173 protein-coding genes and 1 pseudogene (2 of these 174 only partly in view) are annotated in these 230,686 nt (G+C 52.1%); 75 read left to right on the forward strand and 99 right to left on the reverse strand.

Annotation, left to right across the window (positions count from 1 at the left end; all coding sequences use genetic code 11):
- Together ACQ4MZ_RS24225 and ACQ4MZ_RS24230 are read left to right on the forward strand one after the other, a co-directional pair.
- Positions 1 to 3,113, forward strand: the 3' portion of a protein-coding gene (locus tag ACQ4MZ_RS24225; RefSeq protein ID WP_430849767.1) for a SusC/RagA family TonB-linked outer membrane protein. The gene continues 43 nt to the left of window position 1, outside the view; the window shows 3,113 of its 3,156 coding nt (coding positions 44-3,156); its start codon lies beyond the left edge, outside the window; it ends in the stop codon at positions 3,111 to 3,113.
- Positions 3,114 to 3,135: 22 nt separating this feature from the next.
- Complete coding sequence (locus ACQ4MZ_RS24230) at positions 3,136 to 4,914, forward strand: RagB/SusD family nutrient uptake outer membrane protein (RefSeq protein ID WP_430849413.1); 1,779 nt, start codon at positions 3,136 to 3,138, stop codon at positions 4,912 to 4,914.
- A gap of 121 nt (positions 4,915 to 5,035) precedes the next feature.
- Here ACQ4MZ_RS24230 and ACQ4MZ_RS24235 read toward each other — a convergent pair whose 3' ends face one another.
- From ACQ4MZ_RS24235 to ACQ4MZ_RS24270, 8 genes are all read right to left on the reverse strand, one after another.
- A complete protein-coding gene (locus tag ACQ4MZ_RS24235) occupies positions 5,036 to 6,406 on the reverse strand; it encodes a RagB/SusD family nutrient uptake outer membrane protein (RefSeq protein ID WP_430849415.1) in 1,371 nt (456 codons plus the stop codon).
- Positions 6,407 to 6,421: 15 nt separating this feature from the next.
- Positions 6,422 to 9,526, reverse strand: a complete 3,105-nt coding sequence (locus ACQ4MZ_RS24240) for a SusC/RagA family TonB-linked outer membrane protein (RefSeq protein ID WP_430849418.1) — start codon at positions 9,524 to 9,526, stop codon at positions 6,422 to 6,424.
- 146 nt (positions 9,527 to 9,672) lie between these two features.
- A complete protein-coding gene (locus tag ACQ4MZ_RS24245) occupies positions 9,673 to 10,311 on the reverse strand; it encodes an NAD(P)H-binding protein (protein WP_430849420.1) in 639 nt (212 codons plus the stop codon).
- Positions 10,312 to 10,349: 38 nt separating this feature from the next.
- Complete coding sequence (locus ACQ4MZ_RS24250; protein WP_430849422.1) at positions 10,350 to 10,853, reverse strand: DUF6691 family protein; 504 nt, start codon at positions 10,851 to 10,853, stop codon at positions 10,350 to 10,352.
- A 3-nt stretch (positions 10,854 to 10,856) separates the two neighbouring features.
- Positions 10,857 to 11,420: a YeeE/YedE family protein gene (locus ACQ4MZ_RS24255; protein WP_430849424.1), complete on the reverse strand. Its 564-nt coding sequence runs from the start codon at positions 11,418 to 11,420 to the stop codon at positions 10,857 to 10,859.
- 2 nt (positions 11,421 to 11,422) lie between these two features.
- Positions 11,423 to 12,886, reverse strand: coding sequence for an MBL fold metallo-hydrolase (locus tag ACQ4MZ_RS24260; RefSeq protein WP_430849426.1), 1,464 nt, complete (start codon positions 12,884 to 12,886; stop codon positions 11,423 to 11,425).
- A gap of 101 nt (positions 12,887 to 12,987) precedes the next feature.
- Complete coding sequence (locus tag ACQ4MZ_RS24265; RefSeq protein WP_430849428.1) at positions 12,988 to 13,785, reverse strand: sulfite exporter TauE/SafE family protein; 798 nt, start codon at positions 13,783 to 13,785, stop codon at positions 12,988 to 12,990.
- Between the two features lie 83 nt (positions 13,786 to 13,868).
- Positions 13,869 to 14,522, reverse strand: coding sequence for a Crp/Fnr family transcriptional regulator (locus tag ACQ4MZ_RS24270; RefSeq protein WP_430849430.1), 654 nt, complete (start codon positions 14,520 to 14,522; stop codon positions 13,869 to 13,871).
- A gap of 258 nt (positions 14,523 to 14,780) precedes the next feature.
- Between ACQ4MZ_RS24270 and ACQ4MZ_RS24275 the strand changes: the two genes are divergently transcribed.
- Together ACQ4MZ_RS24275 and ACQ4MZ_RS24280 are read left to right on the forward strand one after the other, a co-directional pair.
- Positions 14,781 to 16,295: a succinate CoA transferase gene (locus ACQ4MZ_RS24275; protein WP_430849432.1), complete on the forward strand. Its 1,515-nt coding sequence runs from the start codon at positions 14,781 to 14,783 to the stop codon at positions 16,293 to 16,295.
- A 9-nt stretch (positions 16,296 to 16,304) separates the two neighbouring features.
- Positions 16,305 to 17,144: a universal stress protein gene (locus ACQ4MZ_RS24280; RefSeq protein ID WP_430849434.1), complete on the forward strand. Its 840-nt coding sequence runs from the start codon at positions 16,305 to 16,307 to the stop codon at positions 17,142 to 17,144.
- 21 nt (positions 17,145 to 17,165) lie between these two features.
- Here the strand turns inward: ACQ4MZ_RS24280 and ACQ4MZ_RS24285 are convergent, their stop codons facing one another.
- Entirely contained in the window at positions 17,166 to 20,321 is a 3,156-nt protein-coding gene (locus tag ACQ4MZ_RS24285; RefSeq protein WP_430849436.1) for a GH92 family glycosyl hydrolase, read from the reverse strand.
- Positions 20,322 to 20,563: 242 nt separating this feature from the next.
- On the opposite strand from ACQ4MZ_RS24285, the gene ACQ4MZ_RS24290 reads away from it, so the two are divergent.
- Complete coding sequence (locus tag ACQ4MZ_RS24290) at positions 20,564 to 21,376, forward strand: AraC family transcriptional regulator (protein ID WP_430849438.1); 813 nt, start codon at positions 20,564 to 20,566, stop codon at positions 21,374 to 21,376.
- Positions 21,377 to 21,454: 78 nt separating this feature from the next.
- Positions 21,455 to 22,321 carry an SDR family oxidoreductase gene (locus tag ACQ4MZ_RS24295; RefSeq protein WP_430849440.1) on the forward strand — a complete coding sequence of 289 codons (867 nt, stop codon included), beginning with the start codon at positions 21,455 to 21,457 and terminating at the stop codon, positions 22,319 to 22,321.
- A 95-nt stretch (positions 22,322 to 22,416) separates the two neighbouring features.
- Here ACQ4MZ_RS24295 and ACQ4MZ_RS24300 read toward each other — a convergent pair whose 3' ends face one another.
- The 7 genes from ACQ4MZ_RS24300 to ACQ4MZ_RS24330 all read right to left on the reverse strand — a co-directional run bounded on the left by ACQ4MZ_RS24300 (position 22,417) and on the right by ACQ4MZ_RS24330 (position 34,888).
- Positions 22,417 to 23,112, reverse strand: a complete 696-nt coding sequence (locus tag ACQ4MZ_RS24300) for a DUF4998 domain-containing protein (protein WP_430849442.1) — start codon at positions 23,110 to 23,112, stop codon at positions 22,417 to 22,419.
- A gap of 17 nt (positions 23,113 to 23,129) precedes the next feature.
- Positions 23,130 to 24,320: a DUF5000 domain-containing lipoprotein gene (locus tag ACQ4MZ_RS24305; RefSeq protein WP_430849444.1), complete on the reverse strand. Its 1,191-nt coding sequence runs from the start codon at positions 24,318 to 24,320 to the stop codon at positions 23,130 to 23,132.
- Positions 24,321 to 24,332: 12 nt separating this feature from the next.
- Positions 24,333 to 26,249, reverse strand: a complete 1,917-nt coding sequence (locus ACQ4MZ_RS24310; RefSeq protein WP_430849446.1) for a RagB/SusD family nutrient uptake outer membrane protein — start codon at positions 26,247 to 26,249, stop codon at positions 24,333 to 24,335.
- 10 nt (positions 26,250 to 26,259) lie between these two features.
- Positions 26,260 to 29,817 carry a SusC/RagA family TonB-linked outer membrane protein gene (locus tag ACQ4MZ_RS24315; RefSeq protein ID WP_430849448.1) on the reverse strand — a complete coding sequence of 1,186 codons (3,558 nt, stop codon included), beginning with the start codon at positions 29,815 to 29,817 and terminating at the stop codon, positions 26,260 to 26,262.
- Between the two features lie 337 nt (positions 29,818 to 30,154).
- A complete protein-coding gene (locus tag ACQ4MZ_RS24320) occupies positions 30,155 to 31,240 on the reverse strand; it encodes a FecR family protein (protein ID WP_430849450.1) in 1,086 nt (361 codons plus the stop codon).
- Between the two features lie 88 nt (positions 31,241 to 31,328).
- Positions 31,329 to 31,955 carry an RNA polymerase sigma factor gene (locus tag ACQ4MZ_RS24325; protein WP_430849452.1) on the reverse strand — a complete coding sequence of 209 codons (627 nt, stop codon included), beginning with the start codon at positions 31,953 to 31,955 and terminating at the stop codon, positions 31,329 to 31,331.
- 212 nt (positions 31,956 to 32,167) lie between these two features.
- Positions 32,168 to 34,888 (reverse strand): GH116 family glycosyl-hydrolase, encoded by a 2,721-nt coding sequence (locus tag ACQ4MZ_RS24330; RefSeq protein ID WP_430849454.1) that lies wholly within the window; start codon positions 34,886 to 34,888, stop codon positions 32,168 to 32,170.
- 304 nt (positions 34,889 to 35,192) lie between these two features.
- Between ACQ4MZ_RS24330 and ACQ4MZ_RS24335 the strand changes: the two genes are divergently transcribed.
- From ACQ4MZ_RS24335 to ACQ4MZ_RS24350, 4 genes are all read left to right on the forward strand, one after another.
- Positions 35,193 to 36,047: a hypothetical protein gene (locus ACQ4MZ_RS24335; RefSeq protein WP_430849456.1), complete on the forward strand. Its 855-nt coding sequence runs from the start codon at positions 35,193 to 35,195 to the stop codon at positions 36,045 to 36,047.
- Between the two features lie 65 nt (positions 36,048 to 36,112).
- On the forward strand, positions 36,113 to 37,312 hold the full coding sequence (locus ACQ4MZ_RS24340; protein WP_430849458.1) for a winged helix-turn-helix domain-containing protein: 1,200 nt from the start codon (positions 36,113 to 36,115) through the stop codon (positions 37,310 to 37,312).
- Between the two features lie 551 nt (positions 37,313 to 37,863).
- Complete coding sequence (locus ACQ4MZ_RS24345) at positions 37,864 to 40,722, forward strand: T9SS type A sorting domain-containing protein (protein WP_430849460.1); 2,859 nt, start codon at positions 37,864 to 37,866, stop codon at positions 40,720 to 40,722.
- A 106-nt stretch (positions 40,723 to 40,828) separates the two neighbouring features.
- Positions 40,829 to 41,746 (forward strand): bestrophin family protein, encoded by a 918-nt coding sequence (locus ACQ4MZ_RS24350; RefSeq protein ID WP_430849462.1) that lies wholly within the window; start codon positions 40,829 to 40,831, stop codon positions 41,744 to 41,746.
- An 86-nt stretch (positions 41,747 to 41,832) separates the two neighbouring features.
- On the opposite strand, the gene ACQ4MZ_RS24355 is transcribed toward ACQ4MZ_RS24350, so the two are convergent.
- The 5 genes from ACQ4MZ_RS24355 to ACQ4MZ_RS24375 form a co-directional block, all read right to left on the reverse strand.
- Positions 41,833 to 42,681, reverse strand: a complete 849-nt coding sequence (locus ACQ4MZ_RS24355) for a hypothetical protein (protein WP_430849464.1) — start codon at positions 42,679 to 42,681, stop codon at positions 41,833 to 41,835.
- 119 nt (positions 42,682 to 42,800) lie between these two features.
- On the reverse strand, positions 42,801 to 44,006 hold the full coding sequence (locus ACQ4MZ_RS24360; RefSeq protein WP_430849466.1) for a GTP-binding protein: 1,206 nt from the start codon (positions 44,004 to 44,006) through the stop codon (positions 42,801 to 42,803).
- 168 nt (positions 44,007 to 44,174) lie between these two features.
- Entirely contained in the window at positions 44,175 to 44,981 is an 807-nt protein-coding gene (locus ACQ4MZ_RS24365; protein ID WP_430849468.1) for a polysaccharide deacetylase family protein, read from the reverse strand.
- Positions 44,963 to 45,700 (reverse strand): glycosyltransferase family 2 protein, encoded by a 738-nt coding sequence (locus ACQ4MZ_RS24370; RefSeq protein ID WP_430849470.1) that lies wholly within the window; start codon positions 45,698 to 45,700, stop codon positions 44,963 to 44,965. The genes ACQ4MZ_RS24365 and ACQ4MZ_RS24370 overlap by 19 nt, the downstream gene beginning before the upstream one ends.
- On the reverse strand, positions 45,690 to 46,838 hold the full coding sequence (locus ACQ4MZ_RS24375; RefSeq protein WP_430849472.1) for a glycosyltransferase family 87 protein: 1,149 nt from the start codon (positions 46,836 to 46,838) through the stop codon (positions 45,690 to 45,692). Before ACQ4MZ_RS24375 ends, ACQ4MZ_RS24370 begins: the two co-directional genes overlap by 11 nt.
- Before the next feature lie 271 nt (positions 46,839 to 47,109).
- On the opposite strand from ACQ4MZ_RS24375, the pseudogene ACQ4MZ_RS24380 reads away from it, so the two are divergent.
- The 3 genes and pseudogenes from ACQ4MZ_RS24380 to ACQ4MZ_RS24390 form a co-directional block, all read left to right on the forward strand.
- Positions 47,110 to 47,445, forward strand: a pseudogene (locus ACQ4MZ_RS24380) (ABC transporter permease); the annotation flags it as partial.
- Positions 47,427 to 47,993: a Crp/Fnr family transcriptional regulator gene (locus ACQ4MZ_RS24385; RefSeq protein ID WP_430849474.1), complete on the forward strand. Its 567-nt coding sequence runs from the start codon at positions 47,427 to 47,429 to the stop codon at positions 47,991 to 47,993. The pseudogene ACQ4MZ_RS24380 and the gene ACQ4MZ_RS24385, both read left to right, overlap by 19 nt.
- A 62-nt stretch (positions 47,994 to 48,055) precedes the next feature.
- Positions 48,056 to 48,424: a glyoxalase gene (locus ACQ4MZ_RS24390; RefSeq protein ID WP_430849476.1), complete on the forward strand. Its 369-nt coding sequence runs from the start codon at positions 48,056 to 48,058 to the stop codon at positions 48,422 to 48,424.
- Between the two features lie 68 nt (positions 48,425 to 48,492).
- Here ACQ4MZ_RS24390 and ACQ4MZ_RS24395 read toward each other — a convergent pair whose 3' ends face one another.
- The 20 genes from ACQ4MZ_RS24395 to ACQ4MZ_RS24490 all read right to left on the reverse strand — a co-directional run bounded on the left by ACQ4MZ_RS24395 (position 48,493) and on the right by ACQ4MZ_RS24490 (position 73,519).
- On the reverse strand, positions 48,493 to 50,049 hold the full coding sequence (locus ACQ4MZ_RS24395) for an alpha-amylase family glycosyl hydrolase (RefSeq protein ID WP_430849478.1): 1,557 nt from the start codon (positions 50,047 to 50,049) through the stop codon (positions 48,493 to 48,495).
- Positions 50,050 to 50,063: 14 nt separating this feature from the next.
- Entirely contained in the window at positions 50,064 to 51,110 is a 1,047-nt protein-coding gene (locus tag ACQ4MZ_RS24400; RefSeq protein WP_430849479.1) for a SusE domain-containing protein, read from the reverse strand.
- Complete coding sequence (locus tag ACQ4MZ_RS24405; protein WP_430849481.1) at positions 51,107 to 52,687, reverse strand: RagB/SusD family nutrient uptake outer membrane protein; 1,581 nt, start codon at positions 52,685 to 52,687, stop codon at positions 51,107 to 51,109. Before ACQ4MZ_RS24405 ends, ACQ4MZ_RS24400 begins: the two co-directional genes overlap by 4 nt.
- Positions 52,688 to 52,705: 18 nt before the next feature.
- Complete coding sequence (locus ACQ4MZ_RS24410) at positions 52,706 to 55,675, reverse strand: SusC/RagA family TonB-linked outer membrane protein (protein WP_430849483.1); 2,970 nt, start codon at positions 55,673 to 55,675, stop codon at positions 52,706 to 52,708.
- Positions 55,676 to 55,942: 267 nt separating this feature from the next.
- Positions 55,943 to 57,733: a helix-turn-helix domain-containing protein gene (locus ACQ4MZ_RS24415; protein WP_430849485.1), complete on the reverse strand. Its 1,791-nt coding sequence runs from the start codon at positions 57,731 to 57,733 to the stop codon at positions 55,943 to 55,945.
- A 295-nt stretch (positions 57,734 to 58,028) separates the two neighbouring features.
- On the reverse strand, positions 58,029 to 59,465 hold the full coding sequence (locus ACQ4MZ_RS24420) for an NADH-quinone oxidoreductase subunit N (protein WP_430849487.1): 1,437 nt from the start codon (positions 59,463 to 59,465) through the stop codon (positions 58,029 to 58,031).
- Positions 59,455 to 60,966 carry a complex I subunit 4 family protein gene (locus ACQ4MZ_RS24425; protein ID WP_430849489.1) on the reverse strand — a complete coding sequence of 504 codons (1,512 nt, stop codon included), beginning with the start codon at positions 60,964 to 60,966 and terminating at the stop codon, positions 59,455 to 59,457. The genes ACQ4MZ_RS24420 and ACQ4MZ_RS24425 overlap by 11 nt, the downstream gene beginning before the upstream one ends.
- The gene (gene nuoL, locus ACQ4MZ_RS24430; RefSeq protein ID WP_430849491.1) at positions 60,963 to 62,852 is read right to left on the reverse strand and encodes an NADH-quinone oxidoreductase subunit L; all 1,890 of its coding nucleotides are present in this window, start codon (positions 62,850 to 62,852) and stop codon (positions 60,963 to 60,965) included. The genes ACQ4MZ_RS24425 and nuoL overlap by 4 nt, the downstream gene beginning before the upstream one ends.
- 22 nt (positions 62,853 to 62,874) lie before the next feature.
- Positions 62,875 to 63,186 carry an NADH-quinone oxidoreductase subunit NuoK gene (nuoK, locus tag ACQ4MZ_RS24435; RefSeq protein ID WP_430849493.1) on the reverse strand — a complete coding sequence of 104 codons (312 nt, stop codon included), beginning with the start codon at positions 63,184 to 63,186 and terminating at the stop codon, positions 62,875 to 62,877.
- On the reverse strand, positions 63,183 to 63,743 hold the full coding sequence (gene nuoJ, locus ACQ4MZ_RS24440; protein ID WP_430849495.1) for an NADH-quinone oxidoreductase subunit J: 561 nt from the start codon (positions 63,741 to 63,743) through the stop codon (positions 63,183 to 63,185). The genes nuoK and nuoJ overlap by 4 nt, the downstream gene beginning before the upstream one ends.
- A gap of 4 nt (positions 63,744 to 63,747) precedes the next feature.
- Positions 63,748 to 64,263: an NADH-quinone oxidoreductase subunit NuoI gene (gene nuoI / locus ACQ4MZ_RS24445; protein ID WP_090383672.1), complete on the reverse strand. Its 516-nt coding sequence runs from the start codon at positions 64,261 to 64,263 to the stop codon at positions 63,748 to 63,750.
- An 18-nt stretch (positions 64,264 to 64,281) separates the two neighbouring features.
- A complete protein-coding gene (gene nuoH, locus ACQ4MZ_RS24450) occupies positions 64,282 to 65,235 on the reverse strand; it encodes an NADH-quinone oxidoreductase subunit NuoH (RefSeq protein ID WP_430849497.1) in 954 nt (317 codons plus the stop codon).
- Positions 65,232 to 67,928, reverse strand: a complete 2,697-nt coding sequence (gene nuoG, locus ACQ4MZ_RS24455) for an NADH-quinone oxidoreductase subunit NuoG (RefSeq protein ID WP_430849499.1) — start codon at positions 67,926 to 67,928, stop codon at positions 65,232 to 65,234. Before nuoG ends, nuoH begins: the two co-directional genes overlap by 4 nt.
- A gap of 6 nt (positions 67,929 to 67,934) precedes the next feature.
- Positions 67,935 to 69,203, reverse strand: a complete 1,269-nt coding sequence (nuoF, locus tag ACQ4MZ_RS24460; RefSeq protein ID WP_430849501.1) for an NADH-quinone oxidoreductase subunit NuoF — start codon at positions 69,201 to 69,203, stop codon at positions 67,935 to 67,937.
- Positions 69,204 to 69,207: 4 nt separating this feature from the next.
- Entirely contained in the window at positions 69,208 to 69,687 is a 480-nt protein-coding gene (nuoE, locus tag ACQ4MZ_RS24465) for an NADH-quinone oxidoreductase subunit NuoE (protein WP_430849503.1), read from the reverse strand.
- Between the two features lie 18 nt (positions 69,688 to 69,705).
- On the reverse strand, positions 69,706 to 71,463 hold the full coding sequence (gene nuoC, locus ACQ4MZ_RS24470; protein WP_430849505.1) for an NADH-quinone oxidoreductase subunit C/D: 1,758 nt from the start codon (positions 71,461 to 71,463) through the stop codon (positions 69,706 to 69,708).
- Between the two features lies 1 nt (position 71,464).
- Entirely contained in the window at positions 71,465 to 72,103 is a 639-nt protein-coding gene (locus tag ACQ4MZ_RS24475) for an NADH-quinone oxidoreductase subunit B (protein WP_430849507.1), read from the reverse strand.
- Positions 72,084 to 72,533 carry an NADH-quinone oxidoreductase subunit A gene (locus ACQ4MZ_RS24480; RefSeq protein ID WP_430849509.1) on the reverse strand — a complete coding sequence of 150 codons (450 nt, stop codon included), beginning with the start codon at positions 72,531 to 72,533 and terminating at the stop codon, positions 72,084 to 72,086. The genes ACQ4MZ_RS24475 and ACQ4MZ_RS24480 overlap by 20 nt, the downstream gene beginning before the upstream one ends.
- Positions 72,534 to 72,628: 95 nt before the next feature.
- Positions 72,629 to 73,060, reverse strand: coding sequence for a CBS domain-containing protein (locus ACQ4MZ_RS24485; protein ID WP_223407401.1), 432 nt, complete (start codon positions 73,058 to 73,060; stop codon positions 72,629 to 72,631).
- Between the two features lie 117 nt (positions 73,061 to 73,177).
- The gene (locus ACQ4MZ_RS24490) at positions 73,178 to 73,519 is read right to left on the reverse strand and encodes a VOC family protein (RefSeq protein ID WP_430849512.1); all 342 of its coding nucleotides are present in this window, start codon (positions 73,517 to 73,519) and stop codon (positions 73,178 to 73,180) included.
- 169 nt (positions 73,520 to 73,688) lie between these two features.
- On the opposite strand from ACQ4MZ_RS24490, the gene ACQ4MZ_RS24495 reads away from it, so the two are divergent.
- From ACQ4MZ_RS24495 to ACQ4MZ_RS24510, 4 genes are all read left to right on the forward strand, one after another.
- A complete protein-coding gene (locus ACQ4MZ_RS24495) occupies positions 73,689 to 75,005 on the forward strand; it encodes a hypothetical protein (protein WP_430849514.1) in 1,317 nt (438 codons plus the stop codon).
- A gap of 343 nt (positions 75,006 to 75,348) precedes the next feature.
- Complete coding sequence (locus ACQ4MZ_RS24500) at positions 75,349 to 75,609, forward strand: hypothetical protein (RefSeq protein WP_223407407.1); 261 nt, start codon at positions 75,349 to 75,351, stop codon at positions 75,607 to 75,609.
- A gap of 91 nt (positions 75,610 to 75,700) precedes the next feature.
- The gene (locus tag ACQ4MZ_RS24505; RefSeq protein ID WP_430849769.1) at positions 75,701 to 75,880 is read left to right on the forward strand and encodes a type II toxin-antitoxin system YoeB family toxin; all 180 of its coding nucleotides are present in this window, start codon (positions 75,701 to 75,703) and stop codon (positions 75,878 to 75,880) included.
- A gap of 131 nt (positions 75,881 to 76,011) precedes the next feature.
- Complete coding sequence (locus ACQ4MZ_RS24510; protein WP_430849516.1) at positions 76,012 to 77,211, forward strand: dipeptidase; 1,200 nt, start codon at positions 76,012 to 76,014, stop codon at positions 77,209 to 77,211.
- Between the two features lie 17 nt (positions 77,212 to 77,228).
- Here ACQ4MZ_RS24510 and ACQ4MZ_RS24515 read toward each other — a convergent pair whose 3' ends face one another.
- Positions 77,229 to 77,921 carry a DUF1345 domain-containing protein gene (locus ACQ4MZ_RS24515; protein ID WP_430849518.1) on the reverse strand — a complete coding sequence of 231 codons (693 nt, stop codon included), beginning with the start codon at positions 77,919 to 77,921 and terminating at the stop codon, positions 77,229 to 77,231.
- Positions 77,922 to 78,099: 178 nt separating this feature from the next.
- Between ACQ4MZ_RS24515 and ACQ4MZ_RS24520 the strand changes: the two genes are divergently transcribed.
- Both ACQ4MZ_RS24520 and ACQ4MZ_RS24525 read left to right on the forward strand, forming a co-directional pair.
- Entirely contained in the window at positions 78,100 to 79,830 is a 1,731-nt protein-coding gene (locus tag ACQ4MZ_RS24520) for a CHAT domain-containing protein (protein WP_430849520.1), read from the forward strand.
- 107 nt (positions 79,831 to 79,937) lie between these two features.
- Positions 79,938 to 82,889, forward strand: coding sequence for a hypothetical protein (locus ACQ4MZ_RS24525; RefSeq protein WP_430849522.1), 2,952 nt, complete (start codon positions 79,938 to 79,940; stop codon positions 82,887 to 82,889).
- Here ACQ4MZ_RS24525 and ACQ4MZ_RS24530 read toward each other — a convergent pair.
- Positions 82,841 to 86,020, reverse strand: coding sequence for a caspase family protein (locus ACQ4MZ_RS24530; RefSeq protein WP_430849524.1), 3,180 nt, complete (start codon positions 86,018 to 86,020; stop codon positions 82,841 to 82,843). The genes ACQ4MZ_RS24525 and ACQ4MZ_RS24530 overlap by 49 nt on opposite strands.
- Positions 86,021 to 86,278: 258 nt before the next feature.
- On the opposite strand from ACQ4MZ_RS24530, the gene ACQ4MZ_RS24535 reads away from it, so the two are divergent.
- On the forward strand, positions 86,279 to 90,334 hold the full coding sequence (locus ACQ4MZ_RS24535) for a caspase family protein (protein ID WP_430849526.1): 4,056 nt from the start codon (positions 86,279 to 86,281) through the stop codon (positions 90,332 to 90,334).
- Positions 90,335 to 90,438: 104 nt separating this feature from the next.
- A complete protein-coding gene (locus tag ACQ4MZ_RS24540) occupies positions 90,439 to 91,224 on the forward strand; it encodes a hypothetical protein (RefSeq protein ID WP_430849528.1) in 786 nt (261 codons plus the stop codon).
- A 68-nt stretch (positions 91,225 to 91,292) separates the two neighbouring features.
- Here ACQ4MZ_RS24540 and ACQ4MZ_RS24545 read toward each other — a convergent pair whose 3' ends face one another.
- A complete protein-coding gene (locus ACQ4MZ_RS24545) occupies positions 91,293 to 91,562 on the reverse strand; it encodes a winged helix-turn-helix transcriptional regulator (RefSeq protein ID WP_430849530.1) in 270 nt (89 codons plus the stop codon).
- A 166-nt stretch (positions 91,563 to 91,728) separates the two neighbouring features.
- Between ACQ4MZ_RS24545 and ACQ4MZ_RS24550 the strand changes: the two genes are divergently transcribed.
- The 3 genes from ACQ4MZ_RS24550 to ACQ4MZ_RS24560 all read left to right on the forward strand — a co-directional run bounded on the left by ACQ4MZ_RS24550 (position 91,729) and on the right by ACQ4MZ_RS24560 (position 96,661).
- On the forward strand, positions 91,729 to 92,172 hold the full coding sequence (locus tag ACQ4MZ_RS24550; protein ID WP_430849532.1) for a DUF6194 family protein: 444 nt from the start codon (positions 91,729 to 91,731) through the stop codon (positions 92,170 to 92,172).
- Between the two features lie 396 nt (positions 92,173 to 92,568).
- Positions 92,569 to 94,092 carry a sulfatase-like hydrolase/transferase gene (locus ACQ4MZ_RS24555; protein ID WP_430849534.1) on the forward strand — a complete coding sequence of 508 codons (1,524 nt, stop codon included), beginning with the start codon at positions 92,569 to 92,571 and terminating at the stop codon, positions 94,090 to 94,092.
- A 187-nt stretch (positions 94,093 to 94,279) separates the two neighbouring features.
- Complete coding sequence (locus ACQ4MZ_RS24560) at positions 94,280 to 96,661, forward strand: ABC transporter permease (RefSeq protein ID WP_430849536.1); 2,382 nt, start codon at positions 94,280 to 94,282, stop codon at positions 96,659 to 96,661.
- A gap of 17 nt (positions 96,662 to 96,678) precedes the next feature.
- Here the strand turns inward: ACQ4MZ_RS24560 and ACQ4MZ_RS24565 are convergent, their stop codons facing one another.
- Entirely contained in the window at positions 96,679 to 98,259 is a 1,581-nt protein-coding gene (locus ACQ4MZ_RS24565; protein ID WP_430849538.1) for a Na+/H+ antiporter, read from the reverse strand.
- 151 nt (positions 98,260 to 98,410) lie between these two features.
- Here ACQ4MZ_RS24565 and ACQ4MZ_RS24570 point away from each other — a divergent pair, with 151 nt between their 5' ends.
- The 4 genes from ACQ4MZ_RS24570 to ACQ4MZ_RS24585 are packed head-to-tail and all read left to right on the forward strand — an operon-like array spanning position 98,411 to position 103,147.
- Positions 98,411 to 99,361, forward strand: a complete 951-nt coding sequence (locus ACQ4MZ_RS24570) for a tyrosine-protein phosphatase (protein WP_430849540.1) — start codon at positions 98,411 to 98,413, stop codon at positions 99,359 to 99,361.
- 55 nt (positions 99,362 to 99,416) lie between these two features.
- Positions 99,417 to 100,511 (forward strand): PCMD domain-containing protein, encoded by a 1,095-nt coding sequence (locus tag ACQ4MZ_RS24575; RefSeq protein WP_430849542.1) that lies wholly within the window; start codon positions 99,417 to 99,419, stop codon positions 100,509 to 100,511.
- A gap of 12 nt (positions 100,512 to 100,523) precedes the next feature.
- Positions 100,524 to 101,267, forward strand: a complete 744-nt coding sequence (locus ACQ4MZ_RS24580) for a porin family protein (RefSeq protein ID WP_430849544.1) — start codon at positions 100,524 to 100,526, stop codon at positions 101,265 to 101,267.
- Positions 101,268 to 101,284: 17 nt separating this feature from the next.
- A complete protein-coding gene (locus tag ACQ4MZ_RS24585; RefSeq protein ID WP_430849546.1) occupies positions 101,285 to 103,147 on the forward strand; it encodes a hypothetical protein in 1,863 nt (620 codons plus the stop codon).
- Between the two features lie 36 nt (positions 103,148 to 103,183).
- On the opposite strand, the gene ppsA is transcribed toward ACQ4MZ_RS24585, so the two are convergent.
- The 4 genes from ppsA to ACQ4MZ_RS24605 all read right to left on the reverse strand — a co-directional run bounded on the left by ppsA (position 103,184) and on the right by ACQ4MZ_RS24605 (position 114,199).
- Positions 103,184 to 105,784 (reverse strand): phosphoenolpyruvate synthase, encoded by a 2,601-nt coding sequence (gene ppsA, locus ACQ4MZ_RS24590; protein WP_430849548.1) that lies wholly within the window; start codon positions 105,782 to 105,784, stop codon positions 103,184 to 103,186.
- A 3-nt stretch (positions 105,785 to 105,787) separates the two neighbouring features.
- On the reverse strand, positions 105,788 to 106,249 hold the full coding sequence (locus ACQ4MZ_RS24595; protein WP_430849550.1) for a MarR family winged helix-turn-helix transcriptional regulator: 462 nt from the start codon (positions 106,247 to 106,249) through the stop codon (positions 105,788 to 105,790).
- A gap of 149 nt (positions 106,250 to 106,398) precedes the next feature.
- Entirely contained in the window at positions 106,399 to 111,690 is a 5,292-nt protein-coding gene (locus ACQ4MZ_RS24600; RefSeq protein WP_430849552.1) for a S8 family serine peptidase, read from the reverse strand.
- Between the two features lie 100 nt (positions 111,691 to 111,790).
- Positions 111,791 to 114,199, reverse strand: coding sequence for an ABC transporter permease (locus ACQ4MZ_RS24605; protein ID WP_430849554.1), 2,409 nt, complete (start codon positions 114,197 to 114,199; stop codon positions 111,791 to 111,793).
- A gap of 455 nt (positions 114,200 to 114,654) precedes the next feature.
- On the opposite strand from ACQ4MZ_RS24605, the gene ACQ4MZ_RS24610 reads away from it, so the two are divergent.
- The 7 genes from ACQ4MZ_RS24610 to ACQ4MZ_RS24640 are packed head-to-tail and all read left to right on the forward strand — an operon-like array spanning position 114,655 to position 126,661.
- On the forward strand, positions 114,655 to 115,332 hold the full coding sequence (locus ACQ4MZ_RS24610; RefSeq protein ID WP_430849556.1) for an RNA polymerase sigma-70 factor: 678 nt from the start codon (positions 114,655 to 114,657) through the stop codon (positions 115,330 to 115,332).
- 45 nt (positions 115,333 to 115,377) lie between these two features.
- Positions 115,378 to 116,421, forward strand: a complete 1,044-nt coding sequence (locus ACQ4MZ_RS24615) for a FecR family protein (RefSeq protein WP_430849558.1) — start codon at positions 115,378 to 115,380, stop codon at positions 116,419 to 116,421.
- A 20-nt stretch (positions 116,422 to 116,441) separates the two neighbouring features.
- Entirely contained in the window at positions 116,442 to 119,819 is a 3,378-nt protein-coding gene (locus tag ACQ4MZ_RS24620) for a SusC/RagA family TonB-linked outer membrane protein (protein ID WP_430849560.1), read from the forward strand.
- 32 nt (positions 119,820 to 119,851) lie between these two features.
- A complete protein-coding gene (locus ACQ4MZ_RS24625) occupies positions 119,852 to 121,465 on the forward strand; it encodes a RagB/SusD family nutrient uptake outer membrane protein (protein ID WP_430849562.1) in 1,614 nt (537 codons plus the stop codon).
- 5 nt (positions 121,466 to 121,470) lie between these two features.
- Entirely contained in the window at positions 121,471 to 122,574 is a 1,104-nt protein-coding gene (locus ACQ4MZ_RS24630) for a glycosylase (RefSeq protein WP_430849564.1), read from the forward strand.
- 59 nt (positions 122,575 to 122,633) lie between these two features.
- Positions 122,634 to 124,646 carry a beta-L-arabinofuranosidase domain-containing protein gene (locus ACQ4MZ_RS24635; RefSeq protein ID WP_430849566.1) on the forward strand — a complete coding sequence of 671 codons (2,013 nt, stop codon included), beginning with the start codon at positions 122,634 to 122,636 and terminating at the stop codon, positions 124,644 to 124,646.
- Positions 124,647 to 124,687: 41 nt separating this feature from the next.
- On the forward strand, positions 124,688 to 126,661 hold the full coding sequence (locus ACQ4MZ_RS24640) for a glycoside hydrolase family 127 protein (RefSeq protein ID WP_430849568.1): 1,974 nt from the start codon (positions 124,688 to 124,690) through the stop codon (positions 126,659 to 126,661).
- Positions 126,662 to 126,686: 25 nt separating this feature from the next.
- On the opposite strand, the gene ACQ4MZ_RS24645 is transcribed toward ACQ4MZ_RS24640, so the two are convergent.
- From ACQ4MZ_RS24645 to ACQ4MZ_RS24655, 3 genes are all read right to left on the reverse strand, one after another.
- Positions 126,687 to 127,832, reverse strand: a complete 1,146-nt coding sequence (locus tag ACQ4MZ_RS24645; protein ID WP_430849570.1) for a DUF4932 domain-containing protein — start codon at positions 127,830 to 127,832, stop codon at positions 126,687 to 126,689.
- 133 nt (positions 127,833 to 127,965) lie between these two features.
- Positions 127,966 to 129,054, reverse strand: coding sequence for a helix-turn-helix domain-containing protein (locus tag ACQ4MZ_RS24650; protein WP_430849572.1), 1,089 nt, complete (start codon positions 129,052 to 129,054; stop codon positions 127,966 to 127,968).
- A 72-nt stretch (positions 129,055 to 129,126) separates the two neighbouring features.
- Positions 129,127 to 131,553 carry an ABC transporter permease gene (locus ACQ4MZ_RS24655; protein ID WP_430849574.1) on the reverse strand — a complete coding sequence of 809 codons (2,427 nt, stop codon included), beginning with the start codon at positions 131,551 to 131,553 and terminating at the stop codon, positions 129,127 to 129,129.
- A 283-nt stretch (positions 131,554 to 131,836) separates the two neighbouring features.
- Between ACQ4MZ_RS24655 and ACQ4MZ_RS24660 the strand changes: the two genes are divergently transcribed.
- From ACQ4MZ_RS24660 to ACQ4MZ_RS24670, 3 genes are read left to right on the forward strand one after another with little or no spacing between them, the layout of a single operon-like run.
- A complete protein-coding gene (locus ACQ4MZ_RS24660; RefSeq protein WP_430849576.1) occupies positions 131,837 to 132,226 on the forward strand; it encodes a YybH family protein in 390 nt (129 codons plus the stop codon).
- Between the two features lie 32 nt (positions 132,227 to 132,258).
- Complete coding sequence (locus ACQ4MZ_RS24665) at positions 132,259 to 134,190, forward strand: hypothetical protein (RefSeq protein ID WP_430849578.1); 1,932 nt, start codon at positions 132,259 to 132,261, stop codon at positions 134,188 to 134,190.
- Between the two features lie 24 nt (positions 134,191 to 134,214).
- A complete protein-coding gene (locus ACQ4MZ_RS24670) occupies positions 134,215 to 135,258 on the forward strand; it encodes a ferritin-like domain-containing protein (RefSeq protein ID WP_430849580.1) in 1,044 nt (347 codons plus the stop codon).
- A 58-nt stretch (positions 135,259 to 135,316) separates the two neighbouring features.
- Here the strand turns inward: ACQ4MZ_RS24670 and ACQ4MZ_RS24675 are convergent, their stop codons facing one another.
- Positions 135,317 to 136,234, reverse strand: a complete 918-nt coding sequence (locus ACQ4MZ_RS24675; protein ID WP_430849582.1) for a VOC family protein — start codon at positions 136,232 to 136,234, stop codon at positions 135,317 to 135,319.
- Positions 136,235 to 136,376: 142 nt separating this feature from the next.
- On the opposite strand from ACQ4MZ_RS24675, the gene ACQ4MZ_RS24680 reads away from it, so the two are divergent.
- Complete coding sequence (locus ACQ4MZ_RS24680) at positions 136,377 to 136,781, forward strand: DUF3574 domain-containing protein (RefSeq protein ID WP_430849584.1); 405 nt, start codon at positions 136,377 to 136,379, stop codon at positions 136,779 to 136,781.
- Positions 136,782 to 136,887: 106 nt separating this feature from the next.
- A complete protein-coding gene (locus ACQ4MZ_RS24685) occupies positions 136,888 to 137,361 on the forward strand; it encodes a hypothetical protein (RefSeq protein WP_430849586.1) in 474 nt (157 codons plus the stop codon).
- 61 nt (positions 137,362 to 137,422) lie between these two features.
- Here the strand turns inward: ACQ4MZ_RS24685 and ACQ4MZ_RS24690 are convergent, their stop codons facing one another.
- Positions 137,423 to 138,274 (reverse strand): glycosyltransferase family 2 protein, encoded by an 852-nt coding sequence (locus ACQ4MZ_RS24690; protein ID WP_430849588.1) that lies wholly within the window; start codon positions 138,272 to 138,274, stop codon positions 137,423 to 137,425.
- A 38-nt stretch (positions 138,275 to 138,312) separates the two neighbouring features.
- Entirely contained in the window at positions 138,313 to 138,783 is a 471-nt protein-coding gene (locus tag ACQ4MZ_RS24695) for an Lrp/AsnC family transcriptional regulator (RefSeq protein WP_430849590.1), read from the reverse strand.
- 107 nt (positions 138,784 to 138,890) lie between these two features.
- Between ACQ4MZ_RS24695 and ACQ4MZ_RS24700 the strand changes: the two genes are divergently transcribed.
- Positions 138,891 to 139,805, forward strand: coding sequence for a DMT family transporter (locus ACQ4MZ_RS24700; protein ID WP_430849592.1), 915 nt, complete (start codon positions 138,891 to 138,893; stop codon positions 139,803 to 139,805).
- A gap of 95 nt (positions 139,806 to 139,900) precedes the next feature.
- Here the strand turns inward: ACQ4MZ_RS24700 and ACQ4MZ_RS24705 are convergent, their stop codons facing one another.
- The 4 genes from ACQ4MZ_RS24705 to ACQ4MZ_RS24720 all read right to left on the reverse strand — a co-directional run bounded on the left by ACQ4MZ_RS24705 (position 139,901) and on the right by ACQ4MZ_RS24720 (position 143,457).
- On the reverse strand, positions 139,901 to 140,314 hold the full coding sequence (locus tag ACQ4MZ_RS24705; RefSeq protein ID WP_430849594.1) for a rhodanese-like domain-containing protein: 414 nt from the start codon (positions 140,312 to 140,314) through the stop codon (positions 139,901 to 139,903).
- A 219-nt stretch (positions 140,315 to 140,533) separates the two neighbouring features.
- Positions 140,534 to 141,130, reverse strand: coding sequence for a DUF6134 family protein (locus ACQ4MZ_RS24710; RefSeq protein WP_430849596.1), 597 nt, complete (start codon positions 141,128 to 141,130; stop codon positions 140,534 to 140,536).
- Positions 141,131 to 141,448: 318 nt separating this feature from the next.
- Positions 141,449 to 142,279: a sterol desaturase family protein gene (locus ACQ4MZ_RS24715; RefSeq protein WP_430849598.1), complete on the reverse strand. Its 831-nt coding sequence runs from the start codon at positions 142,277 to 142,279 to the stop codon at positions 141,449 to 141,451.
- Between the two features lie 341 nt (positions 142,280 to 142,620).
- Positions 142,621 to 143,457 carry an SDR family oxidoreductase gene (locus ACQ4MZ_RS24720; protein WP_430849600.1) on the reverse strand — a complete coding sequence of 279 codons (837 nt, stop codon included), beginning with the start codon at positions 143,455 to 143,457 and terminating at the stop codon, positions 142,621 to 142,623.
- Positions 143,458 to 143,601: 144 nt separating this feature from the next.
- Here ACQ4MZ_RS24720 and ACQ4MZ_RS24725 point away from each other — a divergent pair, with 144 nt between their 5' ends.
- The 4 genes from ACQ4MZ_RS24725 (at position 143,602) to katG (ending at position 147,620) form a co-directional block, all read left to right on the forward strand.
- Entirely contained in the window at positions 143,602 to 144,000 is a 399-nt protein-coding gene (locus ACQ4MZ_RS24725; protein ID WP_430849771.1) for a Crp/Fnr family transcriptional regulator, read from the forward strand.
- Positions 143,916 to 144,176 carry a hypothetical protein gene (locus tag ACQ4MZ_RS24730; protein WP_430849602.1) on the forward strand — a complete coding sequence of 87 codons (261 nt, stop codon included), beginning with the start codon at positions 143,916 to 143,918 and terminating at the stop codon, positions 144,174 to 144,176. The genes ACQ4MZ_RS24725 and ACQ4MZ_RS24730 overlap by 85 nt, the downstream gene beginning before the upstream one ends.
- 56 nt (positions 144,177 to 144,232) lie before the next feature.
- Positions 144,233 to 145,132, forward strand: coding sequence for an SDR family oxidoreductase (locus ACQ4MZ_RS24735; RefSeq protein ID WP_430849604.1), 900 nt, complete (start codon positions 144,233 to 144,235; stop codon positions 145,130 to 145,132).
- Positions 145,133 to 145,346: 214 nt separating this feature from the next.
- Positions 145,347 to 147,620, forward strand: coding sequence for a catalase/peroxidase HPI (katG, locus tag ACQ4MZ_RS24740; protein WP_430849606.1), 2,274 nt, complete (start codon positions 145,347 to 145,349; stop codon positions 147,618 to 147,620).
- A gap of 53 nt (positions 147,621 to 147,673) precedes the next feature.
- Here katG and ACQ4MZ_RS24745 read toward each other — a convergent pair whose 3' ends face one another.
- The 14 genes from ACQ4MZ_RS24745 to ACQ4MZ_RS24810 all read right to left on the reverse strand — a co-directional run bounded on the left by ACQ4MZ_RS24745 (position 147,674) and on the right by ACQ4MZ_RS24810 (position 171,713).
- Positions 147,674 to 149,209 (reverse strand): AMP-binding protein, encoded by a 1,536-nt coding sequence (locus ACQ4MZ_RS24745; protein WP_430849608.1) that lies wholly within the window; start codon positions 149,207 to 149,209, stop codon positions 147,674 to 147,676.
- Positions 149,190 to 150,203: a hypothetical protein gene (locus ACQ4MZ_RS24750; RefSeq protein ID WP_430849610.1), complete on the reverse strand. Its 1,014-nt coding sequence runs from the start codon at positions 150,201 to 150,203 to the stop codon at positions 149,190 to 149,192. Before ACQ4MZ_RS24750 ends, ACQ4MZ_RS24745 begins: the two co-directional genes overlap by 20 nt.
- Positions 150,200 to 150,853, reverse strand: a complete 654-nt coding sequence (locus ACQ4MZ_RS24755; RefSeq protein ID WP_430849612.1) for a hypothetical protein — start codon at positions 150,851 to 150,853, stop codon at positions 150,200 to 150,202. The genes ACQ4MZ_RS24750 and ACQ4MZ_RS24755 overlap by 4 nt, the downstream gene beginning before the upstream one ends.
- A 19-nt stretch (positions 150,854 to 150,872) precedes the next feature.
- A complete protein-coding gene (locus tag ACQ4MZ_RS24760) occupies positions 150,873 to 151,970 on the reverse strand; it encodes a DUF3419 family protein (protein WP_430849614.1) in 1,098 nt (365 codons plus the stop codon).
- Positions 151,967 to 154,447, reverse strand: a complete 2,481-nt coding sequence (locus ACQ4MZ_RS24765) for a PEP/pyruvate-binding domain-containing protein (protein ID WP_430849616.1) — start codon at positions 154,445 to 154,447, stop codon at positions 151,967 to 151,969. The genes ACQ4MZ_RS24760 and ACQ4MZ_RS24765 overlap by 4 nt, the downstream gene beginning before the upstream one ends.
- A complete protein-coding gene (locus tag ACQ4MZ_RS24770; RefSeq protein WP_430849618.1) occupies positions 154,447 to 155,418 on the reverse strand; it encodes a hypothetical protein in 972 nt (323 codons plus the stop codon). The genes ACQ4MZ_RS24765 and ACQ4MZ_RS24770 overlap by 1 nt, the downstream gene beginning before the upstream one ends.
- Positions 155,415 to 156,692 carry a hydroxymethylglutaryl-CoA reductase gene (locus ACQ4MZ_RS24775; protein ID WP_430849620.1) on the reverse strand — a complete coding sequence of 426 codons (1,278 nt, stop codon included), beginning with the start codon at positions 156,690 to 156,692 and terminating at the stop codon, positions 155,415 to 155,417. Before ACQ4MZ_RS24775 ends, ACQ4MZ_RS24770 begins: the two co-directional genes overlap by 4 nt.
- 95 nt (positions 156,693 to 156,787) lie before the next feature.
- Entirely contained in the window at positions 156,788 to 158,107 is a 1,320-nt protein-coding gene (locus ACQ4MZ_RS24780; RefSeq protein ID WP_430849623.1) for a serine hydrolase domain-containing protein, read from the reverse strand.
- A gap of 81 nt (positions 158,108 to 158,188) precedes the next feature.
- A complete protein-coding gene (locus tag ACQ4MZ_RS24785; RefSeq protein WP_430849625.1) occupies positions 158,189 to 163,510 on the reverse strand; it encodes a S8 family serine peptidase in 5,322 nt (1,773 codons plus the stop codon).
- A 413-nt stretch (positions 163,511 to 163,923) separates the two neighbouring features.
- Positions 163,924 to 165,189: an erythromycin esterase family protein gene (locus ACQ4MZ_RS24790; protein ID WP_430849627.1), complete on the reverse strand. Its 1,266-nt coding sequence runs from the start codon at positions 165,187 to 165,189 to the stop codon at positions 163,924 to 163,926.
- 78 nt (positions 165,190 to 165,267) lie between these two features.
- Positions 165,268 to 166,101, reverse strand: coding sequence for a histone deacetylase family protein (locus ACQ4MZ_RS24795; protein ID WP_430849629.1), 834 nt, complete (start codon positions 166,099 to 166,101; stop codon positions 165,268 to 165,270).
- 288 nt (positions 166,102 to 166,389) lie between these two features.
- Complete coding sequence (locus ACQ4MZ_RS24800; RefSeq protein WP_430849631.1) at positions 166,390 to 168,102, reverse strand: SusD/RagB family nutrient-binding outer membrane lipoprotein; 1,713 nt, start codon at positions 168,100 to 168,102, stop codon at positions 166,390 to 166,392.
- Between the two features lie 23 nt (positions 168,103 to 168,125).
- Positions 168,126 to 171,470, reverse strand: a complete 3,345-nt coding sequence (locus ACQ4MZ_RS24805) for a SusC/RagA family TonB-linked outer membrane protein (protein WP_430849633.1) — start codon at positions 171,468 to 171,470, stop codon at positions 168,126 to 168,128.
- Between the two features lie 51 nt (positions 171,471 to 171,521).
- Positions 171,522 to 171,713, reverse strand: coding sequence for a hypothetical protein (locus ACQ4MZ_RS24810; protein ID WP_430849635.1), 192 nt, complete (start codon positions 171,711 to 171,713; stop codon positions 171,522 to 171,524).
- Positions 171,714 to 172,158: 445 nt separating this feature from the next.
- On the opposite strand from ACQ4MZ_RS24810, the gene ACQ4MZ_RS24815 reads away from it, so the two are divergent.
- The 3 genes from ACQ4MZ_RS24815 to ACQ4MZ_RS24825 all read left to right on the forward strand — a co-directional run bounded on the left by ACQ4MZ_RS24815 (position 172,159) and on the right by ACQ4MZ_RS24825 (position 177,164).
- A complete protein-coding gene (locus ACQ4MZ_RS24815) occupies positions 172,159 to 175,338 on the forward strand; it encodes a SusC/RagA family TonB-linked outer membrane protein (protein ID WP_430849637.1) in 3,180 nt (1,059 codons plus the stop codon).
- Between the two features lie 19 nt (positions 175,339 to 175,357).
- The gene (locus ACQ4MZ_RS24820; protein WP_430849639.1) at positions 175,358 to 176,905 is read left to right on the forward strand and encodes a SusD/RagB family nutrient-binding outer membrane lipoprotein; all 1,548 of its coding nucleotides are present in this window, start codon (positions 175,358 to 175,360) and stop codon (positions 176,903 to 176,905) included.
- Between the two features lie 136 nt (positions 176,906 to 177,041).
- Entirely contained in the window at positions 177,042 to 177,164 is a 123-nt protein-coding gene (locus ACQ4MZ_RS24825; RefSeq protein WP_430849641.1) for a hypothetical protein, read from the forward strand.
- Positions 177,165 to 177,250: 86 nt separating this feature from the next.
- Here ACQ4MZ_RS24825 and ACQ4MZ_RS24830 read toward each other — a convergent pair whose 3' ends face one another.
- The gene (locus ACQ4MZ_RS24830) at positions 177,251 to 177,436 is read right to left on the reverse strand and encodes a RagB/SusD family nutrient uptake outer membrane protein (RefSeq protein ID WP_430849773.1); all 186 of its coding nucleotides are present in this window, start codon (positions 177,434 to 177,436) and stop codon (positions 177,251 to 177,253) included.
- Positions 177,437 to 177,723: 287 nt separating this feature from the next.
- Here ACQ4MZ_RS24830 and ACQ4MZ_RS24835 point away from each other — a divergent pair, with 287 nt between their 5' ends.
- The gene (locus ACQ4MZ_RS24835) at positions 177,724 to 178,761 is read left to right on the forward strand and encodes an alpha/beta fold hydrolase (RefSeq protein WP_430849643.1); all 1,038 of its coding nucleotides are present in this window, start codon (positions 177,724 to 177,726) and stop codon (positions 178,759 to 178,761) included.
- 196 nt (positions 178,762 to 178,957) lie between these two features.
- On the opposite strand, the gene ACQ4MZ_RS24840 is transcribed toward ACQ4MZ_RS24835, so the two are convergent.
- Complete coding sequence (locus tag ACQ4MZ_RS24840) at positions 178,958 to 179,314, reverse strand: winged helix-turn-helix transcriptional regulator (protein WP_430849645.1); 357 nt, start codon at positions 179,312 to 179,314, stop codon at positions 178,958 to 178,960.
- 104 nt (positions 179,315 to 179,418) lie between these two features.
- Between ACQ4MZ_RS24840 and ACQ4MZ_RS24845 the strand changes: the two genes are divergently transcribed.
- On the forward strand, positions 179,419 to 180,171 hold the full coding sequence (locus ACQ4MZ_RS24845; RefSeq protein WP_430849647.1) for an SDR family NAD(P)-dependent oxidoreductase: 753 nt from the start codon (positions 179,419 to 179,421) through the stop codon (positions 180,169 to 180,171).
- 391 nt (positions 180,172 to 180,562) lie between these two features.
- Here the strand turns inward: ACQ4MZ_RS24845 and ACQ4MZ_RS24850 are convergent, their stop codons facing one another.
- Both ACQ4MZ_RS24850 and ACQ4MZ_RS24855 read right to left on the reverse strand, forming a co-directional pair.
- Entirely contained in the window at positions 180,563 to 181,051 is a 489-nt protein-coding gene (locus tag ACQ4MZ_RS24850) for an SRPBCC family protein (protein WP_430849649.1), read from the reverse strand.
- Positions 181,052 to 181,153: 102 nt separating this feature from the next.
- Positions 181,154 to 181,357, reverse strand: a complete 204-nt coding sequence (locus ACQ4MZ_RS24855; RefSeq protein ID WP_430849651.1) for a hypothetical protein — start codon at positions 181,355 to 181,357, stop codon at positions 181,154 to 181,156.
- A 149-nt stretch (positions 181,358 to 181,506) separates the two neighbouring features.
- Here ACQ4MZ_RS24855 and ACQ4MZ_RS24860 point away from each other — a divergent pair, with 149 nt between their 5' ends.
- Positions 181,507 to 181,656 (forward strand): hypothetical protein, encoded by a 150-nt coding sequence (locus ACQ4MZ_RS24860; protein ID WP_430849653.1) that lies wholly within the window; start codon positions 181,507 to 181,509, stop codon positions 181,654 to 181,656.
- On the opposite strand, the gene ACQ4MZ_RS24865 is transcribed toward ACQ4MZ_RS24860, so the two are convergent.
- The 4 genes from ACQ4MZ_RS24865 to ACQ4MZ_RS24880 form a co-directional block, all read right to left on the reverse strand.
- Complete coding sequence (locus tag ACQ4MZ_RS24865; protein WP_430849655.1) at positions 181,653 to 182,138, reverse strand: GNAT family N-acetyltransferase; 486 nt, start codon at positions 182,136 to 182,138, stop codon at positions 181,653 to 181,655. The genes ACQ4MZ_RS24860 and ACQ4MZ_RS24865 overlap by 4 nt on opposite strands.
- A gap of 86 nt (positions 182,139 to 182,224) precedes the next feature.
- On the reverse strand, positions 182,225 to 183,058 hold the full coding sequence (locus ACQ4MZ_RS24870) for a DUF2306 domain-containing protein (RefSeq protein WP_430849657.1): 834 nt from the start codon (positions 183,056 to 183,058) through the stop codon (positions 182,225 to 182,227).
- Between the two features lie 84 nt (positions 183,059 to 183,142).
- A complete protein-coding gene (locus tag ACQ4MZ_RS24875) occupies positions 183,143 to 183,745 on the reverse strand; it encodes a Crp/Fnr family transcriptional regulator (RefSeq protein WP_430849659.1) in 603 nt (200 codons plus the stop codon).
- 22 nt (positions 183,746 to 183,767) lie between these two features.
- Positions 183,768 to 184,772: a virulence RhuM family protein gene (locus ACQ4MZ_RS24880; RefSeq protein ID WP_430849661.1), complete on the reverse strand. Its 1,005-nt coding sequence runs from the start codon at positions 184,770 to 184,772 to the stop codon at positions 183,768 to 183,770.
- Positions 184,773 to 185,012: 240 nt separating this feature from the next.
- On the opposite strand from ACQ4MZ_RS24880, the gene ACQ4MZ_RS24885 reads away from it, so the two are divergent.
- From ACQ4MZ_RS24885 to ACQ4MZ_RS24895, 3 genes are all read left to right on the forward strand, one after another.
- Positions 185,013 to 186,002 carry a TonB family protein gene (locus ACQ4MZ_RS24885; RefSeq protein WP_430849663.1) on the forward strand — a complete coding sequence of 330 codons (990 nt, stop codon included), beginning with the start codon at positions 185,013 to 185,015 and terminating at the stop codon, positions 186,000 to 186,002.
- Between the two features lie 103 nt (positions 186,003 to 186,105).
- Positions 186,106 to 186,855 (forward strand): OmpA family protein, encoded by a 750-nt coding sequence (locus ACQ4MZ_RS24890; RefSeq protein WP_430849665.1) that lies wholly within the window; start codon positions 186,106 to 186,108, stop codon positions 186,853 to 186,855.
- A gap of 133 nt (positions 186,856 to 186,988) precedes the next feature.
- Positions 186,989 to 187,978, forward strand: a complete 990-nt coding sequence (locus tag ACQ4MZ_RS24895) for a beta-ketoacyl-ACP synthase III (RefSeq protein ID WP_430849667.1) — start codon at positions 186,989 to 186,991, stop codon at positions 187,976 to 187,978.
- A 70-nt stretch (positions 187,979 to 188,048) separates the two neighbouring features.
- On the opposite strand, the gene ACQ4MZ_RS24900 is transcribed toward ACQ4MZ_RS24895, so the two are convergent.
- Positions 188,049 to 188,462, reverse strand: a complete 414-nt coding sequence (locus ACQ4MZ_RS24900) for a LytR/AlgR family response regulator transcription factor (RefSeq protein WP_430849669.1) — start codon at positions 188,460 to 188,462, stop codon at positions 188,049 to 188,051.
- Positions 188,463 to 188,801: 339 nt separating this feature from the next.
- Between ACQ4MZ_RS24900 and ACQ4MZ_RS24905 the strand changes: the two genes are divergently transcribed.
- Genes ACQ4MZ_RS24905 through ACQ4MZ_RS24915 form a run of 3 tightly spaced genes read left to right on the forward strand, consistent with a single transcriptional unit; the run spans position 188,802 to position 191,742 of the window.
- Positions 188,802 to 189,872, forward strand: coding sequence for a sensor histidine kinase (locus ACQ4MZ_RS24905; RefSeq protein ID WP_430849671.1), 1,071 nt, complete (start codon positions 188,802 to 188,804; stop codon positions 189,870 to 189,872).
- Positions 189,869 to 190,948, forward strand: a complete 1,080-nt coding sequence (locus tag ACQ4MZ_RS24910; RefSeq protein ID WP_430849673.1) for a sensor histidine kinase — start codon at positions 189,869 to 189,871, stop codon at positions 190,946 to 190,948. The genes ACQ4MZ_RS24905 and ACQ4MZ_RS24910 overlap by 4 nt, the downstream gene beginning before the upstream one ends.
- Positions 190,945 to 191,742: a LytR/AlgR family response regulator transcription factor gene (locus ACQ4MZ_RS24915; protein WP_430849675.1), complete on the forward strand. Its 798-nt coding sequence runs from the start codon at positions 190,945 to 190,947 to the stop codon at positions 191,740 to 191,742. Before ACQ4MZ_RS24910 ends, ACQ4MZ_RS24915 begins: the two co-directional genes overlap by 4 nt.
- A gap of 6 nt (positions 191,743 to 191,748) precedes the next feature.
- Here ACQ4MZ_RS24915 and ACQ4MZ_RS24920 read toward each other — a convergent pair whose 3' ends face one another.
- Entirely contained in the window at positions 191,749 to 192,348 is a 600-nt protein-coding gene (locus tag ACQ4MZ_RS24920) for an RNA polymerase sigma factor (protein ID WP_430849677.1), read from the reverse strand.
- 334 nt (positions 192,349 to 192,682) lie between these two features.
- Here ACQ4MZ_RS24920 and ACQ4MZ_RS24925 point away from each other — a divergent pair, with 334 nt between their 5' ends.
- Entirely contained in the window at positions 192,683 to 193,756 is a 1,074-nt protein-coding gene (locus tag ACQ4MZ_RS24925; RefSeq protein WP_430849679.1) for a sensor histidine kinase, read from the forward strand.
- Between the two features lie 11 nt (positions 193,757 to 193,767).
- Positions 193,768 to 194,496, forward strand: a complete 729-nt coding sequence (locus ACQ4MZ_RS24930) for a LytR/AlgR family response regulator transcription factor (protein ID WP_430849681.1) — start codon at positions 193,768 to 193,770, stop codon at positions 194,494 to 194,496.
- Between the two features lie 6 nt (positions 194,497 to 194,502).
- On the opposite strand, the gene ACQ4MZ_RS24935 is transcribed toward ACQ4MZ_RS24930, so the two are convergent.
- Complete coding sequence (locus ACQ4MZ_RS24935) at positions 194,503 to 195,450, reverse strand: hypothetical protein (protein WP_430849683.1); 948 nt, start codon at positions 195,448 to 195,450, stop codon at positions 194,503 to 194,505.
- A gap of 230 nt (positions 195,451 to 195,680) precedes the next feature.
- The gene (locus ACQ4MZ_RS24940) at positions 195,681 to 196,361 is read right to left on the reverse strand and encodes an outer membrane beta-barrel protein (RefSeq protein WP_430849685.1); all 681 of its coding nucleotides are present in this window, start codon (positions 196,359 to 196,361) and stop codon (positions 195,681 to 195,683) included.
- A 211-nt stretch (positions 196,362 to 196,572) separates the two neighbouring features.
- Between ACQ4MZ_RS24940 and ACQ4MZ_RS24945 the strand changes: the two genes are divergently transcribed.
- The gene (locus ACQ4MZ_RS24945; protein ID WP_430849687.1) at positions 196,573 to 196,941 is read left to right on the forward strand and encodes a VOC family protein; all 369 of its coding nucleotides are present in this window, start codon (positions 196,573 to 196,575) and stop codon (positions 196,939 to 196,941) included.
- Here ACQ4MZ_RS24945 and ACQ4MZ_RS24950 read toward each other — a convergent pair.
- The 3 genes from ACQ4MZ_RS24950 to ACQ4MZ_RS24960 all read right to left on the reverse strand — a co-directional run bounded on the left by ACQ4MZ_RS24950 (position 196,938) and on the right by ACQ4MZ_RS24960 (position 199,194).
- Positions 196,938 to 197,624 (reverse strand): hypothetical protein, encoded by a 687-nt coding sequence (locus ACQ4MZ_RS24950; protein WP_430849689.1) that lies wholly within the window; start codon positions 197,622 to 197,624, stop codon positions 196,938 to 196,940. The genes ACQ4MZ_RS24945 and ACQ4MZ_RS24950 overlap by 4 nt on opposite strands.
- 153 nt (positions 197,625 to 197,777) lie before the next feature.
- Positions 197,778 to 198,680, reverse strand: a complete 903-nt coding sequence (locus ACQ4MZ_RS24955; protein WP_430849691.1) for a dihydrodipicolinate synthase family protein — start codon at positions 198,678 to 198,680, stop codon at positions 197,778 to 197,780.
- A gap of 52 nt (positions 198,681 to 198,732) precedes the next feature.
- Complete coding sequence (locus ACQ4MZ_RS24960) at positions 198,733 to 199,194, reverse strand: cupin domain-containing protein (RefSeq protein ID WP_430849693.1); 462 nt, start codon at positions 199,192 to 199,194, stop codon at positions 198,733 to 198,735.
- Between the two features lie 100 nt (positions 199,195 to 199,294).
- Between ACQ4MZ_RS24960 and ACQ4MZ_RS24965 the strand changes: the two genes are divergently transcribed.
- The gene (locus tag ACQ4MZ_RS24965) at positions 199,295 to 200,716 is read left to right on the forward strand and encodes a PLP-dependent aminotransferase family protein (RefSeq protein ID WP_430849694.1); all 1,422 of its coding nucleotides are present in this window, start codon (positions 199,295 to 199,297) and stop codon (positions 200,714 to 200,716) included.
- A 97-nt stretch (positions 200,717 to 200,813) separates the two neighbouring features.
- On the opposite strand, the gene ACQ4MZ_RS24970 is transcribed toward ACQ4MZ_RS24965, so the two are convergent.
- The gene (locus ACQ4MZ_RS24970; RefSeq protein ID WP_430849696.1) at positions 200,814 to 201,881 is read right to left on the reverse strand and encodes a sugar phosphate isomerase/epimerase family protein; all 1,068 of its coding nucleotides are present in this window, start codon (positions 201,879 to 201,881) and stop codon (positions 200,814 to 200,816) included.
- Positions 201,882 to 201,905: 24 nt separating this feature from the next.
- The gene (locus ACQ4MZ_RS24975; RefSeq protein WP_430849698.1) at positions 201,906 to 204,644 is read right to left on the reverse strand and encodes a PQQ-dependent sugar dehydrogenase; all 2,739 of its coding nucleotides are present in this window, start codon (positions 204,642 to 204,644) and stop codon (positions 201,906 to 201,908) included.
- 233 nt (positions 204,645 to 204,877) lie between these two features.
- Between ACQ4MZ_RS24975 and ACQ4MZ_RS24980 the strand changes: the two genes are divergently transcribed.
- Positions 204,878 to 205,642, forward strand: coding sequence for an NUDIX hydrolase (locus tag ACQ4MZ_RS24980; RefSeq protein ID WP_430849775.1), 765 nt, complete (start codon positions 204,878 to 204,880; stop codon positions 205,640 to 205,642).
- An 18-nt stretch (positions 205,643 to 205,660) separates the two neighbouring features.
- Here the strand turns inward: ACQ4MZ_RS24980 and ACQ4MZ_RS24985 are convergent, their stop codons facing one another.
- The 3 genes from ACQ4MZ_RS24985 to ACQ4MZ_RS24995 form a co-directional block, all read right to left on the reverse strand.
- Positions 205,661 to 205,825 (reverse strand): hypothetical protein, encoded by a 165-nt coding sequence (locus ACQ4MZ_RS24985; protein WP_430849700.1) that lies wholly within the window; start codon positions 205,823 to 205,825, stop codon positions 205,661 to 205,663.
- A gap of 28 nt (positions 205,826 to 205,853) precedes the next feature.
- Positions 205,854 to 206,354, reverse strand: a complete 501-nt coding sequence (locus tag ACQ4MZ_RS24990) for a DUF6934 family protein (protein ID WP_430849702.1) — start codon at positions 206,352 to 206,354, stop codon at positions 205,854 to 205,856.
- 81 nt (positions 206,355 to 206,435) lie between these two features.
- Entirely contained in the window at positions 206,436 to 206,681 is a 246-nt protein-coding gene (locus ACQ4MZ_RS24995) for a hypothetical protein (RefSeq protein WP_430849704.1), read from the reverse strand.
- A gap of 450 nt (positions 206,682 to 207,131) precedes the next feature.
- Between ACQ4MZ_RS24995 and ACQ4MZ_RS25000 the strand changes: the two genes are divergently transcribed.
- The 4 genes from ACQ4MZ_RS25000 to dgoD all read left to right on the forward strand — a co-directional run bounded on the left by ACQ4MZ_RS25000 (position 207,132) and on the right by dgoD (position 211,126).
- Positions 207,132 to 208,415, forward strand: a complete 1,284-nt coding sequence (locus ACQ4MZ_RS25000; protein WP_430849706.1) for a Gfo/Idh/MocA family protein — start codon at positions 207,132 to 207,134, stop codon at positions 208,413 to 208,415.
- 54 nt (positions 208,416 to 208,469) lie between these two features.
- Entirely contained in the window at positions 208,470 to 209,147 is a 678-nt protein-coding gene (locus ACQ4MZ_RS25005; RefSeq protein WP_430849708.1) for a hypothetical protein, read from the forward strand.
- Between the two features lie 161 nt (positions 209,148 to 209,308).
- Positions 209,309 to 209,947: an START domain-containing protein gene (locus ACQ4MZ_RS25010; protein WP_430849710.1), complete on the forward strand. Its 639-nt coding sequence runs from the start codon at positions 209,309 to 209,311 to the stop codon at positions 209,945 to 209,947.
- A gap of 30 nt (positions 209,948 to 209,977) precedes the next feature.
- Positions 209,978 to 211,126, forward strand: coding sequence for a galactonate dehydratase (gene dgoD, locus ACQ4MZ_RS25015; protein ID WP_430849712.1), 1,149 nt, complete (start codon positions 209,978 to 209,980; stop codon positions 211,124 to 211,126).
- Positions 211,127 to 211,236: 110 nt separating this feature from the next.
- Here dgoD and ACQ4MZ_RS25020 read toward each other — a convergent pair whose 3' ends face one another.
- Positions 211,237 to 212,013 carry a phytanoyl-CoA dioxygenase family protein gene (locus tag ACQ4MZ_RS25020; protein WP_430849714.1) on the reverse strand — a complete coding sequence of 259 codons (777 nt, stop codon included), beginning with the start codon at positions 212,011 to 212,013 and terminating at the stop codon, positions 211,237 to 211,239.
- Between the two features lie 255 nt (positions 212,014 to 212,268).
- Between ACQ4MZ_RS25020 and ACQ4MZ_RS25025 the strand changes: the two genes are divergently transcribed.
- The 5 genes from ACQ4MZ_RS25025 (at position 212,269) to ACQ4MZ_RS25045 (ending at position 219,154) form a co-directional block, all read left to right on the forward strand.
- The gene (locus ACQ4MZ_RS25025; protein WP_430849716.1) at positions 212,269 to 214,005 is read left to right on the forward strand and encodes a sensor histidine kinase; all 1,737 of its coding nucleotides are present in this window, start codon (positions 212,269 to 212,271) and stop codon (positions 214,003 to 214,005) included.
- Positions 214,002 to 214,754, forward strand: coding sequence for a LytR/AlgR family response regulator transcription factor (locus ACQ4MZ_RS25030; RefSeq protein ID WP_430849718.1), 753 nt, complete (start codon positions 214,002 to 214,004; stop codon positions 214,752 to 214,754). Before ACQ4MZ_RS25025 ends, ACQ4MZ_RS25030 begins: the two co-directional genes overlap by 4 nt.
- A gap of 25 nt (positions 214,755 to 214,779) precedes the next feature.
- A complete protein-coding gene (locus ACQ4MZ_RS25035; RefSeq protein WP_430849720.1) occupies positions 214,780 to 217,878 on the forward strand; it encodes a T9SS type A sorting domain-containing protein in 3,099 nt (1,032 codons plus the stop codon).
- Complete coding sequence (locus ACQ4MZ_RS25040) at positions 217,878 to 218,150, forward strand: alpha/beta hydrolase family protein (protein ID WP_430849721.1); 273 nt, start codon at positions 217,878 to 217,880, stop codon at positions 218,148 to 218,150. Before ACQ4MZ_RS25035 ends, ACQ4MZ_RS25040 begins: the two co-directional genes overlap by 1 nt.
- 71 nt (positions 218,151 to 218,221) lie before the next feature.
- Positions 218,222 to 219,154, forward strand: coding sequence for an alpha/beta fold hydrolase (locus ACQ4MZ_RS25045; RefSeq protein WP_430849722.1), 933 nt, complete (start codon positions 218,222 to 218,224; stop codon positions 219,152 to 219,154).
- A 232-nt stretch (positions 219,155 to 219,386) separates the two neighbouring features.
- Here ACQ4MZ_RS25045 and ACQ4MZ_RS25050 read toward each other — a convergent pair whose 3' ends face one another.
- From ACQ4MZ_RS25050 to ACQ4MZ_RS25070, 5 genes are all read right to left on the reverse strand, one after another.
- Complete coding sequence (locus ACQ4MZ_RS25050) at positions 219,387 to 220,094, reverse strand: hypothetical protein (RefSeq protein WP_430849723.1); 708 nt, start codon at positions 220,092 to 220,094, stop codon at positions 219,387 to 219,389.
- Positions 220,095 to 220,252: 158 nt separating this feature from the next.
- Positions 220,253 to 223,372: an efflux RND transporter permease subunit gene (locus ACQ4MZ_RS25055; RefSeq protein WP_430849724.1), complete on the reverse strand. Its 3,120-nt coding sequence runs from the start codon at positions 223,370 to 223,372 to the stop codon at positions 220,253 to 220,255.
- Between the two features lie 215 nt (positions 223,373 to 223,587).
- Complete coding sequence (locus tag ACQ4MZ_RS25060) at positions 223,588 to 224,676, reverse strand: efflux RND transporter periplasmic adaptor subunit (RefSeq protein WP_430849725.1); 1,089 nt, start codon at positions 224,674 to 224,676, stop codon at positions 223,588 to 223,590.
- Between the two features lie 15 nt (positions 224,677 to 224,691).
- Entirely contained in the window at positions 224,692 to 225,942 is a 1,251-nt protein-coding gene (locus ACQ4MZ_RS25065; protein ID WP_430849727.1) for a TolC family protein, read from the reverse strand.
- A gap of 167 nt (positions 225,943 to 226,109) precedes the next feature.
- Positions 226,110 to 226,805, reverse strand: a complete 696-nt coding sequence (locus tag ACQ4MZ_RS25070; RefSeq protein WP_430849729.1) for a response regulator transcription factor — start codon at positions 226,803 to 226,805, stop codon at positions 226,110 to 226,112.
- Between the two features lie 220 nt (positions 226,806 to 227,025).
- Between ACQ4MZ_RS25070 and ACQ4MZ_RS25075 the strand changes: the two genes are divergently transcribed.
- The 4 genes from ACQ4MZ_RS25075 to ACQ4MZ_RS25090 form a co-directional block, all read left to right on the forward strand.
- Positions 227,026 to 227,901 carry a GNAT family N-acetyltransferase gene (locus ACQ4MZ_RS25075; RefSeq protein ID WP_430849731.1) on the forward strand — a complete coding sequence of 292 codons (876 nt, stop codon included), beginning with the start codon at positions 227,026 to 227,028 and terminating at the stop codon, positions 227,899 to 227,901.
- A 279-nt stretch (positions 227,902 to 228,180) separates the two neighbouring features.
- Complete coding sequence (locus ACQ4MZ_RS25080) at positions 228,181 to 229,236, forward strand: caspase family protein (protein WP_430849733.1); 1,056 nt, start codon at positions 228,181 to 228,183, stop codon at positions 229,234 to 229,236.
- A gap of 18 nt (positions 229,237 to 229,254) precedes the next feature.
- Entirely contained in the window at positions 229,255 to 229,860 is a 606-nt protein-coding gene (locus ACQ4MZ_RS25085) for a hypothetical protein (protein ID WP_430849735.1), read from the forward strand.
- A 27-nt stretch (positions 229,861 to 229,887) separates the two neighbouring features.
- A protein-coding gene (locus ACQ4MZ_RS25090) for a DUF4384 domain-containing protein (RefSeq protein ID WP_430849737.1) crosses the window boundary here: on the forward strand, positions 229,888 to 230,686 show its 5' portion. 677 nt of this gene lie beyond the right edge of the window; only the first 799 of its 1,476 coding nucleotides appear in the window; its start codon is at positions 229,888 to 229,890; its stop codon lies beyond the right edge, outside the window.

Consider the following 230,686-nt stretch of genomic DNA (forward strand, 5'->3'; position numbering starts at 1 on the left):
CCGTGGCGATCCGTGTGAAAGGCACCAATGAAGGTACCATGACCGACGTCGACGGAAATTACACCATCGACGTTGCCGGCGACGAATCCATTCTGATATTCAGCTTCATTGGTTTTGTGGCGCAAGAGGTGATGGTAGGCGCGCGTACCAGTGTGGATGTTGCCTTAAAACCTGACGTTTCGACATTGACCGAACTCGTCGTGACCGGTTATGGCGCACAGCGCAAGAAGGATTTGCTCGGTGCGGTGTCCGTCGTGGATGTGGAGCAGCTGAAACAAACGCCTGACGGACAGGTTGCCAACCAGTTGCAAGGCCGCGCCTCGGGGGTTACGATCCTTAGCTCGGGGCAGCCGGGCGAAACGCCGCAGGTACGCATTCGCGGTTTGAATACATTCGGCGACAACTCGCCCCTGTACGTGGTCGACGGTGTGCCTACCACCTCCATTTTCGACTTGAACACGAACGACATCTCCTCCATGCAGGTGTTGAAAGATGCCGGTTCGGCGTCCATTTACGGTTCGAGAGCGGCCAACGGGGTAATTATCATTACAACCAAAAAAGGGAAGGATAAGGTTAAAATCAATTACAGCGCTTGGTTTGGCATTCAGACACCTCCGGGAGGCAATGTATGGAACACCCTGACGCCGCAGGAACAGGCCCAGCTCAAATTCCAGGTGCAGAAAAACTCGGGACTCACCGTGGGCGACGACCAGTACGGCTATGGAACCTCTCCCGTCCTGCCCGACTACATTCTCCCTGCCGGCGCCAAGGAAGGCGATCCGCGGACCAATCCGGAGTTGTACTACGTGAACCCGAACTATACATCGGTAGACGATTTTAATACTTTTAACCAGATTGTAAAGGCCAACAAAAACGGTACCGATTGGTTTCACGAAATATTCAAACCCGCACCTTCCACGAGCCATAATATCTCGCTCAGCGGCGGCAGCGACCAGGGCAACTACCTCTTTTCATTGAATTATTTCAACCAGCAGGGCGCGTTGACCAACACTTACCTGAAACGCTACACGCTCCGGTCGAACAGCCAGTACAACATCGGCAAGCACGTCCGCATTGGTGAGAACCTGGCCTATTCGATTTCCGACAACCCCAAAACCAGCCTGTCGGACGGCGGCTCGGCCATTGCATTCTCTTTCCGCATGCAGCCGATCGTACCTGTGCACGACATCATGGGCAACTACGCAGGCAGCCGCGCCTCAGGCATGGGCGATGCTTTCAATCCCGTAGCCATGCGCGACCGTACCCGCTACGATAAAGGGCTTGACAACCGCCTGTTCGGTAATATTTTCGCTGAATTCGACCTTTTCAACTATTTCACGCTCCGCACCAGCTTCGGCGGAGAGAACTATTCGGGCAGATGGAGCTCGTTTTCGTTCCCTACCTACGAAAACAAGGAAAACAGCAATACCAACACCTATTCGGAAGGCTCCTACTCCGGTTTCAACTGGACGTGGACTAATTTGCTGACCTTTCACAAAACAATGGGCAAACACGACCTGACCGTCGCGGCAGGGACCGAAGCATATAGCGGCAAATATTACGAACTCGGCGGCAGCACGCAGGGATATTTCTCTTTTGACCCCGACTATATGAACCTGAACACCGGCTCCGGCACGCGCAGCAATTCGAGCAGCCGCTCCGCAGATGCGCTGTACTCGCTCATCGGTCGCCTGGATTACATTTACAACGACAAATTCCTCTTCGGCGCGATCCTTCGCCGCGACGGATCTTCCAAGTTCATCAACGAGCGGTACGGTTTCTTCCCGGCCGTAAGCGCGGGCTGGCGCATTTCCCGCGAGGATTTCATGCGCAACCTGACGTGGATAGACGATCTGAAAATCAGGGCCAACTACGGGATTATGGGTAACCAGATCAACGTAAAATCCGGCAATGCGTTCACCACTTACAGCTCCAATCGCCGCAGCTCTTACTACGACCTCGGCGGCACCAGCGGCTCCGGCGCATTGGAAGGCTTTGAAAAAAGCCAGATCGGCAACCCGAATGCGGTTTGGGAGAAGAATATCAGTACCAACATCGGTATCGATGCCACTTTCTTCAAAGGCAGACTGGACGTGATCGCGGACTATTATATAAAGGAAATCAAGGACCTGCTGTTCAACCCGGCATTAATCGGCACGGCCGGCGGTGGTACGGTGCCTTTTGTGAACATCGGGCAGATGAAAAACAAGGGAATCGACCTGCAAATCGACTCCAAATTCGACCTCGCAAGCGACCTGAAACTGAATGCGACACTGACTTTAACTACCTATAACAACAAAATCAAAAAAGTTACCAACAGCACCAATTATTTCGATGTCGATGGCCGCGGTTTCGACGGGGCCTCCATTGTCCGCAACCAGGTAGGGAATTCCATCGGCCAGTTCTTCGGCTACAAAGTGATCGGCTTCTGGAACTCGCAGGAAGAAATTGCTGCCGCCAATGCCGAAGCGGTGAAACAAACCGGCGACAAGAATGCAGTCTACCAGGACGGTGCCTCGGTGGGGCGGTTCCGGTATGAGAATATCAACGGCGATGGCCAGATCACTTCCGCCGACCGCCAGATGCTCGGCAATCCGAACCCCGATTTCAGTTATGGATTAAATATTGGTTTGACCTACAAAAGCTTCGATTTCAGTTTGTTCTTGTACGGCGTTCAGGGCAACCAGCTCTGGAACCAAACCCTCTGGTGGAGTGACTTCAACTCGTCACGCTCGGGTGCGAAAAGCAAAACTGCCTTGTACGACTCCTGGACACCGGAGAACCACAATGCCAAAGCACCGATCCAGGAGAATTCCAGCTCTTTCAGTACCATCAATGTGCCCAATTCCTATTTTATAGAAGACGGCTCTTACCTGCGTGCGAAGAACCTGCAAATCGGGTATACATTCCCTGCTCCGCTGATGAAGAAGATCCGCGCACAGCAGTTCCGCGTGTACCTGCAGGCGACCAACCTGTTCACCATCACCGGTTATTCAGGGCTCGATCCCGAAGTGAGCCGGAATGCGAGCGGCAACCCTACCGTATTCGGCATTGACGAGGGCTCCTACCCTTCTTCGCGGCAATACACCATTGGCCTGAACCTCACTTTTTAACCCATCTTCAAGCAACGCGATTATGAAGAAGTTCATGACATATATAGCCGTTCTTTGCTGGATCGGCGGTTTTACAATGTTACAGGCCTGCCAGGACGATTTTCTGGACAAACCTGTTCAAGGCGCATTGGGCGATGATGTGCTCGCCAATGCGAAAGGCGTCGACGGCCTGCTCACCGGCGCCTATGCCGCACTCGACGGCCAGGGCGATTTCACCGGCGGCAGCGGCTGGGAATCACCGCCCGACAACTGGGTGTACGGCGCCATTCCCGGCGGCGATGCGCACAAAGGCAGCGACGGCGGCGACCAGACGCCCATCAGCGCCATTGCGACATTCAGTACCGGGGCCGACAATGGCTTTTTCAACAGCAAATGGAAGGCATTGTACGAAGGCGTTTCACGGTCCAACACCGTGCTGAAAGTGCTCGCGCTGGCTACCGACGTTTCGGCCGAGAATAAGGCGAATATCGAAGGACAGGCACGGTTCCTGCGGGCACACTACTATTTCGAATTGAAGAAAATGTGGAACATGGTGCCCTGGATCGATGAAACTACCACCGATTTTAACCAGCCCAACGATAAGGATATCTGGCCACTGATCGAAGCGGATTTCAAAGCGGCCTATGAGCAGCTGCCAGCCACGCAAACCCTGGTAGGAAGGGCTAACAAATGGGCCGCCGGGGCTTATTTGGGCAAAACCTATTTGTATCAGAAAAAATACGCTGACGCTGTAAAGATTTTTACAGATGTGATCAACAATGGCGTCACGACCAACGGCTTGAAATATGGCCTCGTTTCTTTCAAGGACAATTTCGATGCAGCCACTAAAAACAATGCGGAATCGGTGTTCGCGATACAAATGGTGGCTAACGACGGGACGCTCGATATCACCAATGCCAATCAAGGCAGCATGCTCAACTTCCCCTACGGAACAGGCGCGCCGTTCAGCTGCTGCGGTTTCTTCCAGCCCACGCAAATGCTCGTCAATATGTACCGCACCGATGCCGACGGACTGCCCTACCTGACTGATTTCAACAGTCACGCCGTCAAGAACGATATGGGCATTGCCTCCGCCACCGCATTCACGCCCGATGCCGGTAACCTCGATCCGCGCCTGGACTGGACCGTCGGCCGCCGCGGCATTCCGTACCATGACTGGGGCATTTATCCGGGCATGAACTGGGTGCGGGACCAGCCCTATGGCGGCCCCTATGCTCCAAAAAAGAACATTCACCGGCAGAAAACGCAGGACCTCTACGCCGACCTCAGCTCCTGGGCGCCCGGTAATGCGATTAACGTGTTGGTGATCCGCTTTGCCGATGTGTTGTTGCTGGCAGCGGAAGCGGAAGCCAATGGAGGAAGTCTCGCCAAAGCGGAGGAATATGTTAACAAAGTGAGAAGCCGCGCGGCGGACAAAACCGGCTGGCTGTACAAATACACCAACGATTCCAACCCGCTGGGCGGCTTTTCGGGTACCCCGGCCGCTAACTATGTGATCAAACCCTACCCCGCCGGCACATTGGCGGCCAAAGGGAAGGATGGCTTGCTTGAAGCGATCTACTACGAACGCGGCATCGAGCTGGCGATGGAAGGGCACCGCTTTTTCGACCTCGTGCGTTGGGGTAAGGCCAATACGGCCATTAACGCCTATTTCGGCTACGAATCCAAGATCACCACCGACCTCGCTGGCGGCAAATACCTGGACGGCAAGAACAACTACTTCCCGATCCCGCAATATCAAATCGATATGAGCGTAGTGAACGGCACGCCGTTGCTTAAACAAAATCCGGGATATAACTAAAAAGGACCTCCCTCAAGAAGCGTCAAAATGCCGAACGGTAGCAGAATAGATCTGTCACCGTTCGGCATTTGATTTGATTCAAGAAAAAGACCGCTTCTGATTCAGGAATCCGGTTAGTCTGTTAATTGTAACCCTGGTTTTGGACCAGCTGCTTGTTCACGTCCATTTCCCGCTGCGGAATGGGCATAATCAGCTTGGGAGAATTATACGGCAAAGCCCCCACATTTCGCCGCGTGCGTCTGAGGTCGTGCAGCGTATGGCCCTCGAATGCCAGTTCCAAATGCCGCTCTTTGAGTACAGACTCGATCGTAGCCGCAGTAGCCGCTTTCAGGCCTGCACGGGCCCGGATCAGGTTCAAGTCCGCGAGTGGCGTGGCACCTGTCTGGCTGTTGAGGCGCAGGTTTGCCTCGGCGCGGGTCAGATACATTTCTGCTAATCGGAACTGCAGCACATTACCGAATTGATCCAGGTGTTTCTGGGTGAATGTGTTGTTGGTAGTTACAAAAAACGCCCCTCTTTTGTCACCGGCTTCGTACAGGCCCCGGTGCTTCGCCAGCACGCGGATGTCACCGCGGCCCGCGGTTCCCACGATGTCCGAAACGGTCGTTCCAAAGAAGGTATTCATATCATTGGTTCCATCCTGCTGAGTGACGATCATCGAGAATATATATTCCTTCGGATTGGCCCCGCCATTTTTCAGAAATGTAAAAAACAGCGATTCGAATGCCGCATTAAGCGAGAATTTATCCGATGCTATTACCTCGTTGGCTTCATCGCGTGCAGCGGCGTAGTTGCCCTGCATCAGGTACACGCGCGAGAGCTGTGCCGACGCCGCATATTTGGTTGCGTAAATGGTATTGCTTTCAGGCAACAGTGATTTGGCTTTGGTAAGGTCTTCCAATACCTGCGCATATACTTCCGCCACGGGGTTCCGGGGTATTTTGTCGGCATCGGTAAGGACACGCGTCGGCTTTAATACCAAAGGCACGCCGGGGTTGGAGGCATTATCGCCGTCCCCCCAGGTTTTGGCATACAATCTTACCAAGTCAAAATAAATCGACCCGCGGATAAACCGGGCTTCGCCCTCGACACGGGCGCGCTTGTCTTCATCGACGATATCGAGCGCCGAAAGTACATTGTTGCAGCGGTTGATCGCCACGTACGAGTCGCGCCAGGTGGCGGTAGCGGTCGCATTGTTGGTAGTCATCTCCTTGTTGTACATTTCGAGCAGGTTCTGAAACGTACCTCCGAAGCCCAGCTCATCGGCATTACCGAGCAATTCGGACGCATACTGAAACGCCCCGCCGTACACATCCTCATCCTGTAAACCGTCGTAACATCCGATGAGGGTCACCTCAACGTCGCGGGAAGTACTCAGGGCTACATTTTCGTCGATACTTTGGGTCGGCTGAACATCCAGCCTGTTGTCACAGCCCGCAGCCATCAACATCGCTGATAGCAGGACCGGTAGGATATATCTGTTCTTTTTCATGATGAGAATGCAATGTTAAAATCCGACATTGATGCCAACCAGCAATGTGCGCGGCTGTGGAGCTGTGTAAAAGTCATTGCCCAGCGCGAACTTGGTGTCCTTCTCGCTCAGGTCATCGGTGTTAACCTCTGGGTCCCAACCTTTGTAGTTAGTGAAAGTAGCGAGGTTGAGCGCCGAGACATACACGCGCACTTTTTCCATTTTAATGCGGCGCACCAGTGCGGTAGGCAGGTTGTAGCCCAATGTCATCGACCGCAACCGGAGATACGAGCCATTGAAAATGTATCGTGTAGATGCCTGATTGCCGTTACCCCGGTAGAAACGGGCCTCCGGAACATCGGTATCGGGGTTCTCGGGCGTCCAGGCATTCATCTGATCGGCCGTCTGGTTATCTTCGTAGATCCCGTTGGCCGACGAGTACTGCCCTACCCCGTAGAAGTTGATCTTATTGCCGGAAACGCCATTGAAAAACACACTCAAATCGATTCCCTTATAGGAAAACGTGTTGGTAATACCACCCACAAATTTGGGGTTCGGATTACCGGCCACTACCCGTTGCGCGCTGTTGTATCCGCTATTCGTAACCGTAGACCTGTCGACCGTCCCATCGGGGTTCGGCGTATTTTTATAGAATAATGCATTTCCGTTCGCGCGGTCCACACCGGCGTATTCGACGGTGTAAAACACACCCACAGGCTGGCCTTCCATAACACGGCTCATGCTGCGGATACCGCCTTCGATCACCTGGCCCTGGATGTCCGTCACTTTATTCTTATTGTTCGCCAAGTTCAGGGAGGTTGTCCAGCGGAACGCCCCTACGGTATTTTGGGTATTCAATACAAATTCAAACCCTTTGTTTTCCAGCCTGCCTACATTGCGGTACTGAACCGAAAAACCCGAGGTTGCCGGCACATTCACTTCGAGCAACAGCCCGTTCGTTTTTTTGACATAATAATCGATCTCCCCGCTGATCCGGTTGTTGAACAAACCGAAATCGACGCCGAAATCCGCCTGGCGGGTAGTCTCCCATTTCAGGTCCGGATTGGCGATCTGCGACGGGCGCTGCCCGGCGGACCCTGCATAACCGGCATCCCCGGAAAAAAGCCCCAATTGCGGAAAATCCCCGATCTCGGAGTTCCCCGTCAACCCGTAACTGCCGCGCAGCTTCAGGAAGCTGAGCAGATGGTTGTTTTTGAGAAAACTTTCCTCGGTAACCACCCAGCCCAGTGAGGCCGATGGGAAAAAACCATAACGCGAATTGACCCCGAAACGCGACGAGCCATCGATACGCGCGCTCGCAGACAACAGGTATTTATCGGCAAACTTGTAGTTCATCCGCAGAAAATAGGACAAGAAACGGAAATTGGTTTCCGAAGTGCTCCCGTCTGACTTGGTAGCTGCGCTGGCGATCTTTTTGTAGGAATCGGACGGGAATTGCGTTCCTTCCACGAAGCTCAATTTCCGCTGCGATTGCTGGTAAGACATCCCCAGCGTAGCCCCGATGCCGTGCAGGCCAAGTATTTTGTCATACGAGAAGAAGTTGTTGGTATTGTAATTGGTCACAAATGTGGCATAGTTGTTCCCCAGCCCGCTGGTGGCCTCGCTCACATTCCGCACGTTCTGGCTTTGGTAATACCCTTCCTCATTCTGGTTCAAAAGGTCGATACCCAGTTCACTGCGGAATTTCAGTTCCGGCAGGATGTTGAACTGCGCATAAGTGTTGGTCAGGTTCCGGAACGAGGTCGCTTCGAATTTAGCGTAGTTGATCGAGATCATCGGGTTGAAGTAGAGCGGCACATTCAAATCGCCGGGAGGCGTTCCGGTGGGCAGGCCCGTTTTGGGGTCGGTGAAAGGCGTCAGCGGGGTCAACGCAGCCATTTGAAGCGGGTTCGAGAATGCATTATCACCCGGCAAACGCTGGTTAACCGTACGCGCCAGGCCCATCGACAATCCTACCTGCAACCATTTATAAGCCTGATGATCGAGGTTCATGCGCCCGGAAATACGCTGGAGCTCGTTTCCCACCAAAGTACCTGTCTGATCCAGGTACTGCCCCGAAAGAAAGAACTTCGTTTTCTCGCTTCCACCGTTGACCTGCAAGTCGAGCTGCTGCATCGGGCCTTTCTGAAACGCCTGATCCTGCCAGGAATAGTTCTGCTGTTGAGGGGTATTGTAAGTGCCCAGGCTGTAATATTCGAGGAAACCGCCTGCCCCGAGCATGTATTGCGTATAAGAATCGGGATCCTGGGTGTCGGTACCGTCTATACGATCTCGGTTATTGGCTGCCATTGTATAGAACTTCACGTACTCATCCGCATTGAGGAATTTCACGCGACGTGTCGCTTCCGAGGAGCCCAGCTGGTAGTTCAGGCTCACGTTGGTCTTCCCGGCCTTTCCGCGCTTGGTCGTGATCAGCACGACGCCATTGGCCGCGCGGGAGCCGTAAATAGCCCCTGCCGAGGCGTCTTTCAGGATTTCAATGGATTCGATGTCGTTGGAGTTGATGTCCGACAGTGGGTTGGTGGCGCCGCCATTGTTGCTCAGATCGGCCGTGGTAACAGGCATTCCGTCGACCACATACAAAGGCTGGCTGCTCGCGCTGATGGAAGAATTGCCCCGCACGCGCACGTTAATCGCCTGCCCGAGCTTGCCCGTACCGCTGTTGACATACACCCCGGCTGCCCTCCCCTGAATGGCCGCATCGACGCTCGTGACGGGCATATTCTGGATTTCGGTGCCTTTCACCTGGGCGATATTGCCGGTAACGTCCCGTTTAATCTGCGAACCGTAGCCGGTTACGACCACTTCGCTGAGGCTTCGGACATCGCTTGATAGTTTAACATCGATGGTACTCTGATTCGCCACGGCAATTTCCTGGGCCACCATTCCCACAAAACTGAATACCAACACGGAATTGGACGATGGTACGTCAATGGCATAGACGCCCTCCGCATCAGTCTGGGTCCCGATGTTGGTGCCTTTGAGCTGCACCGAAGCGCCCGGCAACGGTGAGGCATCATCACTGGTGGTTACCTTGCCCGTAATCCTGACGCCCTGTGCCGCCGCAGGCAGCCAGCAAACCAGCCATGCCAGAAGCATAAGCGGAAAAATTCTTCTCATAACAAGTTAGGTTTGGTTAATATTGGTTACTACAAACAAATATATTGCCGTAGACGAAATAACCAAATTTTGTTATGGTATTATCGAAATTTGTCCTGGTTTATTTTGTTATTATGCTCATAAAAAATATAATATTTTGAGGCGAGTTATATTTCAAAAATTCGGTCCAGCTCCATCACATGTACTCCGTTCGCACAAACCTTCGGCACTTTCGCGAGCTTTTCTGCCAGTATTTCCGTAGGCATGGGACGGAACTTTCGAACAATCCCGAGCCTGTTCAGGAAGCCTATCACGGAAGCGCTGATCTTTTCGCCTAGGCGGTCGGTGTCTTTGCGGAGCAGCAGGCCTGGCTTGAAAATAATCAGCTTTTCGAATCCCAGCCCTTTCATCTTTTCTTCCAGCTCCCCTTTCATTTTGGAATAAAACACCTTGCTTTTCGGAGTAGCGCCGTACGAGGACAGCAATACCATCTGGGCGACGCCATTCCGCCTGGCAATCCGGGCAAATTCGAGTGGGATCTCATAGTCAATATGCCATTGCTTTTCCTTCGAACCGGCTGTTTTTAATGTGGTTCCCAGGCACGAGAACCAGACGTCCCCCTTGATATGCTCCTGTATGGACTCCATTTTGTTGAAATCGGTGAGGATTTCGGTCAATTTAGGGTGATGAATGCCTGTCGATCGACGCACAAATGCTAACACGCCGGTATAATCCGGATCCCGCAGCAAGGTGTTCACCAGGTCTTTACCCGTGGCGCCGGTAGCGCCGATAATCAAAGCTCTCATAGCGATTGGTTGTTTGCCCGGGTAAATTTAATGATTAATCAATGCGGCAGCGAGTTGCGGAAGCGGCCGTACACCCAGGTACCGGCCACAGCGCTGGCCAGCACGACGGCCACCACGGTCGCGCCGGTCCCGATCTGGGCGAACAACGGTCCGGGGCAAGCCCCGGTAAGCGCCCAACCGAGGCCGAACAGGAGCCCGCCGTATATCTGCCCCTTGTTGAATTTCTTCGACGTGAAGGTGATCGGTTCGCCATACATGGTTTTAATCCCGAACCGCCTGATGAGCCAAACCGAGATGATACCGGTCACTACTGCCGAGCCGATGATGCCGTACATATGAAACGATTGCAGGCGAAACATCTCCTGGATACGAAACCAGCTGATCACTTCGGCCTTCACGAAGCCGACACCGAACAGCACACCTACGACCAGGTATTTGAAATTGTGGTACCATTTATGCTGCAAATGCGACTCGTTGATGCAGATCGTGTCCTGCGCCCGGGCTTCGAACCCGGCGGTATCCTCAATGAAGGAAGATTGCATGGATTAGTTGTTTAAAATAACGGGTAAGATAAAATTGGCCATCATGAAGCCGCCGGCCATGAAGCAGATTGTCGCCACCAGCGACGGCCATTGCAGGGTACTTAGTCCCATGATCGAGTGTCCGCTCGTGCACCCCCCCGCATAACGCGAGCCGAATCCGACCAGAAAGCCTCCGCCCACCATCATAATCAACCCGCGGGCCGTGAACAGGCTGTCCCAGGAATAAAGCTGCACGGGCACCATCCCCGAAAAATCGTTGACTCCATAGGTCGCGAGTTCTTGCGCCAGCCGCGGATCGACCTGGATCGCCGCAGGATTTGCTAAAAAATAGGCCGCCAGTGCCCCACCTAAAACGATACCCGCCACAAAAAACAGGTTCCAGACCTCCCTTTTGTAATCATATTGAAAGAATGGCACTTTTGCCGGGAAGCAGCTCGCGCAGATGTGCCGCAAATTGGCCGAAATCCCGAAATGTTTATTTCCTAAAATCAGCAGGGCGGGTACTGTGAGGCCAATCAGCGGACCGGCCACATACCAGGGCCACGGTTGTTTGATCACTTCCAGCATCTTTATTTCGTCCCTCCGTTTGGTGAATGCAATACCTCGCCGCTCTCAGCCTCCTGCTTCGTTGGGCATACGTAGTCCGTGACTTTCACAAGCCCCGACTCACGGATCGCCTTAAAGCCTCCCGCCACGTCGATCAGATTATGGTAACCGCGCGCCCGGAGAATCGAGTTGAAGATCATCGACCGGTAACCGCCGGCGCAATGCACGAGGTAGGTTTTGTTACTATCAATATCTTCCAAATGCTCGTTCAGGTAATCTAACGGCAGATTTTCCGCTCCTTCCACGTGCTCTGCCAGGTATTCGCTCCGCTTCCTCACATCCAGGATCTGCCAGTCGGGATTGGCGTTCAGCAGGGCTGGCAATTCGCTAGCCTCCACCGAAGGAATGCTGTCTGTTTCTTTTCCGGCCTCTTCCCATGCCTGAAAACCGCCTGCTAAATGTCCGATGGCATTGTCATAACCAACCCGCGCCAATCGCGTCACAACTTCTTCCTCCCTACCAGGCTCGGTCACCAGCAGGATCGGCTGGCGGATGTCTTCAATGAGAGCACCTACCCAAGGAGCGAAACTGCCATCAATGCCGATATTGATCGAATTGGGAATGAAGCCTTTCGCGAACACCTGCGCCGCGCGGGTATCCAATACGAGCGCGCCTGTCTCATTGGCAGCCGCCTCGAATGCATCGGCCGTAAGGGCTTGCATTCCCCGGTTCAGCACCTCGTCAATGCTTTCGTACCCCTGGATATTCATCATCACATTTGCCGGAAAATAGGCAGGCGGCGGCGTAAGGCCATCGGTTACCTTTTGGATGAACGTCTGCTTGTCCATAGGTTGCAAGGCGTAGTTCGTGGCTTTTTGGTGTCCCAAGCTATCCGTGGTTTCCTTGCTCATATTCTTGCCGCAAGCCGAACCTGCCCCATGCGCCGGATACACAATAATATCGTCGGCCAGCGGCAGAATTTTGTCATGAAGTGAATCGTAAAGCATGCCCGCGAGCTTATCCTGGGTAAGGTCCCGGACGACCTTCTGCGCAAGGTCCGGCCGGCCGACATCGCCGATAAACAGTGTGTCGCCGGTAAAGAGTCCGACCTGACGGCCGTTCTCGTCGGATACCAGGTAACAGGTACTTTCCAGCGTGTGCCCCGGCGTATGGATAACCTCGATGGAAATCTTGCCCAGTCTGAGCACTTCACGGTCCGCGGCAATATGCGCCTTGAAACCGGGGTTGGCCGTGGGGCCATACACGATCGTTGCGCCCGTTTTTTCGGCAAGGTCCAGATGCCCGCTCACGAAGTCGGCATGAAAATGGGTTTCCAACACATACTTTATTTTTGCGCCATTCTTTTCCGCACGGGCCAGATAGGGGCTCGTTTCCCGGAGTGGGTCGATGACAGCCGCGTCGCCTTCGCTTTCAATATAATAGGCGCCTTGTGCCAGGCAACCTGTATAGATTTGTTCGAGTTTCATTGTTCTGTGAACTGTTTTGAGTGATAGGTGGGGGAACCATGTGACAAAGGTCGCAAGGCAGCCGGCTATTGTCTGTGACCTTTGTCACACAGGTCTGTTTCTTATTGGAGGATGAATTCTTTGAAGAGGATTAAGCATCCCATGGCGAGCACAAACCAGCCGAAGCTCTTTTTCAACTGGCTGCTATCCAGCCTCCGCGCCAGCAGACCGCCAATGAAAATACCGGTCACGGCAACGAGCGTCACCGTCAGCAAAAAGTACCAGTCGATGGCAAAATGCCCCAAATCTCCGGCAAACCCTATCAGCGAATTCAGCGCGATAATCAATAGTGAAGTCCCTACTGCCTCGCGCATGGGCATTCCCAGCACCAGTACCAAAGTTGGGATAAGCAAAAAGCCCCCGCCTGCCCCGAGCAGCCCCGTCGTAAGACCAATCCCGACCGCGCTGAGGCCCAGCTTTACAATGTTACGCCCCAGGTCGCATTCCAGGCAACCGGGCTGATTTTGCCTGCCTTTGATCATCCCGATCGCCGCCGCGAGCATTAATATGGCGAACAGGGCCATCGTCAGGACCGGCTCTGTCACCTGGAAATGACCGATATGGAAGAGGTTTTCAGGAATTAAGGGCACCAGGAGCTTCCGCGTCAGATAGACGGTAATCATGGAGCTCAGCCCGAAAAACAAGGCCGTTTTAACGTTGACAAGCCCGCGCCGGTAATTACCGTAGGCACCCACGAGGCTGGTCGAGCCGACAATAAATAATGAATAGGAAGTGGATACGACCGGGCTGATCCCGAAAATATATACCAGAACCGGCACAGTCAGGATCGACCCTCCCCCGCCGACGAGTCCCAAAGAAATGCCGATCAACACCGACGCGATATAACCAATGGTCTCCATACTGCTTTGCGCTAATTAAGTACAAAATTGCAATACGAAAACCGGCGGGTTTGTGACAAATGTTACATAGCCGGAAAAGTCCTTTAAAAAAGGATAGTAATCGTGTTCCGGCCCAGTCGCACCATACCGCGCTGTTCCATTTTTTTAAGCAATCTTGAAACTACCTCCCTTGAAGAATTCATATCGGTGGCGATTTGCTGGTGGGTCAGCGCCAGCTCATCACTGTGCGAAAGCTTGCGCTGATTCTTAAGGTAAAATTCGATGCGTTCGTCCATGCTCTTGAACGCAATGCTATCCACCACTTCCAGCAACTCCTCGAACCTGGAACGATAGGTTTCCAGCACGAAATAGTACCAAGTTTTATAACTGGTCATCAACTCATCCATCAATGCGATCGGAACGAGTAACGCTTTGGAAGGCTCAATGGCTTTGGCGGAAATCTGGCTCTGTTCTTTCCGCGTGGCGCAAATCATCGACAGCGCGCACGCATCACCCGGACCGAGCTGGTACATAAAAAACTCGTTACCATCCTGATCTTCCCGGTATATTTTCACCCCGCCTTCAACGATCAGCATGGTCGATTTGAAGTATTGCCCCGGACGCATCAGCTGTTGATCCGCTTCGAAATCGCGGATCACGCAATGTCCTGCGAGTTTGCGGATTAACTTCGGTTCAAACTGCCCGAAATGTGATTCCAGCAGTTGCTGAACCCCGGAATGCTGTGTGGTAATGCTCATTAGTTGTTGATTTGAAAAAAGCTAAGTTAAGCATTTACGAACTTCTTCTTTGTGACATTGGTCACACACGGCCTCTGGTAACCCCGTATTACTGTCTGTCCGGCACGCGCAACGCATGCGCACAGACATGACCAAAGTCAGTCTTTGAAGCACTATTGATCATCCTTAACCACTTGGGTCGTCCATAACTTGCATTCGATTTCAGTAATCAACAGAAACGAAACAGGTAGGAATACGTCACATTCAAATGCGATTGCCATGAACGACACATCCAGAATCAAACATACATCCCTCGCTGGCAGGGTAATGCCTGCCGGGCAAGCCGCCTCGCTCATCCAGGATGGCATGGTGGTGGGCGCCAGCGGGTTTACCCGCTCCGGTGACAGCAAAGCCGTATTGGCCGCCTTTGCCGAAAAAGCCGAGAACGACCACACCCGCATTACCCTCATGACCGGCGCTTCGCTTGGACAAGGGACAGACGGTGCCCTGGCCACTGCCGGCGCCATCGCCATGCGGTTGCCCTTTCAGTCGGACCCCGTGATGCGTACGATCATTAATGAAGGCAAACTATCGTATATCGATGAAAACCTGAGCGAAACCGCGGCCCATATCCGCAATGGCTTCCTGCCTCCTATCGACATTGCGATTGTCGAGGCGGCATCCATCGAAGCCGACGGCAGCATTGTACCCACCACTTCGGTGGGTAACTCGGCGATCTTCGTACAGCAGGCCAAACAGGTGATTGTTGAAATCAACCAGGCTATTCCACTCGAAATCCGCGGGATCCACGATGTGTTTCTGCCGGAAGACCCAACCGGACGCGCCATACTGCCCATAACGGACGTTTGGCAACGCATTGGCCAGGATGTGATTGCCTGTGACCCTGAAAAGATTGCGGCGATTGTATTCACCAGCCAGAAAGACAGCCCGGCTGAAACCGCTTCCGGCAACGCAGCGGCAGAAGCCATTGCCGGGCATTTACTGCGATTCTTCAACCGCGAAATCGCTGCCGGCCGGCTTACCCGCGCCCTCAGGCCCATTCAGGCGGGCATTGGCAAGATTGCCGACGCCGTGCTCGGTGGGCTCGCGCATGGCGACTTTCAGCACCTGACCATGTATTCAGAGGTGCTGCAAGACAGTACTTTCCGATTGATTGACAGCGGTAAAATGGATTTTGCCTCAGGCAGCTCCATGACATTGTCGACCGAATGCTACCAACGCGTATTCGCCGATTTCGAGAGCTACCGGCATAAGATCGTGCTCCGCCCGCAGGACATTACCAATGCCGCGGAAGTAATCCAACGGCTTGGCATTATTGCCATTAATACCGCCCTGGAATGCGACATTTACGGCAACGTCAATTCTTCGCATATTGCCGGCAGCCAGATCGTGAACGGCATCGGCGGTTCTGCCGACTTCGCCCAAAACAGCTACCTGAGCATTTTCGTAACAGAATCGGTCACGAAGGGAGGTAAAATATCTCGTATAGTACCCATGGTTACCCACGTGGACCATTCCGAACACGACGTCGATGTGATCGTGACCGAACAGGGGCTCGCCGATTTGAGAGGGCTTTCGCCCAGACAAAAAGCCGAAATGATCCTCGAGCATTGCGTTCACCCGGATTACCACGAGGAGCTCTCCGGGTATTTCGAACGTGCCTGCCGCCGCGGGGGCCATACACCACACCTGTTGGAAGAGGCATTCAGGCTGCACGCCAACCTGGCCGAAACCGGTTCAATGAAAACACAGCTACTGGAATCCATTAAATAGCAGATTACTATGAAAAACATTCGCCTTGTGATCGACGCCGATCATTTCAACACCCATCATGTGCAGTTCGCTTGCTACGTGGCGTCCCTGACCCAATCCCGGCTGACCGGCATTTTCATGCAAAATGCTCCATCCGAAGCATTTTCCGAATTGAAAATCGCACCCGGCACGCCCTTTGAAGAAACGCTTGCCTTGCATGAGCTCCCCGATTTCCGGAAAATGCAGGAGTCGCTTCAGGAAAGCGAAAGTACCTTCCGCGCGATGTGCGAGCGCCAGGGCGTACATGTGAGCGTGCATACCAACCCGCACGAGCCGCTTGAAGAAATTCTGGCAGAAAGCCGCTATGCCGACCTGATGATTATAGGCAGCGATCTGGCATTCGAGCCTTGGGATGAGAAGAAACCCAGTTCCTTTTTGAAAGAGGTGCTATGCAATATCGAATGCCCTGTGATGATCGCGCCCGACCATTTCGAAGGAGTAGAAGAAATCGTATTTGCACATGACGGAAATGCCGCGGCCGCGCACGCGATCAAGCAGTTTTCCTACCTTCTTCCGGAATTGGGAGATACACGACTGACGATTGTTCAGGTACTTAACGAAGGCGGGCACGAGGACGCCAACGACGGAAAACTGGCCCGCCTGGTGAGCTCCCACTACTCTAATGCACATTTCAAGAAGCTTTACGGTCGTCCTAATTCGGAGCTGTTTGCCTTTCTGATGAACAAGAAAAAGACGCTGGTCGTCATGGGCTCTTACGGGCGCAGCACATTTTCGAATATGCTGACACCCAGCACCGCCGATCCGCTGATCCGCAACCTGAACTTGCCCATTTTTATCGCGCACCGGTAATGCGCCGTCGCTTTTCGCTCGTTACTCGTTGGAAGGGAGCCCTTCGATACCCCAGTTCACGTTAGGCTCCGGCCCCATTTCGAGTACGAGCGATCCGCCTTTCAGCAAATCGGACGCCCTGAACCAGAAACTGTTCAACGGCTGGCCGTTGAGCGTTGCACGCTGGACATATACGTTCTTTCGAGACGTGTTTGGAGCCTCAATCGTAAACCTTTTGCCTCTTCCAAACTGCTCTCCAAAGTCTATAACCGTTTTTTCAAACAGGGGGCTGCCAATCTCGTAGATCGGATCGACGCGTGTTCCTCCGTCGGTCTGGAAAAGGCCCAGCGCCGACATTACAAACCAGGCGCTCATTTGTCCCTGGTCCTCGTCGCCCAGATAGGCGTTGGATACCTCGTGGCCGTAGTACCTGTCCACCACCGACCGGCTCCACTTCTGGGTCAGCCACGGCTTTTTGACCCAGTTGAACAAGAAGGCGAAATGCATCGATTGCTGGTTGCCCTGCACCACAGGATAGTCCCAGTACTGATCGTTCGGACCGTTGTAGCGCCATTTGACACTCTCGTTAAAACCCCAGTCGAGCCTCTTCACAAACTCATTCTCTCCGATTGCTTTCGCGAGCCCGGGAACGTCCTGCGGCACAAAAAAAGTGAGCTGCCAGGCATTTCCCTCTACATAATGATGGTTGGCACCGGATTTGAAAGGATCGAAATCGGCCAGCCAACGTCCCGTAGAGTCTTTCATCCGCGCAAAGCCAGTAGCCGGATCAATGACATTTTTCCACCAGTTTCCTCGCTCTGCAAATGCCTGGTAATCGGCTTTTTTGTGAAGTGCTTTCGCAAACTGGGATACCGAATAATCATCAAAGCTGTATTCCAGGGTGTTGGAAAACCGCCCCTGATCATAGGGCACGTAATGGTGTTTGAGATAGGTGAGCAAATCCTCATTACCGGCCCGGCCGCCGCCCACGGGCGCGGCGGGAACGGTCTGCATTTTCCGCACGGCCTCATAGGCCTTGTCGACATCGAAGCCGCGAATCCCCATCTGATATGCGCCCACGATGAGCGGCACCTCATGTTCGGCCACCATCACCGGAATGTACTCCATCCCCGCAGGCCCTTTCGCCAGCCAGCCGCCGCGGTCGTACATCGCAAGCTGGGATTTCACCCACCGGTTCGACCACTCGGGCGTAACCAGGTTCCAAAACTGATTGAGGTTCCAGAAAGTGTTCCAGAAAGCATCACAGCCCAGGGCAATGTCATCCTTATTCTGAAACTTATTGACGTTCTCATCCGCATCCCGCCAGCTGCCATCCACGTCGCTGAATGCATTCCGGCTCAACGACCGGTACATATTGGTATAAAAGCGTTCTTTTTCGCGTTTGTCATTGCTGAAAATCGCCACACGGCCCAGCAGGCCGTTCCATACGTTTTCCTGGTTGTTTCTCACTTTTTCAAAATCCCAGCCAAACGGGTCGGAGATCTCGGATTTCAGATTCAGTGACGCATTTTCCACGCTCACATAAGAAATACCCGAGCGCACCTGCACGACCTTGTTCGTTTTAGTGTCAAATTCCAGAAACAGCCCTGCATTCCGCGCGCTGTCCGCTGCGAGGTTCGTTTTCAGATGTACTTCGTCGTTCAGCCACGTGCCGTAATTCACGATGGGCTGGTCCATTTCGATCACAAAATGTACCGTGTACTGCTGGTCAATCCCGCCGGACCATACATCGCGCGAAAGTTGCTCGCTATACCCCTCGATCCGCCGGTCGCTCACCTTGTCGATCTTCACTTTCCGGATTTTGTAGCCATATTCGGTCGGAATTTGCAGGTCGACCATCACGCGGCCCGTTTCGCTTTTCTGCCAGGTATACTTCTGAAATGACGCACGGGTAGTCGCGGTCAGTTCGGCAGTGATGTTATTGTCAGTGAGATGTACTTTGTAGTAGCCCAAAGGCGCCTGTTCGCTACTTTTATCGAACCGGGAACGGTAGCCGCTATCCGGATCGGCCTGATCGCCGATCCTGGTTTGCAATGGCCCGGCAGTAGGAAAAATTCCCAGGCCGGTCATCGTCCATTCGTGAATGTGGCTGAATGTACCGATCGACTCAAACGTAGGGTCGTAACCCGCCTGCCAGCCGCTATTCTGGTTATCCGGGCTCAGCTTCACCATGCTGAACGGCATCCACGGCCCGGGCGCAATCATCCACCGGGAATGCCCTGCCCCCAGCATCGTATTCACGTATCCGGCCGGCGTTTTGAGCTTTTGCTTATCGCGTTTCACTTTCCCGGATTTCACCAGTTGCTTGTCCACAAAAACTTGAAATGCCCCCGAGCCCGGTTGGTCAACGGCGGGCATCGGCGCTTCCAGCAGGTAACGTTCCCGCTCTATTTTTTGGGACAAAATCGTCTTTCCATCGAGCTTCACGTCGATCAAAGGCTCTCCCCGAAGCTGGGTAATATCAATCAGCAACGGCTGGATGGATTTGCCGTCTATATTGAGCTCGTAATCCGCGGCTTCTACATTCCGTAGCAGTGCTTTGCCCGGCGTGGCGAGCGTTGCCTTCGCCGGACCTTCCAGCTTCACCTGGTCGAACATCAGCCAGCCGCCCTGCAAAGTGGTCATCACCACCTCATTCACGCCCTGTTTCACCAACATTGCAGGAATATCGATCACCACAAGCTGCTCTTTGGGACTCACTATAAGCCGATCCGGATCATTGAAACCCGACCCCTTTTTCAGTTTGAATTTCCACGATTTACCATTCACAAGCACCTTCAAGAGCGGTGCGTGCAGGGAATCGGTTTCGAGCACATCCACCACAAGCCGCCATTTGCCCGAAGACGGTTTGCTTTTAATATCGAACAAGACCGTAAGGAAATGCGACCTGATCCCCGAGGTTCCGCCCGTGCCACCCCAGCCGTTCACCGGCCCTGGCAGCACGTATGGCCAGTCCTTCTGCGCTTCTGAACGGCCGATGAGGAAAAAATTATCCTCGTAACCAAAGTCCTTTTCCAGAAACCGTTTGTACCCGTCGGGCGCAAGCGCCATCCCGGACGGCGAATTATCAGCGTCGCCGATCTTCCAGATCGTCTTTTGCTGCGCAAAGCCCGATGCGATTACGAATACGGACAATAGCAGAACGGCAATCGCTCTTGCGAAAAGGCGGTTTTTCATGGGTCAGGAATGAGTCAGGTTTTTAACAGATATATGTTTATACAAACTATTAACCAGCAATGATCGCAATACAACTCAAAATCAACATTTTTAGCTAAAATATGTATTTCTAAAATCGCAGCACAAGTATAGCAGATATAGTTTGTATATACAAAGTGACGTAAGTATTCTCCGATATTTTGCTTGAAAACGGCCCGCGCTGACTATATTATCGGATCTTTCAGGCGACAGGGCCTTTCGGAATGAACCAGGAAAACAACATTTATACCGAACAGCGGGTAGCCGTTCCAACCGAATTCACGGACGTCTTCACACATTTTTACATTGCCCAAAACGATACCGGGCTGGACGTTACCAAGACGCTGATACCCAGTTTTCAAACGATCATGGTATTGGGGTTCGGTCCTGCGGTGAAGTTCAAATCCGGGGGAAACAGCCTTGAAGTCCATGAATGCGTGGTGCTGGGTCCTATTAAACAGCCTGTTGAATACACTTTGCCCTCGGGTGCCGATTTGCTGGTAGCCAATTTCAAAGACGATGCTTTTTACCGGTTTTTCGGGCTCGCAGTCCTTTCCGACCAGATCGCAACGCATCCCGATGAGCTGCTCGACGAGCATTGTTTTTCGGCACTCTGGCTCCGGTTGAAAAATGAAGCCGCAATGGATCGTATAAAGCTGATCCTCGACTTTTGCAGGCCTTATCTCCGGCCAAGGCATTTGTCGGCGACCAGCATTGCCGGAGAAAACGCCGACTATGCGGTAATCAACCCCATTAAGACCGTTGCTCAGAAGACGGGGCAAAGCGAACGCATCGTCCAGCTCAACCATAAGAAATACCTCGGATTTACGGCCAAAGAAAAAGGCCGTTATGAAAAATTCTCCAAAGCCATCCAGCTGTTACAAGCCTCTTCCGGCAAAGTGGATTGGCTTCAAATCGCGGAAACCTGCGGCTACTACGATCAAAGCCAGCTCATTCGCGACTTCAACCATTACCTCAATCTGAGCCCCCGCCGGTATATCCAATTCCAGGAAAACATTTGCAAAGCCGGCGGCTGACCGCGGCGCGATTTCGTTTTCTTACAATTTTAGCGATGCGGGATGCATGAATTTTGTGCTGTACGAAAAACAAACAGCATGAAACAGACCAGCATTTTTCTGACAGGCGCAACAGGCGCCGTAGGATCACAACTCGTTCAACAGCTCACATCACTGAATATCGGTTTCAAAGCGCTTGTGCGCACTCCCGCACAAGCCGAACAACTGAGCAAGTTGCCCCATGTCGAAGCCATCTTGGGCGACCTGGCGAACCCGGCTACTTTTGAATATGCCCTGCACGGCGTTGAAAAGGCCTTTCTGTTAACCAACTCGTCGGAACAGGGGGAATCATTACAGATGGGTTTCGCGGAAGCCGCGCACAGGGCCGGCGTGCCGCATATTGTCAAACTCTCCCAATTTGTGGCGAGCGAATCCTCCCCGGTACGGTTCCTGCGCTACCATGCCAGGGTCGAAAACCGGATCAAGGAGCTGGGCTTCCGATACACATTCCTTCGTCCCAATTTATACATGCAGGGACTGCTGGCGTTCAAAGACCAGATTAAACATCGCGGCCAGTTTTTCGCTGCCATCGGGAAGGCCCGGGTGAGCCTGGTGGACGTGCGGGATATTGCAGCCATTGCCGCCGCGGCGCTGACCGAAGCCGGGCATGAAAACAAAACTTACGACATCACCGGCCCCGACGCGCTCAGCCATTATCACCTGGCCGAAATCCTCTCGAATGTGCTGGGCAAACCGGTGAATTTTATCGACGTTTCCCCCGAGCAGATGGAAAAGGCCCTAGGCGGCGCCGGATTTCCGGAATGGCAGATCGGCGGCCTGATCGAAGACTACGCGCATTATGCGCGCGAGGAGGCATCAGCCGTCTCCGATGCGATCACCCGCGTTACGCGTAAGAATCCCATTAACTTTACGCAGTTTGTGCAGGACCATCGCTTCCTGCTGTGACCTAAAAGAAAAGTGGGGCGACCGTCAACCGGCGCCCCACTTTTTAATGCGGAAAATTTGCAGCCCCGCCAAGCCTGCCCGTCGCGAACGACCGCTCATTCCGGCTTCTTCACTGACATCGTATCGTACCGGGTAACGGTAAAAATGTCGATGGCTTTTCTGTCCGGCTTAAATGAAGAGCGGTAGCTCAGCAACGTTCCGGGTTTCCAGTCGGGAATTTTACTTTCCTCAACGTCCGGGCCTACCAGCAACGATTTGGTTTTTGAGTCGGTTGATGTGTATTTAAGTTCTGTGTTAATGTTCACCGTGTCGGGGGCATTCCAGCTTATCTTCAACATTTTGAGCGTCGAATCGTAAGAGGCCTCGCTGATGGTACGGTTCAACAAGCCATTCTCATAATTTGCTCCAAATGTTCTCCCGTTGAAACGCAGCGGCACCGAGCGGTTACCTTTTGCATCCAGTGAGTACATTTCAAAATTGTAGGCTCCCTCCGGCAGCGGATCAATCAAGATTTTCACTGTGTCGCCGATCAGGTCGGAAGGGACGGCGGCTTCCATGGAATCGGCCTTGTTGTTCCAATACAATTTGTAGGCCGTAACGCGAGGATCCGCGCTCAGGACCCAGAGCAGCTGAGTCCGGTTTCTTCCCGAAGCTATCAGCATCGTATCGCCGCGTCCCGGGTATACGATTTCCCCGCCTGCCTGGTATTTTTTGAAATCGTCCCAATCGGTACACGACGCCAGCGCGCAAACAATCAGCAGCAGCCCAGTGATTTTATATTTGATAACCATAAAATGTCAGTTTAGAATTATTTGGTATCACCCCAGAAAGTGATCTCAGTAAAATGGACGAACTTGGTATCGGACCAGTTCTGATGGATCTGCATCCGGATGTATCGCACTTTCGGGGCCGAAAGCGGGAATACGAACTCCTCCCCGGCCGACATATAGGCAATATCCTCGCCGGTGTTCACGCCATAAGGGCTCCCCGACGGTTTGATCGACTCACAATCCATCAGCTTGGTCCAGCCATTGAAGCTACCATCCGGGTTGGGCGCCTTTTCGCTGCCCCACATGGTCCATTTACGCGGATTACCATGTTTGTAAAACCAGTCGCCCTGCCGCTGCCAGAGTCTGAAACGGCTTAGCTTGGCCACGGTCCCGAGGTCGAACGTGAAGTGGATCGGCATGTCGCGGTCGGAAAGCGGGATGGTATGGAAGCCGGGCTCGTTCGGCAGATCATCCCAAATGAAGGGTATGCGCCAGCCATAGCCGCTCTCCTCGTCGGTCGGCAATACGTATTCCCGGAACTTGGTTTTATCCAGTTTCTTTTCAAAAAACGGTTTTACTTCCTTAAAAACGGTGTCGGAATAATTGTTCCAGCGGTCGCGCACGTATACGCCGAATTTCCTGCTGAGCGTATCGAAACCCCTGGCGGCAAATGAGCCGCCTTTCATTTGCGTGTACAACGTTTCGGTAGGAATGAAATCGCCATTATTGTCGGTGGTAATGACCACGATGGCCAGCTTGGCTTCCGAAGGATTATTGAATGCGACGTTCAGCCCTCCGAAATCGACGCCCAGTTGGAGCGAATTGAAAACGGTCTGAACAGGCGGGGCCTGTGGTGCGATCTTCACAACCACCGGTTCCGATTTGTTATCGCTTTTGTCTACGGAATATAACTTTACTTCGTAGTCGCCGGCGGCAGAGAATCCCTCCACGGTCAGCTTGTTAGTATAATGCGATGCCTTTGCCTCGCTCACCTGTTTGGTTGTATTGTTAATGACGTATTCCGCCATGACATATTGCAGGTCTTCATCGGCCGGGAGCGAGTAAGAGATCGTAGCGCCCCCCGCAAAATTGACTACCGAAGTATTGGTCACCACGCCGGGCTTCGTCGCATCCGCGCCCAGGGGTTTGCGGATCTCGTCCGTGTCGGCGCAGGAGCAAAGCCAGGCCGACACCCATACCAGAGAGAATAATATCTTGATCTTTTTCATAGATAACAGCATTTACCAGCCTGGGTTTTGGACAAGGTTCGGGTTAACAATCAGGGAGTTTTCGGAAATCGGCCAGAAATAATCTTTCAGACTGAAACTACTCGTATAAATCGGCTTCACCCGGTAATAGTTGACAGCTTCGCGTTGGGCAATATCCCATCCATTCACCGACCTTTGGAGGTAGTTTTCGGCTACCCGCCATCTGCGGAGGTCCCAAAACCTTTTCCCTTCAAAAACCAGCTCGATGAGCCGCTCCCGCTGGATGATTTCACGCAGTCCTTCCTTGCTGCTGAATTTGGAAGGTTTATTGGAATGTTTGGTCCACGATTCCACCACCCCTTTCAGACCGGCCCGGGCCCGTACCTTATCGATCCAGCCATACACTTCCGCGGATGGCCCCTTCGATTCGTTCAACGCCTCCGCATATAACAGGTACAGGTCTGCGAGGCGCATGATCGGGAACGGGTAGCCTTCCACATTGTATTGCTGCGCCGGGTCGTTGATGGTATTGTTGTAATTAGCCAGTTTTTTGGGCCAATAGCCGGTCACGGAATACAGGGAAGCGCCCTGCCTGCCGCCGGTCTGCCCCAGCTTTCCTTCCAGTACCCAGGTATTGTCGTCGTCGTTTTTTCCCTGGCCGAACCATATTCCGCCGTCGAAACCGAGGTCTGCATAAAAACGCGGCTCGCGGTCGAAGTTGAGCTGGACGGTCGTATAGCCTTCCTTAATGTAATAGCGTTCACTTTTCAATGCTTTCCGCAGCGCGGTGAAGCGGGTACCATATGGGTAGGTTTTATCCTCTTCGATCGGCACGCCATTGTGGCTGTAAAACATCTCGGCGATGTGCAATGGCGGAGCCAGCATCGAACCAATGCTTTCGTTGGGTATCGTGCCGGTAAATGGGCTTAACCGTGCCTGTGACAGCGACTGAAACCCCCGGCTGCCGCCGCCCGTCGAATTGGAAGCCCCCCAGATGAGCTCCACATTCCATTTATCGGTTACCGCGGCGCGGATGGACATCAGGCGCTGCGTCGAATCCGAAACCTTGGTGGTTACCGAGCGGGGCACGAATTCGTAAAGCCGGTGCCCGTTGGCCTCGCAGGCCGTAATCGCCTCCCGGCAAGCCTGGGCCGCCCGCTCCCATTTCTCAGGGCTCGCCGTGCTGCTGAACAGGGGCTCGTTGTCCTTATTTCTGAAATTGGCGTAATTCTGGTTCCCGTTATAAAGCGGGCTGGCCGCGGTGGTGAGGATCTCCGCTTTGATCGCCAGCGCGATAGGCTTCGTAATCCTTCCCAGCTCGGAAAATTCATTGGGTAGAATCACCGGAAGGTCCGCAGCCGCTTCGTCAATCAGGCTTACGGTGTAGTTGAAAACCGAATCTACATGCTGCCTTTTAACCTTCACCTGTTCCGCCGAGGCCGAAATCGGCAGGTTGTTTTTGATGATCGGGACCGGGCCATACATCCTGACGAGGGTGTAATGGTAATAGGCTTTCAGGAACTTCACTTCCGCCACCCATCTTTTCTTCTCAAAATCGGTGAGGTCGCGGACCTTGTCGATGTTTTCCAAAAAGATATTGCATTCGCGGAGTGCCTGGAAATACTTGCCGTCCCAGTAGTTGGCGATGGGCGAAACGATGTTCTGCTCCCCTCTGGCGATCCGGTACAAGGTCCCGTTGATATTTCCGAGCACGGGATACACCGTCGCAAACTCATCGCCGGTGAGAAAGGCGGGATCCGCGCCCTCGTTGCCGAACTGCGGAAGATTATTATAGCAGGTAAAAAGGTACTTTTCCGCATCTGCACGCATTTTGAATGCATTGTCGATGGTCGCCACGTTGTCCGGCACAATATCGAGGTATTTCCGGCAACCCGCGGTAGTCAGTACGAGCAAGGCGGTAAGGCAAAAACTGGTGTACAGTAATTTCATAGTATGAAGCTTAGAAATTCATATTCAAACCGATGTTGAAGACTTTCTGGACCGGATAACCCAGGCCGTTCCCTCCCATTTCAGGATCCCACAGCTTGAACTTGCTGAATGTCAGCAAATTCGTCCCATTGAAATAGATCCTAAAATTGGTCACTTTGAGATTTTCCAGCACACGGCCCTTTACGGTATACCCTGCTTCGAGGGTTTTCAGTCGGATAAATGAGCCGTCGCGCATAAACCAGGTGCTTCGCTGGGAGTTATTCTGGTTTTCGACCGTCGACATTCTTGGCCAGACGGCGTAGATATTCCGGTTCTCTTCCGACCAGTGGCTGTCCGCAAATGCTTTCAGCAATGCATTCTCGCCGATCAGGTTGGCCGGGAAAAGATCGTTACCTCCATTATTATCTTTATTATAGTCGATAAAAGGGGCAGAAGCGACGGGATTGATAAAAAACGATTCGCGTCCCAGGCCCTGGAAAAACACCGAGAGATCGAACTGCCCGCTTCCGGCCGACAAGCCAAACCCATAGGTAATCTCGGGCGTTTCGGGATGGCCGATCGCCACAAAATCAGCATTGGTAATCTGTCCGTCCCGGTTAATATCCCGGTACTTAATATCCCCGGCACCGTATACACCGAAGTTCTGGCGGGGCGAATTCTTCACATCATTTTCATCGATAAAAAGTCGCTCGGCGATCAGGCCGCGGGGTTGGCTGATCGACTGCCCTACCCTGGACAAATAGCGGTCTTTATAATCAGGCTCTTCAAAAATGGAGTAAACCGAACGGGCCATCGTGAGGTTACCTCTTGCTACCAGCCAGGCGCCGTTTTTGAAGTTCTGGTTGAAATCTACTGCCAAATCAAAGCCCTTCGATTTGGCTTCCCCCACGTTGGCTGACGGCGTGACCGCCAGCCCCATTGTGCTCGGGATCGAAGCGCGCTCCATCAGGATATTGGAACGCCGCTGCTTGTAGATTTCCGCGATCACATTCAGTTTTTGCAGGATTGAAAATTCCAGCCCGAGGTTTGTCTGATAGGATGTTTCCCAGGTGATGTCCTTGTTCTCATACCGGCTGATGGACACGCCATTCCTGGTATAATTGGAATTGAAGCCGAAAGAAGTTCCTCTCTGCGAGTTATTCAGATTGACTTCGGAGAGAAAGAAGAAGCGCTGGTCGGGCCTTCCGATGGCGTCATTACCCACGAGGCCATACGAGCTGCGTACTTTCAACTTGTTCACAATGCGCTCCATGGGTTTCCAGAAATCTTCGTTCGATATTACCCATGCCCCGCCGATGGTCGGAAAAAAACCGAATTGCTTGCTCTTATGAAACCGCTCTGACCCATTATAACCAAAGTTGAATTCCGCAAAATACCGGTTATCGAACGAGTATGACAACCGCCCCGAAACCCCGGTATTCCTGCTTGGAAGCGACTGCTGCAACGATTGCACCTGCCCTGCGCTCGAATTGTCTTTCAGGATCTGCTGCAAGGTGGTTACCACCGTAGCGTTCAATGAATGCACTTCCCTGAAAACACGTGAGTAGTCCAGTGTCCCCTGTAAATAGAGGAAGCTTTCCAGATTTTTAGCTCCGGGGTTGTAATTGAGATACTCGGTGGCGGGCTCGCTGAAAAACTCATTGCTTGCTTGCTGGTTCAGCCAGTTGAGCGTGTAAGTGTTGGTCTGCTTGTCGTACGACCCGGCGTGGTAAAAATAGGGGTTATAAGCCCTGGTAACGTCGAAATACGACGACCGGTTGATATTCGCCAGGCCCCGCACGCTTAGCCCTTTGGTGACGAAGTCGAGTTTCTGGGCCAGTTCCAGCTGCGTGAGCATTTTGGATCTTGAATACTGCTTGTATCCTTTCACCATGTCGGCGTAGGGATTGAGGTATTGTCCCTGGTCAAAATTTCCGAAAAGGATATGGTCTGTGGCCTCATTGGCTTTGTCGGGTGCGTAATAGGCCGGGTACGATGTCGGACTGGTTTTCAGCGCTTTCTGGTAAATGCCGGAACCGCCGTCGATCGGGCCGTTATAGTCATCAAAATTCCCGTACAACCGCACGATCAGCTGCGTTTGCGGGCTGAGATTGATGTTGACATTCGACCGGACCGAGTAGCTGTTCAGCTTGACGTTGTTGTTGAAGTTGTTCATCTTATCCACTTTCAGCATCCCATTATCGTTGCTGAACGACGTGGCTACATAGTATTGCGCCACTTCGCCCCCACCTGATACGCTCAGGTTCGCACGGCGGTTTTGCGTATATTTTTTAAAAAGCACATCACGCCAATCGGTCGATGGATAGATATAGGGATTATTGCCCTTGCCTGTGTTTTCGATCTGATTTTGCGGGTATTTGATGGCCGCGAGCGGGTCTCGCGTCAACTGCGCCTCGTTATACAGTTTCATGTATGTGATCGGGTCGGCCAGTTCCACGTTCTGGGTCGGCATCGAAACGGAGTTCTCCATCCGGAAGTTGATCTTCGCTTTGCCCGCCCGCCCTTGCTTGGTGGTCACATATACCACTCCGTTCGCACCGCGCGCGCCGTATAATGCGGTAGCACTTGCGTCTTTCAGGATCGAGAAGCTCTCGATGTCGTCGGGTTGCAGCCTCGCCAGGTCGGTAACTGTGAGCTCTACGTTGTCGACCAATATCAGCGGCGAGTTATTGTACCCGAAGGTCGTGATCCCACGGATAAAAAATGTGGCATTATCCACCCCTGGTTCACCGCTGCGCTGGTATCCGATCACGCCCGAAAGGCGCCCCGCAATGGCTGTCGTGAGGTTGCTGGCAGGGATTTTCAGTTCACCCGGGCGGATCGTCGTTACAGCCCCTACCACCGCTTCCTTGCGCTGTTTCTGCCCATAAGCGGTCACAACCACCTCATCCAGCGCTTTATTATCGACTTTCAGCACCACATTCATAATCGACAGCGCACCTACCTGCCGCTCCTCCGACACATAGCCGACGAAGGAAAAGATCAGAACCGCGTCGTTATCCGGTATGGCAAGCCGGTAGGTACCATCCGCTTCAGAGGTGGTCCCTTTTTGTGTTCCTTTCAACACGACGCTCACCCCCGGCAGGCCTTCCCCTTTTTCGTCCGTGATTTTTCCGGCAATCTGCTTTTCCATTAACGGTTCAATCGCAGTTCCGGGCAATGCGCCAGCCGGCCCCTTTCCCTCGTCGGGTGTTTTTGAAAGGATAATCTGATTGCTTTTCACCACCTGGTAGCTGATGTTCCTGGGCGAAAGCACACGTTTCAAAAGGTCTTCGAGCAGTTCGTTCCTGGCTTCGAGGCTGATCTTCTCGTCGGAAGCTATCACCTGCTTCTGGTAAGAGAAGGAGAGATCCCCCTGCTCTTCGATATTTTTCAGAAGCGTCTTAAGTGATGCATTCTTAACGCTTATAGATATACGCTGTTTAAGCAGCTCCTGCGAATATGTCGGGGAGGCGTAACTCAGCCCGGTTGCCAACATGGCCATTAAAAGTTGTTTCGCCGTCATACACAGGAGCTGAAAAACCTCTTTTTTAATCGTAAAAATGCCCATACCTGTTTTGATTTTCATTTGTTGAATAAACATCCGGATCTTCCGGGGCATCCGGTCCGCTGCCGGTCGCGCATTCGTTCCTCAGGTAGCATGTTTGTTTTCCATAAGTGAATTAGGTTAGGTGGTGATCATAATGAGGCCATTGCAAAAAAGACATAGATATCCCGTGCCGGGTCGTCGGCATTGGCAATGAAACATGGTTTGCAAAAATGGCCTGGCCGGGAAACATCCGGCCGCTCTATTTATACAGGTACAGGACTCGGCAAAAACTAACCTCCCTTATTAAATTATTTTTCGATTTTTTATTAATAATTCCCCAACACGCTCTCCTCAGGCATCAGCATTCAATATTTAATCAAAAGCATCCTTTGGAATCAATCACTATCTGCGCGTCGATTTCCTTGTAAGTGCCGCCTATTGTGCGGCAAATCACATCCAGATTGTCGTACAACGATTCATTACGGACCGTGGTAGAGATGATGCATTGGGCCAGCAATTCATGATCACAGAGGATCTGAACACCGTATATCTTTTCAATTTCAGCAAATACCTCGGTAACGGGTACCTCGTCGAACCGAAACTTTTTCGCGTCCGTGATGGGAGCGATGGGCAGCGGCTCCTGCACCAGATTTTTCACGAGCGTCTCGCTGTCGCGGTTGAATGTCCCTTTCTGATTGGGCAGCAATAGCAAACCGGTTGTCTCCGGGTCGTCCATCTGGATCCGGCTTTGTTTGTACACCGATACCCGCCCCGTCCTGACATGCACGGTCACAGCCTGGCTGTTTTCAAATGCCCTGATCTCGAAACTCGTCCCCAGCACCTTGGTGACCGTCTCATTGGCATAAACCAGGAATGGCCGGGCGGGGTCTTTGGTTACATCAAAAAAGGCCTCCCCGCTCAGGAATACCTCGCGCTTATGTTTTTGAAAACGGGTCGGATAGCTCAGCCTGCTGTTTTTACCGAGGGTAATGACCGTTCCGTCTTCCAACCGGACTTCCATCGGCGCTGCGCCGCGATTCTCCTTTTCAAGCAGTTGGTTTTCCACTTTCGCGTGGGTGAGCAATTCTTTATAGGTAACCCGCTTTTGATCGGCATGCATAGCCTGAAAAATAGCAAATGCGGCCACCACCGCCACGCAAGCCGCGGCCAGAAATGTGATAAACCGTTTCCGGACCGGCCTGGGGCTAACCGGTTCCTCCCTGTTCTCAGCCGATGACTCGATCCTTTGCCAGAGTTTCTGCTCGTCAATGACGGGAATCACCTCCTGTTCTGCCTGGCGCAGTTCCAGCACTATTTTCGAGGCTTTTTCCACCACCTCCCGCTTGTCCGGATTCGACCGGATAAATTCCTCCCACCACAATGCGTCCTTATTTTGCAGGACCCAGCTTATGAAGGAGTCATTCCCCAAAAGATCCTCAATATTTAAACTTTCATCATTCATGGTCAGGGATAAATGGTATGCGCACAACTAACAGGTACAACAATGGCAGAAAACTAACCTATGTCCGGCGATTTTTCTCAAATTCATTTTATGGAAGCCATCCGGGGAACTCGCCGAACGGTACCAGCAGCGACAGGATCGTCAGTTTGCTAAGCTTCGTGCGCAGCACCGCATAGGATTTATAAAGCAGATTGCTCACGCCCTGCTTGGACAATCCCATCAGTTCGGAAATTTGGTCCAGGCTCATTCCGTGGTAAAAACGCAGGTTAATCACCTCCTTCTGCCGGTCGGACAAGCTTTCTACCGCGCTGCGCACGCGTTGGGTACGTGCGTGAAGCTCCTCGGAAGCGATATGCTGCTGCTCGGTGGAAAGTGAAACCAGGTAGTCCAGAAAGCCGTCGATATCCTCGGCCTGCTCGAAAACGTCGTTTCTGCCATTGCGCAAAAGCCGGTTGCGTAATGCCCGGAACAGGTAAAATTTGACATTCTCCGCTTCGGTCAGGTACTCTCTCCGCCTCCAAAGGTCAATGAAAAGATCGTGTATGGCATCTTCCAGAAGCTGCCTGTCGGCTGTGAGCCGGTGCCCATAGCTGGTCAGACTCTTAATATGACGCTGGTACAGCGCCTGGAAAGCCTGAATATCCCCTTGCTTGAAACGATGCCAGATAGGCAGCTCGCTGCCCGTATCTGATTCAACTCTGGTAAAAATAGACATCCCGGTTGGCTTCCGTTGAGTAAGTGATGTGACGTTTTTTGGCAAATAAAAGAAAATTCTTAAAAAACTATCTTTGTTTAGTTGCAAAAAAAATAAATAATATACAAAATCAAGTCAACCTTATAGCGTGCGCTCCTCAGCGAATAGGCAGAACCAAGGAAGAGACGCACCACCTATCGATAACGATTATAGTTATACGCAGCATAATAATCCTAACTCAATGCAATCAACAGCTGCTGGCCCTTTTGAAAGGTTAGCTCGCGATGGAAGCGGACGCTGACCATACCATTTTGCCGCTCGAATGTGGCAGGTATCTTTTGTTCCCCCAACATCACGGAAATGGAAGATGAACTTCGCTTACCGGCCATTTCGAAGCGGCATTGCTGTAATCGCAATGAACCATATTTCAACGCCAGCCTGTGCTCCTGCCTGTCGCTAGTCACCTTCTGCGAATAAGTCCCCCAGCCTTCGGCAACGGTGAATGGTGCCCTGAAATTCTCCTTGTTCCACCGGGGAGCGAATTGTATGGTTCCCTTGGGGCCGTGGTATTCAAAACCACAGGCCGTAATGAAAGTACCGTAGCTGGCCATTGCCCTGGCATAATGGTCGCTGCATTCGATCTCGTTGTAGGGGTTACGCCGGGCACCGTGATACCTGTCATGGATGAAACGGGTCAGGACAAGCGCTTCCTCCACCATTCCTTCGGCCATCATATGCGCGGCCACCTGATGCTCGAAGCCGCTCATGCATTCGTGAAAATACCCGAGCTGCCAGGTGACGTCTTCTCCGAAGGGCTTTTTCTCGTTTAATGGATTGGTATTCATCACCATGCCTCCTTCCCCGGATACCGCATAGGGCCGTCCACCGAGGTGAGTTTTAATGTAAGGGCCAACATCGGGTGTAAAATTGTACTTCCACAAGGCTTTAAGTGCCGACAAAGTCTTACCCTGATCCAGGACACGCGGCAAACCTACCTGGTGTGCCCAGCTCTGGCCGTACACCTGGTCGATATGGCAAGTATTATAGGAGCCGAGCTTCTTCCGGCCCTGAACGGCGTCGGGCCGGTGAATGAAGTATTCGCCATTATAGAGGTGTTGCTCCATGTTGGCTCTTCCCTTCGACACATATTCGCTGCATATCCCTGCCATTTCTCCATCCCCGACTTCCTCTGCCATTGCCTGGGCCGCCCGTGCGGCCGCGATACACAGTCCGACGATCCAGGCTATTTCTCCTTCCCAAACAGCATCCAGCGTGTTTTCCATGGGCGTATCGGTCATACCGTCGCCATTTTTGTCCTGTGCGAGCATAAACTCCACTGCCTTTTTGATCCGCGGCCAGTTTTGCGAAAGAAAAGTGGCATCCGGCGACATCTGGTGCTCCCTGTAAAATCGCAGTATGGTACCTGCCTGCCCGTCGATGGCGGGACGGCTCTCATTTTCAGCGCGAAAAATGATGGCGCCCGTTTCTTTCACAAACCCTGCGCCCAGATCTACCTCAGCCCGTAAACGCCGTTCAAGTTCTGGAAATATCCGCGCGACCGCCTGCGCGTACTGGTACACGTGCGTGCAAGTGCCTGCGCATGCGCCCACACCCTCCCATCCCCAGAACCTTCCGGAGGCAAAACGGTAGGTATTGGCCGTGGCCAGCGTGCCGATGTTCACAAATGTCCGCTCCATAAACCAATGGGGTAAAGAAGTATCATTCCAGGTCCGGTGCCACAGCTCTGTGTCCCTGGTCAGGGATTTGAAATTTTCGGCGACATAGCCTGCCACTCCACGGGCATCTTTGAAACGCTTTCCATAGTAATATCCATTTTGAGCATCTTTAACCAGTTCACGCAGTTTTGGGTTCGGGTTGTTGAAGTGCCAGGCTATGATAAAATCTTCCTGCAAGACCGCCCGCGGCTTTAAAGTACCGTCAACGACCAGGGCGCCGGTAGATTTCTCGGATGCGTCGGTTTGGTTATTCTCCACATCGGGAAGATCAAACGAGGCGCTATCCACGGGCCAGGACGAGTAGCCGGCTAATGGTTTCGCATGCGGATTCATGACCGCCAATGCGGTCGTCCCGAAATCAATCGCCTGTTTAAACGATTCGTCTTTGGGTAACAGCTCGTAATGCAATTCGGTCCGGTTCCCCAGCCGCTTGGCCACACTGATTTTAATCCCGCTGCCTTCTTTCGCCGAAACCTTGCCAGCTGCATTTTCCATCCAGCCCAGCACCGAAACCTGCATAGGCTCTTCGGACTTGTTTCGAACAGACACCCGTAGTATCGTGGCCGGCAGCGACGAGCGCTCTGCATCCAGCGGGATGAAAGGGGAATACCCTTTCAGTGTCACCTCCACCGGCAGTGACCGGGACGTGTACTTTACGGTCGCGACCGGATATTTTGCTTCAAAACTCACCTCATCCCAATCCTTTTCATTAAGCTCCTTCACTATTGTGCGCCCCCGGTATGTGATGCGTAACGCGAACCCCTGGTCCAGCCGCCGCTTATTTTCAGCGATCGCGGGTTCCACATAGCTTGCGCCATCGCGCGAACGGATCTTCCGGGTGGATGTACCGTCTTCCCACAAAACTGTTTTAGGATCGATCCCCTCATTCTTGCCTTCCTCCGACTCGTTATAAATCTGCCAAAGCCAAAGCCTGCCGTCCCCGCCCATATAGACCGTCCCTGCATGCAACCCTCCTACGGGCATCCCGATGAATGCCAATTCGTTCCTGGTTTTCAGGTAGGTAGCGGGCTCCCCTCTTAGGTACAACGATTTAACCCAGACCGGATCCAGCGCCTTGTTGACCGGGATATTGTGTACCGGGTACCCGGCAGGCTTTAATATACCCGATTTACCCAGCAGGGGCTTAGCGAAGAGCATCGTCGTTAGAAGACTGCTTTGTCTGATGAAGTTACGGCGTGATGCGTTTCTCGGTTCCATTCTCAATAAAATTTCGGTAAAGGGTAAAAACCGGCCTGGCTTGCAGCGTTTGCCCGGCCTCCGGCAGGACATGGCGGCGAACTTATATAAGTTCACCTTAATCCGGAAATTTTTCCATTTTTTTATTTTACCAAAGTGTGTGCACGAGCACTTACGCACACCGCATGGCTGTTCGTCTGCGCAAACGCGCTGTCTGTCGCCGGAAGTTGGTACGTCCGAGGCAAACCGGTAAACTTGCGGGTACTTTCAAGGGCACCCGCCGCGCATCCCCGCCCGTTCGTACTCCAGACCAACTTTATTAGCCATGAAAACCGTGCATGAACGCGCGCTCACCGCCATTTTGTGGGCAATACTGCTTTTCCTCACCGCTTGTTCGAAGGACAAAGTACCGGTCCCTGAACCGTTACCGGACGAAACTGCCCCGCCAATCCGTCAGCTGATCCGGGAAATAGATTGGGAAACTTTCGAATACAAGGCTTCCGTAAGCTACCATGCCGACAGTAGCATTCACCATATCAGCTACACAGGCTCCCGCGGGCAGACCGAGCTCAAAACGTATGCATATAAGGAAAAAAACGTTTCGGAAGTTAATGTGGCCGGCTCCATATCGAAAAAACTGTATGAATACGACGGGAAAGGCAGGCTCAAAACCATGCGGATGATGAAGAAAAATGCCGGCCCGTACGATAATTCTGTAAAGATCGTATTTGTGTATGACGACCAAGGCGTCGTACAGAAACTGGAACGCTATCAGATCACGCCCGCGGGCATGCGGATGGACGTCTTCCATCACTACGAATACGACAAGGCCGGCGAACTGGTGCGCATACGCTCCGAACAATCGGATGGCTATCAGACGCTAACGCATATTAAAGGCTTCTCGCCCCAATTCGACCATGATCCCTGGCTCTTTATCGAGGATTTCAGCAATCCCGATTACGCCGTTTTCAATTTTCCTGTACTGCATGCTATGAAGGGCCGGCTGCCCCTGCAAATTACCTATGAAATACCGGATAAGAACGGCGCATTCAAAGCGCAGCGCATCACCACGCAGCAATTCCAGGTAGCGGACAAAAAGATACAGCGCATGAAAGTAACTATCCACTACCCCGGGCTTGTACAGGCAGACGATGAATCGGAAATCAGCTTCAAATACTGAAACACGCCCTATTGAACAGCACTATTTTGTACTTTCGGAGACATTTCTATCCGAAAGCAACAAACATGGAACCTGTTATTCTTAGCAAAACGCAAGCCAGAAAAATTATCCTGAACGCTGCCGGGCTCGCCCGGAGAGCGCAGTTCGGAACGGGGATCGAAGCGGTTTACCGGTTGATCGACCACCTGGGCTTTGTGCAGCTGGACACGAATTACGTTGTAGAGCGTGCACACCATCACGTCATGGCGGCCCGCATTCCCGACTATCAGACGGAATGGCTTGGCCAGCTTTGCGAGGATGGCAGTATTTTCGAATATTTTGCTTCCGATGCGGGCTATTTTCCCATGCGCGATTTCCGGTTTTCATTGCCCGTGAAAAGGGCTTTCAAAACACAACGCCCACCCCTTACCCCTGCGGAAACCAATCTATTAAAACAGGTGCTCGACCGCGCTGAACGGGAAGAGGCTCTCATGGTCGGTGATTTTGAGAACGACCGGGTGGAAGCCAGCTCCGGCTGGTGGGATTGGCGACCAGCCAAAGTAGCACTCGAAAGACTTTACCTCGACGGCGAACTGATGATCAACCGGACGAAGAGCTTCCAGAAAGTGTATGTGCTGCCGGTTAATACCGTCCCGTCAGAAACCGACCTGACCATGCCGGGTGATGTTGAATACGCCCGTTTCGTTATCCGGCGCACATTGGGCGCATTGGGTATTGCCTATGCGAAGGAAATCGCCTGGCGCGCCCGCCGTGTGAAAGGCAATCTGGTAAAAAAGGAGTTGGAGCATATGGCACGCTCCGGGGAAATAAAGACGGTGACAGTGGAAGACCTGAAAGGCCCGCTCTATATGCTTCCTGACCAGGAAATACATCCCGAAATATCCGGCGAGGTTTTCATCCTTTCTCCATTTGACATACTGAACGTCTTCCGCCACCGCTTGAAAGACTTCTTCCATTTCGACTATCAGATCGAATGCTTTGTGCCCGCGCCGAAGCGTCAATACGGTTATTTTTCATTGCCTGTTCTTGCCGGTGAAACATTCATCGCCAGAATGGATGCCAAAGCTGACCGTAAGCAAAAAGTATTGATCGTGCATAACCTGCATTTTGAACCCGTGGACCTGGACGAGGCTACTATTGAGAAGCTCGCGCAAAGCCTTAGAGCTTTTATCAGGTTCAATCAATGCAACGATATTGTCTTCAAAAAATCGAATAACCAGGTGTGGCTGGAGACAATTATTGAGAGTTTGTCAGGTAGATTCTGACACGAAACCTCACCGCGTTCGTGTTCCACCGTAAAAAACGATCTGATGATTGTAAGAACTACCTGGCAATCCGCCTACTCCGCAACGAACCATCTCGCAAACGCTGGTCGTAAATTCTGTAAAAGGCCCTTGGCTCGTTCCTGACAAGGTTTTGTAGTAAAAATTCAAGAGGCTCCGAAGGCATTTGATCGCCTGAAATCTTCGCCCCACGAAGCGGGCATTACACCCATGAAATACGCAGTGTCACCCCAAAACAAAAAATGCGGCGGGCCGAAACGGCTATACTTGCGAAGTAATGCGCTGGATACTTATGACACTAAAAACACCGCTCATGAAAGTCCTGCGCAATTATTCGAATGAGATCGGAAGCTTGTAGTAGTACCCAAAGACTACGACCCGATTCCTCAAATGCACCCAGGTAAATGATCAGAAAAAGGACCTCCGTGAGCTCGCTCCCGGTTGGGATTGCTTTGTATTTCCATTTTCAAATACCCTCATAAACAGCTATGCAAATAGAATCTACGTTTAGAAAATCCACCAACCATTTTTCCATGCGATGGCCTACGCTGCCAGGCCTTATCTTGCTTGCCATTGCCATGCTTTCCGGACTGAATCGTGCCCACGGGGAAGGATCAGGTGCCTGGGGCGTCACCGACAACCGGCAAGCCAACCTTTTCGTGCCATCCACTTCCTCCTCAGGGGGCGGCAATACCGGCTATGTGACCAGGGGCTTCATGATGCTCGCTTCAAACACAGGTACGGCGAGCACCCCCTACAACCCGGCACATCGTATGTACGTATGGGTTAAGGCAAACGAAACCGTATTTTACGGTTTCAGAACCTCTTCCGGAAGTACTACGGTCCATTTCAACTGGTATTACGACGCTTCTTCAACAGGTTACTACCCAACAGCCACCGCTGCTCCGAACCGGGCTCAGGTGCAGGACCAGGATATCAGCCAGGGCTCCGGCGGTGCCACAGGCCGGCCCTCCAATGCCGCTGCCGCCAGTGCCGGACCTTCCCAGGTTACCGGAAACGGCTACACGGCTTATTCATTTAAAAACACCACCGGCGCCGACAGGGCTTTCTGGGTCGAAATCACATCGAGCAACCTGGAATTCAACTATTGGGATGTTACTGTGGCCTCAGGATCGGCGGGCAATTACATCCGGCAAAACGGCCGTCTTTATTGCAAATACTGGAGTATCGTGAACGACCTGCCGAACACGGCCGGCTCGTCCAGCTCCACTTCGTCCCCTGCCAACTTCGGGTTCTACATCCCGATCGATAATACCTATACACCGGCCAACGATTTTTATGTAAAATATGCCAACTTCGGAGGTAGCAGCTCCGGTTATGCCATATTTTTTGCAAACCTCAATGGTCCGAAGAACAACCTCACATTCGAACAGAACCGACGTTCGATGAACGGCTCGTCGTCAAATGCCCATTTCCCGCTGTTCCTGCGTAATCCGGACGCCAGTGTGTGGCCTTCTCCCCCATTGCCGATAGCGGATTTCCAGGCGGTATTTTCCAGAAGGCCGGGTTCCATTCCAGCCGCCGGCCAGGCGTCCTTCACGGTCGTTATCGATAACCCTTCCATCGTGGATATTCTGATCGACCTCAACGGCAATGGTTACTACGACGGGAAAGACGTGATACTTTCCAATGAATATAATGCTGCGGGCACCTACCAGATCTATTGGAACGGCAAGGACAATACCGGGGCGGACGTGCCAGCCGGTACGGCGATTCACTTTGTATCCTCGCTGCTATTCTACCCGGTGCATTTCCCGATCTACGATATGGAGCAAAGCCTGGGTATCTCTATCAAACACGTGCGGCCACTCCGGTCGGGCACCGAGCCGATCAACGACAAACTTTACTGGGACGACTCGGACATCGCACGGGCTAACATCCCGGGTACCAGCACGATGAGCCCGAGAAGCGTACCGGTGAATGTGACCGGCGTATTGGGGCCGGATCATAAATGGTGGGCTAACGGGGATAATGGTTTCAGCCAAAACAACACCATCAATACCTGGACCGGCGCCTACAACGACGAAATCGTACGTGAACTAATTTTCAACTATGCTTCGGATATCGATCTGGCAGTAACCAAAATGGTGTCTCCGGAAACGACCAAGGTGGGCGAAACCGTCACCTTTACGATTCAGGCGACCAATTTGCCGCTCCCCGAGAATGCCGGAAACCCCATTACTGCAACAGGTATAATCGTGACCGACGCACTTCCCGACGGTTATTCAGTCGAGAATGTGAGCGTTTCCAAAGGCTCCTGGAATGCGGGCAGCGATACTTGGATGATCGGCGACCTGGCAGAAAACGAAGTTGTTACCATGACAGTTACTGCCAAAGTGAACGCAACAGGGCCTTATTTAAATACGGCCATTGTACAGGGTAACGAAAACGACGACAATCAGGATAACAACAAAGACGATGCCGCTGTTACCGTGATTTACCCCCAGCCGCCGAATTCGGATGACCATTCCGCAGCTATCAGCAGGCCGGCTGTCGACCAGGTAATCCTGTTAAATGGCACTGGCGGTAACCCTCCTTTATTTTCAGGTAACGATCCGGAAGATGGTACTTATTCGGGCAATACGGGCTCCATTGCCAACCCGCGCGGGGTAATCATTACGTCGCTTCCTACCAATGGCGAGCTATATTATGACGGATCCCTGCTAACCGAAAACGAGGTAACCACCACCAGGGTATTCACTAATCCTGCATTGTTCAGCATCAAAATGACCGGTATCGGGTATTCCAAAACCTCATTTGAATATGCATACGTGGACGCCGACGGGCTCACCGACGCGAGCCCGGCCACCTACACGCTCACGTGGGAAGGTGCATTGCCGGTAACACTTATAGCTTTTGGAGCCGTTCCGGAAGAGAACCGGGTTCGCCTGTCATGGAAAACAGCAGAAGAAACCAATGCCTCCCACTTCGACGTGGAACGGAGCCGGGACGCTACAAACTGGCAAAAGATTGCAGAAACCGAGGCAGCAGGCGACAGCCGTGAGTTGAATAGTTACACAACGACCGATGAAGCACCGCTTGCCGGAATAAGTTACTATCGTCTTAAAATGATTGACCGCGACAATAGCTTCGCCTACTCGCGCACAGCGAGCGTGAACCTGGGGAATAGCGGGCTCGGAGTACGGGTGTATCCAAATCCGGCTTCCAGCGTCCTCCTCATTCAGGGCGTAAGTCCGAAATCGGTCAGCCATATTTCACTGATCAACGCCAGCGGGCGAATAGTCGCACAATATGGTTCCGTACCTGAAACCGGAATCGACCTTAGCAAGCTTGCCAACGGGATGTATCTCATCAAAATCGTCACAAATGACGGTTTGCAGACAGCCAGAAAAATCGTAGTCAGCAAGTAATCAGCTCCGTATCTTACGTAACGCCGTCCGGCTAACTTTTTACAGTTGACCGGGCGGCGTTTTTAGTCGGAAATTATCCGTTATTGCCAAAAAATTCGCCCCCGACATGATCCAACGAAAAAAACAGCACTGGTTTAAGATGCTTTTTGTCTGGCACGGATCCGTGCTTCCGCAGCTGGTACCGCGTCTCCTCGTGCTACTGGTCCTTTCGGTGCTAATCGTGTTCGTGAACGGCACCCTTTATCATTACAAAATACCTTTAAGCCCTGCCCCCTTCACCATTTTCGGGATTGCCCTGGCATTGTTTCTCGGGTTCCGCAACAATGCCAGTTACGACCGTTTTTGGGAAGGCAGGAAACTCTGGGGCGCCCTGTTGAACGACACGCGCTCGCTGGCACGGCAGGCATTGACCCTCACCGGCTATGATCCTAAAAGTAAAGAGACCGGAGATTTCGTCGATATGCTCATCGCATTCACCCATTGCCTCAAACATCAACTCAGGAAAACCGACGCCACCCATGACATTCAGGACAGATTGCCCGGTGAGCTTGCCGCTATATTGAAAGATGCCCGTTTTAAGCCAGTCATATTAATGCGTGAAATGGGTGTTTGGATAAAACAGGCCCGGGAAAAAGGCCTGATCGATCCGATTTGCCAGGTAGCGATGGACGAAAACCTGAACAAACTCTCCGATATTGTGGGAGGCTGCGAAAGGATTGCCTCCACGCCCATACCCTACACCTACCAGGTACTGCTTCACCGCACGGTCTATTTGTATTGCTTCCTGCTGCCTTTCGGGCTGGTCGATAGCCTGGGATGGATCACGCCTTTGATCACCGTTTTCATTGCCTATACATTTGTTGCATTTGAAGCCATTGCGGATGAGCTAGAAGACCCTTTTGGCACCGAACCGAATGACTTGCCGCTGAATGCAATGAGCAGGATCATTGAAATAACCCTGCTCGAAATCGTTGATAAGCCGGTTCCTGACGCTGCGCTGCCCGATGGTTATATGCTCGATTAAGCCTGGGAATTGTATTTAAATAAAGAAGGCTGACGAGGTCCCCGGAATGGAGTATCTGCCAGCCTTCTAGTCAATAGGGGAATTCTCTACTTAATCGAAACCGCCTTCACCGTATTATGGAAGAAGGTAGGAATATACAGTACCTTGGCCTTGGGATTATAGGCGAGGTCCGCCGAGTTTATTTTCTGCGGCGAGGTGTCGCTTTTGAGCTCGGTTGTTCCATCCGCTTTCACGTACCACACTTTTCCAGCCCATTCTGTTACTACATACGTCTTTTTACCCAGCCCAACGATACCATCAATGCCGCCGGAAACTTTGGCGATAGTGCTGAGTTTCTTCGTAGCCGGATCCAGGCTGAACAACGTACCGTCGCCGTTGCCTATCAATAACTGGTTGTTTTCAAACAGCAGCCCGTTGGTACCTTTCAGCGGGTCGCCTTCCAGCACGAGACTCATCTTGCCGCCGTTCAGCGCCCATACTTTCCCATGACCGGAATCGGTAATATATATGATACGCTTTTTGGTATCAATGGCAATGTCGTTGAGGAACTTGGCCCCCTCGACCGGGTAGCGGTTCAAAATCTTGCCTGATGCCAGGTCTATTTCAGCAACCTGCGTCATTTCAGTCACATACAGCTTATCTCCCAACACCCCCATACCTTTGGTGGAGTTGAGGTTTTCAGCAAATTTCAATTTAATCACCTTTCCATCCAGACCTACTTTGGCAATGAAGCTGTTTTTGTTGTCCATACTGGGGCCGCCGTTGATGCAGGCCACATACAGGACATTCTGGCCCGGCTCAAACAAAACGCTTTCGGGCGTCCGCAATGTAGTATCGCTTTCCCAAACCGGTGTCAGCTCGATCGTTTGAGCCTGACTGGTAGATAATGTACCTGCAAAAAGGCCTGCAAGCACGAAAAGTAAGGATTTTGACATGAGTAAAATGTTAAGTGTTAATAATCGCTGGCCCGGCAATACAGCAAAACGGGCACATCGCAAATGTAGGCAGTTTCTTGAACGTGTTACAAAAAAGCGCGGTAAAGAACATTATTTTGTTACAAACCCGGGAATGGGTCGGCAAAGCGCATCCCATTTTCCATAAGCCCTATTTCGCGCTCCGTGCACAGGCAAGCTTCCAATTCGCTCGTAATCTGGTACTGATCCAGGTCCTGCCCGATCAACACGAGCTCGTTGATCCGGTCACCGAACTCGCCCCACCGTGCTTCGATCGCTTCCCGGTTATCCATATACGCCTGGTACCGCCTTCTTTGCTCGGCTGGCATGCTGACCCACCATACCCCCGCCGATTCAGCCCGTACCGAACCGCCTGCCTGGCTCCAATTGAGTGCCTGGCTCGCCCGCGAGGCCAGCCAGAACAGACCTTTGCTCCGGATAATGCCCGCGGGCCAGTTTTGCTGGATGTAGTCCCAAAAGCGTTTCGGATGAAATGGCCGCGCGTCGCGGAATACGAATGAACTGATCCCGTACTCCTCCGCTTCCGATATGTGCCCCCCACTTTCGGCTTTTTCCAGTTCACGTATCCATCCTGCATTTTGTTCCGCCTGCCGGTAGTCGAACAAACCCGTATTCACGATTTGACTGATGTCAACTTTCGAAAAGCTGCTTTCGATGATCCGAGCACCGGGGTTGAGCGCCTTGATGATCGCGTGCAGCTCTTTCAGCTTCGGAAGCGCGACGAGGTCGGTTTTATTGAGAATAATGACATCGGCAAATTCGATCTGGTCGGTCAGCAGGTTCACGATCGTCCGGTGATCCGGGTCCTCGTTCAATTTGCGGCTCGCCACGGTGTCCATCGAACCAAAATCCCTGGCGAAATTGAATGCATCCACGACGGTCACCATACAGTCGATCGTCGCCCAGCGTGACAAGTCAATACCGCTTTGCTCGTCCACAAAGCTGAACGTTTGCGCAATGGGTACAGGCTCCGAAATGCCCGTGCTCTCGATCAGCAGGTAATCGAACCGGTTTTCCTTCGCGAGTTTCTCCACCTCGATCATCAGGTCTTCCCTGAGCGTGCAGCAAATGCAGCCATTTGACATTTCAACCAGCCGTTCGTTTGTGCGGCTTAGCGTATGCTGCCCTTCCACCAGGCGGGCATCCACATTGATTTCGCTCATATCGTTCACGATAACAGCCACTTTCATCCCCTGCCTGTTATGAAGAATGTGGTTCAGCAAGGTTGTTTTTCCAGCCCCTAGAAATCCGCTCAGGACGGTGACTGGCATTTTGTTATGGTTCATAAGTAAGGTTTATAATTTGCAACAATGTTGCAAATTATAAACCTTAACGCATAAATGCAACATTGTTGCATTTATTAAAATTATACTTCGGCCACACGAAAGGGTTCTGTTCCTGCTTACGGCCTTGTCCCCAATACAGATAATTTATTTAACAGTGTTAAAATTGCATCAGTCCCGGCCGGCAAGACCCTTTTCCCATTGGTCGCAAAAAGTATTGCAGGTCACAAAATCCGCATTCCGCTTTTTCAAAGCACGTACCAGGCCATCCAGTTTTGCGGTCAGCTTATCGCCATTTACCTTTTTGATATAGCCCGGCAGCGTATAAGCGCTCAGGTCGGCAAACTCCCATGGATGGAAATAGAGCATCAGGTTACCGCGCTTTTTTAACGTGAAGCCGCACAGCGCGGCGTAAATACGGAGCGGCAGGTTCTTGAACGACAGCCAGAATAGGGGAAAACGCAGCCAGGGCGTGGTAGAGCAAGGCAGTTCGATCAACCCGTCGGTCTGGCTTGGCAGCGGGTTCTCTCCCAGGAGATTATAGCGTCCCGGCAGCCAGGTCGGGTTCAGGGACGAGTCGTAGCGGAAGTCGCCCCGGCGTAAGGCCGTCCGGTCGAATGGTTTCAGGCGCGGCATGCGGAAGCCATTCACGATTTGTCCGCTGACCGCCTCCAATATGCTGCGGGATTCCATAATATCACTCTCGCGGAACACGTGTGCAGGCGAATGCACGAGTGCATGCGAGGCGATCTCGTGTTTTTGGGCCAGGTGCCGGATCAATGCCGGGTTTTCGGCGGCAAAACGCCCGGTGGTGAAGAACGTCGCGTGTATATGATGTGCATCAAGCACGGAAAGCACATTCTCCATGCCCCTCAGCGTCACTTGCATTTGCTCTGTTTCAGGCACTTTCTGACCATATTCTTCCGGAATATCGAACTCTTCCAGGTCGAAAGTAAGCATCACGAAAGATCGTTCCATAGGCCTCCCAGGATAGTGATTTTTGCAAAATTAACCGCTTCGCGGAACAGTACTTTCATGCTGAAATCGCTGAAAACAATGGAAGAATTGGCCGATACCTCTACCTTTTCTATGCCGATGCCCTTCCGGATCAGCTTGCGGATCAGTTCTACTTCAAAAACAAAAGTGTTGGTTTTGGTTCCCTGTACTTCCGGCAGTATTTCCCGGCGAAGACCTTTGATACCAGCCTGTGTGTCGGTAATATGTTTGTTCAGAAAAAGGCGGTTCATTAAATGCAGCACTTTGGAAAACAACTTCCTTTTCAGCGGAAGATTTTTGAAATATTCGGCGCTGCGGTTACCATAAACGAACCAGCATTCCGGGTTTTCCTCAAATATCCGCACGATTTCGACGATCGGGTCCGTGCCGAAAGGGAAATCAATGTCGGTGTAGACGATGATATCGCCATCGGCGCGAAGCGTGCCTTTCCGGATCGCGGAGCCTTTGCCCTCATTGACGGCATTATCAAGAAAGATAACATTCGGGATCCGGTTCAACGTCGCAACGTGGGTCCGGTCGAGACGGGTGGAGCCGTCGTTGGAAATAATGTACTGCACGACGCTGCCGGGCAGTTTTGCATTCAGCTCCCGGATATGGTCTTCCAGCGTCCCGCACCAGCCTGGCAGGGGATTGTAGCAGGGCAGCACAACGCTGATACCCGGCCGATTTTCAGTTTTCATGTCGATGAAGTAGTAATTGTGTTTGCAAAACCACCCACACAAGCACGCAAGGGATCACCTTGATCAGGTAAGGCTCGAAAAAGTTGCGGCGCAGGGAAGGCGGATAAATGTCGGTAGGTGCCAGAATACAGAATACGAATACGAGTATCAGTAATATTTTAGACCAGGGCGCCAGCCGTTCGCCGTTGACAATGTGGAAGAGCACCACACCCGGAATGGCGATCACATAAGTCGGCGATTCGGCCGCATGGTTGAATACAATCACCCAAAGCGAGGCGTAGGCAAACAAAAGCAGCCGCTCTTCCAGCGTGAAATATTGCTTTCTGAAAAAACATAACAGCCAGGTAATACCGAACAACACCACGCCCGCCAGCTGCACTTTGGTCACATCCTCAGGCGAAAATACCGGAATCCACACTTTCAACAGGCCCATAATCGAGAATCCGTAATTCACCGCGTGGTCGGCGACCAGGATTCCGTACCAGTCTTTATAAACCTGCACGAAATGACCGATCCCCGTCACTGGCAGCGGCAAGAGCGCCAATACCAGCGCCCAAAGCACCGAATACCCAATAAACTGCCCCTTACGCGGATAAAACAGGAACATGCCGGCGTAAATCAGTCCGTACCCCTTGATACAGAAAGCCAGCAACGGGAACAATGCGGCCCAGCGGGTTTTGCCGTTTTCGAGAAAAGTAAAAGTCAGAAGTCCCGACGCCGCAATGAGCGGGTTGGTTTGCTGGCCATGCAGCGACGTCACCAGCTCGAACAGGATGAACCACCAGAAGAACACTTTCTTGTCATAATCGAGCGGCAGGCTGCGGATGGCATAAAAAAGTGCCAGTGAACAGCATATGAGCCAGAGGAGAAGGCTGACCGGCAACGGCAGGAACGAAAAAGGTGCAAAAAAGATACAAAAGGTGGGATTGTAGAGGAACAGATCGAAATACTCGCGGGGGTATTCCAGGTGAAGATTCTGATGCCTCACCAGGTGGCCGAGCGCCGCCCTGAAAATCTGAAAATTATTATACTTCAACGGCCCGCCTGCATAATGCTGAATGCCGATAATGATGCTCAGCAGCACGTAAACAGCCAAAATAACCTTCTCACGCGAGAAGAATTCTAATACTCTTTTCATTACTCAAACGAACTTGTTAGGGATGGGTTTTGCTCCAAAGATAGAGCGCGGCGGATCAACGAAAAACGGGAAATCACCATCTTAGCACATTTTAATTTTTTCCTAATATTTTATAATCATGGCCTGCCGACAGGGCCGGCAATCCTGGACATGACGCGAAAAAATGTGTAACGGTTGTAACCGGTAGTGAGAATTTGTAACGCCCGCAGACGAACGTCCGGTTGTTCGGAAGTGAACACGGCAGGATAAGAATCCTGCATTTGAAGCATTTCCGGTACTGGGCGCTTCCGTTGCCGGTGTATGGAGATTGATTGCAAAAGACTTTCTGTTCTTAACCGTTATCGCTGCCGCCGTGGCCATTCCTGTGAGCTATTATTTGCTGGCCCAAATGCTGGAAAAGTATCATTATCGTTCGACGATCCCGTGGTGGATCTTTGGCGGGTCAGCGGCCCTGGCTCTTTTATTCTCGATGCTGACCGAGTTACCAGGCCATAAAAGCCGCATTGACAAATCCGACAAAAGTGCTCCGTTCGGAACGACGCGTAACGGCAAATCTCGTATTTTCGGTATCGCAAATAACGTATGCCTATGTATGGAAATATCCTGAGAGCGACGGGAACCTACCAGGACAGCGAAATTGAACTCTTTGAGAAAGAAATTAGATTACGCGAGGCCCGGAAACACGAATTGCTGCTCCGAAAAGGGCAAATTGCAAGAACAGTCTCTTACTTGCTGGAAGGCGCTGTCCGGCAATACGACATCCTGTCCGAATCGGAACATAACGTAATCGATCTCCACCTTGCCGGCGAGTGGTTCTTCAATCATGAAAGCCTGGTCGGCCAACGTCCTTCCAGGTTCTTCATTGAAACATACACGGATTGCCGATTCATCGAAATCAACCTGGAAACAATTCATTATCTGACCGGCAAGTCACTCGCATTCTTGCAACTCAACAAGGTTTTGGAAGGCGCTTTTCAAAGGATGCAGTTTTTCGATCAATCCATGACACCGGTGGAGAAGTATCGGCACCTGCTCGACAACCGCCCGAAGCTAATTCAGGCTTTTCCGCTCAAAATCATCGCGTCGTATCTTAAAATTACACCTGAGACCCTCAGCAGGGCGAGGAATGCGGTCGCGAACGGCACTATTTCTTGATTTCGATCAAGACGAGTACTCGCACCAATGCCCTAATTTTGGCTGATAATATCGCATACCCTATGGAACATAAAGCACTATCAATCCGCCCGTTCATCGGGGCTACCGATTTCGAAGTCTCCCGGGCTTTTTACCGTGACCTGGGTTTTCAGGAAGTCGTACTGACGCCTGTAATGTCGCTTTTCAAAACCGGCGACTACGGTTTCTATCTGCAAAATGCATTCAACAAAGACTGGATCGACAATACGATGGTCTTTCTGGAAGTGGAGAATGTTCAGACTTTCTGGGACGACCTTGTGCAGCTCGACCTTCCTGCGAAATACCCAAATGCGCGCCTGACCCCGATCCGGGTCGACTATTGGGGCCGCGAATGCTTCGTTCACGATCCGTCCGGGATATTGTGGCATTTCGGGGAGTTTTTCAAGAAATAACGGCAATCCCGGAACCAGTGTTACCACCCATTCCGGGATTGTCCAGGTTACTTTTAAGTCAGCGTGACTTATCGTAAAATTACCGACCCGTATGCCGGGATTTTGAGCACTCTGCCACTTACTTCAGTCTTTTCAGAAGATCCGAACAGTAGTTTCTTCCCCGAAGCAGATGCAGGCAGTTCTACGGTCTTTTCGGTGCCGCTTACATTGTGCACAATCAGCAGGTCCCCGCTTGTGTGCGGGCGCGTGAATGCGATGATGTGCTCCTGCCGGATCCCTGCGTCACCCAGGTTCACAGGGGCTACCTGGCGCAATGCAGGATACTCGTGGCGTAGTTTGAGCAGCTTTTTGTAATGATTGTAAATGGATGAAGGGTCTTTCATCTGGGCTTCGAGGTTCCGGACTTTGTCGTCGGTGGAATACGACGGTTTCATCCAGTGCGTACGCAGCTTATCTTCTGCCGAAGCCTTCCATAAAAACGGTTCCCGGATGTTCTCGTCGGGCTTGTTACCGAGCATACCTATTTCTTCGCCATAGTACAGGTATGGTTCACCCGGCAATGTGAGCAACAGGCTCGCGGCGAGCTTCATTTTGGAAATATCACCATTCACGGTGGTGCCGATACGGACGTGATCGTGGTTGTTATTGAAAACAGCGTCGATGAAATCAGGATTGGCGGCTTTGTAGACCGCGTGCGTTTGCCGCAATTGTCCGATCAGGTCGATTGATTTTCCGGTTTTGAGCATTTCGTGTATAGCAAGCGCCGCGTCGATGTTGAAATTGGCAGGCAGGCCTTTGAAATACGGCGCGACTTTTTCCGGTGTTGACCAAACCTCTCCTACCAGATAAATATCCGGCTTCATGCTTCTGACCTTTTCGCGGAACTCAATCCAGAATGCGTGGCTTTTTTCCGCCTCCCAATCGGGATAAATGTGCTTGGCGGCATCGAGCCTGAACCCGTCCACACCTACTTCGTTGAGCCAGAATGCGGCTACCGCGTAAATCTCCTCCCGCACTTTGGGATTGTCGAAGTTGAGGTCGGGCATACCGCTCCAGAAGAGGCCATAGTACTTTTCGTCACCACCTTCTTTCACGGCATGCCAGGGATTCACCTCCCATGAATCGCCTGATTTCTCGCGTGTCGCGATGCCCAGTGAATCGATCGTCTTTTGCGGGAGCCACACATAATAATCGCGGTAAGGATTCTGTTTTCCCTTCCGTGCCTGCTGAAACCAGGGATGCTGATTGCTGGTGTGGTTCACGACCAGGTCCTTGATGATCCGGATGCCCCGCTTGTGCGCTTCCGACAGCAGCCTTTTGAAATCGGCCATTGTACCATATTCGGGATCGATCTGCCGGTAATCCGTCACATCATACTTGTGATAGGTCGGCGATTTACAAATGGGTGTGAGCCAGAGCGCATCCACGCCCAGGTCTTTTAAATAATCCAGCCTGGAAGTGATCCCGTTGATATCCCCTATTCCATCCCCATTCGAATCGGCGAACGAGCGGACGAATATTTCGTAGCAAACAGCGGGAGGATTGGTTTGCTGCGCCCATGCTGTGGCTCCTGCGAGAAGCCATAGCACGGCCAAACAGCATCTTTTGACCTGCTTAAAATCCATGAATCAACTAAAAGTTATTTTTTCGTGATAGAATAAGTATAGTTACCTGCATTGCTCAGGTTGAGGCTGATGATGTACGTACCGGCCGCATCTACTTTGATATTCCCGTTGTCGAGCGTATCGGGAACGCCGTCGGCATTGCCGTCGCCATATGCCAGCGTCCAGTCATCATTCGCCCGGAATTTGATTTCTCCCTGAGTGAGTGCCACCTCGGCTGTCCAGGCGCCGCTTTTCGCGTCGTACGTCAGGTCCTGGTCCTTATCCCAGCCGCCTTTGGTCGCCGACCCCAGCACGCCCCATATGGTTTTGAGTGACGACCACGTGCTATTATTCAGGTCCGCTTTGAGCAGGTAATAGCCCGCGCCTTTCTGCGTCAGGTTGCCGTTCGTACCCAGCTTGCCGGGGCCTCCGCTACCGTAGTCGCCCTCATTCCAGTTGGGGGCATTGGTAAATTTAAACTCGGTTGTTTCATCGGGAAAATACACATAACCCTCGAATCTTTTGTCGTCCTTCACCGAAACCAGCTTCGGTGCCTTGTCCGGCGCCCAGCCCTGGTGACTGCCCGGAACGTAAATCGCCGGATACACGATCACCACAAAGTACGGCTTCACCGACAGTCCCTGGATAGCCGAGACTGTATTCATGCGTTCGGCGGAGGTACCTAGTGACGATATCACCCGTGCCTCCACATCCGCGGCCTGTCCGGCCGTGAGTTTGAGTTTGTTGATCATCAACCCGTTGAGCTCGCCGGTGGTAAAGCCCTTTTTCAATGCGCTGCCGGCATTGATCTCCACCGGTTTCTGAAAATTATTACCCTTCTTATCCAGCTGGATGGTGTAGCTGATCACGCTGGCAAAACCGTAATCTACGGGCGTCCAGGAGAAAACGACAGCCTCCTTTTCGGCATTGGCGCTGTTCAATTCCAGTACGGGCTGGTTCACCGAAAGCACGGCCGCCGCACCGGGCGCTGCAATGGTTTTAATTTCATCCTTTTCACAGGCCGACATCACGACGAACGCCATTAATGAGGCCAAAACTGATATGCTGCGATACTTTATCATGGGTTCTGTTGGAGATTAGGGTTTGCGATAAGGTCTGTGGCTGGGATCGGGAACAGGTTGAAACTTTCCGAAACCCCTCTCCCGTCTTTTACTCCCCCCTTCCACGGCCAGAGGTAACTGCCGGAAGTAAGTAATCCGTACCGGACCAGATCGGTGCGGCGGTGGGCCTCCCAGTAAAATTCCCGGCCGCGTTCATCAAGCACGTCGTTCAGGGTAATGGCCGTCACATTGCCGCTCGCATTGCCGTAAGCACGCTCGCGAAGTTTATTGAAATAGGCAACAGCCGTAGCTTCGTTGCCCCCTGCTCCACCGCGTTTCACAGCTTCGGCGTAGGTCAGGTACATTTCTGCCAGGCGGAAAAGCGGGAAATCGACGGACGAAAACGAGTTGCCCGAGGACGGCACAATGGCACCCGACCGGGTAATGTTCCGGAATTTGGTAATCGCGAGACCATCGGTAAAAACGGAAGGGTCCTCCATTTCGATCTTCTGCCCGAAAAACATAGCGCGCTTGTCTTTCTTGCCGCTGTAATCGCCGAAGCGCAACGGGAGGTTTTTGGTAGCGCGGTTGCCGCCCCAGCCGCCATTGGGAATGCCGAACGACGCCGGGTTCATCGCCGCATTGATACCTGCATTGATAATGAAAGTCGTACCGCCATTGTTCTGGGTTTTGATCCCGTCGTAATTGATAGACAGCAACACTTCCGGGTTATCGACGTCATTATCGCCCAGGAACAGGTGCTTGTACTCGGGCATCAGCGAGTAACCCGACTTAATCACCTTTTCTGAATACGTGATCGCGTCGTTGTACCGTCCCTGGCCTTTACCCAGGTACACCTCTGCATTCAGGTACAGGCGCGCCAGCAATGCCCAGGACGCCGCTTTGTCCACGCGCCCATATTCGTTTTTACGCGGTTCTGCCAATGTCGCTTCCGCTGCTTTGAGTTCCGATTCTACGTAGGCAAACAGATCGGCGCGTTTGATTTGTGGTGGAATGTATTTTCCGATAGGGTCTTTCTCGGTCACAAAAGGAGGATTTCCGAAAAGATCCATCAAAACCCAATACTGGAATGCCCTCAAAAACTGCGCTTCGGCACGGTAACGACGGATTTCCTCCGCATCCTGTCCGCCAATGCCCCGCCCGGCCAGCTTTTCATCCGACGACTCGCGGATAAACTCGTTGCAGACCGTCACATGGAACAAGCTGCGGTTATAAAGCGCGCTCAGCAATACGTTGCCGGCGGTCCAGTTCAGGTTATGGAAATCGGGAATACCCGGATCGTTCCATACGCAAGCCGCTTCGTCGGTCGTAAGCTCCTGAGCATTCCAGAAAAGCCTCAGAAAGTCGGCCTGGCCCGGGTCGACACCCGCCAGGTCGGACGCATTGATACCGTTATTACCGGCAAGCGCAAAGCTCCCGTACACCTTGGCCAGCACCTGTTTGTAGTCCGCAGGCGTTTTGTAGGCAATGTCGGCAGTAATAGAGTTCGTCGGCGAAAGATCCAGGTCTTTCGTACAGGATACGGCCCCGCCGGCTAGCAGCGCAGAGCATAGCAATGTTTTATATAAGAATTTCATAATCAATATATTTAGCGATTAAAAGTCCAGATTCAGGCCCAACACGAACGTTCTCGGCCGCGGATAGAGGTTGTAATCGATACCGCCGTTGATCTCGGGATCCAGGCCTTTGTATTGGGTCACCACAAACACATTCTGGCAGGTCGCATTGATCCGCAGGTTCATCCGGTTGCCCAACACACGGCCCGCATTGTAGCCTATACCCACGTTGTCCATGCGCAGGAAGGACGCGTTCTGAACATAATAATCCGACTGGTAACGGTTGTTGAAGAAGTTGGTATTATAAATGTCCGTGGTGCTGTTGCCGAGGATGTTGTTCGGGTTCAGGATATTCCTTCTCACACCGAAGTTCGAAGCCACGTTGTTGTACATGTAGTTGCCAATGTTCGCACGCAGAATGGTGCTCAGACTCCATTTATCGTAGGTAAGCTGCGTATTGAAACCCAGCATCACTTTCGGGAAAGGCGATTTGTAGCGATACTGATCCTTTTGATTGATCGCGCCATCGCCGTTCAAATCTGCATAAACACCTTCCAGCGGTTTACCCTCCTGATCGTACACCTGCTTGAAAACGTAATACGAAAAGGTATTATAGTTGACCGAATGGATCTGAATGCTCTGCCCGGTCCCTCCGGTAATGCCGCCGGTCTGGTTACCCGCGAATTCCGGATCGCTCACGGCCGTCAGGTTCGTAATCTTGTTGTTGTTATAGGTAACATTGAACCCCGCATTCCAGCTCAACTTTCCGGTAGCGATCGGCGTGCCGTTGACGGCGAACTCGATCCCCTTGTTTTCGATGTTACCGACGTTGGTCAGGATCTGGTTGCTGAAATTCGAGCCGATGGGAATAGGCACTGTGTTCAGCAGGTTTTTCGTCTTTTTGTAATACACATCCAGACTACCCGAAAGGCGGTTGTTGAAGAACCCGAAATCCAGGCCCGCATTGGCCGTTGCCGTCTGTTCCCATTTGATATTCTGGTCGTACGCAGCCGGGGCGGTCATATTGTAGAAGGTATTTCCGAACTGGTACTGTGAAGCATTGGAGCTCACCGAGTAGATACCCAGGTAGGAATAATTGGCAATACCGTCCTGGTTGCCGGTAATCCCGTAGCTGAGCCGGAGTTTAAGGTCGCTCATTGCGCTCACCGGCTTCATGAAGCCCTCCCGGTTGATGCGCCAGGTCAATGCCACCGACGGGAATACCCCCCAACGGTTTTCAGGCGAGAAGCGCGATGAACCGTCGGTCCGGATCGAGCCCGCGAGAATGTACTTGTCGTCGAACGTGTAAATCAGCCTTCCGTAGTACGAAATGAGTGTATTTTCAGGGATATCGTATGCAAATTTCGGCTGCGAACCTTCCACAATTTCGCCGTTTGCGCTGAAATTGGGATAGAAGTAATTTTTGGTCGCATTGTTGTAATAGCCATAACCAGCCGTAGCGCTCACGTTACTTTTAATACTTTTGAGATCCTTTGCGTAGCTGAGGTAAAACTCGGCGACCTTGTTATTTACTTTTTGCAAATACTTGTTATTCTGGCCTTTGGTCGTAAAATTCTGCGCAGCATACTCCGGCACGAATGTCGTTCCGCTGCCTTTTGAAATATCGTAGCCGAGGTTCAGGTTCGCATGCAGGTCGGGCAGGAAGTGGAATTTGTAATCCAACTGTGCATTCCCGAAGCTTCGGTTCACGGTCCCATTATTATCCTGCTGACGAATCAGCGCCACAGGGTTTCTCGGCGCATTCGGGTTGAGCGTCGCTTTGCCGGCGTCGTCTTTCGTCACCCATTCGAAATACCCGCCAAACGGGCTCGATTCGTCCATGACTGCCTGGGTAGGATCAAACTGCACCGCATTGATGATCGCGCCCTGATTCGCAAAATGCGACTTCGTTTGCGCCCCTTTCAGGTTCAGGTCGATTTTAAGGTGTTTGTTGAAGAAGCGCGGGCTGATATTGATCGAGGCCGACGGGCGCTGCATTTTGTCGGTGATCAGGATCCCGTTTTGGAGCAAATAACCCAATGAAACCCGGTAAGGCATGCTTTTCAATGCACCCGAAATGCTCAGGTTGTTGTCGGTACTGATGCCGGTACGGTAAATTTCATCCTGCCAGTCGGTTTTGGCCGAACCCAGTAGTGCCTTCTGGGCATCGGTGCCGTTCGTTTCCACATAGGTCCTGAACTCGTCGGCGCTGAGGGCATCCACTGTTTTGACAATTTTTGAAACAGCCAGTTGCGTATTGAAATTGATCACCGGCGTGCCGCTCTGGCCCTTTTTGGTGGTGATCAGGATAACGCCGTTGGATGCGCGCGAGCCGTAAATGGCCGTTGCCGAGGCGTCTTTAAGTACCGTAAAGGTTTCAATGTCGTTCGGGTTGATGAGGCTGAGCGGGTTTGGTGCACCGCTGAGGCTGCTTCCGCTCAATGGAACGCCGTCGATGACGATCAGCGGGTCGTTACTCGCATTCAGCGACGCCCCTCCGCGGATGCGGATCGTGCTGCCCGAGCCGGGCTGTCCGTTGTTGGACGTGATCGACACCCCCGCTACCTTTCCAACGATCAGCTGCTCGGGGCTCTGGATATTACCTTGCTGGAAATCCTTGGACGAAATGCTGGTGATCGAGCCTGTAAGCTCCTGCTTTTTCTGCGTACCGTACCCAATCACGACCACCTCCGACAGTTCTTTCGTGTTATCGGCCAGCGTAACGTTAATAACGGATTCGGTGCCGACGGCTACTTCCTTCACCAGCTTGCCCACAAAACTGAATACAAGCGTGGCATTAGCGGGCACATTGGAGAGGGAATACTTGCCTGTTTCGTCGGTCTGGGTACCGAGCGCGCTGTTCTTGACCACGACCGTAACACCGGGTAACACCGAGCCATCATGCGCGTCGGTCACTTTTCCGCTGACCGTGCCTTGCGCCATGAGCGCGACATTCCCGAGCAGAAGCAGAAGGGCAAAACAGACTGTCTTTTGATAAAGCTGTTTCATCGTAAAGGGATAAAATGTGATTGATTGCTTTCGAACACTTCGAGATGCCAATCGGATTAATCCAATTATTTATCGAAATATTTCCTGGCAAAACTATCCCCTTTCGAACCCGCTGTCGTTCCACTTCCCGTTTTCAGCGTTTTTTTTGAATACAGGGCTTCAATTCATTATAAATAATTCATTTACAATAAATTAAATACATTGCTACGAGCCCCACTTTATAAAATGGCACTTATTTTTCTGATAATTTAAACCCAAAAAAGTCAATTACTCCTCGGGACGGCTCGCATTGTAGTAGTCGCGCGGGGTCTGTCCGGTAATTTTTTTGAACGACCGGTTGAACGCCGTCTTGGAGTTGAACCCTACCTCGTAGGCGATGCTCAGCAGGGTATAGTTTTTGAATTTAGGATTATCGACCCGCTTTTTGAAATCCTCGATCCGGTAGGAGTTGATGAAATCGAAGAAGTTCTTTTCAAAGCCGTCGTTGATCACCCGCGACAAGGTGTGCTGCGACAGTTTCAGCTTCCCTGCCAGCTCGCTCAGCGTCAGTTTAGGGTTGGTGAACGGCTTTTCTTTGGCCATATATTCCTCTACCTGCCGTTTCAGATCGGTAATATCCTCGGGCTGTTCCGGCTTCTTATCCGCAACGCTCTCCTGCCCTTCCGTTTCCTCCGTGCTCGCGCCGACATCGAAAATCGACCGCGGTTGGGGGGATATTTTAAAGATTTCGGGCTGGTGAATCGCAAAGTATCCTACGAAATAGGTAATGGTTGAAAATGCGAGCCAGATCGCATCCACACTACCCTCTACAATTTGCGTAACATCGAAGTCAAAGCAATAACCGAGGCCGAGCATCAGGAAAAGGAAATACCATAGTCCGAGGCAGAGCGCCTGGATAAACAGCACCGTATTGAGGTAATGCAGGTTCTGTTCGTACGAAAAATGGCTTTGGTACTGCTCGCGGTAAAAGCGGAAAGTCCTGCGGAAGAGGAACCAGAAATAGGTATTCCAGCCCAGGGCAAGCAGGCCCGTTCCGAGAAACACCCCGAACAGGCTCCGGTCGCGTACGAGAAATAACAAATGCAGCTCCCTGTCGCTGATCAGGAAAAACGGCAGATACACGAAGCATTGCAGCAGCACCGGCAAAAAGAGCACAACCTGCCGGAATGGCTTGACCGATTGATTGAAAAGCAGCCTTTGAAGGTAAAAATAGAACGCCGGCACATACAGGAAGAGAATGAAATCCGGCATGAGCAGGATTTTCCCGAACGCCTGCGCCGCCTCCCGATAACCGCCGATCGTCCGCAACAGGATCATCAGCGACGCCACGCCGATCGTGATCACCAGCCAGCGGTTGGCCGGCCGGTTGTAATTCTGCATAGAGGGGATCGCGATAATCAGCAGAATACCCTGAAAAACCGAGAATAGCAGCAGCAGATCATACAAAGAATAGAAATGGAACGACGCCGAAAGGTCTTCCCAACCGTCTATTTCAACATTGATCGACATGTGATCGACTTTCGAATCGCGGTAGATTGTCCGGTTCGGGCGCGCTTTACCGCTCTCCCGCCCTTCGATCGACTCCCAGCTCCCGCGCGTGAACTTATACTCGACCGGATCCTTGTCGGTGTAAATAGTAGTCCGGTAAGTCCCGTCGACATTCTTGTAAACCTTGTAAAGCGGATTCGCCGGCTCCCAGTCGTTGAAATTCCCCGAGATGAATATCTCCGCGTCGTGCGGGGTATTTTCGGGAAGTTTATTAATAATGAAGGTATATACGATTTTCTTTTCCCAGCCCGCAATACGGATCCTGATCAAATGCGGATCAGCTTCTTTCGATGCCTCATAAACCCGATCCGCAAGCGGGCTCCCCGAAGAATCGCCCTCGACCATCGTCCAGTTCCCCTGCGTGATCTTGTATTCAAACCTTGCCGGAACTTTCGGAATATCGATGTAATACTTGCCGGCCTGGTCTTTCCTGAATTTGTAGTTCGGATCGCCGGGACTCCAGTTATTCAAATCCGAAGCGAGAAAAAGCGAGGAGGATGGGGAAATCAAGGGTGGAGACTCAATAATTTCAATCCGAAGCTGCGCAAAAGCAGCTCCGCACACCAGAGTCATGAGAGTGGCTAACAAAAGCTTATACATGCACAAATCAAAGCAAACATTTGCTAAAAAACTATCTGCCCCGATCTTGCCGGGCCCGATAGCCCCGCCACGCGTTTCGGGAACAGCTCGCGTCAGACTGTGCATTTGCAGGTATCCGCGTCCGCGAAGCCGGTGAAATATGCCCACTTCAGGTAAGAATCGGGAGACAGGATGAGGTCGGCACCTGAAAGTCCGAACAACAGGCCTATTTCAATTGCAGCCCCTGAACGACACCGATCACACTGTCGGGATAGACGCCCAGCCAGATCAGCGCAAAAGTGAGAATGGAGAGGACGGCCATGCTGATTCCCAGAAAAACGGGATATTGGGCCGGAGGGTCCGGCAGCAGGTCGCGGGTACCCGCAAACAGCGTCGTAACCACCCGAAGATAGTAATAGAGCCCGACCACGCTGCTCAGTACCAGCACAACGGCCAGCAGCCAGAATCCCTGTCCGATACCCGTTGTGAGTACGTAAAATTTCCCCGTAAAACCCGCCGTGAGCGGAATGCCCGCCAGGGAAAACATGGCGATGCTTAGTATGCTCGCCAGTGCGGGGTGCTTCCAGAACAATGCCTTGTAACGTCCCAGGTCATCGGCATCGGATTCCGAGTCAGACAGAATGGTAATGACGCCGAATGCGGCAAAAGTGGTGATGAAATAAGTAAGCAGATAAAAGCTGACCGCCTGCGGTACCACGGCGCTGCCCGGAATAAAGGCTACCAACAAATACCCCAGGTGTGCGATGGAGGAATAGGCGAGCAGCCGCTTGATATTTTTCTGCCTCAATCCCAGCAGGTTACCTGCCACCATCGACGCAATGGCAATGATAAATACGACCATCTGCAGCGGCTCGGAGCGGAAACCGTCGATGGCGATGAAAAAGCGCAGCATGGCCGCCACGACCCCGCCTTTGGAGGCGGTGGCAATAAATGCCGTAACAGGCACCGGCGCGCCCTGGTACACATCGGCCGTCCACATATGAAACGGCACTACGGCCAACTTGAAACCCAGCCCCACCAGCATCAGGCCCAGCCCGGTAAGCAGCAATGGAGGCACACTTTCGGCTGCGACCACATCAGCCATTCCCGCAAACGACATCGTACCCGTTTGCAAATACACCAGGGCCATTCCGAAAAGCAGGAAAGCCGATGAAAACGCCGCCAGTACAAGGTATTTGATCCCCGCCTCAATGCTATGATTCCGTGTGCGCAGATAAGCAATGAGCGCGTACAAGCCGATGGTGAGGATTTCGAGCCCCAGGAAGAGCGATACGAAATGCTCGCTCAGTGCCAGCACGCACGCGCCCAGCGTACACAGGAAAAGCAGCACATAATATTCTTTCGGCCCTTCCTCTTTTTCCTGAAAATAGATGTAGGAGAATACGTTGACCACCAATCCCGAAAAAATGATCAGCCCGGTCATGAAGGCGCCGAAACTATCAATCATAAACAGCGAACCTACCTCATAAGGAAGCATTCCGCGGATATTGAGCAGGGAAATGAATGCCGCTACAAAAAGCAGCAGGCTGACAAGCTGGATGATCCGGTGGCTCAGCCGCGCTACGATCAACAACATCACCAGAACCGATGCGCCAGCCAGCACCATGAGCGGCATCAGCGCGGAAAAATCGTTATTTGACATAAGACTGATGATGTGAAGCCGTACTATGAACATCCATAAACCGGATCAGCTCCGTGATCGCAGGCCGGGCTGTGTTGATCACCGGCTGCGGAAACAACCCGAGCCATACCACTGAAACCGTGAGTGCCGCCATGATCAGCATTTCCCTGAATGAAAAATCGGGAACGGCTTCCATCGTCCTGCGCGGCCCCAGGAATATCTTGCCTACAATACGCAATGAATACACGGCTGAGAATATCAGCCCGGAGGCCGCGGCAACGGTGATCCACGGCTGCGCCTGGAAAACGCCGAGCAAGATCAGAAATTCGGCCACGAAGTTGCCCAGGCCCGGTAAACCGAGTGAGGCCATTGCAAATAGCAGTCCGATGGTGCCCATTTGGGGCATAGGCCCCCAGAGCCCGCCCATTTGTCCGATATCGCGGGTATGCAGCCGCTCCTTAATCATCCCGGCCAACAAAAACAATGCGCCCGTGCTCAGGGCGTGGGTTACCAGCTGCATCACCACTCCTTGCAAGGCCAATTCGTTTAATGCGAAAATTCCTGTGATGACAAAACCCATATGACTCACGCTCGTAAATGCCACGAGCCGTTTTAAATCGGTCTGCGAATAGGCCATTACAGCCCCGTAAACAATACCCGCCACGCCCAGCACCATCGCCGGAACAGCCACGTCGGTCACTACTTCGGGGAATATGGGGACTACAAACCGCAGCATGCCGTAAGCCCCGGTTTTCAACAGCAATCCTGCCAGAATGAGACTTCCGGCAGTAGGCGCCTCCCCGTGCGCATCGGGCAGCCAGGTATGAAATGGGAATACGGGCAGCTTGACGGCAAAGGCGATCATAAAGCCAGACATCAGCCAGAAAGCGGTTTTGAATGGAATTACCGTTTCAACGAGCTCGAAATATCCGAACGTGTAATTACCTGTGTCGCGGCCGTGGATGAAATACAGGCCCAATATGGCCAGGAACATCAGCAGCCCGCTCGCCTGCGTGAAAATGAAGAATTTATACGCGGCATACACCCTGTTTTCACTACCCCATATACCAATCAGGAAGTACATAGGGATGAGCATTACCTCCCAGAAAAAGTAGAACAGGAACAGATCCATCGCCATGAATACCCCCGCCACACCCGCCAGGATCCAGAGTAGGTTGAAGTAGTAAAAGCCGGTCCTCTCGCGGATTTCATCCCACGAACAGAGGACGGCCAGCACACCCAGGAAAAAGGTTAATGCGAGTAAGAGCAAGCTCAGCCCGTCGACCGCCAGGTGAAAGGTTATGCCAAAAGAAGGGATCCATTCTTTGCGGAAATCCATGAGCCATTGGCCGTCCGTCACCGAATGCGGCAAGGTATTGGCCCAAAGGAACATGACCAGCAGCAGCCCTGCGGCACTGGCCAGCAATGCGATCCAGCGCGGTAGGTGCCTGTTCCACTCTCCCGCGATCACCGCCGCCACAGCGCCGGCCATTAAAACCGTGATCAAAAGTACCAGTGTCATAGCATTATCTGAATACCCAGGATGAGAATTGCACCAACCACCAGACCCATGATATACCACCGGAGCGATCCGGATTGCGTTCTTGAAAGCACCTTGTACATCTCCCCGGTCGCAGCAGCAATGCCAGTGTACAGCCGGTCGGTAACATCCGACTTATTGATTTTGGAAATGAAAATAAATGGCTTTACCAGCAAGCGGTCGTACAGGGCGTCAAAACCCCAGCCCGAGAACCAGAACCGGTAAAGGCTTGCCAGCAAGCCGTTCCTGCGAAGGCTTTCAATGCGTGCAGGCTGCTGGTAGTAATAGTGGTATCCGAGAAATACACCACCCAGTGTAGCCAGCGCTGCCAAAAGCTGAAACAACCATTCCGAAGGGATGTCGGCCTGCATAACCGTCTCCGGCAATACCGGGCGCAGTAAATCCGAGAAAAGGGTAAAATGCCCGAAATTATGCGGCAGCTCGATAAATCCGGCGAAAATCGAAAATACCGCTAGTATAACGAGAGGCATCGTCATGCGTTTGCCCGGCAGATGCCCGACCGGCGTGTGTGCTTCGCCCCAGAATGTCAGGATCATCATGCGTGTGGTGTAGGCAGCGGTGATCAATGCACCACACAGGGCAACCATCCAAAGCACCGGGCTCCCGCCGTTGGCCGTCCAGGAATACCAGAGAATCTGGTCCTTACTGTAAAACCCGGCACTAATGAGCGGCACCGCGGCCAGGGACAGCGCACCCGCCAGGAATGTCCAGAAAACCACCGGCATTTTGTCTTTCAATCCCCCCATTTTAAACATATTATGTTCGTGGTGAAGCGATTCTATAATGGCTCCCGCAGCGAGAAAGAGTAATGCTTTAAAAAATGCATGGACCATAAAATGGAATATCGCCGCCGTCCAGGCGCCTACACCCAGTGCGAGGAACATATAGCCGATCTGACTGATGGTCGAATAAGCCAGTACCCGCTTGATGTCGTACTGGGTAAGGGCCGTGAGTCCGGCGAGCAACAGGGTCGCCGCTCCGACGACGGCAATCACCAGACGGGCGGTTTCCGAGAGGGCGAATATCGCATGCATACGCGCTACCAGGTACACGCCCGCGGTCACCATCGTGGCCGCGTGAATGAGCGCGCTCACGGGAGAGGGCCCTGCCATGGCGTCGGGCAGCCAGGTTTGCAGCGGAAGCTGGGCCGATTTGCCAAGTCCCCCGGCCAGCAGCAACAGCGCAGTAACCGTTATGACGGTACTATTGGGTTGCCAGATTGTGGCAGCATTGGCATCAATGTCGGAAATAACCAGGGTACCGGCCTGTTGGAAAACCATAAACAGCCCGATGGCCATGGCTGCATCGCCGATGCGGGTAACGATAAATGCCTTACGTGCCGCATTCCCGTTGGAAGGCTGTTCATACCAGAAGCCGATCAGCAGATAGCTGCATAGTCCTACCCCTTCCCAGCCCAGGTACATCAGCAACAGATTATCGGCCAGCACCAGTACCAGCATCGAAAACACAAACAGGTTCATGCTCGCGAAAAAACGGGCGTAGTCCCGGTCCGCTTCCATGAATGCCGTGGAATAGACGTGGATCAACGCGCCGATAAAGGTGATGACAAATACAAAAACCAGGGAAAGGACATCGAGCGTGAGGGTAATCTTCGCGTTGAACGCGCCCACGTCGAACCACGTCCATAAAGTCTGCGTGTATACAGCGCTTGCCGGCATACCGGCCAGAAATGCCCCCCCGACAACGAAGGTCACCAAAGCGGAAAGGCAGATGCTGCCCGCTCCGACAATCGCCACCGACGGGCGGGAAAGTTGTTTCCCAGCCACTGCGAGGATCAGAAATCCGCCGAGCGGAAGGGCGGGTATGAGCCACAGATACTTGTCCATGAGCTTTCAGTTTGCGGGCTAGTCACCCATTCATTTCTCTCAGATTGTCGATATCCAGCGATTTGTGCTGATGGTAGATTTGCAGGATCAGCGCCAGGCCGATGGACACCTCGGCGGCCGCCATGGCCAGAATGAACACGAACATCACCTGGCCATCGGGCTGCCCCCACCGGGAACCAGCGGCCACAAATGCCAGCCCCGATGCATTGAGCATGATCTCGACCGACAGGAGCATGAAAATGATATTCTTCCGGATGATCACCCCGACGATCCCCAATGCAAATAGCAAGCCCGCCAGCAATACTACCACTTCGGCTGAAACAGTTGTTTTCATAGCACAGCTTCTTGGTGTTTCTCTTCTTCTTTTTCCTTATCTATCTGCAAAAACCGGTGCAGCACCAGTTTTTTATGACGGCCGATGTGCGCGGCGCCTACTACCGCTGCCATGAGCAGCATCGCTGCCAGTTCCACGCCGATCAGGTATTCGCGGTACAATGACACCGCCAGTTCACGCGGACTTACCACCGCCGGGCTGTAAGTATCCTGTCCGGACGATAAAACGAGCGCCAGAAATTCGGCGAACAATACGGCAGCCAACACCGTAGGTCCCATCCATATTTTGGGTTTCAGCCACTTTCGCTCCTGCTCGGCCGTCTCCTTTCCCAGGTTCAGCAGCATCACCACGAAAATGAAAAGGACCATGATCGCCCCCGCGTAAATGATGATTTCCAGCAATGCCGCAAACGATGCACCGAGCAGGTAAAAAAGCATAGCATGCGCCAGCAGCGACACATTCAGGTATAAGAGCGCGTGAACGGGGTTATGCCGCGTGATGACCATCAGTGTGGCTACCAGGGCAACGGTACCGGCGATATAGAAAGCGATTTCCATAGTTTTACGGGATTAAACTGCGTATATCCACCGGCGGCTCTTCGTTCGCGCCTTCCCCTTTGCCCTTCACACCGGCGGCAAGGCCTGCCACTTTGTAGTAGTTGTAACCCGGGTATTTCCCCTGGCTGTCGATCAGCAAGTCCTCTTTCTCATACACCAGGTTCTGCCGGTTGTATTCGCCCATTTCAAAATCAGGCGTGAGCTGAATCGCGTACGTGGGGCAGGCTTCCTCGCAGTAGCCGCAGAAAATACATCTCGAAAAATTGATCCTGAAAAATGCGGGATACCTTCTGCCATTCTCGTCCTCGGTGGCCTGCAACGAGATGCAGTCGACCGGGCAGGCCGCCGCGCAAAGGTAGCAGCCTACGCAGCGCTCGCCCCCGTCGGGATCCCGCGTGAGCACGATCCGCCCCCGCCAGCGCGGGTGCAGCACCACTTTTTCTTCCGGGTATTGGATAGTCTCGCGCTTCCTGAACATGTGCAGGAAAATGAGACCAATCGATCTGAGTAAGCTGATCATGACGCATTGGGTTAATGGTTAGTTTTTCAGCAAGGTAATTCCACCGGTGACGAGTAGATTGAGCAGGGCAATGGGCAGGATGATTTTCCAGCCGTATTCCATCAGCTGATCATACCGGGGACGTGGAAGCGAAGCCCGCAGCAGAATAAAGAAAATGATAAAAACGAACGTTTTGAGCGTAAACCATACCACCGGCGGCAAAACCGGCCCAAGCCATCCTCCGAAGAAAACAGTGACTACCATCGCGGAAATCAGGATGATACCCAGGTATTCCCCGATGAAAAACATGCCGAATTTCATACCTGAATACTCCGAGTGAAAGCCCGCCACCAGCTCGCTTTCCGCTTCGGGAATATCAAAAGGCAGCCTGTGCGTTTCGGCTATTCCGGCTGTTAGAAAAAGCACAAATGCCACTGGCTGCGTTACCACAAACCAGAGGTCCTTTTGCGCCATCACAATGTCTGTCAGCCGGAATGAACCCGAAAGCATCACCACACCCATCAGAGAAAGTCCCATGAAAACTTCATAGCTGATCATCTGCGAAGCCCCGCGCAAGGCGCCCAGCAGCGAGTATTTGTTGTTGGAAGCCCAGCCGCCGAGTACAATGCTGTACACGCCCAGCGACGACATCGCGAGGAAGAACAACAATCCGATGTCCAGGTCGGCCACCAGAATGTCCGGCGCAAATGGAACTACCACAAAACTCAGCAATACAGCCGCGGCCACAATGGCCGGGGCAAAAACAAAAACGGCTTTTTCGGCAAACGGCGGTATCCAGTCTTCCTTGAAAAACAGCTTGATCGTGTCGGCTACGACAATAAACAAACCGAATGGCCCTGCCCGGTTCGGACCATAACGGTCCTGCCAGAGCGCCAGCATCCGGCGCTCCAACCAGATCAGCCAGGCTGCGATCGTCGTCAGCGTAAAAAGAATGATGACGATCATCAGAGTATATTTCAGGATCTCGTTCATGAGGCTGTGTTGGTTAGGACGCCTTTCGCAGGCCATGCGATACCCGACATTGACGGCAGATTATACGGCAGCCCGGCAATGCCTTCGGGCAATTCATTTTTCAGGATTACCGGCAGGTCAAAAACCCGGTCGCCGATTCGCATTCTTAAAATAGCTCCCTCGGCGGTATGCAGGCGTTCTGCGTCCTGCATGTTCAGGGCAATGTAAGGGTGCGGAGCACGGCTTTCCACCGATAGTGAGAGTACACTGAGCTCCTCGGAACCGAAAATGTGCGCTAGCGGTACCAATGCCATTTCATTCTCCCGCCGCTCAAACGCAGGCGGAATAGTGCTTTGAAAACCATTTGAAAAGTGTATTCCTCCACCTAACAATCGGACGCCCGGATCCCCCCCGCGTAATGGTCCGCCGGCTTCGCTCTGGTACTTGTGGACCGATTGGCCCGAGTTCCAGCCCGGTGACCAGTAAAAGGGTGTCAAAGGGGCAGGCGGCATCCCGCGGTAGCCTTCCATGGTAAATGAGAGCGGCGAATCGGTATCCTCCGGCGGCTTGGGCTCACTCACCGCCACATGGGCAAGCATGGCCGTGCGGCCGCTGAACCGGTGCGGTTCCCGGGGAATGCGCTGGCCATTAATCCGGAAGTCGGACAGCGGCGCTGCCGTTTCCGCTCCCTTGAATTGCGGCATGGCGTGCACGAGTTCTTCCAACAGGTTATCCAGTTCCCGCAGCTCGTCGGGTTTCGTGCCATCCCGGAATTGCCGGAACTCGTCGAGCCAGCGCCAGCTTTCCCGGATATGTTCGTTTTTAGGCATAAAAACCTGAAAAAACCGCTGCGCACGCTCCTCATTATTGACGAGCGTGCCCTCTCCTTCCGCAAAAGTGGCCGTCGGGATCAGCACCGTTGCCATACGGGCGGTGTCGTTTTCCAGGTGGTCGAGTACAATGGTGTTTTTAAATGCATTCAAAAACCGGTCGACCTCAGACCGTTCCGCCCGGCGGTACAAATCATTTTCCAGAATGACCGCCGTGTCGAAATTGCCGGTCTCCGCAGCTTTCATCGCCATGGCCAGCGACGGCGCCTGCATCATCGCAAGCCCCGCGGAATTGCATTCGGGCATTACAAAACACAATGCGGCTTTCTTCTCCCCTTTTTCCAATGCCTGCCCGATCTGATAGGCGGCCTGGATAATGTCTTCATTGAAAAGCGACATGCCTGACACGATCAGCGGCCTTTCCGCCTTTTGCAGCAGATCCGCCATGCGCCTGGCCGATTCCAGCGCCCCGGCATTCATTCCTTCCGGCTCGGGCGCGCTGTCATCCATGTAATGGGCAATAGCAAAACCCAAACGTGCAATATCTTCCGGCGCGGCATGAAGCGTACCCGACGCTACTTCGTCAAGTTTGGTATTGACAGGATATGCCATGAAAAGTTCTCCCTTTTCATCCTGAATCATCTCCCGCACCGCCGCGTCGTTCCAAAGCGGGATGTTGGGCCCGGTTATTTTTTCGAGCGGTTTGGTACGCACAGCCTGCCTTAATGCCAGTGCAATCCGCGGAGCTGAATTGGTTGGATCTTCACCCAGTACCAGCGTCACGTCGGCATATTCGGTTTCTTTCAGCGAGGGCGTATAAACGTGCCCGCTGTGCTGGATCGCCAGTATTTTACGGAGCAGCCTGGCTTCGTTTTCGGGAATGCCCTGGTAAAAATTAGCTTCACCCACCAGCCGCCGCAATGCAAAATTAGCTTCCAGCGAGGCCCGCGGCGAGCCGATGCCGATCAGCCGGCCTTCGGTCAGAATGCTGCTCAGAGTTTCGAACAGGTTTCGGCCTTCCTTTTCCGAGCGGATAACCGGCTGCCTTACCCTCCCAGGATCATTGACAAACTCGTAGCCGTACCGGCCGCGGTCGCAAATAAAATAACCGTTGACAGCGCCGTTGAACCGGTTGGTTATCTGCCGGAGCGCGCCATACCGTTCACCGGCGATGATATTGCACCCCAGGCTGCAATGCTGGCAGATGGACGGAGCCATGGTCATGTCCCATTTGCGGGTATAATGCTCCCGCAGGGTCTTATCGGTAAAAACGCCCGTGGGACAAACTTCCGCCAGGTTACCGCTGAATTCATTTTCAAGCACACCATCTTTTTCCCTTCCAAAATAGATATGGTTATGCGCTGCAAATACGTCCAGGTCTTTTCCTCCCGCATAATCCTTGTAAAACCGCACGCAGCGGTAGCACTGGATGCAGCGGTTCATTTCGTGGTGCAGGAATGGCCCCAGGTACTGGTTCTGGTAAGTCCTTTTCGGGAATCTGAAACGCCGGTAAGCATGGCCCGTCATAACCGTCATATCCTGCAAATGGCACGAACCGCCCTCGTCGCATACCGCGCAGTCGTGCGGGTGATTGCTCATGAGCCATTCGATATTTTGTGACCGGAAATCGTGCGCGACGGCGTCGTTTACGGACAGGTACATATTATCCCGTACACCTTCCATACAGGCCATCACGAGGCGGCCGGTCTTGTCATTTTCGTCCTTGAAAAGCTTGACGGCGCACTGGCGGCACGCTCCTACCGAGCCCATTGCGGGGTGCCAGCAGAAATACGGCAGGTCAAGGCCTAACGTGAGGCACGTTTCGAGCAGGTTTTTACCCGGCTTTACGTCATAAGGCTTCTGATCGATGTAAATGCGTACCATGATAGTTTACCGCCAGGGGCATTTTTTTTGATCGATATGCTTTTCAAAATCCTCTCTGAAATATTTCAGCGCGCTTTGCAGCGGCTCCATCGCACCGGGTGCCAGCGCGCAGAATGTATTCCCCGGCCCCAACAGCCGCGTGTGCGTTTCAAGCAGCTGCAAGTCCTCCGGCCTGCCTTCGCCGCGTTCGATAGAGAGCAATATCTTCTCCGTCCACGGCAAACCCTCCCGGCAGGGCGTACACCACCCGCACGACTCCTGCGCGAAGAAATGTTCGAGGTTATGGACAAATCCTACGGGGCAAGTGTGGTCATCGAGAATGATCATCGTGCCGGTACCAAGCCTGCTACCGGCCGCGGCTACGGATTTGTAGTCGAGGTTAATATCCAGATGCTCCTCCACCAGAAAGTCCGTGGAAGCACCTCCCGGCAATGCCCCCCTGAAACGATATCCGTTAGCCATTCCACCGGCGCAATCCTCGATCAGCTCCCGCATGGAAACGCCCATCGGCAGCTCCCAGAGGCCGGGTCTTTTGACACGCCCGCTCACGCCGTAAATCTTCGTCCCGGCGTCATTGCCTTTTCCCAGGCTTTTGAACCAGTCCGGCCCATTATTGATGATATGCGGGATGTTGCAGAGCGTTTCGACATTGTTGACGATCGTCGGCTTGCCAAATAGCCCGCTTACCTGCGGGAAAGGCGGTTTGGCCCTCGGTGTGGCCCTTTTGCCTTCCAATGCATTAAGCAATGCGGTTTCCTCCCCGCAGATGTAGCGACCGACGCCCGTATGCAGGTGCATTTCCAGGTTGTAGCCCGTTCCCAGGATGTTTTTACCCAGATAACCCGCCGCATAGGCTTCCCCAATAGCGTGCGTGAGCAGCCGGCCGGCCTTTTTGTAGGCCCAGCGCAGGAATATGTACGAAATGCTGGCCTGGATCGCGAAGGCCGAAATGATCATACCTTCGATGAGCTGGTGCGGGTTTCCCTCCATCAGCATCCGGTCCTTGAAAGTACCTGGCTCCATTTCATCGGCATTCGCGATCAGGTATTTAACCGGATAATGCCCGTTCATCGGCACAAAGCTCCATTTCATACCTGTGTTGAAACCCGCTCCGCCCCTTCCTTTCAAATCCGACGCCTGTACCGTGTTGGTAATCGACTCCGGCGACAGTGAAAGTGCCTTCCTCAATGCCTGATAGCCCCCGTTCTTTTCATAATCGCGGAGATTGTAACAGGGGCGATCGAAGCTGATATGCTGGGTGAGAGGCGTTTCCATGGCATCAGTGATATCGGTCCAGTATTTCGTCCAGGTTTTCTTCCGTCAGGTCGCGGAACAGCTCGTTGTTGATCATCAGCGCAGGCGCGTGATCACAGGTACCCAGGCAGGCATTAGGCAGGAGCGTGAACCGGCCGTCAGAGGTCGTTTGCCCGAAGCTAATGCCCAGCCTGGCTCGTATTTGCCCGTATATTTTTTCATAACCCATCACATAACAACTAATGCTGTCGCAAAGCAGAATGATATTTCTGCCGACGGGCCTTCTGAAAATGAGATTGTAAAAAGTAGCCACGCTGTCGAGCTCTTCCGGCGATATTTCCAGGTAACCGGCGATGGCTTGCAGGCTGTCGTCGGAAATCCATCCGCGGTGGTGCTGCACGATTTTGAGCGCTTCGATAGCCGCCGCACGCCGCATAGGTACGAGCGCGATCTCATGGTCAATCTCCGCCATTTCTTCGGGTGTGAGTGTCTCCTGGGCGATCATGACAAAATAGTTTGTTGATTATCGGTCTATATCAGCCAAAACATAATCGATACTGCCGAGAATGGACAGCAGGTCGGCTACCGTGTAACCCTTACTGATATACGGAAGCATTTGCATGTGCGGAAACGACGGAGTCCGGATCCTGACGCGGTATGCCGACGTGCTTCCGTCGCTGGTCAGGTAATAACTGTTGGCGCCTTTGGTGGCCTCGATACAGCTCATGGCTTCACCCGCGGGAATCACCGGCCCCCAGCTCACATTGAGGAAGTGCGTAATGAGCGTCTCGATGTCCTGCATCGTATTTTTCTTAATGGGCGGCGTCGTGAGCGGGTGGTCCGATTTGTAGGGTCCTTCCGGCATGTTGTTCAGGCATTGCTCGACGATTTTCAGGCTCTGCCACATTTCCTGCACCCGCACCAGTGCGCGGTCGTAACAGTCGCCGTTTTGGGCGGTAGGAATGTCGAAATCAAAGTTTTCGTAGCCCGAATAGGGTTGTTTTTTCCTAAAATCCCATTCAAATCCGCACGCGCGCAATCCCGGGCCGGTCACACCCCATTCAATCGCTTCTTCGAGCGTGTAGATGCCAATGCCCACGGTGCGGGCCTGGAAAATGCTGTTACGCATCACCATCTGGTCGTATTCGCGGAGCCGTTTGGGAAAGTAATTCACAAAATCGCGTACCAGCTTATCCCAGCCCACTGGCAGATCCTGGGCCACGCCGCCGATGCGAAACCAGTTGGGGTGCATTCTCGCGCCGCAAACGGCTTCAATAATATCGAATATCTTTTCCCGGTCGGTAAACATGTAGAATACCGGCGAGAGCTGCCCGAGGTCCTGGGCAAATGTACCATACCACACCAGATGACTGGCAATGCGGAACAATTCACAGAGCATTACCCGTATCACTTCGACGCGCGGGGGCACCCGGATGCCCGCCAGCTTTTCCACTGCGAGCAGATAGGCCAGGTTGTTCATCACGCCACCCAGGTAATCCACCCGGTCGGTATAGGGTATGTAGGTGTGCCAGGACTGTCGTTCACCCATTTTTTCGGCCCCTCGGTGATGGAAGCCGATATCGGGCACAGCGTCGACGATGTCCTCGCCGTCGAGCTGCAAAATAATGCGGAGCACGCCGTGTGTGCCGGGGTGTTGCGGGCCGAGGTTCAGGAACATGAAGTCGGCATCTTCACTATGCCTTTTCAAACCCCATTCTTCGGGATTGAATTGCAATGCTTCCTGCTCCCGGTCCTGCTTTTCCTCCCATAGCCGGAAGGGGCCCATTTCGGTCGCGCGGGCGGGGTGTTCTTTTCTCAAAGGATGGTCGTCCCAGGTTAACGGCATCAATATACGTCGCAGGTGCGGATGGCCTTCAAACCGTATTCCGAACATATCGAAGACCTCCCTTTCGTACCAGTTCGCATTTTTCCAAAGGGCGCAAACCGACGGCAAGGACGGGTACTCGCCGTGCAAGGCTACTTTGATGCGGATAAACCGGTTCCTACCGAATGAGAGCAAATGGTAAATAACTGTAAAATCCGGCGGTACAGACCCATTCAGCGCCACCGTTGCCCTGCTGCGCTCGTCAATGGCGCTGAGGTCGAAAAGCATGCTGAACGGCTGGGGTATCCCCGTTTTCAGGTGCCTCAGCGTGGCTACTACCTGCTCTTTTTTGACGTGCAGCGTAGTAACCCCGTCCGTGTTTATTTCTATTTTAAAAGCTGATTCGCCCAATGCGACCCTCAGCGCATCTTCAAGACCGGAATCGATATCTTCCATGTCAAACAGTGTCAGGCGTACGAAAATCAACGACCTTTTTCCTCTCCTCTTGCTTTTCCACGCGCATTACAGGCTTTTCGGGCCTGATAACGCCCTGGGGACCAATCGCCCAGCTCAATGGCCTCTGCTCCTTCCCTACCGATTCGGACAGCAGCACGAGCCCTTGCATAAACGCGTCCGGCCGCGGTGGGCAGCCCGGTACATACACGTCCACGGGAAGGAATTTATCTACACCCTGGACCACACTGTAGATATCGTACATCCCGCCCGAATTGGCGCACGAACCCATGGAAATCACCCATTTGGGCTCCATCATCTGCTCGTGCAGCCGCTTGATAATCGGCGCCATTTTCACGAAAACGGTGCCGGCGATCACCATCACATCGGCTTCCCGGGGCGTTCCCCGGATTACCTCCGCGCCGAATCTCGCCACGTCATATTTGCTCGTAATGCTGGTGGCCATCTCCACGAAACAGCATGACAGGCCGAAATGAAACGGCCACATGGAGTTTCGCCGGCCCCACGCCAGCAGATCCTGGACAGTCGTGAGCATGACGCTCTGCCCTACAGCCTCTTCGAATGAACCCGTTCCCTGCGTCGCCGCCGTAGGATCGGACGGTTTACTTAGCCACCAGTTCATGGTATGCCTGCCCTTTGGGCATTTTGCGGTAAGCTTTGAGGATTTTCTTCCCGTCGGGCCCGAAGTTCAATGCACCGATGCTCCATTCGTAGATCAGCACGGCGAACAGTAACCCTATAAAAACACAAATGCCGAGGTACCCTGGCCACCCGAGTTCACGGAATGCCAGGGCCCACAGCACGATAAATACCACCTCGATATCGAAAATGACAAACATCATCGCGATCAGATAGAACTGCGCCGAGAAGCGCAGCCGCGCGGAGCCCGTTTCGAGAATCCCCGATTCATAGGGCTGCCCGGACGCCGCTGTACGATGCCGTTGACCGAGAAAGTAAGAAAGCGAAATAATCAATGTCAGTAATGCAAAAACCAGTAAAGTATATAGCCAAAATGGCCATCCTGGCGTGCCAGACGCATTAAAACGATCCATAAGCAATCCAATTTAGAAAACGTGAACAGCAGAAGAACTGTATTCTCTCAGATTGGCGTGATAAAATGGGTAAGATGTTGGAAGTGAAGAAATGCTCAGATGCCCGTGATGTAATGTTTCAGGTTGTCGATCACGTATTCCTGATCCTCGATGATGAATTTGACTACGTCTCCAATGGAAATGATACCTGTGAGTTGTTCGTCGTCGATAACCGGGAGATGCCTGATAAATTTGTCGGTCATGCAAGCCATGCAGTCTTCAATAGTTGTATCCGAGGATACCGTCAGGGGATTACTTGTCATGATTTCCCCTACCAATAAATCTTTAGAGGCCTTACCTCTCAGGATAACTTTACGTGCGTAATCCCTTTCTGTGAAGATTCCAACGACCCGTTGCTGCTCCATTACCAGCAACGCGCCGATGTTTTTTTCAGCCATCAGTTCCAGAGCTTCGAAAACAGTGTTGTCCGGCCGAATAGACACTGGTCCTGTCTTCTTTGTTTCGAGAATATTTCTGACTTTCCCCATAATTAACTCCCGCCTCCTAACGGATTCAGCGATAAATTTTGGTTAACATAAATATATTCACCAAATCATTAAAAAGCTAATATTCAAGCATTTTTTTATATTTTTTCATGAATACCCCTACTCACTCCAGACCGCCAGCACATTGCCGTCCGGATCGGCGAAATGGAACCTTCTGCCGCCCGGGAAGGAGAAAATCTCAACGGTGATGGTGCCTCCGGCGGCAATGACTTTGTCCTGTATTCCTTCCAGGTCTTTCGTGTATAGTACTACCAGCGGGTTTCCTCCTGCCGCCGCCTCCGCATTCCGGTGAAAGCCGCCCGATAGCGCGCCGTCTTCAAAAGCAGTGTAGTCGTCGCCGTAATCGGTGAAGGTCCAGCCGAAGGCATTGCTGTAAAATGCCTTGATGACGTCTATACGCTTGCAATTGAATTCGATGTAATTGATGGACGTCCGGCTCATGGTTCTTAGAATTTTGGTGAAGATCTTTTTTCCGCAAATGTATCACGTTGTTTCGCTGCTTCAAACGATTTGCCCGAGCGTTATATCCATATTTTTTGCGTCAAAAGGGTATTCGGCGACATTTTTCGGCTCTTTAAGACAATTCCTAAACATTGCAACCTTAAAGATCATGGAAAAGAAACAAGCCGATCCTTCACTCCTGACCAGGCGTGAAATGCTCGGCATTACCGGCATCGCCGGTTTGACCGCTTTAACAGGCATCAAGGCCGATGCTGCTCCGCGTACCGCCCAGGTCAAACCGCGCATCGCGTGCCTCGTCACTTACTGGGGCGCAACGAGGTCCCATGCCGACTGGATCATTGCCAAGCTGATGGACGGCTACTGGTGGCAGGGCGCCCACACACCTTCGGGAATCGAGGTGGTATCGGTTTACATTCACCAGTTCGACACCAGCCTGCTGGGCCAGAAAGTGTGTAAATCCAAAAACATTCCGATCTTCAAAACCGTCGGCGAGGCCGTTACGCTGGGCGGGAAGGATCTCGCTGTCGATGGGGTGGTGATCGTAGGAGAACATGGTGATTACGCGACCACGCTCAAAGGGCAGTGGATGCTGCCGCGCTGGTGGATTTACCAGCAGGTGATCCGGGTTTTCGAGCAGAGCAAGCGCTCGATACCTGTTTTTAATGATAAACACCTTTCATACAGCTGGGACGAAGCCAAATGGATGTTCGATAAATCGCGCGAACTGAATTTCCCGTTGACGGGTGGCTCATCCATTCCCGTCCACTATCGCAAGCCCGATATTGAAATCGATATCGACACGCCTATCAAGGCGTCCGTGATGCTCGGCGGCGCGCCGGACGAGGGTGCACTCTTCCATTGCGTCGACGTGTTGCAGGCATTTGTGGAACGCCGGAAAGGCGGCGAGACAGGCGTAAAATCGGTGCAATGCATCCGTGGCCCGGAAACCTGGACATGGACGGAAAAGAATCCCTGGGCGGCGAAGCTCCTTGAATCCGTTCGCGCCAATATGAACCTCAAACCCGGACATTTTCAGGCTATCGAAAAACCGAATGTCTGCATCGTCGAATATAACGATGGTACGAAAGCAGCCATTTACAACGCCCGGGAAGTCGGCTGGACCTACGCTGGCGAGGTCCAGGGACATAAGGAGCCCACGATCATTTCGATGCTTGAATGGCCGGGGCCGTTTTCACAATACCATGCATCCAACTCGCAGCCGCACTGGATCGTGGAAACGATGGTAACCAAAAAAGAGCCGTTCAACGCGGAGCGGCTGCTTTTGTCGAGCGGCATTACCGCATTTAATATGGAATCCAACTGGCAGAACGGGGTCTACTCGCCCGTCGGCCGCCGCATCGAAACGCCGTTCATGAACATGACCTACCGCTCCACGCGCGGCGCCCAGTTCAACAAAGGCGAGCGGCCACCGAACGTGCCGTATATGCGGGGGTTCGGGGAGTAAATTTGAATGATTGAGTGATCCGCCGCGGAACGGGGCATGACTGAATGAGTGGATAAGCCGTCGTGGAACGGGGCATGATCGAATAAAATGCCGTCAGGCATGTAATGTCGGTAGCAAATGCATGTTTAAGTTCCGTTAAAATGCCCCTGGGCATGTAACAACCGGGCATATGGCTAGCGCTAATATTTTGCTGTTGCATCCCTGACGGGATTTTTTAACAATTAACCTGTCAATCGCTACCAATGTTACATCGCTACGCGATTTGTCCTCTAAGAATATGCTCGCTCATTATCCAATAAATCAACCATAAAAACTTATATTTGTGTACCAAAAAAAGTACACAATGGCAATCGTAGAAACAACTAGCAGGCAATTCAGGGAAAGGCAAAAAGACTTCTTTGAGATGGCCGACAAAGGAGAGAAAATAGTCATCAGAAGAGGGCGCAAGCAAACTTATGTGCTTACCCCTGTCTCCGAAGATGATCTCTATTTCTCCCCTGAAATGATCCAACGCATAAAAGACGCGCAGCAAGAGATCCGGGAAGGCAAGTCCACCGTAATCAAGACTAAAGAAGAACTTGACGCATTTTTTGAAAATCTGTGATATATACCATCGTTTTTTCAGACAAAGCAAAAGAAGATTTGCAGTTCCTGAAAAGATCTGAACCAGAGGCGTATAAAAAGCAAAACTGTTAATAGAAGAACTTGCGGAGCATCCTAAAACAGGACGTGGAAAACCGCAACTCAAAAAGCATAACCTCGCAGGATTGTATGCAAGGAAGATAACCGATAAGCATAGACTCCTGTATTCAATTGACGACCATACCGTCACAGTAGACATTATTTCATCCAGAGGTCATTACGACGATAAATAGTGCATGATGTTTTTGTACTTTCTTGCAATTCGACCCTGAGAAGACGAAAACGACATTAAATGAGACGCAGAGACGTTATTAAGACCTTGACCCTTTTGCCGACAGCCGGCAATGTTTTTCCCATAAAATCAATGCTACCCATTCCCGGTAGCGAAAATAGCAACCCGGTGACTTCCCCGAAACCCATGCCGGACCTGCACCGCGGCGCGTTCGTCATGGACGGGCACACGCACGTCATGAGCCGTGAGCTTGTGCTGAAAACCGACATCGGTCAGCGCTACCCCGACGGCACCGTCGATCTCCCGAGGGCCAAAGAAGGCGGTCTTGACGCGATGTTTTTCTCCGTTTACACGCCTGAGAACTACTACCCCGGAAGGTTCGAAAACAAGAACACCTTCCGCGTGGTGAACCTGGCATTGGATCAGATCAAAAAGAACAATGCCGTCATCGAGCTCGCGCTAACGGCTTCCGACATTGAGCGTATTAACAAAAAGGGCAAAATGGCCGCTTTCCTGGACCTGGAAGGCGGATATGATCTTTACGGCGATCTGGATCTGCTCCGCGCACTTTACAAGCTCGGCCTGCGCTCAATGCAGCTCACCGCCCACAGCACTACCAATGCATTCATAGATGCGTGCAATGACGTTTATACCTGGGGAGGCATTAATGAACACGGGAAAGCGGTGATCAGGGAAATGAACAAGCTCGGCATGGTGATCAACGTGGCGCACGCGTCCAACGACGCCATCCTGCAATCGGTGGCGGCCAGCCGCCACCCGGTGATTTACAGCCACGGCGGTTTCTACAAAATAGTGGACCACCCCCGCTGCATTTCCGACGAAGCGGCCAAAGCTATTGCGGCAAAAGGCGGCGTGATCGGGGTGCATTTCGGCAGCCTTTTCAACAATCCGAAATACTGGGCGTGGCAGCGGGCGAACAATCCGGTCAAAGTCCAGCCAAACCCGCAGCCTAAAACGCCTCGGATCCTGAGCACCCAGGTTACGACGCAAACCATCGAGGAGGTCGATAAGGAGTTTGCGCGCGAGCTGCCGTTTACCTACAATGGCACCATTCCCGATGAATACTGGATGCACGTTGACCAGCTCGCCAGGGTGATAGACTACGGCGTAAACCTGGTCGGTGAAGACCACATTGCCCTCGGTTCCGACCTGGACGGCGGCCCCGAGCTACCCCGCGAGATCAAGGATATCAGTGATTATCCGCAGATCACCATGGCCATGCAAAGGCTGGGTTACAGCGACCAGCGGATCAAAAAAATCCTGGGCTTGAACTGGCTCCGGGTGATCAGGCAGGTTACAGAGGGGAAGTAATGTTTTGGCGCCGGATTTCATGGCCTGTCCTGGATCAATCCGGACACGACATTGATCGTCAGGGCTACCAGGAGCGTATTAAAGACGAAAGACAATAGCGCATGGACCAGCGCGAGCCTCCTGATTTCCCGGGAAGAAATCGTGACATCGGAAACCTGAAAGGTCATCCCGATTACAAACGAGAAATAGGTAAAATCCAGATAGTCGGGCTCGGTGTCTCCGGGGAAATCCAGCCCTTTCTTTTGCTGTTTCCGCCCTTCGCGCTCACCTTCCGCGGTGCGATAGTAGAGATGGGCGTAATGCAGTGTGAATATGGTGTGTACCAGGATCCACGAGCAAACGATGCAAGAGAACGAAAGCACAAAATGGAGGGTCAGCTCCGACCAGGAAGCCGTTTTGCCCGCGGCGTGCAGCAAGTACAATATCGCAAACAGGCTCACAAACGACGCAACCACTACAAAGAGGGAAATCGCAACCCGGCTTGAATCCTGGCCGTCCACCTCCCGCCTGACCTCCGCAGGATGCGAGCTGAGGATGGTTACCCAAGCCAGGCCCAGATGTATGGCGCCGTAGACCAGCCAGCCGATCATCCAACTGACAGGCTTATCAACGAAAGGAACGGTCGACGCGACTGCCAGCGAACCCAAAAGAAGCGCTATAACAAGCTTGTGATGGGCATCCAGTCGGTTAATAGATGTGGTGACTCGCATAGAATATCGGGGAGAGGCTTTTCAAAAAAGGGAATATAGTGTATTGTCAACATAATTGCTCAAAATACGAAAGCCTGCAAAAACCGCTTAATAACATTTCCCGGAAAAAGTAGAACTACTTTGGCATTGTTGTTTACCTTATAGTTTTGTAGCTGATAAGCCTAACCCTTCCCGATCAATGCGACCTCCCGTTATACTCTGCGCGTTTTCGAATTCCAGCGACGCATACCTGTCACAGCTCGAAAAGGAAAAAGAAGCCATTTCGGATGCATTGCGTGAGCGACAGGGAAAGGGCCATTTGCTGCTCGATACCGATCCCCGGACGATCAAGAAGCTGCGGGACCGCTTGCTGCTGTACCAGCCCCAGGTCGAGATTATCCATTATGCCGGGCACGCCAGCGGCAGCCAGCTACTGATGGAAGACGCCACCGTATACGGGGCAGGGTTGCTCCAATCGGTCCGGCTGCAAAAGAACCTGCAACTCGTGTTTCTCAACGGCTGCTCCACCCAGGAGCAGGTCAACCAGCTCCTCGACGCAGGCGTGCGGGCGGTCATTGCGACCAGTGTCGACATCGGCGATGATACCGCCACCCGGTTTGCCGAAGATTTTTACCAGAAGCTGGCCGGCGGGCATACCATCGACGAAGCGTTCAGGCTGGCAACCGAGGTGGTTACCGCCAAAAATAATGCGACATTAAATACCGACGAACATCAGGAGCGCGGCATTGCACGGACGATCAAAGCACCCAATACAGGGCCCGTGTGGGGGCTTTATCTGCACAAAAACCACCAGGATGCCGCCGGCCACCGCCTATCGGAAAAGAGCTTCTACGAGCTGCATATCAAAAGCCAGATCGATTCGAATTTTAATACTTCCGAGGACGCTATTCTTGCCTCGCTCTACAACGTATTGATGACGTTCAGCGACGAACTTCCGATGTTCGAAGACCTTGAAAAGAAATATGGCGAACAATGGGACCCGAAGAGATTCGACGTCAGGGAAGTCAAAAACGCGATTATCAACAGCCTGCCTTCACCTATTGCCGAGCAGGTTCGCAAATTGCTCGTCACCGAAGATGAGCCCCTGGCCAGCGAGCGCCTGCGGTTTTTGATCAACACCTACTCTGTGATGGCCGATCTGCTGCTATTTATTATGTTTTCTCAACTTTGGGAAGCATTGGTACAGGGTAAGGTACCTGTTCTGGAAGACCGGCTCAAAGAACAGATCAATGCTTTCTTCCTGCTCGATCAGCAGGACAGGCAGGCCTACGACGTCATCCCGCTCGTGCGGCTGATACACGACAAGCTGAAAGCCCACGACGTACCTTTGTTTGTAAGCGAAATGTCACATCTGGCCGACCTCATGGATGAGCGCGACAGCGAGTTTTTCGGAGGATACCTCCATATTACACGTATTAAAAGTAAGTACCGGGACCTGGCCATCATGGAAGAGCTCGACGACCGCGAGTGCCGCGACGATTGCCAGAAAGCAGAGGCCAGCCTTTGCATTATGTTTAAGGAGCTGGGCTTCTGCGCCAGGTACAAGTTTGCGACGATCAAGAATATCTACATCAACAAAAAGAAGAACCAACCAGCTGTGTATCAGCACAAAATGGTAAAACTGGATTACGTGCTCGTAGGATTTACCGATAAAATGGAGGATTTCGAGAATTTCACGGACTCCAACTCGGTGGTGATCTATAAAATCGAGGACAAAAAGCTCTCCGCATTCAATTTGTACCCGTTCGTGATCGACATGAACGCATTGATCAGCGAAAAGCTTTCCAAAATCTACTTCTTCTATAATTATGATAAGAGCACTACCGCTACTACCTGCACCTATAATTTCATTAAGAATATCAACGAAAAGAAAGACCGCCTGCAAATTCCGGCGTTACCCGGTTTTTAAGGACCAAAACTGACTTGAAAATATCACAGGAAGAACTGGAAACGATCGGGCCGGATATTCTTCAGAGTGTGGAAGGTTTCATTTCCTATTTCAAATCCTGACAGATCATGGCCCACTCCCCATTCAAACTGCTCGATTCATTCGAAAAAAGCGAACGCAGCGCATTTTTTGAAAGAGAGGATGAAATCAGGATCATCTACAACTACATCCACGAATCGAACATCGTGCTGGTGAACGGTCCGCTGGGAACCGGAAAGTCGAGTATCATCAAATGCGGGCTGGCCAACTGCTTCGAAAAAACCGACTGGCTCGAAATATTTGTCAGGCGTTACGACGACATCAACATTTCGCTGCGAAAAGAAATTAACCTCAAAAACAAGCAGGATTTCCCGCTCGATTCGGATATTCTCGACTGCCTGCGATCGCTGTACCTCGATTTTTTCAAGCCCGTGTACCTGATCTTCGACCAGTTCGAGGAAATATTCATTTTGGGAAGTACCGAGGAGCAAGAGACGTTTTTCAACGAACTCAGAAGGATACTCGATGCGAAGGACATCCCATGCAAGGTGATTTTCATCATGCGCGAGCGCTACATTGCGCAGTTGCAGAAGTACGAGGGTATTGTACCGGAGATTTTCGATAAACGGGTGCTTGTCGAGCGAATGACCGACAATGATATTAAAAACGTCATCCGGAAATCCTGTGCGCATTTCGATATTGAAACCGACGAAGCCACGATTGACGCGATCGTCAGGAATCTCAAAATCGACGATAACCTGATCGAACTGCCGCACCTTCAAATTTACCTCGACCGGCTTTGGCACAAGGCGCCTGGATCACGCAAAATTTTTAAAACGGGCCTGCTGGCCGAAGTAGGCGATATCCGGAATGTGCTCAAACAATTCCTGGAAGAAAGAATAGAAAGCACAATCTCGGAAGTCTCGGAGGTGCATGGGTCGGTTAATTACAACACGATCCGGAATGTGCTTTACTGCTTCGTTACCGACGAGGGTACGAAGCGCCCGCAAAAGATTGGAGACATTATTTCGCCGACCGCCCCGCTGGACGTCGCCTCGGCGATCGTCAGCGCATTGGCGACCAAAAACATTCTCAGGCTCGACAAATACGGCGGTAACGGGATCGACAGCATTTATGAAATTGCCCACGACAGCCTGGCCAAAATCATTCATGACAAGTTCAGTCTGGAAAATTCGCATATCGCCCGCACCATCAAGACCATTAAAAATGCTTACCTGAAATACGAGCAATCCAACAAAATATGGTTCCTGAGGTCGTACCTCGACCGCAACGATTTGCGGGATATCAGGCGCTCGACCAAAGACATCAAGGAAAGTGTAGCCCTGAGCAAACAGCCTACCGCGGAAGAATGGAAATTCGTGGCAGACAGCAAACGCCGGCTTACGACTATTTATGTGCTCACCTATGGCGCCGGCGTCCTGTTTCTGATCACCATATTGACCTTTCTGGCGGTATGGAGCTCGGAAACCAGCACGCGTTACCGGCTACTCATTAACCTTGCGCGATCGAAAACGCAGCAATACATTCTCTATAAAAAATACGAGGAGAACAGTATGCTCGCCGGTTTTTTCGGGGACGGCATGTTTAATGAAATCAAGCGTTATCCCGAACACGAAAACCTCTATTTCGCTTCCATATTCAATGTCGAACCGATTACGGATATGGCCTTTGCCCATGTTGGCAAGGACAAAAAACTGTTGATTATCGCAGGCCCTAACACTGTAAGCTTGTATAACGAGCGTTTAGGCACGCTAGAAAACAGGTACAACGTGATCAAAGGCCGTTGGAGCAGGGACCGCTACAACCACGGCATCAGCGTAGTGCTCAACAGCCACGACACCACGCTGGTACGAATTTCCTACGCCGGCGGAAAGATGCTGCTGATGAAAAGAGTGGTCGATACCACGCATATCGGGGAGTCGTTCAGGCTGACTTCGGAAGGGATCCTGAGCGATAGCACGCAGTCGCTGTTCGATATTGACAACGAATATAACTACAACTCGCTGAGGCGCTTCCCGCACGATTCGATCATTGCGATTTCCGATACGCGAATGGGTATCACGCGGTTGTTCTGGACCGGTGCCAAAAAGATCGAACCGAGCACGCGCCTGCTGCCCGAAACCAAAGTGCGTTTCCTGCTGCCATTAGAAGCCGAAGACCTCGAATACCTGAAAAGAAATTCGAGCATCGGCGCCAAGCAGGATTTATGGACGTACCTGGAAAATGAATATCTCACCTCGATCGACCGGCTCTCGAGCCATTTCTTCTCCTCCGAAAACGCGGGTTCGCTGGTTAATCTGAAAGGCGTACTGAGCGCATTGACGCGGCAGGTAGAGGGGCAGGACCACTATGGTCTTTGGATGGCATTGTCGAGAAAAATAAATGCTGATGGTAACCGGCGCCTGAACGAAATATTCTGGAACGCACGCATTGAACTCGAAACCAAAATCCAGAAAATGAGGGAGGACGAGCGCAATGCACTTTTCACGTTCGTGCGCATGCAGTCCCGGCGTTACGCGAGCAACGACCACATTCTGTTCCTGGAAGATATGCGCGAAAGGCTCCCGAATGATCCCTGCCTGAATCACGACCTGTCGATCGTATACAACAATGCGTCGTGGTACCGACTTTTCGACGGAGATTTTAAAAAGTCGATTGAATATGCCCAAAAAGGCACGGCGGTGGCTATCACACCCAGGTCGCACCTGGATTATATTTATGTAAACCTGGCACATGCCTACCTGCTTTCGGGTAACGCGGCAGAAGCCAGGAAATATTACCGCCAATATGCGGCCAGTAAAAATTTCAGCGAAAAAAATTGCGCTTATACCAATGCTGTCATTTACAACCGCGAAGTAATGATTACTGATTTACAATCATTTATCAGCAAGAATATGATTCCCGACACCCTTCGGGATGACGCGGCATCGATCATCAGCATGCTCAACGACATTGAAATACCCGGCTCCGGCTATAACAGCTTGGCCAGCGCATTGACCGACTCATCGACCACGAAATAGTTGAGGTGGTGGCACGATACTTTTTGCGGCACGGCGGCAGTCTTCGCCTCGAAGATACTCTCCGTACTGACAGCGATATCGTTGACCGTGTTTCTGTAAACCCAGGAGCCTATTTGCGTAACCACCTTTTCCATCAAAGGCAGTCCGCCGCTGGCCTGCAAATAGGCGTCAAGATCGCCGCCAACGATGAAATAGGGAATCGGCGCCGTATTTTTTTGGGTTAGTTTCTGGATAAAATCGCTGCCGCTGTCCATTTGCGCCAAAGTGTGCAGCACCTGCTTATTCCCCACTTTCAGCACGGACGACAAAAAGCCCGCGACCGCGCCTACCTGCGGAGGGAACAGCTTCGTACCCAGCGCCAGGGCCACAGATGCCCAGCTGACATAACCAGGAATTTCCCCAAACTTGCTGCCGCCATTCGGTGTGCCCGCCATAATCAGCTTGTCGACGAACTTGTCGCCGCCCAGTTCCTCGATCATATACCTCGAAACCAGCCCGCCCATTGAATGCGCCACCAGCACCAACTCCTTTCCGTCATTTTCGTTAAATCCGAGGGTGTTCAGCTTGCCTTTCAGGATCGCCGCAATTTCCTCGATCGGCGTGTTGAGATTTTCGTAATCGTAGGTCATTACGAGGTCGTAACCTCCATCAATCGCCATTTTGAACGTCTTGGCCATCTCTTCGGTATCTCCGATAATGCCGTGCACCAATAGTAATACCGATTTTGCCTGATCAACCTTCCCTTTCAACCCTTCGCTTTCACGGACTGCATTATTGGCATAATCCACCCAGCGCAAACAGTTCGGGTCGGTTTGTATGCCCAGCTTGCCCGCGAATTTCAGGAAAACCATCCGGAAGGCCCCACCCAGGCTGCGTGTCTTTTCCACCATTTCTTCAGGGATGGTATCGACGCTCACCTGCATGACTCCCGGCCCGGTGATGGCCAGCGCGCCCATGGGCAGGAAGTCCTCACCGTCGAAAAAGAATGGTAATACCAGTTCACCTTCCCGCTCGGGCCGGATGTCGATGATCAGCGGATCCGTTTTGAGAGCAGCCGCATTACGCAATTCGACTACCTCGGCGATGCTGCGATCCTCTCCTCTCGTACCTTCGTCGAAGTTCACGATTTCGAACCATGGATTGCCCGGCGCATAGGCCTCGTTGATAACCGGCTTCTCGACGCTCCTGGTCCTGGAAACGAGCGGTGCCCAGCCCAGCTTTCCTCTAAATGAATCGTGTGGACGGATTGTAATGCCTTTCCCGATAGTCATTTCCTGCGCCCCAAGTTCCTGTTCAGCCTTTTTGACCAGTCTGATACTGACCGCTTTCGTGATCCAGTCGGACTTTTCGCCGCCTATCGCTTTCAACTGCCCCAGGCCCCTGCTGCCCGACGGCGCGACGGTGGCCCCTATTTGCAGCGGCTCCTGCACGAACAGGCTGCTATCAATGGTTTCCGTAGAAACGATCAGTTTCAGAGTGTCAATTTCCTCCTCGCTATTGAGCGTAAAGACGTCGCTCGTAAGCACGACGGAGCTGTTGGGAGGTACCGGCTGCGAGTCATTGAAAATGACCGTTACGCCATAATCCGGCGAGAGGTAAAGCAGGGAAGCATACAACGCCCGGGCTGTACCGTTCCGAAAATTGACTTTGAATGGAATATCCGCTCCATCATGATCGAGCGTGATGAGTGTGTCCGAAAAAACGCCGGTAGTTCCGCCCTGCTCCACTTCCACATTGAATGTAATTTGTCCTGATTGAATGGCGGATTGCGCGTTTTGCAAATCGAGCAGGCGTTGCCAGCGGACGAGCGATTGCAGGAGGTTCAGTACATGGGTTGCCGCGTATTTGTCGGTTCCGAGCACAGTTTGTATCGTCGCGGCACTGCCGGCGTGGTAAACTGCTATATTCCCGTTTTCGATTTTCAGTTCGAACAGGGCGGCAGCTGGGACGTCCGTCAAAACTATTCCCGATTCGGTGGCACTGGCCATTGTTTCCTGCATCACTTGTGCTACCGCGCCATCGCCGTAAACAAAGAATGGCTCCAAGCGGAGCGATTTGGGCTCTCCCCAATATACGCTGTCAGCATCCAGGGACAATGTGCCGATCTGCAAGGTACTTTCCGTCACATTCATCACATCCAGCACGGCATCGCCCACAGGCTGCCCTTCCGCTACTGAGTCATATATTTTAATTTGAACCGGCTCTCCTATCCGCTGCTCGATACCCATCCCCGCGCCCAGGTCGATCGTCCACTTACCCGCCTTCATGTACACGCGATAGCGCGTGAGGCGTCCGCTGTCGACATTTCTTCCGAGGAAACCCTGGCCCACATTGAAAACACCGATCGGTTCCATCTGCGGCGTCTGGTTTTTCAGAGCATTCCGGATGAATGCCCTCACCTGCACGAAAAGGTCCGCGTACGTGATCTGTCCCCCACTTTTACCCAATACGGAGATCAGCGATTGTGTGAACTGCCCGTGGCCGTTGCTCTCCCACGCGCGCTCTACGCGGTCGCACGCGGCCAGCAGCAGATGGTCGGAAGACGGAATGCTGAAATTGCCCCGCTGCACATAGGCGCCATCCAGATAGCTTTCAAGAGGCCGGACATCGGAGGTACCTTTTTCAAACCGCGGCTGCATTTGCAGAAACTGTTCGAGCTCCCTTGTGACCGACCCGGAATGACAGGAATCCGCAATCACCACGATCCGCGGGTTACTTGCGCCTACTTCTTCCATCAACAGTGCGATTTCCTTGTCTGCCAGGTCATATTTCCCCGGTTCGCGGCTATCGTGCAAAACCCAGGTCTGCTCCTGCCGGTCGGAAGTTGCGGCCTGAAATTCGGGCGCGGTAATGCCGGTCGAACCGTGTCCTGAGTAATAAATCACCGCAATATCCTCCGGCCCCGCCTGGGTAAGGTGCTCCCGGAAGCCGCTGATGACCTTCTCACGCGATGCATTCGCATCTGTAAGCACGAGGATCTGCCGTTCGTCTGGAATGAGGTCATGATAATTTTCCTTCAAAAACGTCCTGAAATCGGAGACATCGTTTACACAGCCGTTCAGTGGTCTGATCGGCGGGTTCGAGGTGGGACTGTACTCATTAATGCCGATCAGCAATGCGAAGATTTTCATAAGGTTAAAGGTTGGGTTGGGAAGACGGCGGTGTTGCAAGAATGAGCCTGTAATCACCAAACAAGGGCTCGGATTGCCTGAAATTACCTTCCCGATGAATTAAAATCAACAACCTCTATGCTTTATTATCGAACGGGAAAAATGGCGCGTCGCGAACGGCCTGGCGCTGACAGGCCCGGTAAATAATTTCTTTGACACCCGCCCCGAACACCCCGGAAAAATACCGAAATTGAAAGTCTAGTAAGCGAATTTACCAACATGGGCATCGGGACTATTACCCCTCGACAGCATAAAACAAGACGGAACCGGCTGTTTTTCGTCGCGATCGACAAGTACGATCATTGGACGCCACTCCAATACCCAGTCTCCGATTGCCAGCGATTTTTTGGCGTACTCAAAGAGTTTTACGGCTTCTCAGACGAAAACTTCGTGATCCAGCCGCTTTTCGACGACAATGCCAAAACCGATATTGTTTTCGACGAGATCTGTTACCTGGCCGACAAAGACGAAAACGGCGAGCTGCGCATTCGCCCGGACGAAAACCTGATCATTTATTTTTCGGGCCACGGCCATTTTGATAAGAACAAAGAAGGCTACTGGGTGCCGTCCGATGCACCGGTACTTTCGGAAAGACCAAGCGATTTGAAAAAGCTGATTTCGGTCAGCGAGGTAATCCGGATCCTCTCCAATATCAAAGCCCACCACATTGTCCTCATCGTCGATGCCTGCTTCTCGGAAGCTTTTGCAACGATGGAAATCGATGTAACACAGCAAAGCCTGTCGGCCGAAGCGGAGGAAGTGCCATCACGGTGGGTGCTTACCGCCGGACGCAATGGCGTGGTGCCCGACAAAAGCCCGTTTGCGGATGCGCTGATCGACATTCTCCATACTAATGTGGATGAAAGCGTATCCATCAACTGGCTGGGCGCGCAAATCACAAAACGGGTCCGCGACAACGGGTTTGAGCTGGAACCGCTTTGCAAAAGCCTCGTCAACCAGAAATACAAACTGGGTGAGTTTTTTTTCCATCGCACCGCCAAAGCAGTGGAACCTGCCGCGCCGTTCGACCATGCGAACCTGCAAAATACATTGCGGGCAGGCTCCAAAGCACAGTTTGAGCGGCTTCAAAAAGGTCGCTATAAATACCTGAATATTGAGAGTATCCTGGTTTCGGAAATCAATCTGGGTAAGTACCTCGATGTGCAAGTCAAAACAGACTCGCAGGTTGCTTCACTGGAACTGGCCGTGCAAGCTTTATGGCAAAACAAAAAAACGCAGGCGCTGCTGGTGGGCGACGGCGGTATGGGTAAAACGGTGTCGCTGCTGCTCCTATGGCGGGACATGCTTTTTGAAGAAAACGGCCCCGTTCCCGTATTCATTCCCCTGAACGAGTACAACTCCGCGTCCGAAGCCGAGCGCAGCGACTTCGTGGTCAGGTATATTTGTAAAAACCTGCTCAATATCCCCGAGCCGCCTGCGGAAACGGTAAATGCCCTTTGGAAGCTGTTCGAAACTTCGCGGGAAGGGAAACCAACGATAATCCTGCTGCTGGACGGCCTCAACGAAGTAACCGTTCCGAAAGGGCGGCTGATCGCCACCGTGAACGACCTGGCAGCCCGGGCCGGCGGCACGCAAATGGTGATATCGTCCAGGAACAAGCAAATTGAGAAACTGGACCTTTCCAGCGAGAGTGCCGCGTTAATGCAAATTCTGCCCCTTACGCAGGAAACCGTCGTGGCTTACCTGAAGGAAAAAGGCCAGGAAATACCTGCCAACAAGGATTTGCTGGGGCTGTTCGCGAACCCGATGATGCTCACGCTGTATTCCGGTGCCAACAACATTGCGTTGAGATTCAAAGACGACGACCGCTTTCATTTCAAAAAAGTGACAACCTATGGCGAGCTGCTTTGGAATTTCAATGAAGCCCAGTTGGCACAGCTAACGGACGTCAATGATGAAGCCGATATCCGCTATCAGAATTTTCTCCTGCGCGTACTCGTCCCCTACATTGCGTACAGAATGGAAGATAAGGGCAAATACGCCATTACGATCCGCAAACTCGCCGATCCTACTTTCAATTTCAAAACATTACTGGATGAAGCATTCGCTGAGCTGGATACCGAAGAACTAACGGAATTGTATCCGGAATTCGAAGGCAAACGAAGGGAACTGGGCCTGGGCATACTCACCGGTCTGGACGAAAAAGAGCAGCGCTCCGGAAAAGTAAAGCAGTTCCTGGTCGAGCGCCTCCGCGTACTGGTCATGGAACGTGACGATCTCCGGTTCCTGCACCAGAATTTCAGGGACTTCTTCGCGGTATGCCATATACGCAACATGACGGAGGCCGCAATGGTGCGACGGGTACTGCCCGATGTGTTTTTCAGAAACTATATCCCGGTGTACCTCCGGCGGCTATTGGGAGAAATAGAGGGAGAACATCAATCGGTACCGACCTGGAATAGCTCCAAAGGTCGCTTGGAATTGCTGGAAAGGGAAAACATGCTGTCGCGCCTGATGGATTTGTGCCGGACTGATTCGGGGATCACCGCGGGAGAAGCAGAACGGGCATTTGTGATCCGGAATGTGATGATGATCTGGCTCGATCTCCGCCAAAGCCTTGCCGGCGCCAATCTCACCCGGCTTGACTTACGCCAAATCCAGTTTAACGGTCTCCCGTTAACTCGCCACCAGGGCAGCGCCTACCTTCCGGCGCGGTTTGAGGGCAGCGTGCTCGACGGCGACAGCTTCCTTTTTAAAGGACATTACGGGCAAATTAACCAGGTGCATTACAGTCGTGATGGCCAAAAACTGCTCACAGCGTCGGACGATGGTACCATTAAAGAATGGCTCGCAGCCACGGGTAAGCTTTTACAGACATTTTCCGGCCATACTGACAAAGTAGTATCGGCCAGGTACAGCGCCGACGGCCAGAAAGTGGTTTCAGCATCCTACGATACGTTCGTTAAAGAATGGTCGGTAAGCAGCGGCATGGAACTGGCCAGCTACGAACATTTGCATTCGAAGGTCAACGACGCGGTCTATTCGCCGGACGGCACGAAAATCCTCACGTGTGCCGACGATAAGCTGCTCCGGGAATGGAGCCTGGTTACACGGGAATGCATTACTACCTACGCCGGCCACAGCAAGAATGTATCGGCGGTGTGTTACAGTCCGGGGGGAGATAAAATCCTCTCCGCTTCCGCGGATGCTACCGTCCGGGAATGGCGTGTCAAAACAGGAGAATGCCTTCGGGTATTCAACGGCCATACCGAAAAAGTCAACAGCGTTTGTTACAATCCCGATGAAACGCACATGCTATCGGCATCCGACGACTGCTCGATCATCGAATGGTCTGCGGAAAGCGAAGCTCCCTCCCGCTTTTTCAAAGGACATTCCGACCAGGTATATCATGCCGTTTACAGTGCCGACGGCCAAAGAATCCTCTCCGCATCGAAAGACAAAACCCTGAGGGAATGGTCGGTCAAAACCGGTCTGGAGAGCCGCACGTATTCAGGACACACAGACAGGGTGAACTTTGCAAGTTATTCGCCCGACAAACCCCGGGCCGTTTCTGCTTCCGACGACAAATCGATCCGCGAATGGAGCCTCGAAACCGGCATACAACTCTTCGCGATCAGCGGGCAGTCCGACTGGGTGGTTAACAAATGCGTCGTTAGCCCGGACTCCAAAAAGTTGCTTACCGTTAACTACGATCGTACTTTCACCGAAATATACATCACATCGGGCATTGCCTTGCAGACATTCCGTGGGCATGAAAAATGGCTGCACCGCGCAAGGTACAGTCCCGACGGCACGAAAATCATCTCAACCTCCGACGACCTCACGATCCGTGAATGGCTCGTCGACACCGGGGAATGCATTCGCATTTACAGAGGCCATTCACGGGGCGTCGAGGATGCGGTTTACAGTGCCGACGGCACCCAAATTTTCTCCAGGGATTTCGGGCACAACTTCCGCATTTGGTCGGTAGCTACGGGTGACTGCCTGGAAATCGTGGACGACGACGCGAAAAAAAAGCAACTGCAATCGGATATGCAGCTGTTGATCACGGAGGCTGCCAGGCCATTCAATATCAAATGCCGGTACGCGGAAATCACGGTGAAAGACGCGGCCTCAAAACCCCTGCTTTCGTTTGTAAACGTCTCGGGACTGCTTGTACAAGGTTGCGATTTCCGGGATGTCGATCCGGCCTCGAATTTCCCCGAGGCCGTCAGGAAAAGCCTGAGCAATTACGGCGCCATTTTCAGCGACGAGGACGAGGCCGCCTGGGAGCGCGCAAAAGAGGCATTATGAATAACTCCCTTATGATTTATCCAGTGGTTTCGTAGAAATAATCCTATCTTTCCACCCCATGGGCAGCACTGAAATACCGTAAACTTTTAACACTATTACCAAAAATGGAATCCATCGATCCAAAGCAGTACGTCAGAGAACTTGTACTTCAAAATTCCAGGGAATCGTTCATGACCGAAAGCGAGCGCGAATTCCTCTCGCGAGATCTCACCAGCACCGAAATCGAAACGCAAACCAATGTCGAACAGGCGTTTATGAACGACAAAAGCCTGGTATCGTTTGTATCGGAGGTGTCGGACCAGCGGCGGCAGGACGTACTGCATTCTGTATTGCTGGCGCAACTGGCGGCCAACAAGAAATTTCCGGAGGAAGATCAGATCAAAGACTGGTATGATGAATTCGTGAATGTGCTGAGCAACATCGGCTGGGCTTTTCAATCCGCGAGTTTCACGCCATTCACTTCGGAAGGCTCAACGATCGAAGTCGACAAAGCCATTATCGATCTCGTGGCCAGTGCCGTCGGCGGCTCGGCGCTCGTACCACTCGTGACCAAAACCCTGGACGCCATCAAAGGCCTCAGCGATACCAGCGGCAAGTTTATCGCATTCGAAAAAAATACACACACCGCTACCAAAGGGGCATTCCAGATCGGGATTGCCCAGGAGGTGAACAGCACAGTGTCGCTTCAATTAGGTACCTTCCTGATCACCTCCTCCGACACGATCAAGCAAATTCTGTTTTTCAAATCATCCACCAGCCGAACGACCCTCGAATTCTGCTCGCGCGTAGGCGCGCTGGATGACACCACATACGCAACGGTCCGGGACGCGGTTCAGGCTAAACTGGGGCTGAAAGCGACTGATTTTATTGCAGGTATTGATTTGAGCTAAACACGATACTCCGACAAACCGCATTTGTGCCGCGATCGGGAGTCCGGCGCTGCATGAATGCGGTTACGTCACATCTGGTTTACCGCCCATTGCTGTACCGCCACAATTACCGGCTGCAAAGCCCTGCCTTTCTCGGTAAGACTGTACTCCACCGTGGGCGGGACGGTCGCATAGGCCTGCCTGTGAACCAGTTCTTTGGATTCGAGGAGCTTCAACTCCTTTACCAACATTCGTGTGTTGATGCCGGTCACGGCTCTTTCCAACTGTTTGAACCGCATCGTTCCGCCGATCAGGGTATTGATGATCGACATCGTCCATTTGCCTGAAATCAAGTCCATAGCCGCCTGGAATGGACATTCTGTGTTCGGTAATTCCGTTTTTTCTTCGGCCATAGCCATCTGTAATTCAGCAAAGCTTTACTTTTCACCTCTAAGGAACAAAAGGATAACTACTTGCAAAAGTAACCGTATGCGGGCAATTTCGCATTAACCAAACAACCAGGTTATGCAATTGACAGCTATCAGAGACCGGATCCAAAGCGAATTTGAAAATATACGAGAGGTGGAGGCCGGCGGCGACTATTTTTTCATGTATAAAGACGAAGAGAAATTCCCGTTTGCCACCATTGTGACGAGCGATAACGACTTTGACAGTGTGTCAAACCTCAATCGCGAGGGTTTTTACCGGCTCAATATCGGTATCGACAAAGCGACTTTCCAGCATTTATTTGCCTCTATACCTGCTAAACCGGGAATCGGCGGTTATATGGATTCCGGAATTGATTTCACCGAAGAGAACAGGCTCTTTCCTCATCCATTCTACGGAACAATGAATTGGGTAAGCATCGTCAACCCGACCGAGCAGTCGTATCCGCAGCTCAAAGGGTTCCTGGAATATGCCTATGCCAAGGCTAAAAACAATTATGAAAAAGGGCACCCTCCGGCTTAGCCTTAACTCACCTGATTATGCATCATGACTAAATATCCACAGGCCTCCGGCCAATCAGTACCGCAAAGGCGTTACCGCGGTATAGACCGGCCGGAGGCCTGCGAATAGTATGTGCAAATCAGGAGATTTGCACCAGCGCAGCACGTGATCGGCCAAGCATTCAACTTTACCGGCGCCGATTTCGAAAAATGGACGAAAGAAGCCGGTTTCCACAGAGTCGAAGTGATCCCCTCGCAGGCATGTCCAGTGCGGCTGTTGCTTATAAGTAAAATACCGTTAACTAATAAATTCACATCAAAGCGGTTAATTCCTTCTACAATTCTCCTTAGACACTAAAATTAGTTCGTATTTCCCGCAACTGATTTTAGTGTCACCTTCAATTCAACAACCGCGAAAATGACTTTTAAGGAACGCCTCAGTAACCTGTCCGGCAAACCGGATATTCTCATCATCCTGACCGACCAGGAAAGAGCCACACAACATTTTCCCGAAAACTGGGAGCAGGACCATCTCAAAACACTCACATTCCTGAAAAAGAATGGTTTCAGCTTCGACAGGGCATTCTGCAACACCTGTATGTGCTCGCCCAGCCGCTCGACGCTGCTCACGGGCCTCTACCCTGCCCAACATCACGTGACGCAAACCCTCACCGAAGGCGGCAGGTATTCACCGGCCGAAATCGAGTTGGACAATACCCTGCCCAATATCGCCCGTATGCTTTTTGAAGAAGGCTACGACGTGCAATACCGTGGAAAATGGCACGTCAGCAAAGGTTCGGATGGCGGCAGTCCGGCGGCTTCCGATATCGCGATGTACGGTTTCAGAGGCTGGATCGCCCCCGATGCGGGTGAGGACACTGCCCCCGAGAATTTCGGCGGCGGATTTGCCAATCACGATAAGGCATACGTGCAGCAGGCCATTGCTTACCTGCAGAGCGTCCGTGAAAGAAGGAAAAAGGGTGACAGGCAACCCTACTGCCTTGTGGTGTCGCTCGTGAACCCGCATGATGTACTTTGTTATCCCAAAGGCTTCAATTATGGCTATGGCAACGATTTTCTGAATGGGCCTATCGGGCTGCCGGCGACTGTGAATGAAGACCTCGCAACTAACGGTAAACCTTCCGCGCAGGCGCAGGTGAAAGCGACGGGCGCATTGAGCCTGGGCCCGCTCCATACGCAGGAGAAGCAGACCAATTACATCAATTTCTACGGAAACCTGCTGCGTGTAGTCGATACGGAGATAGGCTTTCTCATTAAGGAGCTTTACCGGGAAGTGGAAGGCAGCAAACTGGCCGATCAGGCGCTGGTAATCCGGCTGGCCGACCACGGCGAAATGGGTATGGCGCACGGAGGCATGCGGCAAAAAGCATTTGTTGCCTATGAAGAAGCAACGCGGATCCCAATGGTCATTTCCAATCCGGTCCTTTTTCCGGAAGATGCCAGTCACAAATCCACCGAACACCTGTCTTCACTGATTGATATCCTGCCTACGATCGCCGCATTTGCCGGCGCGACACCGCCGCAGGGAATAAGGGGTACAAACCTGCTGCCCCTGCTTGAAGAAGACAAACCGGTTCAGGAAGCGATCCTTTTTACTTTTGACGATACCAAAGCCAGTGCTTCCAACAAGCCCAGTGTAGTAAAGGCAGCCAACCGCATCCGTGCCGTGCGTACGAAAGACTGGAAATACACGCATTACTTCGATGCCCTCGGCGGCTATCCCGATGAATATGAACTGTACGATCTGCGCCAACCCGACGCTACCGAATACGAAAACCTCGCCCACAAACCTGAATTTGCTGACATCCGGAAGAAAATGGCATTGCTGCTGGAAGAGCAGGTAAGGCAGAAGCTCCTTCTCAACCCCGAACCATTCGATAAGGAGAAATTTCTGGAATGGTACGAGCGGCAGGGAGAGTAACACGGCTGTCGGCTGTCGGCTGTCGGCTGTCGGCTGTCGGCTGTCGGCTGTCGGCTGTCGGCGAACGTCCTGGTTTGTTAAACGTTCATTTTCGAACAGGAATATCCAGTTATTTATCTGTTAATCAGTAAATTAAAAATCGGGAATAAATTTTGCACGGGCCGTACCGAACCCTATCCGGACTTCTATGCTTAAAAACTATCTCAAACTGGCTTTTCGTAACCTGGTTAAAGACAAATTTTACAGCCTGATCAATATTCTCGGGCTTACCATCGGCGTCACCTGCGGCATGCTGCTGTTCCTGTACGTGGTGGATGAGCTAAGTTACGACCGGTACCACGAAAAAGCTTCGAGGATTTACCGGATCGTTTCGTACATTCGCGAACCCGACAAAATCAACAAATGGGTCAGCACGCAACCGCCGCTGGTTAAAACTCTGAAACAGGATTACCCGTTCGTGGAGAACTACGTGCGGTTTTTTCCCAACGGACGGATGGCATTCCGCCAGGGTGAGCGCCGGTTTTACGAGGAGGATATTTACGCGGCCGATTCCACGGTCTTCGATGTTTTTACCTACCATTTCATAGAAGGTAATGCCAAAGCGCTGCAACAGCCGGGCAGCGTGGTGCTCACGCGTCGCGTTGCGGAGCGGTTTTTCGGCAAATCCCCGGCTCTGGGCCAGATACTTCAAACCAACGACAGTACTTCCTACAAGGTGACCGGCGTGATCGAAAACGTTCCGAAAAATTCGCATTTCACATTCAATGCATTGGTGTCGCTGGACCAAAACCAGCGCAATGCCGACGGATGGGGCGGTTTTTATATCAACAGCTATTTGCTGCTGTCTAAAAACGCAGACCTGAAAAAACTTGAAGCGGGCTTCCCCGGGCTTTACGAAAAATATATGTCAGGGATTTTCAAACGGATGGGCATTCACATTACGTACCAGATGCAGCCGCTCACGAGCATCCACTTGTACTCCAAATTCGATGGCGAATCCAACGGCGATATCGGGTATGTGTACACGTTCAGCGCGGTTGCTTTCTTTATGCTCTTGATCGCCAGTATCAACTATATGAACCTCGCTACCGCGCAGTCGGCCCGGCGGGCGAAAGAGGTGGGTTTACGGAAAGTAATGGGCTCCCTGAAAGGCGCGCTCATCCGACAGTTCCTCACCGAATCCATCCTGATCACGCTCATATCCCTGGTAGCCAGCCTCATTCTGGTGGCATTGCTGCTGCCATTTTTCAATAATGTCTCCGGCAAAGCGATCAGCTACATGCAATTGCTAAGCCCCCAATTTATGCTCATCGGGCTGGCCGTGGTGGTGTTCACCGGGCTGGTCAGCGGCAGCTACCCGGCATTCTACCTGTCGTCATTCGAACCGGCCAGCGTATTGAAAGGTACATTCAAGGCGCGCGGCGGCGGTTTTTTCAGGAAAGCGCTGGTAGTCACACAGTTTTCGATCTCGCTGATCATGCTGATTTGCACCTGGATCGTCTACCAGCAGCTCAACTACATGCGGAACAAGGACATGGGTTACGACCGCGATCAGGTGCTGACGATCGACTACCAGGACGCTCAACCGAAAGACAAATACAACGCATTCCGGAAAGAACTGCTTGATAATCCGAATATCCAGAGCGTCGCATCCGCGTCAGCGCCCGTGAGCAACATCGGAGGCAGGATCATATTCACCGTCGAATCCAATACCGGAATGAAGGAAATGGCTTTCAAACCGACGGCGATCGATCATGACTATCTCAAAACAATGGGCATGAAACTGGTCGCAGGCCGGAATTTTTCGGACGAACTGCCTGCTGATACGGCTAACAGTGTACTCGTCAACGAGGCTGCCGTGAAGCGGATGAACTGGAAAGACCCGATCGGCAAGAAGGTTATGCTCGGTACCGTACCGGCCGACGGCAAAAATCCGCCGCCGACGACCCAGGTAGCAGGTGTAGTGCGTGATTTTCACCAACAGTCGCTCTATAACCCGATCGAACCGATGATCATGGTGTACCGCCGGGCCAATGGTGTGATTCACATCAAAATCAAGACCCGGAATACCGCCGAAACCTTGGCATACATTGAAAAAAAATGGCAGCAAACGTACCCCGACAAGCTGTTTGAGTACCGTTTCCTCGACCAGGATTTTGAGAATGCCTACCATGCCGACGAGCTGCGCGGGAAAATCTGCACCGCATTTTCCGGCCTCACCATCCTGATCGCCTGCCTCGGGCTCTTCGGCCTCGCCACATTCACGACCGAGCAGCGCGTGAAGGAAATAGGCGTCCGGAAAGTGCTTGGCGGCTCGGTTTCCAGCGTGGTACTGCTGTTGTCCCGGGATTTTACACGGCTCGTGCTGCTCTCCTTCCCGATCGCGATACCGGTGGCTTATTTTGCTATGAACCGCTGGTTGCAGAGTTTCCCCTACAAAGCGGACATGAGCGTCTGGATTTTTATCGCTTCCTGCGTTGCTACGCTGCTGATCTGCTGGCTGACGGTCATTTACCAATCCCTGAAAGCGGCACTGGCCAATCCGGTCCAATCGCTGCGTTCGGAATGACGCATTCGGAGGATATATCACTGCATTTTTAACCGTTCTTCTTCGAGGTCAATCAGGAAAAGCTGCTCCCGGATGATTTCTTCATCCATGGCAGGGTCCTTATTGGCCTCGACGATAAATTGGCGCTGGGTTTCTAGCATTTCGAGAAATATCACTTTGGTTTTTTGATTCATCCAGTCGTCGTCGGACGCTTTGAGCTTCTCCTCCCAATGCAGCAAAAGCCTTCGCATGCCGTCGTGGCCATCAAAGTCGCGCTCGTACTTGCCCCGCAGGAATGCGTACGTATGCTCGCGCAAGCCCTGTTTCAGGCGCTTCCGCATGTCCTCGGGCGATTCGACGGCCAAACGTTCGAAAATGTTGGCGTGCTCGATGATGTACGGCAAGGTGAGGCCCTGAACCAGTAATGTGAGCAGGATTACCACGAACGTGATGAACAGTATCAGGTTCCGGTAAGGGAATTCGGTTCCGTCTGCCAGCATGACCGGTATCGACAGCGCGGCAGCCAGCGATACCACGCCCCGCATACCTGTCCACCCGAGGAACATCGGAATGAGCCATTGCCTTCGCCGGGAGCTTGCGCGGGGTACCACGCCGGGCCGGAAGATCATCGTGGCAATCATCGCGGCATAAGAGCTGATCAACCTCGCCACTACCAGCACAGCCGTTACCAGTGCGCCATAGCCGATGGCTGTCTGCAATGGGATGCCTTTTGACCTCAGTCCCTCCACAATTTCAGGCAGTTCCAGGCCGATCAGCAGGAACACAATGCCATTCAGGATAAACACAAAGCTCTCCCAAACGCTGTAACCGCGGATGCGGCTGGAACTGCTCAAAAATTGCAGACGCCGGTTAGCCATAAACAGCCCTCCGCTCACCACCGCCAGCACACCCGAGCTATGCAGCTGCTCGGCTATCCAGTAAAGAAAATAGGGTTCTATTAATGTAAATGCAATGTCCGAGGGCGCGTCGGTGGGTAAGCGCCGGTGCGCCTGCACGAAAAACCAACCCAGTGCCAGGCCGATGCCCACACCCCCGATCACCATCCAGAAGAAGCTCAGCGTCGCATCCTGCCAGACGAACTGCCCCGAAGCCACCGCCAGCAATGCGAAACGGAAAATAATAAGCGAGGAGGCGTCGTTCAGCAGGCTTTCGCCCTCCAGAACGGCCGAAGTCGAAGTCGGGATCTTCACAAACCGGGTAATGGCACCGATGCTGACCGCATCCGGCGGCGAGACAATGCCGCCCAGCAGGAAGCCCAGCGCCAGCGTAAAACCAGGGATGAAATGGCTCGTAACGATGGCGACGGACAGTGCGGTGAAGAAAACCACCAGAAAGGCAAAGCAGCTGATGATCCGCCACCACTTTTTCATTTCCTTGAATGAAATTGACCACGTCGCTTCAAAAAGCAGGGGCGGAAGCATGATGAAAAAGATCAGGTCCGGATCGATTTTAACCACGGGCAGCCCCGGAACAAGGCTGGTCAGCAACCCCGCCACGACCAGTAATATGGGATAAGCAACCCGCAGCTTGTTGGCCAGCATACCCAGCAGGACAACTGCCGCGACCATCGCCAGTAAAAACGGTAAAATACTATGCATGAAAATCGGCGTTTCTTGATCATGCAAAATAGAAAAACGCGCGGAATCCGGCCGCTTTTCCAAACCTAATTCCAGCGTATTCTGTTGCTCATTTTACATGGCCCCATTGCAGCAAGCAAAATAAAGGGCCTTCTTACATCAACAACCTGTCATGAACACCCATCCATACAGCAATACCCTCATTAAAATACCACAATTCCGGGCCTGGTGGCTTTACGCAACTCTCGGTAGTTTCATGCTTTCCTGCAAAGTGAGTGTGCCTGCGGAACACGACGGGAAGGCGGCATATCACAACCTCCTTACCCACGGCGGCGACTCGGCTGCGGTTGCCCAACGCTACCTGGGTTTAGAAAACACCGTTAATTTCAGAGATCTTGGCGGATTAAAAATGAAGGACGGCAAAACCGTCCGAAAAGGACTGATCTACCGTTCCGACAATCTTTCGAAACTCGAATCGAAACAATTCGATCAATTCAATGCCTTGCGTATTGCCAGCGTGTACGACCTGCGCACCGACCACGAAATCGAAGGAAAAGAAGATCATTTGCCATCCAATGTGCGCTACCGGCATACTCCTGTCGTGGAAGATAACGCCGGGGAGATCAAAGGATTAAAAAAACGGGTACTCAACGGCGAAATCACCGAACAGCAGGCAAAGGACATGACCGCCAGGTTCTACGCCGACGCGGTAACCGTGCACGTGGATGCAATTAAGCAGATCTTGAACGACATAACCTCCTCCGACCAGCCCGTACTCTACCACTGTTCGGCCGGGAAAGACCGGACGGGCATTGTCTCAGCCCTGATTTTGTCCATTTTGAATGTCGACCGGCAGCTGATCGTCGATGATTATATGCTATCCAACTACTATCGTCGCAACCGGGCCGAAAAAACGCTGGGCAAGGCAAAGCTGGGCCGGATTATCAAGCCGAAGCTGAATATGGACGCTATCGAGGTTCTTTCCACCGTCGACGAGCGCTTCATCCACGCTACCTTCAACGCCATCGACAGTACTTATGGCGGGATCGACCCATTCATCGAAAACCAGCTCGGAATCGACCAGGCAACCCGATTGAAATTGGTGGCCAAGTTTACCGAATGATCGATACCGGCGGTGATAAAATTCCCCTGAGCGAAAAAATTGTTTAGTATTGCGTATGAAAAGTACAGTACTATTGGCCATGCTGGGCACGTTCCTGACCGTATCCGGGTGTATCAAACCGGAAGCGGAAAACATGGAAGCGGACATTCTGGTGATGACTTTACCTGATTCAGTACTGATATCGCCCCCGTCCATTACCAATACCAGCGTTACCGCGTTCGTCAATTTTTCAAAGCTCAATATTAAAGCCGTCGCACCGCAGTTTACCATCACGGAGGGCGCCAGCATACAACCTGCCTCCGGTATGCCGCAGGATTTTTCCAAACCTGTGACTTACACCGTTACCTCCCAGGATGGCCAGTGGAAAAAGCAATACCGGGTGAGCCTCCTGCAAAACCTCGCGCCGGACTATTTCACGTTCGAAAACTGGACGGTCAACGCCGATGGTAACTACTATGTCCCCTATGAGCTGGTCGAAGGCGAACACCAGAATATCTGGGCTTCGGGCAACAGCGGTTTTTCGCTGATCGCGCCAGAGAAGCGGCCCGAAGCCTACCCTACCCAACGTAGTACCGATGCTGCGAAAGGCCAGTATGCCGCTTATCTTGAAACCAGGTCGACCGGCGCGTTGGGTGCGCTGGTGGGAATGCCCATTGCGCCGGGCAATCTCTTTCTGGGCAGTTTCGACGCTGCCAAAGCGCTGACGGCTCCACTGGAAGCCACTATTTTCGGCGTTCCTTTCAACAAAAAGCCGCTGCGGCTGACGGGTTTCTATAAGTACGTCTCGGGCGGGCCGGTTACTGATAAAACAGGTAAGCCCGTTACACCGGAGCAGCAAGACGTTTGCGACATTTATGCCGTGCTTTTCAAAGCGAGTGCGGAAAAACCGTTCCTCAACGGCGCTAATATCCTCACCGACCCCAGCGTGGCAGCTATTGCGCAACTGGCGTCGGATACACCCACATCGGGCACCGGTTACCAGGCATTTAATCTCGTATTCAACTATAAATCCGAAGTTAACCTCGCTGACCTGGCTGCATTTAACTACAAAATTGCCATCGTGTTTTCTTCCAGTAAAAATGGCGCGGTTTTTGAGGGAGCCGTCGGCAGCAAATTGTATATCGACGACGTGAAGATCGTTACGCAATAATATTTCAAAATCATGAAACGTTTCCGTCTGTTGCTCCTTTTGCTGACCATTGCGCTCGAAACTACCGCTCAGAACGGGAAGAAGCTTTCGCTTAATGCCCGGGCGGGATTTTCCATCGGAGCAGCAGCGCCCGCGGGCATACCGGCGTCGATCCGGGAAATTGAATCCTACAAGCCGGGTTTCCAGCCCAGTCTGGAAGCAGGGCTCGGTTACCGGTTCTCGACGCATTTCGGATTTGCTACCGGCCTGCGCTGGGAGCAAAAAGGGATGACGACGGATGCGCGCGTTAAGGCTTACTACACCACGTTCAACGAAGCGGGCAACGACGGACACGAGTCGGTTACCGGCTATTTCTCCGGGCGCGTCAAAACCAGGGTAAGGAACAGTTACCTCACGCTGCCATTGCATTTGACCTTCCATAACAACAGTTCATTCACATTCAAAGCAGGCGGGTTCGTGTCGCTGCTGCTGGATAACCGCTTCGACGGCGGCGCGCGCGACGGGTACATACGTAACGAGACGCCCATAGGCGAGCGGGAGGACATCGATGCCGCCTCGTACGACTTTTCGGAGAATGTGAGAAAGATCAATGCCGGTATCGAAATCGGTACCGACTACCGCATTAATTCAGGCCTTTTTGCATCGGCGAACCTGAACTATGCATTAACACCCTTGATGGAGCCCGGTTTCCGGAGTATCGCTTTCGGGATGCACAATATTTACCTTAACCTCGGAATCGGATACCGGTTTCACTGAACGCTATTAAAATCCCTATGAAATCACATTTTTTGCCCGGGCTGTTGCTCACCGCCATTCTGTACTCCTGCGCAGGCAGCAAACCCGGCCCCACTTCCGGTTCTAAAGCAGTGGAAGTAAGCATTGACCTCGTCAATGTCGATGCCGATCGTGTGCGCGTTACCGTCACGCCGCCCGCGCAAACCGGCGATGTTGCTACCTACAATTTTCCCAAGATTATCCCCGGCACCTACGCCATTGCCGACTACGGCCGGTACGTACAGGATTTCCAGGCTTTCGATAAAAAAGGCAAACCGCTGCGCGTAACCCGTACCGACTCGAATACCGTCAGCATTTCACCCGCCAAAAAACTCGTCCGCATTTCCTACCTCGTTGGCGATACCTTCGATACCGAAGTGGAAAGTGATCCTTTTGGCGAAAACAATAAAACCATTTTTTCCCCTGCAGGGACCAATATCGAGGCTGGGAAGCATTTCCTCCTCAATATGGCGGGGTTTGTGGGTTATTTTTCAGGACAAACCGAAACCCCGTACCGGATTACCGTTTCACACCCTGGGACGCTTTACGGCACCACGGCGCTCGTAGACACCGACAATGACGCTCGCAAAGATGTGTTCCAGGTCCCGCGCTACCCGGACGTGATCGATAATCCCGTGATGTACGCCGCGCCGGATACCTTTTCTTTCAAAGTGGACGGCATGGAGGTGCTGTTGGGTATTTACTCGCAAAGCGGTAAAACGCAGGCGTCGTCTTTGAAGCCCGATCTCGAAAAGATGATGCGCGCGCAGAAGAAATTCCTGGGAAAAATCAATGACACACCGAAGTACGCCGTGCTCACCTACGTATCGTCGGGTGCCGCCAACGACGCCAAGGGCATTGGCGCGCTAGAACATAATGCCTCGACGACGGCGGTTTTCAGGGAGCCGATGAAAAGCAAAGACCTGATCCACGTGATCAGCCATGAGTTCTTCCATACCATCGCTCCATTGAAGGTGCATTCGAAGGAAATCCACTATTTCGACTTCAATGCACCCAAAATGAGCCAGCATTTGTGGTTTTATGAAGGTGTTACCGAGTATTTCTCCAACCTTTTCCAGGTCAATCAGGGGCTCATCGGCGCGGATGCTTTTTATGATCTGATGGCTAAAAAAGTAGAACAGTCCCAATCGTATTCCGATAGCCTTTCTTTCACCGAAATGAGCCGGAATATCCTGGATCCCAAACTAAAACCCCAATACCCGAATGTTTATGAAAAAGGCGCACTCATCGCCATGTGCCTCGATATCGTGATCCGCGAGAAAACCCAGGGTCAGCGAGGCCTGCTGTGGCTCATGGGTGAGCTATCTCAAAAATACGGCTCTCAAAAGCCGTTCGACGATGCCGAACTGATTCCCGTCATCACGCAGATAGCCGGTCCCGAAGCGGGTGCGTTTCTGGACAAACACGTGGTTATGGGCGAACCGATCCGTTATGAGGATTTCGTCGGCAAGGTAGGTCTCAAAAAACAGACCATTCCCTTCCCCGAGCCGATCGTTTTTCTGCGCGATGACGTCATTTACATTAAGCCCGACGCCTCGCGCACCCACGTACTTGCACACGCAGCCGACAACCAGAATGAGTTCTACAAAAGCCTGGGAATACAGGACAACGACATTTTCGTGGAGTTTAACGGAATACCCGTTGACCCCAAAAACCTGATGGCCCTCGTTTACCTCGGCTACGACCTCGACGAAGGCAGTCCGATCACCGTTAAGGTGAACCGCAATGGCCAGGATGTGGAACTGAAAGGTACCGTAAAACTCAATTACAAAGACGGCGACGGCTTCCGGTTCGGCGACGAGTCGAAAAAGGCGCTGAATGAGGCCTGGTTGAAAAACTAAGCAATTATTTCCTGCTTAACCCGTGTGTACGTGACCTTAAAGGAGCTCGATGTATCCTTCCGTCCCGTGCACACGTATTTTTTGCCCGTCAGTGATGAGCCGGGTCGCATGATCGACTCCCACCACAGCCGGCAGACCATATTCCCGGGCGATCACCGCCCCGTGGGTCATCAATCCGCCCACTTCCGTTACCAGTCCTTTGATAGCCACAAACAGCGGCGTCCAGCTCGGGTCCGTAAACGCGGTGACCAGGATATCGCCTGGTTCCAGGTTGGCATCTTCCATTTTCAGTACCACGCGTGCCCGCCCCTCGATCACGCCCGCGGACACGCCCAGACCTGCGATGGCGCCCTCCGGCAGGTTCTCATGGCTATGTTTTCCGGTCACGACTTCGCCATCAGAGGTCATCACGCGCGGCGGCGTGAGCTTTTCGAAGCGCGCGTAGGCTTCTTTGCGCTGGTCAATAATATCGTAATCTGCTTTCCCGGAAAGGACCACCCCGCGTATTTCTTCGAATTCCAGATAATAAATATCCTCCTTCTCCCGGAGTACATGGGCGTCCACGAGCCGGGCAGCTTCCTGCATTAATGCCTTTTTGTATACGAAATACCTGTTTACAATGGCATATTTGGGGTACTCGCGATAACCCGCCAGGCTACGCATCAACCCGATCATCCGCCTGGTCTCCTCTGCCTTTTGCTCACCGTCGGGCAATTCCCGCAGGCGGCTCAGCAGCTCCGCCTCTTTCCGGGCAGCTTCCTGCCGGCCTTGTTCGAATTTCCGTTTTCCGGCGCCGGGTTCCTGGTTCCTGATATTACTCAGGATCAGCGGAACCAGAATGGAGGGCTTTTCGCTCCAACGGGTTCTGGTGATATCGATCTCGCCCGCGCAACGCATGCCGTATTTGACCAGAAATGCATTGATCGCGTCTATTGCCTCCCTGCCGCCATGCAGCTCCCGCATTCCGTCCATGAAGTGATCGTCATTCACATCCCGCAGGTAGCTTACTGCTTCCGGATACGGCCTGATCGCGTCGGCTACATCCAGCAATGCCAGACCCATTTCGGATGTGACATTGTGCGGTACCGATTGCGAAAGCGTATCCGCCACGTTTTTCTCGCCTAGCCACTCACTCATTTTTTCATTAATCCAAAGGGCGGCATTCATCGCCGTCACGATCACTCCAAAGCTCTCCGGATCGGCCTGGCTCTTCCTTTGCTGGAAATCGTCCAGGATAAAATCGATCAGCTCTGTCCCGGACCGGGTGCGGATGTTTTCCTCTAATGCCGCTATCGATGCCTCGCTGCGACCGATCAGTTGCTGCACAATGGACGGATCGTAGTGGTTAAGCGCAAAAAAATCGTGTGGCGGCGGCCCCTGAGCGGGTTCGCCGACGGGAGGTTCATTCATATTAATGTCCAGGAAATCCCCGCGTTCCAGAATTTCCATCACCGCTTTCCGCACCAGCGGGTCGGATTTGCCCAGCACATCCAGCACCACTTTTCTGCCCATAGGCGAAACCAGGTCCTGCGCGACATCCACGAAAATTCTTCCCCCGGCAACGACCATTTTCCGGGGCGACGTCAACTGCCATGTCGACAGCCCCAGCGGCTTCATCGCGTCGGTCATCATTTGCTGATGGCCTACCGATACGTAAAGATGGTTTTGCCCGTCGTTCGTTTCCGGGACGGGGTACAAAGTCGTAATCGGCCGGCTTTGTACGATGTAAAATGTGCCATTGGCCAGGCACCATTCAATATCCTGCGGGCACCCGAAATGCGCTTCGATCCGTCTGCCCAGGCGTTCTAGCTGCAAAATCTGATCGTCCGTGAGCGTTTGAAGCCTTTGTTGTTCCGGTCCGAGTTCCTGCTCACGGGTACCGCCTGCCTGTGAAGCGTAAATCGCTATTTTCTTGATAGCTACCTTCTTTTCGATAATCTCGCCTCCGCGAACTTTATACACATCCGCATTCACGAGGCCGGAAACCAGTGCTTCGCCAAGCCCGAAACTGGCATCGATAGACACCACCTTCCGGTTTGAACTCACCGGGTCCGCTGTAAACAGAATGCCCGAAGCCTGTGGGAAAACCATCCGTTGAACCACCACCGCCAGGCTCACTTTGCGGTGATCGAAGCCATTCTGGATCCGGTAAGCGATCGCCCGGTCGGTAAACAGCGACGCCCAGCATTTGCTCACGTGCTGCAAAATGGCATCGCTTCCGACGATATTGAGATAGGTATCCTGCTGCCCGGCAAACGACGCATTCGGCAAGTCCTCCGCAGTCGCGCTCGACCGCACGGCATAGGCATCCCCTTCGCCAAGCTTTGTGAGGTGATGAAGGACCTCCTCCCTGGCATTCCCCGGGATTGCTGCCGCTTCGATCACACCGCGGATTTCGCGTCCCAGTGCCATGATTGCCTGCGTATCCCCCATCTTTACGTTGGCCAGCCTTTCCAGCAGGCTGCCGATTTCCACACCGCTGATCACCTCGCCAAATGCGTCGGTCGTAATGCAAAAACCATCCGGTACTTGAATTTCGCCGATCCGAGCGAGCTCGCCCAGGTTAGCGCCCTTTCCTCCCGCTACCGCGATCTGCGTTTTATCAATCTCTTCAATACCAAGAATGTAAGCCCCCATAGTTCACTGCTGTTTAGTATTGAATTTACTGGTCGTCTCATTCATCACTTCAATCGCCTTCGAGAAGTAGCTTTCTATAATCTTCAATTCCGCCTCTGAAAAAGAAGCGATCAGCTCACCCGACCGCTGTCGGAACTCCTTATACAACGGCTCGAAAACCGCCATGATCTTTTCATTATTCGGTTCGACGATCACCTTCCGGCGATCGCCCTCGCCAAACCGCCTCCTGACCAGGTCTTTCTGTTCAAAACGGTCGATCAGGCCCGTTACGGCGCCCGTGGTAAGGCCGGTCAGCTGCGAAAGCTCACCGGCTGTCATCTGCCCTTTCTGCATGATGAAACCCAGGTACTTGTGATCGGTACCGGACAGCCCGGCCTGCCGGCCAATGGCTTCGTGCATCTGGATGGAGTCGAATGCGTATTGCTGGCTCAGCTTCCGCACCCGTTCAGTCAGCTCCTGGCTCAAATTTATCTTTGTTTCTAAATATCTTAGTTACAAAGATATTTTATTTCAAATAGTACTTCAAATGGCGAGGGAAATTATTTTCTTCCCAAAACCAAAAATCCCCGCCAGCGCGCGCCAGCGAGGATTTGATTTCTGGTAACTACTGACTTTTACTTCCTGATGATTTTAAAAACCCGCTCGCGATCTTCTGAAACGACTTTAAGCAAATAAATGCCAGGCACCGTCGCTTGCGTGGAAAGGCCTATTTCCTTTTGCTGTGCACGTCCGTCAGCCACTGCTTTGTCTGTAAAAACAACCCGCCCTCCGACATCGAAAACACTGAAATGTAGCACCTTTCCGGCTTTTTCCTCGAATTCCACAAAAATCCGCTTCTCCGCCGGGTTAGGAAATACCTTCCATAACTTTTCGCCTTCGAAATTGACAGCACGGACGCTGGAATACGCAAAGCTCCCATCCGTATCGACCATTTTCAGGCGGTAATAACTCGTACGTTCCGCCAAGGGCGCATTATCCGTAAATGCATACCGTGAATTTCCGCCCTGCCCAGGCAACTCGCCGACTTTTGTAAACCTGTTCTCCAGAAGCCCTTCCTGGTCCTTCGCCACCTCGACCTCGAAATGACTGAACGCCTCCTCGCGGGCCGTTTGCCATTCTACCAGGACCGTTTGTTTGTTCTCCGCATCCGTGCGGGGCTTGGCGGTGAAGGTGGTGAGGGTAACCGGCATTGGGTCGCCAAGCCCCAGAAATCCCTTCGCCAGCCAGAATTCGGAGAAGGATTTGGTTTGAAATTCTGCGTAGTAGCCATCGTAATACGGCACTATTTTTACGTCCGATGGCCGATAATACGCCCATCCTTTCCCGGTATTATTCGTCAGGTCGCCGTCTTCGTTGCTGCCCGAGTACTTGGTTATCCCCAATTCAAATGCGGAGCCGGGTTTGAACACACCCGTTATGTCCGGCGCGCTGACCAATCGTTCAATGTCCGAATCCGCAAAATACAGACGCACTCCCACCGGCTCGGGGAAGCTCGGTTGCGACATGGTGAATTTGAAATTTCTTCCCAGGTAGTATTGCCCGTTAACGTGATGGGCTTCACCGTAATTGACATACGTGTTGATCATGATCTTCCCCAAATTCTGTCCATTCGGATTGATCGATGCGGTAATGCCAAAGTTCACCATATCTATCCATTTGTTTCCGCTGGCCTCGTCCAATACGCTCGTTTCCTGGCCGTAAGGGTTGTAATAAACCGGACTATATCCGCTATGTATATGAATATCGTCGATGGCAATCCCCTCGGTACCGAATCCCTTCCTGGTTTTTATCACAAACCTCAGTCGGAAGTACTCGCCGGAGTTTGACAGATAAGCGGAGCCTACACGCCAGCGACTTCCATCTTCGGGATATACCGAACTTGTCGCATATACCTTCTGCCAGCCATTCCCGTTGGACATTTCAATTTCGAGTAAATCACAGAACCCATTTTCGCAGACCTCAGGGTCTATAGCATAACCGAAACTCAAACGAGCCCATTCAATAGACCGCGCGAAGAAGCAGGGAGAATAAAGATACGCTACACTGTCGCGCGGATCCACTCCGCCAAAGTCGGTCGCCCACGCGGTCACACCGCTTGCCGCATTTTTGATTTTAACCGCATTAGGTGTTCCCAATTGCCAGACAGGCTTTGTGTCGATCGTTTGCCAGCCGCCAGGGCCATGCTCGAAGTCTTCCAAATATGGAAATTCCGCTATAACCGGGGCACTGATCAGCACAGTTCGCAGCGCATTGTCTGCTGGGTTGACGTCAGACATTTGTGTAGCCCGAGCCTCTACGACGTGGTCGCCTTCCGCACTCATACTGGATTGAACATCGCACATGACCAGCGAACTCTCACCTGCTTTCAGCAAGAATATGGGAAAGTTATACCATTCAACTCCGTCGACAGTTACCTGTAACGGCACATTATACAGATCATGCGCACCTTTATTGGTCACTTCTACACCGACCCGGTAATCGCTGCTGCAGACGGGGAGTTCCGGCCTCTCGACCTGCGTCACGGCAACATCTGTGCGGGTTGTGTACAGCCTCACGTCATCTATCAAATGCCACGACTCAGAACCGGTGGCCACATATTGGTGCCACTTAACCTGAAAACTGGTTGAAAGCTCCTGCGAATTCCTTTTCAGCAGTTCAGTTACCATGACTGTCCCCAGATAAAAATTTTTGTCGACCGGCAAATTCCACATATAATGGTAGTCAAAAGCAAAAATCCAGGGATCGGTGTCCTTTCCTCTTATGTACACGCCCTCGTCGGCGTTAGGGGAGTAGTAAATACTTCCCGCAAACCGGAAATCGAGGCGTACCTCTTTCCCCTGGGCCGCGTAATCTGCCAGATTATACGTGCCAATAACCGTCGTTGAATACAAACCGTTATTCCTGGAATCGGTATCCAGGATCAATGCCTTGTCTCCCGAGTAGGTAACATCGGGACCAATATAAGTTCTCAACCGGGCAATGCTTTTTTGCGATGAAAAATCGTACCCGGGTGCATTGTCTAAACCGGATCTGTCGGAACGCACGGTTGAAACCGGCAATGATTCAAAATCCTGCGTGTGAGGGAGCGTAATGGCGGGATTGGGAAGATGCCTTGCCTCTACGACCAACTGATTATTGCCCAGGGCAAGATCATCATCCATTTTTACAAAAACACTGACCACATACGCCCCGATCGCTTGCATGTCTGCCGTTTTGATAAATGTATAGGCAAGATACCCCAGCGCAGGAATTCCGGAAGTAACCGTCTCCCAATGAACAGCCGCCCCGGCCCCACCAATTGAATACCCTACCTGAAAAGGCTTTGTTACGAGTTGGTCATCGAAATTTCGGATGCCAATGGTAATCGCCTGGGTCGGTGAAAAAGCGGTTGACGTCAGCATTCTGCCGGCTGCTTTGGGCGATACAAGTGAGTCGATACTTATATCGTTATCCGAAATACTGCCCACACAGGTGCCGCTGTCAGGCTTGTACTTGATGGCGACCGCTCTCCGGCCGGGAATCCCATTCAACCGTGGCCGAACAGAAAAATAATATGTTGAATCACGGGATAGTGAATTGAACGTGTATTTCAGTTCTGTCGTTACGTCGACCGGTTTCATTTCAGCACCCTGTAAGCGCATTACTTCGTAGTCCGTGGCACCGTTGACCTTTGTCCATTGAAGTGCCGCGTAACCGGGGCATTGTACCAGCTGCATTGTAACGACCGGCAGCGCCATAATGGAAAACGCACCGCTCTCGCGGATGGCGCCCGTTTCGTTTTGAACCAGCCTGATTTTTGCCGTCGTCGTAAACGCGTCGGGCACTGTCCAGCTGAAACGTGTTGTCCCGGCTGGAATAGCCGCATTGATCGAAGACCAGGAAGCGCCGTTGTTGAGTGAATAGGAAAGCGCATAGGTACTTGCGGGATTTTCGTAGCTATCCCAAGAAAGGTTGACCGCATCTCCCTTTGTGAATCGCTCTCCGCCGACGGGATAGGTAAGTACCGTAGACCTTTCAATGATATCGTACACAACGAAATACTCCTGCGAACCCGTCGGGATATTATAGCCGGCGACTTTAACCGTATAGGAACCTGCTTCCGGGTTGGCGATTGCGACCTGCTCCGCGTTGTTAATGCTGTCCGACGATGCAACGGCTGGACTTGCCGGAGCTGCGGGATTCGGAACTAGCGGGAGCTGTACGCCTCCGCCCGGCCGTACCAGGTGAAGGTCCAGGTTATTGACCAGCTTTCTGCCCCCAGCCACCACCGCCGAAGCGGGGTCGTGCCAATACAACATCACTTTCAATACAGAAGTACCGGCAGGCACGTTTACCTGGAACTCGGCAGTTCCCTGATTGGCCAGGGTACCGGTAAAATAGTTTCCTTTTTCCATCATGATAACCGAACGAAGCAAGTTCATCATCCCGAAACCGTGAACATAATCCGGTCCTGGTAATCCCCAATCGCTTGCTCCATTCAATAACAGGGCTTTGACCAACCCACCCTTGGGATTGTTTTGACCATTGAGTTGCCGATATCGCTGATAAAGCAGAGCTGTCCCGCCAGTCACCGCCGGCGAAGCCATACTCGTACCCGAACCCGACTGATACGCGTCATTCGGTATCAAAGAGAAAATAGATCCCCCCGGTGCGACCAACTCCGGTTTGATCCGGCCATCCGAGGTCGGCCCGCGGCTGGAAGCAGGAGAAATGATGCCGTTTGCTCCCGTCCTGCCAACAGTGATCACATTTTTTGCAGTTGCATCGAGTCCTTGCACAGTTCCATATCCGACCGGTAATCCGCTGATACATGAAGCTTCCAACCCACTGTTCCCTCCGGCAAAAACATGCAGCAAGTTTGGGAGTTCACCTGCCTGCCTGTCCAGAATACTGCTGCTTTCGAAGTAATCGCCGAACCACGAGCAATAATTTCCCATACCATAAGCACTATTGGTGACGACCATCCCGAAATCGCGCACATGGGCCGCAGCCTCGAACCAAATCCCGCCAGGAAGCCGCTTCACAATTTTTGCCTTGGGTGCATAACCGCGGTATTTTTCATTGACAATACCTGCTCCGGCAGCTGTCCCCGCAATATGCAGTCCGTGCCAGTCGGTTACCGTCGGTGTAGTGCTGATTACACGGCCCGTCAGATCCGCATGGTCGTCGAGGTTACCGGTGTCCCCGATTCCGATCGTCACGCCTTCCCCATCCAGTTTACGCCCGCCGGGAAGGGTGGAGTTCAACACATTTGCCCTGCTGTCGGCCACGCTTTTGTCGTTCAACAGCTCTAATGGTGGCATAATGGCCTCGATATACTCCACCCACGGCAAGGCCGCGAGCTGTTCCAGCCGATTCGTATCCAGCCGAACTTCGAGCACCTGGTATCGGCTCAGGGTTTCAGAAATGATTTCGAAATTATGCTTTTGAAGATCCTGCCTGGCATCCGATAAGGAAATAGAACGCGGGTAACTGATGGAAACATCCACTTTACCGGGCACTTTCAGGGTGTGTGCAGGAAGTGTCGGGGCAGTTAATGCCGCATGAATTTTCTGGTCGGCCGTGAGTTCGATAATGGCCCGGGCATTGGCTGAAACGAGCAATGCGGCATCCGGCGCCTGGCGGATTACAGTGGTGTATGCATTGTCGGGAACATATTCCAGCAGCTCGATGCCCGCATTTTTCAGCTGTGTAACAGCCTTTTCGCCGGGTATGTCGTTGAATTGGATAATAACCAGCTTTCCGATTGCGGGTAATGCATTTTCGCGGAGCGTTGCACCGGCTGCCGCACCCGACAAATTAGCCGGAGGCGAAAATGTCCCGTTTCTCAAATACAGCTTGTAATCAGCATTTTTCTGAGCAAAAAGGGCGTGACCGTACAGCAAGGCGACAATTAGCCAGGTCAAGTGGCGGAATTTGGGCAAACACATACAGAAAGAGGAGACGCAAAGAGTTATTTTCCTTCAAATCTAAATAATCTTTTTGTCTACTCTCTGTTACAAAAATTTATTCCGCCCGCAACGACACCACGGGATTGATCAACGCCGCCTTGATGCTCTGAAAGCTAATGGTACACAGGGTGATAATCATTGCGCCGAACCCGGTAGCCGCGAAGATCCACCACGAAGGCTCGATGCGGTAGGTGTATTTTTCCAGCCAATGGCTTAGCAGGTAATAGGCTACGGGCGTGGCCAGGCCGAAGGCGATTGTAATGAGAACGATAAATTCGTTTGATAACAACTTCCAGACATTGAAAATGGAAGCGCCGAGTACTTTCCGGACGCCGATCTCGCGGGTGCGCTGCTCGGCAATGAAGGACGACAAGCCGAAAAGCCCGAGGCAGGAGATCAAAATGGCGAGGACGGCAAAGAAATAGGCCAGCTTGCCGACACGTTCCTCGGCTGCAAATTTCAATGCATAGTCGTCGTCGGCAAACTTGTATTCGAAAGGTGCGAGCGGGATCAGCTTTTTAAATACGGACTCAATGCGGGGCAGGGCTTCGCTGACGCTCATGTTGGGATTGATCCGGATATGCATCCAGTTGGGGCCACCATGCGCTTTGATCATGAACATCGTCGGCGCAGTAGGCTCATAAGGCGATTCCATCACCACATCCCTGATTACCCCGATGATACGGTAATGCATCACAGGCCGGTCCTGGAATTTCCAGCTTACCGGCTCCCCGATCGGGTCTTTCAGCCCCATGTATTTCATTGCTGCTTCATTGATCACCATTCCCGACGAATCCGACGCCAGCGTTTCGGAAAAATCCCTGCCCTGCACAAACTTCCAGCCGACAGTGCGGCCATATTCGGAACTGACCATCAGTGTGCCGAAACTTTCATTGGCAGCAGGGCTTTTTCCACGCCATTCGAACCCGTCGTTGCCGGACCACACTTCGGTAACTTTCCCCATCGATTCGGCGATATCGGTTACGGCGCCGGTACTCCGCAGCTCGTTTTTGAGCAAGTCGTGCTTGCCGTAAAAATCCCCCGACTTCATCTCTACCATCAGCAGCCCTTCCCGCGTGTACCCCGCAGGGCGGTTTTTCGCAAACTGGATCTGGCGGAATACGATAATGGTGCCGATCACCAGCGTGACGGAAACCGTGAACTGCACTACTACTAGCACTTTACGCGGAACCGATGCAAAACGGCCGACGCGAAATGTTCCTTTCAGAACCTTCACAGGCTGGAACGACGACAGGTACAATGCAGGGTAGCCTCCCGCAAGCATACCCGTGAGCACTATAAAGCCCAGGCTCACCGCCCAGAAACCTACATTTGTCCACGGGATCGATATTTGCTTGGCCGCCAGCTCGTTGAACCACGGAAGCGCCAGCGATACCGCCCAAAGTGCCAGAAGGAATGCGAGAATCACGACGACAAACGATTCACTGAAAAACTGGTTGATCAGCTGCTTCCGTACCGAGCCCATCGACTTACGTATGCCGACCTCCTTCGCGCGTTTTTCAGACCGGGCGGTGGAAAGGTTCATGAAGTTGATGCAGGCAAGCAATAGCACGAATGCACCGATAATGCTGATCAGCCACACCATTTGCAGCGGACCTTCATCAGGCTGGCCGCGTTTGAAGTTATGCAAATGCCAGTCGCGCATAGGCAGCAGAAATACTTCCGGCTTGTTTTTAGCTTCGGCAGGAAAGCCTGCCAGGTTCTTCATTTCGGCGTTCTTAATATCCGCAGAAACCAGCTCAAAGTCAGCATCCGGACGGAGTTCGACATAAATTTTCATGAAATGATTCTGCCAGTCGGTCATGGCACGCTCCCTGATCCACGGATTGTCTAGCACCCAAAGCACAAATGGCGCCAGAAATTTAACCTGGTTAAACTGGGTATTTTGAGGAAGGTCTTCATAAACGCCCGTAACCTTGACGTCCAGCTTGTTGCTGATCTTAACAGCCCGGTTTACCGGGTCGATATCTCCGAACAATGCGAGGGCAGTCGATCTCGAGAGCATGACCGAATGCGGGTCGCGCAGGCCCGCGCGGGTACCGTATACCATTTGCAAAGTCAGCATCTCGGGCGCTTCCGGGTCCATGTAGAGCCCTGAACGCGAAATCTTGCTTTCTCCTGCCGACAGTACGGCCCCAGCGTCCCAGGAAGCGGCCACAATGCGCTTGAAGTACGATCTGTAATTGGCTTTCAGTTCGGTCATCAGCGGATATTGCACCGACGAATTGATCCCTACCCCATGCTCGCCGAACTCCCGCGAACGCACCTGTGCAATGCGCGCGTAATTTTCGTGATAGGTATTGAACGAAAGCTCGTCGTAAACCCAAAGCCCGATGAGCATGGCCACCGCCATACCGGCAGCCAGTCCGCCGATATTAATGAAGGAATACACCCGGTTTTTAGCCAGCTGGCGAAGCGCGATTTTCAGATAGTTACGTAGCATGGTCCGAAGCAGTTTAGGGATAGATGGTCAGGGGTGGTCAAGTGTAGTCATGGGTAGTCAGGGGTGGTCAAGTGTAGTCATGGGTAGTCAGGGATGGTCAAGGATTGTCAGGTGTGGTCAGGCGTAGTCAGGTGTCGTTTCGTTTATCAAAAAAAGTAAGCCTAATACGTTGAAAGCCGGTTCTGGCGTGCTGAAAAGCTTTTATATCAAGAAGTTGTCCAAATACGGACACTCGGCGTTCATCAGCGGACTGCTGGTGGAGTTATATAATTGATTGTCAATGGAGAATACAATGCGGCTCAGTTGATAGAAATTGTCGCAAGCCTGGCCCGGGGAGGCGGACAAAACCGCATTCAGGTCGCAAAAAATCCCAAAAAAAATAAAAATTTCACAAAATGACCGAGGGTAGCGTCGGCGCAGAGTACTCTTATGAATAACCTACTTACATGATTTGTATGAACCAGAAGTATTCCGCAGAAAATAAGACTGGTGCAAGCGAGCCGACGGGGCCGGGATTCGATTTTCCAGGTATCCGGAAGCCCCCGGCGGACTTTGTCGATTCGGAATTGTTTATCAAACAGGCATTCATCACCGATCCCGGCCGCGGGTACGAGTTGCTTTTCAAGCGCTACTATAAGCAGCTTTGCAGCCATGCGGTGCGGTTTGTCTATGCCCGCGACGTCGCTGAGGATCTTGTGGTGGAGGTATTCAGCCAGTTTTGGTTGAAGCAGCTGCATACGGCAGTGACTACCTCCTACCGTTCCTACCTGTTCACGACGGTCCGGCATGCGGCATTTCATCATATGCGAAAGAATTTCGGGAAAGAAACGGTCACCGATGGACTGGCCGATCTCCCGCTCGCTACACCGGCCAGTTCGCCCCAGCAAGAACTGCAATACCAGGAGCTGGTATTGAAAATCGAGCAGGTAATCCGGTCGTTATCGCCTCAGAACCAGAAGGTGTTCCTGATGAGCCGCTTTGAAGGGAAACGCAATACGACCATCGCCGAAGAGCTCGGCATTTCAGTCAAAACCGTCGAAGGACACATTACCAAGGGGCTGTCGATCCTGCGGAAAGCATTGCAGGATCACGGGCTGCTCTCACTGATCCAGATTTTACTCCTGTTCGTCTGACGGTCTAACGCCCTTGGATATATGTCATACAGAATTTAACGAAGCATGAAAAAAACACTTCTCTCCAAACAGGTCATCCAGAACTTCTTCGAAGGGAAAACTACCCGTATGCAGAACATTCTGATCGGGGAATGGCTGGAAAACCCCGCCAACCGCGAGCTGTATTTTCAGTGGCTCGACGAATGGGAAACCGAAAATCCGCAATTCACACCGGATGTAGAGCAGGCCTATCAACGTTCATTGTATACCGTTCAAAACAATATGGGTGTTCCGCAGCCGGATAGTGCCGCTGCCGACACGTTGGTGAGAACCTACCGGGACGTATTGAGAGGTCGGCTCTTTGTATTCAAATGGGTTGCCGCTGCTTCCGCTGCGCTCATCATGGGCGCTTATCTGCTGTCCGATTTCTGGTTTTACAAACAATATGAAACCGGTTACGGAGAGATCAGGACGGTGGTCCTGCCCGACAGCAGCCGTGTCACGCTGAATACTAATTCCGTGCTTAGCGTCCCCCGCTTCGGGTTCGGCGGCGGCACGCGCGAGGTGAACCTGAAAGGCGAGGCGGAATTTGCGGTGAAGCATACCGTCGATCACAGCAGGTTCATCGTCCGGACACCCGACAAACTGGAAGTCAAGGTATTAGGGACCGAATTTATCGTATACAGCCGCGAACGCGGCTCCAAAGTGGTACTTAGCCAGGGCAGCGTGCAATTGCGTTCACTGAAAGAGGCAAATCCCAAACCGATGCTAATGAAACCCGGGGACGTAGCCACGATGTCGTTGCAAGGTGCACTTACCCTCAAACACAGCGGGAGCCTCTCAGCGCATCAGGCCTGGAAACAGCGCCTGTTCATGTTCGAAAACACCCCTGTTTCGGAGATCGCGTACCAGATCAGCGAGCACTTCGGCGTGAACGTCGTGGTAGCCGATTCCACACTCGCCCGACGAACCATCGGCGGTACGTTCAATGCAAGCGACCCCACCAATGTCCTGAAAGTCCTTTCCGATGTCCTGAATGCACGGGTAACCCACTCGCCCGCCGGAGCCGACCACGGCGAGACTTTCGTACTTGACACAAGCCATTTGTAATTTCTTAATCATCCATAATCATGACGAAACTATTACACGTTAAAGTTCTGGTAACCTTAATGGCGGGATGTCTGTTGAATGGCGCCCCAATTAAAGCCCAGCTCATGGCCCAGAATCGTCCGCCCAAAAGCAGTACAGCGCCCACGATCATCCCGGGCAGCCGGATAGCGCTGCGGGACGCCCTGATGCAAGTTAAAAAGCAATACAAAGTCGATATCCTGTTTGAAGAAAAGCTGTTGGAGGGCCTATTCGTATCACCAGCCCAGGTGCAGGCCGGACAAACGATCGAGAACAAGCTCAGCAATATTCTGCCGGCCGGGCTGCGCTATAAAAAGGTCAGCAAACAAACTTACCTCATCCTCACGACCGCCGAAGAAGGCAAACCCGGCGCGCAACAAATCGAGCTGATTGCCCCGGAGGAAACCCCGTCTGCCACACAGCAGACATTCACAATGTCGCTCCAAAGCAATCACTCCCTTTTGGAAATGGCCCGGAAAGCGGCGGACAGAACCATTTCCGGCGTCGTGAAAGGAGACGGCGGCGAAGCGCTCCCGGGTGTGAGCGTGCTCATCAAAGGCACTACGCGAGGAAGCACCACCGATGCCAATGGTAAATACAACATTGCCGTCAGCGACGATCCCAAGGCTGAAATAACGCTGGTATTCTCGTATGTCGGCTATCAGAACCAGGAGGTGATCGTCGGCAGTCGCTCCGCTATTGACATTACGCTGGTCCCTGACCTGAAAAGCCTCGCAGAAGTGGTGGTAGTAGGTTACGGAACGCAGAAACGCGAGCAAATCACCAGCGCCGTTGCGAGTGTCAAATCAGAGGACTTCGTAAAAGGCCCGGTGCAGGACGCAGCCCAGCTCATTCGCGGAAAGGTAGCCGGGCTGAGCGTCATTACGCCCAGTGGTGACCCTACCGCCGTTGCGCAGATCACATTGCGGGGCAATGCCACCATCAATGCGAGTTCAGACCCGCTCGTGCTCATCGACGGCGTGCCGGGAGGGCTCAACACCGTCGCGCCGGAAGACATCGAATCCATCGACGTGCTGAAAGATGGCTCGGCCGCCGCTATCTACGGTACCCGCGGCACCAACGGGGTAATCCTGATCACCACCCGGAAGGTGAAAGGCGAAACCCCTCCGACTTTGGAAGTGAACTCCTATTTCACCACACAAAGGCTTACCCGCAAGCTCGATTTCATGGATGTAAATCAGTACCGCGCCCTGGCCGCCCAGGGCAAACCCGGCGCCATCGACTACGGCCATAGCACCGACTGGCTGAGCCAGGTAACCCAAAAGCCATTATCTCAGGTACATAATGTCAGCCTCCGCGGCGGCTCGCGCACCACCAACTATATCGTGAGCATGGAATACCGCCGGCTGAACGGCATCATGAGGAAATCGGACAATTCGACGGTGTTTCCGCGCATCGAGGTCAACCACTCGATGTTCGACGGTCTGCTGAAAATCAATGCGAACCTGAGCGGTTACCAGCAGAAATACTTCTCCGTCGACGGCGGCCCATATTCCGGCCTCGTTTACCGCAATGCACTCACATTCAACCCGACCGAGCCTTTGAAGGACGCAAACGGCAAATGGACCGAGCGCACCGACAAAACAGATTACATGAACCCCGTTGCGCTGATCGAGGAAACGAATGGGCTGAACCGCAACAACAACCTGCGCACATACGGTACCATTTCGCTCGCGCCGGTGGAAGGACTGGAAATCAAAGCTTTGCTTGCGCGGGATATGTTCAACAGCACGCGGGGATATTATGAAACCAAAAACCATTATTCCACCAGCCGCAACGGCCGGAACGGCTTTGCCTCACGCGGTACCACCCGCACGCAGGACGATCTGTTCGAGTTCACGGCGAACTATAACAAGTCCATCCGGGATCACAACTTCGTCGTCCTCGCGGGGCATACCTGGCGGCGCTACAATACGGAGAACTACTGGATGCAGAACTGGGATTTCCCGACCGACAACTTTTCCTACAACAACATCAACGCCGGGCTTGCATTACGTCGCGGGCAGGCTCCGGAACTGTCGGAGCAGTCGGAGAACAAGCTCATCAGCTACTTTTTCAGGGTTAATTACAGTTTCATGAACAAATACCTGCTCTCGGCGAGTATCCGTCATGAAGGTTCCTCCCGCTTCGGGGCTAATCACAAATGGGGCAGTTTTCCGGCATTCTCGCTAGGCTGGAATCTGAAAAGAGAGGCATTTCTGGAAAACGCCAATACGGTTTCGAACCTGAAACTCCGGGCAGGTTATGGTGTGACCGGTACCGAGCCGGGCAGTTCTTATATTTCTTTGAATAAAATCAATTTCAATACCAATGTACTGATCAACGGCCAGTGGGTGCAGACGATCAACCCGTCGAACAATGCCAACCCGGATCTTCGCTGGGAACGCAAGGAAGAAGTGAACATCGGTATCGACTACGGTTTCCTGAACGAGCGCCTGTCAGGCTCGATCGACCTCTACCGTCGCACCACCCGCGACCTGATCGCCAACTTCCCCGTGCCTACGCCGCCCTATTTGTACAGCACCATCACGGCCAATGCGGCTTCCATGGAAAACAAGGGGGTAGAAATCCAGGTGAATGCGGTCCCGTTCCAAACTGCGGCATTTCGTTGGACGACCTCCGTCAATTTCTCGACCAATGCCAACAAGATCCTCTCATTATCCGACGACAAGTTTGCATTAGCCAGCGGGTATTTCGATACCGGCAATACCGGCGAGCCCATTCAGCAAACCACACACCGCGTGCAGGTAGGGCAGCCGCTTGGTAATTTCTGGGGTTTCAAAACCATCGACATCGACGAAGCCGGCCACTGGATCATTGAAGGCAAAAACGGTGAGCCCAAACCCATCGCCCAGCAGCAGGCCGACGACAAGCAGATCATCGGAAATGGCTTACCCAAGCGCTATTTGAATTGGAATAACACATTGACGTACAAAAACTTTGACCTGAACATCACTATGCGCGGTGCATTCGGCTTTCAGATCCTGAATATGACCGAGATGTTCTGGAGCGCACCCGTGATGCTTACCCGCGGGAATCTCCGCGCCAACGCCTACGACCCTATTTACGGCAAACGTCCACTAGCCGACGACCAGTCGCTGAACTACGTGAGCTACTATATCGAAAACGGCAACTACTGGAAGATCGATAACATTACTGCGGGCTACAATCTCCGGTTGAAGAACAAATACCTCCGCCACGCCCGCATTTACCTGGCAGTCGCCAACCTCTACACGATCACCGGCTACAAGGGGATCGACCCGGAAGTGGGTATCAGCGGGATGGCACCGGGCATCGACGATAAGAACCGCTACCCCGCCACAACCAGCTTCACCGCGGGGGTCATGCTGACATTCTAGTTTTATTCAAATTCCTCAAAAGACTATTGACAATGAAACCATTGAAACAATATATAGGAACTGCGTTTTTGCTCATGATCGCTGCAAGCGGCTGCAACAACGACCTGACCGAAAAAATCTACTCCGAAGTAACGGAAGATACTTATAACTATTCCAACGCCTACCAGGCTATGAGCATCGGGTACGCCAATATGCGCAGCCTGATCTCGCACACGCACTGGTACATGGCGCAGGAGTCGACAGCCGATGGCATTGTAATGCCTGCTAACGCGTCGGGCTGGGACGATGGCGGGATTTACAAGCGTATGCACCTGCACACGTGGAATTCGGAAAACCCGCAGATCAGCAACATGTGGAATACCTTCTACTCAGGGGTGATCAATGCGAACCGGCTCATCGACCAGCTATCGAACGACAAAATCGCCATTCCAACAGGCGTTACCAAAGAGGCGCTGATCTCCGAAATGCGGGCGGTACGGGCATTCTTCTACTGGCTCATTTGCGACAACTTCGGCGATGCCCCGCTCATTACCGACCGTTCCGACGCGCTGCTTGAAAAAACAGCCAGAAAGGACATTTACCAATTCATTGTCAAGGAATTAACCGAATCAATTCCCAACCTCAGCGAAGACCGTAACACGCTGCTGTATGCGCGGTTCAATAAATGGGCGGCCAAAACGCTGCTCGCGAACGTGTACCTCAACGCCGGCATTTATGCAGGAGAGACCAAGTGGGAGGAGTGCCTCTTGCAGTGCAACGACGTGATCGCTTCTGGTAAATACCAGTTAGAAATGGGTCTCGCAGCGCCTTTTGTTACCGAAAACCAAAATTCGCCCGAGATCGTGTTTGCAATCCCGTTTGAAGAAAACCTGGCCGGCGGATTCAGCGCCCATATGTTTTCGTGGCACGCTTCGCTGAAAAACAAAGTCAATATGCTGGCCACGCCCTGGGGCGCAGGCTCGGCGAAGGGTGTGCCCCAGTTTATCAATACGTACGATGCCGACGACCAACGCCTGAAATCGACCTGGATGATCGGTCCGCAGTTTGCCGCGGATGGAATTACCCCGCTGAAAGGCTCGTACGATCAGGCCGGCAAGAATGTCGTGCTCACCAACGAGCTGCCGGACGGACTGTACACCGGCGAGGCGGAAGGTTACCGGATGAATAAATTTGAAGTAAAAATGCAGGCGCAGGGAAGCCTGGGCAACGATTTCCCGGTGTTTCGGTATGCGCAGGTGCTCATGATGAAAGCCGAATGCCTCTTGCGTACGGGCAAGGCCAACGACGCGGCCACGCTGGTGTCGCAGGTACGCGCACGGGCGTTTGCAGCCAAGCCCGCCAAAGCGACGGTGACCGGCGCCGACCTTCAAAAAGGCAGCAGCTATCCATATGGTTTTGTTGAAAATTACAGAGTAGTAGACCCCGGTGATGCGAAACCGGTACAGTACGGCAGGATGCTTGACGAGCTTGGCTGGGAGTTTGCCTGGGAGGGCTTCCGTCGCCGCGATATGATCCGCTTCGGGGTTTATACCACCAAAAGCTGGCTGTCGCACAAACCCAACGGCGCTTTCAGGGCCGTATTCCCCATCCCGCAGATCGCCATTAACTCCAACCCGAAATTGAAACAGAACCCGGATTACAACTAGCAGATATGAAGAAAGTGCTGATCGGCTGTGCATTGTTTTTGACGGCGGGCTTTGTTTGGGTCGGCGGAGCGGTTGCCCAATCGGGCGATGGCCGGTCTGGCGACGAAACCAAAGTCCCGCAACAAGTAATGCAGGACATTTTTGAGGAAGTAAAAACCCCTTACAAATACGGTGTGGTGATCCCCCAGCCCGACAAAGACAAGATGGTCGACAGCCCGACCGTCTTCCGGAAGGGCGGCATCTGGTACATGACTTACATTATATTCGATGGCAAAGGTTATGAAACCTGGCTCTCCAAAAGTGATAACTTACTGCAATGGACTTCGCTGGGCAGGATTATGTCTTTCACCGAAAACACGTGGGACGCCACGCAAAAAGCGGGCTATGTGGCCCTGATTGATACTGAATGGGGCGGCAGCTACGAAGCCGAAAAGTTCGCAAACAACTATTGGCTCTCCTACCTCGGCGGCTCTGAAAAAGGTTACGAGGCCGGCCGGCTAGGCATCGGCATCGCTACCTCCCCCGACTTGACCAAACCGAACGAGGTAAGCCGCCTGCCAAAACCCGTACTCTCGGCCATTGACAAGGACGCCCGCTGGTACGACGACAAAACGATTTACAAAAGCCTGGTCATCCGCGACAAGGCCCGCAAAACAGGCCATCCGTTTGTGATGTACTACAATGCCAAAGGCGAACAAGGCGACGACAAGGGTAACGGCTTCGAAAGCATCGCCATGGCCGTCTCCGACGACATGACGAATTGGGAACGCCTCGGCGACAAGCCATTGATCACACGCCATACCGGCATTTGCGGCGACGCTCAGATCGCGAAAATCGGCGATGTATATGTGATGTTCTATTTCGGGGCGTTCTGGAAACCGGGTGCATTCGAACGGTTTGCCTGCTCCTACGACCTTCAAAACTGGACAGACTGGGCCGGCCCCGACCTCATTTCCCCGACAGTACCCTACGACAAAACCTACGCCCACAAGCCCTGGGTCGTCAAATGGAACGGCGTGGTATACCATTTTTACAACGCAGTAGGCGAAAACGGCCGCGTCATCGCACTAGCCACTTCCAAAGATTTAAGAGCCAAAGCCAATCCCTGACCACACCTGACTATTCGTGTACAATTCGTGCCTTCGTGGCATTCCAACTAAAACCGAAAATGAAAAAACTCCTATTGTTCGCGGTGCTGCTGGCAACCCTGCAAACCACAGCCCAACCCACCAAAGAAGCCACCTACACCCAGGCCAAAGCCCCGCTGAGGCCCAACCCATACAGCGAGCTGCCGCTAGGCGCCATTAAACCGCAGGGCTGGCTCAAAGAAATGCTCGTTCGCCAGAAGAACGGCTCCACCGGTAAGCTCGACGAACTGTACCCGCTCGTCATGGGTAAACGCAACGGCTGGCTGGGCGGCGATGGCGACCAGTGGGAACGCGGCCCCTACTGGATCGACGGACTGCTCCCGCTCGCCTACATCCTCGATGACCAAGAGCTCATCGCCAAAACCAAACCCTGGGTGGAATGGGCCATTGCCAGCCAGCAGTCCGACGGCTATTTCGGTCCGTCCAAAGACTACGGTCACGAGCCGGGCGTACAGCGTGATAACAGCCGCGACTGGTGGCCCAAGATGGTGGTATTGAAAATTTTAAAACAATACTATTCCGCTACCGGCGACCAGCGGGTCATTACTTTGATGACCAACTATTTCAAATACCAGCTCAAAGAACTCCCTTCAAAACCGCTCGATAACTGGACATTCTGGGCGAGGTACCGCGGCGCGGATAACCTGGCTGTCGTGTATTGGCTTTATAATATTACCGGCGACAAGTTCCTGCTCGACCTCGGTAACCTTATCCATTCACAGACCTTCGACTACACCAACGCATTTCTGAACACGGATATGCTTTCGACGCGCGGCAGCATACACTGTGTCAACCTCGCCCAAGGTATCAAAGCGCCGCTAATCTATTTTCAGCACCATCCTGAACAGAAATACCTCGACGCCACCAAAAAGGGCTTCGCCGATCTCCGCAAGTTCAACGGCCTGGCGCACGGCCTGTACGGCGGCGACGAAGCATTGCACGGGAACGACCCTACTCAAGGCTCAGAGCTTTGCTCGGCCGTGGAAATGATGTTCTCGCTCGAAAGCATTCTCGAAATCACCGGCGATGTAGGCTATGCCGATATGCTCGAAAAAGTGGCGTTCAATGCTTTGCCGACGCAGGCTTCCGACGATTTTATGACGCGCCAGTATTTCCAGCAAGCCAATCAGGTAATGATGACCCGCCACCAGCGCAATTTCGATGTGAACCACGGCGGCACCGACGTGTGCATGGGCCTGCTCACCGGCTACCCTTGTTGTACTTCCAATATGCACCAGGGATGGCCGAAGTTTGTCCAGAATCTCTGGTACGCCACCGCTGACAAAGGTATCGCGGCACTCACCTATTCTGCCAGCGAGGCGAACATCAAGCTGCCTGGCGGCATCAGTGTGGCCGTGAAAGAGGAGACCTCCTACCCTTTCGAAGAAACCATTAAATTCACCGTGAATCCTTCGTCGAAAGCGGTGTTTCCCTTCCATATGCGCGTTCCTGCGTGGTGTAAAAAGGGCGCGGTTAAGGTAAACGGTAAACTCTGGCTCGAACCGGAAGGCAACCAGATTGTGAAACTCACGCGTGAATGGGAAAAGGGCGACGTGGTGGAACTGACATTACCCATGCATATCTTTAAAAATACCTGGGTTGAAAACTCGATTTCCGTGGAACGTGGGCCACTTACTTATGCATTGAAAATAGGCGAAACTTCCAAACTGGTGAAAAACGACAAAGACCCGATCGATTACGGTGCGAGCTATACGGAACTGCGGCCGACCACGCCCTGGAACTACGGATTGATCCTCACGCCCGACAACAAACTGGAAGAACAATACAAATGGGAGGTGGTGAAACCGGTTTCTAATTATCCCTGGAATCCGGAGAATGCACCTTTGCAGATCAAAACCAGGGCACGCCGTATTCCTTCCTGGGGATTGTATAATGAAATGGCCGGCCCGGTTCCGTACAGTTTGACGTACCAACTGGAAACCGACGACAAAGAGGAAGACATTGTGTTGATTCCCTACGGCTGTACCAATCTGCGGATCTCCCAGTTTCCTTTGGTGCACCGGAAAAAGTAGAGTCCTGAAAAGCAGGATTTTGAATTAAACCAAACCTTGAAATGCATTTAATCTCCAAAATATACGCTACCGCCGCGCTCGCATCGTGCCTGCACGCGACGCCATTCCAGGTACAAGCCCAGCAGCGCATTCAACCCGTGCGGTTCTCCGAAGTCAACATTACCGACCATTTCTGGAAACCCAAACAGGAAAAGGTAGCCACGGCCACATTGAATGCCTGTATCATTCAAACCGAGGAAAAATCGGGCCGCATCCGGAATTTCGAGAAGGCGGCACGCCGGCAGGGGGAAAAGCACGAAGGCATTTATTATGACGACAGCGATGTGTATAAAGCCATCGAAGCCATGGCCTATTCACTCAAAAATCGCCCCGACGCCGCATTGGAACGCAAAGCGGACGAATGGATCGACAAAATCGCGGCCGCCCAACTTCCGGACGGCTATTTGAATACCTATTACACATTAACCGACCTCAAACAGCGCTGGACCGACATGGAAAAGCACGAGGATTATTGTGCCGGGCATTTGATGGAGGCAGCGGTGGCTTACTACAACACCACCGGCAAACGCAAACTGCTCGATGTCGCCATCCGCTTCGCCGATCATATTGATTCTACCTTTCGCGTGGCCAACCGGCCGTGGATATCCGGCCATCAGGAAATCGAGCTGGCGCTGATGAAAATGTACCACCTCACCCAGGAAGACCGCTACCTGAAACTCGCCGACTGGTTCCTTGACCAGCGCGGCCACGGATATGGAAAAGGCAAGATCTGGGACGAATGGAAAGATCCCAAATACTGCCAGGACGATGTGCCGGTAAAGCAGCAGAAGGAAATCACCGGCCACGCCGTACGCGCGATGTACCAGTACACGGGTGCAGCCGACGTAGCGTCCGTTACGCAGGACCCCGGCTATATGAACGCCATGACAGCCGTGTGGGAAGACGTCGTTTACCGGAATATGTACCTGACGGGCGGTATCGGCTCCTCCGGCCATAACGAAGGATTCACCGACGACTACGATCTTCCGAACGGTTCCGCATACAGCGAAACCTGCGCCTCGGTGGGCATGGTGTTCTGGAACCAGCGCATGAACGCGCTCACCGGCGACGCCAAATACATCGACGTCCTCGAACGCAGCCTGTACAATGGCGCGCTGGACGGCCTGAGCCTGAGCGGTGATACTTTCTTTTACGGAAACCCGCTTTCTTCGATGGGTAACAACGCGCGCAGCGCCTGGTTTGGAACGGCTTGCTGCCCTTCCAACATTGCCCGGCTTGTGGCGTCCGTCGGGGATTATATTTATGGTAAATCAGATGGGAAGATTTGGGTAAACCTTTTTATAGGCAGCAATACCAGTTTCCAAATGGGTAAAACTGCTGTCCCGCTCAAAATGGACACCAATTATCCCTGGGACGGGAATGTAAAAATCAAAGTTACGCCTGCACAAAAAGTAAAATATGCGCTGAATATCCGCATTCCGGGTTGGGCAGCCAAAACCGCCGTTCCCGGCGGGTTATACAATTTTGCAGGCGCCGGTAACAGCAAAATCGAAATACTGCTGAATGGCAAGCCTGTCAATTATCAAACGGACAAGGGTTACGCGGTGATCGACCGCACCTGGCAAAACGGTGACGAAATCGAAGTGAGACTGCCCATGGAAGTACGCCAAATCAAGGCGCGCAACGAAGTGAAAGCCGATGCCGACCGCATTGCCCTGCAACGCGGCCCACTGGTGTACTGCGTGGAAGGCGCCGACAACGCAGGCGAAGTATGGAACCTGCTCGTTCCCGAAAACCCTTCATTCAACATCCAGAAAGGCCTGATCCTGAACGAGCCCGTCGTCTCTATCCGAGCTAACCTGCAAGTTATTAAACCCACGCCCGATGGCCTGAGCGTAAAGTCGGAACCGCAAACCGTCACCGCGATTCCATATTATACCTGGGCCAACCGTGGCCGCGGCCCAATGCAGGTGTGGCTGCCGGTGAAGATGAGGCATATCAGGATTGTGGAGTAAATTCATCGCAGTATATAGTGATGCACTACCGCTTAGTCAACTCCCGCAGGCGCAGCATGGCGGTTTCGACCGCCTGCTGATACGTCCCATTTCCCGTTGCATTGTATCTATCGAGCTCAGTGATCAATGTGTCCAGGTAAATAAAGTTCCGGTCTGATACGTAATCCTTCCTGAGCCTTTCAGCGTCCTCGTGACGGCCCAGCTTGCGGGCTATCACAACCTCCCCTGCCCTTACAAAATGCTCGTAGAGGCACGCTCTCCAGGTCATATAACCTTGCGGTACCATGGCGTCTTTGATCGGATCGAAGAGTTGCTGTGTCTCCGCAATAAGGGCTTCGGGCAGGCGATCAACGCACGGGTTTACAAACGAATGCCCAAACTCATGTGTGCTCAGTTCCAGCAAATGTTTTTGATCGGCAAAACCCATATCAACACGCGTGGAATCGGCCCATTGCTGGATCGCGAACGTACCGAACACATGAAACGCATGCGCTTCACTACCGGATCTGTACCGGGCGCCGAAACCCATGCCTGCCGGAATTGTGAGGCTGGGTACCAGCGAATAGCTTTCGAAATGGCTTTCATAAAATGCCTCCATTGCAGGCAAAAACCCATCTTCCGGCAACCTGGCTTCGACCTGGGCCACCGCATTTGCGTACAAGGCCCTGTTCCCGACGAGATATGTCTCGAAATCGACCTCCCGGTACAGTCCGTTCATCGCCTCAATGAAAGCGGATGCATTCTTTTTCGCTTCCGCAAGGTCACCACGCGGGGAAAAACGCCGGTAATATGCCGGATCGATGCCGTCGGGCAGTTTCGCGTGGGGAAAATCGTTCAGCTGGATCAGGAGGTTAATGAAATAGTCGAGCCAAATATCCTGCGCAAAGCCTATTACCGTTGCCAGATGTTTACTGCTTGCAAAAGATTTGTACTGCCGATAAAGCTCAATTCCATAGGCATATCGCTTCCGGTCTTTTGCGGAATACGATGCGGTTTCGGATTGGGCGCCTTCGTAACCCAGGAAATAGACAAAGCCGAGCAGCTCGACATTGGCATTTATTCTGACTTCAAACTGACGACCGGCTGGGCTATCAATGTGATAACGAACTTTTCCGGCTAGCACCGAAGGCGTGGAGAACATAGCTAACAGAAGCAAAACGTGTTTGAACATAACAGGAAAGATATTGGATGATAATGCTGCAAAGCACGGCCCGCAATGCATATCAATCGCCCTGAAACGCTTTCCTGGACGTCCGGAATCATGTTTTCGGACTCGTTTTTGAGATCTCAATTGTCCCATCGAGTTATTTCTGCACCAGCAGGAATTCCGACGGCGACTTACTCGTGTGCTGCTTGAATACCTGGTTGAAAGTGGATTTGGAACTGAAACCCGCGTCTAGGGCCAACCCCAGGATCGTTTTGTGTTGTTCGGCCGGATCTGCCAGTTTCCTGATCACTTCTTCTACACGGAGGCTGTTCACATAACCATTGAAATTGGTTTGGAAATAGGTGTTGATCAGATACGAAATGTAGCGTGGGGGCAATTGCAGGTGTGCGGCCACGTCGTCGAGCGTAAGCCCCGACCTCGTGTAGAGTCGATCCTGCATGAATGTATACTTCAACTTTTGAAGTTCGACCTGGTCGTCAAACCGAGCAAAGTCCGGTCGTTCGGTCGGTTTTTCTTTGGGCAAAACCGGCAACATGAAGAATTCGGGCGTGACGTAACCAGCATAGCCAAGCCCGAACAGGCAGAGCGTGAGCAACACTTCGATTCCGAAAAACACAGGCCAGTCGAGGATTACGCCAGCTATCCACAACGATGTCAGCACTACCAGAAACCCGAACAAGCCATAGACCCGGAAACGGGTTGGGAGGCTGAGACTGACTGCCTTCTTTTTCCAGCTCCTGTAAAACCCTTGCAGTTTGCAGGCATAAACGCCCAGCACCCCAATCATTCCGATAATGGGTAATAGCTCAGTCAGGAAAAACCAGGCCGGGTTTTCGAGTAACGAAGGCAGGTCGATACCTGTGAAGCGCCTGTAAGCTTGCCATGTGCACCTTATTGCAATCTCAACAACTACCGGCACGAAAAACAGGACGTGTCGCGGATTGAATACAAATCCTGGCTCCGTCGAGAGTCGCACGAAAAACCAGGTTGCAACCGCAAGGAGCAAATAGCTCTGCAAATTCCAGAACGGAATGGCATCCGGCCGACTGTGGTAATGCACCTGCATCGCCCATGCATTGAGCAGTTCCTGGCTGAGCACCAGCAGCATCAATCCGAGAAAGAGACTGGCGCGTTTGCCATTGATGCCTTTTACGATCAAAGACAGGCTCAGGACAAAACCCTGCCCAAAAGCCAGGAGATATACAATTGCTTTCCAGTTATCCATTACGATTGGTACGCGGTGATCCGCCGGGCTCGAAATAAATCGATTTCAGGACTATATCCTAACATTCCCACCCTATTCACTCCGCAAACTCCTCACCGGATCGAGCATCGCCGCCCGCAGGCTCTGAAAACTCACGGTCAGTAGCGCGATGGCGGTCATGAGCGAGCCCGCCGCCACGAAAAGCCACCAGGATACGGAGATTTTAAACTCGAAATTCTGCAACCATTGGTTCATCAGGTACCAGGCAACAGGTGAAGCGATGATGATCGCCAGCAAAACCGGTTTCAGGAAGTCCCGGGAAAGTAAAGCCACAATGCTGCTCACGGACGCTCCCAGCACCTTTCTTACGCCGATCTCCTTGATCCTTTGCTCGGCTGTGAATGTGGCCAGCCCGAAAAGTCCCATGCTCGCGATTAAAACGGCCAGTATGGTTGCTACTTCGACGAGCCGGGCTGTGCGGGTTTCGGATTGGTAGGCTTGCGCAAGGGTTTCGTCCAGGAAACTGTATTCAAAGACCTGGTCGGGGAATGCCTTGGTCCAGGCTTTTTCAATGTCTGCCAATGCGGTTTGAATAGACGTTGATGTAGGATTTTCGCTTTGTAACTTGATGCCGGCCTGGTAAAAATTATTAGGAACGACTTGAAAAACGGTCGGATCGATCTTCTGATGCAGCGAGTTAACATGGAAGTTGCGGACGACACCCGCGATTGTGGCAAACTCGTTGCCATCGCCGTAATAGACCCTCTGCCCGACTGCCGCCCGGGGATTGGTGATGCCGATCCGGCCGAGAAATATTTCATTGACAATAACCCTGAAATTCCTGGTGGTATCGCTGTCTTTCAGCGGCTCACCGGCCAGCATTTGAATGCCGTAAGTATCAAAATAATGTGAATCGCCCATTTTCATCTGGGTTTTCACCTGAACCACCTTCGGCCCCTGCCGGTATTCCATCGCCTGCATCCAGTTGCTTTCGGCGGAGGCGCTGTTGAATGAAAAGCTCACGTCCCTGATTTGCGCGGAACGGATCAGCTGTTCGCGAAAAGTGTGCAGTTTTTCGGGCCTGTTGTCGGGCAAACCTACGGTAATGATGGCCGATTTGTTGAAACCGAGGTCCGCGTTGCGAAAGAAATCCAGCTGCCGGTCGATCAGCATCGCGCAGCAAATCAGCACGAGCGAAACAGCGAATTGCACCACTACCAGCCCTTCCCGCATTGAAAACCACTGGCCGGCAGGTACTATCGCATGGCTTTTCAGCGCCCAGATCGGCGCCATGCCCGACAACCGTAAAGCAGGATAAATCCCTGCTAATAAAGTAGTTAACAGCAACAGAAAACCCGCAAACAGCGCTGTGGAGCCTGTAAAAAGATCGTCCAGTGTCAATGGGATGGCAAGCGCCGCCACCAGGACCGGCAATAGCAATACGCTGATTATCAATGCCAATACGCCACCAAAAAGTGTAATAAAACCTGCTTCGGTGAGGAATTGGTAAATCAGCGATTTACGGCTACTGCCCACCGCCTTGCGTATGCCCACCTCCTTCGCGCGCTTGAATGCACGCGCTGTGCTGAGGTTAATGAAATTGAAGCAGGCAATCAACAGAACGAGCGCGCCTATAACCGAGAGTGTTTTCAGCAAGCCCACATTCGCGCTCCTGCCGCCGAGGTTACCCGTGTAATGGATCTCAGACAGATGATTGAGCTTGAAACGCTTGTCGGGAAGCGCCTCCCTACCCATGTATTTCACTACTACCGATTTGAAGCGTCCGGTGAGCTGCTCCGGGGCAACGCCTTTTTTTAACACTACAAATACCTGAAAGTTGTCATTCCAACCATTCCATTTATTCTCCTCGAAACCGGGGTCTATCTGCTTTACCGTTGTGAACGACACCAGCATGTTGAACGGGAAACTCGTGGTAACCGGGTAGTCCTCTACGACGCCGGTGACGGTCAGGTCCTGCTTATTATCCATTCGGATCGTGTTTCCGAGCACATCGACAGTCCCGAAATACTTTTCCGCGTAAGCGCGTGTGAGCACGATCGCATTCGGTTGAGACAATGCGCGGTCCGGGTTGCCTGCGACCCAGGTATAGTCGAGCGTTCGAAAGAGGGCATTATCCGTAAATACGACCGATTCGCGGAACCTCCTTTCCCCGGCGCTCCGACGGCCATAGGCGGTCGCGCCGCCAGCTGCCATCGTCTTGCCGTCTCTCTGCATAATCGGGGCGATGGCTTCGGCTTCGGGCAGGTCTGTGCGGAGCGCATTAGCCATGCCCGTATAGGTACCAGGGTAAGTATGGTTTTCCTTGATATTTTCGGTTTCAACCCGGTAAATCCGGTGCAGGTTCGATTGCGACAAGTCGTAGCTCGTCTCGTGCCGTACTACCAGAAAGACCATTAATGCGCAAGCCATTCCCACGGCGAGCCCGGTTACATTGATGAAAGAATAGCCTTTGCTGTTGAAAAAGCTCCTGAAAGCGATGGTAATGTGATTTTTGATCATGACCGGGCCGGAAGTTTTAGATTCATTCCCGCACCACTAATGGCGTGCCTGTCTTGGTAAAACCTTCCCATGAAGCTGAGGCCCTACTTTTTATCAAAAGACTTTACAAAAATGTCCGCTTTTGAACGGCAGGCGTACCAAAACGGACAGAATATCTGAAAGCCGCACGCACTACCGAACCACGCCCTTGGAACCGTTTAATAACTAATTCTACAAACAAATAGAATTAGTAAGTAAATAATAATACACCAACCACTTCCTTTTCCAAACAATCTTTATCTCCATGAACATAGACAACGACAGACAACAAATTGAAAAACTGCGGCTGATCGTCCAGGAAGCGGAAAACACCGGCAACCTCGAAATGATGACCGCCATCCTCGCTGACGAGATCACCGTCATTGCTCCCGGTTCTCCGGTTATCCATACAAAAGCCGGCGGCGTTGAATTCCTCCGTGCGTGGTTCGATGCATTTTACATTCAGATATCCTACGAATCACAGGATATCAAGGTCCGCGGAGATCTTGCTTATGAATGGGCGATTTATCAACAGACTACTACCGACAAACAAACCGGTGAAAAAGCCTCGGAAACCGGCAGGATGCTTTGGATCTACAAAAAATACAACGGAGCATGGCTGCAACATTTCATCATCTGGAATACAGCCGCTTAAAGAATTTTATCCTCACAATAAATTAAAACACCATGTCTTATCTTCATGCGCCAAGGCTCGTGTTCACGGGCGATTTCCTGTCCGATGTCAGCACGGTCAACAACGACACGGCCCACTACAACAATGCCACCTTCCAACCCAACTTCCAGGACCCGGGCCAGGGTGCGACCAATGGCTGGTGGAATCCGGAAGGAGGCGCAGTTTTCGATTTTCAGAACTGCACGGTAAAGCAGATTTTCCTGCCGGATGGCATCACACAGACTTCGCAGTCCGACGACATTATTATTGGCCAGGCCGTAGCGGGTGCCGAAGGGCGCCCCACGGGTAAAATGGTAGACCTCGACCCGGATGCCCAGATGTACTCCGCATTATGGTGCGTCCAGCTCCGCATTTGCACGGCCAATGGCGACCTGCTTTTCAAAGGCGATATCACCACCACCTCGTTCCGCGATCTTCAAATGAGACAGCTCGATGGCGGTAAGAGCAACGGACAGCCGTTGGGGGCAACCTGGACCTCGGTGATTACCAACATCGAGTGGGGTCCCCTTGCGGAACAGTCAGTTTTCCTGAAAACATTGCGCGCGACTACGCAGAACAACACTCTTGCCATTAACATGAACCCGTTCGGCTATTATTACAGCCATAACGACGGCCGTTTTTCGCTGGGCAGGATCATCGGTTCTATCGGCCCTTATTTCGAAGGCGAGCCGCTCACTTTTGCGCCCGCGCGCAGGTTGTACGGTATCAACTATACGCCAAGCGCCCGCGGTACCTTTTTCAGCACGTCGAATTTCCTGGTAGAACCCGGTCCCAATCGCGTAAGCATCGACTTTGGGGCGAGCTTTCCGGTAGCCGATTCCATTGGCACGATTAATTACAAACAAGATCTCCGCCTGGCCGTCAGCAAAGTGCCGCAAACCGGCGTAGCAAGCCCCCAGACGCCCACTTTTTACATTAGTCCAAATGATTTTATCGAAATCGGGGCACTGGATTATCAGTCCGACCCGAATTGGCTTAACCAGACAGGCGGGATCGTTTCTTTCAGCAATTTGCCGGACGCGACAATTTCAGCACTGAGCAACAGCCAGTTGCTGTTAATTACACCATCGTCAAGCCGGCCGGAACAGTTTGCGATTATCGCACGCGAGGCCATCGACGGGCTCGTAGCCCGGGCCGATAATTTCATCCAGCGCCTGGATGACGGTCAGTCGGTGAATATCGATTTTTACGCCTACCAATGGGGCAAACCGCTCCCGGACACCGGCATCACAGTTACGGTAGACCCTCCCACCCCGGATACCCCCAAAGGCCCGAAAAGCCCGATCTCCGAAGTTTACGGCAATAATTTCCCGACAGACGGGCTTTCTTTCAACGGCCAGATCTCCACCGGCCCGGATGGCAAAGTACAAATGCCGATCACCGGCAACGCCATTTACAGCCCCAGGGTTTACATCGACGGGCAGATCTACTTCATCACCTACCAGACCGCAACCGTCGACCCGGCATTCGGTACGGAACAGGTCGTGGTGCACCTGCGGGACTATTTCGAGGAAATCGCGAACCCGGTTTGGGGTGATATTTCGGAGATGATGATCCAATACAGCAACCTGTACCCGATTATGAGCAAATATGTTGTGAACCTGGCCGACCCTGTGGCACTCGCAGAGAAAAAGAAGATCCTGATTTTCGCTTTCTCACGCGATATGAATGACACGATGCACATGCCGGTAACGCGTGACTTGTCGTCCACGAAGCGCAATACCATTCTCAACTGGCTCAACAACCCGCAAATAGCTCCAAAACCGGTGGTAAGATCCGAAGCCAGAGAGGCCAGGGCTGCCAATCCGGTGGCACCCGGCACAGCGCTGACCGACAAACAAATCCGTTACCGGGAAGCTGTGAAAGCGAAAAACGGGTCGTTCCCAGGCTTCTCCGCTACCAACGATTTGTTTGAAAATCTGTGATTTACGGTTTAAAATTCATTCACCATGCTACAAATAGATTCAAGATATATTGAGAAGGCATTGAGCGCCAATGCCCTGGAAGAACTCTATCCGCTCGTTCAAAACGCCATTGAACTCGAACATTCGACGATCCCGCCGTACCTCACGGCGATGTTCTCATTGAGCCCAGGCGCCAACCCCATACAGCGGCAGATCATCCATTCGATCGTGATCGAGGAAATGCTGCATATGACCATCGCCGCGAATATCCTGAACGCCCTTGGCGGCCACCCGGTAATCAACAGCGCCGATTTTGTACCCGAATATCCAGGCCCATTGCCGATGGGCATTGGTAACGGGCTCATCGTAGGGCTTGAAAAATACTCGGTGGAAGTGGTCAAAAATGTGTTTATGGAAATTGAAGAACCTGAGAGTCCAATTGTTTTCAAATCGATTAGTCTTGCTGAAATGCCCACATACAGCACGATCGGGCAATTTTACCAGGCCATTCAACAGAAGATCGAAGAACTGGCGCCGGATCAATTGCCGGGCGACAAAAGCAAACAAGTCACTTCCTCGTTCTTTCCTGACGACGAGCTTTTTCCTATTTACACCAAACAAAACGCGATCGACGCGATTAACATCATCATCGAGCAAGGTGAAGGCACTTCCACCTCCCCGCTCGACCAGGAAGATGAACTCGCGCATTACTACCGTTTTGAGGAACTCTACAAGGGAAAAAGACTGGTAAAAGACGACGCCGCGCCGAATGGCTACTCGTTCTCCGGGCCGGCCATTCCGTTTTCGCCGGACGGTGTTTTCCCATTATTTCCCAATACTAAAACCAGCATGCTGCCCGTCGGCAGCGAGGAATGGCACCGGATGAACGAGTTCAATATGAGCTATTACTCCTTACTTTCGGGACTTCACACGACGTTCAACGGTCAGCCTGGAATGCTGGACAATACCGTGGGCGTCATGTACGACCTCAAACTGACTGCCCAGAAACTGTGCGCCACACCCTTCCCGGGCAAACCCGGCTACAACATCGGGCCATCATTCGAGTTTATCGTTCCTGCCGGAAGTTAAGATGTTTTTAAATGCAGTTCGACGGCGGTCATGACACGCCGTCGAACTTTTAAATGTTCTATACTCCTTCAAATGCACGTTTCAGCGGTGCGATTTGAAGTCTTTTCATGGGCATGAATGCCTGGGTTACCCGGTTGACCTGCTCGCGGGTGCCGTTTACCATCATTTCTTCGAGTTCAACGGGGGAGATTTGCCACGACACGCCAAATTTATCCTTGATCCATCCGCATTGTTCAGCCTCCGGCACGGCCGATAGTTTCTGGGTAAAATAATCGAGCTCCTCCTGGTCATCGCAATTCACCACCAGCGAAATCCCCTCATTAAACCCAAATTTGTGCTGATGGGCGCTATCCATAGCAGTGAACCAGGAATCTTCGAGCTTGAAATCCGCGAACATGACGGTACCCGGCTTGTCCGGTGTATGACCTTCGGGATAGCGATGGAGTGAGCCCAGTTTGGATTTTTCGAAAACAGAACAATAGAAGTTGATGGCTTCCTCAGCCCTGCCGCATTGGTCGCCGACAAACAGCAGCGAGGTGATGATCGGCGGCCTCGGCTCTCCCTCGGCTTTTGTGAGGATGAGCTGCCATGAAACACCGTACCTGTCCTGCACCCAGCCATAGCGCTCGCTGAACGGGTATTCGCCGATCGGCATCAATGCATTTCCGCCGTCAGCCAATTTGTTCCAGACCTCGTCAATTTTCGCGCGTGCCGACTCCTTCGAACCGCCGAACAGCAACGGATCGAAATTGACCATGAATGAAATGGAAGGATTGGGTTTGAAAATCGGGCCGGCGCTGATGGCCATGAATTTCTGGCCCCAAAGCTCGAATATGACCATATCGGCATCGCCCGAAGGCGTGTCTTCCATCCGCGTGACGCTCATCACCCGGGATTCAGGAAACACCGACGCATAAAACTCCGCCGCTTCTGCGGCTTCCTTATCAAACCATAAATGGGGGACGATTTTTTGCATGACCATTGGATTTTAGTGGATGATTCTAACGGGATGCACTGACCGGAGAGCCCCAAAGGTAAGAAAATCCGGGTTAGTAACTTGTTGCATGGATATGGGTACATTAAATTACAATACGAAATTTTCACGCTCACCAACCTGAATGATGATCAACTTTACATGCATACAAAAATGGGCAATCCTCGGCTGCCTGGGCCTTGCTTCCTGCGCGAGCTACCAGCGCAGCGACCTGTATTTCGGCAGGGACATTCCGGGCGGCGGGACCGTGAGCGAACAACAGTGGAAGAATTTCAGCGACAGCGTCATTAGCAATTACTTTCCCGAAGGCTACACCGAATGGGACGCCAACGGCCGCTGGAAAGATACCGATACCCGACAAACGATCACCGAACCGACCAAGGTTGTGACATTTTTTGGCAAGAAAACCAGGCAAAGGAGCGCCGCCCTCGACAGCATTGCCCAGCGCTACCTTCGCCGCTTCCGACAGCAAAGTGTGCTCCGCACCGATGTTAAGTCCAAAGTTAAATTTATCAATAAAACGCCCTGACCGGACAATCGTCGGACATTGAAAATCCACACGCATTCCGGCAAATCGTTGGCACAATTTTTGGCTGTATTCATGGTAGGAAATCAACAACTAACGGATAAATAGTATGAAAAAGATAATGATCACCGCCGCCATGGTATGCTTCTGCGCGACGACGGCAGCGTTTGCACAAAGTACCAGCAGTTCCACCGACAAATCGAAAACGACGAAGGCTACGGGGCAGGGCGTGCAAACACCTACACCCGAAGGCGAGAAAAAAAGCACCGACCAATCGGGTAAGCCCAACCCTACCGACCAGGTCGCTCAGAAAAGCAGCGAAAACGACGGCAGCAACCGCCCGGGAGGCGCCACCCATGAAAACGCCAACGACGTAGGCCGGTATTCCGACCGCGAAGACAACAATTCGATGCTGTTTTCCAAAGAAGCTATTGCGATACGCCGAAAAAACCTCACCGAACCGGATGTAACCGTGAAGGAAGGCAGCGGCTCTGCGCCTAAAAACACCAAAAATCACACAGGTACCACCGGCAATTACCGGAACCTGGCAACGCAAACCAGCGGCATTCCATCGCGGGAATAGAACCGTGGTTATTGGCAGAATGAAAGGCCCCGGGAGCATTTTCCGGGGCTTATTTATGAACTCAACTGCTCTGCGACGTTTTCAATTTATCTAAAATCCTCAAAATCGTCGTGTCCTCCACCACATTGGATTCGTTGTCGTGGTTGTGAAATTCTTCCAGTTTGCGTTTGCGCTTCGTATCGCTGATGCCCCTTTCCACCTTTTGCCGGTATTCCTCCAACGACCGGCAATAATAATGATTCAGCTGGATCGTATCCACGCTTACATCGGCCAATGCCTCTTCGATGGGCACGAAATGCTCATTCACACAGGAATACCCGGGCTTGAATTTGAAACAATGCGATTTGTAAGCCGACTGCACAAAACGCGGCTGGACAATACTTTTAATATGGCGGTTAGGCGGGAAAGAAACCTCCGATCGCCGGGTAAAATTTTCCAGTTGACTGCCGGCGGGTTTTTCAATATGATTATTCGAACCAAATATTAACCACGACAGCCCAAGGCCGCCGTAATTTTCATATTTTTCAAGTAATCGGGGCAAGCTTGCACTTTCATTTTTGGGTACGATAAACTCGTCCATATCAATGAATGCGGTCCATCTCGAATTATAACCGAAGTTATCGAGGCAATGCTGGTAAGCTTTCACGTGCATATTCTGCCCGGGAATACGCGTAACCGTCACCCATTCGCTGTAACCAAGCGCGGCAATGGCATCCAGAACAGGGCTCTTGCTGCCATTATCATAAATATAGAAATGCTCGACCCCGATTTTCCGATGGTAATCCAGCCATTCGGCCAGGTAATCATTTTCATCTTTTACAATGCAGCAAACGGATAAATAATACTGAGGTTCAACAGATTGATCGGCATGGGAGCAACGGAACCGGGAAAGTAAATTCTTAATCGAAAACATGATGGCTAATACGATTTTGTCGATGACGCGCGCCAAAGTTATGGCTTATTGATTGGAATACTCAACCCGGCTTTTACAATATCCAGTACGATACTCGTTTTAAAGCTCTTAACATTGTTGTTCCCGAAAAACAACTGCTGGGTCAGCTCTTCATATTCCTTCATGCTATAAACGACCAGTATCAGGATAAAATCCACGTCGCCTGTCACGTAATAGCATTGCTGTACCTGCGGGGCGTTGCTGAAAATCGCTTTGGCCTGTTTGATGATCTCCACCTTCTCCACTTCCATCTTCACCTCCGTAAGAATGGTGATCGGCCGACCCAGTTTTTCGGGGTCGAGCACCGAAATGTCCGCTCTGATCACGCCCGTTTCCCGTAGCCGCTTGATACGCCGCTGCACCGCGGGCGCCGACAGCCCGATCCGCTCCCCGATATCGCGCTGGGGCGTGGTGTTATCGGCTTGCAGGATCGCCAGAATGGAAATGTCGAATGAGTCGAGTGTAATCATAAGGATAGTGCAACGAAACAAAATTGCAAATTTGGCCCCAAAATCGAGGAAAAATTACGCCTGACCAAAATTAATTTTGCGCAACAATTTAATTCGATCAAAGTCAAATGCGTAATCAGGCGGGGAAGGGAATCGCTATGGTGCTGATGGCCGCCAGTTTGTGGGGCGTATCAGGCACATTCAGTCAGTTTTTATTTCAACAGCAGCACGTCAGCGTCGAATGGCTGATGTCGGTCCGGATGCTCATTTCCGGGATAGTCCTCGTGGCCATCAGCAAGGCCCGAAAAAATGCGGATACATTCGCCCCCTGGAAAGACAAACGCGATGCGATCCGTCTTTTGTCTTTCGGTATTCTGGGCATGCTCACCGTCCAGTACACCTATTTCGCGGCCATTAAACATTCTAATGCGGCCACCGCTACTATATTACAGTTTACCAGCCCTATTATCATCGCCGTTTACCTGGCGGTTAAGTTCAGAAAACCATTGCGGCCGCTCAACCTGGTGGCCATCGCCGTCGCCATGCTGGGTACATTCCTGCTCGTAACGCACGGAAAACCGGGCGAGCTCGCCATTTCGGGTACCGCGCTGGCCTGGGGCCTCGCCTCGGCCGTAAGCCTGGCGATGTACACCATCCAACCGGAATCACTGCTTAAAAGGTACCACGAAACCACCATCATCGGCTGGGGCCTCCTCATCGGCGGCATCGGCATCTCGCTCGTGCGCGCCCCCTGGCACACCGACGGCATCTGGGACGTGCATACCTACGCCTACACCGCATTCGTTGTCCTTTTCGGCACGCTCATTCCCTTTTACGCCTACCTCACCGGCGTAAAACTGATCGGCGGTCAGAAAGCCAGCCTACTCACCTCCGCCGAACCGCTTTCCGCCGCACTACTATCGGTGAGCTGGCTCGGCGTACCCTTCCTTCTGATAGACTACATCGGCGCCGGGCTGATTATCTCGACGGTATTTCTGCTCGCCATGGAGCGGGATGTGGCGTTGGAGCCACCTGTGGTGTAACATATTGAAGTGATATATGATAGGCAAAAGCCAGGCAATCAGGTTCCATTGGCTGGCTTTTGTTTGTATTTGGGGAGGCGTAAACAATGTCGGGACTACTTTCTGGATGCGCTGGTTTGCAGTTGTTCGGCCGGGAAACCGTCGGCTTTCAACTGCTCAAAACCGCCGATGTTGTAATAAGAGTGAAAACCGAGTGTTTTAAGAGTATCGGCCGCCTTCCCGCTACGGTTGCCGGAGCGGCAATAGAGGTATACCGGCTTGTTTTTATCGAGTTTGGCGATCTGCGCTTTAAAGTCCGGACCGTTGAAATTGATATTTCGGGAGTATTGCAAATGCCCGCCGTCGAACTCCTCGGGCGTACGCACATCCACGAGGTAGGCCTTTCCGGCCTTGATCTGCGCCAATGCCTGCGGATCGGGTTTCACAATGTTTTGAGGCGCGGGATGTTGCGCCTGCATGGCCACGACCGACGCCAAAAAGAGAATAATCAGAAAAGATAGCTTTTTCATGAGATACAATAATCTATTATTTTTATAGATTTAATATACAAAACTAGGAAATTAAACTGCCCGTCAACGATTTTCACGCGGGGATGTATTCGAAAATCCGGCATTATACCAGCGGGCATTTTTCGACCGGCCTAGTTAAGCGACCGATTGGCAGTAATCAATGTATAGGTGTACAGCGAACGATATAGAATATACGAGCACCTATCTACTTCAAAATACCTACAAAGGCCGCTGCTTCCTTACGATGCTGAGCTTCACGCCCGCCAGCTCCGTCACCACCCGCACACAATGCCCGTGCTCGTAACTGTAAACACTCTCTTTCCCGTTGGGTAGCTCCACGCTGTAACTGCCGTTTCCGAGCTTTCTAACTTTGCACATCGCCCCGAACTTCTCGGAATATACTGCCTGCACCTGCGCCGGCTCCTGGTAATACAGGCCCGTGATCGTGTGTGCAATCGGCGCCACGACCTCCCATTTCCGGTTACGGTCGGCTTTTTCGGACAAATCGAAGCGGTAATGCTGCGAGGCGAGCCGCGTGGTAACCGTCTGCTCGCGCCGTTTGCCATTCACGGTCTGCTCGGTCAGCGAACTATGCAGGGTACCCTCCGAAAACTGGTTTTCAGCCACAAAACTGCCGGAATAAAACGGTATGCTGAACTCCGCCTCGATCCGCTTGCGCAGCCGTGCGCCGTCGTCCTGCGGCAATACTTTCACCGACCCGATGATGTGACCTGCCATCACCACATCGAATGTCGCGACCTGGGCGTTGCCGGCGAACGACGCCAACAGCAATAGTATCAATAGAATTTTCGGCATAAGTGGTCAGTTTCGAAGATGTGTAGCGAACAAATCGCGTAGCGATGTAATATTGGTAGATGTAAATAGATCAGATGACCCGAAAATCCCGTGAGGGATGCAACAGCATAGTGCCAAAGCCCTGTTATTACATGCCCAAAAGGCACTAGCAGAATGTTCCTCTATCTTTATTTGATTTTAAATGACCGAATAGTCAAAATGTAGTCAGGTATTGTCATTGATGGTCAGAAATTGTTGTACATACATGTTTAAAAATAATGTGTATGTAACAAAGTCAAATCTGACAACATCTGACTATTCCTGACCATACCTGACCATTCACTTCGACAGCTCACTCCGCTGGTCGCTCGACTTGAACAGCGGGTAACCCAATTGCACGTACCACGGCTCTTCCTGGTAGTCTTCGAGGCCGACGTGTTCCGAAAACTGCCTGGTGATCTTAGCCGTACCAAACAGCATATCCCAGATAAAGAACATGTTGCCATAGTTCCCGTTGATCACCCCGATGCCATCGGCGTCGGTGGCGGCGTGGTGTGCGTGGTGCGTCGCTGGGGTCGAAATGGTACGTTCGAGGACCCACATCAGCGGATGAAGCCATTTGATCGCGTAAAGCGGCTTGTCCCAGCGCACGCTCGAGTGCGCAGAGATACCAATCAGCGCCTTGAAAAAATACCCTATCAGGAACGCCTGGCCGAAGCCGAGGAATATCAGGACCGTCGAAACGATGCGTGGGGGAAAGAGCAGCAGGTACACCCAGGAGTTGCGGCCGGTGAGGAACACGCTCATTTCCGGCGCACTATGATGCACACGGTGGCCCTTCCACAGCCACGTGTAGGTATGCGCGGCACGATGCCACCAGTATTGCGTGAAATCTTCGAGTAATGCAGTAATGAGCACGCCCGCCCACAGCGGCACGGCTTCGAATACATTATAGTAGTCGGCGAAAAAATAGTTGAGCACGTAAGCCGAGAGCAGGAAACTAAGCGGCCGTGTGATGACGCTCGACAGGAAAAGTCCCGCAAAATTGATATACCACTCATTTTTAGACCATTTTTCACTTTTGTAGAGACCTGTAAATGCTTCCGCAAGGCTGATCACCGCGAAAAGGATGAGGATTTCGTAATAAATATGGCTGTCTGTGAACTTCATGTTGCATAGAAAGTCTGTGTCGCGCGGCTGGCGGGCGACGTATGGATAATGGGAAAAACGAGGCTTACCGGAAGGCTCCGGCATGCAGGGACTCAGCTAGCAACAACAACAGCCTGCTCCGTAAGAAACAAGCGGTACAACATTGGCACGACGGCCGGAGAAAGGGGCACTATGGGCAGTTTTAATCGAACGCATATGCGATGTCGTTAAGAAATGGACACAGCTTCGGGTGGTTCTCAGCTCGATTGGATGATAAGGTTGCATGCAAAGTTAATGTAACAGCCACCTAACTTCCAAGCATTTGACTGAAAAAGTATTTAAAATCTATGGATTTAATAGAATTATATCAAAACCGTCTCTGTGAGAGCCTCGGAAAACGCCCATAACTTACGTGCGAGTGCCCGGCTTTTCGCTTTGGAGGAAGACCTGGCCGGTTTTCCATCGGCGAAGTACTGCCCCGTTACGTCGTTCAGCTCCGGTGCTGTGGCCACGTGTACAATGCCCGTAGCGGCTTGTTCAGGAGTGCGGAAAAACGGCTTGAAAACCTTCATAAACCATGCGGTAGCCCCATTGCCATTCCCGCCGAAGCTGCTGGAAACCGTACCGGGATGCACAGCATTGGAAGTGATGCCAAATGGCGCCAGCCGTTCCGAAAGCTCGTTGGAAAAAAGGATATTGGCCAGCTTGGAGCGACCATAAATCACCAGGTCGTGGTAATGCGGCGGATTTGCCAGCTTGGCCGTCTGGTACCTGAATGCAAAGAAATGCGCCTCGGATGCGACGTTCACGACCTTCGCAGATTCAGCCGCTTTGAGCAAATCGATCAGGCCGGTGGTGAGCACAAAAGGTCCCACGTGATTGGTGGCAAAAGTCATTTCGATACCGTCGTCGGTCGTTTCGCGATGCTGAACGATGAGCCCGGCATTGTTGATCAGCAAATCGATCTGTGAATAATTGTCCCGGATCTCATCCACGGCCCGTTTGGCGGACGCAATGCTGGAAAGGTCGCATTGGACAAAGCCGGTACTCACACTATGCCCGATTTCCCGTTGCAGCTCGCGGGCCTTCGCCTCGTTACGGGCTACCAATATCAGATCATAGCCCCGTCGTGCGAGTTCGAGGGCTGTAAAGCGGCCGATGCCCGAAGTGGGCCCGGTAATCAGTGCTATTTTACGCATTGAATTCAATGAAAATGTCGCAAGTAACGCTATCGGAAATAACGGTGGCTCTGGCGCCTAAGGTAAGAACGGAACCGGATATATGCTCCAATCGAGGCTGCTTTTTTCTATCTTTGGTAAATGCATACCGAATTCGAACATTACATGGCCTCCCAATCCGGCCTGCCCGGCGAAACGATCAGGCATATCAGCGGCCTGGCCACTGTGCGACGCCTGCACAAAAACGAGGCGTTGCTCACCGCCGGGGAAATATGCCGGCACAAGGTATTCATTGCCAGCGGGCTGCTCCGGACTTACCATATCAAGCCGGATGGCAACGAGCATATCCTCCATTTTTCGCCCCAACACACCTGGACGCTCGATGTCGAAAGTTACGACAAGCAAGCCCCGTCGCTGGTGAATATAGAAGCGGTGGAACGGAGCGAAGTATTGCTTTGGGCCAAACCGGACTTTGATAAATGGCGAGAGATATCCCGGAACTCAAAACGTTTTCGGAACGGCTCATTTCCCGTACGATCTATAACAACCGCAATCGTATCCTGACTATTCTGAGCGGCACTCCCGAAGAACGCTATGCCGATTTTGTCGATACCCATCCCGACTACCTAGCACGCCTGCCGCTCCGAATGATAGCCGCTTACCTCGGCATTTCCCTGAAAACCCTCACACGCATACGCCACGCGCAACTGCAACGCGACGCTCAAAGTATGGTCAAATGACCTTGCTTGCCCATTAGCGTCCTGTCAATTTTGCATCAAACAAAATTGAAACCAACATGCGTGTATTTGTAACAGGGGCCTCGGGATTTGTGGGCTCCGCCATCGTAGACGAACTTTTGAAAAACGGCCATGAAGTACTGGGGCTCGTCAGGTCAGAGAAGTCAGCAGGACAACTGGCTGCCACCGGCGCTACGCCGCTGCTGGGCGATGTGAACGATCCTGAAATACTCCGCCGTGGTGTGGCCGGATCCGATGCCATCATCCACACGGCTTTCAACCACGATTTTTCCCAATTCAAGGCAAACTGCGAAGCCGACAGAAAAGTCATTGAGACATTAGGCCAGGCATTGATTGGCTCGGGAAAGCCGCTCGTGGTCACCACGGGCATAGGCCTTTTGCGCTACCACCGGCCCGTAACCGAGGACGATGCAGTGAATGCAAAGTCTGACGAAATCCCACGCGCAGCTACCGACGAGGCCGCGAACGCCGTAGCAGCCCAGGGCGTGGATGTATACCTGGTGCGCCTGCCCCCGAGCGTGCATGGCGCCGGCGACCACGGTTTTGTGCCTATGATCATCGAGATTAGCAAAGAAAAGGGCGAATCGGCGTACATCGGGGACGGCGGCAATCAATGGCCTGCCGTGCACCGGCACGATGCCGCGGTGCTGTACCGGCTGATTGTGGAGCAACGTCCGGCGTTGAAAGTATTGCACGCTGTGGCCGAGCAGGGTATTCCGTTCAGGGAAATCGCACAGGCGATCGGTACAGGTCTGGGCCTGCCTGTGGTAAGCAAAACCGGTGATACGGCGGCAGCCCACTTTACCTGGTTCCAGCATTTTGCGGGCATCGGCTGCGTCGCATCCAGCGAAAAAACCCGCCAGGCGCTGGGTTGGCACCCGAGTGCACCGGGATTGTTGGAAGACATTGCGACGGCCGGCTACCTCCCCGCTTCTTAGCGCCCTCCAACATTCCGGAAACAGCTTTCGAAAAGTTCATGTGTTAGCCGCCAAACCTTCGCAACCGCAACAGGCTGACAATGCGACGAAATAGATTTTCACTATTGAATTATAGAATTAATCAATTTTGACAATCAATTTCAGTATTATACCTTTATCCCGCTGCACAAATACCAGAGGCAGGAAATATGGTTTAACACATGAACTTATCGTAATGGAAAACGGATCAAACGACATTAGCAAATGTCCATTTCACAACGGGACACTGAATCACAATGTAGGCGGCGGCGGTACCAGAAACCGCGACTGGTGGCCAAACCAGTTGAAATTGAACATTCTGCGTCAGCATTCGTCCCGCTCCAATCCGATGGGAGAACAATTTGATTACGCGGAAGCGTTCAAAAGCCTCGATCTGGAAGCAGTTAAAGCAGACCTTCATGCACTGATGACGGATTCGCAGGATTGGTGGCCGGCCGACTTCGGGCATTATGGCCCCCTGTTCATCCGTATGGCGTGGCACAGCGCGGGTACCTACCGTGTGTTCGACGGCCGTGGCGGTGGTGGTTCGGGCCAGCAGCGCTTCGCACCGTTGAACAGCTGGCCGGACAACGTCAGTCTCGACAAGGCCCGTCGTCTGCTTTGGCCTATCAAACAAAAATATGGCAACAAAATTTCCTGGGCCGATCTGATGATCCTGGCTGGGAACATCGCACTCGAATCGATGGGCTTTAAGACATTCGGCTTCGCCGGTGGACGTGCGGATGTGTGGGAAGCCGACGAAGACGTATATTGGGGATCGGAAACAACCTGGCTCGGTAACGACCGGCGCTATGCACATGGGAAGCCGGGCCTCGACGAGCAGGGTGTGGTATCAACCGACGAGAATCCAAATGGCCGGACCCACTCCCGCCACCTCGAAGAACCGCTCGGCGCGGCGCATATGGGTTTGATTTACGTAAACCCGGAAGGTCCGGACGGTAATCCCGACCCGATTGCAGCCGCACACGACATCCGCGACACATTCGGACGGATGGCTATGAACGATGAGGAAACCGTTGCATTGATTGCCGGCGGCCACAGCTTCGGTAAAACGCATGGTGCGGCCCCTTCCGATCACGTCGGAGCAGAGCCCGAAGGTGCGGACCTCGAACATCAGGGCCTGGGTTGGAGCAACAGCTTCGGTTCCGGAAGAGGCGCCGACACCATCACCAGCGGTTTGGAAGTGATCTGGACCACCACTCCTACCAAATGGAGCAACAACTTCTTCGAAAACCTGTTTGCGTTCGAATGGGAGCTGACCAAAAGCCCCGGCGGTGCACATCAATGGGTGGCCAAAGACGCCGGCGAGATTATCCCCGATGCGTACGACAGTTCAAAAAAGCACCGTCCTACGATGCTGACCACCGATCTCTCACTGCGTTTTGACCCGGTTTACGAAAAGATCTCACGACACTTCCTCGAAAATCCGGACGCATTTGCAGATGCATTCGCCCGCGCGTGGTTCAAACTCACGCACCGCGACATGGGCCCGCGTGCCCGCTACCTGGGTCCGGACGTACCAGCGGAAGTGCTGATCTGGCAAGATCCGATCCCGGCAGTTGACCACGAACTGGTAAACGACAGCGATATCGCCGGTCTGAAAGCCAACATCCTGGCATCCGGTCTGAGCGTTTCCGAACTGGTTTCCACGGCCTGGGCTTCGGCTTCGACATTCCGCGGCTCCGACAAGCGCGGCGGTGCAAACGGCGCGCGTATCCGTCTCGCTCCGCAGAAAGACTGGAAAGTGAACAACCCGGCACAGCTGCAAAAAGTACTCGGTATACTGGAAAGCATTCAGCAGGAGTTCAACAGCACGCAGTCAAGCGGCAAGAAAATTTCACTCGCCGACCTGATTGTATTGGCTGGTGCAGCCGGCGTAGAGAAAGCCGCGCAGGACGCTGGTCATGCTATTATCGTTCCATTCACCCCCGGCCGGATGGACGCGACACAGGAGCAGACCGACGTCGAATCCGTGGGCTACCTGGAACCGATCGCCGACGGTTTCCGCAACTACCGTGGTGTGAAATCCAGCGTGATGACCGAAGAGTTGCTGGTGGACAAAGCGCAGCTGCTCACACTTACCGCTCCTGAAATGACTGTGCTCCTGGGAGGTTTGCGGGTATTGAACACGAACTTCGACGGTTCCAAAAACGGTGTATTCACGCAGCGTCCGGGTGTGCTCACCAACGACTTCTTCGTGAACCTGCTGGATATGAACACTTCCTGGAAAGCGATGGGACCGGATAGGGAAACCTACCTGGGAACCGACCGCGCCAGCGGCCAGCCCAAATGGACTGCTACCCGTGCCGACCTGGTATTTGGCTCGCAGGCCGAACTCCGGGCGATTGCCGAAGTGTATGGCAGTTCCGACTCGGGCGATAAGTTCGTCAAAGACTTCGTGGCGGCATGGAACAAAGTAATGAATCTCGACCGGTTCGATCTGGCCTGATTCGTCAATTCACCTTGAACACAGCCGGCCGGGAGTGACTCCCGGTCGGCTTTTTAATTTCCGCGTGACAGCAAAATCCTGAGCTTTTCGTAATCAATTTTGGAGTTGTGCCGCGGGTCCCGCGGAATTTTAGAAACAAAAACAATTTCCCCGAATGCCTCAGATAATGACTTGATAGCTGCCGCAACGGCATTCCGCTGAGCGCTATCACCCAGCTCGATTATTGCTGTAAGCTGGCCATCCAACTGCATCACCGTGCCCATTTCCACACCGTTTATGGTCTGAAACTGATTCTCAAACAAGAATGTCGACAGCAGTCCATCCGAGGTGCGGATAAGCGAGGTACACCTGCCGGTCAGGAAGAGGTTCCCATTCAGGAAGCCGCTATCACCGGTTCGATGCCAGCATTTATCTCCTGTAAAAATTTTATTGCGTTTCAATGCCTCCGGGTTATTCAGGTAATCCCGCAGTACATGCTTTCCCGAAACGATGATCTCCCCGATCTCGCCTGACGCGACTTCGAGTGCGGAAAGTGCCTCTTCATTCGTTGCAGTAATGTTATCGTCGCTGATCGCGATGATTTTTATGGTCGCCGCCGGCTCCACTTTTCCTACATTCAGCCCCCTGCCGGGTTCGGAGGCAATCAACTCGTCGACAGCAATCATACTCATCGGTTCCGCTTCGGTAGAACCGTACACAATGCCGATACACGCCTGTGGGAACGCATCACGGTAAATGACGGCTTCCGCCGGGAATACGGGCGCGCCGCCGGTCAGTATTTTTTGTATTGTATTTAAAAACAATGCATTGTCCATCAAATATCGCGACAATTGCCTGACAAAAAACGGCGAAGCAATGATGGTAGTAACGCCTAACCCCCTAACCTGCGCCGCGATGCGCTCCGGCTTCATGGTGTCCGGCTTGCGCGGGTTAAAATCAGCGATCACCGAAGTGACGGCGGCGCCCAGGTTAATTAGCAAAACAATAGGCAAAACCGGCATACAAATATCGCCCGGGGCCGGATCGATGAGCGGGATGAGCGCCTGGAACTGTTCGAAAAGCAAGCCATGCGTCCGGATGGCCGCTTTGGGCGTGCCAGTACTGCCGGTTGTAAATGTAATGAGGGCAACATCGTCCCGCTTGGTTTCAGGAAACGGCGGAACGGCCCCATCCGTATGGTATTTCAAACCCAAATGCAGCGGAATCGACCGCAAACCGGGTAAAAGCCGGGCCAGGACACGTCCCTTGAACGTCCCGATAAATGCGGCGCATTGCGCCAGCCGGCAGCATTCGACGAGCCGTTTCACGCTCACCCATTCGTCGAGGAACACCGCCACCGCCCCGATCCGGAATAGTGCCAATACGGTCCGGTATAAGCCGTCGCTCATGGGGACGAACACGAGCACGCGGTCGCCCTTGCGGATACCTTTGCGCAGAAAATGGGCGGCGGTCTGTGTTACCGCCGTTTCCAGCGCTCCGAATGAAATACGCTTTTCACGATAAATAATCGCGGGCTTGCCCGCATTGACGCGTGCGGCCTCGTGAAAAAGGTCGGTGATGTTGAACCGGTCAGGCAAGGTGTTTTCCATACAAAACGTAGCTCCTGTAATGGGTACCGGAGAAATGCGTGGACAATTTCGTGGAAGTGCCCTGCTCGTAGATGAACGAATGAATGGCACTTGTATAACCCAGTTCCACGGCTTTGTGATAAATTAAGTTGCCGATCACGTGCCCCAACCCCCTCCATTCCGGCGCCGGATGCCTGGCCAGGGTTTTGACGATCAGCGTTTTATTTTGAGTATTGTAAAAATCATGAATGCAGAAAAAGTAGCCGACCAGGTTACCCATTTTGTCCTCGGCCATTAGCGTAAGTTCGGGATTGATATAGACCTTTGTCTGCAAATACTTTTTCAAAAAGGCCTCCCTGCTGATGGGCGTGTAGAGAAAATTAGTCTTGAAAGCCAGCAGGTTAAAATCATAAACCCGGTTAACTTCCGCTTCAAAGTCCGAAAGGTCTATCGGTCTGATGGTCACTCCCTGCGCCTTCAATTCTCGCTCCCGGGCCAGTAATTCGGGGTGATCCAGCTCCATACCGCGGTCGATATTGCTGTAATAATGCGCGATCGGTTCCAAACCAGCCGCCTGGAATTGCCGGTTGTAGTACAAGTGATGGTGAGGTTCCGTAAAAAACAATGGATTGGTATGATCGGCCAGAAAGCGGTACCCCTCCCAGGTGCTGCCATTCATAGGGCCTATTAAAAAGGTACCTCCCCAGCTTTTAACAGTGGAAACAATATGCGCCAGCAACGCCGAAGCATATTCATCCCGGTCCGCGCATTCGTAATTCCCGACCGAAAACGCATGCTGCCCGGCATACCGCATCAGCGGATTGTCGTAAATACTCGCCCTCGCAACGACATTTTCGCCGTCCCTTACCAAAAAACAGGCTCTCAAAAAGTCGGTCGGAATCGTTTCCGGTGTTTTGAGCCGAATGCTGCCCGGCGGGTAAATACACCCGGGCAAATCCGTAAACAAGTGAAAATCCGGATTGCCGGGGCCAGTTTCAGTGATCGTGATCATCATATCAGACAAAGGGTTGATACCACACTTGCGGGAATAGTAAAATTATCCATTCCCCTGACACCCAGCGCCTCGGCGATCGTTGCCATCATGGGAACCACCAGGATCAGCAGCATCCCGGAATGTGCGCCATCGAATGCCGAAACAGTAACGGCCGTCACCAGCAACGCGCTTGCAAAAAATGCCAGCGAACCAGCCGCCGATTTGCCGCTCCCCATTATCTGGTACTTCCCGAACGGAAACCGTTTCCCGACCAGCGCCGCTACCGGGTCGCAAATCGCAAGGACCAGGATCGGCAGGTAGAAAACGATCAGGCCCCTGTCCGCCATTTGAAATACCAGAAAAAGCAGGTAAACAATGACAGGAAACAGGATGCTGCCGTACGAAAAACGATCGATTGCGTTGATGGAAGGCAGCCAGCCGAATTTCAGACTTGCCAGCAGGATCACCAGAAAACTCGCACAAAGGAACAAAACCTGCCAGTGACTGACCAGCACGACAGGGAAAAGTAATGTGAGCAGTCCAGTCCCGATGTGTACGATCTTGCGCGTCCATTCGGCCCCCAACTTTCCGAAATGGTACAGTAGTTCGGCCACACCAAAAAGTAAGAGAAAACAACAGGCGAGAATAAGCGGAGGGATGATTTCTTTCATAGCTATATAATGCGGCGGATTATCGAATAACCTGGTCGACGATGAAACCGTTGTAAAAAAAGCCTTTATCCATAGCTGTCAAGCGCTCGGATTCGGTGTGCAGGTATTTGACATTTTCGGGTAAAATCTGCGAAATCCGGCGTGGTACCATCAGGTTCCAGTATGCCAGCCGCCCGTCCTGTTCGGTGCCGGCAATCAGCGCACGGGCCGTCTCCCCGAACAAACCGGTATCCATATATTCAAAAATGTCCGAGAGGTTCATGCAATGAAACTTCCCGTAATGCGCAATGGCTCCCTGTGCGTAGCATTCCTTCAAATGCAGCCGATCGATGTTGGCGCGTATCCTCGGGTAATGCTCCTTTTGCAGGTAATGCGGCAAGAGGCCGTCAAAACTGCCTGTGAGGGTGTATCTCAAAATGTAGTTGTCCTGCGCGGCCACCGAGGCAAGCTGGGACGCAGCTTTTTCAAAAATAAACTTCGAAACAGAACCCTGGACCTGTTTCTGAAATTCGGGATCGCGCCCGTATTTCCCCATCACATACCTGCTGAAAAAGATACGGAACAGCAGCCGCCAGCGCCAGGTATTCCATTGGTTTTGATAAAAATACGCCTGCTCCTCTGCCGTTTTTGGTTTAAAAAGTGCTTCTACCACACGCTGGGAATGGATCCAGGGCAGTATTTTCCCGCTGAAAAGCTGAAAGTAGCGTTCGAACTTTCCCTGGTGGATGACGCCGTTGGCAATCAGCGCCAGGTTCGACTCCCAATAGGCCCTGGTGGCGCTGCCCAGCTGGCTTTTCAATGCCTGAAAACACTGTAACCTGCTCTCCGACTGCCTGAAACCAAGAAAACTCAGCGCCTCTTCCCATTCCAGGTTTTGGATGCAAACCTTCTTCAATTCGATCAGAAAAAGCTGGGTAGGGTTAATATCGACGGCCGCGACCAGTTCGGGATCGGTGACGAGGAAAGAAAAACTATTATCACCCGCCGAACCGATCGAAAGCACCTTGCTTCCCGGCGCGGGCGAAAGGCCGGCCAGCAGAATATCCGCGTCTTCCCAGCAGTTGGCATACCGGATCATATTAAAATTGACCCTCTTTGTTAAATCCGCTTTCGTCATCGGGAAATAATCCTGATTATGCCCGTACTCCCATCCATTTCAATTTCATCGCCTGTCTTGAGGCTTTTCAACAGACCCGTTACCCCCACAATGCAGGGCTTGCCCATTTCGCGGGAAACGATCGCCGAATGGCTCAGCAAGCTACCCCGCTCGACGATAATGCCCGACGCACCCGGGAAAAGGGTTACCCAGCCGGGGTCGGTGCTGGTGGTGACGAGGATGTCGCCATTCAGTGAAGGCACTTCCGCGGGGTCGGCTACTACCCTTACCCGCCCCCTTACCCTACCGGGTGAGCAGCCAATGCCCTTCAAGTCACCCTCCGGCCTTTCGACCCGGTCGATATTGAAAAAATCGTTGCCGTTATAAGGCGCACCATAGGTAGCAAACCGCTCCGAAAGCGGGCCCAGCTGCTGATAATGCTGAAATGCCTGCTGCCGCAATGCTACCAGCGCCTTAATGTCCTGCGTCACCGCCGTGCCTTCGATATAGCTGAAAATCTCCTCTTTCGTGAGGTAAAAAATATCCCGCGCATTAACGAGAAGGCCATCGGCATAAAACCGCTTTCCAATAAAGGTGAAAATCTCCCGCACGATCCCGAATGCGCGCGTACGCTCGTAGCGCAGGTTCTCGCGGGCGCTGACGAGCTCGCGCGTGTAGCGCAGCGTGAGCCGCATTTTCCACTGGCCCATGACTTTACCCTTCAAATGCCTGGCTATTTCCCGCTCCGCATTCGCACGGATTGTGTCTTCCCGCTCGCCGGAAAACTGCGCGTCGGTAACGCCCGTTTCCACGTAGGATTTCAGCACTTTAATGAACCGGACCGGCTCCTGGGCGTACGAGATCGTTTCGAGTTTCAACTCGCCTACACAGCGCTCGCCGAAATCGGCAATGTAACGGTCGATATCGGCCTTTATCTCAACGAACTCCGGATCGCTACCCGCTCCGAGCATTTCGTGGATGGCATATTCATTTTTTGTCAGAAACAAATCCTTCAACGCCGGAACCGCGGCAATGCGTGCGGCGATGGCAATGCTTCGATGCACGGGCTGTACGGAAATAATGTCGTTACTCCCGCATAGCAGGTCGTTATGAAGGTTGGGGTTACCGCCGCCTGCAAACTGCCCGCATTGTTTCTGGAGCATTCCGAACCAGATCATGGCAAAAAAGTCGTTCAGCAACGGGGCCTTCCATTCGAGCAAAAGCTTACGTTCGAAATCGAGGTACAAATGCATGAGCTCGTCGGCACTCTTCTCCGCGAAAGGGATGGCCTTGTATTCGCTGATCGTCCCCTCCACGAGCTGCATAAACTCCCGTCGCTTCCGCGGCAGCGCCCTGAAACGGTACAGCATTTGTACTGCCATTTTCACAATGCTCCACCACGCCTTCCCTTTCGGCAAGCGGTAGGACTCCGGGATATCGAACTGCTCTTTCACCCCCATCATTTTCTCCATGTACCGCGCATTAATGCTGTACCCCGGCAGCATAGCCAGCATGTGGTACCAGGTTTTAAGGTTATAGTAAACCCGGCCGTTCAAAAAACCGAGCGTATTGGCAAACACTCTTTCATTTTTCCTGATAACCAATTCACTCACACCCAGATAAGCGCTGAAAAGCCTGTAAGCCACTTCATAGGATTTGCTGATAAACGAGAATGTCAGCGGCGTGGTTACGCCGGGGTACGATTCAATGATATTACTGTTATCCCAAAGAATGTAATTGCCCGCGGGCCTGGCCTTCAATGTGGTAATGGGCCTGGTTTGAAGCAAATAGATCTGGTCATTTCTGACGGCGAACTCAATGTCCTGCGGATGCCCCAGCGCTTTTTCGAGAGAATCGAGTATCTGGCCGAGCCGGTGAATCTGCTCATGGGTAAGCGCCGGTCCGGCCTGCTTTCCATCCGCGAGGACAGACCGTATTTCAGCCCCCTCCAATACAAACTCGTCGGCATTGACTTCCCCCGAAACCAGGCGGTCGCCCAGGCCGGAAACCGCGTTGATTACCTTCTGCTGCCGGTTGCCTGTGAGCGGGTTAGCACCAAATGCCACGCCGGCCGCATCCGCATCGACCATTTCCTGCACAATCACCGCCACACCACCGGCACCGGAAAGCCCGTGATGTTTCCGGTAAGCCATTACCCGTTCCGAAAACGCCGATTGCCGGACATCCGCTATCCGCGCAGCCAATTCGCCGGGCGTGACGCATAAGTAGCTTTCAAACTGCCCCGCAAACGAAAACGCCGTGCCATCTTCCCCGGCGGCCGACGAGCGCACGGCGAAATGGCGGGTTCCTTCAAAGGCGCTCAGCAAGCTGCTAATAAGCCCGGATTCGGAAATATCCTCACGCAATGTCTCCCACGGGATCACCACAAAGTGCGGTACCGGCAAGCCGAGTTCCTTCAAACGAAACAGGTTTCCGGCCTTGCCGCCAATCGCGACGCCGGTTGCTTTGTGAGGTTCGGTATCGGAAACGAAATACATCAATGGAACAGCAGTTTTGAGATCATCGGCCCGGCACCCAGCGTAAGGTACATCGCGATCGTCCAGAGCGCCGATGCATATTCGACCATTTTTGAAAGTTTTGCAGTCCTGGCCTTCCGGAACCATACTGCCGGCAATGCGCAAACCAGGAACACAACGCCTAAAACCACCAGCACCACATAGCCATAACCGGCAAATACCGAAGCGGCCATGCTCAGCAAAAGGGTTACCACCAGTGCTGCGAGCCATAATCCGATTGCCCTGGGTACGCCCAGCATCGAAGTATAGGTGAGCACTCCCTCCGACTCCTGTTGCGGGGCGCGGATTTTGCGGCCCACTTCCAGCACAATGCCGTTCATATAAGATACTGCAAAAAAGAAAAACAGGCCTTCGGGCGCCTTCACGCCAGCCAGGAGCCAGTCGAGACCGCTGGCGTAGATGTCGATCAGCGGGATGATGAACATATGCGAAGTAACGTACCAGAACTGGTGCTTTTTGAGCCATTCGGCTACAAAAAATTCTCTCCCCATCAGTAAAAGGTACCCGATTACCACCGCGTATATCCAAAGCATTTTGGGAAAGAAAATCAGGTTTACCAGCACTTGCGCCACAACGACGACGGCACCCGTGAGCGCCAGCTCGCGGAATGTGACAAGCCCGCGGGGAACGGGCAGTTCTTTACGAAAGCGGGCGTCGTCTTCCGCATCTTTGAATTCGTCGAAGATCCTGACCAGCAGGAAAAGGGATATCGTCGTAAAAACCCCCACCGCAAATGTCCGGACATCCACAAACCCTTCCGTGCCCCGGCATATCCGCGAATAGGAAATCGCGGAGAAGCTGAATGCCGCCACGAGCAACCCGTGGCCAAGCAACGGGAACCGCTCCTTTTGATAAATATAAAACCGGCGGAAGAACGGTGCGCTGTTCTCCCGGGCATTGCTGAATGCATTTCCCTGGGCAGGTAGCTTCATCTTTTGCGGCCAAATTTCTGGTGTGCTGCGGTGAACCGGCCCGCCGAAAGGGCGGCCGCAATGGATATTTCGCCCGCCAGCACCAAGGCACCGCATATTTCAGCAAATTTCCGGGTCTTGCCGGCACCAGCACAGCCGATCAGTTCGAGGCACTCCTTTTGAGTTGGCAACCCTGTGCCGCCACCGACTGTCCCGACGATGAGGTTGGGTAGCGTAACCGACACGTACAAGCCGCCGTTAGCCGTAAGTTCCATGCGTGTAATGCCCACCGAGGCCTCCGAAACGCAGGCCACATCCTGCCCTGTGGCGATGAACAATGCCGTGAGGCCGTTGGCGTAATGCCCCTGCGCGCCGATCGAACCGCTTTGAATGGTGCCGATCGTCGACGACCGCCAGTATTCCGCCATAGCTTCCGGACTCGTTTTGAGTACGTCGTGTACGATTTTTTGCGGGAGCGTAATTTCGGCGGTGACTTTCTTGCCTCTCACATTCGCGAATGACTGGGAAGTCGCCTTTTTATCGCCTGAAAAATTACTTTCAATGAACCAGAACTGCGGCTGTACCGGCGCATTCTGAATGATGTGCTGGCAAATGGCGTCCGTGCAGATCGTAACCATGTTCTGCCCGGACGCATCGCCCGTGTGGTATTCGAAAGTGAGAATGAGGTGGTTGCCTTCAATATTGGATTTCATGTCGATCAGCTTTGCATAGCGGCTGGCCGACTCGGTAATGCGGCGGAATTCTTCGAGCTGGCTGATAATCCAGACCAGAAAAGTGCCGAGATTGCCCAGGTTATCGAACTTGAAAACCGGGGACCGCTGCACCCCGTCGATCAGGCATACCGATGTAGCGCCTCCTGCCAGGTAACACGCCCGCGCACCGCGGTGGTAGGATGCGAGCAGGCTGCCTTCACTCGTCGCCAGCGGTATGTAAAAGTCGCCTTTCGCCATAGAGCCGAGCACCGACACGGGGCCGATCACGCCCGTGGGCACCATCGACATCCCGATATAGTTCTCGATATTTCCTTCCAGTCTTGAAACATCCGAAAACTGCTGCTTCCCGCTCAGATAGGGAAAATCATGGTCCGTTTTTTCCAAAAGAAATGCGAGCCGCTTTCTGATCCCCTCCACCGAAACCGGTATTTCGGAGGGTAAACTTTCCGGCAGCGATTTACTTAACGGCTTATTTTTGATCTCGTCCAGGAGCTGTTCAAGGTCTTGCAGGGCGCTCATAGCGTGGAGCGCCTTTTTCGTGGTTTCGCTGGTAGAAGACATAGGATAGACAAGTGATTGATAGCAAAGGGCTTGCACCAATAGACACGCCCATTGGCAACCGCTAACATACTAAATTTCACATACCTATCATATCATCACTTAGTAAACAGAAAGGCTTGCCCAGCCTGCGTAATAGTCGCTTCTTTTTGCTCCGGCCGGAACTCCATCGTTAGGTCCACAGCATCAATTTTAAATACGTCCTTTTTAACGGGCGTAAGCAGAAATGCAGGTTGGCCGGTCGCTTGGAGGAACAGCTTGTTATCCTTATGGCTGATCGTCACTTTTAACGGGATTTGCTTGCTCTCGTAAACGCCCTGGTACCGTTCAGCCTCTTCCGGACTGATCTGCATGGTATTAAAGTCGGGGATAACCACCGGTACTTTATAGTAGGCGCTGAACATGGCGATCAGAATGTCATTCAGCGGATAATCGCCCCCGTTCGAGAAAACAGCTCCTGCCAGGCTATCACCGGGGAAATAAGCCACCATGGTCCGGAAAGCGTCCAGGCCACCGGTATGGCCATACCCTTTTTTCTGGTAAAAAGGCATAGGCGCTAGTCCTATTCCAAATATATCGACGATCTTGGTCATTTGGGTCAGACTCTGTTGCGATACCAGTTTGCCGGTAAAAAGCGCATTCATGAACGCCAGCACATCGCCCGGAGTCGAAACAATGGCACCTGCACCTGCCGGCTGGCTCAGATCGGTTTCCTCCCGCTTTTCCCAGCTTTTTGAAAACGAATAGGAATAAGCATCACCGCGGGCCGGGTCGATCTTTCCGCCAAAAGAGGTGGTTTTCAGGCCTATGCGTGAGAGAATCCGCTCCTGAAGGTTCTTTTCATAAGACTTTTTGGTGATGTCTTCGATGATATATCCCAGGAGAATATAACCACTATTACTGTATTTTGCCTCAGCGTCAGGGGCAAAATCAGGTTTGTTCTTTACAAAAACAGCGAGCATTTCGGCACGTGTCCTGGGTTGTGTCTGCTGTTTCCAGTAAGCCTCGTCATCCGTAAAATTGTGGATACCGCTCCGGTGGCGCAGCATCATTTCGATCGTAATCTGGCTTGCATTCGGGATATCGGGAAAGTATTTATCCAAATGCGTATCCAGCGTAAGCTTTTTCTCTTCTACCAGCTGCATGATCATCGTCGCGGTGAAGGTCTTCGTAATCGACCCGATGCGGTAGCGGGTTTGCGGCGTTGCTTTGACACTGCGGGTACTGTCGATCACCGCGTAACCGATTGCCCGTTCGTACACTTTCTGCCCCTTGTGCATCAACAGCACGCTCGCCATCGACTGATCATGTACGGTAAGAGAGTCGAAAAGGCGGTCGAGGTCGGTGGTATTGACTTGCTGGGCCGATGCGGAAAACGCAAAAAGCCATGCGACGATCGGTATCAGTTGGATTTTCATGAGAGGATATGGTCTTTTTTGCAAATAAACCATATGCCCGGGATCTCAGGTAACCGATCGTCACATTTTTGTTAATTTATACTAATGCACAATCACAATCTTGTGACTGCTTTGAGAACCATCGGCATAATGAATGGTCACCCAATGCACGCCGGAAGCCAGCGCCCCTACATCCACCACCGACTGGTTTTCAGCGGAAGTGAAGAGGCGTATACCTGAAAGTGAATGCAGCCGAACGCTCGAAAACCGCCTGTTACCGCCCCGGATGTACAGTTTGTCGGCCACCGGGTTTGGAAACAGCATCACCGGAGAGTTTCCGGTAGCTGCAAAATCGACCGAAACGATCTGACTATATGCAAACCTTCCGTCTAAATCTATCATTTTCAGCCGGTAGTAACCCACTCCTGCCAATGGCGAGGCATCGATGGTTTCGTAGCGATGCCCGCCTTCACCTATTGCCGGCGTGTTGATGGGCAGCGAAGTCCAGGTGCGGGCATCCGGGCTTCGTTGTATTTCAAAATGGCTTGCATTCTCTTCTTCGGCCGTACGCCATTCGAGACGCGTGCTGCTTTCGGCGGGCGTAGCGGAAAAGCTCGCAAGCCGCACCGGTAACGGTGTCCCGAACCCGATGAAATCCTTGGCGAACCAGAATTCGGAGAAGCTCTTCACCGTAAATTCCAGATAGTATCCCTGTGCATAGGGCACTTTCCTTACCGCATTGCGAGGATAGAAATTCCAGGCGACACTACCGTCATTGGTCAAATCACCGTCCTCATTGCTACCCGAATACTTGGTTACCGCCAGCTCGTAAGCCGATGCCGGCTTCACAATACCTTCCTTTCCAGGTGCCGAAATAAGCCTTTCACTTTCCTCGTCCGTGATGTAAAGCCGCACGCCCACGGGTTGGGCAAAGTCGGGCTGGGATGCCGAGATTGTGAAACTTCTGCCTAAGTAGTACAGCTTGTTTTCGACCCGCATAGGCCCGTTGTCCTGAAAAACCTTCACCGAGACCTGCCCCAGCGACTGCCCGTGCGGGTTGATAGCCGCCACCAGTGAATTATTCAGCTTGAATGGCACCCATTCATTGCCCTGCACATTGGCGGATGCCTCCGAAGTTTCCTGCAACGCATTGAAATACACCGTGGCCTGCGAATCATAAATATGGATATCGTCAATCGCGATACCAGCCCGCCCGCCGGCCGATTTGCTCTTAATTACAAAGCGGAAACGGACATAGCCACCGGGAAAATAACTGGGAATCGGCGTGGTGGCCACGTGCCATCTGGTATAGTCCTGGACGTTCCACACGTCCGTACCATCCTGCCGCGAATTGTACCAGTTGGTACCGCTGTTGATTGCCCCCAGGCGCACCCAGGTATTGCCACTCACATTGTATTCCACATATGCCACGTCGCACGCATCACCTGTACACGCGGCGAGGTCGATCGACGCACTGAAACTCAGCGACGGTTGGGCCATGCCGCTCATCGCAAAACAGGGCGAATACAAATAGGATATGGTCTCGCCCGAGCGCACACCACCCAGGTTGGTCGTCCAGGCATTGCTACCGCTCGCAGCCGTCGTGACCTTACCGGTACCAGGCATACCAAACACCCACAGCGGGTTCGATTCGGTCAGATACCAGCCGCCCTGACCATTTTCAAAGTCTTCAAGGTAAGGGAATTGCGAAATCACCTGGGCCGCTTTAGCAGTTATAACCGCCGCATCATTCCCTGCATTCTTGTCGAACGCCTTTTTGACTTTGACCTTCACATTGCGGTCGCTATTCATGAACAGCGTAGAAGAAAAGTTGAAGGCGAAAAGCGTGTCGGTACCCGCCCTCACCACCGGCACATTTCCCTGATAAGCAAGCTGGTCATTGATCGATACCTCGAACGGCATCCGGTATGAATCTTCGGCGCCATTATTTTTGACCAGCATACTATACTCCTGATACCCGTTGACATCACAGGAAGGGATCGCCAGCGCACTCACTTTCACGACCTCCATATCACTGTTGGTGGTATAGAGGCGTATATCGTCGATCGTCGCACCGTCCGTCTGCGCGGGGTATCGGAAACTTTGCTCCCACCTCACCTGGAAACTGGCGCTGAAATCCTTCCCGGTCCGTTTCAGCAAATCGCTCACTTCGACGGACATCAGCCAGTAGTTGTTGTTTTTGGTAAAATAAGGAACAGTATTGCTCTCCAGTGCCTCGATCCAGGGGTCGGTATCTTTCGCCCGGACGAATACACGCAACGGCCACGCAGGCCAGGTCGTGGCATAGAGCCGGTACCGGAACGACAAGCGAATTTCGTCGCTGTCAGCATGGTAAGTCGCCAGGTTATACGTTGCGTCCAGGTAGGTCGGATACTGCGAATTGTTGCCGCTGTTAGCGTCTACCGTAAATGCCTTGGAGCCCGAATAAGCCAAACCAGGGTCGACCGAAGTCCGTAACCGGCCCAGGTCACGCTCTTGCGAAAAATCATACCGGTCGGTTCCGGCAATGCCTATGGTGTTCACATTCACTTCGGCGCTTTGCAGCGATTCGAGATCATCAGAAAATGGCAGGTTAACCGACGTATTGGCAAGCTGACGGACCAATACCGATTTCCGGTCGTTGTTCGCAACCTGGTCGCCGTCCAGCTTCACCATCACCGTGAGCGGATATGAACCCGCATTGCGCATGTCGAAAGCTTCGATGAATGTATAATCGAGGTAACCATTGGCAGTGACATCCGAATGCACCGTCTCCCAGTGTACTGCCCCGTTGCCCACGGAATAACCTACCTGAAACGGTTGAGTCACGGGCAGATCGTCGAAGTTCCTGAGCCGTATTTTTATCAACTGGGATGCGCCAAGGCTGTTGGAAGTGAACAACCTGCCCGACCCGGATGGCGAGACGATTGCGTCCACAGCCAGGTCGCCGTCCGAAATAATGCCCTCGCAAGTACCGGAATCGGGTTTCCGGCTGATCGCCACCGCCCTTCGGCCAGGCACGCCGTTCTTGCGGGCCCTTACAGAAATATAATAGGTCGAATCACGGGAGAGCCCGCTGAGCACATATTTCAGTTCGCTGGTAGTGGCCACTGATCGCATTTCCCTCCCCTGCAAACGCATGACCTCGTAATCGGTGGCGCCGCTTACCGCAGTCCATTGTACGGCAGCGTAGCTTTCGCATTGGCTTGCAGCTAAGGTAATTACCGGAATGTCCATAATCGTAAACACTGCGCTTTCCTTAACCACTCCGGTGCTGTTTTGGGTAATGCGGACTTTGGCAGTGGTAGTGAATGCGTCAGGTACCGTCCAACTGAGCTGGCTGGTACCCGCCGGTACCGCGGTGTTCAGGTTCGTCCACGACGCACCGTCATTGAGCGAATAGGCTACTGAAAATGTGCTGTCGGCGTTGCCATAGCTATCCCAGTAGATATCAATCACATCACCTTTGGTGAATCGCTCGCCCCCGGAAGGGTACGTCAGCACTGCGGAAGGTTCGATAATGTCGTAAACAACGAAGTACTCCTGCGGGCCGCTAGGCACCTTTTTGCCTGCCACATTCACAACGTAAGTCCCTGCCAGGGGCGCTTCGAGAACGATCTGCTCCACATTATTAACGCTATCCACACCCGGCTCAGCTGCCGCCGCCGGATTGGCCGCCCTGGGAAATGCGGGCTGTATTTCAGTACCACCCGACCGGGCTACCGTCAAATTGAGGTCATTGACCAGCGTTTTCCCGGTGAGCACCGCCGGGGCAGGGTCGTTCCAGTACAGCATGATTTTAACCAACGCCGTATTGGCCGGCACCGGTATTTCATAGCCATTCTTTCCCCCGTTGGCAACCGTGCCATTAAAGTATTGCCCTTTTTCCAACATCGAAACCGATCGGAGCAAGTTCATCATGCCAAAACCATAGGTAAAATCCGGCCCGGGCAGCCCCTTGTCGGTAGCCCCGTTGCACAGCAGCGCCTTCATAAGCGCGTTCCTCGGGCTATTTCCGCCATTCAACTGCCTGTACCGCTGGTACAACAATGCCAGCCCTCCGGTGACCGCAGGTGCTGCCATGCTGGTTCCCGAGCCTCCCTGATAAGTGTTTCCGGGAAGCGTTGAAACAATGCCGGTCCCCGGAGCAACGATCTCCGGCTTAATGCGTCCATCCCTGGTAGGACCTTTACTCGAACTGGCGCTAATAAGGTTGTTCGCGCCGGTCCGTCCGGTGCTGATCACACTTTTAGAAGAAATACTCCCTCCGATTACATTGCCAAAACCTGCCACAAAGCCTTCGCATGGAGCTTCCAATCCGCTGTTCCCAGCTGCAAATACGTGTTGTAAACTGGGCAGATCGAACGCCTGGCGGTCGAGAATGTAGGAATCGAACGTGTAGGAACCATAGTCGGGGCATACGCTTCCGCCGTACGAATTATTGGTTATCATTAATCCGAAATCCCGGACAAGATTCGATGCCTGTTTCCATATCTCTGAATTGGTGCGTTTGATCAGCGACGCTCCGGGGGCATATCCCTTGTACCGCTCGTTCATAATGCCGCCGCCCGCAGCCGTACCCGCAACGTGAACGCCATGCCAGTAACTGCTCTCGGGATTGTAGCTGATAACCTTCGTGGCCAGGTCGATATGCTCCAACAGGTACCCGCTATCGCCTATCCCGATCACCACACCTTCACCGGTAAGCTGCCTCTGGCCTGGCAACAGCGACGCAAGCACGTTCGCCCGCGTCGCTGCTTCGCTCCTGTCATTGAGCGGCTCCTCCGGCGGAGGCACCGCTTCTATATATTGCACCCATGGCTGGCCTGCCAATGCAAGCAGTCTGTCCACGGGAACCTGCACTTCCACGATCTGATAAGGACTCAAAGCATCGGAGAGCAGCAGGGCTCCATGCTTATCGATCGCTTGCTGCATGCTGTCGGGATTCCAGGTTTTTACATAGCTGATCCGTACATTCACTTTCCCTTCCTCCCGCACCGCATGAGACGGCAGGTTAGATCCCAGCAATGCCGGCTGGATCTTCTGTTCAGGCTGCAACTCGAGAATCGCCCTCACCCCCGCCGCCTGCAACGCATCCCGGTCAGGTTCGCCATGCACGAGGGCCGTGTAGGCGTTCTCGGGAATGTAGTCAAACAGGGTGATTCCGGCATCCTTAAGGCGATCGATCACCGGTCGTTCAGGAATTTCAAAAAATTGGATTATTACAAATTCTACTTCACCACCGACCGCGGTCCGGAATGCGCTATCCGGTCGCTTTCGTACAAGTTCAGTTACAGGTACCGGTGTGATTGTACCACTTTTGAGGTAAAGGTTGTAAGCCCTATTTTCCTGGGCCGTAACGTTAGTTAGGTGCTGCACCAGTAGTACTACTACGAGGGCGCAGCGATACTTCAACGAACACATATAGAGGAGTATTGAAAGGGTCAATATTTACTTCAGAATATCGAATGTACCCCTTTTTTCAATATTTCAAACAACATGTAACTATTTGTTTTTCAATATAAACACCTCATAAATTCGACACAAAGCGTGAACTATTTATTGTTCCTGGCAGATCAGCCGCATAACTATCCCCTGGGTTCAACCAAGCTCTTAGGCTGCATGCATCGGAAGCAAAAGAACGGCCGGCCGGAGCGTTCTAAGGAGCCCGTGGCGATCATCATCCGAACCGGTTTTTGAAGTGTATTTTTAGTTAAAACCAGGGTACCATTTTTTGCAGGCGCAGGGCGCGTCATGCGGCCGACCCAATAATTCACAAATCAAGCGCCATGGGAACGCTTGTTTAAAATATCAAATAAATACAATTTAAAAAGAGGTTATTTTAGATAAAAGCTGTGGTTGCCGGATGTTTGCCTGATGTGAAGAATATAATCGAAATCATCGGGAAGAGAGCCGTCAAAGAACTGGTTATCGGGCAAACCGTAGACCAGCAGTCTGTATCGACCTGGCCAACGGATGCCTTTCAGCTGCTGCTTCAAAACAGCTGTGTTCATAAAGAAGACTGGTTGAGGAAGTTTCGAGAAATGGTATTCCCAGGTAGTACTGTCGCCGGCAAAGACCTTGTTTTGATCGGTAATATGGCCCGCCTTGGGGTTAAATGTCGTGTAGAAACCATAAGCGGTTGTCAGCCCAACACATTGATAGGCACCTCCCAATTTCCGAGCCAAATACGAACCGATACTTTTGGAAAAAATGTTCGGTGTTCGCTGCAAATGCGCGTTGTGTGCCAGAATGACCATCTTTTTGCCTGGTTCAATTTCCGCCAGTACGTTTTCGGCCATCAATGAATCCCTTATTTCCGACTGTATGTCCATCGTGTGGGCATGCCCGGAATCGTTCAAAAGCAGGAATTGCCGGTAATTGTGAATGCTTTTTCTGACCAGTTCATGGGTCCGCGCCTTCTCTGCCAGTTTAGTCAGCACCTGATCGCTCAGTGTTTTTAACTCCGCAAAATCCGTCGCACTGATACTGTGATTATAAACCTCATTACTAAGCAATTCATAATAATGCAGGAGGCTCTTCAGCGAATCCGAAATGTCGCTGGCTCCCCCGGAATCCCTCAGGTTTTGTAGCGACTGAAACGGGCTCTGCATATCAAATCCAAAGAAACGAATGGCTTTCCCGCGTGCTTTGCCCATTTTGCCCACGCTTTCGATCAAGTCCACAAACTCAGCACATTCATATCCATACAACCTGAACGAACGCAAAATCGCTTCCAAGTCGCCGCGCCCTTTCAGCAAGTAGTCATTCAATTGCTCGACCTCGGCCATGGGCGCTTCCAGCCCGATTTTCGTAAGCGCCGGGTCCGCGGCCAGCGCCTTGATCAGCAGCAACCGGGCAGTAAAAAACTCCGAAGTGCCATGCGACTGCTCTCCTATTCCCAAAATCTGAAATTCCCTGGGCAATGCCTTGCTCATAATGCGCACATTACTTTCGCCTGCAAGATCGAGCGAATCCAGCGCCACGACATGGCTTTTTAACTGATTAACCAAACGATTGTCCTGGCCGTTGACCAGTCCCGGAGCACAGCTAACGCACAAGAAAGAAAAAATCAGCACAAAACGAAGACAGGATAGCTTCATAAAGAAGAAGTTAAATTCATATATATAATTAATTTTTATATAAAGAATTTATAACTTGCTGTATACTTCTTTTTCAAATTACAATTGCTTCGCCACCCTGTAAGTATTCGCGTGCGCCTCGATGATCGTTTTGATCTGGGGCGAGTAGCCTCCGCCCATACTGCACTGGATCGGTATACCGAGCCGGTGAGCGGTTTGAAGGATAATTTCGTCGCGTTGGCGGCAACCGTCAATGGTACACGAGAGCCTTCCAAGCTTGTCGGTTGCCAGGATGTCGACACCGGCCTGGTAGAAGATAAAATCAGGCTTAATACGCTCTACGAGATTTTGGAATGTTCCGCGGAGCAGGGTAAGGTAAGCATTGTCTTCCATGCGGTCGGGCAGTTCCACATCGAGATCGCTCTTCTTCTTACGAAATGGGTAGTTATTCTTCGCGTGCATCGAGAATGTAAAAACACGCGGCTCGTTGGTAAAAATGTCGGCGGTGCCGTTACCTTGATGTACATCGAGGTCTGCGATCAGTATTTTTCGAGCTTTTCCATGATCCACCAGATATTGCGCAGCCACCGCCTGGTCATTGATCATGCAAAAACCTTCGCCCGCATCGCGCGAAGCATGGTGCGTACCACCGGCAATATTGAATGCAATACCCGTATCAAATGCTTTGAGCGCGCCATCCACGGTTCCACGGGCGATGCGCAGCTCCCGCTCCACAAGCAGGGGCGTCTGCTCAAATCCGATACGGCGCATCTCGGGCCGAGTAAGCATACCGGCCACGAAGCGATCGGCATACGCCTGGTCGTGTACGGCGTACACGGGAGGCGTATCAATAGGCTCGGGACTGAAGAAATCGGACTCTTCCGCGATGCCCTCGCGCAGGAGCTGCAAAGGCAGCAATTCATATTTATCCATCGGAAAGCGGTGACCTTCCGGAACAGGATATTTGAAGACAGGATGAAAGGCAATAGGAAACATGCAAATGGACGACACTAAGTCCCAAATTTGCAAAAAAGAAAGCGACCCTCCGAAAAGGGCCGCTTTCAAAAACGGGTGCTGGATTATTCATTGTCACCGGCAATTACGCCAAACTCCGCGAATTCAGCACAATTAATTCGATGGTATGGGGCAAATCCCCCTGGCATTGGGGCGAACATCCGGAAACCTGGGATGAAAAATTTCACCTCACGGCCGAAATTCATTCTACCATGGCTTGCCCGTTCCCTGTACCAGCCACGGCTTCGACCACTGGCTGTTTTTCTTGCGGGGACCGGAGAAATTAGTCTCTTCCAGCTTTTCAATCGCACTGCGAACATTGTCGCCGTTGTTATTCAACTCATTATTGCTGTAAATGAAACGGAGCGGCAATGCACGGGAAACCGGTGCGACACCCGGTACCAGCGCAGGCAACGCGGTGCGGCGGTAGTCGAACCAGGCTTCGGTAGCCGCCGTCCAGCTGGCGATCCATTTCTGCTCCATAATCTGGGCCAATGTGCCTTTGTAAGCCACCGTTTTCACATAGGCATCGTATTGATTAGCCACACCCCAGGTTTGCAGCGATTGCTTGATGCCGTTATTATAATGCACTTCCGCACCTCCCGTGGCCCATCCTTTTTGCGCCGCTTCGGCGAGGATGAATGCGCTTTCGGCAGCCGACGCGAGGCGCGCTTTCAACAAATCGCCTTTCGAACCCTGATACGCATAGCTCAGCTGCGACGCGTGCTGGTTCTGTACCTGCTGACCGGTCGTCGGGTTTTCGTTGTAGTAGGTCGGATCGATCATACCGGCCGGGATACCCACATATTCACCGGTGTTGAGCGGCCCGTTAAAAAGGTCCGGACGTGCAGGCTTGTAGGTAGCAGGGTTAAAATGGCGGGTAAACTTATGTCCGGCCGAAATCTCCGCGCGCAATTCCTGCTCTGTCAGTGACTTTACGCCGGTTTGGATCACACCATCTTTACGGATAAACTCATCCACACCGGTTTTCAATGTAGGATCCGACACCCAGCGCACATGCACCGGCTGGAACCACACTTTCAGACGCGGGTCATTACTGGCCACCATGGTATTCAGCAAAGTGGCGGCCGGGCGTCTTCTCCGCCAGTTCGACTGGCTTACATCGAATGCAATGGCAGTAGGCCACGAATCTCCGGAAGCCGTACCGATATAGTCCATCACTGCATCATCGGAGGCTTCTTTGAGATAAATACCAGAGCTGTAAACCTGCTCGATACCGGCTTTGGCAACATCGGGCAACTTGGCCGACACCCGCATATAATAGCGCAGCAACAGCGAGTTGGCGAACTTCTGCCATTTCAGCTTATCGCCATTGTAATACACATCATAACCCGGCGCGTAAGTAGAAACATCGGCGGTGGCGAACAGTGAGGAAGCCTGTTTCAGATCCTCGATAATACCTTTGTAAATTACCTCCTGGCTATCGAATGCCGGCAGCATTTCGCCCGCGTCGCCTTTCAGCGCATTGGTATAAGGCGCATCGCCCCACAGGTCGGCGATGGTTCCGAAAATGAATGCCTTCATCGTCAGCGCGACGCCCTGGTGAAATGTAAAACCCATTTCGACCGATCGTTTGTAGAGCAGGTTGTTATTTCGCAGAAAGCCGTACCATGCTTTCCATTCATCGTCCTCCTCGGTCCAGTTATAGTCATTGAACCCGTCTTTCCAGGCATCTTCCTGCGTGTGCTGAACCACACCTGCGATACGACCGTAACCCAGTTTCAGGTATTGCGTTCCCACGCCCGACATGACCGTCGGCATGAGCAAATTCGGATTGGCGGTATTAGGGTCAACACCGTTCGGGTTTTCGTTGATCTCCGTGAGGCTTTCCTTACAGGACGAAGCAACCAGCACGGCCAGTACGAGAATGATTTTGGGGATATATTTAAAAATTTTCATCGCTTTGAATATTCAGGAATGAATCAGAAATCGAAATTAAGCTTGAAACCGAATGGGATCGTCCATGGCATTACATTCTGCCGCTCGATACCCTGACGGAAACCGCCTTTGCTTGGGTCGGCCCAGAATGCGCGCTCAGGATCGATACCAATCTTGGCCGCATTCCAAAGCATAATGTTCCGGGTGTACAGCGACAAGCTCGCATTGCGGATCGAATTGAAAAGCATCGGGATTTTGTAGGTCAATGTAATCTCACGCAATTTAACGAACGACGCGTCGAAGGTTACTTGTTGGTTGAAACTCCAAGGGTACATGGCAGTGATCGGCATGTATTTGGTACCGGCGCCGCCGAGCCACTCGTGGTAATTACCGTCCTTATCTTCCCAAACACCCGGAATGAACGCACCGTCGCCGTCAGCTCCGAAGCCACCGGTAGCGGCCGTGTGCCCTCCTACCCGCGGGAAGTTTCCGTTTTGCGGGATGATGTATTTTTCAGGATCCGATTTCAACAATGCAACCAGTTGGTCCGGCGAATAAAGGCTGCCCGGGATCAGGTTGTCGATCTGGCGCTGCGATTTCCAGTCGGACTCGCCGTAGCGGTAGGTGAACGACATAAATTCACCACCCTGGCGCCAGTCGAGGCTCAAACCCAGTGAGAAGCGCTTGTAAGAAAGGTTAACCTGACCGCCCACCATAAAATCGGGATTATAGTTACCAACCTTCACGTTGTTCTGGCGGCCACCGAGCGATTGCCAGTCCATATCACCGCCCTCGCCATCATACGCGATGATCGGCCAGCGGTAGTAAGGCGAATTCGGGTCGGTAACGGTCGCAAAACCGCGGCTGTAAATATTACCGATCTGCTCGCCTACGTAGGTATATGCGCCCGCGCCGTTTTCACCCCATTGTTCGAAATACGGGAAGTTAGGCGCCAGTTCTTTTACTGTCACACGGTTGCGGCTGAAATTCGCATTCACATCGAGGGTCCAGCCATTGAGGTTGCTGATGGGCGTACCACCGATACCGATCTCCCAGCCCCGGCTCACTAGCTTACCGGCATTGATGTTCATAAACTCGTATCCTGTTGAGGGAGCCATGGGAACCGTGAAAATCTGGTTCGTATTGGCACGGTCGTAGTAAGTCAGGTCAAAACGCAGGCGGTTGTTGAACATATTCAGGTCCACACCCCCTTCGGACGAAGTAGCGATCTCCGGCAGCAATTTCGGGTTGAGCAGCGTTCCGCCCAGGTTAGCGGTAACGAGGTTACCCCATGCCCCGGTTCCTAAATTATTATACAACTGATAAGGATCGGTGTCATTACCTACCTGCGCCCAGCCTCCGCGGAATTTAAGCATCGTAATATAGGATGGCATATTGAAAGTCGTGCTTGCCAGCCAGCTGAGGGATGCCGAAGGATAAAAATAGGAACGGTTCGATGCGGGCAAAGTACTCGACCAGTCGTTGCGCGCGGTTAAATCGAGGTAAAGCTGGTTTTTGAAACCAAATGAACCCAACGCGTACAAACTGTAAATCGCTTTTTTGTAACTGTTGTTACCCACCACACGATTTATAACAGGAATATTTGAGATATTGTACAAACCAGGTACGGAAAGATCACGGCCTCCCAGGTTGGAACTGTTCCCTTTTTGCCGCATAATGTTACCACCCCCCGAAAGGCTGATGTCAAAATCACCAGTCTTGATCGTCTTCGTAACCAGGAAGTCGGCATTACCCTCGTTGCGGCCTACGTTTTCGAGGTAATATCCCCCTTTGGCCATGCTTTTATAACTCCATGGAATTTTAGTCTCACGGTCTTCATCGTACATATCGTGCGAGTAGCGCACGAATGCTGTGAGGCCGGGGGCGATCGTCCAGTCGAGTTTCAGGTTTCCGTACAGGCGGTCGCGTGTGAAGGCGTTCGTGAGGTGTTTGGCAAGAAAATAGGGGTTATCCGTTTCACCCGGCGCGACCGTCAGCTGCTCGATTTCCTCGCGGCCCGGCTTCCAAACGCCTTTCAGGTCGCGCACATCGTAGCTTGGCGAGTAATACACCGCCTGCAACGGGTTCCCGTCGCGCTCCGACGTCTGCGGGCGGCTGTTGGAGTTCGAACGAACGAAGTTGAGATTGGAGCTCAGTTTCAGGTTCTTCGACATATCGAACGTCAATGCCGAACTCAGTGCATTGCGGTACAAGTCCGAATTCGGGATCAGGCCACGGTTGCTCATATTATTGTATGAAATCCGGTAGGTAGCCTTGTCGGTAGAACCCGAAACGGTCAGGTTATTGGTAGAAGTGATTCCCGTTTGAAGGAAGTTCTTCATGTTATTCTTATACGATTTCAGCTCGGTCGGGATCTGTTTGCCATCCGCACCGACAGGTGAGTTCCACTGTATTTCTTTGTTACCCGCGTCCAGCGGCAGACCGCCCCAATAGGCCGATGATTCGTCCAACTGGAACGGACGCTCTCCATTGGCATATTTGTAATGCAAATCAAGGAAACGGTAAGGCTTTTCGAACACATTGGATGTCGAGAACGAAACACCCAGGCCCTTGCCTTTCTTACCCGACTTGGTAGTGATCAGGATCACCCCGTTACCGGCGCGCGAGCCGTACAATGCTGCCGCGCTAGGGCCTTTCAGCACCGACATACTTTCAATATCGTCGGGGTTAATATCGGAAATCGCGTTACCGTAATCGACCTTGTTGCCGCTCCCTTTTTCGCTGACGTTCGCGAGGCTGTTCGCCAGCGGCACGCCATCGACAACGAACAGGGGCTGGTTGTTTTTCAATGAAGCCGCACCGCGGATTACAATGCTGATCGACGAACCGACACCGCTGGTCTGGTTGATGGAAACACCCGAAACACGGCCGGAGAGCGACGTCAGCACGTTTTCGTTCGCCACGTTAGCCACCTCGCGGCCTTCTATCTTACCCACATTATAACCCAATGAGCGGGTTTCACGCTTGATACCCAAAGCCGTAACAACGGCCTCCTGCAAAGTGGCCACGTTTTCGGACAACACCACATCCACCACGCTCTTGCCGCCCACTGTCACCTCGGTGGTATTGAAGCCGATATAGGAGAATACAAGCACTGCATTTTTTGAATCCACATCTAGGGAAAAATCCCCCGTTGCATCGGTAGTGGTACCGATCTGGGTGCCCTTCACGAGCACGTTCACGCCGGGAATCGGCGAACCGTCGACAGCCGACGTAACTTTTCCTTTAATCCTGTCGGCCACAGGAAAGAGTGCATTTTTGCCCGGAACTTCCGCCCGGGCAACCATATCCGTGGCCGGCGGAACAGATAGACAGATTGCGGCCAACATACATCGTGCCGCCGTTTTCAGGGTAGCCTTTGGTTTCATAGTATTAGTATTAGGCGAGTAGGTAATAAATACAGTTGTTTTACACCGCTTCTAGTCCGGCAGGTTACGCCGTTTGTCCGACTCCTCAGCGAGCAACCGATTGAAGTACATTTCCAGCGCATCCGAATAGGCCTGCTGCACAGCCTCATCGTGGGTGCCGGCGAGCAATTCAGACAGTTCTTCCGCCGAAAGACGGTTGCTGATCAGCTTTTCAATCAATATTTGAGCCCTTGAAACTGACATCCTGTTGACTGTCGCGGTATGTAGAGGATACTTTACCACTGCCGCAACGGACTACTATGCGGATTATCTTTCGTGTTAAATAAATGTTACCCGGCCGACGAAAACCCCATATTTCCAAGGGAATGAAGGCGTTCCGGAACAAATACCCGTCAGCGGATACAGCATATCCCGCCCAAAACCGCTCAACTAAGAACAATCCAACTTTTACCCTTTCTAATATTTTAATCTATTATTCCGATAGGTAATAAGCGTTTTAATTCATTTTTAATACATTTACAAAATATTTAATAATACAAACTTTACAATAACTTCATATTAATCGATTTTACGGAATTTAATTTCCTTAATTCAAGTTTACAGAAAATCAATTTTAATATTCATTAGCCAAAAACAGGAGAAAATTTCAAAACAGCAAAATCAACGAATCCTCACCAAAATACAATTCATGAAAACGAGATTTATCTACTTCATCCTGGTGACTTTATTGGCGACCGGGCTCGCCCATGGGCAGCAGCGGACTATTACCGGTACTGTCACCGACGCCAATGACGCCAGCGGTCTTCCCGGGGCGTCCGTTACCATAAAAGGAACGTCGACAGGTACATTGACCGACGCCAACGGTGGTTTCAGCCTTGATGTCAACGGCGAATCGGCCGTGCTGGTCATTTCATTTATCGGCTACGTTACCCAGGAATTACCGGTGGGTACCAGCGACAAAATCGCCATCGCCCTGAAACAGGACGCCAAAATCCTGAACGAGGTGGTGGTAACTGCATTAGGCATTTCGCGCGAGAAGCGCGCGCTGGGCTATGCCGTGCAGGAAGTAAAAGGTGAGGCATTACAAACGCGCCCTACCAATGCCCTGAGCGCGTTATCCGGAAAAGTGGCCGGCTTGCAGGTGGTTACCTCGGGTGGTAACATGGGCGGCTCGTCGCGCGTGTTGCTCCGCGGGATCAACTCCATTTCGGGTAACAACCAGCCATTGTATGTGATCGACGGCACGCCGATCGACAATGCGGACCTCAACAGCGCAGCGACCAGCGCGGGAAGCGGCGGCAAGGACGTCGGTAACATGATCCAGGACCTGAACCCCGACGACATCGAGAATATCTCCGTACTGAAAGGACCATCCGCAGCGGCACTTTATGGTACCCGCGCCGCAAACGGTGTGATTTTGATTACCACCAAAAAAGGCAAGGAAAACAGCAAGGTGAATATCACACTGAACACAGGCGTGGAGTTTGAGAATATCGTGCGCCTGCCGAAACGCCAGCAGTTGTACGGCGGTGGTTTTTCAAGCACTTTCCAGAAAGCGACCATCAACGGCACGGAATATAACATCGCCGAATATGCGGTGGACGAAAGCTGGGGGCCGAAACTGGACGGTACGCCTGTACTGCATTGGTATAACCTCGACCCTGAGAATACAGCCGAATACCTGAAACCACAGCCGTGGGCCTACCCCAAAAACGACGTGCATACCTTCTTCGAAACCGGCGTTTCGAACACCAACAGTCTTGCCGTGAGCGGCGGTAATGCCAACTCGACCTACCGCATTTCATTTACCAATAAAAATGTGAAAGGTACTGTTCCAAATTCATCCCTGAAACGTAACTCGATCAATTTCTCGGGTTCTACGACGGCGGGCAAATTCAAGTTTTACAATAACTTCAATTATATCAAAAACCAGTCGACAGGAAGGCCGTGGACGGGTGCTACCAACCGGAATATCATCCTCGAAGCATTCCAGTGGGGACAAGTACAGGTGGATTACGAGAAGCTGAAAAACTACAAACGTGCCGACGGCAGCCAGATCCTCTGGAACCGCTCGGGCTACCAGGATACCCCGGCGGGCGAGGCGGCGAAGTTTATCGATAACCCGTACTGGTCGGCTTACCAGAGTTATCTGGAAGAAAACCGTGATCGTTTTTACGGCAACGTAGGCGTGGTCTACGACGTGAACAGCTGGCTCAAACTAAGCGGAAAAGTGAATGCGGATGTGTACCAGTACCAATATCAGGACCGCATTGCCGTGTATTCGCGGACGCAGTCGCAGTATCAGGAGTACAACAACAATTTCAGCGAGTTCAACTACGAATTGCTCGCTTCGGCGACCAAGAGCTGGGGAGACATTTCGTTGAATGTCAATGCGGGTGGCAACATCATGAGCCAGCGCCGCCGCATCAGCGACGCCGTTACGCAAGGCGGATTGATCATTCCTGAATATTACAACCTGAAGAATGCGAGCTCGGTACTGGTGAACTCGAATGCCTATCGCAAGCAAATCAGCTCCATTTTCGGTAGCGTCTCATTGGGCTGGAAGAGCCTTCTCTTCCTCGACGGAACGTTGCGCAACGACTGGTCTTCTACCCTGCCATTGAACCGCAACTCATTCGCATACCCGTCGCTCACCACAAGTTTGATCCTCAGCGAACTGAACGGCGTGAAGGATATCAGCTGGCTGGATTTTGCCAAAGTACGCCTCGGCTGGGCGCAGGTGGGTAACGACACAGATCCTTACCAGCTGCAACGTGCCTATGAAGCGAGCCAATCGTTTGACGGGCTGCCTTCTTACAAACTGCCTGCACAGCTGAACAACCAGGCGCTGAAACCGGAGATTACCAGCTCGTGGGAAGCCGGTTTGAATATCCAGGCATTGAAAAACCGCGTCGGCCTCGACATTACCTATTATGACAATGTGAGCCGCAACCAGATCATCAACATCCCGGTGTCGTCGGCATTTGGTTATGACTCGAAGGTGATCAATGCGGGTAAGATCAATAACAAGGGTATCGAACTAACACTCACAGGTACCCCGGTCCGCTCGAATGGTTTCGAATGGAATTCAAGCCTCAACTGGTCGAGAAACCGCAACAAGGTGATCGCACTGGCTCCGGGCATCAACACGTTCCAGCTCGCCAACAGCCTCGTTACGCTCGTGGCGCGTGAGGGCCAGCCGTACGGACAAATCCTCGGTAACGACTTCGTGTACGCGGCCGATGGCCAGAAGGTGATCAAAGCCGACGGTACCTACGAGCGGGCGCAGCAGCTTACCCCGCTGGGAAGCGTGTTGCCGAAATACCTTTTCGGTTTCCAGAACAACTTTACATACAAGAACTTCAACCTCGGCTTTCTCGTCGACGGACGCGTAGGCGGCAAGTTTTTCTCGCAGACCTACAAAGTGGCGATGTACGCCGGTGTTTTGGATAAAACCGCTGCGAACAACGTGCGCGAAACCGGGGTGGTGCTAGATGGTGTGAAAGGTACCGTTACCTACAATGCCGACGGTACCTACCAGGTGACTAACACTACACAAAACGACACCCGCATTACGGCGCAGGCATGGGCTCGTGGGGAATATAGCGGCCCTACCCCGCAAACGATCTTCGATGCGACATTTGTGAAACTCCGCGAGATCACATTCGGGTACAACCTGGCGCTCAACAGCAAGGCTGTAAAACAGGTTTACTTCGGGATTTACGGTCGTAACCTGGCCAACATTTACACTGCCAGCAAGTACATCGACCCCGAGTTTACCAATGGCGGCGGCAATATCCAGGGCCTCGAAGGCGGTAACATTCCGGTGCCTGCCACGTATGGTCTGAATGTAAATGTGAAGTTCTAACCACCTCAAACTAAAAATTATGCAAAAGTTCCTATATCAAAAAGGCATTCTGACCTTCGGCATCGGCGCATTGCTGGCCAGCTGCTCCGACAGCCATTTCGAGGACATCAACAAGGACCCGAACCGGCCGCAGAACGTGACCACAACCACTATCCTGCTCTCAGCCGAAAAACAGGTGATCGACAACATCCGCAACGAGAACAGCTCCTTGCGCGGCTCACAGCTTTTTGCCCAATATTACAGTCAGAATATTTACAGCGATCAGTCGCGCTATGACATTCCGCGTTCGTATTCGGATACTTATTGGAGCAATGCATATAAGGCATTGAACAACCTCAACGAGATCATCAGGCTGAATACCGATCCTGCGACCAAGAGCATCGCGACCGCCGGAACCGCGGGAACCAACGCCAACCAGATCGCGATCGCGCGCATTCTGAAAGCGTATGCGTTCCAGAACCTGACAGATGTTTTTGGCAATATTCCCTATCAATCGTACGGCAACCAGGATCCCGAATTTCAGGCATTGCAGCAGGAACCCGAGAACTTGAGCCCGGCCTATGCGAGCCAGCAGAAGATTTACCTCGACATTCTCAACGAGCTGAAAGCCGCCGGCGACACGCTGATCAAATATAAAACCGCAACGACGTTCGGTGCTTACGATGTGATCTACAAAGGCAAGAACGAACTTTGGGCCAAGTTTGCGAACTCCCTGCGCCTGCGTATCGCGACGCGCATCCGCAAGCAGCAGCCTGCCGAATCGAAAACGCATTTCGACGACGCCCTGGCAAAAGGTGTTTTCACTTCCAATGCGGATAATGCCGTGTTCAAATACCAGTCGCTTGCTCCGAACGAAGCGCCCCTTTACCGCGCAACGGTGACTGCCAACCGTAAGGATTTCGCCGTTTCGCACGTGATCATCAACGTACTGAAAGGCGAACTGGGAACCGTAAAAGTGCAAGATCCCCGCTTGCCGGTGTACGCCTCTAAAAATGCAGCCGGTGACTATGTAGGTCAGCCATACGGGCTTCCTGTGGCAGCGGCCGGGTTGCTTACGGCCACCGATGTGAGTCTTCCCGGCGCCGTGGTGAATGCGGCCAATTATGGAGAAGTTTTACAGGAATATGCCGAAGTGGCATTCCTGATTTCGGAATATAAAAACTGGGACCAGCAGGAGTACATCAATGGCGTGACCGCTTCCCTGCAAAAATGGGGCATTGCACAGGCCGATATCACCACCTATCTCGCCGCACTTCCCAAGGCCGACAAGGCCAATGTACTGAACCAGAAATATCTGGCGCTTTACACGCAGGGCGACGAAGCCTGGGCCGAAATCCGCCGCACGGGCTATCCCACCTTTCTGGTGAAACCCGGCGACGTCGTCTGGCGGCGTACCGTGGGTGGCCAAACCACCGATTATAAATTCCAGCCGTTGTTCGGCGAAGAGGTTCCGCAGCGCTTGTATTACCCGCCGAAAGAGCAAAGTGTAAATCTGGCCAATTACCAGAATGCAGTGAAAGCACAGGGCAATGACGATATCACTACGGCCCTATGGTGGAATAGATAAGAATCCATTATTTGTAAAAAAGGCTGCTCATTTAACGGTGAGCAGCTTTTTTTGTCTGATGTTAAATTTCTCTGACTTATCTTTGTGGTACAACTTTTATCTATTTGTAGAATAAGTTGTACTTAACAATTCTCCGATGAAAAATTTTTCCAACGACGACATCCTGAAAGTGGCGGTTTTTCTACCGGTGCTGGTGCCTATTTACCTCGCCTATGCGTGTTTCAAGGCGTTGAAAGCACTGCTCGAATTTCAGGACTGATCCGCCGGCAAGAACGAGGATTCATGCCAGGCAATCGCCGCTGAACGGATCGTAGCATTTACTCCACAAAGCTGTGTATCCGCCATCTACCAGTTCGAATTTTGCCGCATATTCTTGTAGGCGTTCAATTCTGTCAGCGGGATCGGCCACACATAATCGCGGCCGGAATTGAATTTCCGCTGCTCCACTACCACCGGTTTACCGATAGCCGGGTCCGCGGCATCATAGACCGTGCCGTTCAGTACCTTCTCCTCTATTTTCCAGCGGCGAATTTCAAAGAACCGTTATCCTTATGCCAGCTCGACCTGTCCTCCGCGACGCACAAACTCACGCATTTTGATCCGGAATCCGGTCTGGGTCGATTGCGTCTGTCCGATCAAATCCACACCTGTGGTCGGGAACGGGCCCATTTCGGATACGCCACGGGAAATGTCCAGCCCGCCCGCCTATTTGTCCGGTTCGGGCAGATTCCCATTCCTGCCGGGCAGAGGTGTGGCTAATTTTGAGACATTCAAACGGGAAATCGTATTCAAACCATCGATCTTAAAAATCTCAGAAAATGGAAATCAGCCGTCAATACAGCCGCCGTAACTTCCTGGGCCTTGCCGCACTTACTTTCGCCGCAGCACAAATATTGCCTTCAAAAGCAATGGCCCATGCGAAAGCCCATCCGTTACCGGGTAGCACCACCTATACATTTGGAGAAATCAAACAAATAGAAGCGGGCGTGCTGAACATCGGCTATGCCGAAACCGGCCCGGTTAACGGGCAGCCCGTCATATTGCTGCATGGCTGGCCATACGACATTCACAGCTACGCCGAAACCGCCGAATTGCTCGCCAATGCGGGTTACCGGGTGATCGTGCCGCATCTGCGCGGACATGGGACCACCCGTTTCCTGTCCGACAACACTTTCCGGAATGGACAACAAGCGGCCGTAGCACTGGACATTATCGCCCTCATGGACGCGCTCAAAATCAGACGGGCCATCCTCGGCGGCTTCGACTGGGGCGCACGTACAGCGAACATTATCGCTGCACTCTGGCCAGAGCGCGTGAAAGGGATGGTGTCCGTCAATGGTTATCTGATCAACAATCTCGAAAAAAACCAGCAGCCGCTTTCACCCGTTGCCGAATGGGGCTGGTGGTATCAGTACTATTTCGCCACCGACCGGGGCCAGAAAGGCTACACCGCCAACTGGTACGACTTCAATAAACTGATCTGGAAAAACATCTCACCCAAATGGGCTTTCGACCAGGCGACCTACGACCGCTCAGCCGAATCGTTCAAAAATCCCGATTATGCGGCGATCGTAATCCATAACTACCGCTGGCGGCTGAGCATCGAGCCGGGCGAGAAGCAATACGACGAAATGGAACAAAAACTGTTCGCCGGACCTGCCATTTCCGTTCCGACAGTAACGCTCGACGGCGATTCGGACGGCGTTGTTCCCGCAGGCGACGGCTCGGCGTTCGCCCGCAAGTCGACCGGCAAACACGTGCATCACGTGGTGAAAGGCGCAGGACACAACCTGCCGCAGGAAGCGCCGCGGGCATTTGCCGATGCCATTATCGAGGCCGACAATCTCGCAAAATGACTTTAAGCCACATCGCTTCCGCCCTTCCGGTTTTGCCGGGGGCGTTCTGCGAAACGGACGATTAACGGGCGCACGGCTACATCGAAAAAGACGCAGCTTCAATACACGTCCGTGAACACGTTCCGGCGACGTATTTTCGAAAAGCTGAATATTGCCGACCGTAAAGGGCTCATGCGACTGGCCGACGCCTGCAAGCTCAATTGAACAACTTCCGGTGCTTTCCGCCCCATTCACTGAGCTGCTCGAAGATCGGGCCGAATGCCGCTGCCATTTCAGTAAGCTCGTATTCCACGCGCGGAGGCACCTCGGCGTAAACCGTGCGTTTGACCAATCCGTCCTGTTCGAGCGCGCGCAACTGCAAGGTCAGCATCCGCTCGGTGATATAGGGAAATTCCTTTTTCAGCTCTCCAAACCGCATCTTCCCTTTTTCCAGTTTACTGATAATCAAAATCTTCCACCTGCCTCCGATCTTGTTGACGGCGTAGGTCAGGTCACATTCCACAATGTACTTCTCATTGCTGGTATAGGTCGAATTCTGTTTTCTGGCAGCCATTACTTACACTTTTGTTAGTACCCCACAATTGGTTGTATAGCATCCAAAATTAGATGCTTCCGGCTACGTTTGCAACCAGTTTTTAACACATTTGAAATACAGTCATGGATTTGCATTTAAAAGGGAAAACGGCCATAGTAACCGGCGCCAGCCAGGGAATCGGCCGGGCCATTGTAAAGGAACTGGCCAGAGAAGGCGTGCGTGTATTTGCGACCGCCCGGAACGAGAAACTGTTGGACAACCTCAGGGAGGAAGTAGCGGCAGAGACGGGCATTGCGCCGGTTGTCTTTGCCCAGGATTTTATCGCATCAGATGGCCCGCAGCGCATCGCACAGGCTGCCAGGGCTGCATTGGGTGAGATAGATATTCTCATCAATAATGCCGGACAAAGCCGCCCGGTAGCCATTACAGGCCCCGAACAGCCCTGGAATGATTCGATGGCGCTCGACTTCGACAGGCCACGGCAGCTCACCCAGGAACTACTGCCGCATATGATCGGGCGCCGGCAGGGTGCTATCCTGAACCTGACCAGCACTTATGAGCTCCGCAGCATCAATGTGTCGGCCGTCGCCAAGGCCAGCATGGCGGTTTGGTCGAAACAACTGGCGGCACAGGTGGGACAGTACAACATCCGCGTCAACACACTGCAACCCGGGCTGATCGACACTGCCAACATCCGCCCCTATTTTTCCGACGAAGAGCGTAAGAGATTTGCCGAAAAGGAAATCCCGCTGGGTGATTTTGGTGTTCCGCAGGATATGGCCGACATGGCCGTGTTCCTCGTCTCTCCCCGTGCACGTTATGTCACCGGAGCGGCAGTGGTCGTTGATGGCGGAATGCGGCATTATCCGTTTTAAAGCGGCTGACGCATCAACGGGAAACCGCCTTAAAACGATTGTCGGGAAGTACTGAAGAAAAGGCGCCAGTTTGGTACTGGCGCCTCCGTAGGAAAATTAATCTGCCGTTTGAAAATCGGTTTGCGTTACTATTTGGAATAAACACCAAATCATTTAAATATTGGTTATCAACGCCTTGACCGAATTCGGCCACATTGGCTTATTAATAGGTGGCGATAACTATGACCCTTCCCAAATATCAAATCCAACAACTAAAAACTACGAGGGATATCTTACGTTTCTTGAGGTAGCATATGCTTGCAAATTTTTCAGCTCAGAGTATTTATTAGACTCTCGAAAAATACCTAAAGCCTAAGCAGTAAAGGTCCGTTTGCTTTTGAAAATCCAGCTGTTATTCCGCAGCTACAATCGTCTTCTCGTTCTCTGTTTGGGGTTTGCCGGTGGCATTCGGTTTCCCGGTACCAGTGGTAATCAGGTTGTACAGGCTGTCTTTGATATAGAAGCTCCAAGCGTCGCGGCAGATGTTGAAGCATTCGAACTCCGGTACGAGTCCCTGATGAGTCATGCGCAGCTGCGTCTGGTTGCCGACGCGGGTAATCTCAAAGACCACATGTGTGCCGGTCCACTCCTTTTCATCTTCGGTGAATTTGAAATAATTATCCACGATGAGCCACACTACCTTTTGGGCAGGAACTACTTCTACCAAACAGGCATGGCAGCGGTGCACATCTTCATAATGGTATTTGAATTCGTCGTTCAGGGCTGCCGTGTTTCCCTCAATCTCTTCGGACCACCATCCGCGAACATTGGTTACTGCTTCGAAAACCGCTTCCGGTGTCTGATCCACGAGGATCGTTGCGCTGAAATCTTGTGCTGACATAATCAAGTGATTTTAAGTGGATGAACAACACAAATTTACGGCCTCCATTCTCAGCAAAGACGGTGTAAAATGGACATTATCGCGGGGGAATCCGGACAGATATCAGCGCTTGGGCAATGTCCGGATACAACGAACCGAGGCCCCCTCGGGTCTTCCCATTCCATCCTGGCAATGCAATGCTCTGCCTCCGGCACCAAAATTGAAATTCCATGCCGTCGTGGCATCTATTTCCGTAGATGTCCAATAGAATCCATGGGCATTCAACCGGGCATATTTCCCTCCCGTCAACTCGCGTCTGTTTTGCATGGCATGACACGTTTCTATGTTCCCCTAATTTAAACAAATGTCAGGATCAAGCCCATCCGTAAGGCTCAGTCTACCGCAGGTATAAATATTTTAGTCAGCAATAGATAATTGGTTAATTTAAAGAACATAATCAATTAACCTTCAAAACTATGGCTGGCGCACTGCTCATTTCGTTGTTCATTCTGACCTGGTACTGTGTGAAGGCATGCAGGGAAAATCCGAAACGCCCGGATTGGAACAAGGCGATCGTTACGGCCCTTTTCTGGCCACTATCGTTGCTCATGAGGCGCTATCGCTAAATTCCCTCAAGTACCTTTTCCATATAGATGGCATCGGCATGCGGATTAGCATAATAAGCCGGTATCACCTCAAACCCAAACGACTCGTATAACCGGAGCGCGCCTGTCATGCTGGGGAGCGTATCTAGCCTGAGTTTTTCGTATCCCAAATCCTTTGCGATGGAGACGGAACGTTCCAGCAGCAACTTTCCCAATCGGTGCCCGCGAAACTCGGGCCGGACGTACATCCGTTTCAGTTCAGCGATCCCCGCACCCTTGTTCCGCACACCCGCGCAGCCCACCGCACACGCACCCGCATACGCAAGCACCAGTCCGCCCGACGGCGGCCCGTATTGCTGCTGCACGGTATCAAGTTCTTCGTCGAAACGCTGGAAAGCGAGGTCTATCGGTAATGATGCGGCATATTCGCGGAACAGCTTTTTTCCTTCCTCGAAATGTGCTTCATTATCTGCGATAATCAATTTAACGGCTTCGTTCATCATAAACATGTGATTGCATTTCCGGCAAAGCTCAGAAAATAGGTTCAATATGAACAGATACAGATTCGGGATTATTATAGAAAACAGTCCTACCCGATCCTGGGCAACCACATACCCGCGATCGCTCCGAAAATACCGATAACCATCAGAGCTGTCATCACGAATATCAGCAGCGCAACGGCTGTTGTGATGCCGCGTTTCGCCTCTTTTTGTGCATAAAAATACAATTCGAGGATTCCCAGCGGCATCGGCAGCGCATAAACCAATACCGCAAGGGCGGTGAGGAAAGGGCCACTGAATGTCTTAGGGTCAAAGCCAGCGGGACCGCCGTTCAGTACGAGCCAGCACATCAGTCCAATCCTGAAAAACCACACGCCGCTTACAACCATAAACAGCCGCAATGCCCATTTACGGTGCAGATCGAACCGCCCCGCACGTGCGTATCGCCACGCGAGCAAGGCAAAAAGTATAATGTAGATGGTCTGAATGCTGATACTGACATGCTGCACCAGATCGCCGACAGCACCTCTCGTCCATACCATTACCAAGCCGCCCGTGGCGACGATGACTGTCGTCGTAGCATATAGGCGCCCCAGCCAGCGGTGAAACATGGGTGCGCTACGGCGGATTACCGGAAGTAGCTGCAACGGCCCTCCCAATACCAGCACCGCGGCCAACAAAACATGTAGCCCTACAACGAGGTTACCCGTCCAATCGCCCTTTACATAGCCGTGCGGCAATACCTGGTTCCATTTTTCCAGGTCGCCCAAGGCGGTACTTTTGCCATAAAAAGCGATGATGTAGCCTCCGAATGCCCATTGGCCGATCGTGGTGGCGATCAACCACGTCGTGGCAGCGAGATTGAGCAGCTTTTCCGCCCGGTATTTAACTTGAATGGAAGGAGTGGAAATTTGTTCGGTCATGATGTCGGAGATTTAAGTTCGGTCAAACTTAAAGCCGGTCATCTCCTGCGTCGTTAGACAAATGTCCAATGCGGATAAGCGGTTCTATTTCTGTGTGGGAGTATCGGACGAGCTATCGCTGCGCAGCCGGCTCAGGTGCCGCTGGGTAATGCCGAGGTAAGAAGCAATGTATTTAAGAGGCACATGCCGGATAATATGGGGGTTAGCCCTGACAAACTTTACATAGCGCGCCTCTGCCGTCAGATTAGCCATGTCGCTAATCCGTTCCTTGTCCTTTTGCAAATGTTCCTGCAAAATGCGGATCGTATAGTCCTTCTGGGTAAAACTGCGTTCCGCAGTGGCATCGACATCATCCCGGCTGATCCGCAGCAGTTCACAATCTGTAATGCAATGCAAGTTCTCGTTCGAAACCGTCCGGTTCATGAAATGGAAGTAGGATGTAAAAAACCGCGGGCCGTCGTTTAAATCCGTAGTGATCTCATTGCCATCCTCATCCGAACGAAAATTCCGCATAAATCCGGACACAATAAAATTATGATAAGCAGGCACTTCACCTGCTTTCTCTATGATGGTATCCCTCGGCACGAACACCGGTTTAAACGACAGGCGTATCGACTGTTGATCGGCATCCGGCAAAGTAATCACGCCGGAGATGTATTCAAAAAGGGTTGTATAGTAATGCTCCATGGTCAGTCGAATCTTGGAATTGCTACGTCAACTTCCATTTTTTCAGCTCCCTATCAAAATCACTTTCGAAATTTCTATCCTGCTCCACGCGAAATTTCTCGAATTGCTCTTCCGCGAGCCGAATGGCCACTTCATGACTGACCTTACCCGCGTCTTTCAGGATTTCGTACTCATTAAACTGCAAAAAAGCGTCCAGCTTACCCGCCCAGTCAGCCATTTTCATCGGGATTTGCCTGGCCGCCTGATTTTCCGCATAATCCAGGTACATCGAAACAATACGTTCCAATTCCTTTATCTCTTTTTCTATCAGATAGTTTTTCGCTATCCCTATATCCGCTCTTTGAATCTTACCATGAGGTGCATTTTTGAAAGTTTGCAAACCCATATTGGGCTTTCCTGCGTTTGCCCGTTCAGCGATAATAGCCGCGGCTGTTTTTCCGGAAATGGCGAAATGCAGCTTATTCTGAACGATCTTGAAGAATTTTTGAGTATCCGGCGAATCCTTCACATAGTCGATACTGCATTGTTCGAAAATATCGGTGATTTTAAGATAGAAGCGCCGCTCGCTTGCCCTGATTTCACGGATCCGGTCGAGCAATTCGTCGAAGTAGTCTTTCCCGAATCTTTTCCCTTGCTTCAGACGTTCATCATCGAGCACAAAACCTTTGATAATAAACTCTTTTAAAGTCCTGGTTGCCCAGATACGAAACTGCGTCGCCTGAAAGCTGTTGACACGGTAACCTACTGCAATGGCGGCATCCAAATTGTAGAAATCGACTTCACGCGCCACATCCCGGTTGCCTTCCTTTTGAACTATTCGAATTTTTCGAATAGTTGCCTGCTCTTCCAGTTCTCCGGATTTGTAGATTTCCTTTAAATGATAGTTGATGGTATTTACCTCCACCCCAAACAGCTCCGCCAACCGCTTCTGGTTCAGCCAGAATGTCTCATCATTAAAAATAACCTCGACCTTAACATTCCCGGCGGGTGAATTGTAAAACAGGATGTCCGCTTGCAGATTTTCCATAGAAAGCGTGCGTGAATAGTGTTGTTGAAGGATGATTAATTACTGATGGGCCGAATGTAAAATCTTTTTCCAAATTAAACCCATTCCGATGACCCACCGGCTGACGCCCGAATCACCAATTTTTTTCAAAAAAATTACACATTCTGCTGCTATTTGCGTATCCTATATTTGAAATACAATCGTTTATGGAAAAAAGGTATAGTTGAGTGCATATCGGCCATTTCAAACACCTGGAAACTCATGCTGCAAAGAATACCTCGACCGCTGTTTCCCCAATACATCTCCCTCGCAATGTTCTCCGTTGCCGCAACCTGGGGTACTCTTGTGACCGGGCACCCGGTTTCCGATAGCCTGGATATCCGGGCTGCTTTTTTTCAAACCACCCGGATCGCCGGCAAAATCACCGACGAATCCTCACGACCGGTTGTCAACGCTGCGATCCTGATCGCCGGATCGGAGCGCGCCACTGTTACCAATCTGACAGGTAGCTTCGAAATCGCCGATGCGCCGTTGAATGGTACGCTCATTATTCAGCATCCCGACTACGAGCCACGGCAAATCCCGATTGTCAAATCGACAACGGAATATCTCATTGCACTGAAAACACGACCCCAGGTATTGGCCATGCGCATGAAGGGCCCGGCAAAACCGACAAAGAAAGAGGTAGAGACAAACCAGGGAAATGAAACGGGCTCGTCCCTCAGGCTCGACCGCTGGCCGTATTTCAAAGGATTGACGAAATTTCTTGCCAATAATCTGAAATACCCCCAGGAAGCGCTGCAATCGGGCGTGCAAGGGCCTGTACAGGTTTCGTTCCTGATCGATGAAGACGGCAACGTCAGCAGCGGACGGATCCTCAAAAGTCCCGGCATTGAACTGGACGACGAAGCGCTGCGGCTCATACGCATCATGCCCAAATGGACGCCCGCCCAAAAGGATGGCAAGCCCATTGCTGTTTGGTACACGATCAGCATTCAATTCGACCCTGAACTCGACAAGTTGCCGCTGAAAGTCAAGGAGGAAGTGCCCAGGCTTTTCAGCAGGAAAATAAAGCTGGAACCCTGGAAGGCGCCTTTCCTGATCAAAGATGAGTTCGAAAAGCTATTTCGAAACCGCAGAGTGAACCTGTCGGCCCACGAACCGCCGCAAACGAAACTGTCGGTGTACGGCTATGGCGTAAACCCTGCTCCCCTGTACGTTCCCCGCGCCAGTTTCAAGGTACTCCCTTGAAAAAATCAGTCACATATTATATTACCTATAAATAACCTTCATATATTTATAAAAACAGTTTCCTGCTTGTAAAATACGATTGTTCAACCTAACCGGAGTTTGAATGAAAACTTTTACAATCATCCTACTCATGTCGGCTGCAGCGGCCTTTCCCGCGCACGGACAGCAACAGGCCGATGCGGCCCCGAACCAGCAAAAAATCATCCCGCAACGCTCGCGCGTATCCGTACGCGTTCTCGACAAATATACCCTGCGCCCCATAGAGGCAACGATTATGGTGGTAGGACAACGTCCGGAGGACCTTGTTGTCCCGCTTTACGAGGATGGCGCCTATCAATTTAAGATGTCCGCAAAGGACATGGGTGTTATTTCGATCCATGCCAACGGTTACGAAACTCACTCCGAAGTCATAGCGGCCCGCACACTTCGCCCAACGAAGATTTTTTATTTAACACCGATAGAGAACAGCGATTCCTGCAAATCTGCGCCCGTAGTCTTGTCAGAACTGGATTTGAAAGAGGAAATCGAAACTGTTTTGCTTTTTACCCAAAGCGAGCCGGCGATGTTACCGGAGAGCAACCAGGAACTGGAAATCCTGGCCGACTACCTTGTCAGAAACCCAGCGCCCCGGATTGAGCTTTCAGGGCACACCGATGACGTGGGCGATCCGCGGAAAAACCTCCTGCTTTCCTATGACCGCGTCGACGAGGTCAAAAAGTTCCTGCTATCGAAGCGTATCGAAACGGGCCGCATTCGCGGAAGGGCCTTTGGCAGCGGACTGCCCGTCGCGCCGAATGATTGCGAAGCCAACCGCAGGCTCAACCGTCGCGTCGAAATACGCATTGTTCCGTAGAATTTTCCTTTTCAAATTAACTTCCCAAAAAATCCACTGAAAGGTGGAGAAATGCGCACTTTTGTGGTGCATATTTGTTGTTTAGGGCAAAAGAATCCCCAAACAGCGAAATTTACCAGTATTAGAATCGTATATGAAACAAGTAAAAGCCTCCATTTCAGGCATCGAAGGATATGTACCCGACTATATTCTCACAAATGCCGAATTGGAGACACTCGTTGATACCAGCGACGAATGGATTGTGAGCAGGACCGGCATTAAAGAACGCCGCATCCTGAAAGAACCCGGACTCGGAAGCTCGCACATGGGAGCCCGCGCCGTGAAGGGCCTCCTCGAAAAAACCAACACCGATCCCGCTGAAATAGACCTCCTCATTTGCGCCACCATTACCCCTGATTTCGTTTTCCCAAGTACCGCCAACCTTATCTGCGACCAGCTGGGTATCCGTAACATCGGTAGTTTCGATGTGAATGCCGCCTGCTCGGGCTTCGTTTACGGCCTCGAACTCGGTGCGCAATTCATTGAAACCGGCAAATATAAAAAGGTAGTGGTAGTGGGTACCGACAAAATGTCGGCTGTTATGGACTACACCGACCGCCGCACCTGTATTCTGTTCGGTGACGGCGCCGGAGCGGTGCTGCTCGAACCAAACACCGAAGGTTACGGCGTGATCGACACACTGATCCGGGCCGATGGCGTGGGTTACAACAACCTGCTGCAACGCGGAGGCGGAAGCAGGTTCCCTGCCACCCACGAAACAGTGGATGCCCGCATGCATTACCTGCACCAGGATGGCCAGCAGGTTTTCAAATCGGCTGTCCGGAATATGGCCGACGTTTCAGCGGAAATGATGGAAAGAAACCATCTCACCCACGACGACGTGGCGTGGCTGGTGCCGCACCAGGCCAACCGCCGGATTATCGAAGCCACGGCCAACCGCATGGGCGTAGGAATGGACAAAGTGATGATGAATATCGCCCACTACGGAAATACCACCGCCGCTACCATCCCGCTTTGCCTGTGGGACTACGAAAAGCAGCTCAAAAAGGGCGACAACCTGATTTTCTCCGCATTCGGCGCCGGTTTCACGTGGGCTTCCGCCTATGTAAAATGGGCCTATTAAGAAAATAGCCGTCAGGATTGGTGATGTTCATCAATCCTGACGGCGAATTATCTGCATAAATTAAAAATCCCTACGCCGAAAGCGCCATTCTTCCCAATATCTCGTGCGTTTCACGGATGCGCCTGCGGGCGATGGGAATCACCTTGCCGCAACTCAGGTGAATATAATCGGGCCAGCGGGATGCGATATGGCGGGCGTTGATGCTGTATGATTTGTGAATACGCAAGAAATCGCTGCTGAGCTCATCCTGTACTTCTTTCAGACACTTCGAAACCAGATGCTTTTCATGCCGGGTGTATACAAACGTGTAATTACCAACACCTTCCAGGCAAGTAATATCGCTGGATTTAACGGAGATCGCTTTCCCAAACTTGTAAACAGTAATCGTTGGGACGTTCTTGATTTCAACGCTAGCGCCCGACGGAACGCCGCCCGACGGAACAGATTGGTTTTGCATGGGTGAAAGGACGGCTTGATTTTTCATGGATTGATCGGATGATTGGTTATTTACTTTCATGGCTAAAATTTTGATAGACTTTTATAGCAAACGGATGTTTCGTCTGGCTGCGATACAAAAGTGGTATAAGAAGAGCCCGCAGAAAACACCGACCCGGTTGAATTGTAACATTTACCTCATGAATACGCTAAATCGGCGGGTAAACTGAAACAGCCATTTACTCAATTGACAGTGCCTTTTACTTGTTTAAATCAGATTAGACAATGTTTTGCGACGATTTGGGCTATAAATACGACGGTTAATCCCGCCCCATTTCCGATTGGTTTGTACCCGCTCTATTTTTGCATGAAATGAAAATGCGTGCGCATGCTCCCTGAAAGCTATATGACAAAAATCGGTCGAAGGCCCGTCGGAGTTACCTCCTCGGTGCTGGTATTGACCGGGGCGGCTTTACTGGCCGGCCTTGGGCTCTGGCAAGAGCGCTACTTTTCAGATTCGCGCCTGCTTTTGGCCGGCAGCATTATCAACATCGTTGTTATAGGGGTGGCCTACCGGATCAATATGGCACTTTCACCAAGAGTGACCACTCTGTTTCCGGATACAGACCAGTCCATTTACCGCGTCGCCTTGTGGTTCGCCGTTTATGGCGTGGTGAACGTGGCGCTTTTCTGGGTCGCATTGCCGGCATACCATCAAATCGGGCTTTCCGGGCCAGGTTTCGACCTCTTCTGGGCGCTGCGTGTGAGCTTTTTTATCCTGAGCGGGTCGCTTATCGGGGCTGGGCTGACCGAGCTCGCCTATGCATTCAGGCAGTGGCGGACCAATCAGAACGAAGTGGAACAAATGCAGGAAAAACAGCTGCAAACCGAGCTGGAAGCCGTAAAACAGCAGGTCAACCCTCATTTCCTTTTTAACTGCCTTAATTCGCTCTCGGTATTGATCACCGACGCGCCGGGTACTGCGGAAAAATTCGTGGATGAAATGTCGAAAGTGTATCGCTATCAACTGAGCGCTAACGGCCCCGACAAAGAGGATATTCTGGTGACGCTCGATTCTGAGCTGCGTTTTATCAAATCCTACATTTACCTTCTCGAAGCGCGGTTCGAAAACGGGATCAGCATTGTGCTTGACTTGAACGAAGTGTTTTTCAACGGGCAAATGGTACCGCTCACGTTTCAGATTTTGATCGATCACGCTATTCATTACAATATGGTGTCCTCAGCCCGTCCGCTGCACATCAGCATTGCCACCACCAAAACCGGCCAGCTGGAATTTCGGCATAACCGCCAGCCCAAAATGCTCACGATCCCACCCGATACGCCGGGGATCCACGTGCTGATCAACCGGTACAAGTTCCTGTTCAACCGCGCCGGGGCAGTTCAATTGAAAGAAGACCACCACGAGTTTGCGATCATCCTGCCCCTGATATTCACATGATCCCGACCCTCATTTCCAACAGAATCGGCCGGCAGATATGGCTGAGCCTATTCGGCAGGTGGATTTTCGCATTGCTGGTACCCTGGTTTGTGCCGACGATCAGCTATCTGCTCATCGGCGAACCCTACCTTGCCAGTCTGTACAACTTCGCAGGCGGCACGCTGATGATCTTTCTGATGACAATTCTCGCATTCGTTCCGCACGACTGGGCAGCGCGATACGTTGCCCGAAAATACCCGTCGTTCGATTCGTCGGTCAAACGGAGCGCGCTCACGGCTGTTGCATTCTGGATACTGACGTTTGTTTTTGTTACTTCCTACATGGTTTTTATCATGCATTTCAGGCCGTTCCAAGCGCAGCTGGATGCCCGGATGATGGTCAATGTCTACATTTTCGAGTTCGTGGCGGTGCTTCTGCTGACGGGCCTTTACGAAATCAATTACTCATTAAACAAATGGAAGACCTTGCAAATCAATAAGGAAGCGCTCCGGCGCGCGGGTATGCAGGGACAGTTGCAGAGCCTGAAAAGCCAGGTTAACCCGCACTTTTTGTTCAACAGCCTCAATACGCTATCCGCGCTGATCGCCGACGAACCCCGGCGGGCCGAGCAGTTTGTGGATGAAATGGCCAAGGTTTACCGCTACTTGCTTCAAACCAACCAAAATGAACTGACGACACTTTCGGCCGAAATACGGTTTATCAGCTCCTATTACCACTTGCTCCGCACCCGGTACGATATCGGTTTCGACCTCGTGATCGAAGTCGATGATGAGGATTTGGATAAAAAAATACCGCCGCTGACCTTGCAACTGCTGCTGGAAAACGCCGTCAAACACAATAGTATCCTGGAAACCAACCCGCTGCGGGTGTCGATTCGCTCGATGGGCGACGACCTGCTCGAAATCAGCAACAACCGACTGATCAAATCAACGCCGGTAAAGTCCACCCGCCTCGGGCTGGCCAACATTATGGCGAAATACGAACTGCTTTCCGAGCGTACGCCTGTTATCGACGACGGTGCGGAGTTCTTCAAAGTTACCCTCCCGTTGATCACGCTGAAAACCACAAATGCATGAATATTTTAATAGTTGAGGATGAAAAACTGGCCGTGCGCAAGCTGACCAAGTTGCTGGAAGAAACCGCTCCCGAGTTCGAAGTGCGTGGCATTACACCCAGTATTGCAGCGACGGTCGAATGGATTACTGAAAACCGGGCGAGCGGCCAGCCGGAGCCGGACATTATTTTTATGGATATCGAGCTTGCCGACGGGCAGAGTTTCGAGATATTCAACCGTGCCGAAATCCGGAGCACAGTCATTTTCACCACTTCCTACGATGAATATGCGTTGCAGGCATTCAAAGTGAACAGTATCGATTATTTGCTGAAACCCGTGCAGCAGGAAGATCTCCAACGTGCGGTCCGCAAGTTTTACGACCTTGTCGCTCCCGGTAAAGCTACTCCCGCAGCCTCGTCGCAGCTCAACCTGGAAGCTATTTTAAAGAGCCTGCATTTGCAATCTCCGGTACCTGAGTACCGTAAGCGGTTTCTGGTCAAACAAGGCGCACGCCTGCTGTCGATCGAAACGTCGGAAATTGCCTACTTCTACATTGACAATGGCCTGACATTTTTCAAAAACCACCTGGGACAGAAGTTTGTAGTGGATTATAAAATGGATGAGCTCGACGAATTCCTCGATCCCAACCACTTTTTCCGCGTCAACCGCGCGTTGATCGTCACGCACCAGGCGGTGGCCCAAATGCAGGCATACTACAACCACCGGCTGGCGCTTACGCTGCACCCGGCACTCGACAAGGAAACGATCGTAAGCCGCGAACGCGCTCACGACTTCAAGGTCTGGATGGGAAAATAATGGGACTTAGAATGACAGTACCGCGTACTGCCCGGCGAGTTCGGGATAATGCAAGGTGATCACCTCCTGCAACTGCGCTCTCGCGCGGGCGTATTGCGAGCGCACGGTCGCCTCGTTGATTTCCAGCATGGTAGCAATCTCCTTATGGCTGTAACCGTCGACGGCGTACATCAGGAAGACTGTTTTGTAGATGGGTTTCAATTCGTGAACGAGCTGCATGATTTCACTTGCCGTGATTTCGGAAACCGCGTCGTCCGCAACGCCCGGCTCGGGGATCTCGTCGAACGCCGTCCGGGTGGCATAATGCTTTTTATTCCTTCTGAAATAGCTGATCGCATTGTTAACCATCACCGTCCGTAGCCACGCCTTGAAAGGCTGCTCGGGGTCGTATCGTTCCAGGTTATTGAAGACCTTGAAAAAGCCTTCATTGAGCACTTCCTCTGCTTCTTCCGGCGAATAGGTATACCGAAGGCAAATGCTTTTGGCATAACCGAAATACTTTTTAAACAAAATATGCTGAGCCTGACTGTTCCCCGCAATGCACGCCGCGATAACCGAGCGGAAGTCGTTCGGATCGAAAATGATTTTATTCAGGAATTTGAGCATAGTTTCTTACTTTTCAATGGATCATTCAACGGGTCTACCTGTCGCTTCGGGAACTGCGCGTCTGCGAACTGCGCGTCTGCGAACTGCGCGTCGCGGACTCCCCAATACAAAGAGAATTAATGTAACCCGTGAATAAAAACCGCCTGGACGGAGAGCCCGAAAGTGTAGCTGAATGGGCTCTTTTACCCGATAAACCGGCTGGGGAAAAAGGCATTCCGGCAGGTATACCGGCCTGTCGCCAAAGAGCGGCCCTTTAACCGGCAAAAACCACGATACGTCGAAACACCGTTGAGGCATTATTAAATACAGTGGTTTGCCTGCTATTTTTACGGCAATGACGAGAGAAAACACAAAAGGCGGTGTAGTGGTCGCGATGCATTTGCTTGCATGGGCTTTGTTCGGCTTTGTACTCGTATTTAATCAGCCGCTGTCGTGGGGGGTGAGCCTACCTGCGGTATTTTGGGTAAAACAATTCCTGAATTTTTGCCTGCTGGTAGCGCTGTTCTACTTCAACTCCCATTACCTTGTCCCGAATTACCTGCTAAAAAACAGGATCTTCGTATTCATCCTATGTGTGATCGCGTTGGCCGTATTCATGTTGGCAGTCAGCAAAATAGCCGATCAACAACTCGAAATTCGCAAGCATATGGAGCACGTTATGCCCCGCCCGAGGCACCGCGGCGGCCCTCCCAAGCCCCGGCATATCATCGACGCCATCCTGCTAATGACGACACTTCTGGTGATCGGTGTCAGTACCAGCATGGCCGTGATCCAGCGCTGGCAGGCCGATGCACGCCTGCGCGACGCGGTGGAGAAGCAGAACATTACCTCCGAGCTTGCATTGTTGAAGGCGCAAATCAACCCGCATTTCTTCTTCAATACACTCAATAATATATACGCGCTGTCGTACACCAACGTCGAAGAATCGCGCGAGGCCACGCTTACGCTCTCGCGCATGATGCGCTACCTGCTCTACGAAACGCAGCAGGACGTGGCCCCGCTCAGCCGTGAGTTCGCCTTTATCGACGACTATATCGAATTGATGAAACTACGCGTGCAAAGCAGCAGCAACGTGCAATACTCCCGCGATGAGCCTGTGCCCGACTACCCCATTGCGCCGATGCTGTTGCTGCCCTTCATTGAGAATGCATTCAAGCATGGGATCAATGCTTCGCAGGAATCCGAAATCAGGATCGATGCCGGACTATCAAACGGCGCATTGACGCTTCATGTAGAAAACCACATTTTTCCTGCGCAAAATGTAGCGGGAGCGGAAAGCGGCGGCATCGGCCTTAGCAATACGCGCCGCCGCCTCGACCTTTTGTATCCCGAAAAGCACCATCTGGAAATCCATACCGACGAACGCGCGAACACCTATACTGTAGACCTGACCATCAACCTGACGTAACCAAACCCGGCATGACCCTGAACTGCATTACCGTTGACGACGAACCGCTCGCATTGGGCCTTGTGAGCTCATTTGTGGAACAAACGCCATTTCTGCATTTGCACGGCCGGTATATCAATGCGCTGGACGCGCTGGAAGTGATTACGAAGGAAAATATCCATTTGGTCTACCTGGATATTCAGATGCCCGAGCTCACGGGCATGGAACTGGCCAAAGTCCTCAGCCAGGCACCGGATACGAAAACGCGTATCGTGTTTACGACGGCCTACAACCAGTTTGCCGTGCAGGGGTACGAGGTGGATGCCCTTGGTTATCTGCTCAAACCATTCGGTTATAACCAGTTTCTGGCGACGGCCATGAAGGCCAAAAAGTACTTCGAAAACCTTCGTGAAGGTTCGAACGAGCCGGAACTGGACTCGAGTGAGAATTATTTATTCGTAAAGTCCGATTACAAGCTGGTAAGGATCGATTTCGACGCCATTCTTTTCATCGAGTCGTTCAAGGATTATGTCAAAATCCACCAGGCTAACGGCAGCCCGGTGGTTTCGCATAGCAGTTTGAAAGCGATCGAGGAAAAGTTACCGTTAGGAAAATTCATCCGCATACACCGCTCATTCATAGTAGCCGTAGGAAAAGTGGACTCCATCAGCAAAAGCGCCGTGCACATCGGCAGCGTGGATATTCCGGTTGGGGATCTTTACAAGGATGCTTTCAAGGAGCTGCTGGCTAAATGGCAGTAGTGCATTTCAGAACTTGTGCGTAAAACTTAATGCTAAGCCCGACTTGCCATTTGCATCCGGGAAGCTGCGTACGTCCCAGGCGGAGCGTCGCGAGATTGGCCGGTTGTTCACGGCAAGGTTCCAAATGCCCATTCCGATGCTCAACGACCCCAGGCCCATATTAATCATCGATACATTTCGCTGCGTTTTACCGGCATACCATGTGCCGCTGGCATAATCCACCTGATTTTTACGGTTGAGACCTATCGCACCCGCGACAAACTGGCCAGCCCCACCCACGATCCCCAGCACAGGCGTAGCATTGGTGCGACTGCCTCTACCTACCTCAACGGCATTGATCACCGATGATGCACCATTCAAACCCATCAGCACCGAAGATGTGATTGCATATGCAGGTTTTATTTCTGGCTTGTAAGCGGAAACCGGGGTATAGGTAGGTTGGATCATCGCACATTCCTCCTTGCTCAGGCCGCTTTTTGCGATCCAGTTATCGACGTTTTCATCTTTCATTTCAAATATCGTCGCATACTGGAATCTGCTGTTGATGTCTTCCGCTGCTACTCTGCCGGCGGTCTGCTCGATCAGGTAACCCACCGCACAAATGGTACCATCCTGATCGATGAAACAGGGCTTTCTGTCCGGATACTTATAGTTTTTGGGAAACAGGCCCGCCGAGCGGTAATTATGAAGCAAATCGAGAAGATGTGCACGCTTGCTGCGCATTTCGGGCGACAAATTGGATACGTCCCGCTTTCTCAGCTCCATTTCCACATATTCGAGGTGCGCGGCAATGCGGACCTGGTCATCAGTATGCTCATCCGGTACGGTACCATATTTTTTCTCGAAACTAATATCGCCGATAATCGGGTTGATAGTACCGTCCGTGCTCCGGCGCTCCGTCCACACGCACAGGAACAAAAGTATAGCAAAAGCAGTGGTAACAAATGTCTTCATGGCAGCGGTATTTAATAGTGGTCACATTCGCTTGCATGGACAAGAATCCGGGTGGGTTGCGTTGCATTAATGGATGAATTTTGAATGAGTGAATAAATAGTCACGTATTGTCAGATGTGGTCAGGTATTGTTTTGAGTATTTAATCAATTCCTGACCACGAATGACTTTCTGACTAATCCCATTCCGTCATTCAAAATTCATTCGCTCCTTCGCTTCGCCATGGATGCCTTCAAAATGCCACGCCGGCCGTCACCTGTACCGTCCGCGCCTTCGGCAACTTATATTCCGAGCCCGTACCCGGATCCAGTATACTTTCTCTTTTCTTTAAGTTATCCAGGACGCGAACGGTGATCTGGATGGTTACTTTACCCATGTCGATCTGTACGCCAGCACCTGCTAATGCATTGAATCGGTTTCCTTCGAAATTTGCGTCGGTTCTTTTTATTTCAAAAGGGTAGCATCCGCCGTCGCGGCAATCCAGCCCTGATCCTCCGACGGATGAATGCCTCCATACATTCCAGCTTGCCCCGATTTCTGCAAACGGCCTGATCTTGCCATCCGTAATCGTGTAGCGGACGAGCATCGGGAGGTCGGCATACTGCGTTCTCCACTTAAATTCCATATAATACCCTGTGCCGTATGTCCCCGACTTAGAGGTATTTCTAATCGCGGTAAAGTTAGGCTGCAAACGCAATGACCAGCCTCTGGGAGAGTTTTGGAAGTCGTAGCCGATATCGAGACCTGCCATTGGACTTTTAATCGCCTTATAAGAATCGTTTGGAGAATAAGTTATAAGGTGGAGCCCACCCATAACACCAAAATGCCATCGCGGGGAGCTATCAGCCGATTGCCCATGTGCAAAGTTCTGAAGGAAGAAAATCAAAAAGACGGAGAGGGAAAGTCTTTTCATGGCTATGCAGTCTGGTTGTAACCTATTGACACATAAATGTAAATATTTATTGCATTAGAACAGAGTAGATTATACTTTTTTAATAAAAAATGTAAAAATACACCATCAGCGCAATTCCCACGCCAGAAATAGGGAATCGCATAGCGATGCACCGTTGATAATGATATGCAGGTACCGGGAAATCCCCGTTGGAATATAAAAGCAAAACACCATGGAATTCCAGATTAACCAAATCACCCCTTTGCTTTTGGTACGCGATCTCGAACGCGCCATTACATTTTACGTGGAGCAACTGGGCTTCTCGCTGACATTCCGCTATGAAGATTTCTACGCGGGCATTGAAATGAATGGGAACGTTATTCATTTGAAAACGGATTATCAGTGGACAGATAAACCCGAACACCGCAACAACGACGACGTCGATCTATTGTTTTCGGTCGATAATGTGGAAGCGGTATATGAAGAAATCTCGAAAAAGCACATTGAAATCGTCCAGCCGCTGCGGGAAATGCCTTACGGAAAAGAGTTTTACACCGCCGATCCCGACGGGCATGTGATTGCGTTTGTAGAGGCAATTTAATGAATGCTGACTCCCGCTGTTACTTGTACAAATTTGGTTCTCAAATCGGAAGGAACCCGGGTAAGGCCCAGGTCGCCGGAAACTTTTGGTTTTATGAAACTGTCGACAAGTTGCAGGCTGAGCGGGATAATGAATTTTCCCGCATCTATCTCCACACCCACGCCTGCGAGGATACCCGCTTTGTCTTTATTCGCTACATTTTGAATGCTCTGACTACCGCCGACTGCATTACACGATACAACGCCGCAGATCGTACCGGACCTCCGCACGAAAAGCGCCGTTCTGAACCTGAAATTGAATCCGAATTCTACAAACGGCCTGACAGCACCCGTGGATAAAGTATAGCGGAAGGAAAGCGGCAGGTGGATCGCCTCCCATTTCCATTTCGATTCAATAAAGTATCTGCCGTCCTCCTTTCCGTAGGTTTCCGTCTTTTTAAAAGTGGTAAAACCTGGCTGAAAATGCAGCGAAGGGCCCGATTTGCGATCTTCAAAGTAGTAACCGAGATCCGCAGCAACCACCAGCCCCGAAGCCGGTTTCATTTTGCCGCTGTCATATATCTTCCCGACCACCGGACTTCCTGCCGACACGCCGAACCTCCACGGCTTTGCCATCTTGCCTGTCTGGCCATGTACGTGTCCGGTGAAAATAACCACGCATAAGAAGGTGTAAAGTGTTTTCATGGGATGGGTTTTGTTTGTAACCAAAAGACCTTTAAATACATACATTGGTTGGACATGATCAATAATACAGAGGACATTTCATTACCTGTACCCCGCTACAACAACAAAGGGCGCTTTCATGAGAAAGCGCCCGAAACCGATTCCAATGGCAGACTAATGCTGCGTCGCAAGCAGTGCCAGTTCCGCGAGCAATACTTCCAGTCTCGCCGCGTCAGGCTCTCCGAGCGGTGCCAGCGGATTCCGCAATCCGCCTGCTCCCACGCCAAGTATTTCCAGCCCGGCGGCTATTGTCCTTGGCAAACCTTTCGAGGTGATGAATTCCAGCAGCTCCTGCTGACCGTAGAAAATTTCCCGCGCATTATTAAGATCATTCGCCATAATCGCATTGTACAAAGCCAGATTCTGATCCGGGATCAGGTTCGGCGCGGCGGTGCACCAGCCCACTGCCCCCGCCGAGAACGCGGCAAGTGCCAGCGGATTGGAGCCGTTGAAAAAAGCCACTTCCTCGCCTAGCACGCGACGCAGGTAATGCATTCGCTGCACATCGCCGGTGCTTTCCTTGATCATCGTCACATTCGGAATTTCGAGCAGGCGTTTCAACAATACCGGCGACATGTCGATACCGCCCGTAGCCGGGTTGTTATAGGCCATGATCGGAATGGAAATGGCTTCGGCCACTTTGCAGTAATGCGCGAATATCTCGTCGTCCGTCAGTTTCCAGTAGCTCATCGGGATGATCATCACCGCCGTTGCGCCGGCCGTTTCGGCAAAACGGGCATGGTAAATCGTCCGTTCCGTAGTGAGATTGGAAACGCCGGCCACTACCGGTATCCGGCCCGCTACTACCGCTGTGGTTGCCTCTAAGACGGCCTCTTTCTCCTCGTCGTTCAGGTACGGGAGCACGCCGGTGCTTCCCAGCGGTGCAACAGCATGCGACCCGGATGTTACCAGCCTGTCGGTGAGTTTTTTAAACAAATCAATATCCACCTTATCGTCCGCGTCGAACGGTGTAATGGGATAGGCAATGATTCCCCTTAATGTTTCTGACTTACTCATTAGTTTATAAGAATTTGTATTTCAAATATTTAATATCAATACATTAAACCACTTAAAGGTCGCGTCCTTCTTCCTCGCGGAGCGCTACGCCCAGGTTTTGAAGCTGCGGCGCATTCTCGCAGGCCAGGTAGCGGGCAGGTTCGGTGTCGCTCAGGTTCTGGTGACGGTGCCATGCCCAGCTCGGAATGTAAACCGCGTCACCAGCCTTCCATTCCACGCGTTCGTCTTCGACTTCGGTACAACCCTTTCCTTCGAGCACGTACAAAACCGTTTCATAGGTATGGCGATGGCGGTTGGTAAGCTGGCCGGGCAACAGGCCGCCGACGGTCATGCTGACATTTTTGGTGGGCAGGTCCACGAAGAATACAGGATGCTTTCTTTCAGTCGAAAACTGGTTGTGCTCGCCCGCTTGCTCCACATTGCGGTGAATGAGTTTTTCGGGCTTCACATACACGGGACGCGCGAAGGTCCGGTGAAAATCTTTGGAGCTGAATTGCTGCGTTTTTGTTTCCATGGTTCAGAGATTTTGGATGTTGTTGCATGATTGCGATACAAAACAACCGTATCTTTGGACCAGCTTACTGGTTCAGAATTCACAAAAACAAGTAGTCCAGATGTTGAGACCCTGGGAACTCGTCATACCGCTCCACCGCGGAGATGAAAAGGCCGTGTATATGCAGATTGCCGATGCAGTAATTGCTGCCATTCAGAGCGGAAAGCTCGTTGCAGGCAGTATTTTGCCGGGGAGCCGCCAGCTTGCCGCGCAACTGAATGTGAACCGCAACACGGTCGTCGAGGCGCTGGATGTGCTCACTGCGGAAGGCTGGCTGGTGTCGAAAGAGCGGCGCGGGATATTTGTGGCGGATGTGCAGCCGGCGACTTCCTTGGAAAAGTCATTGGTCAGGAAGTCAGGGATGGTCAGGGAGTTGGATGTGAAGCCTTTGGTTGTATTCGATGACGGCCTGCCTGACAGTGCTTTGGCACCGATTGACGAGCTGGCCCGTGCTTACCGGCAAATTTTCGCGCGCAAAGGGCGTTGGCAAATGATGGGCTACCGGCATGAGGCGGGCGATCCCGAGTTCCGGAAGGCCATTGCGCAAATGTTGAATTACAAAAGGAGCATGCGGCTGTCGGCAGACCAGGTATTCATCACCCGCGGCAGTCAGATGGCCATGTTCCTCGCGGCACATGCATTGCTGAAACCCGGCGACCATGTGCTGATTGAAAATCCGGGCTATAAACCGGCCTGGGAGGCTTTCGCGCACGCGGGCGCAAACCTGCTACCCGTGAACGTAGACACGCACGGGATCGTGATCGATGAAGTAAAGGAGTATTTAAAACAATATCCGGATATCAAAGCGGTGTACATTACCCCGCATCACCAGTTCCCGACTACGGTTACGCTCAGCCTGAGGCGCCGGATGGAGCTCGTTGCATTGTCGAACGAACACGGTTTTACGATCATCGAGGACGATTATGACCACGAATTCCATTACAGCCCCCGGCCAGTAATGCCGGTAAGCAGCCTCGAACAAGCGCGTAACTACGTGTACATCGGCACGATGAGCAAGATCGTGGCGCCTGCGTTGCGGATCGGGTATCTGGCGTCGTGCGTGTCGGTCATCGACAAGGTGGCCAACCTCCGGAAAATCATCGACGTGCAGGGCGACTACATGATGGAACAAGCTGTATTTCAATTAATTCAGGAAGGGGAAATCCGCAGGCATTTAAAGAGGACTACATCACTTTACAAATCCAAAAGGGATAGTTTTGAGAAACTGCTTCTGCAATGTCTGGCTGACAAAGTAGATTTCACCAAACCGGAAGGCGGACTGGCGTTCTGGGTCACGCCAAAGAAACCCGTCGACCTGGTGCAACTTGCGGCGATATTGAAGCAAAAAGGCATTGCACTGATTTCGCCAGACACGTTTTGTTACAAAGGCTTCGCAAATGGCTTCCGGCTCGGATATGCATCGCTATCCGAGCCACAAATGCAGGAAGGTATCAAGGCCATCGCCGCCAACTGGCCCTCATGACCACACCCGACAAAACCCATCTACGCCAGATCACATATAACTACACATGACCACACGTGACAACTCCTGACCAAAACCTAACCATTCCGGACAATCCCTACCCCAACTCCTCCAACACCTTCTCCAACAGCGCTTTCGTTTGCCTGATGCCTTCGTCGTTGGTAGGTTTCGTCGTGTCCCCGCCCATATCGCGCATGAGCCCACCTTCGTATTCAATTCCTACAATACCGTTGTTCCAACCGGAATCCTTGATGATTTTGAAGATTTTGATAAAATCCGTCTCCGGGTCATTGCCATTCGCATCGAACTGGTGGGTTTTAGCACTAATACCTTTCGCATAGGGCATCATTTTACGCACACCGTCATATTTATCGTGCTCTTTCACACATTTGGTGGCCATAAAACCCTTGATATCCAGCGTCTCGGGCTTGCTCCTTTCTGCGCAGAAGTTCCCGAAATCGGGCAACAGGCCTTTGTTCGGCGCTTTTAGCTGTTTCATAATACCCACCAGCCAGTCGGGATCGGTAGAAACACCGAAGTGGTTCTCGACAATCACATTCAAACCCGATTTCCCGGCATATTCGAGCAGCTTGCCGTAGCCGTCCACAGCGGCCGTGGCGAGTTGCTCAGGCGTACCTTCTTCCTTTTTGCCCGACATCATAGCCATGGCATCCCCCAGGTTCACCCGGATCGACGTGCAGCCGAGGAACTTGGCCGCGTCCACCCACGGGTAATGTGCCTCTACCGCCTTTATACGCGCCGCATCGTCCAGAGCCGTCAAGTTCTCACCATCGACCATAATGAGGTGGTTTCTCATACCCAGATCGTCGCAGCGCTTTTTCAGCTCATTGAGGTAAGTCTGGTCCTTGTGTTTGTTATTGAAAAACCCGGAAACGTATTCCAGTATCGTAATGTCGTAATCATTCTTCGCGCGGGCGGGGAAATCCATATTGGTCATCTTGCCGCTGAAAAGCTCCGACGCAAACGAAAATTCAGCCAGCGATATGTCAAAACTGAATTTGGCGGCCGCCGTGGTAGCGGCCGCCGTGGCAGCGGCCCCCGCGGCAGCGACCGGCGCACCGATTAAAGTATCCATTGAAACCAAGCCAAGCCCGGCGGTAGCAAGCCCGAATTGGCCCAGAAATTGACGACGTGAATTGTTCATGAGTAGATTAGTTAATATGGAAAATCATTTTGAAACAAATGTGACCGAGAACGGGACAAACAAAGCCCCCTTTGCATTGTCGTTCTTAAAAACAAAATACAAATCCCGGGCACCCCTTTGAGGAGAAATAGGTACGTGGAATGGCTTGGGCGGGGTTTTGGAAGTAAATGCACTGGCATCATCAGTGGGTGGTATCCACTCGGTTTTCCCCAGCAATGCACCATCGGGCGAGCCATCGTGTACCTCTACAATGCCACCTTGCGCGTTCAGCTGGTCCTTCGGCGCGGCCACCACCATATCGAGCGCGGTAATGTCGGTCAGATCAACCCCTTTGAAAATGGCGTGGGTATTGGGCTGCGTGACGATCAGCAGGTTATTCTCGCCCATTTTGAAGCGCATGATATTCTTCGACGCGTCATCTGCATTGCCGAAAAGCAGCTTCGGGTTCTTCAAAACGAGGGTTTTCTCCGTAGTCTGGGCAGGCATTCCATTTGCCCCTTTGTCGGTGTAGCTGGCTATGAACTTGTAAATACCCTTGCCGGCATCGCCGCCGTCGGGGATTTGGGCGATCACCTCCCCTACCGGTTGAAGCGTTTGCACAGCCTGTTTTTCATCGGCCAGGCTTAGAATATACTTCACCATCTGCCCGGCTTCCGGCAAGCCGATGGACGGGTGTGCCGACATGGCCGTTTCGCCCCAAACACCCGCACCTCCCTTGATGATCTTATCCGAAAGCGAGGCCACCGCATTGACGTCGGCGCGGTATTTGGCCGCAACATCCTTAAATGCCGGACCTATGGACTTTTTGTCCGTGAAATGGCAGGCCTTGCAGTCGCTTTTTTCGATCAGGGTTTTCCCGGCCGTAAAAGTGACCGGAGCCTCCTGATGGCCGCCCGGATCGGGCGCCTGCTTATCCTCTGCATCCTGGTAAGCGGCAGTAATCCTCACTTTCGATGCAGCAATGGTGTTTTTCTCCAAACTTCCATCCTCGCGATCCGACACATTCACTTTGTAATGAATAGGTTTATCAGGAAAGAAAAATGTCTTGTTTCCCCCTGTCAGTTCCAGCGAAACCTGGGGAGGCTCATTCCCTGCCTGGACGGTCAGGCTCTGCGAATCTTTCAGCCCTTTAGAATCCGTTACTGTGAGCAAAACCTTGTAAATACCCTTCTTTTTAAAAGTGTAGGCGGGATTTGGCTCGTTCAAAACAACCGGTGCCCCGCCGCTTGCCGGTGTGATCTTCCATTGGTAATGCAAAGTATCTTTATCAAAATCCTCGGTACCTGTCGATGAAAACTGCGCCTGGAATGGCACCGCGCCCGCTCTTTTATCGACCGACGCCACCACCGACGGCTTGCGGTTACCGGCATTGTACTCGATCCGCACCAGTTTCGACTCCGGATTACCCATAAACCAGCCCTGTCCGTATTCGAGGATATACAAGTCGCCATTCGGTCCGAACGCCATGTCGATCGGATGTTCCAGTTTCAGGTTGGGCAGGAAGCGCTCCATTTTTACATAATCACCCTTGGGACTGAGCGTTACGGCCATAACCCAGTCGCGCATCCACTCATAGATGAACAATTTCTTATCGTAATAGGCTGGAAATGCACGCTTTGCACTTTTGAACTGATCGGCATAATAAACCGGCCCGGCCATCGCACTGCGCCCGCCCGAACCAAGTAACGGAAAGCGTTTCGTCTCTGCGGCGGTGTACCAGATCAGCGCCTTCTGTGCGGGCGGTAACTCCTTCAATCCGGTATTGTTCGGGGAGTTGTTGACCGGCTTTTCGGGGTTGAATCGCTCACCCGACTGCTTCGTTTCGAAATTGAAATCCCAATAAGCCTTGTTATCGCCCACGAAATACGGCCAGCCGTAGTTTCCTGCCTTGCGCGCCTGCCCGAACTCGTCCTCCGCCGCAGGCCCCAGGCCGGTCGAATCCTTGCCCGCGTCCGGCCCGACATCCCCCCAATAGAGATAGCCGTTCTTCCGATCCACCGAAATGCGGTACGGGTTCCGGTGTCCCATCGTGTAAATCTCCGGCCTGGTTTTGGGATCATAAGCGCCAGAGGCATTCTTCGGAAAGAGGTTACCCTCCGGGATCGTGTAGGTTCCGTCGGCCTCCGGGTGAATGCGGATGATCTTTCCACGCAAATCGGCCGTATTCGACGACGATTTCTGTGCGTCGAACGGGCTCCGGCCCGGCCGCTCGTCGATAGGCGCATACCCGTCCGACGCGCGAGGGCTGGTGTTGTCGCCGGTCGAGAGATAGAGGTTGCCCTGAGCATCCCAGTCGATCGAGCCGCCGGTGTGGCAGCAGTTATCACGCTGCACGGGAATCCTCAGGATCACCTTTTTAGAAGCAAGATCGAGCGCATTACCTTTCAGCTCATACCGCGCGAGAATGTTCTCTGGCGTGCTGCCGGCCGGCGAATAGTAAAAGTAAATCCAATGATTTTTGTTAAAGTTCGGGTCGATGTTCACGCCCAACAGGCCGTCTTCGGCCTCGGAATCATCACTATACTTCGTGCTGACGGGTATAGTGGCGATCACCGTCGTCTTTTTAGACACGGGGTTGTACAACTTCACCGTACCGTGCCGCTCGATAAATAGCACGCGCTCATCGGGAAGTACTGTCAGTTCCAGTGGCTCGTTGAGGTTCTCTGTCAGGACGACCTTCCGGAACCGGTTTTCCTCCGGCACCTGCGCTTGGGCGAGCGTAGCGCATAAGAGCAGGGAGAAAAGTGTAGAGGTTTTGTTCATGAAGCAATTGTTGTTAGTTAGGTTTGTTATGTTAAAAGGGTCAACCTATGTCAGGAGCGGAGTCGAAGGCGTCTATGCAAGACGCCTTCGACTCCGCTCAGGCTGACAATCGGTGACTATTTTCATAAAAAATTGAATTTTATCAATCCAAAATATGGATACAATGATAAAGAAAATTTTCTTTGTGTAAAATTTACGCATTGAAAATTTTTCTCATTGCCAGCTTATTACCGATGGAGCACAATTTGAAGGAGTTTTTTGACAAGGCATTGAAGGAGGTTTCGCTCGACTGCACCGTGTTCGGGTTTCATGAAGGCGAGCTGAAAGTGCTGCTGCTGCGCTGGAAGGGCACCGACGAATGGAGCTTGCCGGGCGGACATATCCTGCTCGACGAGTCGGCCGACGACGCCGCGAACCGCATTCTCACCCAGCGTACAGGCTTGAATGATGTGTACCTGCAACAGTTCCATACATTCGGAAATGTGAACCGATACACTTACCACCCCGAAAAAGAACTGCTTGAAAAATTGGAAGCGACATTCGGAAAGGGCTTTTTTGACGGCATTATCTTCCGGCGGGTCGTTTCGATCGGCTATTATGCCCTCGTAGAATTCGCCCAGGTGCAGCCCACGCCCGACTGGTTCACCGATGAATGCCGCTGGTGGTCGCTCGCCGAGGTCCCTAACCTGCTTTTCGACCACAACGAAATGATCGAACGTGCCCTGAAAGCCCTCCGCCAACACGCCCGCAACCACCCGATCGGCTATAACCTCCTCCCCGAAAAGTTCACCATGCCGGAACTCCAGCGCCTATACGAAACCATCCTCGACAGACAATTCGACCGGCGGAATTTCCAGAAATTGCTCATGAGCTACGACATCCTCGAACGCCTGGACGAAAAACGGGTCGGAGCAGCGAATAAGTCCCCGTATTTGTACCGGTTTGTGAAAGAGAAATACGACCAGGCCGGTGCGGCCGGGATTTCGTTTTCGATGTAGTTTTTTCGGGCAGGGAAGTTATTGCAGAAATTCTTTGGGTATAGGATTGTTGGCGAGAAAAATTTTCATTTCAGCCGCTTTTTTGGAAAGTGTCTTTTCTCCACTAGTTGTCAGCGTATTGGGCACTTGATTGCCCGATTTCGCATTTTGGGTATTCTCTATTGCTCTTTTCATCGGGATCATATGTATTTGGTATTTGAAAGTTAATGATTTACTTCTTTCTTAACAAAAATGCGTCGAAATTGGTCTGTCTATTGAAAACCTCCCAGGTGCCAGACCATCCATGAGGCCACTGCCCGATTATCTGCCGATCATCGTCACGCGTGGCTATGAACCCTAAAATATAGTATTCTCTTGCGAGCCAGTCGAGATGGTTACCGATACTCATGCGATATTTGCGGTTACGAGTAGGATTCTCACCAGGCAGCGTCCTTCCAGTTGCGATTATACTAGCCTTCTCTCTTGTTCCTACAAATTCAATCGCTGCGAATCCCACTGTTGCCAATATCTTATCCATATCTCCGTTCCGGAGCAGTTCGCTATCGTTGATGCTTCCGGATAGTGGGTCCCAAATCCCAAAAGCCAAATTATACACATCGTCGCCAACTTGTTCGAAAACAATTCTCATTTCGAAAACACCTCGTCGCCCATCGCTAAAAAATTGGTATTCGTAGCTAGAAGTTTTGCAGATCGGGTAATTTTCGGAATTCATATGAATACTATGAAAATTCAAATATTAATATGAGATGGTGCTGTCCAGTCAACAGCGCCATTCTCAGCTATTGTCCAAATGTTATCTTTCTTTGTCTACCTCCAACTTCTGAAAGAAAAACACCAGCTCCCGAAACGACAGAAAAATCTCCCCGATACGCGGATTGCACCCCGCCTCCTTTTGAAATGCCATGTGGTCGCTGTAAATGATCCAAAGGTCCTCGATCCATTCGGACGCGGTGCTTTGGCTTAATAGTTCTTTGACGCCCCGGCCATAGGCGAGGCAAATGGAATCGTCTGACTCGACGCTTTTGATTGAAGCATTCATAATATGATTGATGGAAGTGTAATGCCTTGTCTTAGGTGTCCAAACGTTCATAGTGACGTTCAGGGGGCTTTCGCTGACCCTCACCATAACAAGGCAGTTTCTGAATTTCTTTAAATACTATGCTTTTTGGAATTCGCAAATTTGAAACATGCCTTAACTATTCCAAGAAATCAAACCTGGCGATGCACGAACGGCAACCAACGAATTATCAAGCGCCTGAAATTCGCACATTCCCTTGTTGTTGCGTACCTACGGCACTCCCGAATATGGCTGCGAATTTACCTTCTACCAATATTACGTCCCTAACGGGACTTGGGTGTCCCTCCTTACCCCCTTTCCTCCTTCCTCCCTACGCGGGCCGCCCTTTCCTCCATTCTCCCGCCCACAAAAAATCAGTAACATTCCCCTACCCGCACCTTTTATTACCACCAACTTCCTAAACCAGCCATCATGACGCAATCCACCAACCGCCGCGACTTCCTTAAAATAGCCGGACTTACGACGTTCGGCCTCACGGTTTTACCCAATCTGATCACGCGTGCCGCGCCAAGTGACCGCGTGCGTATAGCACATATCGGTCTGGGAGGGATGGGGAATAACCACATGAAATGGTTTGCCAACCTGCCCGACGCAGAAATCGTCGCGCTTTGCGATGTGGATGAGCTGCATTTGGGCGAGACGAAACAACGGTTGGAAACGATGAAACCGGGCATCAAGGTCGATACTTACGGCGATTTTCGCCGCATTCTCGAAAGAAAGGATATCGACGCCATTACCGTAGCTACACCCGACCACTGGCATGCGCAGATCGCGGCGCTGGCGTTTCAGGCCGGGAAGGATGTGTATGGTGAAAAACCGCTTTCCTATTGTCTGAAAGAAGGTAAAATGATGCTCAAACAGCTCGAAAAGCACAATCGCGTGTTCCAGATGGGCAATCAGATCCATGCGGGTGACAATTTCCACCGGGTTGTGGAGCTGATCCAGTCGGGGTCGATCGGCAAGGTGCATACGGTGCGGCTCTGGAAAAAACCGAGCACCAAAGAATTAGGCTCGCCGACTGTACAGCCGGTCCCTAAAACTTTGAACTGGGATATGTGGCTCGGCCCGGCGCCATTTACCGAATACATCCCCGAGAAATGCCACTTCACCTACCGCTATTTCCTCGATTACTCTGGCGGCGAGTTTGCAGATTTCTGGTGCCATATCGCCGATGTGATGTATTCGGCGATCCATCCCACGGGTTTAAGGAAAATCAACGCACGGGGTACCGCATACGCAGGCATCGCCGACGCGCCGAAAACGCTGGATGTAGATTATGAATTCGACGGTTTGAAAGTATATTGGTCGTCCAACCCACCAGATGTCCGCGGCGCTGCCGACCGCGGCATCGGCGCATTCTTCGAAGGCGATAAAGGGACGCTCATCTGCGATTACAACACGCGGGAACTGACGATCAACGGCGAGAAAATGACCGACATCGCGTCCGTCCCGATTACCAACCCTCGCTCGCCCGGGCACCAGCAGAACTTCATTGATTGTGTAAAATCCCGCAAGCAGCCCGAGTCCAACCTCGCCTACGCACGCGAGATGACGATCCCGATGCATTTAGGGCTGATTTCCTATCGCCTGAAACGCGAACTGACCTGGAATGCAAAGAAAGAAAAGTTCTCCGGCGACAAGGAGGCGAACCGGTTGCTATCCCGCAAACCGAGAAAAGAATGGGATTTGACCTGATGTAACCATTGTTAGCTTTTTTTGTATATTCACAAGAAACAACCAGCTAACGCCATGAAATACATCCTGTTGACTACACTTATTACCGGCAGCTTGCTGTCCGGTTGTAAAGATTCGTCTGGCCCCGTAAGTGACATGCCGGCTATTCAACGCATTTCATTCGAAGGCTTGCCCGATGAAAACGTAACCTTCGACGCCGCCAACTCGGTGATCACCGTTCGAATGCCGGCGGTACTTGAAGGCGGTTTGAAGCCCGTTTTGAAACTCACGAAAGGCGCGGAGCCTGTTGGCCTGCTTCCGGACGGAACGATCGACATTTCGGCATTTTGCTCTTGTATTAAGCCGACCCAGGATGTTTTCTTCCGAATCGGTAACAAAACAAAAACCGCTACCTACCGGTTAAACATTGTTGCCACGGGTCCGCTCGCGCCGCAGGACGTTTATGAAGAAACGACCTTCTCATTGAAAACCGGCGTCTTAAAAATGAGTTTACCGGTCCAAAACCTCTACAATAATCACCGTATCGATCAAATTTCTTTCAAGGGCGAGGATGGTAAAAGCGGGGCCAGGGTGTACGCCGATGGTGCCTGCCTCACTGGCTGCCGTGGCGGGGAGCCGAATCGGATCGCTATCACGTTATATTCCCCCATTGACCGGGAACTCAAACCCGGAAAATACCAAATAGAGATGAAGGGCATAAAATTTCCGCAGAAATTGATTGTCATGGAATAGCCGACTTTATTTCCCTCGCGTTAGCAGGTGCTCACGATTAGTCCGCGTGTGCCTTTATTTAATGTGTTAACAGGAATTTAATGGTTGTGGTAGGGGTTGTTGAGATTGGGTTGTCATGCTGAAAACAAATGCGGACAGCCGATCCATACTTCATTCAACAAATGCAGAAATTTATCCTATTACTCGTTATCATCGGAATTCCCTCTTTCGCGTCCGCCCAGGTCAAATGGAAGAAAATCGCTGAAGAGGAGCAAATCCGTATTTATTCTTCCGCCGTCCCTGAATCGAAGATCAAGGCCATTAAGGTCGATTGCGTGGTGGACGCGTCGCTTGCGCAGATGGTGTCGCTGCTGCTGGACGTGGAGGCCGGGACGCAATGGGTCTATAAAACCAAGTCGTGCACACTCGTCAAGCGGATCTCCCCCACCGATTTGTATTACCATTCCGAAATAAGCCTGCCATGGCCGCTGGATAACCGTGATTTTGTGGCACACCTCATGGTGCGGCAGGATCCTGTTACCAAGGCCGTTACGATCGATGGCCCTGTGGTAGCCGGAATGGTCCTCAGAAAGAAAAATGTGGTAAGAGTGAGTGATTCTAAGGGCCGGTGGCTGCTTACCCCACTGGCAGGCAAGGTGCGTATCGAATACATGCTGCATACCGATCCGGGCGGCTATCTGCCGGCCTGGGCGGTGAATGCATTCGCGGCCGAAGGGCCCATGGAGACATTTAAAAACATGAAACAGCAGCTCAAATTGCCGAAATATAGAAACGCCTCCCTTACATTTATAGCCAATTAGCAGGGTTATACAATGTAAAAGAAAAATAGAATGAAAATCAGAAGTTACGAGCTGTTCCAGGTACCTCCCAGATGGTTGTTTTTGAAAATTGAAACCGATGAAGGCGTTATCGGATGGGGCGAGCCAGTGATCGAGGGCAAAGCGGCGACGGTCGCTGCCGCCGTGCACGAATTGATGGAAGCACTTATCGGCAAAGATCCGCTCGATATCGAAGGACACTGGAATACGATGTACCGGGGTGGTTTTTACCGCGGCGGCCCCATCCTGATGAGCGCTATTGCAGGTATTGACCAGGCGTTGTGGGATATCAAAGGCAAGTTCTTCAACGCACCCGTCTACCAGTTGCTTGGAGGCAAATGCCGCGACAAGATCAAGGTATATTCCTGGATAGGCGGCGACAGGCCGGATGAAGTCGCCGGAGCGGCGAAAGAATGCTTCGACCGCGGTTTCAAGGCCATTAAAATGAATGCGACCAATGAAATGCAGTATATCGATTCTTTCGAGAAGATCGATCTGGCTATCAAAAGGGTGGCATCCATCCGCGAGGCACTCGGCTACGGGCTCGAAATCGGCGTAGATTTCCACGGGCGGCTGCACAAGCCCATGGCGAAGGTACTCGCCAAAGAATTAGAGCCCTTCCGGCCGATGTTCATCGAGGAGCCGGTATTGTCCGAGAACAATGAGGCATTGCGCGAAATCGCTGCACATACCTCCATTCCCATCGCAACCGGCGAGCGGATGTTCAGCCGCTGGGATTTTAAAAACCTGCTCATGGATGGATATGTAGACATTATCCAGCCCGACCTCTCCCACGCAGGCGGCATCACCGAATGCAAAAAGATACTTTCGATGGCCGAAGCCTTCGACGTAGCCGCGGCACCGCATTGCCCGCTGGGCCCTATTGCACTAGCTGCGTGTTTGCAGGTGGACGCCACCGCCCACAATGCGTTCATACAGGAGCAAAGCCTGGGCATCCACTATAACCAGGGCAGCGACCTGATGGATTACCTCAGCGACAGAACGGTATTTGATTACAACGACGGCTTCGTCAATATCCCATCCGGCCCCGGCCTGGGCATCGAAATAGACGAAGAGCAGGTCCGGAAAATGGCTGCGATCGGCCATAACTGGAAAAACCCGCTCTGGTCGCACGACGACGGGAGCGCCGCGGAGTGGTAGAAATGGCGCGAAGGTCCACCTTCGTGACAATATATTTGCAGGCCTCTGGCCGGTCCGTACCGCGACTTGCGATACGGACCGGCCAGAGGCCTCCGAATAATGCGTGCAAATCAGGAGATTTGCACAAGCGCTGCCCTAATAGCCCGCTCGACCAGCGAACTGCCATCCACTGACAAATCTTCCCGCAGCAGCAACGGCGGTTGGGCCATGAATTTCGGCTCTGTACCGTGGTGCGCCTGCGCGGCGTGGACGATGAACGGATGGCACAGATAAACAGTACCTGCCTTACCGGTCGCCCATACGACCTCTCGTTCCGGCATCGCATCGAGCTTGCCCGCGAGTTCCATAAATGAAAGTCCGGCCTCGCCCTCGTGCGCGAGCATGCGCGCAACATCGGCATGCGAGCCCGCACGTATACGCGTAGGCGCATCGTGCTCGCTAACGTCCGAGTATAGGAAAAGCATCAGCAGTCCGCGCCCTTTTGAATGAATATTTACACGCCAATCCAGAAAGTTGGCCGGATCGTTGCCAGGGAAGCTGGCATCCACATGCCAACCCGTGTCGCCGGGATCTTCGTCGGAGGGGAATCTTACGGGAAATGTGCCCATGCTGCCGCAAGGCAGCCACTTGCCTTTGCCTACCAATTGATCGAAGGCCGCGTGCAAAACCGGCGTATTCGCCGACGTGACGAATGGCTCCTGCGGGTACATCCCGAGCCAGATCACCGGCCTCGTCCAGCTCGACGGATCGTTCCGGTCCACACCGAGGTCATTCCACAAAATATCCCTTGCCTGCGCGGCTATTTCGACGGAAAATGCATGATCTAGGCGAATAAAGCCCTGGTTTATGAATTGATTTATTTGCTGAGTATTCAGTACTCCTTCCATGGAATTTCAATAATTAAGGATTGAAAAATCGGGATAATAAAATCCTGCTCCCCGAAAACGGGGACGGTGCAACGGCTGCACGGGAAGGAGTGTCAGAGTGTTGGTGCGAACCTCATGGTTACAAATTTAGGCATTTGAAATCAGTTTTGCCTGATAATGTGCCGAATTCAAATCAAAATGCGCCATATTCAGTTTTGGCCGGGTTACTGTCGGGTGTGGCTGCGTATTTGCGGCAAACCAGACCATTTCGCAAACATGAAAAACCTAACCTCGCTTCTGCTCTTCCTCATTTCCGTGACCATCGCGCACGGGCAATATGTAGCGAACAACATGCTCGCCATCAAGGAAATCCATGATGGTATTGTATGCGACTCCTGCATTGTCACCATGGCGGGCAACATTACCGCCAATGCGCATGAAATTTCATTTCTCACCCCCAATTACGACAACCAGTTTCTCTACACCGATGCCTCATTAACGAGGGAGCTATCGACCGTCGACCCGTCGAAATTCTTCGTTTCCATGGGCCGCTTCTCGCTCGACTTTTATCCGTTCGGCAAAGTGCTGACGCAGAAAGGAGAGCAAATTCCTTATATCGATTTCAAAGATCTGCAATTCAGAACGGCCGTTAATGGCGTACTGAAAACCGATTGGACGGATGTGATGTCGCTCAAAAACGATCCTGATTTTTACATCGGCCATGTAACTACCGATTTCCGCCATGAAATCAGCGAGGTTGAAACGACGCCGGCCGAGCATTATCACGCCGGAAGGTTCGAGCTGCGGCTTGGCGATTCGCTCAGCGTTGCTTTCCGGAACAAGAACACGCTGGCAAGCGTGCACCATTTCTCCATTACCCGCGTGCGGAGTGTACCTGATTATTTTAATTTCGTAGAGTTTCCCTCCGAAAAGAACTTCCAGGATATTCTGAACACGGAAATCAACAAAGTACGGACTGAACAAGGCCCCCAGGCCAACCATTTCGAAATGGACGGTGGCCATTCGGCATTTCTACGGTTTTCAAATCATGACCAATACTACTTTTTTGGTAAAAGACCCCGCAACAGCGCGATCGAGTATGCAATCGGAAAGCCGGAAAACTGGCAAAGACTGGGCGGCCAGGACGATATCAAGTTTAGCCAGGGATACTCCTACATTTACCTCGACAAACCCGAGCCAGGCAAAACCCTGAACGTGTTCCTCCGATACAGGCACCAGCCGGAAAGCATTAACCAGGTGACGATCGACGTAAAGCCATTGCCGGGGCGCCCGGGCTGGATCAACGTAGCGTTACTGATATTGAGCGTAGTCGTCCTCGCAGTACTAGCTGTTTTCATCCAAAAACAACGCCACAAAAGGCAATTCGCACGCCTCGATCGGAAGAAAAACGAAATCGAGAACCAGCTCCAATTGCTCAGCGGCCAGCTGAACCCGCATTTCCTCTTTAACTCGCTGAACGCCGTGCAATCGCTGATCCGGCAGAATAACCCGGAGGCCGCCAATCAATATATTACCGAGGTTGCAACCTTCATGCGTACGATCATGGACAGCGGCCGGAAAGAGCTCGTTTCCCTCGCCGAGGAGATCAGTATCGAGGAAAAATATATCGCATTGGAACAAAAACGAAAAACATTTACGTACACCTTCCGGAACGAGTGCGGGAATGAGCTCTCTTCGATCGATTTCCCGCCACTTTTATTGCAGCCCATTATCGAAAACAGCATCCGGCATGGACTGGCTGAAAGTGTACGCAACCCCACACTGACGATTACCGTCCGCTGTGACGCCGCCGACCTTTTGGTCACCATTGCCGACAACGGCATCGGATACGACCCGTCGGTAAAATTGCAGGGGCATGGCCTTTCCTTAACCGGCAAACGCATCGCGCTGATTAACGAAAAGTTACCGGCCATGCGCATTATCCTTCAAACCCAATCGAGCCCGGGTGCCGGGACCACCACGGAAATCAGACTTCTAAAATGGCTCTCATGAACCCCATCCGCTGTTTTATCCTCGACGACGAAATCCAGGCCGTGCATAACCTGCGCCTCGCGCTGGAAATGCATTGTCCGCAGGTGGAGCTCGCGGGCTACGCGCACAACGTAAGCGACGCGTACGATTTTCTTGCCAGAGACCAAACGGATATTCTTTTCCTGGATATCCGTTTGCAAAATGAGACGGGTTTCGACCTGCTAAAACGGCTTAACCATTTCCAGGGCAGCATTATTTTCACAACAGCCTACGACTTGTACGGCATCCAGGCCATTAAATTTTCGGCTACCGATTACCTGCTCAAACCGCTTGACCACCTGGAACTCGCGGATGCCGTCAGAAAAGCGACCGACAAAAAGAAAGAACGTGACCAAAGCGCACAGATTTCGATGCTGATCCAGTCATTTGAAAACCTACCTTCCCAACGACAAAAAAAGATCGCATTAGCCGAGGCCAATGAAATTCATTACGTATTGATTGATGACATTATCTTTTGTAAATCGGACAATAGTTACACTACTTTTTATTTAACCGGAAACAAAAATATAACCGTCAGCAAGTCTATTTCTGAATATGAAAATATTCTTGAACCTTATGGATTTGTGCGGACCCACCAATCCTATTTGATTAATAAAAACAGGATTGTATCTTTCAGAAAGGAAGAAGGCGGATATTTGCTAATGGAGGGCAATTACCAGGCCATTATCAGTAAGCAGCGAAAACATCTTTTAAAGGAATTGTTTACCTGAATATTAAATCCATCGACGATCAGCTATGAAAAAATACTTCTACTTTCTGCATTTCCTGCTATTAAGTGCTGGCTGCTGTATCGCACAAAGGCAGATTACCAATTTCAACAATACCGAAGACAAGCAAGCATTTAACCCAGTTTATCAATTACAGATCGGCAACAAGTTGATTTTTTCGTCTTTTGCCCCTGCTACTGGTAATGAACTTTGGGTTTCGGAAGGAGCAAAGTCCAATACCAAGCTGTTGAAAGATATTACACCCGGGTATCAAAGCACTTATCCTTACGATTTTAGCAAATATGGGGATTTTGTTTATTTCGTTGTGAATGGGTATGAGATCTGGAAAACCGATGGCTCTCCCGCCGGTACACAAAAGCTGCTGCATTCCGACAGCACCCTGAATTTGAATATTGTGTCGGGAAAACTGCTCGTTACGTTCCGAAACGCACACACCCAACGGTATGTTTTTGCCTGGCTCGATACGAATGGGAAAACCGATTTTCTGCGTGATGAGGCCACAGCTTTCAAGTACGCGGCCGGGAATCTCTATTATGGCTCATACGATTTGACATCGGAAAAATGGACATTAAAAGTACAAGACAGCGGATTACACACCCTGGCCAGTGAGCCCGGCCCGCCCTTGAACGATATCATTATAGAGGCGCAAAGCGGGTACGAATACATAGCAGTCGACGCGGGCTATATTGAAAAGAAACTGGTAGTAGCTGCATCGAACCGGGCTGAAACTGCCAAAATATACCCATGGAACCGAGGTGCCGCGCCGACGATGCTGAGAGATAAAGCCGGATCGCTTTTTTTGATTGACGACGCTATTTATTCGGGTAAAGATATTACACTGAAAATATTCAAAGTCATCGAGGGGCAGAACTGGGAAACGATAGCTGATATAAAAACCAGCATGTTATATGCCGACACGCCGACGGGATCCAGCGAAGGCCCATTTCATACCAATTTTATTTTAGAAGGGGATCAGCTTACCTTCACTACGCTTTTTGGGTACGAAAACGTCCACTCGGCATACCTGGGTGTATTTGATTTTAAAAAGAATATCAAACGCATGTCGCCACGTCTTCCGGGCGAGGTTACGGCACGCCATGTAAAACTTGCTTCGCAGTCACGCGATGTATTTGAAATCCGTTCCGGCAATAATAAATGCATTTACAATATTGCTGAAAACAAAACCATTTCCATTGAGCAGCTCCCCTATCAGGTTCAGAAAGTAAAAGTAGGAAATACGGAATATGAACTCTCGGACAATGTGTATGTTTCCGGTAGTTCGCTACGCTTACCGCTGATGAAGCGCCGGCCTGTTTACAGGGAAAATGGGCTTGCTTTCAGAACCGTCCTCAACAATAAACTGCTATTCTGGACCAACGATGACCAAGGCAAGGGAAAACTGTGGTTAAGCGACGGCAAAACGACCTCCGAATTGTTGTCGTACGACGGTACTGTAATCCCCTGGACCATGGTCAGGGACTCGATCAGGATTGGAAACCAGATCGTGTTTGCTGCGGTCAGCCAGCGGGGAATCAGGATATTTAAAACAAACGGTACCCCCGCCGGCACCGGCGAGTTGTACCACTATCCGACCGACAGCTGGTCTTCCGTAACCAAGGTCATTACCAACAACCGGCTGGCCGTTTTTGAGCTCAATGTGGCCGGTAAGGAGGTAAGTCTGATCACCGACATGGAAAAGGTTTGGGAAATCGATGACTCGCAATACGCGCAACGGGAGTTCCACGCCACTTCCAATGATCTTTTTATGATCCATTCGTCGGTCAAAAACGGGATTAGTTATAGCACGGTTTACAAATTCGACAACGGCGATCTGAAACTGATCGAACTCAACAAGGGTGGTGCCGACGCAATGAACCATCAGATATGTGACACCCGGATTTACTACATGCTCCGCAATAGCGCCGGTTACCTGAGTGACGTTTGCTACACCGAAATGGGCTCTGACAAGGTCAATCGCCTTTTCACCGGGCCGATGAACTACCTGGTCCGTAGAGGCGACTGCCTCATTGCCGGAACGATGAGTGGGCCGGACGTAAAAATTTACAAGGCCAGTACTGGAGAGCTTCTTGGCGAATTCACGGATATATACCCTGTTGATGCCTCCACATCCAATGCGGTAGGACTTTGGAGTAAAAGGCAGGCAGTGATCGTCCACAACGACCGCGTTGTCAGTCAGAAATTCACGGAGGACATCGAATTCTCTACCGTGGTTCCACAAGGAATTTTAATCAAAGTCAAAAGTAATGCGGGGAGCTCATGGTACATTTATGAACTGAAACGCGGGAAGATCACCGAGCTTTTCAAGGATCAGACAATCGATTTTACCGGCATTGCAGCGGGCGATCAGCTGGTATTCGACGATAATGGGAATAACCGGCATCAGATTATCTGGGATTTAGCTAAACAAAAGCGTTTGGATTTCCCAGCCGGCCTTCAAGTGATCAAAACGATACCTGGGGACCTTATTGTGGCCTACAACCCATTCAATAACACGACTCCCGCAGTGTATACGCTGGAAGGCACTGCGCCGCTCAAAATGTATGAACTGCCCGGCTGGTATGATTTCCCCTCGTTAGGCTATGTAAATTACACGCCGTTCAGCACCAAAGCCAGGGGTTTTGAGCTTGTCAGGATCGATCGCGACTCGCTATACCATTTTCCCGAAATCATTAAGGGACCCGAGGGCGCCACATTTCACGAAGTCTTCCATTTCAAAGGGAGTGTGTACGCAACGGCTTTCACCTACTCGAAAGGTTTGCAGGTATGGAAAATGGACGAAATAAACCTGACTCCCGACGATAACAACGAATTGGTGGCGAGCCGCCCCGAAATTCCCGACCGCGTGGGTAACTTGCCCGACAATATACATTTGAATGTGTATCCGAACCCGGTTATCAGCGAACTCAATATCGATCTGAAAGAAGGTGGACTGATCCGCATCCTGGATCCGAGGGGCTTTGAGCAGCTTAAAGTCACCGTCGGAAAGAGCAAGCGGCTGGACGTAAAAAGCCTGCCTCCCGGTCAATATATAATCCTCTATTCGGGTGCCAACGGGCAATCCGTGAAAAAAATCGTGAAACTCTAATGCTGCTCCTTTTTCCAGATGAAGCCGCCGATCACATAATGCGTGATTTGCGGCACAGCGAGCAGCGGTACGATCAATGCGACCGTGGGAGGGTAGAAGAGCGGAGACACGGCGCTACGGATATGATCATACCCGTAGCGCAAGCGCGCACGATGTATGCGCATTTGCAGGAATTGAAAGTTCCGTCCGACCTGATCACCCTCCCCAATGGCGGCCACGTCGGTGAAGGTACCCGCCCGAAATGGCCAGGCACATGCAGGGAAGGATTGTAGAATGGGTAAAGAAGTATGGAAAGCAGGAGGCCTGTCGGGCGTAACGTATATCTTTACAGTTTTTGAGACAAATGCCCGCGTTCCTAAAATTAGCTACCGTTACCCTAACGTTTTTACTAGGTCTTCCAGCCAAAGGACAAGCTCTGTATTCCAAAGCTTTCGGAAAGGCAGATGACGAGCCGATCATATTTTTGCACGGCGGCCCCGGTAGCAGCGCTGTCTACTTTGAAGCCACGACCGCCCAAAAACTCGCCGATGCCGGGTTTTATGTAATTATTTACGATCGAAGGGGTGAAGGCAGGTCGAGGGACGACATGGCAAGAATGAATTATGAAGAGTTTTTTGATGATTTAAACACCATCTATCAAAAGTACCACATTAACCGCGCCCATCTAATCGGTTTCAGTTTCGGCGGACTTGTTGCTACGCTTTATGCGGAAAAACGTCCTGAAAAACTCAAGTCTATTATCCTTGCGAGTGCATTGGTTTCCCAACAAGCATCGTACAACACCATCCTCCAATCCGTCGAACGCATTTACAGGGATCAAAACGACGCGACGAACCTTGCGCAGATCAATGCCATCAGGGAAATGGACAGCAATTCGCTTTCCTACCGAACGGCTGTTTTTGCGCACGCCTCCAAAAATGGCTTTTTCAGTCTTCCAAAACCCGATTTGGAAGCCCGGCAAATCTATTCGACCTATCCAACCGACACATTGATCACCCGCTACGTGAAAAACGACCGTGCAGTAGAAACGCTCTGGCAGAATGAAACGCGAAAAAACATCGATGTAACGCCGGTCTTGAAAAAACTCAGAAACCAGAAGGTCCCGGTATACGCCATTTATGGAAAACAGGACGGACTCTATTCAAAGGAACAAATTGCCGGTTTGTCACGCATTACAGGTAAGTCAAGGTTAGTTTACCTCGATAATTGCTCTCACACCTGCTTTGTGGACCAGCAAGCTCAATTTATCGCAGCATTGAAGTCCTGGCTCAAATAGATCGCCAGTTTCGAATCCCGGACCTGAGTGCATTGCCAAACCTGCCATTTTAGTCCACATGGCTAATATTCAGCTGGCTAATTTGGCATTACCAACTCTGAATGTTCCTTGGCATCAAACTTTTCATATCGGTACCCATACACAACAATAATCTTCTAAGTTACCGCCCAAAACAAAAGGAGGCAACTACTTGCGCACCTGCCTCCTTGCTGAACTTTAAATAAAAAGAATCCTATTTCGTGGTCGTTTCCGTCAGTTTAACTTTCACGGAAGTGTAATATAAAGTAGTGGTTGCCTCGAACCCGGAATCGGTTCCGAAAATGAGCCACAGATTACCGCTGGCGTCGGTTTTACCTTTGAATTCACCAGTTTTCGTCAGCAGCTTGTAGCCTACCTTATCGGTTCCGTTCCCGATATCACCGATGATTTTCATATCCTTACCGTCGTTTTTCTGCTGGATTTTATCGATGTTCATCCGGTAATGATCCAGGTTGTCGACCGTCGTTTTCGGCTCGACAGGCACTGCGCCGATGCCCACGCTCACGGCGTTGGGGGCACCGCCCACACCTGTCCAGCCCTCCGAAGGTGCGTCAGACGCAAATTCCAGTGTGAAAGCCGCATTGTATTCCTGGTTCGGTTTTAGTCCCGTAACTTTCTTTTTGAAATACATAAACAGGTCGTCGCTATGGTTGTTGCCCGAAATGCGGAAACCCTTTTTCTGAGTGTCGAGCGGCGCAGGCAGGTTGGCGATTCCCTCTTCGAGTTTCCAGTCCGTTTCCATCTTTACAGGATAATCGGCAAAACCGGCTGTCCATCCTTTCTTGTCGCCATTGAACTGGTCGTTAATCTCCATTTCTAAAGGCAGTCCCGGGGCGCTGTCATCGTCGTTGCAAGCAAGGAACAGGAATGGCAGGCCGAGCATTAAAACTAACTTTTTCATGAGCTGTTATTTGGTTTTTAAATCCGCTAAGTGATGCAAAACCGCATAGGTTTGGTTGGAACAAACTCGCAAAAGTTATTCCCGCCCGGCCATGTATTTCTGAAAATGAACGATCTAGCTCATGTTAAATTTTCAATTAATCATAATAAAACGCGCAATTACGAAGCCGCATACCGGGATGTCCCGCCCTGTTTTTTGTGGTTGAAAAACGTGTAAATAATCGGGAAAACGAGCAGCGTCAGAACGGTCGCTGTGATAAGCCCGCCGATTACGACGATGGCCAGGGGCTTCTGTGTTTCGGAGCCGATACCAGTCGACATCGCTGCCGGCAGCAACCCTATCGCCGCCATCAGGGCCGTCATCACGACCGGCCTGATCCTCGATTTCACGCCCTGCCGCACCGCTTCTTCCAACGGCATCCGGGCCGCCAGGTTTTTGTTGAATACCGAAACCAATATCACCCCGTTTTGCACGCATAACCCAAACAATGCAATGAACCCTACCCCGGCTGAAATTCCGAAGTTCATATGCGTAACGTGCAGCGCGAGGATACCGCCTACCAATGCGAAAGGCACGTTGGCGAGCACGAGGCCTGCGTCTTTGGCATTGCTGAACATGATAAACAGCAAAATAAAAATCCCCACCAGGCTCACGGGCACCACTTGCGCCAGCCGGTCGGTGGCGCGCACCTGGTTTTCGAATTCTCCCACCCATTCCACGGAATATCCTTTCGGCAAATCGGTCAGCTTTTCCTTTACGCGCTGCTGAGCCTCGGCGATGGTTCCGCCTAGGTCTCTGCCGCGGACAGAAAATTTAACACCGATAAATCGCTTGTTGTTATCCCTGTAAACGAAGGCCGGACCGGTGATTTTGCGGATCGTGGCGATCTCCTTCAATGGTATTTTGCTGCCGGTGAGCGTCGGTACCATCAGCTGCTGAATGCTTTGCTCATCGGCCCGGTACTCTTCTTTGTAGCGCAGCCGGATATCGAACTTACGCTCGCCTTCATACAAAATAGAGGCCGTCTTACCCCCGATCGCCATTTCGATCACCGCCTGGGCGTCGGCGGTACTTACGCCGTATTGCGCCATTTTGTGGTCATGCAGGATCACGCTGATCTCCGGCTGACCGATATTGCGGATCAGGCCGAGGTCTTTGATACCATCCACATTCCGCACGGCGTCCATGGCAACGTTGGCGTATTTTTCCAGCTCCTGTAAATCGGAACCGAATATCTTGATACCGTTGCTCGCCTTATAACCTGCCACCGCTTCGGCCACGTTGTCGACAATCGGCTGTGAGTAGTTGTACAAAACGCCGGGATAGTTGCTCAGCAGTTTGTTCATTTCATCGGTCAGCTGCTCGACGTTGATCTTCCGCTTCCATTCTTTCTGCGGCACCAGATCCACCTGAAACTGACAGAAATAGAAGCCGTTGGGGTCGGTACCGTCGTTGGAGCGGCCCACCTGGGACAGTACCTGCTTCACTTCCGGGAAAGTTTTCAGGTCGCGACGGATCTTTTGCGACATTTTCACACTCTCGGGCAGCGACATGCTCATCGGCAACTCGGCCGTCACCCATAATGCACCCTCATTCAATTGAGGCAAAAATTCGGTCCCCAGCATGGTGGCGGAGAAAAGCGATACACCCAGGAATGTCGTCGCCACGATCATGCTGACCTTTTTATGTCCGTAACACCATTCAAAGCCCTTCGAAACCGTCTTATCAAAGAAATTCACAACCGGGTTATTCTTTTCCCGCACATTCTTGTTCAGCAAAAACGAGCAGAGCACAGGCACCAGCGTGAGTGTATAAAACAATGCACCCAGCAAGGCAAAACCCAGCGTGTAAGCCAGTGGACTGAACATTTTACCCTCTACTTTCTGAAAACTGAAAATAGGGATCAATGCGGTGATAATGATGAGTTTAGAGAAGAAAATAGCCTTACCCAGCTCACCGCCCGTCTTTTTGATCAAACCCAATTTCGACAACCGGTTGAACCTGGTCATACCCTGCTTATGCGCCATGTGATCGAGCGCGACGAAGACGCCCTCGACCATGACCACAGCCCCGTCGATGATAATCCCGAAATCGATCGCCCCCATCGATAGCAGGTTGGCCGACATGCCTTTCAAATACAAACACGTGAATGCAAAAAGCAATGCGAGTGGGATGATGATCGACACAATGACGGTAGTGCGCCAGTCGGCCATGAACAAGAAGACGATGACGGTCACAAATACAATACCCTCTACCAGGTTATGCTTTACCGTATCGGCGCAGAATTCGATCAGATTATCACGATCGTAGAAGGTAACCATCTTCACATCCGGCGGTAATATCTTGGTGTTCAGCTCCGTGATTTTCTCCTTGATGCGCGCCAGCACTTCGCTTGGGTTCTCGCCTTTCCGCTGTACCACAATGCCTTCTACGACATCGTCCTTACCGTCCAGTCCTACCTGCCCCACCCGCGGCAAATCCGATTCCTTCACGTCCGCCACATGCTTCACCAACACGGGGTAATCCTTCACATATTCAACGATAATGTTCTCGATATCCTGCGTCGATTCCAGCAGTCCGATCCCGCGCACGACGTACGCCTGACCGTTTTTTTCGATCACATCCCCGCCCACGTTGATATTGCTCTTCGTAACGGCCTCATACACATCGGCCGGCGTAATATTGTATTTCGCCAACGCAGTAGGGTTCACCTGCACCTCGTAAATCTTCTCTCTCCCGCCAAATGCCACCACATCGGCCACACCCGGCACGCTGCGTAACTGGCGGTCGATCACCCAGTTCTGCAATGTGAGCAGCTCGCGGCTGTCGCGATCTTTACTTTCGAGCGTATACCTGAAAATCTCACCCGTGGGCCCGTATGGCGGCTGGACTTCGGGATCGACGCCGTCAGGTAACGACACCGTCCGGAGCTGGTTATTCACCTGCTGCCTGGCAAAGAAATCCTCGACCCCGTCGTCAAAAATGATTTTGATCACCGACAACCCGAACATCGTCACGCTCCGCACATTGGCTTTCTTCTGAACCGAGTTCATCGCGATCTCGATCGGCTGCGTCACAAACCGTTCGATCTCCTCGGCACTGCGCCCGTTCCACTGCGAAACGATGATGATCTGCGTATTGGTAATGTCCGGAAAAGCTTCCAGTGGGGTCGCACGATAGCTCGCTATGCCCGCCACAACGAGCAGCCCCGTCAGGAAAAATATGAAAAAGCGGTTCCGGAGCGAGAAGCCCACGATTCCCCGAATGAATTTGTTCATGATTCAATTTTGAATGACTGAATGATTGAATGATTGAATGAGCCGCCGTGGAACGAGGAATGATTGAATGAATGGGTAAATGGGTAAGTTATGTTCTCAGGTAAATGTTTTCTGACTCACTATTGGGCCATATCTGGCAACACCTTACTATTCTTGACAATCCCTGACTATTCATTCATTCGGTCATTCAATCATTCGGTCATTCAATCATTCAATCATTGATTTAACGCATTATAGATAAGCAACTGATTCTTAGACACAACAACCTCTCCATCTGCCAGGCCACTGCTGATGTACGCGCGCTTGGAAAGGTTACGGAAAACCTCCACGGGCCGCGCCTCGATTTTGCTTTTGCTTGTGAAAACGAGTACCCAGTTTTTGCTCCTGTCAAAAATCACCGCCCTGGACGGTATCGACTGCATCCGGGTATTTTCCTCGAAATTGAGGCCTACGGTGGCGTGCATTTCGGGTTTCAGCCGATAACCGGCGTTCGAAAGCTGAATGCGGATCTTCATTGCCCGCGTTTCGGAATCAAGGACATTGTAAATTTTATCCACTTTGCCTTTGAAAACTTCATCGGGAAAACTGATCGTCTTGATGTCGGCCGGCATACCCAGCCGGATTTTGGGAATATCGCTCTCGTTGACATTGGCCATCACCCACACGTCAGAAATCTGGCCTACGGTAAAGAGGCTTTCCGAATTGTCGGAGCGGAGTTGCGTGCCGCGGTTCACATTTTTGTCTACGATAAACCCGTCGATCGGCGAGCGCACTACATAACTAGCTGATTTTGAAATACCATATATCGCAAATACGGCCTTCACCCGATCCAGCTCCGCCTGCGATTTGTCGACCATCTGCCGGGCTGTAATCACCTCGCGCTCAGGTACGAGTTTGCTTTCGAAAAGGTCTTCGGTCGATAACAGGTTTTTCTTCGCGACCAGTAAATCGGACTGTGCTTCGATCATTTGCCGTTCCAGGTCGGCCACTTCTCCCGAGCGGATCGTGGCCAGTTCCTGCCCTTTGCGCACGTGATCGCCGAGCTCCACTTTCACATCCTCCACATTCCCTCCTACCAGCGGAAACACCCGGATCACCCGGTTTTCGTCCGGCACGACTTTCCCTACCAGCGTCAGCTCATTGCGCACAGTTTCCGTTCTCACGGTATCGAGCACGATCTGCCGCATCATCGAGTCCGACAGTATGAATGCCCTGGACTCTTCCTGCGGGCTGGTTTGCTTCCGGCAGGACACAGCCAATAAGGCCACCATTCCGCCCAGAATGGCGATAGCTATTTTTTGCATGATGTTTTTGATGGTTTAAAAGGCGAATAATTCCTCTCCTACTACAAAGTTCAGCTCTTCATACACTTTAATACGGTCGGATTGCAGCCGGTTGAACTCCCGGACGCTCTCGTTGTAGGTTTCGATGAAATCAATGAATTCGAGGAGGGTTATATTTCTTTTCTGAAAGTTGTCGTAAATGCCGCGGTTGAGCTGCGAGAACTGATCGGTAAAGCGTTCCTCCACGCTTCGGTAGGTGTTTTCCGCCACGATCACTTTGTTCCAGGCCGCATTCACCTCGTTGGCAATGCTGTTCCTTTTCGCAGTTTCCTGGGTTTTGAAATAACCGATCCCGCTTTTCGCGGCCCGGATATTCCCCTGGTTACGGTTAAAAAACGGCAGGTCCATCGAAGCCGAGACACCGAAATAGTGGTTCTGGTAATTACTCGCCTGGTCGTACACCGCGCCTAGCTGCACATTCGGTTTCGCCAACGCTCTTTGCAGGTTATAATTCAATTCCGCCCGTTTTACCGACGATTCGGCCACTTTCAGATCGGTGCGGCGCGTTAATGCAAGTTCCCGCAGCTGGTCCGGCGTCTGTGCCTGAATATGGTACCGCGCCATTTCCAGGCTATCGACTACGGGTACCACGTAGGCTTCCGTATTGCAGTAAATCCGCATATCGCGCTGGTTTTCGGTCAATTCAAAAAGAATATCCGCCCTGTTGTTTCTCAATTGGAAAAGCAGCGCCTTCAAGCGCACCACCTCTTTGAGTGACACATTGTTACGGCCATATTCCTTATCAAATGCGTCCACGGTCGTCGCCAGCATAGCGATCTGATTATCCATCAATTGCAATGTCTGGCGAAGGAAATGGGTTTCGAAAAAGAGCTGCCGGAGATCGAATTTCAGCGTCCGGGCCAGGTCAAAAAATTCCAGTTCCGTTTTGCGCGTCGTTTCCATATCCAGCGCCACTTGCTTCGTACGCTTGCCGGCGCGGGTGATGACCTGTTGCAGGCTGACAAACTTCTGCCCGCCCTTGCCCACATCCAGCCAGCCCCGCGAAGGATTGTAAGCGCTCAGCTCCACGTTCAGATTTGGGTTATCCCAAAGTTTGTCCTGTATTTCAGCCGCCTTGGCGATGTCGATCTGGTAGCGTTCGGCGAGCAGGGTCAGGTTGTTTTTTAAAAAGAGACTGTCCACCTGCCGGACGGTCACTTTGAGGGTATCCTGGGCCTGTGCAGCAAAGCTCGCACAAGCCAGTAACCCGATCAGGTAAAATCGCATAACTCTTGTTTTTGACAATGCAAAGATTGGGAAACGGTACCTTCCGGCCACCATTTTTGCATTTAGAAAATCCTTAAAAGTAAATTAGAAGAAAATTAAAAACAGCGTTTAGACGCATTCAAGGCACATTTTACATAAAACCAGCCGTCTAACCGCAGCCCGACAACTCATTCGGCCATCAATATATAGCCCAATCCCGGCCTGGTCTGGATCAGCTTCACATCATAGCCTTTGTCGATCTTTTTGCGCAAGTAATTGATATATACCTCCACAAAATTGGTCCCCGGATCGAAAGTCAAATGCCAGATATTCTTCGCCAGATCCATCTTCGAAATGATCGTCCCCGGATGAAGGAGAAAATATTCGAGCAAGGCAAACTCCTTGGCAGTCAGCCCGATAAATTTCCCGGCACGCGTCACCACCTTGGTATCCACATTCAGCTGTAAATCGGCGATGCCTAGTACCCGCTTGCCCTCACCCGATTTCCCGACAGCCGAAAGACGCAATGCAGCATTCACCCGTGCAATCAACTCCCTGAAATCAAATGGCTTAACAATATAGTCCGTCGCACCACGCCCCAACCCTTCGACCTTGTCCTCCACCTCGCCGTAAGCTGTGAGCATGATAACAGGCATCACCGGCTTAAACTGTCTGATCAGTCTGCAAACCTCAAAACCATTCATTCCGGGCAGGTTAATATCCAGCAATATCAGGTCATAACGCCCTTCCAGGGCCATTTTTTTGCCCGCAAGCCCATCACGGGCGATTTCGGCGTCGAAATCTTCCGATTGTAAAACCCTGTAAATGTTCTGCGCAATCCGCAGGTCGTCCTCGATAATAAGTATCGTTTTCTTCGTCTTCATACATATTCCGGTCAGGTTTGCGTCAAAAAGAAGAGTCAGGAGTAATGCAAAGATGATGGGCGGGATTTGGAACGCCCGCTGAAAGTGATTAGATTTTAATTAAATATCACCAAAAAGCGCATTACGATATTGAAAATCAACGGGTAACGGAAAGTATACCCGTTCCATCCGTTCGATGCAGCGAAACCACCGCATACCTATATACGTAAACTTTAAACCATTGGAAAATCCGATTACCATCCGACAAATGCTCCTTACCGACGTTCCATTCGGCATGCAGCTGGTGCAGCAGGCGGGCTGGAACCAGCTCGAAGCCGACTGGCACCGCGCGCTCGCGCTGCACCCGGCAGGTTGCTTCCTCGCCGAACAAGCCGGTGGAACCGCAGCCGGAACCGTTACCACCTGCATTTTGGACGACCGGACTGCCGGCCAGCTTAGCGGATCAGTTGCCTGGATTGCGATGGTGCTGGTAGATGCCTCCATGCGAAACCGAGGCATTGGTCAACAGCTCATGGAACGCGCGATAGCACATTTGGATGGCCTGAATGTTGAAACACTGCGACTGGATGCCACGGTTTTCGGCAAGGGATTGTATGAAAAACTGGGTTTTCAGGAAGAATATGAAGTGGTACGCATGAAAGGCATTTCCAAAATGCACGAGCGACTGGGCGATGAGGCCATGCCATGGACGCCGGAGACGTCGGCTCCTCCTATTCTCGACCTCGATTTCCGGATAACAGGCACTCATCGGGAGGCATTCCTGCGTTCGCTGCTCCAATCCAATATATTTTACTATTCCATGTTCGAAGACGACCTCGCCTATGCGGGCTCCCGCAAGGGGCGCAACGCGGTCCAGCTCGGTCCGGCAGTCGCGTCCACGCCCGAAGCCGGCCGGCAGATCTGTGATGCTATGCTGCATCATTTTCGTGGGCTGCCAATTTTTATAGACATTCCCGTTCCCAACAAAGCGGCATTACGCTGGGCAAAAGCCAGTGGTTTGGAAGAACAGCGGAGGTTTATCAGAATGTACAGGGGCAAAAAAATAAATGATAGGCCGGAACTGATCTGGGCAAGTTCGGGTCCGGAAAAAGGCTAGAAAACAGGTTTGTTCAACAAGCTACAATGATTGTTTCCAATCAACCCAAACCGTTCGATAATATTCCATTTAGATTCACACAGCTGCTAAAAAATAGTTGCCGGGTTTCGCTTACTTTAAGCAAATCCATGTTTATTTGTCGACTTCAAATTAGTTTGAAGCAATATTCCCGATGAAGTTTAAGTCCTCCGTGAAAGATCTGTCCCAAAATCCGGCGCAATGATTTCTTTTCCCACAATCCGTATTTGTTGCAGATGGTTACTGACTATTACCGTATTTATGAGCCAATTATGTCGGGCTCAATCATTTTACGCAGTACTGGTCGCTGATACCAAAGATCCTTCATTAGGCGCGAGTTGCGAAAAAGACCTTGTAGAAATGTCGGGTACACTACGGAACATTTCAAAAAAAATCGAATACAATTACCAGGAGCTGATTTGTCATCAGGATAAATTTGGAAAAGGCGGCATTCAGGAAGCAATTTCCAAGATCCAATGCAAACCGGAAGACATCATTTTTTTCTATTATACCGGCCACGGAATCAATGCCGAAAAGAGTAAATTTCCTATTCTTTATCTCAAGGATGAAAACCTCGAACTGGAAACCGTTCACCGGCTGCTGAAAGAAAAGAAGCCGCGCTTTTGCCTCACTTTAGGCGACTGCTGCAACAAACTCCTCGCAGGTACGCGCCCGCGGACGGCAAAACCCGTGGTAAGGGGAATCAGGGTGACCGAGGATACCAAAATCGCCCGCGCGCTGTTCCTGGATGCGAATGGCGACCTGCTCATCAGCAGCGCCAAGAAAGGCGAACAAGCTACGGCACACCCGCACGATGGCAGTTTTTACAGCAATACCTGGATGCAGGCGCTCGCCTACGCGGAGGGGCATAACGCGCATGTGTCGTGGGAAACGCTCCTTACCGATGCCGAAAACCGCTTGCAGGCAAGCCTGAAAAGCCTACCCGATTCGTTGAAACACCACTCGCAGTGGATAAGCACTTTGCCTGCGACGAAGCTGCCCTGCCCACAAGCCAGTTTTACGGAGATCAACAAATTCCTGAATGTGCTGGCGGACGAGAAACTCAGTTTCAACGACCGCAGCAAGCTTAGTACACTTGGCCAAAAAGGCTTTTTCGGGCCATCGGCGCAGGTGAGCATTTACCTGGACGACCCTGAGAAGCCGGTGGATACGCAGCCTATCGACCTGTTTTTGAAAAGGATCGTCAACACCGCTCCGCTCATCGATGAATTCAATTTCGTAGAGCGGCTTTCGTCGCTCGGGAATGGGTGCACCTACGACGTGGTAACATTACAGGAAATCCGTAAAAAACGGTAAGTCATTAGCTTAAAATATATGCTTAAACATCTTATCTCATCCTGCTTTCTCATTCTCGGCATCGGGCAGCTGTTTGCTCAGACCGAAATGGACAAAAAAAGGCTGACGGAGTTTCGGCAGTTGACGGAACAGCGCGTGAACGACCTGCAACTATATATTGCCCTCATTGCCGATAAGAATAACTCCATCGAACAACGCGAACAAGCGGTGGAGCTGGCCGTTGGCCTGTTTGAAAAAGATCACCTGGTGAACGGCAAAAGGCGTGCGCCGCATGTGCAGGTGTCGCGCAGGAATGGTATTGTATCGTCGGTACCGGTGCCAATCTATTTCAAAAACCTGATGCATGTGAAGTTCGACAAGGTGGAAATAACATCCTACGACGCAGCGGTCGTTTCCAAATTTGAGAAGGCGGCCAGCGGCGATTACCGCGCCCTCGCCACGTACTACCAGCAGTTCAAAGGAATGGACAAGCTGGGCAACCTCGTTTACGGCAGCCGCGACCGCAAGGATATCCGCGTTACGGCGCAGAGTATGGCCGTATATGCGCAGACGGGCAAGGAAGACCTGAAAATATTCTTCGGCGATATCACGGTTAAAGACACCGTCCCGATCCCGGGCTTTTAGGCCACCAATACCATTACCACAACCCGAATGAGGTTTATAATCAAAATAGCCACCTTGTCCGCATTTGTATGCTTCACTGTCCTTCGGTCCCCGGAATCGCAGGCGCAACGGCGCGGCATGGGTTTGAAAATGGACGATTCCAGATACCTGCGGCTTCCCCGCAAATCGCCCGACATTTTGCTGAAAGGCGCTCTGCCGGAATCGTTTCACATCCGGGAGCTCCTACCCGAAATCGGTGACCAGGGCATGGACGGCACATGCGTGGGCTGGTCGGCGGCATATTATATGCGCACGGCGATGGAAGCCGGCAAAATGGGTATCGGCAGCCAACCGGCCAAAATTGCCGCCATCGCATTCTCCCCCGGATGGCTCTACGGGCAGCTCAAACCGGGCCAGGACACCGCGTGCGCCGAAGGTGTCTTCCTCGAAGACGCCCTGGAAGTGATGAAAACGAAGGGCTCGGCATTTCTGAGCTGCGCCCCGGGTACCTGCGGGAGCAAATACGAGCAATGCGACGAAAAAGCAGCCAACTACAAAATCGCCGACTATGCCACGCTATTCAGCCCGAAGGACGGAGAAAGCACAGTCGAACAGCGTATTAACGCCATTAAATCGGCGTTGGTGGAAGGCCGGAATGCGGTACTCATCGGAATGCTCATACCTCCGTCATTTATCGACGAAGCCACCGGGAACTGGCAGGCCGCCGCCGGTGAAACACCCGATAATGCCGTAGGAGGCCATTCGATGGCCGTGGTAGGCTACGATGACCACATTAATGAGGGCTCGTTCCTGATCGCCAACAGTTGGGGAAAAAGCTGGGGGAGCA

The sequence above is a fragment of the Dyadobacter sp. BHUBP1 genome (genome assembly GCF_050587785.1).
In the GTDB taxonomy this organism is placed as follows: Bacteria; Bacteroidota; Bacteroidia; order Cytophagales; family Spirosomataceae; genus Dyadobacter.

Bases quoted from the DNA above. Each gene is read 5' to 3' on its own strand.
- ACQ4MZ_RS24230 (WP_430849413.1), top strand. From the start codon at position 3,136: ATGAAGAAGTTCATGACATATATAGCCGTTCTTTGCTGGATCGGCGGT.
- ACQ4MZ_RS24235 (WP_430849415.1), bottom strand. From the start codon at position 6,406: ATGAAAAAGAACAGATATATCCTACCGGTCCTGCTATCAGCGATGTTG.
- ACQ4MZ_RS24240 (WP_430849418.1), bottom strand. From the start codon at position 9,526: ATGAGAAGAATTTTTCCGCTTATGCTTCTGGCATGGCTGGTTTGCTGG.
- ACQ4MZ_RS24245 (WP_430849420.1), bottom strand. From the start codon at position 10,311: ATGAGAGCTTTGATTATCGGCGCTACCGGCGCCACGGGTAAAGACCTG.
- ACQ4MZ_RS24250 (WP_430849422.1), bottom strand. From the start codon at position 10,853: ATGCAATCTTCCTTCATTGAGGATACCGCCGGGTTCGAAGCCCGGGCG.
- ACQ4MZ_RS24255 (WP_430849424.1), bottom strand. From the start codon at position 11,420: ATGCTGGAAGTGATCAAACAACCGTGGCCCTGGTATGTGGCCGGTCCG.
- ACQ4MZ_RS24260 (WP_430849426.1), bottom strand. From the start codon at position 12,886: ATGAAACTCGAACAAATCTATACAGGTTGCCTGGCACAAGGCGCCTAT.
- ACQ4MZ_RS24265 (WP_430849428.1), bottom strand. From the start codon at position 13,785: ATGGAGACCATTGGTTATATCGCGTCGGTGTTGATCGGCATTTCTTTG.
- ACQ4MZ_RS24270 (WP_430849430.1), bottom strand. From the start codon at position 14,522: ATGAGCATTACCACACAGCATTCCGGGGTTCAGCAACTGCTGGAATCA.
- ACQ4MZ_RS24275 (WP_430849432.1), top strand. From the start codon at position 14,781: ATGAACGACACATCCAGAATCAAACATACATCCCTCGCTGGCAGGGTA.
- ACQ4MZ_RS24280 (WP_430849434.1), top strand. From the start codon at position 16,305: ATGAAAAACATTCGCCTTGTGATCGACGCCGATCATTTCAACACCCAT.
- ACQ4MZ_RS24285 (WP_430849436.1), bottom strand. From the start codon at position 20,321: ATGAAAAACCGCCTTTTCGCAAGAGCGATTGCCGTTCTGCTATTGTCC.
- ACQ4MZ_RS24290 (WP_430849438.1), top strand. From the start codon at position 20,564: ATGAACCAGGAAAACAACATTTATACCGAACAGCGGGTAGCCGTTCCA.
- ACQ4MZ_RS24295 (WP_430849440.1), top strand. From the start codon at position 21,455: ATGAAACAGACCAGCATTTTTCTGACAGGCGCAACAGGCGCCGTAGGA.
- ACQ4MZ_RS24300 (WP_430849442.1), bottom strand. From the start codon at position 23,112: ATGGTTATCAAATATAAAATCACTGGGCTGCTGCTGATTGTTTGCGCG.
- ACQ4MZ_RS24305 (WP_430849444.1), bottom strand. From the start codon at position 24,320: ATGAAAAAGATCAAGATATTATTCTCTCTGGTATGGGTGTCGGCCTGG.
- ACQ4MZ_RS24310 (WP_430849446.1), bottom strand. From the start codon at position 26,249: ATGAAATTACTGTACACCAGTTTTTGCCTTACCGCCTTGCTCGTACTG.
- ACQ4MZ_RS24315 (WP_430849448.1), bottom strand. From the start codon at position 29,817: ATGAAAATCAAAACAGGTATGGGCATTTTTACGATTAAAAAAGAGGTT.
- ACQ4MZ_RS24320 (WP_430849450.1), bottom strand. From the start codon at position 31,240: ATGAATGATGAAAGTTTAAATATTGAGGATCTTTTGGGGAATGACTCC.
- ACQ4MZ_RS24325 (WP_430849452.1), bottom strand. From the start codon at position 31,955: ATGTCTATTTTTACCAGAGTTGAATCAGATACGGGCAGCGAGCTGCCT.
- ACQ4MZ_RS24330 (WP_430849454.1), bottom strand. From the start codon at position 34,888: ATGGAACCGAGAAACGCATCACGCCGTAACTTCATCAGACAAAGCAGT.
- ACQ4MZ_RS24335 (WP_430849456.1), top strand. From the start codon at position 35,193: ATGAAAACCGTGCATGAACGCGCGCTCACCGCCATTTTGTGGGCAATA.
- ACQ4MZ_RS24340 (WP_430849458.1), top strand. From the start codon at position 36,113: ATGGAACCTGTTATTCTTAGCAAAACGCAAGCCAGAAAAATTATCCTG.
- ACQ4MZ_RS24345 (WP_430849460.1), top strand. From the start codon at position 37,864: ATGCGATGGCCTACGCTGCCAGGCCTTATCTTGCTTGCCATTGCCATG.
- ACQ4MZ_RS24350 (WP_430849462.1), top strand. From the start codon at position 40,829: ATGATCCAACGAAAAAAACAGCACTGGTTTAAGATGCTTTTTGTCTGG.
- ACQ4MZ_RS24355 (WP_430849464.1), bottom strand. From the start codon at position 42,681: ATGTCAAAATCCTTACTTTTCGTGCTTGCAGGCCTTTTTGCAGGTACA.
- ACQ4MZ_RS24360 (WP_430849466.1), bottom strand. From the start codon at position 44,006: ATGAACCATAACAAAATGCCAGTCACCGTCCTGAGCGGATTTCTAGGG.
- ACQ4MZ_RS24365 (WP_430849468.1), bottom strand. From the start codon at position 44,981: ATGGAACGATCTTTCGTGATGCTTACTTTCGACCTGGAAGAGTTCGAT.
- ACQ4MZ_RS24370 (WP_430849470.1), bottom strand. From the start codon at position 45,700: ATGAAAACTGAAAATCGGCCGGGTATCAGCGTTGTGCTGCCCTGCTAC.
- ACQ4MZ_RS24375 (WP_430849472.1), bottom strand. From the start codon at position 46,838: ATGAAAAGAGTATTAGAATTCTTCTCGCGTGAGAAGGTTATTTTGGCT.
- ACQ4MZ_RS24385 (WP_430849474.1), top strand. From the start codon at position 47,427: ATGTATGGAAATATCCTGAGAGCGACGGGAACCTACCAGGACAGCGAA.
- ACQ4MZ_RS24390 (WP_430849476.1), top strand. From the start codon at position 48,056: ATGGAACATAAAGCACTATCAATCCGCCCGTTCATCGGGGCTACCGAT.
- ACQ4MZ_RS24395 (WP_430849478.1), bottom strand. From the start codon at position 50,049: ATGGATTTTAAGCAGGTCAAAAGATGCTGTTTGGCCGTGCTATGGCTT.
- ACQ4MZ_RS24400 (WP_430849479.1), bottom strand. From the start codon at position 51,110: ATGATAAAGTATCGCAGCATATCAGTTTTGGCCTCATTAATGGCGTTC.
- ACQ4MZ_RS24405 (WP_430849481.1), bottom strand. From the start codon at position 52,687: ATGAAATTCTTATATAAAACATTGCTATGCTCTGCGCTGCTAGCCGGC.
- ACQ4MZ_RS24410 (WP_430849483.1), bottom strand. From the start codon at position 55,675: ATGAAACAGCTTTATCAAAAGACAGTCTGTTTTGCCCTTCTGCTTCTG.
- ACQ4MZ_RS24420 (WP_430849487.1), bottom strand. From the start codon at position 59,465: ATGTCAAATAACGATTTTTCCGCGCTGATGCCGCTCATGGTGCTGGCT.
- ACQ4MZ_RS24425 (WP_430849489.1), bottom strand. From the start codon at position 60,966: ATGACACTGGTACTTTTGATCACGGTTTTAATGGCCGGCGCTGTGGCG.
- nuoL (WP_430849491.1), bottom strand. From the start codon at position 62,852: ATGGACAAGTATCTGTGGCTCATACCCGCCCTTCCGCTCGGCGGATTT.
- nuoK (WP_430849493.1), bottom strand. From the start codon at position 63,186: ATGAAAACAACTGTTTCAGCCGAAGTGGTAGTATTGCTGGCGGGCTTG.
- nuoJ (WP_430849495.1), bottom strand. From the start codon at position 63,743: ATGGAAATCGCTTTCTATATCGCCGGTACCGTTGCCCTGGTAGCCACA.
- nuoI (WP_090383672.1), bottom strand. From the start codon at position 64,263: ATGATCAGCTTACTCAGATCGATTGGTCTCATTTTCCTGCACATGTTC.
- nuoH (WP_430849497.1), bottom strand. From the start codon at position 65,235: ATGAACGAGATCCTGAAATATACTCTGATGATCGTCATCATTCTTTTT.
- nuoG (WP_430849499.1), bottom strand. From the start codon at position 67,928: ATGGTACGCATTTACATCGATCAGAAGCCTTATGACGTAAAGCCGGGT.
- nuoF (WP_430849501.1), bottom strand. From the start codon at position 69,203: ATGGAAACGCCTCTCACCCAGCATATCAGCTTCGATCGCCCCTGTTAC.
- nuoE (WP_430849503.1), bottom strand. From the start codon at position 69,687: ATGATCGCCCAGGAGACACTCACACCCGAAGAAATGGCGGAGATTGAC.
- nuoC (WP_430849505.1), bottom strand. From the start codon at position 71,463: ATGGAAGATATCGATTCCGGTCTTGAAGATGCGCTGAGGGTCGCATTG.
- ACQ4MZ_RS24475 (WP_430849507.1), bottom strand. From the start codon at position 72,103: ATGAACTGGTGGCTAAGTAAACCGTCCGATCCTACGGCGGCGACGCAG.
- ACQ4MZ_RS24480 (WP_430849509.1), bottom strand. From the start codon at position 72,533: ATGGATCGTTTTAATGCGTCTGGCACGCCAGGATGGCCATTTTGGCTA.
- ACQ4MZ_RS24485 (WP_223407401.1), bottom strand. From the start codon at position 73,060: ATGGGGAAAGTCAGAAATATTCTCGAAACAAAGAAGACAGGACCAGTG.
- ACQ4MZ_RS24490 (WP_430849512.1), bottom strand. From the start codon at position 73,519: ATGAGCCGGACGTCCATCAATTACATCGAATTCAATTGCAAGCGTATA.
- ACQ4MZ_RS24495 (WP_430849514.1), top strand. From the start codon at position 73,689: ATGGAAAAGAAACAAGCCGATCCTTCACTCCTGACCAGGCGTGAAATG.
- ACQ4MZ_RS24500 (WP_223407407.1), top strand. From the start codon at position 75,349: ATGGCAATCGTAGAAACAACTAGCAGGCAATTCAGGGAAAGGCAAAAA.
- ACQ4MZ_RS24510 (WP_430849516.1), top strand. From the start codon at position 76,012: ATGCTACCCATTCCCGGTAGCGAAAATAGCAACCCGGTGACTTCCCCG.
- ACQ4MZ_RS24515 (WP_430849518.1), bottom strand. From the start codon at position 77,921: ATGCGAGTCACCACATCTATTAACCGACTGGATGCCCATCACAAGCTT.
- ACQ4MZ_RS24520 (WP_430849520.1), top strand. From the start codon at position 78,100: ATGCGACCTCCCGTTATACTCTGCGCGTTTTCGAATTCCAGCGACGCA.
- ACQ4MZ_RS24525 (WP_430849522.1), top strand. From the start codon at position 79,938: ATGGCCCACTCCCCATTCAAACTGCTCGATTCATTCGAAAAAAGCGAA.
- ACQ4MZ_RS24530 (WP_430849524.1), bottom strand. From the start codon at position 86,020: ATGAAAATCTTCGCATTGCTGATCGGCATTAATGAGTACAGTCCCACC.
- ACQ4MZ_RS24535 (WP_430849526.1), top strand. From the start codon at position 86,279: ATGGGCATCGGGACTATTACCCCTCGACAGCATAAAACAAGACGGAAC.
- ACQ4MZ_RS24540 (WP_430849528.1), top strand. From the start codon at position 90,439: ATGGAATCCATCGATCCAAAGCAGTACGTCAGAGAACTTGTACTTCAA.
- ACQ4MZ_RS24545 (WP_430849530.1), bottom strand. From the start codon at position 91,562: ATGGACTTGATTTCAGGCAAATGGACGATGTCGATCATCAATACCCTG.
- ACQ4MZ_RS24550 (WP_430849532.1), top strand. From the start codon at position 91,729: ATGCAATTGACAGCTATCAGAGACCGGATCCAAAGCGAATTTGAAAAT.
- ACQ4MZ_RS24555 (WP_430849534.1), top strand. From the start codon at position 92,569: ATGACTTTTAAGGAACGCCTCAGTAACCTGTCCGGCAAACCGGATATT.
- ACQ4MZ_RS24560 (WP_430849536.1), top strand. From the start codon at position 94,280: ATGCTTAAAAACTATCTCAAACTGGCTTTTCGTAACCTGGTTAAAGAC.
- ACQ4MZ_RS24565 (WP_430849538.1), bottom strand. From the start codon at position 98,259: ATGCATAGTATTTTACCGTTTTTACTGGCGATGGTCGCGGCAGTTGTC.
- ACQ4MZ_RS24570 (WP_430849540.1), top strand. From the start codon at position 98,411: ATGAACACCCATCCATACAGCAATACCCTCATTAAAATACCACAATTC.
- ACQ4MZ_RS24575 (WP_430849542.1), top strand. From the start codon at position 99,417: ATGAAAAGTACAGTACTATTGGCCATGCTGGGCACGTTCCTGACCGTA.
- ACQ4MZ_RS24580 (WP_430849544.1), top strand. From the start codon at position 100,524: ATGAAACGTTTCCGTCTGTTGCTCCTTTTGCTGACCATTGCGCTCGAA.
- ACQ4MZ_RS24585 (WP_430849546.1), top strand. From the start codon at position 101,285: ATGAAATCACATTTTTTGCCCGGGCTGTTGCTCACCGCCATTCTGTAC.
- ppsA (WP_430849548.1), bottom strand. From the start codon at position 105,784: ATGGGGGCTTACATTCTTGGTATTGAAGAGATTGATAAAACGCAGATC.
- ACQ4MZ_RS24605 (WP_430849554.1), bottom strand. From the start codon at position 114,199: ATGCTACGTAACTATCTGAAAATCGCGCTTCGCCAGCTGGCTAAAAAC.
- ACQ4MZ_RS24610 (WP_430849556.1), top strand. From the start codon at position 114,655: ATGAACCAGAAGTATTCCGCAGAAAATAAGACTGGTGCAAGCGAGCCG.
- ACQ4MZ_RS24615 (WP_430849558.1), top strand. From the start codon at position 115,378: ATGAAAAAAACACTTCTCTCCAAACAGGTCATCCAGAACTTCTTCGAA.
- ACQ4MZ_RS24620 (WP_430849560.1), top strand. From the start codon at position 116,442: ATGACGAAACTATTACACGTTAAAGTTCTGGTAACCTTAATGGCGGGA.
- ACQ4MZ_RS24625 (WP_430849562.1), top strand. From the start codon at position 119,852: ATGAAACCATTGAAACAATATATAGGAACTGCGTTTTTGCTCATGATC.
- ACQ4MZ_RS24630 (WP_430849564.1), top strand. From the start codon at position 121,471: ATGAAGAAAGTGCTGATCGGCTGTGCATTGTTTTTGACGGCGGGCTTT.
- ACQ4MZ_RS24635 (WP_430849566.1), top strand. From the start codon at position 122,634: ATGAAAAAACTCCTATTGTTCGCGGTGCTGCTGGCAACCCTGCAAACC.
- ACQ4MZ_RS24640 (WP_430849568.1), top strand. From the start codon at position 124,688: ATGCATTTAATCTCCAAAATATACGCTACCGCCGCGCTCGCATCGTGC.
- ACQ4MZ_RS24645 (WP_430849570.1), bottom strand. From the start codon at position 127,832: ATGTTCAAACACGTTTTGCTTCTGTTAGCTATGTTCTCCACGCCTTCG.
- ACQ4MZ_RS24650 (WP_430849572.1), bottom strand. From the start codon at position 129,054: ATGGATAACTGGAAAGCAATTGTATATCTCCTGGCTTTTGGGCAGGGT.
- ACQ4MZ_RS24655 (WP_430849574.1), bottom strand. From the start codon at position 131,553: ATGATCAAAAATCACATTACCATCGCTTTCAGGAGCTTTTTCAACAGC.
- ACQ4MZ_RS24660 (WP_430849576.1), top strand. From the start codon at position 131,837: ATGAACATAGACAACGACAGACAACAAATTGAAAAACTGCGGCTGATC.
- ACQ4MZ_RS24665 (WP_430849578.1), top strand. From the start codon at position 132,259: ATGTCTTATCTTCATGCGCCAAGGCTCGTGTTCACGGGCGATTTCCTG.
- ACQ4MZ_RS24670 (WP_430849580.1), top strand. From the start codon at position 134,215: ATGCTACAAATAGATTCAAGATATATTGAGAAGGCATTGAGCGCCAAT.
- ACQ4MZ_RS24675 (WP_430849582.1), bottom strand. From the start codon at position 136,234: ATGCAAAAAATCGTCCCCCATTTATGGTTTGATAAGGAAGCCGCAGAA.
- ACQ4MZ_RS24680 (WP_430849584.1), top strand. From the start codon at position 136,377: ATGATGATCAACTTTACATGCATACAAAAATGGGCAATCCTCGGCTGC.
- ACQ4MZ_RS24685 (WP_430849586.1), top strand. From the start codon at position 136,888: ATGAAAAAGATAATGATCACCGCCGCCATGGTATGCTTCTGCGCGACG.
- ACQ4MZ_RS24690 (WP_430849588.1), bottom strand. From the start codon at position 138,274: ATGTTTTCGATTAAGAATTTACTTTCCCGGTTCCGTTGCTCCCATGCC.
- ACQ4MZ_RS24695 (WP_430849590.1), bottom strand. From the start codon at position 138,783: ATGATTACACTCGACTCATTCGACATTTCCATTCTGGCGATCCTGCAA.
- ACQ4MZ_RS24700 (WP_430849592.1), top strand. From the start codon at position 138,891: ATGCGTAATCAGGCGGGGAAGGGAATCGCTATGGTGCTGATGGCCGCC.
- ACQ4MZ_RS24705 (WP_430849594.1), bottom strand. From the start codon at position 140,314: ATGAAAAAGCTATCTTTTCTGATTATTCTCTTTTTGGCGTCGGTCGTG.
- ACQ4MZ_RS24710 (WP_430849596.1), bottom strand. From the start codon at position 141,130: ATGCCGAAAATTCTATTGATACTATTGCTGTTGGCGTCGTTCGCCGGC.
- ACQ4MZ_RS24715 (WP_430849598.1), bottom strand. From the start codon at position 142,279: ATGAAGTTCACAGACAGCCATATTTATTACGAAATCCTCATCCTTTTC.
- ACQ4MZ_RS24720 (WP_430849600.1), bottom strand. From the start codon at position 143,457: ATGCGTAAAATAGCACTGATTACCGGGCCCACTTCGGGCATCGGCCGC.
- ACQ4MZ_RS24725 (WP_430849771.1), top strand. From the start codon at position 143,602: ATGGCCTCCCAATCCGGCCTGCCCGGCGAAACGATCAGGCATATCAGC.
- ACQ4MZ_RS24730 (WP_430849602.1), top strand. From the start codon at position 143,916: ATGGCGAGAGATATCCCGGAACTCAAAACGTTTTCGGAACGGCTCATT.
- ACQ4MZ_RS24735 (WP_430849604.1), top strand. From the start codon at position 144,233: ATGCGTGTATTTGTAACAGGGGCCTCGGGATTTGTGGGCTCCGCCATC.
- katG (WP_430849606.1), top strand. From the start codon at position 145,347: ATGGAAAACGGATCAAACGACATTAGCAAATGTCCATTTCACAACGGG.
- ACQ4MZ_RS24745 (WP_430849608.1), bottom strand. From the start codon at position 149,209: ATGGAAAACACCTTGCCTGACCGGTTCAACATCACCGACCTTTTTCAC.
- ACQ4MZ_RS24750 (WP_430849610.1), bottom strand. From the start codon at position 150,203: ATGATGATCACGATCACTGAAACTGGCCCCGGCAATCCGGATTTTCAC.
- ACQ4MZ_RS24755 (WP_430849612.1), bottom strand. From the start codon at position 150,853: ATGAAAGAAATCATCCCTCCGCTTATTCTCGCCTGTTGTTTTCTCTTA.
- ACQ4MZ_RS24760 (WP_430849614.1), bottom strand. From the start codon at position 151,970: ATGACGAAAGCGGATTTAACAAAGAGGGTCAATTTTAATATGATCCGG.
- ACQ4MZ_RS24765 (WP_430849616.1), bottom strand. From the start codon at position 154,447: ATGTATTTCGTTTCCGATACCGAACCTCACAAAGCAACCGGCGTCGCG.
- ACQ4MZ_RS24770 (WP_430849618.1), bottom strand. From the start codon at position 155,418: ATGAAGCTACCTGCCCAGGGAAATGCATTCAGCAATGCCCGGGAGAAC.
- ACQ4MZ_RS24775 (WP_430849620.1), bottom strand. From the start codon at position 156,692: ATGTCTTCTACCAGCGAAACCACGAAAAAGGCGCTCCACGCTATGAGC.
- ACQ4MZ_RS24780 (WP_430849623.1), bottom strand. From the start codon at position 158,107: ATGAAAATCCAACTGATACCGATCGTCGCATGGCTTTTTGCGTTTTCC.
- ACQ4MZ_RS24785 (WP_430849625.1), bottom strand. From the start codon at position 163,510: ATGTGTTCGTTGAAGTATCGCTGCGCCCTCGTAGTAGTACTACTGGTG.
- ACQ4MZ_RS24790 (WP_430849627.1), bottom strand. From the start codon at position 165,189: ATGAAGCTATCCTGTCTTCGTTTTGTGCTGATTTTTTCTTTCTTGTGC.
- ACQ4MZ_RS24795 (WP_430849629.1), bottom strand. From the start codon at position 166,101: ATGGATAAATATGAATTGCTGCCTTTGCAGCTCCTGCGCGAGGGCATC.
- ACQ4MZ_RS24800 (WP_430849631.1), bottom strand. From the start codon at position 168,102: ATGAAAATTTTTAAATATATCCCCAAAATCATTCTCGTACTGGCCGTG.
- ACQ4MZ_RS24805 (WP_430849633.1), bottom strand. From the start codon at position 171,470: ATGAAACCAAAGGCTACCCTGAAAACGGCGGCACGATGTATGTTGGCC.
- ACQ4MZ_RS24810 (WP_430849635.1), bottom strand. From the start codon at position 171,713: ATGTCAGTTTCAAGGGCTCAAATATTGATTGAAAAGCTGATCAGCAAC.
- ACQ4MZ_RS24815 (WP_430849637.1), top strand. From the start codon at position 172,159: ATGAAAACGAGATTTATCTACTTCATCCTGGTGACTTTATTGGCGACC.
- ACQ4MZ_RS24820 (WP_430849639.1), top strand. From the start codon at position 175,358: ATGCAAAAGTTCCTATATCAAAAAGGCATTCTGACCTTCGGCATCGGC.
- ACQ4MZ_RS24825 (WP_430849641.1), top strand. From the start codon at position 177,042: ATGAAAAATTTTTCCAACGACGACATCCTGAAAGTGGCGGTTTTTCTA.
- ACQ4MZ_RS24835 (WP_430849643.1), top strand. From the start codon at position 177,724: ATGGAAATCAGCCGTCAATACAGCCGCCGTAACTTCCTGGGCCTTGCC.
- ACQ4MZ_RS24840 (WP_430849645.1), bottom strand. From the start codon at position 179,314: ATGGCTGCCAGAAAACAGAATTCGACCTATACCAGCAATGAGAAGTAC.
- ACQ4MZ_RS24845 (WP_430849647.1), top strand. From the start codon at position 179,419: ATGGATTTGCATTTAAAAGGGAAAACGGCCATAGTAACCGGCGCCAGC.
- ACQ4MZ_RS24850 (WP_430849649.1), bottom strand. From the start codon at position 181,051: ATGTCAGCACAAGATTTCAGCGCAACGATCCTCGTGGATCAGACACCG.
- ACQ4MZ_RS24855 (WP_430849651.1), bottom strand. From the start codon at position 181,357: ATGCAAAACAGACGCGAGTTGACGGGAGGGAAATATGCCCGGTTGAAT.
- ACQ4MZ_RS24860 (WP_430849653.1), top strand. From the start codon at position 181,507: ATGGCTGGCGCACTGCTCATTTCGTTGTTCATTCTGACCTGGTACTGT.
- ACQ4MZ_RS24865 (WP_430849655.1), bottom strand. From the start codon at position 182,138: ATGATGAACGAAGCCGTTAAATTGATTATCGCAGATAATGAAGCACAT.
- ACQ4MZ_RS24870 (WP_430849657.1), bottom strand. From the start codon at position 183,058: ATGACCGAACAAATTTCCACTCCTTCCATTCAAGTTAAATACCGGGCG.
- ACQ4MZ_RS24875 (WP_430849659.1), bottom strand. From the start codon at position 183,745: ATGGAGCATTACTATACAACCCTTTTTGAATACATCTCCGGCGTGATT.
- ACQ4MZ_RS24880 (WP_430849661.1), bottom strand. From the start codon at position 184,772: ATGGAAAATCTGCAAGCGGACATCCTGTTTTACAATTCACCCGCCGGG.
- ACQ4MZ_RS24885 (WP_430849663.1), top strand. From the start codon at position 185,013: ATGCTGCAAAGAATACCTCGACCGCTGTTTCCCCAATACATCTCCCTC.
- ACQ4MZ_RS24890 (WP_430849665.1), top strand. From the start codon at position 186,106: ATGAAAACTTTTACAATCATCCTACTCATGTCGGCTGCAGCGGCCTTT.
- ACQ4MZ_RS24895 (WP_430849667.1), top strand. From the start codon at position 186,989: ATGAAACAAGTAAAAGCCTCCATTTCAGGCATCGAAGGATATGTACCC.
- ACQ4MZ_RS24900 (WP_430849669.1), bottom strand. From the start codon at position 188,462: ATGAAAAATCAAGCCGTCCTTTCACCCATGCAAAACCAATCTGTTCCG.
- ACQ4MZ_RS24905 (WP_430849671.1), top strand. From the start codon at position 188,802: ATGCTCCCTGAAAGCTATATGACAAAAATCGGTCGAAGGCCCGTCGGA.
- ACQ4MZ_RS24910 (WP_430849673.1), top strand. From the start codon at position 189,869: ATGATCCCGACCCTCATTTCCAACAGAATCGGCCGGCAGATATGGCTG.
- ACQ4MZ_RS24915 (WP_430849675.1), top strand. From the start codon at position 190,945: ATGAATATTTTAATAGTTGAGGATGAAAAACTGGCCGTGCGCAAGCTG.
- ACQ4MZ_RS24920 (WP_430849677.1), bottom strand. From the start codon at position 192,348: ATGCTCAAATTCCTGAATAAAATCATTTTCGATCCGAACGACTTCCGC.
- ACQ4MZ_RS24925 (WP_430849679.1), top strand. From the start codon at position 192,683: ATGACGAGAGAAAACACAAAAGGCGGTGTAGTGGTCGCGATGCATTTG.
- ACQ4MZ_RS24930 (WP_430849681.1), top strand. From the start codon at position 193,768: ATGACCCTGAACTGCATTACCGTTGACGACGAACCGCTCGCATTGGGC.
- ACQ4MZ_RS24935 (WP_430849683.1), bottom strand. From the start codon at position 195,450: ATGAAGACATTTGTTACCACTGCTTTTGCTATACTTTTGTTCCTGTGC.
- ACQ4MZ_RS24940 (WP_430849685.1), bottom strand. From the start codon at position 196,361: ATGAAAAGACTTTCCCTCTCCGTCTTTTTGATTTTCTTCCTTCAGAAC.
- ACQ4MZ_RS24945 (WP_430849687.1), top strand. From the start codon at position 196,573: ATGGAATTCCAGATTAACCAAATCACCCCTTTGCTTTTGGTACGCGAT.
- ACQ4MZ_RS24950 (WP_430849689.1), bottom strand. From the start codon at position 197,624: ATGAAAACACTTTACACCTTCTTATGCGTGGTTATTTTCACCGGACAC.
- ACQ4MZ_RS24955 (WP_430849691.1), bottom strand. From the start codon at position 198,680: ATGAGTAAGTCAGAAACATTAAGGGGAATCATTGCCTATCCCATTACA.
- ACQ4MZ_RS24960 (WP_430849693.1), bottom strand. From the start codon at position 199,194: ATGGAAACAAAAACGCAGCAATTCAGCTCCAAAGATTTTCACCGGACC.
- ACQ4MZ_RS24965 (WP_430849694.1), top strand. From the start codon at position 199,295: ATGTTGAGACCCTGGGAACTCGTCATACCGCTCCACCGCGGAGATGAA.
- ACQ4MZ_RS24970 (WP_430849696.1), bottom strand. From the start codon at position 201,881: ATGAACAATTCACGTCGTCAATTTCTGGGCCAATTCGGGCTTGCTACC.
- ACQ4MZ_RS24975 (WP_430849698.1), bottom strand. From the start codon at position 204,644: ATGAACAAAACCTCTACACTTTTCTCCCTGCTCTTATGCGCTACGCTC.
- ACQ4MZ_RS24980 (WP_430849775.1), top strand. From the start codon at position 204,878: ATGGAGCACAATTTGAAGGAGTTTTTTGACAAGGCATTGAAGGAGGTT.
- ACQ4MZ_RS24985 (WP_430849700.1), bottom strand. From the start codon at position 205,825: ATGATCCCGATGAAAAGAGCAATAGAGAATACCCAAAATGCGAAATCG.
- ACQ4MZ_RS24990 (WP_430849702.1), bottom strand. From the start codon at position 206,354: ATGAATTCCGAAAATTACCCGATCTGCAAAACTTCTAGCTACGAATAC.
- ACQ4MZ_RS24995 (WP_430849704.1), bottom strand. From the start codon at position 206,681: ATGAATGCTTCAATCAAAAGCGTCGAGTCAGACGATTCCATTTGCCTC.
- ACQ4MZ_RS25000 (WP_430849706.1), top strand. From the start codon at position 207,132: ATGACGCAATCCACCAACCGCCGCGACTTCCTTAAAATAGCCGGACTT.
- ACQ4MZ_RS25005 (WP_430849708.1), top strand. From the start codon at position 208,470: ATGAAATACATCCTGTTGACTACACTTATTACCGGCAGCTTGCTGTCC.
- ACQ4MZ_RS25010 (WP_430849710.1), top strand. From the start codon at position 209,309: ATGCAGAAATTTATCCTATTACTCGTTATCATCGGAATTCCCTCTTTC.
- dgoD (WP_430849712.1), top strand. From the start codon at position 209,978: ATGAAAATCAGAAGTTACGAGCTGTTCCAGGTACCTCCCAGATGGTTG.
- ACQ4MZ_RS25020 (WP_430849714.1), bottom strand. From the start codon at position 212,013: ATGGAAGGAGTACTGAATACTCAGCAAATAAATCAATTCATAAACCAG.
- ACQ4MZ_RS25025 (WP_430849716.1), top strand. From the start codon at position 212,269: ATGAAAAACCTAACCTCGCTTCTGCTCTTCCTCATTTCCGTGACCATC.
- ACQ4MZ_RS25030 (WP_430849718.1), top strand. From the start codon at position 214,002: ATGAACCCCATCCGCTGTTTTATCCTCGACGACGAAATCCAGGCCGTG.
- ACQ4MZ_RS25035 (WP_430849720.1), top strand. From the start codon at position 214,780: ATGAAAAAATACTTCTACTTTCTGCATTTCCTGCTATTAAGTGCTGGC.
- ACQ4MZ_RS25040 (WP_430849721.1), top strand. From the start codon at position 217,878: ATGCTGCTCCTTTTTCCAGATGAAGCCGCCGATCACATAATGCGTGAT.
- ACQ4MZ_RS25045 (WP_430849722.1), top strand. From the start codon at position 218,222: ATGCCCGCGTTCCTAAAATTAGCTACCGTTACCCTAACGTTTTTACTA.
- ACQ4MZ_RS25050 (WP_430849723.1), bottom strand. From the start codon at position 220,094: ATGAAAAAGTTAGTTTTAATGCTCGGCCTGCCATTCCTGTTCCTTGCT.
- ACQ4MZ_RS25055 (WP_430849724.1), bottom strand. From the start codon at position 223,372: ATGAACAAATTCATTCGGGGAATCGTGGGCTTCTCGCTCCGGAACCGC.
- ACQ4MZ_RS25060 (WP_430849725.1), bottom strand. From the start codon at position 224,676: ATGCAAAAAATAGCTATCGCCATTCTGGGCGGAATGGTGGCCTTATTG.
- ACQ4MZ_RS25065 (WP_430849727.1), bottom strand. From the start codon at position 225,942: ATGCGATTTTACCTGATCGGGTTACTGGCTTGTGCGAGCTTTGCTGCA.
- ACQ4MZ_RS25070 (WP_430849729.1), bottom strand. From the start codon at position 226,805: ATGAAGACGAAGAAAACGATACTTATTATCGAGGACGACCTGCGGATT.
- ACQ4MZ_RS25080 (WP_430849733.1), top strand. From the start codon at position 228,181: ATGAGCCAATTATGTCGGGCTCAATCATTTTACGCAGTACTGGTCGCT.
- ACQ4MZ_RS25085 (WP_430849735.1), top strand. From the start codon at position 229,255: ATGCTTAAACATCTTATCTCATCCTGCTTTCTCATTCTCGGCATCGGG.